The sequence below is a fragment of the Rhizobium sp. Root1220 genome, from assembly GCF_001426265.1.
GTDB lineage: Bacteria > Pseudomonadota > Alphaproteobacteria > Rhizobiales > Rhizobiaceae > Rhizobium.
In genome coordinates, this window is record NZ_LMDG01000001.1 from 229,015 (window position 1) to 452,816 (window position 223,802).

Annotated in this window: 226 protein-coding genes, 2 tRNA genes and 1 riboswitch (2 of these 229 only partly in view); of the genes, 139 read left to right on the forward strand and 89 right to left on the reverse strand. The window is 61.1% G+C overall.

The features are described from left to right. Both ASC90_RS01115 and murJ read left to right on the forward strand, forming a co-directional pair. A protein-coding gene (locus ASC90_RS01115; protein ID WP_056534427.1) for a [protein-PII] uridylyltransferase crosses the window boundary here: on the forward strand, positions 1-2,086 show its 3' portion. It extends 824 nt beyond the left edge of the window; 2,086 of the gene's 2,910 nt are visible here — the last part of the coding sequence; its start codon lies beyond the left edge, outside the window; the stop codon is at positions 2,084-2,086. Continuing rightward, positions 2,083-3,663, forward strand: coding sequence for a murein biosynthesis integral membrane protein MurJ (gene murJ / locus ASC90_RS01120; RefSeq protein ID WP_056534429.1), 1,581 nt, complete (start codon positions 2,083-2,085; stop codon positions 3,661-3,663). Before ASC90_RS01115 ends, murJ begins: the two co-directional genes overlap by 4 nt. On the opposite strand, the gene ASC90_RS01125 is transcribed toward murJ, so the two are convergent. Next, entirely contained in the window at positions 3,660-4,085 is a 426-nt protein-coding gene (locus ASC90_RS01125; RefSeq protein WP_056534430.1) for a D-Ala-D-Ala carboxypeptidase family metallohydrolase, read from the reverse strand. The genes murJ and ASC90_RS01125 overlap by 4 nt on opposite strands. A 295-nt stretch (positions 4,086-4,380) precedes the next feature. On the opposite strand from ASC90_RS01125, the gene ASC90_RS01130 reads away from it, so the two are divergent. The 17 genes from ASC90_RS01130 (at position 4,381) to ASC90_RS01210 (ending at position 18,815) form a co-directional block, all read left to right on the forward strand. Then, a complete protein-coding gene (locus tag ASC90_RS01130; protein ID WP_056534432.1) occupies positions 4,381-4,785 on the forward strand; it encodes a VOC family protein in 405 nt (134 codons plus the stop codon). 87 nt (positions 4,786-4,872) lie between these two features. After that, positions 4,873-5,937: a tryptophan--tRNA ligase gene (trpS, locus tag ASC90_RS01135; RefSeq protein WP_056534434.1), complete on the forward strand. Its 1,065-nt coding sequence runs from the start codon at positions 4,873-4,875 to the stop codon at positions 5,935-5,937. Positions 5,938-6,019: 82 nt separating this feature from the next. After that, on the forward strand, positions 6,020-6,445 hold the full coding sequence (locus ASC90_RS01140; RefSeq protein WP_056534436.1) for a cupin domain-containing protein: 426 nt from the start codon (positions 6,020-6,022) through the stop codon (positions 6,443-6,445). An 81-nt stretch (positions 6,446-6,526) separates the two neighbouring features. After that, on the forward strand, positions 6,527-7,018 hold the full coding sequence (locus ASC90_RS01145) for a universal stress protein (protein ID WP_056534437.1): 492 nt from the start codon (positions 6,527-6,529) through the stop codon (positions 7,016-7,018). A gap of 110 nt (positions 7,019-7,128) precedes the next feature. Beyond that, complete coding sequence (locus ASC90_RS01150) at positions 7,129-7,695, forward strand: NifU family protein (protein ID WP_056534439.1); 567 nt, start codon at positions 7,129-7,131, stop codon at positions 7,693-7,695. A 94-nt stretch (positions 7,696-7,789) separates the two neighbouring features. Next, the gene (tsaB, locus tag ASC90_RS01155) at positions 7,790-8,449 is read left to right on the forward strand and encodes a tRNA (adenosine(37)-N6)-threonylcarbamoyltransferase complex dimerization subunit type 1 TsaB (protein WP_056534441.1); all 660 of its coding nucleotides are present in this window, start codon (positions 7,790-7,792) and stop codon (positions 8,447-8,449) included. Then, positions 8,446-8,946 (forward strand): N-acetyltransferase, encoded by a 501-nt coding sequence (locus ASC90_RS01160; protein WP_200950827.1) that lies wholly within the window; start codon positions 8,446-8,448, stop codon positions 8,944-8,946. Before tsaB ends, ASC90_RS01160 begins: the two co-directional genes overlap by 4 nt. A 34-nt stretch (positions 8,947-8,980) precedes the next feature. Beyond that, entirely contained in the window at positions 8,981-9,409 is a 429-nt protein-coding gene (locus ASC90_RS01165) for a Fur family transcriptional regulator (RefSeq protein ID WP_056534445.1), read from the forward strand. Positions 9,410-9,439: 30 nt separating this feature from the next. After that, complete coding sequence (locus ASC90_RS01170; RefSeq protein ID WP_056534447.1) at positions 9,440-10,237, forward strand: lysophospholipid acyltransferase family protein; 798 nt, start codon at positions 9,440-9,442, stop codon at positions 10,235-10,237. 49 nt (positions 10,238-10,286) lie between these two features. Continuing rightward, positions 10,287-11,696, forward strand: coding sequence for a tRNA (N6-isopentenyl adenosine(37)-C2)-methylthiotransferase MiaB (gene miaB, locus ASC90_RS01175; protein ID WP_056534449.1), 1,410 nt, complete (start codon positions 10,287-10,289; stop codon positions 11,694-11,696). A gap of 18 nt (positions 11,697-11,714) precedes the next feature. Then, entirely contained in the window at positions 11,715-12,767 is a 1,053-nt protein-coding gene (locus ASC90_RS01180) for a PhoH family protein (RefSeq protein WP_056534451.1), read from the forward strand. After that, complete coding sequence (gene ybeY, locus ASC90_RS01185; protein WP_056534453.1) at positions 12,767-13,282, forward strand: rRNA maturation RNase YbeY; 516 nt, start codon at positions 12,767-12,769, stop codon at positions 13,280-13,282. The genes ASC90_RS01180 and ybeY overlap by 1 nt, the downstream gene beginning before the upstream one ends. Next, complete coding sequence (locus ASC90_RS01190; RefSeq protein WP_056534454.1) at positions 13,279-14,427, forward strand: hemolysin family protein; 1,149 nt, start codon at positions 13,279-13,281, stop codon at positions 14,425-14,427. Before ybeY ends, ASC90_RS01190 begins: the two co-directional genes overlap by 4 nt. Before the next feature lie 78 nt (positions 14,428-14,505). Next, positions 14,506-16,107: an apolipoprotein N-acyltransferase gene (gene lnt / locus ASC90_RS01195; RefSeq protein WP_056534456.1), complete on the forward strand. Its 1,602-nt coding sequence runs from the start codon at positions 14,506-14,508 to the stop codon at positions 16,105-16,107. 152 nt (positions 16,108-16,259) lie between these two features. Then, positions 16,260-16,679 (forward strand): helix-turn-helix domain-containing protein, encoded by a 420-nt coding sequence (locus ASC90_RS01200; RefSeq protein ID WP_056534458.1) that lies wholly within the window; start codon positions 16,260-16,262, stop codon positions 16,677-16,679. A 184-nt stretch (positions 16,680-16,863) separates the two neighbouring features. After that, positions 16,864-18,117 carry a methionine adenosyltransferase gene (gene metK, locus ASC90_RS01205; protein ID WP_056534460.1) on the forward strand — a complete coding sequence of 418 codons (1,254 nt, stop codon included), beginning with the start codon at positions 16,864-16,866 and terminating at the stop codon, positions 18,115-18,117. Further along, positions 18,114-18,815, forward strand: coding sequence for a tRNA (guanine(46)-N(7))-methyltransferase TrmB (locus tag ASC90_RS01210; protein WP_056534462.1), 702 nt, complete (start codon positions 18,114-18,116; stop codon positions 18,813-18,815). The genes metK and ASC90_RS01210 overlap by 4 nt, the downstream gene beginning before the upstream one ends. Positions 18,816-19,053: 238 nt before the next feature. Here ASC90_RS01210 and ASC90_RS01215 read toward each other — a convergent pair whose 3' ends face one another. Beyond that, positions 19,054-19,311, reverse strand: a complete 258-nt coding sequence (locus ASC90_RS01215) for a DUF1150 family protein (protein ID WP_056534464.1) — start codon at positions 19,309-19,311, stop codon at positions 19,054-19,056. Between the two features lie 49 nt (positions 19,312-19,360). Further along, positions 19,361-19,792, reverse strand: a complete 432-nt coding sequence (locus tag ASC90_RS01220) for an Hsp20 family protein (protein WP_056534466.1) — start codon at positions 19,790-19,792, stop codon at positions 19,361-19,363. A 246-nt stretch (positions 19,793-20,038) separates the two neighbouring features. Between ASC90_RS01220 and ASC90_RS01225 the strand changes: the two genes are divergently transcribed. Then, positions 20,039-20,983, forward strand: a complete 945-nt coding sequence (locus ASC90_RS01225; protein ID WP_056534468.1) for a nucleoside hydrolase — start codon at positions 20,039-20,041, stop codon at positions 20,981-20,983. A gap of 27 nt (positions 20,984-21,010) precedes the next feature. Here ASC90_RS01225 and grpE read toward each other — a convergent pair whose 3' ends face one another. Beyond that, positions 21,011-21,640, reverse strand: a complete 630-nt coding sequence (gene grpE, locus ASC90_RS01230; protein ID WP_056534470.1) for a nucleotide exchange factor GrpE — start codon at positions 21,638-21,640, stop codon at positions 21,011-21,013. A 227-nt stretch (positions 21,641-21,867) separates the two neighbouring features. Between grpE and ASC90_RS01235 the strand changes: the two genes are divergently transcribed. Beyond that, positions 21,868-22,302 carry a GFA family protein gene (locus ASC90_RS01235; RefSeq protein ID WP_056534472.1) on the forward strand — a complete coding sequence of 145 codons (435 nt, stop codon included), beginning with the start codon at positions 21,868-21,870 and terminating at the stop codon, positions 22,300-22,302. Between the two features lie 12 nt (positions 22,303-22,314). Here the strand turns inward: ASC90_RS01235 and hrcA are convergent, their stop codons facing one another. After that, on the reverse strand, positions 22,315-23,403 hold the full coding sequence (gene hrcA, locus ASC90_RS01240; RefSeq protein WP_056534475.1) for a heat-inducible transcriptional repressor HrcA: 1,089 nt from the start codon (positions 23,401-23,403) through the stop codon (positions 22,315-22,317). A 182-nt stretch (positions 23,404-23,585) separates the two neighbouring features. On the opposite strand from hrcA, the gene rph reads away from it, so the two are divergent. The 4 genes from rph to hemW are packed head-to-tail and all read left to right on the forward strand — an operon-like array spanning position 23,586 to position 26,583. Continuing rightward, positions 23,586-24,302 (forward strand): ribonuclease PH, encoded by a 717-nt coding sequence (gene rph / locus ASC90_RS01245; protein ID WP_056534477.1) that lies wholly within the window; start codon positions 23,586-23,588, stop codon positions 24,300-24,302. Beyond that, positions 24,302-24,718, forward strand: a complete 417-nt coding sequence (locus ASC90_RS01250; RefSeq protein WP_056534479.1) for a VOC family protein — start codon at positions 24,302-24,304, stop codon at positions 24,716-24,718. The genes rph and ASC90_RS01250 overlap by 1 nt, the downstream gene beginning before the upstream one ends. A gap of 8 nt (positions 24,719-24,726) precedes the next feature. Beyond that, on the forward strand, positions 24,727-25,371 hold the full coding sequence (gene rdgB, locus ASC90_RS01255) for an RdgB/HAM1 family non-canonical purine NTP pyrophosphatase (RefSeq protein WP_056534482.1): 645 nt from the start codon (positions 24,727-24,729) through the stop codon (positions 25,369-25,371). Between the two features lie 9 nt (positions 25,372-25,380). Next, positions 25,381-26,583: a radical SAM family heme chaperone HemW gene (hemW, locus tag ASC90_RS01260; RefSeq protein WP_056534484.1), complete on the forward strand. Its 1,203-nt coding sequence runs from the start codon at positions 25,381-25,383 to the stop codon at positions 26,581-26,583. A 13-nt stretch (positions 26,584-26,596) separates the two neighbouring features. Here hemW and ASC90_RS01265 read toward each other — a convergent pair whose 3' ends face one another. After that, on the reverse strand, positions 26,597-27,514 hold the full coding sequence (locus ASC90_RS01265; RefSeq protein WP_056534486.1) for a DMT family transporter: 918 nt from the start codon (positions 27,512-27,514) through the stop codon (positions 26,597-26,599). Between the two features lie 216 nt (positions 27,515-27,730). On the opposite strand from ASC90_RS01265, the gene gcvA reads away from it, so the two are divergent. The 4 genes from gcvA (at position 27,731) to ASC90_RS01285 (ending at position 32,861) form a co-directional block, all read left to right on the forward strand. Then, a complete protein-coding gene (gcvA, locus tag ASC90_RS01270) occupies positions 27,731-28,615 on the forward strand; it encodes a transcriptional regulator GcvA (RefSeq protein ID WP_056534488.1) in 885 nt (294 codons plus the stop codon). A 163-nt stretch (positions 28,616-28,778) separates the two neighbouring features. Continuing rightward, positions 28,779-30,974, forward strand: coding sequence for a TonB-dependent siderophore receptor (locus ASC90_RS01275; protein WP_244480271.1), 2,196 nt, complete (start codon positions 28,779-28,781; stop codon positions 30,972-30,974). A gap of 4 nt (positions 30,975-30,978) precedes the next feature. Beyond that, positions 30,979-31,734, forward strand: coding sequence for a siderophore-iron reductase FhuF (gene fhuF, locus ASC90_RS01280; protein ID WP_056534492.1), 756 nt, complete (start codon positions 30,979-30,981; stop codon positions 31,732-31,734). Further along, entirely contained in the window at positions 31,731-32,861 is a 1,131-nt protein-coding gene (locus ASC90_RS01285; protein ID WP_056534494.1) for an ABC transporter substrate-binding protein, read from the forward strand. Before fhuF ends, ASC90_RS01285 begins: the two co-directional genes overlap by 4 nt. Here the strand turns inward: ASC90_RS01285 and ASC90_RS01290 are convergent. The 5 genes from ASC90_RS01290 to mutM form a co-directional block, all read right to left on the reverse strand. Then, positions 32,858-33,940 (reverse strand): saccharopine dehydrogenase C-terminal domain-containing protein, encoded by a 1,083-nt coding sequence (locus tag ASC90_RS01290; RefSeq protein WP_056534496.1) that lies wholly within the window; start codon positions 33,938-33,940, stop codon positions 32,858-32,860. The two genes, ASC90_RS01285 and ASC90_RS01290, sit on opposite strands and share 4 nt — an antisense overlap. Before the next feature lie 127 nt (positions 33,941-34,067). After that, on the reverse strand, positions 34,068-35,618 hold the full coding sequence (gene dnaA, locus ASC90_RS01295; RefSeq protein WP_056534498.1) for a chromosomal replication initiator protein DnaA: 1,551 nt from the start codon (positions 35,616-35,618) through the stop codon (positions 34,068-34,070). A gap of 839 nt (positions 35,619-36,457) precedes the next feature. Next, a complete protein-coding gene (gene rpsT / locus ASC90_RS01300; protein WP_056534500.1) occupies positions 36,458-36,736 on the reverse strand; it encodes a 30S ribosomal protein S20 in 279 nt (92 codons plus the stop codon). Between the two features lie 189 nt (positions 36,737-36,925). Beyond that, positions 36,926-37,699, reverse strand: a complete 774-nt coding sequence (locus tag ASC90_RS01305; RefSeq protein ID WP_056534502.1) for an enoyl-CoA hydratase — start codon at positions 37,697-37,699, stop codon at positions 36,926-36,928. A gap of 23 nt (positions 37,700-37,722) precedes the next feature. After that, positions 37,723-38,613, reverse strand: a complete 891-nt coding sequence (gene mutM, locus ASC90_RS01310) for a bifunctional DNA-formamidopyrimidine glycosylase/DNA-(apurinic or apyrimidinic site) lyase (protein WP_056534504.1) — start codon at positions 38,611-38,613, stop codon at positions 37,723-37,725. Positions 38,614-38,764: 151 nt separating this feature from the next. On the opposite strand from mutM, the gene ubiE reads away from it, so the two are divergent. From ubiE to ASC90_RS01350, 8 genes are all read left to right on the forward strand, one after another. Then, positions 38,765-39,541: a bifunctional demethylmenaquinone methyltransferase/2-methoxy-6-polyprenyl-1,4-benzoquinol methylase UbiE gene (gene ubiE / locus ASC90_RS01315; protein ID WP_056534506.1), complete on the forward strand. Its 777-nt coding sequence runs from the start codon at positions 38,765-38,767 to the stop codon at positions 39,539-39,541. Between the two features lie 61 nt (positions 39,542-39,602). After that, complete coding sequence (ubiB, locus tag ASC90_RS01320) at positions 39,603-41,177, forward strand: 2-polyprenylphenol 6-hydroxylase (RefSeq protein WP_056534508.1); 1,575 nt, start codon at positions 39,603-39,605, stop codon at positions 41,175-41,177. A gap of 95 nt (positions 41,178-41,272) precedes the next feature. Then, positions 41,273-42,856 carry an aromatic amino acid lyase gene (locus ASC90_RS01325; protein WP_056534510.1) on the forward strand — a complete coding sequence of 528 codons (1,584 nt, stop codon included), beginning with the start codon at positions 41,273-41,275 and terminating at the stop codon, positions 42,854-42,856. Between the two features lie 29 nt (positions 42,857-42,885). Beyond that, on the forward strand, positions 42,886-44,268 hold the full coding sequence (locus tag ASC90_RS01330) for an amidohydrolase family protein (RefSeq protein ID WP_056534512.1): 1,383 nt from the start codon (positions 42,886-42,888) through the stop codon (positions 44,266-44,268). Continuing rightward, the gene (locus tag ASC90_RS01335; RefSeq protein ID WP_056534514.1) at positions 44,265-45,512 is read left to right on the forward strand and encodes a Zn-dependent hydrolase; all 1,248 of its coding nucleotides are present in this window, start codon (positions 44,265-44,267) and stop codon (positions 45,510-45,512) included. Before ASC90_RS01330 ends, ASC90_RS01335 begins: the two co-directional genes overlap by 4 nt. A 64-nt stretch (positions 45,513-45,576) precedes the next feature. Beyond that, positions 45,577-46,674, forward strand: coding sequence for a DUF917 domain-containing protein (locus tag ASC90_RS01340; protein ID WP_056534517.1), 1,098 nt, complete (start codon positions 45,577-45,579; stop codon positions 46,672-46,674). A gap of 61 nt (positions 46,675-46,735) precedes the next feature. Beyond that, positions 46,736-48,397 (forward strand): urocanate hydratase, encoded by a 1,662-nt coding sequence (locus ASC90_RS01345; protein WP_056534519.1) that lies wholly within the window; start codon positions 46,736-46,738, stop codon positions 48,395-48,397. A gap of 126 nt (positions 48,398-48,523) precedes the next feature. Beyond that, positions 48,524-49,399: a DMT family transporter gene (locus ASC90_RS01350; RefSeq protein WP_056534521.1), complete on the forward strand. Its 876-nt coding sequence runs from the start codon at positions 48,524-48,526 to the stop codon at positions 49,397-49,399. Positions 49,400-49,429: 30 nt separating this feature from the next. Here the strand turns inward: ASC90_RS01350 and ASC90_RS01355 are convergent, their stop codons facing one another. Next, positions 49,430-50,335 carry a LysR family transcriptional regulator gene (locus ASC90_RS01355; RefSeq protein ID WP_056534523.1) on the reverse strand — a complete coding sequence of 302 codons (906 nt, stop codon included), beginning with the start codon at positions 50,333-50,335 and terminating at the stop codon, positions 49,430-49,432. Between the two features lie 125 nt (positions 50,336-50,460). Here ASC90_RS01355 and ASC90_RS01360 point away from each other — a divergent pair, with 125 nt between their 5' ends. The 3 genes from ASC90_RS01360 to coaBC all read left to right on the forward strand — a co-directional run bounded on the left by ASC90_RS01360 (position 50,461) and on the right by coaBC (position 53,561). Then, positions 50,461-51,225, forward strand: coding sequence for an SDR family oxidoreductase (locus ASC90_RS01360; RefSeq protein ID WP_056534525.1), 765 nt, complete (start codon positions 50,461-50,463; stop codon positions 51,223-51,225). Between the two features lie 122 nt (positions 51,226-51,347). Continuing rightward, positions 51,348-52,097 carry an SDR family oxidoreductase gene (locus ASC90_RS01365; protein WP_056534527.1) on the forward strand — a complete coding sequence of 250 codons (750 nt, stop codon included), beginning with the start codon at positions 51,348-51,350 and terminating at the stop codon, positions 52,095-52,097. Between the two features lie 252 nt (positions 52,098-52,349). Beyond that, the gene (gene coaBC, locus ASC90_RS01370) at positions 52,350-53,561 is read left to right on the forward strand and encodes a bifunctional phosphopantothenoylcysteine decarboxylase/phosphopantothenate--cysteine ligase CoaBC (protein ID WP_056534529.1); all 1,212 of its coding nucleotides are present in this window, start codon (positions 52,350-52,352) and stop codon (positions 53,559-53,561) included. Here coaBC and ASC90_RS01375 read toward each other — a convergent pair. Continuing rightward, positions 53,548-54,357, reverse strand: coding sequence for a class II glutamine amidotransferase (locus ASC90_RS01375; RefSeq protein WP_056534531.1), 810 nt, complete (start codon positions 54,355-54,357; stop codon positions 53,548-53,550). The genes coaBC and ASC90_RS01375 overlap by 14 nt on opposite strands. 679 nt (positions 54,358-55,036) lie before the next feature. On the opposite strand from ASC90_RS01375, the gene ASC90_RS01380 reads away from it, so the two are divergent. From ASC90_RS01380 to ASC90_RS01410, 7 genes are all read left to right on the forward strand, one after another. Beyond that, positions 55,037-55,714, forward strand: coding sequence for a FadR/GntR family transcriptional regulator (locus tag ASC90_RS01380; RefSeq protein WP_056534534.1), 678 nt, complete (start codon positions 55,037-55,039; stop codon positions 55,712-55,714). Beyond that, on the forward strand, positions 55,711-57,003 hold the full coding sequence (locus tag ASC90_RS01385) for an MFS transporter (protein WP_056534536.1): 1,293 nt from the start codon (positions 55,711-55,713) through the stop codon (positions 57,001-57,003). The genes ASC90_RS01380 and ASC90_RS01385 overlap by 4 nt, the downstream gene beginning before the upstream one ends. An 89-nt stretch (positions 57,004-57,092) precedes the next feature. Continuing rightward, positions 57,093-58,622 carry a carboxypeptidase gene (locus ASC90_RS01390; protein WP_056534538.1) on the forward strand — a complete coding sequence of 510 codons (1,530 nt, stop codon included), beginning with the start codon at positions 57,093-57,095 and terminating at the stop codon, positions 58,620-58,622. 237 nt (positions 58,623-58,859) lie between these two features. After that, complete coding sequence (gene otsB / locus ASC90_RS01395; RefSeq protein ID WP_056534540.1) at positions 58,860-59,657, forward strand: trehalose-phosphatase; 798 nt, start codon at positions 58,860-58,862, stop codon at positions 59,655-59,657. A 43-nt stretch (positions 59,658-59,700) separates the two neighbouring features. Next, positions 59,701-61,077, forward strand: coding sequence for an alpha,alpha-trehalose-phosphate synthase (UDP-forming) (gene otsA, locus ASC90_RS01400; RefSeq protein WP_056534542.1), 1,377 nt, complete (start codon positions 59,701-59,703; stop codon positions 61,075-61,077). A 125-nt stretch (positions 61,078-61,202) separates the two neighbouring features. Beyond that, positions 61,203-62,717, forward strand: coding sequence for a choline-sulfatase (gene betC / locus ASC90_RS01405; RefSeq protein ID WP_056534544.1), 1,515 nt, complete (start codon positions 61,203-61,205; stop codon positions 62,715-62,717). A gap of 57 nt (positions 62,718-62,774) precedes the next feature. Continuing rightward, a complete protein-coding gene (locus tag ASC90_RS01410; protein WP_056534547.1) occupies positions 62,775-62,984 on the forward strand; it encodes a molybdopterin-binding protein in 210 nt (69 codons plus the stop codon). 1 nt (position 62,985) lies between these two features. Here the strand turns inward: ASC90_RS01410 and tsaA are convergent, their stop codons facing one another. Beyond that, entirely contained in the window at positions 62,986-63,510 is a 525-nt protein-coding gene (tsaA, locus tag ASC90_RS01415) for a tRNA (N6-threonylcarbamoyladenosine(37)-N6)-methyltransferase TrmO (RefSeq protein WP_056534550.1), read from the reverse strand. Positions 63,511-63,564: 54 nt separating this feature from the next. After that, positions 63,565-65,148, reverse strand: a complete 1,584-nt coding sequence (locus tag ASC90_RS01420) for a peptide chain release factor 3 (RefSeq protein WP_056534552.1) — start codon at positions 65,146-65,148, stop codon at positions 63,565-63,567. Positions 65,149-65,238: 90 nt separating this feature from the next. Between ASC90_RS01420 and dut the strand changes: the two genes are divergently transcribed. Both dut and ASC90_RS01430 read left to right on the forward strand, forming a co-directional pair. Then, positions 65,239-65,709, forward strand: a complete 471-nt coding sequence (gene dut / locus ASC90_RS01425; protein WP_056534553.1) for a dUTP diphosphatase — start codon at positions 65,239-65,241, stop codon at positions 65,707-65,709. Beyond that, positions 65,706-66,605 (forward strand): GNAT family N-acetyltransferase, encoded by a 900-nt coding sequence (locus tag ASC90_RS01430; protein ID WP_056534556.1) that lies wholly within the window; start codon positions 65,706-65,708, stop codon positions 66,603-66,605. Before dut ends, ASC90_RS01430 begins: the two co-directional genes overlap by 4 nt. A 2-nt stretch (positions 66,606-66,607) precedes the next feature. Here the strand turns inward: ASC90_RS01430 and ASC90_RS01435 are convergent, their stop codons facing one another. Continuing rightward, a complete protein-coding gene (locus ASC90_RS01435; protein WP_056534558.1) occupies positions 66,608-67,081 on the reverse strand; it encodes an Lrp/AsnC family transcriptional regulator in 474 nt (157 codons plus the stop codon). A gap of 104 nt (positions 67,082-67,185) precedes the next feature. Here ASC90_RS01435 and ASC90_RS01440 point away from each other — a divergent pair, with 104 nt between their 5' ends. After that, complete coding sequence (locus ASC90_RS01440) at positions 67,186-68,082, forward strand: DMT family transporter (protein WP_056534560.1); 897 nt, start codon at positions 67,186-67,188, stop codon at positions 68,080-68,082. Between the two features lie 29 nt (positions 68,083-68,111). Here the strand turns inward: ASC90_RS01440 and ASC90_RS01445 are convergent, their stop codons facing one another. Continuing rightward, positions 68,112-68,630: a DNA starvation/stationary phase protection protein gene (locus ASC90_RS01445; protein ID WP_056534562.1), complete on the reverse strand. Its 519-nt coding sequence runs from the start codon at positions 68,628-68,630 to the stop codon at positions 68,112-68,114. 239 nt (positions 68,631-68,869) lie between these two features. Here ASC90_RS01445 and ASC90_RS01450 point away from each other — a divergent pair, with 239 nt between their 5' ends. Further along, positions 68,870-69,487: a LysE family translocator gene (locus ASC90_RS01450; RefSeq protein WP_056534565.1), complete on the forward strand. Its 618-nt coding sequence runs from the start codon at positions 68,870-68,872 to the stop codon at positions 69,485-69,487. 131 nt (positions 69,488-69,618) lie between these two features. Beyond that, the gene (gene cysK / locus ASC90_RS01455; RefSeq protein ID WP_056534567.1) at positions 69,619-70,581 is read left to right on the forward strand and encodes a cysteine synthase A; all 963 of its coding nucleotides are present in this window, start codon (positions 69,619-69,621) and stop codon (positions 70,579-70,581) included. 46 nt (positions 70,582-70,627) lie between these two features. Here cysK and ASC90_RS01460 read toward each other — a convergent pair whose 3' ends face one another. From ASC90_RS01460 to rsmI, 9 genes are all read right to left on the reverse strand, one after another. Continuing rightward, positions 70,628-72,154, reverse strand: coding sequence for a YifB family Mg chelatase-like AAA ATPase (locus ASC90_RS01460; protein WP_056534569.1), 1,527 nt, complete (start codon positions 72,152-72,154; stop codon positions 70,628-70,630). 180 nt (positions 72,155-72,334) lie between these two features. Further along, the gene (gshB, locus tag ASC90_RS01465; RefSeq protein ID WP_056534572.1) at positions 72,335-73,282 is read right to left on the reverse strand and encodes a glutathione synthase; all 948 of its coding nucleotides are present in this window, start codon (positions 73,280-73,282) and stop codon (positions 72,335-72,337) included. 95 nt (positions 73,283-73,377) lie between these two features. Further along, the gene (locus ASC90_RS01470; protein ID WP_056534574.1) at positions 73,378-73,881 is read right to left on the reverse strand and encodes a cupin domain-containing protein; all 504 of its coding nucleotides are present in this window, start codon (positions 73,879-73,881) and stop codon (positions 73,378-73,380) included. 109 nt (positions 73,882-73,990) lie between these two features. Continuing rightward, positions 73,991-75,094 (reverse strand): sn-glycerol-3-phosphate import ATP-binding protein UgpC, encoded by a 1,104-nt coding sequence (locus ASC90_RS01475; RefSeq protein WP_056534576.1) that lies wholly within the window; start codon positions 75,092-75,094, stop codon positions 73,991-73,993. A gap of 2 nt (positions 75,095-75,096) precedes the next feature. Continuing rightward, entirely contained in the window at positions 75,097-75,945 is an 849-nt protein-coding gene (ugpE, locus tag ASC90_RS01480; protein ID WP_056534578.1) for a sn-glycerol-3-phosphate ABC transporter permease UgpE, read from the reverse strand. A gap of 10 nt (positions 75,946-75,955) precedes the next feature. Continuing rightward, positions 75,956-76,840 (reverse strand): sn-glycerol-3-phosphate ABC transporter permease UgpA, encoded by an 885-nt coding sequence (gene ugpA, locus ASC90_RS01485; protein ID WP_056534580.1) that lies wholly within the window; start codon positions 76,838-76,840, stop codon positions 75,956-75,958. A gap of 62 nt (positions 76,841-76,902) precedes the next feature. After that, the gene (gene ugpB, locus ASC90_RS01490; RefSeq protein ID WP_056534582.1) at positions 76,903-78,222 is read right to left on the reverse strand and encodes a sn-glycerol-3-phosphate ABC transporter substrate-binding protein UgpB; all 1,320 of its coding nucleotides are present in this window, start codon (positions 78,220-78,222) and stop codon (positions 76,903-76,905) included. A 127-nt stretch (positions 78,223-78,349) separates the two neighbouring features. Next, positions 78,350-78,718 carry a YraN family protein gene (locus ASC90_RS01495; RefSeq protein ID WP_056534584.1) on the reverse strand — a complete coding sequence of 123 codons (369 nt, stop codon included), beginning with the start codon at positions 78,716-78,718 and terminating at the stop codon, positions 78,350-78,352. After that, positions 78,708-79,568, reverse strand: coding sequence for a 16S rRNA (cytidine(1402)-2'-O)-methyltransferase (gene rsmI / locus ASC90_RS01500; protein ID WP_056535207.1), 861 nt, complete (start codon positions 79,566-79,568; stop codon positions 78,708-78,710). Before rsmI ends, ASC90_RS01495 begins: the two co-directional genes overlap by 11 nt. A 309-nt stretch (positions 79,569-79,877) precedes the next feature. Here rsmI and dnaN point away from each other — a divergent pair, with 309 nt between their 5' ends. The 7 genes from dnaN (at position 79,878) to ASC90_RS29185 (ending at position 84,819) form a co-directional block, all read left to right on the forward strand. Then, positions 79,878-80,996: a DNA polymerase III subunit beta gene (dnaN, locus tag ASC90_RS01505; RefSeq protein WP_056534586.1), complete on the forward strand. Its 1,119-nt coding sequence runs from the start codon at positions 79,878-79,880 to the stop codon at positions 80,994-80,996. Between the two features lie 108 nt (positions 80,997-81,104). After that, positions 81,105-81,698 carry a phospholipid N-methyltransferase PmtA gene (pmtA, locus tag ASC90_RS01510; protein ID WP_056534588.1) on the forward strand — a complete coding sequence of 198 codons (594 nt, stop codon included), beginning with the start codon at positions 81,105-81,107 and terminating at the stop codon, positions 81,696-81,698. Position 81,699: 1 nt separating this feature from the next. Then, the gene (locus ASC90_RS01515; protein ID WP_056534590.1) at positions 81,700-82,287 is read left to right on the forward strand and encodes a histidine phosphatase family protein; all 588 of its coding nucleotides are present in this window, start codon (positions 81,700-81,702) and stop codon (positions 82,285-82,287) included. 1 nt (position 82,288) lies between these two features. Then, complete coding sequence (gene pyrF, locus ASC90_RS01520; RefSeq protein WP_056534592.1) at positions 82,289-82,984, forward strand: orotidine-5'-phosphate decarboxylase; 696 nt, start codon at positions 82,289-82,291, stop codon at positions 82,982-82,984. A gap of 21 nt (positions 82,985-83,005) precedes the next feature. Further along, positions 83,006-83,293 carry a DUF1330 domain-containing protein gene (locus tag ASC90_RS01525; RefSeq protein WP_056534594.1) on the forward strand — a complete coding sequence of 96 codons (288 nt, stop codon included), beginning with the start codon at positions 83,006-83,008 and terminating at the stop codon, positions 83,291-83,293. A 110-nt stretch (positions 83,294-83,403) separates the two neighbouring features. Next, a complete protein-coding gene (locus tag ASC90_RS01530; protein ID WP_056534595.1) occupies positions 83,404-84,384 on the forward strand; it encodes a complex I NDUFA9 subunit family protein in 981 nt (326 codons plus the stop codon). Between the two features lie 282 nt (positions 84,385-84,666). Further along, positions 84,667-84,819 carry a hypothetical protein gene (locus ASC90_RS29185; protein WP_016552420.1) on the forward strand — a complete coding sequence of 51 codons (153 nt, stop codon included), beginning with the start codon at positions 84,667-84,669 and terminating at the stop codon, positions 84,817-84,819. Between the two features lie 69 nt (positions 84,820-84,888). Here the strand turns inward: ASC90_RS29185 and ASC90_RS01535 are convergent, their stop codons facing one another. Then, positions 84,889-85,686, reverse strand: coding sequence for an undecaprenyl-diphosphate phosphatase (locus tag ASC90_RS01535; RefSeq protein WP_056534617.1), 798 nt, complete (start codon positions 85,684-85,686; stop codon positions 84,889-84,891). Positions 85,687-85,966: 280 nt separating this feature from the next. On the opposite strand from ASC90_RS01535, the gene ASC90_RS01540 reads away from it, so the two are divergent. The 10 genes from ASC90_RS01540 to ASC90_RS01585 all read left to right on the forward strand — a co-directional run bounded on the left by ASC90_RS01540 (position 85,967) and on the right by ASC90_RS01585 (position 96,623). Next, the gene (locus tag ASC90_RS01540) at positions 85,967-86,659 is read left to right on the forward strand and encodes a glutathione S-transferase family protein (RefSeq protein ID WP_056534619.1); all 693 of its coding nucleotides are present in this window, start codon (positions 85,967-85,969) and stop codon (positions 86,657-86,659) included. 10 nt (positions 86,660-86,669) lie between these two features. Continuing rightward, the gene (gene queG / locus ASC90_RS01545; RefSeq protein ID WP_056534621.1) at positions 86,670-87,830 is read left to right on the forward strand and encodes a tRNA epoxyqueuosine(34) reductase QueG; all 1,161 of its coding nucleotides are present in this window, start codon (positions 86,670-86,672) and stop codon (positions 87,828-87,830) included. After that, positions 87,830-88,702, forward strand: coding sequence for an SDR family oxidoreductase (locus ASC90_RS01550; protein WP_056534623.1), 873 nt, complete (start codon positions 87,830-87,832; stop codon positions 88,700-88,702). Before queG ends, ASC90_RS01550 begins: the two co-directional genes overlap by 1 nt. A 404-nt stretch (positions 88,703-89,106) precedes the next feature. Continuing rightward, positions 89,107-89,469 (forward strand): septal ring lytic transglycosylase RlpA family protein, encoded by a 363-nt coding sequence (locus ASC90_RS01555; protein WP_056534625.1) that lies wholly within the window; start codon positions 89,107-89,109, stop codon positions 89,467-89,469. A 153-nt stretch (positions 89,470-89,622) separates the two neighbouring features. Beyond that, positions 89,623-90,912: an RsmB/NOP family class I SAM-dependent RNA methyltransferase gene (locus ASC90_RS01560; protein ID WP_056534628.1), complete on the forward strand. Its 1,290-nt coding sequence runs from the start codon at positions 89,623-89,625 to the stop codon at positions 90,910-90,912. A 147-nt stretch (positions 90,913-91,059) separates the two neighbouring features. Next, a complete protein-coding gene (locus ASC90_RS01565; RefSeq protein WP_056534630.1) occupies positions 91,060-92,340 on the forward strand; it encodes an imelysin family protein in 1,281 nt (426 codons plus the stop codon). 46 nt (positions 92,341-92,386) lie between these two features. Next, complete coding sequence (locus ASC90_RS01570) at positions 92,387-93,925, forward strand: di-heme oxidoredictase family protein (RefSeq protein ID WP_056534632.1); 1,539 nt, start codon at positions 92,387-92,389, stop codon at positions 93,923-93,925. Then, positions 93,925-95,019 carry an imelysin family protein gene (locus tag ASC90_RS01575; RefSeq protein ID WP_056534634.1) on the forward strand — a complete coding sequence of 365 codons (1,095 nt, stop codon included), beginning with the start codon at positions 93,925-93,927 and terminating at the stop codon, positions 95,017-95,019. The genes ASC90_RS01570 and ASC90_RS01575 overlap by 1 nt, the downstream gene beginning before the upstream one ends. 4 nt (positions 95,020-95,023) lie before the next feature. After that, positions 95,024-96,112, forward strand: coding sequence for a DUF1513 domain-containing protein (locus ASC90_RS01580; RefSeq protein WP_056534636.1), 1,089 nt, complete (start codon positions 95,024-95,026; stop codon positions 96,110-96,112). A 58-nt stretch (positions 96,113-96,170) separates the two neighbouring features. After that, the gene (locus ASC90_RS01585; RefSeq protein ID WP_056534638.1) at positions 96,171-96,623 is read left to right on the forward strand and encodes a TspO/MBR family protein; all 453 of its coding nucleotides are present in this window, start codon (positions 96,171-96,173) and stop codon (positions 96,621-96,623) included. A 17-nt stretch (positions 96,624-96,640) separates the two neighbouring features. Here ASC90_RS01585 and ASC90_RS01590 read toward each other — a convergent pair whose 3' ends face one another. Together ASC90_RS01590 and ASC90_RS01595 are read right to left on the reverse strand one after the other, a co-directional pair. Continuing rightward, a complete protein-coding gene (locus tag ASC90_RS01590; RefSeq protein WP_056534640.1) occupies positions 96,641-97,216 on the reverse strand; it encodes a dienelactone hydrolase family protein in 576 nt (191 codons plus the stop codon). Positions 97,217-97,257: 41 nt separating this feature from the next. Beyond that, entirely contained in the window at positions 97,258-98,289 is a 1,032-nt protein-coding gene (locus ASC90_RS01595) for a GH25 family lysozyme (protein ID WP_056534642.1), read from the reverse strand. Positions 98,290-98,504: 215 nt separating this feature from the next. Here ASC90_RS01595 and ASC90_RS01600 point away from each other — a divergent pair, with 215 nt between their 5' ends. The 4 genes from ASC90_RS01600 (at position 98,505) to ASC90_RS01615 (ending at position 101,923) form a co-directional block, all read left to right on the forward strand. Further along, positions 98,505-98,954 (forward strand): PaaI family thioesterase, encoded by a 450-nt coding sequence (locus ASC90_RS01600; protein WP_056534645.1) that lies wholly within the window; start codon positions 98,505-98,507, stop codon positions 98,952-98,954. Then, a complete protein-coding gene (locus tag ASC90_RS01605) occupies positions 98,951-99,589 on the forward strand; it encodes a 5'-methylthioadenosine/S-adenosylhomocysteine nucleosidase (RefSeq protein WP_056534647.1) in 639 nt (212 codons plus the stop codon). Before ASC90_RS01600 ends, ASC90_RS01605 begins: the two co-directional genes overlap by 4 nt. A gap of 93 nt (positions 99,590-99,682) precedes the next feature. Then, positions 99,683-101,245, forward strand: coding sequence for a glutamine-hydrolyzing GMP synthase (gene guaA / locus ASC90_RS01610; protein ID WP_056534649.1), 1,563 nt, complete (start codon positions 99,683-99,685; stop codon positions 101,243-101,245). Between the two features lie 93 nt (positions 101,246-101,338). After that, positions 101,339-101,923 carry a dihydrofolate reductase family protein gene (locus ASC90_RS01615; protein ID WP_056535210.1) on the forward strand — a complete coding sequence of 195 codons (585 nt, stop codon included), beginning with the start codon at positions 101,339-101,341 and terminating at the stop codon, positions 101,921-101,923. 39 nt (positions 101,924-101,962) lie between these two features. On the opposite strand, the gene ASC90_RS01620 is transcribed toward ASC90_RS01615, so the two are convergent. Continuing rightward, positions 101,963-102,622, reverse strand: coding sequence for a TetR/AcrR family transcriptional regulator (locus ASC90_RS01620; RefSeq protein ID WP_056534651.1), 660 nt, complete (start codon positions 102,620-102,622; stop codon positions 101,963-101,965). Between the two features lie 81 nt (positions 102,623-102,703). On the opposite strand from ASC90_RS01620, the gene ASC90_RS01625 reads away from it, so the two are divergent. Beyond that, positions 102,704-103,444 carry a glucose 1-dehydrogenase gene (locus tag ASC90_RS01625; RefSeq protein ID WP_056534653.1) on the forward strand — a complete coding sequence of 247 codons (741 nt, stop codon included), beginning with the start codon at positions 102,704-102,706 and terminating at the stop codon, positions 103,442-103,444. Positions 103,445-103,606: 162 nt separating this feature from the next. Here ASC90_RS01625 and ASC90_RS01630 read toward each other — a convergent pair whose 3' ends face one another. Both ASC90_RS01630 and ASC90_RS01635 read right to left on the reverse strand, forming a co-directional pair. After that, on the reverse strand, positions 103,607-104,170 hold the full coding sequence (locus tag ASC90_RS01630) for a methylated-DNA--[protein]-cysteine S-methyltransferase (RefSeq protein ID WP_056535212.1): 564 nt from the start codon (positions 104,168-104,170) through the stop codon (positions 103,607-103,609). 82 nt (positions 104,171-104,252) lie between these two features. Continuing rightward, entirely contained in the window at positions 104,253-105,482 is a 1,230-nt protein-coding gene (locus ASC90_RS01635; RefSeq protein WP_056534654.1) for a glycosyltransferase, read from the reverse strand. Between the two features lie 132 nt (positions 105,483-105,614). Between ASC90_RS01635 and ASC90_RS01640 the strand changes: the two genes are divergently transcribed. The 5 genes from ASC90_RS01640 to ASC90_RS01660 all read left to right on the forward strand — a co-directional run bounded on the left by ASC90_RS01640 (position 105,615) and on the right by ASC90_RS01660 (position 109,267). Beyond that, a complete protein-coding gene (locus ASC90_RS01640; RefSeq protein WP_244480272.1) occupies positions 105,615-105,842 on the forward strand; it encodes a hypothetical protein in 228 nt (75 codons plus the stop codon). A gap of 160 nt (positions 105,843-106,002) precedes the next feature. Beyond that, on the forward strand, positions 106,003-107,061 hold the full coding sequence (locus ASC90_RS01645; RefSeq protein WP_056534658.1) for a succinylglutamate desuccinylase/aspartoacylase family protein: 1,059 nt from the start codon (positions 106,003-106,005) through the stop codon (positions 107,059-107,061). Positions 107,062-107,063: 2 nt separating this feature from the next. Then, positions 107,064-107,414, forward strand: a complete 351-nt coding sequence (locus ASC90_RS01650) for an ArsC family reductase (protein WP_056534661.1) — start codon at positions 107,064-107,066, stop codon at positions 107,412-107,414. Positions 107,415-107,417: 3 nt separating this feature from the next. Further along, entirely contained in the window at positions 107,418-107,891 is a 474-nt protein-coding gene (gene ybaK, locus ASC90_RS01655; RefSeq protein WP_056534663.1) for a Cys-tRNA(Pro) deacylase, read from the forward strand. 122 nt (positions 107,892-108,013) lie between these two features. Continuing rightward, positions 108,014-109,267: an aminopeptidase gene (locus ASC90_RS01660; RefSeq protein WP_056534665.1), complete on the forward strand. Its 1,254-nt coding sequence runs from the start codon at positions 108,014-108,016 to the stop codon at positions 109,265-109,267. Positions 109,268-109,286: 19 nt separating this feature from the next. Here ASC90_RS01660 and xseA read toward each other — a convergent pair whose 3' ends face one another. Next, positions 109,287-110,873: an exodeoxyribonuclease VII large subunit gene (gene xseA, locus ASC90_RS01665; RefSeq protein WP_056534667.1), complete on the reverse strand. Its 1,587-nt coding sequence runs from the start codon at positions 110,871-110,873 to the stop codon at positions 109,287-109,289. 221 nt (positions 110,874-111,094) lie between these two features. On the opposite strand from xseA, the gene ASC90_RS01670 reads away from it, so the two are divergent. Then, positions 111,095-111,358: a hypothetical protein gene (locus tag ASC90_RS01670; protein ID WP_056534669.1), complete on the forward strand. Its 264-nt coding sequence runs from the start codon at positions 111,095-111,097 to the stop codon at positions 111,356-111,358. A 126-nt stretch (positions 111,359-111,484) separates the two neighbouring features. After that, entirely contained in the window at positions 111,485-111,721 is a 237-nt protein-coding gene (locus ASC90_RS01675; RefSeq protein WP_056534671.1) for a hypothetical protein, read from the forward strand. A gap of 3 nt (positions 111,722-111,724) precedes the next feature. Here ASC90_RS01675 and ASC90_RS01680 read toward each other — a convergent pair whose 3' ends face one another. Continuing rightward, positions 111,725-113,566 (reverse strand): hypothetical protein, encoded by a 1,842-nt coding sequence (locus tag ASC90_RS01680; RefSeq protein WP_056534674.1) that lies wholly within the window; start codon positions 113,564-113,566, stop codon positions 111,725-111,727. Positions 113,567-113,723: 157 nt separating this feature from the next. Between ASC90_RS01680 and ASC90_RS01685 the strand changes: the two genes are divergently transcribed. Both ASC90_RS01685 and ASC90_RS01690 read left to right on the forward strand, forming a co-directional pair. After that, entirely contained in the window at positions 113,724-114,734 is a 1,011-nt protein-coding gene (locus ASC90_RS01685) for a glycosyltransferase (protein ID WP_056534676.1), read from the forward strand. Then, the gene (locus tag ASC90_RS01690; RefSeq protein ID WP_056534677.1) at positions 114,731-115,108 is read left to right on the forward strand and encodes a GtrA family protein; all 378 of its coding nucleotides are present in this window, start codon (positions 114,731-114,733) and stop codon (positions 115,106-115,108) included. The genes ASC90_RS01685 and ASC90_RS01690 overlap by 4 nt, the downstream gene beginning before the upstream one ends. Before the next feature lie 2 nt (positions 115,109-115,110). Here ASC90_RS01690 and ASC90_RS01695 read toward each other — a convergent pair whose 3' ends face one another. After that, entirely contained in the window at positions 115,111-116,097 is a 987-nt protein-coding gene (locus ASC90_RS01695; RefSeq protein WP_056534678.1) for a Gfo/Idh/MocA family oxidoreductase, read from the reverse strand. Between the two features lie 180 nt (positions 116,098-116,277). Between ASC90_RS01695 and ASC90_RS01700 the strand changes: the two genes are divergently transcribed. Both ASC90_RS01700 and ASC90_RS01705 read left to right on the forward strand, forming a co-directional pair. Beyond that, positions 116,278-117,225, forward strand: coding sequence for an aldo/keto reductase (locus ASC90_RS01700; protein ID WP_056534681.1), 948 nt, complete (start codon positions 116,278-116,280; stop codon positions 117,223-117,225). Positions 117,226-117,238: 13 nt separating this feature from the next. Then, positions 117,239-117,682, forward strand: coding sequence for a GNAT family N-acetyltransferase (locus tag ASC90_RS01705; protein ID WP_056534683.1), 444 nt, complete (start codon positions 117,239-117,241; stop codon positions 117,680-117,682). On the opposite strand, the gene ASC90_RS01710 is transcribed toward ASC90_RS01705, so the two are convergent. Continuing rightward, positions 117,672-118,289 carry a hypothetical protein gene (locus ASC90_RS01710; RefSeq protein WP_056534686.1) on the reverse strand — a complete coding sequence of 206 codons (618 nt, stop codon included), beginning with the start codon at positions 118,287-118,289 and terminating at the stop codon, positions 117,672-117,674. The two genes, ASC90_RS01705 and ASC90_RS01710, sit on opposite strands and share 11 nt — an antisense overlap. A gap of 139 nt (positions 118,290-118,428) precedes the next feature. On the opposite strand from ASC90_RS01710, the gene ASC90_RS01715 reads away from it, so the two are divergent. Next, positions 118,429-118,788 carry a nuclear transport factor 2 family protein gene (locus tag ASC90_RS01715; RefSeq protein WP_056534688.1) on the forward strand — a complete coding sequence of 120 codons (360 nt, stop codon included), beginning with the start codon at positions 118,429-118,431 and terminating at the stop codon, positions 118,786-118,788. A 47-nt stretch (positions 118,789-118,835) separates the two neighbouring features. Here the strand turns inward: ASC90_RS01715 and pheT are convergent, their stop codons facing one another. The 6 genes from pheT to infC form a co-directional block, all read right to left on the reverse strand. Further along, a complete protein-coding gene (pheT, locus tag ASC90_RS01720) occupies positions 118,836-121,259 on the reverse strand; it encodes a phenylalanine--tRNA ligase subunit beta (RefSeq protein ID WP_056534692.1) in 2,424 nt (807 codons plus the stop codon). A 15-nt stretch (positions 121,260-121,274) separates the two neighbouring features. Continuing rightward, the gene (pheS, locus tag ASC90_RS01725) at positions 121,275-122,357 is read right to left on the reverse strand and encodes a phenylalanine--tRNA ligase subunit alpha (protein ID WP_056534694.1); all 1,083 of its coding nucleotides are present in this window, start codon (positions 122,355-122,357) and stop codon (positions 121,275-121,277) included. 20 nt (positions 122,358-122,377) lie between these two features. Further along, complete coding sequence (locus ASC90_RS01730; protein ID WP_244480273.1) at positions 122,378-123,211, reverse strand: serine/threonine protein phosphatase; 834 nt, start codon at positions 123,209-123,211, stop codon at positions 122,378-122,380. Between the two features lie 104 nt (positions 123,212-123,315). Next, on the reverse strand, positions 123,316-123,720 hold the full coding sequence (gene rplT, locus ASC90_RS01735; RefSeq protein WP_056534696.1) for a 50S ribosomal protein L20: 405 nt from the start codon (positions 123,718-123,720) through the stop codon (positions 123,316-123,318). A gap of 39 nt (positions 123,721-123,759) precedes the next feature. After that, positions 123,760-123,963: a 50S ribosomal protein L35 gene (gene rpmI, locus ASC90_RS01740; protein ID WP_007813308.1), complete on the reverse strand. Its 204-nt coding sequence runs from the start codon at positions 123,961-123,963 to the stop codon at positions 123,760-123,762. Positions 123,964-124,276: 313 nt separating this feature from the next. Further along, complete coding sequence (infC, locus tag ASC90_RS01745) at positions 124,277-124,813, reverse strand: translation initiation factor IF-3 (RefSeq protein WP_082519778.1); 537 nt, start codon at positions 124,811-124,813, stop codon at positions 124,277-124,279. A gap of 178 nt (positions 124,814-124,991) precedes the next feature. Between infC and ASC90_RS01750 the strand changes: the two genes are divergently transcribed. Continuing rightward, positions 124,992-125,792, forward strand: a complete 801-nt coding sequence (locus tag ASC90_RS01750; RefSeq protein ID WP_056534700.1) for an alpha/beta hydrolase — start codon at positions 124,992-124,994, stop codon at positions 125,790-125,792. Positions 125,793-125,940: 148 nt separating this feature from the next. Continuing rightward, positions 125,941-126,540, forward strand: coding sequence for a transglutaminase-like cysteine peptidase (locus ASC90_RS01755; RefSeq protein ID WP_056535215.1), 600 nt, complete (start codon positions 125,941-125,943; stop codon positions 126,538-126,540). A 57-nt stretch (positions 126,541-126,597) separates the two neighbouring features. On the opposite strand, the gene mbfA is transcribed toward ASC90_RS01755, so the two are convergent. After that, positions 126,598-127,581, reverse strand: a complete 984-nt coding sequence (mbfA, locus tag ASC90_RS01760; protein ID WP_056534702.1) for an iron exporter MbfA — start codon at positions 127,579-127,581, stop codon at positions 126,598-126,600. A gap of 313 nt (positions 127,582-127,894) precedes the next feature. On the opposite strand from mbfA, the gene ASC90_RS01765 reads away from it, so the two are divergent. Continuing rightward, on the forward strand, positions 127,895-128,263 hold the full coding sequence (locus ASC90_RS01765) for a helix-turn-helix transcriptional regulator (RefSeq protein WP_056534704.1): 369 nt from the start codon (positions 127,895-127,897) through the stop codon (positions 128,261-128,263). An 8-nt stretch (positions 128,264-128,271) separates the two neighbouring features. Here the strand turns inward: ASC90_RS01765 and ASC90_RS01770 are convergent, their stop codons facing one another. The 5 genes from ASC90_RS01770 to ASC90_RS01790 all read right to left on the reverse strand — a co-directional run bounded on the left by ASC90_RS01770 (position 128,272) and on the right by ASC90_RS01790 (position 136,427). Next, complete coding sequence (locus ASC90_RS01770) at positions 128,272-128,478, reverse strand: hypothetical protein (protein ID WP_056535217.1); 207 nt, start codon at positions 128,476-128,478, stop codon at positions 128,272-128,274. A gap of 149 nt (positions 128,479-128,627) precedes the next feature. Beyond that, complete coding sequence (locus ASC90_RS01775) at positions 128,628-130,520, reverse strand: adenylate/guanylate cyclase domain-containing protein (protein ID WP_056535219.1); 1,893 nt, start codon at positions 130,518-130,520, stop codon at positions 128,628-128,630. A 192-nt stretch (positions 130,521-130,712) separates the two neighbouring features. After that, positions 130,713-131,834 (reverse strand): molecular chaperone DnaJ, encoded by a 1,122-nt coding sequence (dnaJ, locus tag ASC90_RS01780; protein WP_056534707.1) that lies wholly within the window; start codon positions 131,832-131,834, stop codon positions 130,713-130,715. 85 nt (positions 131,835-131,919) lie between these two features. Beyond that, a complete protein-coding gene (dnaK, locus tag ASC90_RS01785) occupies positions 131,920-133,839 on the reverse strand; it encodes a molecular chaperone DnaK (RefSeq protein ID WP_056534709.1) in 1,920 nt (639 codons plus the stop codon). Positions 133,840-134,075: 236 nt separating this feature from the next. Next, on the reverse strand, positions 134,076-136,427 hold the full coding sequence (locus ASC90_RS01790) for a transglycosylase domain-containing protein (protein ID WP_056534711.1): 2,352 nt from the start codon (positions 136,425-136,427) through the stop codon (positions 134,076-134,078). 234 nt (positions 136,428-136,661) lie between these two features. Between ASC90_RS01790 and ASC90_RS01795 the strand changes: the two genes are divergently transcribed. Together ASC90_RS01795 and ASC90_RS01800 are read left to right on the forward strand one after the other, a co-directional pair. Continuing rightward, positions 136,662-136,991 carry a hypothetical protein gene (locus tag ASC90_RS01795; protein ID WP_244480274.1) on the forward strand — a complete coding sequence of 110 codons (330 nt, stop codon included), beginning with the start codon at positions 136,662-136,664 and terminating at the stop codon, positions 136,989-136,991. Positions 136,992-137,158: 167 nt separating this feature from the next. Next, complete coding sequence (locus ASC90_RS01800; protein WP_056534714.1) at positions 137,159-137,341, forward strand: hypothetical protein; 183 nt, start codon at positions 137,159-137,161, stop codon at positions 137,339-137,341. 182 nt (positions 137,342-137,523) lie between these two features. On the opposite strand, the gene ASC90_RS01805 is transcribed toward ASC90_RS01800, so the two are convergent. From ASC90_RS01805 to ASC90_RS01820, 3 genes are all read right to left on the reverse strand, one after another. Beyond that, positions 137,524-138,300 (reverse strand): SH3 domain-containing protein, encoded by a 777-nt coding sequence (locus tag ASC90_RS01805; protein WP_156392823.1) that lies wholly within the window; start codon positions 138,298-138,300, stop codon positions 137,524-137,526. A gap of 489 nt (positions 138,301-138,789) precedes the next feature. After that, positions 138,790-140,178 (reverse strand): M20/M25/M40 family metallo-hydrolase, encoded by a 1,389-nt coding sequence (locus ASC90_RS01815; protein WP_056534720.1) that lies wholly within the window; start codon positions 140,176-140,178, stop codon positions 138,790-138,792. A gap of 85 nt (positions 140,179-140,263) precedes the next feature. After that, entirely contained in the window at positions 140,264-140,680 is a 417-nt protein-coding gene (locus ASC90_RS01820; RefSeq protein WP_056534722.1) for a MarR family transcriptional regulator, read from the reverse strand. 414 nt (positions 140,681-141,094) lie between these two features. On the opposite strand from ASC90_RS01820, the gene polA reads away from it, so the two are divergent. The 3 genes from polA (at position 141,095) to ASC90_RS01835 (ending at position 147,305) form a co-directional block, all read left to right on the forward strand. Next, positions 141,095-144,091: a DNA polymerase I gene (gene polA, locus ASC90_RS01825; RefSeq protein ID WP_056534725.1), complete on the forward strand. Its 2,997-nt coding sequence runs from the start codon at positions 141,095-141,097 to the stop codon at positions 144,089-144,091. 172 nt (positions 144,092-144,263) lie between these two features. Beyond that, the gene (locus ASC90_RS01830; RefSeq protein ID WP_056534727.1) at positions 144,264-146,654 is read left to right on the forward strand and encodes a DNA translocase FtsK; all 2,391 of its coding nucleotides are present in this window, start codon (positions 144,264-144,266) and stop codon (positions 146,652-146,654) included. A gap of 273 nt (positions 146,655-146,927) precedes the next feature. Then, positions 146,928-147,305, forward strand: a complete 378-nt coding sequence (locus ASC90_RS01835; RefSeq protein ID WP_056534729.1) for a VOC family protein — start codon at positions 146,928-146,930, stop codon at positions 147,303-147,305. Between the two features lie 667 nt (positions 147,306-147,972). On the opposite strand, the gene ASC90_RS01845 is transcribed toward ASC90_RS01835, so the two are convergent. From ASC90_RS01845 to phnG, 12 genes are all read right to left on the reverse strand, one after another. Then, a complete protein-coding gene (locus ASC90_RS01845) occupies positions 147,973-148,494 on the reverse strand; it encodes a GrpB family protein (RefSeq protein ID WP_056534734.1) in 522 nt (173 codons plus the stop codon). A 14-nt stretch (positions 148,495-148,508) separates the two neighbouring features. Next, complete coding sequence (phnN, locus tag ASC90_RS01850) at positions 148,509-149,108, reverse strand: phosphonate metabolism protein/1,5-bisphosphokinase (PRPP-forming) PhnN (protein ID WP_056534736.1); 600 nt, start codon at positions 149,106-149,108, stop codon at positions 148,509-148,511. Beyond that, a complete protein-coding gene (locus tag ASC90_RS01855; RefSeq protein WP_056534738.1) occupies positions 149,105-150,244 on the reverse strand; it encodes an alpha-D-ribose 1-methylphosphonate 5-triphosphate diphosphatase in 1,140 nt (379 codons plus the stop codon). The genes phnN and ASC90_RS01855 overlap by 4 nt, the downstream gene beginning before the upstream one ends. Positions 150,245-150,258: 14 nt before the next feature. Continuing rightward, positions 150,259-150,954: a DUF1045 domain-containing protein gene (locus ASC90_RS01860; RefSeq protein WP_056534740.1), complete on the reverse strand. Its 696-nt coding sequence runs from the start codon at positions 150,952-150,954 to the stop codon at positions 150,259-150,261. Between the two features lie 231 nt (positions 150,955-151,185). Then, positions 151,186-151,587, reverse strand: coding sequence for a hypothetical protein (locus tag ASC90_RS01865; protein ID WP_056534742.1), 402 nt, complete (start codon positions 151,585-151,587; stop codon positions 151,186-151,188). A 314-nt stretch (positions 151,588-151,901) separates the two neighbouring features. Then, positions 151,902-152,519 (reverse strand): DapH/DapD/GlmU-related protein, encoded by a 618-nt coding sequence (locus tag ASC90_RS01870; RefSeq protein ID WP_056534744.1) that lies wholly within the window; start codon positions 152,517-152,519, stop codon positions 151,902-151,904. Beyond that, positions 152,516-153,226: a phosphonate C-P lyase system protein PhnL gene (gene phnL, locus ASC90_RS01875; protein ID WP_056534746.1), complete on the reverse strand. Its 711-nt coding sequence runs from the start codon at positions 153,224-153,226 to the stop codon at positions 152,516-152,518. The genes ASC90_RS01870 and phnL overlap by 4 nt, the downstream gene beginning before the upstream one ends. Before the next feature lie 69 nt (positions 153,227-153,295). Further along, the gene (gene phnK / locus ASC90_RS01880; protein WP_056534749.1) at positions 153,296-154,072 is read right to left on the reverse strand and encodes a phosphonate C-P lyase system protein PhnK; all 777 of its coding nucleotides are present in this window, start codon (positions 154,070-154,072) and stop codon (positions 153,296-153,298) included. After that, positions 154,069-154,950 (reverse strand): alpha-D-ribose 1-methylphosphonate 5-phosphate C-P-lyase PhnJ, encoded by an 882-nt coding sequence (locus ASC90_RS01885; protein WP_056534751.1) that lies wholly within the window; start codon positions 154,948-154,950, stop codon positions 154,069-154,071. Before ASC90_RS01885 ends, phnK begins: the two co-directional genes overlap by 4 nt. After that, complete coding sequence (locus ASC90_RS01890) at positions 154,947-156,056, reverse strand: carbon-phosphorus lyase complex subunit PhnI (protein WP_056534754.1); 1,110 nt, start codon at positions 156,054-156,056, stop codon at positions 154,947-154,949. The genes ASC90_RS01885 and ASC90_RS01890 overlap by 4 nt, the downstream gene beginning before the upstream one ends. Positions 156,057-156,059: 3 nt before the next feature. Beyond that, complete coding sequence (gene phnH, locus ASC90_RS01895) at positions 156,060-156,698, reverse strand: phosphonate C-P lyase system protein PhnH (protein ID WP_056534756.1); 639 nt, start codon at positions 156,696-156,698, stop codon at positions 156,060-156,062. Then, positions 156,698-157,174 carry a phosphonate C-P lyase system protein PhnG gene (gene phnG / locus ASC90_RS01900; RefSeq protein ID WP_056534758.1) on the reverse strand — a complete coding sequence of 159 codons (477 nt, stop codon included), beginning with the start codon at positions 157,172-157,174 and terminating at the stop codon, positions 156,698-156,700. The genes phnH and phnG overlap by 1 nt, the downstream gene beginning before the upstream one ends. 97 nt (positions 157,175-157,271) lie before the next feature. Here phnG and phnF point away from each other — a divergent pair, with 97 nt between their 5' ends. After that, positions 157,272-158,003 carry a phosphonate metabolism transcriptional regulator PhnF gene (gene phnF / locus ASC90_RS01905; protein ID WP_056534760.1) on the forward strand — a complete coding sequence of 244 codons (732 nt, stop codon included), beginning with the start codon at positions 157,272-157,274 and terminating at the stop codon, positions 158,001-158,003. Positions 158,004-158,057: 54 nt separating this feature from the next. Here phnF and ASC90_RS01910 read toward each other — a convergent pair whose 3' ends face one another. Continuing rightward, positions 158,058-158,924: an oxidoreductase gene (locus ASC90_RS01910; RefSeq protein WP_056534762.1), complete on the reverse strand. Its 867-nt coding sequence runs from the start codon at positions 158,922-158,924 to the stop codon at positions 158,058-158,060. Between the two features lie 85 nt (positions 158,925-159,009). On the opposite strand from ASC90_RS01910, the gene ASC90_RS01915 reads away from it, so the two are divergent. After that, positions 159,010-159,423 (forward strand): helix-turn-helix domain-containing protein, encoded by a 414-nt coding sequence (locus tag ASC90_RS01915; RefSeq protein WP_056534764.1) that lies wholly within the window; start codon positions 159,010-159,012, stop codon positions 159,421-159,423. Between the two features lie 42 nt (positions 159,424-159,465). Here the strand turns inward: ASC90_RS01915 and ASC90_RS01920 are convergent, their stop codons facing one another. The 6 genes from ASC90_RS01920 to mepA form a co-directional block, all read right to left on the reverse strand. After that, the gene (locus ASC90_RS01920) at positions 159,466-160,101 is read right to left on the reverse strand and encodes a 2,3-bisphosphoglycerate-dependent phosphoglycerate mutase (RefSeq protein WP_056534766.1); all 636 of its coding nucleotides are present in this window, start codon (positions 160,099-160,101) and stop codon (positions 159,466-159,468) included. Positions 160,102-160,122: 21 nt separating this feature from the next. Beyond that, complete coding sequence (gene dapB / locus ASC90_RS01925; RefSeq protein WP_056534768.1) at positions 160,123-160,947, reverse strand: 4-hydroxy-tetrahydrodipicolinate reductase; 825 nt, start codon at positions 160,945-160,947, stop codon at positions 160,123-160,125. Between the two features lie 23 nt (positions 160,948-160,970). Then, positions 160,971-162,758 carry an ABC transporter ATP-binding protein gene (locus ASC90_RS01930; protein WP_056534770.1) on the reverse strand — a complete coding sequence of 596 codons (1,788 nt, stop codon included), beginning with the start codon at positions 162,756-162,758 and terminating at the stop codon, positions 160,971-160,973. 95 nt (positions 162,759-162,853) lie between these two features. Then, positions 162,854-163,879, reverse strand: a complete 1,026-nt coding sequence (locus tag ASC90_RS01935) for a glucokinase (protein ID WP_056534772.1) — start codon at positions 163,877-163,879, stop codon at positions 162,854-162,856. A gap of 32 nt (positions 163,880-163,911) precedes the next feature. After that, positions 163,912-164,295: a methylglyoxal synthase gene (locus ASC90_RS01940; protein WP_056534774.1), complete on the reverse strand. Its 384-nt coding sequence runs from the start codon at positions 164,293-164,295 to the stop codon at positions 163,912-163,914. Positions 164,296-164,372: 77 nt separating this feature from the next. Next, positions 164,373-165,446 carry a penicillin-insensitive murein endopeptidase gene (gene mepA, locus ASC90_RS01945; RefSeq protein ID WP_056534776.1) on the reverse strand — a complete coding sequence of 358 codons (1,074 nt, stop codon included), beginning with the start codon at positions 165,444-165,446 and terminating at the stop codon, positions 164,373-164,375. Positions 165,447-165,700: 254 nt separating this feature from the next. Here mepA and ASC90_RS01950 point away from each other — a divergent pair, with 254 nt between their 5' ends. From ASC90_RS01950 to ASC90_RS01990, 9 genes are all read left to right on the forward strand, one after another. After that, a complete protein-coding gene (locus ASC90_RS01950; RefSeq protein WP_056534778.1) occupies positions 165,701-167,539 on the forward strand; it encodes an extracellular solute-binding protein in 1,839 nt (612 codons plus the stop codon). A 157-nt stretch (positions 167,540-167,696) separates the two neighbouring features. Beyond that, a complete protein-coding gene (locus tag ASC90_RS01955) occupies positions 167,697-168,791 on the forward strand; it encodes a microcin C ABC transporter permease YejB (protein ID WP_056534780.1) in 1,095 nt (364 codons plus the stop codon). Beyond that, positions 168,791-169,939: an ABC transporter permease gene (locus tag ASC90_RS01960; RefSeq protein ID WP_056534782.1), complete on the forward strand. Its 1,149-nt coding sequence runs from the start codon at positions 168,791-168,793 to the stop codon at positions 169,937-169,939. Before ASC90_RS01955 ends, ASC90_RS01960 begins: the two co-directional genes overlap by 1 nt. Beyond that, positions 169,936-171,573 carry an ABC transporter ATP-binding protein gene (locus tag ASC90_RS01965; RefSeq protein WP_056534784.1) on the forward strand — a complete coding sequence of 546 codons (1,638 nt, stop codon included), beginning with the start codon at positions 169,936-169,938 and terminating at the stop codon, positions 171,571-171,573. The genes ASC90_RS01960 and ASC90_RS01965 overlap by 4 nt, the downstream gene beginning before the upstream one ends. An 8-nt stretch (positions 171,574-171,581) precedes the next feature. After that, positions 171,582-172,535, forward strand: a complete 954-nt coding sequence (locus ASC90_RS01970) for a glyoxylate/hydroxypyruvate reductase A (protein WP_056534786.1) — start codon at positions 171,582-171,584, stop codon at positions 172,533-172,535. A 94-nt stretch (positions 172,536-172,629) separates the two neighbouring features. Beyond that, the gene (locus tag ASC90_RS01975; RefSeq protein ID WP_056535221.1) at positions 172,630-172,917 is read left to right on the forward strand and encodes a hypothetical protein; all 288 of its coding nucleotides are present in this window, start codon (positions 172,630-172,632) and stop codon (positions 172,915-172,917) included. Between the two features lie 151 nt (positions 172,918-173,068). Next, a complete protein-coding gene (gene pncB, locus ASC90_RS01980; protein WP_056534787.1) occupies positions 173,069-174,373 on the forward strand; it encodes a nicotinate phosphoribosyltransferase in 1,305 nt (434 codons plus the stop codon). A gap of 289 nt (positions 174,374-174,662) precedes the next feature. Continuing rightward, positions 174,663-175,058: an Ohr family peroxiredoxin gene (locus ASC90_RS01985; RefSeq protein WP_056534790.1), complete on the forward strand. Its 396-nt coding sequence runs from the start codon at positions 174,663-174,665 to the stop codon at positions 175,056-175,058. A 124-nt stretch (positions 175,059-175,182) separates the two neighbouring features. Further along, a complete protein-coding gene (locus ASC90_RS01990; protein WP_056534792.1) occupies positions 175,183-176,184 on the forward strand; it encodes a DUF3095 family protein in 1,002 nt (333 codons plus the stop codon). Between the two features lie 167 nt (positions 176,185-176,351). On the opposite strand, the gene ASC90_RS01995 is transcribed toward ASC90_RS01990, so the two are convergent. The 5 genes from ASC90_RS01995 to nrdH all read right to left on the reverse strand — a co-directional run bounded on the left by ASC90_RS01995 (position 176,352) and on the right by nrdH (position 180,768). Next, positions 176,352-176,852 carry a MarR family transcriptional regulator gene (locus tag ASC90_RS01995; RefSeq protein ID WP_056534794.1) on the reverse strand — a complete coding sequence of 167 codons (501 nt, stop codon included), beginning with the start codon at positions 176,850-176,852 and terminating at the stop codon, positions 176,352-176,354. A gap of 153 nt (positions 176,853-177,005) precedes the next feature. After that, the gene (gene nrdF / locus ASC90_RS02000; RefSeq protein ID WP_056534796.1) at positions 177,006-177,980 is read right to left on the reverse strand and encodes a class 1b ribonucleoside-diphosphate reductase subunit beta; all 975 of its coding nucleotides are present in this window, start codon (positions 177,978-177,980) and stop codon (positions 177,006-177,008) included. 18 nt (positions 177,981-177,998) lie between these two features. After that, a complete protein-coding gene (gene nrdE / locus ASC90_RS02005; protein WP_056534799.1) occupies positions 177,999-180,152 on the reverse strand; it encodes a class 1b ribonucleoside-diphosphate reductase subunit alpha in 2,154 nt (717 codons plus the stop codon). Continuing rightward, positions 180,140-180,535, reverse strand: coding sequence for a class Ib ribonucleoside-diphosphate reductase assembly flavoprotein NrdI (gene nrdI, locus ASC90_RS02010; protein ID WP_056534801.1), 396 nt, complete (start codon positions 180,533-180,535; stop codon positions 180,140-180,142). The genes nrdE and nrdI overlap by 13 nt, the downstream gene beginning before the upstream one ends. A gap of 11 nt (positions 180,536-180,546) precedes the next feature. After that, entirely contained in the window at positions 180,547-180,768 is a 222-nt protein-coding gene (gene nrdH / locus ASC90_RS02015; protein ID WP_056534804.1) for a glutaredoxin-like protein NrdH, read from the reverse strand. Between the two features lie 246 nt (positions 180,769-181,014). Continuing rightward, a riboswitch (cobalamin riboswitch) is annotated at positions 181,015-181,242 on the reverse strand. 238 nt (positions 181,243-181,480) lie between these two features. On the opposite strand from nrdH, the gene ASC90_RS02020 reads away from it, so the two are divergent. Further along, positions 181,481-181,786, forward strand: a complete 306-nt coding sequence (locus ASC90_RS02020) for a hypothetical protein (protein WP_056534806.1) — start codon at positions 181,481-181,483, stop codon at positions 181,784-181,786. A 6-nt stretch (positions 181,787-181,792) separates the two neighbouring features. Here the strand turns inward: ASC90_RS02020 and ASC90_RS02025 are convergent. Next, a tRNA-Ser gene (locus ASC90_RS02025) sits at positions 181,793-181,882 on the reverse strand. A gap of 227 nt (positions 181,883-182,109) precedes the next feature. Between ASC90_RS02025 and ASC90_RS02030 the strand changes: the two genes are divergently transcribed. The 9 genes from ASC90_RS02030 to deoA all read left to right on the forward strand — a co-directional run bounded on the left by ASC90_RS02030 (position 182,110) and on the right by deoA (position 190,629). Next, positions 182,110-182,427 carry a hypothetical protein gene (locus tag ASC90_RS02030; protein WP_056534808.1) on the forward strand — a complete coding sequence of 106 codons (318 nt, stop codon included), beginning with the start codon at positions 182,110-182,112 and terminating at the stop codon, positions 182,425-182,427. A 257-nt stretch (positions 182,428-182,684) separates the two neighbouring features. Next, positions 182,685-183,677, forward strand: coding sequence for a BMP family ABC transporter substrate-binding protein (locus ASC90_RS02035; RefSeq protein ID WP_056534810.1), 993 nt, complete (start codon positions 182,685-182,687; stop codon positions 183,675-183,677). A 68-nt stretch (positions 183,678-183,745) separates the two neighbouring features. Further along, positions 183,746-185,257 carry an ABC transporter ATP-binding protein gene (locus ASC90_RS02040; RefSeq protein WP_200950829.1) on the forward strand — a complete coding sequence of 504 codons (1,512 nt, stop codon included), beginning with the start codon at positions 183,746-183,748 and terminating at the stop codon, positions 185,255-185,257. A 7-nt stretch (positions 185,258-185,264) separates the two neighbouring features. After that, positions 185,265-186,368 (forward strand): ABC transporter permease, encoded by a 1,104-nt coding sequence (locus ASC90_RS02045; protein ID WP_056534814.1) that lies wholly within the window; start codon positions 185,265-185,267, stop codon positions 186,366-186,368. A 10-nt stretch (positions 186,369-186,378) separates the two neighbouring features. Beyond that, the gene (locus ASC90_RS02050) at positions 186,379-187,350 is read left to right on the forward strand and encodes an ABC transporter permease (RefSeq protein WP_056534816.1); all 972 of its coding nucleotides are present in this window, start codon (positions 186,379-186,381) and stop codon (positions 187,348-187,350) included. 4 nt (positions 187,351-187,354) lie between these two features. Continuing rightward, a complete protein-coding gene (locus tag ASC90_RS02055; RefSeq protein WP_056534818.1) occupies positions 187,355-187,744 on the forward strand; it encodes a cytidine deaminase in 390 nt (129 codons plus the stop codon). Continuing rightward, on the forward strand, positions 187,741-188,547 hold the full coding sequence (locus ASC90_RS02060) for a purine-nucleoside phosphorylase (RefSeq protein WP_056534820.1): 807 nt from the start codon (positions 187,741-187,743) through the stop codon (positions 188,545-188,547). Before ASC90_RS02055 ends, ASC90_RS02060 begins: the two co-directional genes overlap by 4 nt. Beyond that, entirely contained in the window at positions 188,544-189,320 is a 777-nt protein-coding gene (deoC, locus tag ASC90_RS02065) for a deoxyribose-phosphate aldolase (protein WP_056534823.1), read from the forward strand. Before ASC90_RS02060 ends, deoC begins: the two co-directional genes overlap by 4 nt. A 1-nt stretch (position 189,321) precedes the next feature. Beyond that, positions 189,322-190,629 (forward strand): thymidine phosphorylase, encoded by a 1,308-nt coding sequence (deoA, locus tag ASC90_RS02070; protein WP_056534825.1) that lies wholly within the window; start codon positions 189,322-189,324, stop codon positions 190,627-190,629. 3 nt (positions 190,630-190,632) lie between these two features. Here deoA and ASC90_RS02075 read toward each other — a convergent pair whose 3' ends face one another. The 5 genes from ASC90_RS02075 to ASC90_RS02095 form a co-directional block, all read right to left on the reverse strand. After that, on the reverse strand, positions 190,633-191,163 hold the full coding sequence (locus ASC90_RS02075) for a TIGR02281 family clan AA aspartic protease (RefSeq protein WP_056534827.1): 531 nt from the start codon (positions 191,161-191,163) through the stop codon (positions 190,633-190,635). Between the two features lie 156 nt (positions 191,164-191,319). Continuing rightward, the gene (gene upp, locus ASC90_RS02080; RefSeq protein ID WP_056534829.1) at positions 191,320-191,949 is read right to left on the reverse strand and encodes a uracil phosphoribosyltransferase; all 630 of its coding nucleotides are present in this window, start codon (positions 191,947-191,949) and stop codon (positions 191,320-191,322) included. Between the two features lie 109 nt (positions 191,950-192,058). Then, a complete protein-coding gene (locus ASC90_RS02085; protein ID WP_056534832.1) occupies positions 192,059-193,027 on the reverse strand; it encodes an adenosine deaminase in 969 nt (322 codons plus the stop codon). Then, complete coding sequence (locus ASC90_RS02090; protein ID WP_056534835.1) at positions 193,024-194,244, reverse strand: phosphopentomutase; 1,221 nt, start codon at positions 194,242-194,244, stop codon at positions 193,024-193,026. The genes ASC90_RS02085 and ASC90_RS02090 overlap by 4 nt, the downstream gene beginning before the upstream one ends. Before the next feature lie 209 nt (positions 194,245-194,453). Further along, positions 194,454-194,864 (reverse strand): pilus assembly protein N-terminal domain-containing protein, encoded by a 411-nt coding sequence (locus ASC90_RS02095; RefSeq protein WP_056534837.1) that lies wholly within the window; start codon positions 194,862-194,864, stop codon positions 194,454-194,456. Between the two features lie 356 nt (positions 194,865-195,220). On the opposite strand from ASC90_RS02095, the gene ASC90_RS02100 reads away from it, so the two are divergent. The 10 genes from ASC90_RS02100 to ASC90_RS02145 all read left to right on the forward strand — a co-directional run bounded on the left by ASC90_RS02100 (position 195,221) and on the right by ASC90_RS02145 (position 205,644). After that, the gene (locus ASC90_RS02100) at positions 195,221-195,418 is read left to right on the forward strand and encodes a Flp family type IVb pilin (protein WP_056534840.1); all 198 of its coding nucleotides are present in this window, start codon (positions 195,221-195,223) and stop codon (positions 195,416-195,418) included. Between the two features lie 84 nt (positions 195,419-195,502). Next, on the forward strand, positions 195,503-196,015 hold the full coding sequence (locus ASC90_RS02105; protein ID WP_056534842.1) for a prepilin peptidase: 513 nt from the start codon (positions 195,503-195,505) through the stop codon (positions 196,013-196,015). 111 nt (positions 196,016-196,126) lie between these two features. Then, on the forward strand, positions 196,127-196,939 hold the full coding sequence (gene cpaB / locus ASC90_RS02110; RefSeq protein ID WP_056534844.1) for a Flp pilus assembly protein CpaB: 813 nt from the start codon (positions 196,127-196,129) through the stop codon (positions 196,937-196,939). 11 nt (positions 196,940-196,950) lie between these two features. Beyond that, a complete protein-coding gene (locus ASC90_RS02115; protein WP_056534846.1) occupies positions 196,951-198,444 on the forward strand; it encodes a type II and III secretion system protein family protein in 1,494 nt (497 codons plus the stop codon). Then, on the forward strand, positions 198,441-199,193 hold the full coding sequence (locus ASC90_RS02120; RefSeq protein ID WP_056534848.1) for a CpaD family pilus assembly lipoprotein: 753 nt from the start codon (positions 198,441-198,443) through the stop codon (positions 199,191-199,193). The genes ASC90_RS02115 and ASC90_RS02120 overlap by 4 nt, the downstream gene beginning before the upstream one ends. A gap of 18 nt (positions 199,194-199,211) precedes the next feature. After that, positions 199,212-200,489, forward strand: a complete 1,278-nt coding sequence (locus ASC90_RS02125; protein ID WP_056534850.1) for a CtpF protein — start codon at positions 199,212-199,214, stop codon at positions 200,487-200,489. 29 nt (positions 200,490-200,518) lie between these two features. Beyond that, a complete protein-coding gene (locus ASC90_RS02130) occupies positions 200,519-201,991 on the forward strand; it encodes a CpaF family protein (protein ID WP_056534852.1) in 1,473 nt (490 codons plus the stop codon). 1 nt (position 201,992) lies between these two features. Next, entirely contained in the window at positions 201,993-203,000 is a 1,008-nt protein-coding gene (locus tag ASC90_RS02135; RefSeq protein WP_056534854.1) for a type II secretion system F family protein, read from the forward strand. A gap of 12 nt (positions 203,001-203,012) precedes the next feature. After that, positions 203,013-204,002 (forward strand): type II secretion system F family protein, encoded by a 990-nt coding sequence (locus ASC90_RS02140; protein WP_056534856.1) that lies wholly within the window; start codon positions 203,013-203,015, stop codon positions 204,000-204,002. A gap of 298 nt (positions 204,003-204,300) precedes the next feature. After that, positions 204,301-205,644, forward strand: coding sequence for a tyrosine-type recombinase/integrase (locus ASC90_RS02145; RefSeq protein WP_056535223.1), 1,344 nt, complete (start codon positions 204,301-204,303; stop codon positions 205,642-205,644). A 396-nt stretch (positions 205,645-206,040) separates the two neighbouring features. Here ASC90_RS02145 and ASC90_RS28605 read toward each other — a convergent pair whose 3' ends face one another. Beyond that, entirely contained in the window at positions 206,041-206,202 is a 162-nt protein-coding gene (locus ASC90_RS28605) for a hypothetical protein (protein ID WP_156392813.1), read from the reverse strand. 327 nt (positions 206,203-206,529) lie between these two features. Between ASC90_RS28605 and ASC90_RS28610 the strand changes: the two genes are divergently transcribed. The 11 genes from ASC90_RS28610 (at position 206,530) to ASC90_RS02205 (ending at position 214,782) form a co-directional block, all read left to right on the forward strand. Continuing rightward, positions 206,530-206,736: a hypothetical protein gene (locus ASC90_RS28610; RefSeq protein ID WP_156392814.1), complete on the forward strand. Its 207-nt coding sequence runs from the start codon at positions 206,530-206,532 to the stop codon at positions 206,734-206,736. A gap of 604 nt (positions 206,737-207,340) precedes the next feature. After that, positions 207,341-207,778 carry a Rha family transcriptional regulator gene (locus ASC90_RS02160; RefSeq protein ID WP_056534862.1) on the forward strand — a complete coding sequence of 146 codons (438 nt, stop codon included), beginning with the start codon at positions 207,341-207,343 and terminating at the stop codon, positions 207,776-207,778. 886 nt (positions 207,779-208,664) lie between these two features. Then, positions 208,665-209,057 (forward strand): hypothetical protein, encoded by a 393-nt coding sequence (locus tag ASC90_RS02165; protein WP_056534864.1) that lies wholly within the window; start codon positions 208,665-208,667, stop codon positions 209,055-209,057. Continuing rightward, positions 209,050-209,598, forward strand: coding sequence for a hypothetical protein (locus tag ASC90_RS02170; protein ID WP_156392815.1), 549 nt, complete (start codon positions 209,050-209,052; stop codon positions 209,596-209,598). The genes ASC90_RS02165 and ASC90_RS02170 overlap by 8 nt, the downstream gene beginning before the upstream one ends. A 64-nt stretch (positions 209,599-209,662) precedes the next feature. Beyond that, positions 209,663-209,917, forward strand: a complete 255-nt coding sequence (locus ASC90_RS02175) for a hypothetical protein (RefSeq protein ID WP_056534868.1) — start codon at positions 209,663-209,665, stop codon at positions 209,915-209,917. Positions 209,918-209,977: 60 nt separating this feature from the next. Further along, positions 209,978-210,436 carry a hypothetical protein gene (locus ASC90_RS02180; protein WP_056534870.1) on the forward strand — a complete coding sequence of 153 codons (459 nt, stop codon included), beginning with the start codon at positions 209,978-209,980 and terminating at the stop codon, positions 210,434-210,436. Between the two features lie 507 nt (positions 210,437-210,943). After that, positions 210,944-212,491, forward strand: coding sequence for a hypothetical protein (locus ASC90_RS02190; RefSeq protein WP_056534874.1), 1,548 nt, complete (start codon positions 210,944-210,946; stop codon positions 212,489-212,491). A gap of 147 nt (positions 212,492-212,638) precedes the next feature. Beyond that, on the forward strand, positions 212,639-212,884 hold the full coding sequence (locus tag ASC90_RS30200; protein ID WP_056534876.1) for a DUF982 domain-containing protein: 246 nt from the start codon (positions 212,639-212,641) through the stop codon (positions 212,882-212,884). A 603-nt stretch (positions 212,885-213,487) separates the two neighbouring features. Next, complete coding sequence (locus ASC90_RS28615) at positions 213,488-213,634, forward strand: hypothetical protein (protein WP_156392816.1); 147 nt, start codon at positions 213,488-213,490, stop codon at positions 213,632-213,634. Between the two features lie 37 nt (positions 213,635-213,671). Further along, positions 213,672-214,031 (forward strand): MarR family winged helix-turn-helix transcriptional regulator, encoded by a 360-nt coding sequence (locus ASC90_RS02200; protein WP_056534878.1) that lies wholly within the window; start codon positions 213,672-213,674, stop codon positions 214,029-214,031. Positions 214,032-214,155: 124 nt separating this feature from the next. After that, on the forward strand, positions 214,156-214,782 hold the full coding sequence (locus ASC90_RS02205) for a recombinase family protein (protein WP_056534880.1): 627 nt from the start codon (positions 214,156-214,158) through the stop codon (positions 214,780-214,782). Between the two features lie 29 nt (positions 214,783-214,811). Here the strand turns inward: ASC90_RS02205 and ASC90_RS02210 are convergent, their stop codons facing one another. From ASC90_RS02210 to ASC90_RS02225, 4 genes are all read right to left on the reverse strand, one after another. Beyond that, positions 214,812-215,216, reverse strand: coding sequence for a hypothetical protein (locus tag ASC90_RS02210; RefSeq protein WP_056534882.1), 405 nt, complete (start codon positions 215,214-215,216; stop codon positions 214,812-214,814). A gap of 455 nt (positions 215,217-215,671) precedes the next feature. Then, on the reverse strand, positions 215,672-216,553 hold the full coding sequence (locus ASC90_RS02215; RefSeq protein ID WP_056534885.1) for a hypothetical protein: 882 nt from the start codon (positions 216,551-216,553) through the stop codon (positions 215,672-215,674). A gap of 213 nt (positions 216,554-216,766) precedes the next feature. Beyond that, a tRNA-Ala gene (locus tag ASC90_RS02220) sits at positions 216,767-216,842 on the reverse strand. 154 nt (positions 216,843-216,996) lie between these two features. After that, the gene (locus ASC90_RS02225) at positions 216,997-217,389 is read right to left on the reverse strand and encodes a TIGR02300 family protein (protein WP_056534887.1); all 393 of its coding nucleotides are present in this window, start codon (positions 217,387-217,389) and stop codon (positions 216,997-216,999) included. Between the two features lie 259 nt (positions 217,390-217,648). Between ASC90_RS02225 and ASC90_RS02230 the strand changes: the two genes are divergently transcribed. The 3 genes from ASC90_RS02230 to rpsA all read left to right on the forward strand — a co-directional run bounded on the left by ASC90_RS02230 (position 217,649) and on the right by rpsA (position 220,818). Beyond that, on the forward strand, positions 217,649-218,290 hold the full coding sequence (locus tag ASC90_RS02230; protein WP_056534889.1) for an FMN-binding negative transcriptional regulator: 642 nt from the start codon (positions 217,649-217,651) through the stop codon (positions 218,288-218,290). 2 nt (positions 218,291-218,292) lie between these two features. After that, entirely contained in the window at positions 218,293-218,946 is a 654-nt protein-coding gene (cmk, locus tag ASC90_RS02235; protein WP_156392818.1) for a (d)CMP kinase, read from the forward strand. A gap of 168 nt (positions 218,947-219,114) precedes the next feature. Then, positions 219,115-220,818 carry a 30S ribosomal protein S1 gene (rpsA, locus tag ASC90_RS02240; RefSeq protein WP_056534893.1) on the forward strand — a complete coding sequence of 568 codons (1,704 nt, stop codon included), beginning with the start codon at positions 219,115-219,117 and terminating at the stop codon, positions 220,816-220,818. A gap of 77 nt (positions 220,819-220,895) precedes the next feature. Here the strand turns inward: rpsA and ASC90_RS02245 are convergent, their stop codons facing one another. The 3 genes from ASC90_RS02245 to ASC90_RS02255 all read right to left on the reverse strand — a co-directional run. After that, positions 220,896-222,446, reverse strand: coding sequence for a hypothetical protein (locus ASC90_RS02245; RefSeq protein ID WP_056534895.1), 1,551 nt, complete (start codon positions 222,444-222,446; stop codon positions 220,896-220,898). A 214-nt stretch (positions 222,447-222,660) separates the two neighbouring features. Next, a complete protein-coding gene (locus ASC90_RS02250) occupies positions 222,661-223,287 on the reverse strand; it encodes a ribonuclease D (protein ID WP_056534897.1) in 627 nt (208 codons plus the stop codon). 71 nt (positions 223,288-223,358) lie between these two features. Then, positions 223,359-223,802, reverse strand: the 3' portion of a protein-coding gene (locus ASC90_RS02255) for a MerR family transcriptional regulator (RefSeq protein WP_056534899.1). It continues 363 nt past the right edge of the window; only the last 444 of its 807 coding nucleotides appear in the window; the start codon falls outside the window, past its right edge; it ends in the stop codon at positions 223,359-223,361.

The following is a 223,802-nucleotide window of genomic DNA, read 5'->3' on the forward strand; positions in this document are numbered from 1 at the left end:
CCATGTCCGCGACACAGCAGAGCTCGTCGCGCTCGGTGTCCTGTCGAAGCACGAGTACCGGGTTTTCGAAAAGGCGGACGATTTCCTCTGGGCGGTGCGCTGCCACATGCATTTCCTCACCGGAAAGGCGGAAGAGCGGTTGTCCTTCGATATCCAGCGCGAGATCGCCGAGGCGCTCGGCTATCACTCGCGGCCCGGCCTCTCGGCGGTCGAGCGCTTCATGAAACACTATTTCCTGGTGGCGAAGGATGTCGGTGATCTTACCCGCATCCTCTGCGCGGCGCTCGAAGATGAACAGGCGAAATCAACGCCCGGGTTGACGGGCGTCATCAGCCGCTTCGCGCATCGCAGCCGCAAGATAGCCGGCAGCACCGAATTCGTCGAAGATCGAGGCCGCATCGCCCTGGCAAGCCCGGACGTGTTCAAGCGCGACGCCGTCAACATTATCCGCCTGTTCCATGTAGCCGATATCAACGGACTTGAGTTCCACCCGGATGCGCTGAAGCGCGTCACACGCTCGTTGAACCTGATCGACAACGCTGTCCGCGAAGGGGAAGAGGCAAACCGCCTGTTCATGTCGATCCTGACTTCAAAGCGCGACCCGGCCCTGATCCTGCGCCGCATGAACGAGGCCGGCGTACTTGGTCGGTTTATTCCCGAATTCGGCAAGATCGTCGCGATGATGCAGTTCAATATGTATCACCACTACACGGTGGACGAGCATCTGCTGCGGACAGTCGGCGTACTCTCCGAGATCGACAAGGGCAAGGCCGACGACCTGCATCCGCTCGCCAACAAGCTGATGCCGGGGATCGAGGACCGCGAAGCCCTCTACGTCGCCGTTCTGCTGCACGACGTCGCCAAGGGGCGCCAGGAGGACCACTCGGTGGCCGGTGCGCGCGTTGCCCGCAAGCTCTGCGCCCGCTTCGGCCTGTCGCAGAAGCAGACGGAGACAGTCGTCTGGCTGATCGAGGAACATCTGACGATGTCCATGGTCGCGCAGACCCGAGACCTGACCGATCGCAAGACGATCATCGACTTTGCCGATCGCGTCCAGTCGCTGGAACGGCTGAAGATGCTGTTGATCCTGACGATCTGCGATATCCGGGCCGTCGGTCCGGGCGTCTGGAACGGATGGAAGGGGCAGCTGCTACGCACCCTTTACTACGAGACCGAGCTCTTGCTTGCCGGCGGCTTCTCCGAGGTCTCCCGCAAGGAGCGCGCCAGTTTCGCGGCGGAAGCACTATTCAACGCGCTGTCCGAGTGGAACCAGAAGGACCGGAAAACCTACAGCAAGCTGCACTACCAGCCCTATCTGCTGTCCGTGTCGCTGGAAGATCAGGTGCGCCACGCCGATTTCATTCGCCAAGCAGACAAATCGGGCCAGGCGCTGGCGACGATGGTGCGCACCGACAATTTCCATGCGATCACCGAAATCACCGTGCTGTCGCCCGACCACCCGCGACTGCTCGCCGTCATTGCCGGCGCCTGCGCTGCTGCCGGCGCTAACATCGTCGATGCGCAGATTTTCACGACGTCCGACGGACGCGCGCTGGATACCATCCATGTCAGCCGCGAGTTCAAGGACGATGCCGACGAGCTGCGTCGTGCCGGCACCATCGGGCGAATGATCGAGGACGTGCTTTCCGGCCGCAAGCGTCTGCCGGAGGTGATCGCGACCCGCACCAAGAACCGCAAGAAGAGCAAGGCGTTCGTCATTCCGCCATCGGTCAATATTTCCAACAGCCTTTCGAACAAGTTCACCGTCATCGAAATCGAATGCCTCGACCGCACCGGTCTGCTGTCGGAAGTCACCGCCGTGCTGTCGGATCTGTCGCTCGACATTCAATCGGCGCGGATCACCACCTTCGGCGAAAAGGTGATCGACACGTTCTACGTCACAGACCTGGTCGGCCAGAAGATTTCGGGTGACAGCAAGCGCGCCAACATCACCGCCCGCATGAAAGCCGTCATGGCCGAGGAGCAGGACGAGCTTCGCGAGCGCATGCCCTCCGGCATCATTGCGCCGGCAGCGACCGAGCGCACACCCGGACCGACGGAAAAGAAAGCCGATACCCCCGCATGAGCCTCGTCAGGAAATTCGCCACCGTCGGCGGCGCCACTCTCGGCAGCCGAATCTTCGGCTTCGCCCGCGAAACGCTGATGGCGGCGGCTCTTGGCACCGGGCCGATGGCCGACGTCTTCTACGCCGCGTTCCGTTTTCCGAACCTTTTCCGCAGGCTGTTTGCCGAAGGCGCCTTCAACGCTGCCTTCGTGCCGCTATTTTCCAAAGAGATCGAGGCAAACGGCATTGAAGGTGCCAAACGCTTCTCGGAAGAGGTCTTCGGCGTTCTCTTCTCGGTACTGCTTCTCATCACTATCGTGATGGAACTGAGCATGCCTCTGCTCGTGCGATTTGTCATCGCGCCCGGCTTTACCGACGATCCGGAAAAATTCTCGATCACGGTCCGCATGGCAGCGGTGATGTTTCCGTACCTGATGTGCATGTCGCTGACGGCAATGATGAGCGGGATGCTCAACTCGCTGCACCATTTCTTCGCGGCGGCAATCGCTCCCGTCTTCCTCAACGTGGTGATGATCGCCGCGCTGTTCTATTCGCTCTATACCGGCGCCGAACCGCTGGCGACGGCCTGGTATCTCTCATGGGGTGTGCTGGTAGCCGGTATCCTGCAACTCGTCGTCGTCTATTTCGGTGTCCTCCATGCCGGCATGAGCATCGGGCTTCGTTTTCCGCGCATCACGCCCAACGTCAAGCGGCTGCTGATCCTCGCGATCCCGGCCGCAGTCACCGGCGGAATAACACAGATCAACCAGATGATCGGCCAGGCAATCGCCTCCAGCCGTGAGGGGGCGATCGCAGCGCTCCAGTATGCCGACCGCATCTACCAGCTGCCGCTCGGCGTCGTCGGTGTCGCCGTCGGCGTGGTTCTGCTGCCGGAACTTTCGCGCGCGCTGAAGGGCGGCAATCTTCGCGAAGCTGGCAACCTGCAGAACCGTTCAATCGAATTCGTCCTGTTCCTGACAATCCCCGCCGCCTTTGCACTGTGGATACTGTCCGACGAAATCATTCGCGTGCTCTATGAACGAGGGGCTTTCCATCAGGAAAACACCGCGATCGTCGGCTCGATCCTCGCAGTTTACGGCATCGGCTTGCCCGCCTTCGTGTTGATCAAGGCGCTGCAGCCAGGCTTCTACGCCCGCGAAGACACGAAAACACCGATGCGCTTTTCGGCGATTGCCGTTGCCATCAACTGTGCCACCGCGCTGACGCTCTTTCCCCATCTCGGTGCGCCCGGGATCGCGGTCGCCGAAGCGGCTGCTGGCTGGATCAGCACCGCGCTGCTGTTCGGAACGCTGCTGCGTCGCGGCCACCTTGCCTGGGAATGGGCGCTAGCGCGACGGACGGCATTGCTCGTCGTCTCGGCGGCGGTCATGGGCGCAGCGATCATGTATCTCCGGCACCGCTGGGAGCCATGGCTCGCCTCTGATGCGCACTTGACGACCAAGGTCGGCACGCTCGGCCTGCTGATCGGCATCGCCATGGTCGTCTACTTCGCGACCGCGTTCCTCATTGGCGGTGCAAACCTCGGCATGATCCGGCGCAACCTCAACCGCAAGCCGGCGACGAAGACTGAGGGCTAACAATGAACCCATCGTCGCTTGGGTCCGATATCGACATGGACGATTCCATTGCAGTATCGACCGATGCCGCCGATGCCGGGTGCCGTCTCGGCGATCGCGATGATCGTGCGATCCGACACGCCGGCTACGCGGATATCGGCAGCCGCACAATGACGATGTTGCGAATGCGATCGTCCGCGCGAGCGCAGCCCCGAGGTGACGAGCGGTCGTCGGCCGGTCCTTGCCGCGATGTAGGCGAGAATGCCTCTCAGGCGCGGCGGGAAACAGTTCGCCTGTACGCTGACCGTCTGCAGGGTGTAGGCGAGCGTTTCACTCTGTTTAAGTGGTCGTATCGCCAGTCGTCTGGCATTCTGGGCACCGGCGCCGTCGAAACATGACAGGCTGAAGAGGCCGGCGAGTGCGATGGAAAATGCGGCATGCATGGTTCCCTCCCCTCGAAGAAACGCCGGGTATGCCGGCGGCTTTCTGGCGGGTGGAAAATCTCTCCCCAAAAATGGCCTTTTTGTGAAATTATCTACCTAACCGTACGGTATGCAGCGTTATTCCTAGCCGAATTGATGATATCGTCGTACCTCACAAGAGGTACAATATTTCACGCACCGAAATCCTTCTGAGCCATCGACCTCTTCAGCTCAACCCGCGGCAGCGCTATCGCCCCATGCACCGGTCTTGACCAGATCGCCGACCATCGAAAAAAGAACGCAACCGGAGCCTCCAATGACCCAGAGCCTCTTCCTCGTCACCCTGCTTGTCGATGACTATGACCGCGCCAAGGATTTCTATTGCGGCGCGCTTGGTTTCGACTGCCTGCAGGACGAACTCCAGCCGGAGGGTAAGCGCTGGGTCGTGGTCAAGCCGGGCGGTGGCGACGGCGCAGCATTTGTTCTCGGCAAAGCGGACGGCGTGCGGCAGAAGGCTGCAATCGGCAACCAGACGGGCGGTCGCGTCAGCTTCTTCCTGAAGACAACCGACTTTGCAGGCGACCACGCGAGAATGATCGCCAATGGCGTGCGGTTCATGGAAGACCCACGGCATGAGGTCTATGGCACAGTCGCGGTATTTTCGGACCCTTACGGCAACACCTTCGATCTGATCCAGCACACCGCGGCACCAACCTCTTGATTGCAAGCCGCCGCGCGTGCATAAGCCGCGGCGTTGCAACATGGGCCACTGGCCCTGGGGCCCTCCACAAGCCTAATCGAGGACATTATGAGTGAATTCAAGAAACTGGTGTTCTCCGGCGTTCAGCCGACGGGAAATCTCCATCTCGGTAACTATCTCGGCGCAATCCGCAAGTTCGTGGCTCTGCAGGAAGGCAACGACTGCATCTACTGCGTTGTCGATATGCATGCGCTGACCGCGCAACTCGTCCACGACGACATGCCGAACCAGACCCGCTCGATCGCCGCCGCGTTCATCGCCGCCGGCATCGATCCGGAGAAGCATATCGTCTTCAACCAGTCAGCCGTGCCGCAGCACGCTGAACTCGCCTGGATCTTCAATTGCGTCGCACGCATCGGTTGGATGAACCGCATGACGCAGTTCAAGGACAAGGCCGGCAAGGACCGCGAGCAGGCGTCGCTCGGGCTCTACGCCTATCCGAGCCTGATGGCTGCCGACATCCTCGTCTACCGGGGAACGCATGTGCCCGTCGGCGACGACCAGAAGCAGCACCTTGAACTCGCCCGCGACATCGCGATGAAGTTCAACCTCGACTACGGCGAGCATATCCGCAAGGCCGGCCAGGGCATCGACATCACCGTCGGAAACGAGCCGGTGCATGCCTACTTCCCGATGGTCGAACCGCTAATCGATGGCCCGGCTCCGCGCGTCATGTCGCTTCGCGACGGTACCAAGAAGATGTCGAAGTCGGACCCATCCGATCTGTCGCGCATCAACTTGATGGACGACGAGGAGGCGATCTCGAAAAAGATCCGCAAGGCAAAGACCGACCCCGACGGCTTGCCGAGTGAAGTCGATGGCCTGAAGGGACGGCCGGAAGCCGACAATCTCGTCGGCATTTATGCCGCACTCGCCGACAAGACGAAGGCCGACGTGCTTGCCGAGTTCGGCGGTCAGCAGTTCTCCGTCTTCAAGCCGGCACTGATCGAACTCGCCGTCACGGTGCTCTCGCCGATTACGGCCGAGATGCGTCGCCTTATGGCCGATACGAGCCATATTGACGCCATCCTGCGCAAGGGAGGCGAACGGGCACGGGCGCGGGCCGAAGTCACGATGAAGGAAGTCCGCGACATCGTCGGCTTCCTCTACTGAGCCTGTTTCGGGCGGCTCCGGTCGCCTGGACTTGTCGAATGGGGGGCGGCGGCGTACTCTCATCGGACCCACGGAGGCTTCGATGCGTGATCGCAACCTCATTGAGATCGGCAACATGGAAATCCGGTTCCTGATCGACGAGGACCAGAGTTCCGGCCGAATTGTGATGTTCGAATTCGTGGTGCCGCCGCAGGCCCGGGTACCTGCCGCACATTTTCATACTGACGTCGACGAGGTAATCTACGGCCTCTCCGGCGTCATCACCACAACGCTCGACGGACAGCAGCACGAGGTGCGACCCAACGAAACGGTCTTCATTCCGCGCGGCCTCGTCCACACCCACGCAAACCTCCACGACGAAACGGCGCGTTGCCTGATCACCATGACCCCAGGGTTGATCGGCAGGCGTTTCTTCGAGGAGATCGCTTCGGCGATGAACGTATCCGGCAAGCCTGACATCGAGCATGTCAAGGAAATCATGCTGCTCTACGGCCTCGTCCCGGCCTGACCGGCTGCTTGTCTCAACGATCTTCCGAAGGTCGGAAACGGGACTTGCAAATTTCCGGGATCGGGTGTCAGAGTCCGCACCATGGTATCAAAACGACTCTCCCGGCTTGAAGGTCATCGCCGCAAATTCATGGCGGTCATCGACGATACGCCCGAATGCCAACGTGCCGTACATTATGCAGGGCGGCGGGCGAAGAATTCCAATGGGGGCCTGGTCCTGGTCTACGTGATCCCGGATGGCGACTTCCAGCAATGGTTGGGGGTCGAGGAGATCATGCGGGCTGAAGCCCGTGAAGAGGCCGAGGCTGTGGTGGCCAAGTCGGCCCAGGCGGTTCGCGAAACCGCCGGCATCGATCCGGAAATCGTGATCCGCGAGGGAAGTGCCGCCGAGCAGATCAACGCCGTCATAGAGGAGGACCGGGATATCGCCATCCTCGTTCTGGCAGCAAGCTCCGCCAAGGAGGGCCCCGGGCCACTGGTTTCGTCGGTTGCCGGGCGCGGTGCGGCTTTCCCCATCCCCGTCACCGTCCTTCCCGACACACTGACCGACGAAGAGCTTGATGCTCTGGCATGATGTGTTTTCTTGAGTATCAGTCTCTTGAATAGCATCGCCAATCGGCTTATTTTCTTTTTTGAAGAATTCTAAAGACGGCCGGGGCGACTGCCCGCCGCACGGAGAGCGAAATGTTCATTCAGACCGAAGCCACGCCGAATCCCGCCACGCAGAAGTTCCTGCCGGGCCGGGTCGTCATGGAAAACGGCACGGCGGAATTCCGCAATGCCGAAGAAGCCCAGGCGTCGCCGCTGGCTGCCCGCATTTTCGAGATTCCTGGTGTGACTGGTGTCTATTTCGGCTATGATTTCATCAGCGTCTCCAAGGAAGATCAGGAGTGGCAGCACCTCAAGCCCGCCATCCTCGGCTCGATCATGGAGCACTTCATGTCGGGCAAGCCCGTCATGGGCGATGCATCGATCCTTTCCGAGGACCTCGATGCGGGCGGCGAGTTCTTCGATGCTGGCGATGAATCGATCGTCCTCACGATCAAGGAACTGCTGGAGACGCGTGTGCGTCCGGCGGTTGCCCAGGACGGCGGCGACATTACCTTCCGCGGCTTCAAGGACGGCAAGGTCTACCTCAACATGAAGGGTTCGTGCGCGGGCTGCCCGTCCTCGACGGCAACTCTGAAGCACGGCGTACAGAATTTGCTGCGCCATTTCGTTCCGGAAGTGCAGGAAGTCGAAGCCGTGTGACGGCCTGCCCCTGAAATCGCTATGACGCAGCGTTTGCAAGCGCGGCGTGGCGATGTATGGACATTCAGGAACGTTTTATTCGGAAATTGATGCCATGATCATACTGGCGCTCGACACCGCGGGTGTGGATTGCGCTGCCGCTGTCTATGACAGCGACAGGGATACGGTGCTGGGGGAGGCATCGGACATGATCGGCAAGGGGCATGCTGAACATCTGATGGGGATTGTCGACCGCGCTCTTGATATGGCGGGCGTCAATCTTGCCACCGTAGACCGAATTGCCGTCACCGTTGGACCCGGCTCGTTTACAGGAATCCGCGTCGGTGTGGCCGCAGCCCGCGGTTTTGCGCTGTCGCTGAGCATCCCTGCCGTCGGGGTGACCACGCTGGCTGTCATGGCCGAGGCTGTACGGCAACGAACCCCCGGCCGGCCGGTGCTTGCCGCCATGGATGCCAAGCGCAACGAAATTTATCTCCAGGCCTTTGATCCCGACGGCCGCGCGTTCAATGAGGCCCGCGCCGTAACTGTTGAGGATGCATTGGCGATTGCCGCGGATTTCGACGGCGAGATCACCGGCTCCGCAACGCCGCTCCTCAAGCCTGACGCGAGCGGCGACCATGCCAATCGTTTCCCGATTTCGATCGTGGCGCGCCTCGGCGCTGACGCTGATCCTTCTTCCGGAAAGCCGAAGCCTCTCTATTTGCGGGGACCCGACGCCAAGCCGCAGGCCGGCTTTGCGATTGAGCGAGTATGACCATGCTGGAATCCTATCTGACGCTGAAGCCGGAATTCGAAATCGTCTCCATGGATGCCGATGATTGCCGCGCCGTTGCAACCCTGCACGGTGAGCGCTTCGCCCGCCCCTGGGGTGACGGCGAATTCTATAGCCTGCTCAGCCAGGGCAATGTCTTCGGGTTCGTCGCTCGACAGACCAATGCCTTTCTCAAGAAGCCGCTACCGGGCTTCGTGCTCGCCCGCGAAGTCGCCGGAGAGGCCGAGATTTTGACCATCGCAACGCAGGCGAAGGTCGCCCGTTCAGGTCTTGGCTGGCGGCTAATGCAGGCTGCCATGCGCGAGGCGAAGCTGCGCGGCGGCGAAAGCATCTTCCTGGAGGTCGATGGCGGCAACGCCGCAGCGCTTGGCCTCTATCGCAAGCTCGGCTTCGAGAAGGTAGGCGAGCGCCGAGGATACTACAAGGACGCGAACGGCGCCGTTTCCACGGCGCTTGTCATGAAGCGCGTTCTTCGCTAGTTCCGTTGCAAAATGTTGATACGGAAGGCGGCTCATGACGGACGTGGCCAAAACCCTTGAGGAACTCTGCACCGAGCGCGGGATGCGTATGACCGAACAGCGCCGGGTCATCGCACGCATTCTCGAAGAGTCCGAAGATCACCCCGACGTGGAGGAACTCTATCGTCGCTCGGTGAAAGTCGACGCGAAGATCTCGATCTCGACCGTCTATCGCACCGTGAAGCTGTTCGAGGATGCGGGAATCATCGCCCGCCACGATTTCCGTGACGGCCGTTCGCGCTATGAGACGGTTCCGGAAGAGCATCACGACCACCTCATCGATCTGAAGACCGGCGCCGTCATCGAATTCCGCTCGGCGGAGATCGAGGCGCTGCAGGAAAGGATCGCCCGCGAGCACGGTTTCAAGCTGGTCGATCACCGGCTCGAGCTTTACGGCATTCCGCTCAAGAAGGACGAGCGTTGAGGCAATGAACGCAGTCCCGGAGTCTTCGATTTGATCGCCTGGCTGCGCGTCGCCTTCGCCGGCATCGTCATCCTCGTCGCCAGCATCCTGCTCATCCCCTGGCAGCTGCTTGCGCTGCGCTTTGACTGGAAGCTCCGGCGCCGGTTGCCGCGCGTCTGGCATCGCATCATCTGCTTCTGTCTCGGCATCCGCATCCGCGTCCACGGCCAGATGGAAAAGCACCGGCCCCTGATGCTCTGTGCAAACCATTCGTCTTGGATGGACATCATGGTGCTGTCGGCGGTCGCCGACGTCGCATTCATCGCCAAGGTCGAAGTGCGCGACTGGCCGATCTTCGGGACGCTTGCCAAGCTGCAGAAAAGTGTCTTCGTCGTGCGTGAGGAAAAGCGGAAGACCGGCCATCAGGCAAGCGAAATTGCCGCGCGCATGGCCGATGGCGAGATCGTCGTGCTTTTTCCAGAGGGCACGACATCGGACGGCAATCGCCTTCTCGATGTCAAATCGTCCCTGTTCGGCGCTGCGGCGATGGCCGTTCCTGCCTCGCCAACCGGCATCGTCATCGTGCAGCCGGTGGCTGTTGCCTACACCGGTGTCCACGGCCTGCCGATGGGACGCTACCACCGTCCGCTGGCATCGTGGCCCGGCGACGTCGAGATGCTGCCGCACCTCAAAGACGTGCTTCGATGCGGCGCGTTCGAGGTCGATGTTTGCTTCGGCGAGGCTGTTTCCTATGGGCCTGATACCAACCGCAAGGATGTCAGCACGACCATCGCCCAGCGTATCCGCGCCATGTTGGCCGCTGCACTGCGAGGACGTGAAATCGCCTGAAGCAAGATTTCCGTTTTCTCGCGCATCAAAAACCACTAAATAGCGCGCCATGACCCACGACAGCGCCCTCCTCCCGGCCCCGGAAACCAATCTCCGCGATGGCAGCAACAGCCGCAAGGTTTTCATCAAGACCTATGGCTGCCAGATGAACGTCTACGATTCCACGCGCATGAGCGACGCTCTTGCCCGCGATGGCTACGAGCCCACGGAAGACATGGAACAGGCCGACCTCGTCCTGCTCAACACCTGTCATATCCGGGAAAAGGCGGCCGAGAAGGTTTACTCGGCGCTTGGCCGACTCCGCGATATGAAGAAGAAGCGCACAAGCGAAGGTCGCGAATTCATGATCGGCGTTGCCGGATGCGTGGCCCAGGCCGAGGGTGAAGAAATCCTTCGCCGCGCACCCGCCGTCGATGTCGTCATCGGCCCACAGACCTATCACCGCCTGCCGGAGGCATTGCGACGCGCCAAGGAAGGCCAGCGCATCGTCGATACGGAATATGCGCTGGAAGACAAGTTCGAGCACCTGCCGATCGCCGACAAGGCAAAGATCCGGGCGCGCGGCGTAACCGCCTTCCTGACCGTCCAGGAAGGCTGCGACAAGTTCTGCACCTTCTGCGTCGTGCCGTATACGCGCGGATCCGAAGTGTCCCGTTCTGTCGATCAGATCGTCGACGAAGCACACAAGTTGGTCGAGGGCGGCGTGCGCGAGATCACGCTGCTCGGCCAGAACGTTAATGCCTGGCATGGTCGTGGCCCGGATGGTCAGGAATGGACGCTCGGCGACCTGCTTTATCGGCTGGCCGAGATCCCGGGCCTTGCCCGACTTCGCTACACCACCAGCCACCCGCGCGATATGGACGATCGGCTGATCGATGCGCACAGAGACCTGCGGGCGCTGATGCCCTATCTGCACCTACCGGTGCAGTCGGGTTCCGACCGCATTCTGAAAGCCATGAACCGGCGCCACACCGCAGCCGAATATCTGGCCCTGATCAAGCGTATCCGCGCTGCGCGACCCGACATCGCGCTGTCGGGCGACTTCATCGTCGGCTTCCCGGGGGAGACAGACCAGGATTTTGAGGATACACTGCGTCTGGTGGAGGAGGTGCGCTATGCGCAGGCTTTCTCCTTCAAATACTCGACTCGGCCGGGCACGCCCGGTGCGGACTTGAAGGACCAGGTGCCGGAAGAGATCAAGGCAGAACGGCTCGAACGCCTGCAGGGGCTTCTTCTGAAGCAGCAGCAGGAATTTGCCGAATCCTGTGTCGGAAAAACCATTGAACTGTTGCTGGAAAAGCCCGGTCGCATGGATGCACAACTTATCGGGCGTTCTCCCTGGCTTCAGTCCGTGAATGTTGATGCAAAAGCATTGCAAATCGGTGACATTATTACTGTGCGAATCACCGGAACCGGAACCAACAGCCTGTTTGCCGAGATAGCAACGGCTGAGGTCTAACCCAAGGAGCTCGACCGCTTGAACGGACAAGAATTGGTTTCTTCTTCACCGCGCCACCCACGCATCGCGAGCGACGCCAATCACTTTATTCTGACGTTCGAGAACAATCGGTTCGCCAGCGAGCTGTTCGGTCAATTCGATCAGAACCTCAAGCTTCTCGAAGAGCGTCTGAACATCGACGCCCGAGCGCGCGGCAATTCCGTCGTGATCTCCGGTGACATCGTCACCACCAATCAGGCACGACGCACGCTCGACTATCTCTATGAGAAGCTCCAGAAGGGCGGCAGCGTGGAACGATCCGACGTGGAAGGCGCAATCCGCATGGCGGTTGCGGCTGATGACCAGCTAAGCCTGCCGACGATGGAGAAGAAGGCGAAGTTGACCATGGCGCAGGTTTCCACGCGCAAGAAGACCATCGTTGCCCGCACGCCGACGCAGGACGCCTACCTCAGGGCATTGGAGCGCGCCGAACTGGTGTTTGGCTGCGGCCCGGCCGGTACCGGCAAGACCTATCTGGCCGTTGCCCATGCCGCCCAGCTTCTGGAACGCGGCGTCGTAGAGAAGATCATCCTTTCCCGTCCCGCCGTCGAAGCCGGCGAGCGGCTGGGCTTTCTGCCCGGCGACATGAAGGAAAAGGTCGATCCCTACCTCCGCCCGCTCTACGACGCGCTCTACGACATGATGCCGGCCGACAAGGTCGATCGGGCCATCACCGCCGGCGTGATCGAAATCGCGCCGCTCGCCTTCATGCGGGGTCGGACGCTGGCAAATGCTGCCGTCATTCTCGACGAGGCGCAAAATACCACGTCGATGCAGATGAAGATGTTTCTGACGCGTCTCGGCGAGAATTCGCGGATGATCGTGACCGGTGACCCGAGCCAGATCGATTTGCCGCGTGGCATCAAGTCAGGTCTGGTGGAGGCGTTGCAGCTGTTGAATGGCGTCGAGGGCATCTCGATCGTCCGCTTCAAGGATACGGATGTCGTGCGCCATCCGCTCGTCGGCCGGATCGTCAGGGCGTACGATTCGACCTATGCCACGGAAACAGAAGAGGTTGGCCGGCAGGGCTGATGGCGGAACTCGATATCCAGATCAGCATCGAGGAGGGCAATTGGCCCTCCGAAGATGTGTTGCATGCATTGGCAGACCGCGTGCTCGAGGCAGCTGCGACATACCTGCGCGAGACCGAGAAGCAGCCGTTCCCGAAAATGGTGCCCGAGGTTTCGTTGGTTTTCACCGACGATGCATCCATCCAGGACATCAATGCCGAGTGGCGCGGCAAGGACAAGCCAACCAATGTGCTTTCGTTCCCGGCCTTTCCCGTTCTGCCCGGCAAGGTACCTGGGCCGATGCTCGGCGACATCATCATCGCCCGGGAGACTGTCGAGCGCGAATCCACCGAGCTCGAAAAGAGCTTCGACGACCATCTGACGCATCTAATGGTGCACGGCTTCTTGCATCTGTTCGGCTACGATCATAATAATGATGCTAAAGCCGAAATTATGGAGGGGCTGGAGACTCGCATTCTGGCAGTACTCGGCCTATCTGACCCATACGAGGGTCAAGACCTTAAAATGGAACCATGAGCGACTTTACGACGAGACCGGCCACCGAGGCCAAGGACGCCGCCGAGCAATCCTCCTCTGATGAGGGTGGAAGTAGTAGCAGGCAGTCCGGACGATCCCAATCCTTTTGGTCACGCGCAGCACGCATGCTGCGGCCCCAGCAAGGTTCGCGCCTTCGCGAGGACCTGACCGACGCGCTATTGACCGACACCGCCGATGGCGATGTCTTTTCCCCCGATGAGAAAGCGATGTTGCACAACATCCTGCGTTTCAGGGAAGTGCGCGTTGCCGATGTCATGGTGCCACGTGCCGATATCGAGGCTGTCGATCAGACCATCACCATTGGCGAACTGATGATCCTGTTCGAGGAATCCGGTCGCTCTCGCATGCCGGTGTATGCCGAGACGCTGGACGACCCGCGGGGGATGGTCCACATCCGCGACCTGCTGTCCTATGTCGCGAAACAGGCGCGCAACAAGCGCAATGGCACGGCGAAGGCAGCCAAGGCAGCCGGGCCGATCGTTGAAGTAGCGCCGGAGCATGTGCAGAAGGCGCCGCGCTCAGCCAAGGCGAATTTCGATCTCGCCCGTGTTGACCTGCAAAAGTCCGTTGCCGAGGCCGGGATCATTCGCAAGATCCTGTTCGTACCACCCTCGATGTTGGCCTCCGACCTCTTGCGCCGGATGCAGGTCAACCGCACGCAGATGGCCTTGGTCATCGACGAATACGGCGGCACGGACGGGCTTGCCTCGCACGAGGACATCGTCGAAATGGTGGTCGGCGACATCGACGACGAGCATGATGACGAAGAGGTGATGTTCAAGCGCATCTCCGAGGACATGTTCATTGCCGACGCGCGCGTCGAGCTCGAAGATATCGCGGAAGCGATCGGACCGGATTTCGATATCACCGAGCAGGTCGACGAAGTCGACACGTTGGGCGGCCTGATTTTCTCTGAACTCGGTCGCATTCCTGTGCGCGGTGAGGTCGTGCAGGCACTTCGCGGTTTCGAGTTTCATATCCTTGAGGCCGACCCCCGCCGGATCAAACGCGTGCGCATCACCCGCAAGAGACAGGCGATCCGCCGCCGCGCCAAGACGGATGGCGACGGCGCGCCCGGTCTCGATCACGGTGACGACAGGCAAGAGACACCCACGACAAACTGATCACCGCAACCACGACAAACGGCAGCTTTTTTGAAAGACTGCCGTTTGGGTTTGATTCGCGGCTTGATGGGAGTGCGCATGGAGCGGCTTGCGGACAGGGTTATCCTGACCTGGGGTTTCAAGAGAGTGCTGCTGGCGATCCTGGCCGGGGCCGTCGGCGTCTTGGCTCTCCCCCCCGTCAGCTTCTTCGCCGCGATGTTCGTCTCCTTCACGCTTTTGGTCTGGCTCATCGATGGCGCGGCCGCCGCGCCCGGCAGCAGTTTCCTCGGTCGCCTCTGGCCCGCGTTCGCCACCGGGTGGCTGTTCGGCTTCGGTTATTTTGTCGCCGGCCTCTGGTGGCTCGGCCATGCTCTTCTGATCGATTCCGATGAGTTCGCCTGGGCGCTGCCGCTTGCGGTCTTCGGTCTGCCGGCGGTACTCGCGGTGTTTTACGGCATCGCCGCGGCTCTTGCGCGAATCCTCTGGTCAGACGGAATGGGTCGCAGCGCGGCGCTCGCGGCCAGCTTCGGATTGATGGAGTGGCTCCGGAGCGTCCTTTTCACCGGGTTTCCGTGGAATACCATCGGATATGGCATGACACCGGTACCCGTGATGATGCAATCAGCGCATATCGTCGGCATCATGGGGATTACCGCGCTGTCGGTTTTCGTCTTTGCGTCGCCAGCGCTCCTCGGTACGCGACAGGGAGCAAGGCTCGGCGTCTCATTGGCCGCGCTGTTGTTTGTTGCTCACGTCGGTTACGGCGCCTACGTTCTCTATGGTCCCCAACCCGTATCCACACCCGTCGAAAAAGGCCCGGTCGTCCGTCTCGTGCAGCCGATGATCGATCAGGCGGCAAAGATGGATTCAGATGGCGACCGCGCCGCGATCTTCGAAAAGCAATTGAAGCTTTCGGCCGAGTCGCCGAAAGACGGCGGCAGGAAACCCGACATCATTGTGTGGCCGGAAACCGCCATCCCCTTCATTCTTACCGACAGCCAGGATGCGCTGACCCGGATAGCAGACACGCTCGACGACAACCAGATCCTGATCGCCGGAGCGGTTCGCGTTGAAGATATGGGACCCGGCAACCCGCCGCGCTACTACAATTCCATATATGTGATCGACGGGCGCGGCCAGATCATTGGCGCCGCCGACAAGGTTCATCTGGTGCCTTTCGGCGAATATGTGCCGTTCGAGAATATCCTGGACGAATTCGGCATACAGAACGTCGTCGAAATGCCCGGCGGCTTCTCTCCCGCGGCGACGAGACAACTGCTCACACTGCCGAACGGACTGAAACTCTACCCGCTCGTCTGCTACGAGATCATTTTCCCGGACGAGATGACCGGCGACATCGGTGCCGCCAACGCCATCATCAACCTTACCAACGATGCCTGGTTCGGTACGACACCTGGTCCATACCAGCATTTTCAACAGGCGCGCCTACGCGCTGTCGAAACCGGCCTGCCGCTGATTCGTGACGGCAATAGTGGTATTTCAGCCCTCGTGAATGCTCGCGGCGAGGTCGTCGCCGGCTTGAGCCTCAACGAAATCGGTTTTGTTGACACAACCCTCGATGGATTTGGGAAGGTACCGAGTTCGGGCTTTCCCCGTCAGAGGTACTTCTGGTTGATCCTATTACTATTGATTGCAATTGCGTTGGTTTCGCGCGTCGGTTTTGTTTTCAAGCGGAATTGACCCAAAACCCCTAAAATTGCATAGTGGTTACGATCGGCGTTCTTAACGTATGTTTCAAAGTGAATTCCAAGACTTTGCAACGTGTCGTTTTGGGGAATGGGTTTGGGCATGCCGGTTTGAGCAAGGTTGAAAATTTTTGTTAGGGCAGGACCATGATTGAAAATAAAAAGAAGCCAAACCCGATTGACATTCATGTTGGCAGCCGAATCCGACTTCGCCGGACCATGTTGGGAATGAGCCAGGAAAAACTGGGAGAAAGCCTCGGAATCACCTTCCAGCAGATCCAGAAGTACGAGAAGGGCACGAACCGCGTCGGTGCCAGCCGGTTGCAGAACATCTCCAGTATCCTCAACGTTCCGGTTTCCTTCTTCTTTGAAGACGCTCCCGGCGAGCACTCGACCGGTCTGACCGGAATGGCTGAAGCTTCGAGTTCCAACTATGTGGTCGATTTCCTTTCCTCGTCGGAAGGACTCCAGCTCAACCGCGCATTCGTGAAAATCACCGACCCGAAGGTTCGACGCAAAGTCGTCGAGCTGGTCAAGGCGCTCGCGGCCGAAGCTGACAGCGAATAAGCATCCGTTAGAAATACGATTTACTGGAAAGCGGTCTAAAAGACCGCTTTTTGGCGTTTTTGGGGCATATTTTGCCATCTCGGCGCAGACATAAAGATATATTTATGTCCTTCTGCGCTTGTTTTTCACGCCCGAACTGAGTACCAACTACGCAGCTTTTTTGTTCTTTGAGGGGAATCCCGAAATGCGCGCCAATTATCTCTTCACCAGCGAGTCAGTTGCCGAAGGTCACCCGGACAAGGTGTGTGACCGGATCTCCGACGAGATCGTGGATCTGGTGTACCGCGAAGCGGCCAAGACCGGCGTCAACCCCTGGGGCGTGCGCATCGCTTGCGAAACGCTGGCCACGACGAACCGCGTGATTATCGCCGGCGAAGTTCGGCTACCGCCGAGCCTGATGAAGAAGGACAAGAACGGCACGGACGTCATCAACCCGTCGAAGTTCAAGGCCGCCGCCCGCCGCGCCATCAAGGACATCGGCTACGAGCAGGACGGGTTCCACTGGAAGACGGCAAAGATCGACGTGCTGCTGCACTCGCAGTCCGCAGACATCGCGCAGGGCGTGGACAATGCCGCGGACCAACAGGGCGACGAAGGCGCGGGCGACCAGGGCATCATGTTCGGTTATGCCTGCAAGGAAACGCCGGACCTCATGCCGGCACCGATCTACTACTCCCACAAGATCCTGCAGCTGCTTGCCTCCGCCCGTAAAAAAGGTGACGGCGAGGTCGCCAAGCTCGGCCCCGACGCCAAGAGCCAGGTGACGGTGCGCTACGTGGACGGCAAGCCGGCCGAAGTCACGTCGATCGTCCTCTCGACCCAGCACCTCGACGAAAGCTGGGACTCCAGCAAGGTGCGCGCCGTCGTCGAGCCTTACATCCGCGAGGCGTTGGGTGACCTGCCAATCGCCAAGGATTGCAACTGGTACATCAATCCGACCGGCAAGTTCGTCATCGGCGGCCCCGACGGTGACGCAGGTCTGACCGGTCGCAAGATCATCGTCGACACCTACGGCGGTGCAGCTCCTCACGGCGGCGGCGCATTCTCCGGCAAGGACACCACCAAGGTTGACCGCTCGGCTGCCTATGCCGCCCGCTACCTCGCAAAGAACGTCGTCGCCGCCGGCCTTGCCGACCGCTGCACGATCCAGCTGTCCTACGCCATCGGCGTCGCACAGCCGCTGTCGATCTATGTCGACTTGCATGGCACCGGCAAGGGCGTGACGGAAGACCAGGTCGAGGCCGCCATCCGCAAGAACATGGATCTGTCGCCCACCGGCATCCGCCGTCACCTCGACCTCAACAAGCCGATCTACGCCAAGACCTCCGCCTACGGTCACTTCGGCCGCAAGGCTGGCCGCGACGGCTCGTTCTCCTGGGAACGCACGGACCTCGTCAAGGCGCTCAAGGACGCCGTCAAGGTCAAGGAAGCAGCATGACCGACATGGAACGCCGCGGACGCGCGACCGAAGCCTTCTTCGGTCGCCGCAAGGGAAAGGCTCTGCGCGAACATCAGGCAGAGCGACTGAACACCCTGCTCCCGGCGTTCCTCATCGATCTTTCAGCGGCTCCACCCGAGCCGCTGAAGTCCCTCTTTCCTGGGCCGACAGACAGTCTGCGCCTGGAAATCGGCTTCGGAGGCGGCGAGCATCTGATCCATCGCGCCGTGGAAATGCCGTCCACCGGATTTATCGGTGTCGAACCTTTCATCAATTCCATGCAGAAGCTGCTGACGAGCGTCGACAATGCGGCCGCTCGCAATGTCCGCGTCTACAACGACGATGCGACGCAACTGCTTGATTGGTTGCCGGACGCCTCAATCGACCAGATCGACCTGCTTTACCCGGATCCGTGGCCGAAGCGGAAGCACTGGAAACGCCGATTCGTGTCGAGGACCAACCTCGACCGCTTCCACCGCGTGCTGAAGCCGGGCGGGCTGTTCTGCTTCGCGTCCGATATCGATACTTACGTCAACTGGACGCTGCTCAAGTGCCGCGACCATGGCGGCTTCGACTGGATCGCCGAGAATGCCGCTGACTGGCTGACGCCCTACGAGGGATGGCCGAGCACCCGCTACGAGGCCAAGGCACGGCGCGAAGGCAGATCGTCCGCCTATCTGACGTTCAAACGCGTATAGCGCAGTTCAATGCCTGCTAGTTGGTCGATCCGCACCAAGGTGACGGTCTCATCAATAATTGAACTGTACCTGTGGTTAAGGAAATAGCGTTCGGGCAGAAGGGCAGCAAAGCTAAGCGCTCAACAGCTTGCATCGTCGCGTCATCTGACATCAGGATAGCACTGACGGGACACGCCGCGCATGGGAGGAACAACGGCGCTGCAGATGAAAACCGCTGACACGCCTATGTGCCAGCTCACTAGTGCAGACTGACCGTCTTCAACTCGTCTTCGGCAGCCTTGAAAAAGGTGCTGGAGCGATTGTCCGTCAGCAGGATCGGCGTGCCATCGGCGCCGAACAGCGCCCAAAGGTCGACGTCGGGATCGATATCCGGTGCCTCGGGAAAGCACCGCGATACTTCTTCGGACCGCATTTTGCGGATGTAGGCAACCTCGCCGTTGCCGATGCCAGCAAGTTCGGTTTTGGTCAAGTGTGAATTGGCTTCTTTCATCAACATTCCTGTACCTCCAAGAGAAGGGACCAACGGTTCAAGTCGCGCCGTTGTCCTACTGTGAGACCGAAATGTTAATTTTCTTCACCATACGGTCAGGTTCCGGCCGAATGAGGTCCACGGACAGCAGCCCGGTCCTGAGGCTGGCGCCCATCACCTGCATGCCGTCAGCGAGAACAAAGGTACGCTGAAACTGTCGGGCGGCAATGCCGCGATAAAGATACTCGCGCTCGGCCTGATCAACCTGACGACCGCGAATCACCAACTGGTTTTCCTCGATAGAGACGTCGAGTTCTTCTTCGCTGAAGCCGGCAACAGCGAGCGTGATACGCAAGCGCTCCGGCGCGCCGGAGGCGCGATCGGCGGCAATTCGCTCGATATTGTAGGGCGGATATCCGTCGCTCGCCTTGGAAATACGCTCAAGCGTTTTCTCCATGGCATCAAAGCCCAGTAGGAGCGGGCTGGTGAAAGGCGTGATGCGGCTCATCGTTGTCAAAGTCCTTGATCCAAGCGACCCTTTCCGGACCTGAAATCGCAGCATCCGGTAGCATCAATATGGGAACGGCCGCAGCCTTGCGCAAGACGGCGCTTCCCTGGGCGGGCCTCCACTCCTTGACAAAGCGCGCGCTGCCTCGCATCAAATCGTACCCGCGCCGGCTGCGCTGATTTGCGACGGGAGTATGAACAAACGGTGCATGCCACAGATGCGCACCATGAGGATGGAACGATCGGAATGGCAGACCCGCGAAAGATCATTATCGACACCGACCCCGGTCAGGACGATGCCGCCGCCATCATGCTTGCCTTCGGCAGCCCGGAGGAGCTTGAGGTGCTCGGCATCACCACGGTGGCCGGCAACGTGCCGCTCTCCTATACGAGCCGCAACGCCAGGATCGTCTGCGAATTGTGCGGCAGAACCGACACCAGGGTGTTCGCGGGCGCAGACAAGCCGATCGCGCGCAAGCTCGTGACCGCCGAGCACGTACACGGCAAGACCGGCCTCGACGGCCCGATTCTCAATGAGCCGACCATGCCGCTGCAGGCCCAGCATTCCGTCGATTTCATCATCGAGACGCTGCGCGACCAGCCTGCCGGCGCGGTGACGCTTTGCACGCTGGGACCGCTGACGAATATCGGCATGGCGTTTCAGAAAGCCCCGGATATTATTCCGCGCATTCGCGAGCTGGTGATGATGGGCGGCGGTTTCTTCGAGGGCGGCAACATCACGCCGGCAGCCGAATTCAATATCTACGTCGACCCCGAAGCTGCCGACATCGTTTTTCGCTCGGGCGTGCCGATCGTGATGATGCCGCTCGACGTGACCCACAAGCTGCTGACCCGCAAGGACCGGGTTAAGCGCATGGCTGATCTTGGCACCGCGCCGGCTCAGGCGATGGTGGAGATGTTGGAATTCTTCGAGCGCTTCGATATCGAGAAGTACGGTTCGGACGGCGGCCCGCTGCATGATCCGACGGTCGTCGCCTATCTGCTCAGGCCGCAATTGTTCGACGGCCGAGACTGCAATGTCGAGATCGAGGTGAAATCCGAACTGACGGTCGGCATGACGGTCGTCGACTGGTGGCACGTGACGGACCGCAAACGCAACGCCAAGGTCATGCGCGATGTCGATGCGGACGGCTTCTTCGATCTCCTGATCGAGCGCTTCGCCCGCATCTGACGACTGTCTTGAAAGACGCCTGAGAAATCAGGCGTCCTTCTGGTCGAAAACGGAATTGGTTTCCTCGACGATCTTCGGTCCGCCCTTTGCAACGCCGACCATGGCCGGGCGCAACACACGCTCGCCGATCGAGAAGCCTGCCTGCACGACCTGAACGACCGTGTTGTTTGGCACGTCGGGGTTCGGAACTTCGAACATCGCCTGATGGAAGTTCGGATCGAACTTCTGGCCAACCGGCTCGAGCTTACGCACGCCATGACGCTCCAGCGTCGACAGCATGGAACGCTCGGTCATTTCCACGCCCTCGATCAGGGTTGCAAGGCCCGCATCCGCGGATGCCCGCACCTCGGCAGGAATAGCATCTATGGCGCGGCGCAGATTGTCCGAAACGGCCAGCATGTCGCGGGCAAAGCCTGCGACGGCATAGGACTTCGCATCCTTGACTTCGCGCTCGGTGCGGCGACGCAGATTGTCCATGTCGGCGGCCAGGCGCAGGTAGCGATCGCGCAGCTCGCCGTTTTCCGCCTTGAGCAGCTCAAGCGGATTGGGCTGCAAGACGGCTTCATCGGCGGCTTCGTTCTCGACGTTTGCGGCGGCGTCAGCTGCGGCTTCGTGCGCGGCGGCGTCAGGTCCGTTCTTCGTCGTTTCGTCAGTCATGACGTTCTCCGGTGATTGGTGTCTTTTTGGATGTGCCCGATATCGAGCTTTGGGCGCCAAAAATCAAGTCTGCGTGACGAAGAACGTATGAATGGCGGGCGATGACGTTCCACGAACCGAGCCAGAGACGACGGCTGGGGTGTGAATCCACCATGTCAAAAGTCTCTATTTTAGCTATATATCATCCTCGTGCCGCTCTTTCCTCGAACGGATCAGGGATTACCACGATGACCGATCAAAAAAACTATGTCGGCCGGTGCTTTTGCGGCGCCGTCGAGATCACCGTGTCGGGCGAACCGGTGGCGATGGGCTACTGTCATTGCACATCTTGTCGGCAATGGTCAGCGGGGCCGGTAAACGCCTTCACGCTGTGGCCTCCGCATTCCTTGCGCGTAACCAAGGGTGGCGAACACATCGACGGCTATCAGAGGACCGATACGAGCGTACGCAAGTTCTGTGAGCTTTGCGGTGGGCACCTCTACACGGAACATCCACTGTGGGGCGTGACCGACGTCTACGCTGCCGTCATTCCCGAATTCGAGTACGTGCCGGCACTGCATGTAAACTATCAGGAGACCGTTCTGCGCATGAAGGACGGGCTACCGAAATACAAGGACATGCCTGCCGAGATGGGTGGTTCCGGCGAACTGCTTACCGAATAATGCCTGACCCGTTCATTTCGCGGGACGTGACAGCCGCGCCATCAGTTGCGCCGTATAGTCAACCATCGGAACGATGCGCGAGTAGTTCAACCGTGTCGGCCCGATGACACCGACGGCGCCAACGATGCGGTCGTCCTCGTCGCGGTAGGGGGCCACGATCAGCGAGGAGCCGGAGAGCGAAAAGAGCTTGTTTTCGGAGCCGATGAAGATCCGCACGCCGGGGCCGCTTTCGGCAAGGTTCAAAAGCTCGATCAGGCTGTCCTTCTTCTCGAGGTCGTCGAAAAGCATGCGCAAGCGATCGAGATCGTCCGCGCCGCCAAGACCCGCGAGCAGATTGGCGCGGCCGCGGATGATAAGCTGCGCCGGCTTGCCTTCGTCGGCGCTGCCCGACCAGACGGCGATGCCGCGTTCGACAAGATCCTGGGACAGCGCATCGAGTTCATGGCGAACATCATCCTTGAGCCGTCCAAGCTGGCTGCGCAATTCGGGCAACGTCTGCCCGGTCATATGGGCGTTGAGAAAATTCGCCGCCTCGCTCAGCTGCGACGAGGTCACGCCGGCCGGCAGCTCGATGATACGGTTCTCGACCTGGTCATGATCGCCGACAAGAACGGCGAGGGCCTTCGTCGGCTCGAGACGGATGAACTCGACGTGCTTCAGTACCGGATCGCTCTTCGAGGTGATGACAAGCCCCGCGCCACGGGAAATTCCCGAGAGCATCCGGCTTGCCTCGTTCATCATCGTTTCCATGGGGTGGTCGCGGTTTTCCGCCCGCACCTGGCGGTCGATATTGGCGCGATCCTCCGCCGAGAGATCTCCGACCTGCATGAAGGCATCGACGAAGAAGCGCAGCCCGATCTGGGTTGGCAGGCGGCCGGCGCTGACATGCGGTGAATAAACGAGCCCGAGCTCCTCCAGATCGCTCATAACGTTGCGCACGGAGGCCGGCGACAACGACATGGGAAGAATGCGCGAGAGATTGCGGGACCCAAGCGGCTCGCCCGTCTCGAGATACCCTTCCACGATGCGGCGAAAGATTTCCTTCGAGCGTTCGTCCAGCGCAGCAACGGCATCCGAAATCGACGTCGGCCTGAATTCCATTAAGACTTGCGCACCTGTTCTGATGATGATCCCGCAAAATATAGCCAATCTCCCCGCCGTGGCAAAAGGGAAATTGCAAATGAACGCAGCCAATCGTAGAAGCGGTCAACAACACAAGAACACGCATGGTCAGTTCCGGGAATTGCTTATCATTTTCGGCACCATGCGCTCAGGAGAATAGAATGCGGCCTTCAGGCAGAAAAACCGACCAGATGCGCAAGGTGACCTTCGAGCGCAACTTTTCCAAGCACGCCGAAGGCTCCTGCCTGGTGAAGTTCGGCGACACGCACGTGCTCTGCACCGCCAGCCTTGAAGAAAAGACACCGCCGTGGCTGCGCAATTCCGGAAAGGGCTGGGTCACTGCCGAATACGGCATGCTGCCGCGCGCCACCGGCGACCGCATGAAGCGCGAAGCCGCAACCGGCAAGCAGGGCGGACGCACCCAGGAAATCCAACGTCTGATCGGCCGCTCGCTGCGCGCCGTGGTCGATCTCAAGGAACTCGGCGAGCGCCAGATCACCCTCGACTGTGACGTCATCCAGGCAGATGGGGGCACCCGCACCGCGTCGATCACGGGCGCATGGATCGCGCTCTACGACTGCCTCAAGTGGATGGAAAGCCGCAACATGATCAAGGTTGAGCGGGTCCTGAAGGACCACGTCGCCGCGATCTCCTGTGGAATCTTCGCCAGCCAGCCGGTGATCGATCTCGATTACCTCGAGGACAGCTCGGCTGAAACCGATGCGAACTTCGTGATGACCGGTTCGGGCGGCATCGTCGAAATCCAGGGCACGGCCGAAGGCACGCCGTTCAGCGACGAGGAATTCGCCTCGCTGATGGCACTTGCCAAGACCGGCATCGCCGAGCTGGTCGACATGCAGAAGCAGGCCATTGGCTGATGAACGACATGCTGGAAGGCATGCTGGAAACGGCGCTTTATGCCGATGATCTCGACAAGGCCGAGGCTTTCTATGAAGGCGTTCTCGGACTTCAGAAAATCACGCGGGCGGCCAACCGGCATGTCTTCTATCGCTGCGGGGCCGGGGTTCTGCTGATCTTCAACCCGGAAGAAACAACCAAGCCAGCCAGCGGACACGCGCTGCAGGTGCCGCCGCATGGCACGGTGGGTTCCGGCCATGCCTGCTTCCGGGTGTCGGCAGAAAACCTCGATACCATCGGCAGGCAACTCAAGGCTGCGGGCGTCGACATCGAATCCGAAGTGACGTGGCCGCAGGGTGGCCGATCAATCTACTTTCGGGATCCCGCCGGTAACAGCCTGGAATGCGCCGAAGCCAGAATCTGGGGCATCGAATAGGACATCCAATGCGCAAGCTAGAGACCAAGACCATCGTCGTCGCCAGCCACAATGCCGGCAAGATCCGCGAAATCCAGGACCTGATCGGCCCGCTCGGCTTTACCGCCAAGTCGGCTGCCGAGCTGAACTTCGCCGAGCCTGACGAAACCGGAACGACGTTCGAAGAGAATGCCAGGATCAAGGCACTCGCTTCCGCCGAAGCGTCCGGTCTCCCTTCCCTCTCCGACGATTCCGGGCTGGTGATCGACGCGCTCGGCGGTGATCCCGGGGTCTACACCGCCAACTGGGCGGAAACCGCCGATGGCACGCGCGATTTCGCGATGGCCATGCGGAAGGTCGAGACGGCTCTGGAAAAAGCCGGCGCCAGCAAGCCGGAGCAGCGCACGGCGCGATTCGTCAGCGTTCTCTGCCTCGCATGGCCGGACGGTCATACCGAACTCTTTCGCGGCGAAGTTGAGGGAACAGTCGCTTGGCCGCCGCGCGGCAGCCAGGGCTTTGGCTACGATCCGGTCTTCCAACCCGAAGGCTATGAGACTACCTTTGGAGAAATGAGCGCCGAGGAAAAGCATGGCTGGAAACCAGGCGACGCCCAGGCTCTCTCGCACCGTGCCCGTGCCTTCAAGATCTTCGTCGAAACCTGCCTGGAAGCGTAAGACCCCATCGTGGACACCTTGGAACAGCCAAACCTGACGCGCAATGCCGCTCTTCTGCCTGATACCGGTGAGCCCGGCTTCGGGGTCTACGTGCATTGGCCGTTCTGCGCCGCCAAGTGCCCCTATTGCGATTTCAACAGCCACGTCCGCCACCAGCCCGTGGATCAGGAGCGCTTTACGGCTGCCTTCCTGAAGGAGATGGCGTCGATGCGGCAGTTGAGCGGCCCGAAGACAGTCACCAGCGTGTTTCTCGGCGGCGGCACGCCGTCGCTGATGAACCCGTCCACCGTCTCCGCCATCCTCGACGGCATTGCCAGGGAATGGCATATGCCCGATGGCATCGAGATCACCATGGAGGCCAACCCCTCCAGCGTCGAGGCCGAACGCTTCCGCGGCTATCGCGCCGCCGGCGTCAACCGCGTATCGCTCGGCGTACAGGCGCTCAACGACCGTGACCTGAAATTTCTCGGACGACTGCACGACGTGGCCGATGCAATGAAGGCGATCAAGTTGGCGCGCGACATCTTCCCGCGCATGTCTTTCGATCTGATCTATGCTCGCCCGAAGCAGACAGTCGAGGAATGGGAGCGCGAGCTCCGGCAGGCCATCTCGTACGCTGTCGACCACCTGTCGCTCTACCAACTGACCATCGAGGAAGGCACGCCCTTCTTCGGCTTGCACAAGGCCGGCAAGCTGATCGTGCCCGACGACGACCAATCGGCGTTGCTGTACGAGGCGACGCAGGAGATCACCGCCAGCGAAGGCATGCCGGCGTACGAGGTATCGAACCACGCACGGCCGGGTGCCGAGAGCCGCCACAACCTGACCTACTGGCGCTACGGCGACTATGCCGGAATCGGCCCGGGCGCGCATGGACGTCTGACCCGTGGGTCGGCGAAGCTTGCGACGGCCACCGAACGAAAGCCCGAAGCCTGGCTCGACCTCGTGGAACGTGATGGACACGGCGTTCTCGAGCAGGAACAGCTCGGCTATGACGAACAGGCCGACGAATTGCTGCTTATGGGGCTTCGCCTCACCGAGGGTGTCGATCTTGCCCGTTGGCAGCAGCTTTCCGGCCGGGATCCCGACCCGAAGCGCGAGGAATTCCTGCTGGAGCACGGCTTCATCGAGCGGATCGGCAACTCCCGGCTTCGCTGCACGCCATCAGGCATGCTGATTCTCGATTCCGTCGTCGCCGATCTCGCCTGCTAGAAACCACTCCTGGTCATGCCGTTCGCTTTCTTCCCAGCGACACCAGGCGCCCGTCGATAGCCGCGAGGCCAATCGCGATCATCGCCATGCCGATGAGATGCTTGGCCTGCAGTTGCTCGCCAAGGAAAGCCACACCGAGAAGAATGGCGCTGACGGGGATCAGGAACGTGACAAGCATCAGGTTGGTCGCACCGGCCGTTGCCAGGATGCGGAAGAACAGCACGTAAGCAACCGCTGTGGATAGTAACGCGAGGCCGAGCAAGGCCATCCAGGTCTCGGCTGATGGCGACGCCAGGGTCCAGGGCTGATCGACGATAAGGGCGATCGGCAACATTAGGAAGGCGGAGGCCGTCACTTGGCCCGCAGCCGGAATGAGCGGAGCCATGCCCATTTGGCGGAAGCGCCGACCGAATATGCCGGCGAAGGCGTAGGACAGCGCCGCGCCTAGCACGGCGAGCTGGGCCAGCACATTCGACCCGAGATCCCGGAGCACGTCGAAACCGATCATGTAGGCGACGCCGGCAAAGCCGACGAGGACGCCTACCAGCCGGTTGCCAGTCATTTTCTCGTCGGCCGTCAGCAGATGCGCCACGATGACGCCGAAAAGCGGCGTCGTCGCGTTGAGGATCGACGCAAGGCCGCTGGCGATGTGCGTCTGCCCCCAGACGATCAGGCAAAAAGGGATCATGTTGTTGAGCACGCCCATGCCGAAGAAGGCCACCCATGACTTGGCATCGCGCGGCATGGCGTGGCCGGTGACACGCACGATGAGGTTGAGTGCGATAGCTGCGATCACCACGCGGCCGGAAACGATGGTAAAAGGTGGCAGGCTCTTCACCAGAATACCGTTGAAGAGAAAGGAACCGCCCCAAAGCAGGGAAAGGACAAGCAGCATCCCCCACTCCGCAAAGCCCATCTGTTTCTGTTGCATGTTCGTCCCTCCCTATTGAGCGTGCCACCGGTCTATGCCGCGGCGGGCCCCCACGCCACCCGATTTTTGCGTTACCTCAACGACGGCTATCGAAATAATTTCGCTGAACACCGGCGTCATATTTGGATTTACGACAGTCTCTATGCTGATATTATTGCGATAACTCCATCTCGACAAACGAGTCTTTTTCGGCATACGCTTTAGTTGGGCTAAATCATGAGCGATTACATCCCTTCCTTTTCCGCGCTGCGCGCATTCGAAGCCGCTGCCCGCCACCTCAGCATGACGCTGGCGGCACGGGAGCTCAATGTGACGCCGGGGGCAGTCAGCCTGCAGATCCGCGATCTGGAAGCGGTGCTCGGCGTGCAGTTATTCGAACGCAGGACGCGGGCGCTCGCATTGACCGTCGAGGGAGCCGACTACTTTGCTACCTTGCGGGCGGCCTTCCGCCTCATGCGGGAGGCAACGGCAGCGATCACGGCGCGGGTGCGTAAGGATGTTTTGGACGTCACCTGCACGGCTGGCTTTGCAACCTACTGGCTTGTGCCACGGCTCGGCCGTTTCGAGGCGATCCACCCCGAGATCGATGTGCGCATCAGCGCATCTCACCGGGTGATGGACTTTCAGCGTGACGGGATCGACCTCGCGATCCGTCACGGGCTCGGCGGCTATGACGGTCTCGTCAGCGAGCGGCTGGTAGATGACGAGCTTGTGCCTGTCTGTACGCCGAAACTTGCTGCGGAGCTCGGCGACAAGCCCACGCCTGATAGGCTTGCCAAGGTCCAGCTGATCCACGATGTCTACCGACATGATTGGCAGCTATGGCTTGAGGCGGCAGGCGCCGGAAAGGTGGATGCCTCTCGCGGACCGATCTTCATGCATGGCAATGGCGCCTATGAGGCGATGAAGGCTGGACTTGGTATCGCGCTGATGCGGCGATCATTCGTGAAATCGGAGCTGCGGGACGGTACGATCGTCGCACCGTTTCCGCTCGGCGTCGCCAGTCGCCTTGCCTTTCATCTCGTCTATCCCGGTATCGCGCTTGAACGACCGGCGACGGCGGCCTTCCGCCGCTGGCTGCTTTCAGAGGCACGGAGCTGATCTTGCTGTGACCGATATGCCATGCTTTCTAAAAGTGGAGTAATTTTGTCATAAAAATGGGTTTTCCTCGGGCTATTTCTTGACTATTACACTCAGCATAGTTTGTTGAAATGAGCATGCCGAGGCCTTCAAGTCCATGAATTTTAAACACTTTGTCACCAGAATGCTACGAACATCCGCATTGGCAAGTGCGACCACAGCCTATCTTGTCTTGCCTGCCAAGGCGCAAGACGCGGCCACCGGTACGCTGCAGGATGACGGCGCAACGGTGCTCCAGGATATCGTGGTCAATCGCGGCAGTGGTGGCGTAATCCAGGCCGACGGTTATGTCGGCAAGAGCAGCGCGACCGGCGCGAAAACCGATACTCCCTTCATCGAGATACCCCAATCCATCTCCTCGGTGACCGAGCAGCAACTGAAGGATCGCAATCCACAAACATTGTTGGAAACGCTCGCATATACGCCAGGCACACGCGTCGGGGCCTATGGTTTCGACCCGCGCTTCGATGCGTTCTTCGTGCGCGGCTTCGACGTCACCTACAACGGAGTGTTCCGTGACAATCTGCGTCAACCAGGCGCCGGCTCCTCGCTGTTCAAGAACGAACCCTACGGCCTCGAAGGTGTCTCGATCCTCCGCGGCCCGTCGTCAGCCCTCTACGGCGCCACCGGTGCCGGTGGTCTCTATAACCTCATTACCAAGCGCCCGACGGAAGAGGCCTATCACGAGGTTCAGGCTGTGTACGGAACTGATCAGCGTTACCAGGGCCAATTCGACCTTTCCGGTCCGGTCAACGCCGAGGATCCATTCTATTATCGCATGACCGGCCTTTTCCGCGACGCCAATACGGACCAGATGGGTGTACCGGACGACCGCGCCTATATCGCGCCGGCCTTCATGTGGAAGCCGGACGAAGACACCAAACTCACCATCCTTGGCGAGTACTCCCGGACCAAGACCGGCGGCACCGCAGCCTATTACAACGACTACTTCGCCACCGGGCTTCCCCTGATCACCGATTTCTTCTCGGGCGACCCTTCGTTTAACGACTCGGTTCAGAATCAGGGACGCATCGGCTGGGAATTCGAGCACACATTCGACAACGGGCTGACGTTCCGCCAGAATTTCCGGCTGTCGCAGACGCATATCGATGCGCAGTATGTCTACGGCTACCAGCCTGTCATTGCATCGGGCGACGGCACGGATGCCAGTCCCTATGTCTACGACTTCACCAGAATCGACCGCATGGCGGGTGTGTTTGATGAACGCCTGACTGCGGCGGTGATGGACAACCAGCTGGAAGCAAAATTCGATACCGGCGAATTCGAGCACACGCTGCTCGTAGGGATAGATGCACAAAAGTTGCGCTATCACGCGCAGGGTGGCGAGGCAGCCACCACGCCTCTCAATCTATTGAACCCGAACTATGGCGGCCCGATCACAACACCTGCCTTCACCTCCAGGGATGCGCAGGACCAATGGCAACTTGGCCCATATATTCAAGACCAGATCCGCTACGACGCGTGGACGCTTACGGTGGGCGGGCGGTATGACTGGGTGTGGACAGACAGCGACACCACCAATCTGACAACCGGGGCAACGAACAATTTCTCGCAGGACGACCGGGCTTTCTCCGGGCGTATCGGCCTCACCTACGAGACTGAATTCGGCCTTGCGCCCTATGCCAGCTACTCGACGGCATTCGCCCCCAACGTCGGCATTAGCGACGTTACCGGCGAGCCCTTCAAGTCTACCGAGAGCACGCAGCAGGAAATCGGTATCAAATACCTCGTCCCGAACACCAATCTGCTTTTGACAGCCGCTGCCTTCAACATCGACCAGGACAACGGCCTGTTCTGGGAAGTGATTGGTTCGAACAATACCCAGGTCCAGCGCGGCAAGCTGCGCTCACGCGGGATCGAACTTGAAGCAACCGCAAGCCTCGACAACGGGCTGTCGTTCACCGCTGCCTACAGCTACACCAACCTCAAGATCCTGGAAGGCAGCGCGGGAACAGTCGGCAACTACGTTTCAAGTACGCCATTCAACCTCGCTTCGCTTTGGACGGATTATAAATTCCAGGAGAACAGCGGCGCCTACGGCCTGGGGATGGGGTTCGGGGCCCGCTATATCGGCAAGAGCTATGGCAGCGACTACAACACCTTCGAGAACGACGCCAAGGTGCTCTTCGACGCCGCCGTGAGCTTCGACTTCGGGGCGCTCGACAAGACGTATGATGGCCTCAGCCTGCAGGTGAATGCCACCAACCTCTTCGACCGCAGGGACGTGACCTGCAGCTCGAACTACTGCTACCGCGACCAGGGCCGCGCGGTCATTGGTAGCTTGCGCTACACGTGGTAAGCCGATGCCGAGCGCTCCGCACCAGCACGGGAACGAAGACGATGGGCCATCCGGCCTGTCGCCTGCCTTCTCCGGCGACCATGCCTGGTGCCGGGACAAGATGATGCTCGCGGAAGCGCTTGCGGACGGCGTGCCGCTGCCGGCGTTCTTTGCCGGTGACGGCTTTGAACGTGCCATCGACCTGTATTCCGAGGCTTCGAGCGGAACAGACCGACGCGCCGTCGTCTCCATGTGGTCTCTCTACTATTTTTCCGGCCTTACGATTCCCTACCTGCTGGCACGTCGTCTTGCCCGACAGTGCCTGCCTGTCGCCTTCGCCGACATGACGATCGCCCTGGCGGACAACGGGCTACCAAGGGCCTTCGGCGTGCGGAACGGCGGCAAGACCGCCACCGAAGGGAGCGACAGCTTCGACGCTGTCAGTCCGCTGCTCGAAGCCCATCTCTGCGAAGCAGTAGCGCAGCTCAAGACTTGCGGTATCTCGGCGAAGCTATGCTGGAACAATGCTGCCGTCTACATAGACTACGCGCTGCGCCTGACGGATCATAGCCGCCCGGCTTCGGACGTCGATCTGCCGCTTTTCGTGCGCGGCTGCCTGCCCGACGGCGGCGTCAATCCGTTTTGCGGTTGCGTGCAATACCTGGAAGAAGACGGGGAGCGCGTGGCAAGGCGAAAGGTCTGTTGCCTGCGCTACATGCTTCCCGGCATCCCGAGTTGCGGCAAGCTTTGCGCCTTGCCCAGTCAGCGGAACGCACAATGAACTTATCCAACTTAACCCGGCGCGGCTTCCTCGCTTCAGCCTCTTTGACGATTGCCGGCGCTCCCTATCTGGCCAAGGCGCAATCGCGCTGGCCGCTCACGGTGACCGACGCGATCGGGCGGTCGGTGACCATCGCGAAGAAGCCCACCGCCATCATCCTCGGAACCGGTTTTAACCTTGTCGCCCTGTCGTTGATCCACCCGGACCCCGTGAGCCTGCTTGCCGGGTGGGCAAGCGACATGAAAACCGACAACCCGTTCATCTACGACGCTTTCCGAAAGAAATTCCCGGCCCTGGAGACCGTGCCGCTGGTCGGGAACGGCGAAGCCGACGGCATGTCTTTTGAGGCGGCGCTGTCACTGCGGGCGGATCTGGCGATCATGGGAATGTGGCAGGCCGACAGCGAACCCGGCATTCGAGCGATCGGCTATCTCGAATCTGTCGGCGTTCCCGTCATCGTCGTCGATTTCAATCGCGATCCCTTGAAAACGACACCGCGCGACATGCGGCTTCTCGGGCGCGTCCTCGAACGCGACCAACAAGCTGAGGAGTTCGCGCGGTTCTTCGAAACGCGGCTGGATCGCATCAAGGCGAAAGCATCGGTTGCTTCCGAACCGCGTCCGCTGGTGCTGATGGATGCCTTTCCGAGCGAAACACGCGGAAGCTGGGCGATCGGGCGAACCGGGTTGGGTGAACTGATCACGCTGGCTGGCGGACGCAACGTCGCGGAGAACAATCTCCCGCCACAGGGAGGTCCGGTGACGGCGGAATATCTGATCGCAGCCGATCCGGATGTCTATATTGCGACCGGATCGCCCGGGGGCGTCTATACGTCATTCTCGATTGGTCCGGGCGTCGATCCCGCGGAAGCGCGGCGATCACTTGGCACCGCCGTCAGGGCGGCCAATCTCGCGCCGCTCAAGGCTATACGCGAAGGCAACGTGCACGGATTGTGGAATTTCTTCAATGCCGTGCCGCTGAACATTCTCGCCGCCGAAGCAGTCGCGACCTGGGTGAGACCGGAGTTCTCTGGCGATGTCGATCCGGCAGGCAGCCTTGCCGAGATCAACGAGCGCTTCGCGGCCGTTCCCTTCGAAGGGGCCTACTGGACCAGCCTGAGGAGCTAGACGCGTTTCGACGTGCCGGTCTTGAAAAGGCTGCCCGTCGGCGTCTTCAGGAACATGTCCAGCGGTATATGCTCCTGGTGCAGGAAACCGGTGGATGGCAGCAAGCCGTCGCGGACCATCTCGATGACGGCAACGACCGAGGCCGACGTCGTCCAGGCGATCGCTGTACGACGAGCACCCGCAATCTCGATCGGATAATAGGCCCGGACGAACTCCTTGCGGCGCAGGCTGCCCTTCTCCGTTCCCTCCGCGGCAACGTGAACATAGACCACGTCGTCCTCGACCGGGGGCTTGGCGTCCGTCAGAATTTCGCCGGCCAGCTTGCGTTTGTCGCGCATCAGTAACTCGTGGAAGAAGAAGTTCATCAGATCCATGTGGCCTGGGTAGCGCATCGTCTTGTAGTCGAGGTTCTCGACCTTGCCGAGCAGGGTGTCGCACATCGTGCCGAGGCCGCCCGATGTCGTAAATGCCTCGAGCTTGACGCCCTCCACGTAGATCGTTTCAAGCCATTCCATCGGCGAGACCAGCTTGCGCACGCCACCCTCGATGACTTCGCAGTCGTTCAGGTACTCATTGACGACGCCTTCCGGCGACCAGTTGAAGGCATAGCCGAGCAGACCCGTCGGATTCTGCGGCAGGGCACCGACGCGCATGCGTATCGAACGGCAGCGGTCGAAGCCGTCAGCAAGGCTGGAGCCGACGATGCCGACGAAGCCGGGGGCCAGGCCGCACTGAGGCGCCATCAGGCCGCGCGCCGTCTTCGACAGCTCGATGATGAAATTGGTGGTCGGGACGTCTTCCGTCAGATCGAAATAGTGGATACCGGCAGTATGGGCGGCGCGGGCAAGGGCGATGTTGAGATGATACGGCAGGCAGGACAATACCGCCTCGACGCTCGAAAGCAGTTCGCCGATCACCCGCGGATCCGAGATGTCGCCGCCGCGGCACCTGAACGGCAACTCGCCTGCCGGTGGATGCGCATCGACGCCGATGACCTCGAAGCCGCCTTCATGCAAAAGCGTCGCGGCCAGCCGGCCGACCTTGCCTAGGCCGACAACGGCTATTTTCGTAAAGCTCATAGTTCCTCCTGGGCGCCGCGTTTCCTCTCGCGGCGTATGCGTGTGCGCGCTGTATAAGATAAAAAGCGCATAAATGAAAACGGCCGGAATTGCTTCCGGCCGCTGAATTCTGGTGAAAAACCGTCGTCTATTCGTTGATCAGACGCTTCAGCAGCTCGATTTCATGTGAAAGCTTGGTATCGCCCGAAATCAGCTCCTCGATCTTGCGCACGGCATGCAACACCGTGGTGTGGTCGCGTCCACCGAAGCGGCGACCGATTTCCGGGAAGGAACGCGGCGTCAGCGTCTTGGCCAGATACATGGCGATCTGGCGCGGCTTGACGATGACGCGGGTGCGCCGGTTCGAAACCAGCTCCTGGCGCGAGACATTGTAGTGGCGCGCGACGATGCGCTGGATATCCTCGATGCGCACCCGGCGGGGCTCGCCTGAGCCGACCAGATGGGCGAGAAGCTCATCCACGCGTTCGATCGACAGATTTGGCTCGAAGGAGCGACGGAAGAGCAACTGGTTGAAAGCGCCTTCCAGTTCACGGCCGCTTGCCGTGATGCTGCGCGCGACATGGTTCAGAAGCTCGGGAGAAATCTCCAGCGACGGATCTTCGATGCGCGCTCCAGCAAGGCGACGCTTCAGAATTTCGAGACGCATTTCATAGTCAGGCGCGTCGAGTTCTATCGCCACGCCGCCCTGCAGTCGCGAACGGACGCGGGGATCAAGCGATTCAAGCTCCCAGGGTGCACGATCGGCAGCGACGACGACCTGCTTGGCACTGTCGAGCAGCATGTTGAGCAGATGGCAGAACTCGTGCTGTATCATCTTCCCCTGCAGGAACTGCATGTCGTCGATGATCAGAAGGTCGATGTTGCGCAGCGAGTCCTTGAGCGTCAGGGCATCATTGTCGCGGATTGCCGTGGCGAAGCGCCACATGAAATATTCCGCCGTCAGATAGACGACGCGAAGTGCCCGCGGGTTCTGAACCGCGGCATTGGCGACCGCCTGCAGCAGATGCGACTTGCCGAGACCAACGCTCGAATGAATGAAAAGCGGATTGAAGCGGACGGCGCCTTGCCCGGCTTCTGCGATTGTCTTTGCCGCCGCAAGAGCAACCCGGTTCGAGCTGCCTTCGACGAAGGTGTCGAACGTGAAGCGGGAATCCAGCGGCGAGCCAAACAGCGGCTGGCCGGATGTTGTAGGCCGCGCCGCAGCTGCGGCCGATACCGCCTGCTGCGTAAGCTGACCGGCTTGCTGGGCCGTCGGGCGACGCATGTTGGATACCGTCGACGCGGGCGTCTGAAGAACCGTCTCCTCAGTCGGCTTGGCAACGCTGCGCGTCGCCGTGCGAACCATAATTTCGACCTTCAGAATTTCGGAATCTTCCGCCTGAAACAGGCCGGTGATCAGATCGAGATAACGGTTGTTGATCCAAGATTTCAGGAACGTCGTCGGCACTGTCAGCCGGACCACGCTCTTGGATACCGAGTGAAGCTTCAGCCGCGCGAACCAGCTCGCGTAGACATCCGGTCCGACCTGCGCCCTGAGGCGCGCGCTGACGCGATCAAAAAGCACGGCACTTTTCATATCTCCCTTTTCCCCCGCCGCCTCGGCGCAAACTGAGCCAAACTCTTGCGGTTTATCGCCCCCACTGCCCAAAACATCCGCCGCCATAGAATTCATCTGCATTACGCCGCCTTCCAAATTCACCGGCCGACTTTCGTTGTCGCCCGGATTATTTCCCCGCTATGACCGAAAAATGGCACCCTCATGAGCCACTCGCCTGCCGGTTCACTCAAATACCGTCCTACACAAAACCGCTTCCCGAAAAGCCCGAACCCGTATCATGCGGGTTCGTGTGTCTCCCGGACTGGTCGACGTCCCTCGTCTTACGCCAGCCAGCATGTCTTCGTCACGACTTCGCCTATCCTTCGGTTTCACGTCAAACGTGCACCCGAAAACGCACAAAGCATCCGCGCCCCGCGACAGCCACGCCGCGGCTAAGAACACTCAGATGCGTGAAAAACCGGAGGCTTAAAACCTCCGGAACAAGAGACACAGAACGATCGGCCTGTCGACGCGACAGTTTCAGATCAAGTCTTCACAGGTAATGTCCGGACCCCTTGTTGACCGGCATTTAGGCAGGATCGAATGCGGGAATCAACGATGAATTTTACGCAAAATTAAGTGCGCACCGTTGACTCCCTCGACAGTTTTCGGGCGCCCCATTCACGTCCAAAAAGAATCGCTTTTGAATCAACGAGATTCCGCTCGCCAACAATTTTGACACGCATAAAAAGAAAAAAAGAAAAAAGCTTCTTGACTCCGTCTAGACCGCAGATTGTGGGGCCTGAGTCGAGCTCACCTGAAGTATCCTGTCGCAAGCCATTGATTTAATTATATATTTCGTGTCACACGCTCGACATGAATTCGTCGTGGAATTAACCATACGTCAGCTGGTCGGCGGAATCGAAAAAGCCCGACAAAGTTGCCGGGCTAATCATAACGATAGGTTTGTTAACGAAAGATTACGCGGTCGCTGCGACCGAGAGAGCCTTCACACGCGCAGCGAGGCGCGAAACCTTGCGGGACGCAGTGTTGGCGTGAAGAACACCCTTGCTTGCTGCACGGGCCAGCTCAGGCTGCGCGGCAAGGAAAGCTTCCTTTGCCTTGGCTGCATCGCCGGATGCGAGCGCCTCTTCGACCTGGCGAACGTAAGTGCGAACGCGCGAGCGACGAGCCTTGTTGACGTCGGTACGGCGGGCGATCTTGCGGGTCGCTTTTTTCGCCGAAGTTGTATTGGCCATGGAATGCCTCTCTCAAGAATTCGAACAAACTCCGCTATTACCGCGGGCCTTGCGGCCAATATCTACACAGCAATGCGGGAGCATTATCGGAAAACCGGATTGGCTTCCCGAACCTTGGGCGGGCATATAACCCTAAAGCCAACCGGCGTCAACGCGCATTTTCAAGGAAACGCCGCCTTTCTCCAAGGCTCAGCGGTTCTTGAAGTGGGGTTTGCGCTTTTCAACAAAAGCCGTCATCCCCTCTTTCTGATCCTCGGTGGAAAAGAGGCTATGGAAAAGCCTGCGCTCGAAACGCAGACCTTCCTCAAGTGTCGTTTCGAGCGCCCGATTGACGGCCTCCTTGGCCATCAGCACCGATGGACGCGATAGCGAGGCAATTTTGGCGGCTGCCTCCAATGCCTCATCCAACAGCCGGCCCGGTGCCACCACACGCGAAACGAGTCCCGCACGCTCGGCTTCCGCCGCATCCATCATGCGGCCGGTCAGGATCAGGTCCATCGCCTTCGATTTGCCGATGGCGCGCGTGAGGCGCTGAGATCCGCCCATGCCGGGAATGACTCCGAGGGTAATCTCCGGCTGGCCGAACTTGGCGGTCTCGGATGCGATGATGAAATCGCACATCATGGCAAGCTCGCAGCCGCCGCCGAGCGCAAAGCCGCTGACGGCAGCGATAACGGGCTTGCGGACCTTGGCGACGTCGTCCCAGCCGCTCATCAGGTCGTGACTATAGACATCGACGTAGTCGAGCAGCTGCATCTCCTTGATGTCTGCGCCAGCGGCAAAGGCGCGCTCGGAGCCGGTCAACACGATCGCCCCAATGGCATCGTCTGCCTGGAAACCGGCGTGCGCCAGCAGAAGCTCCTTGAGGACGGTCGAGTTGAGTGCATTCAGCGCCTGCGGGCGGTTCAGCGTGATCAGGCCCACAGCACCGCGGTTTTCGACGATCAGTGTTTCATAAGCCATGGTCTTCCTCCCGGTCGAGTTCACTATTTCTGGCAGACGGGGCAATAAAAGGTAGAGCGCCCGGCCTGAACGATCCGGGCAACCGTACCGCCGCAGCCGGGTGTGCGGCAAGGCTGACCTTCGCGGTCATAAACCGAGAAGGAATGCTGGAAATAACCGAGCGACCCGTCCGCCTTGATATGATCGCGCAGCGACGAACCGCCGGCCTTGATGGCATCGGCGATCACATCCCTGATCGAGGCGACCAGCAATTCCATCTGCGCCGTGGGCCTGCCGGTTTTCGTCACAAGGGATGCGGCGGCGCGCGTCGGCTTCAGATGGGCTCGCCACAGGGCCTCGCACACATAGATGTTGCCGAGACCGGCAATATTCTTCTGGTCGAGCAGCGCGCCCTTCAACGGCTGTGACTTGCCTACGAAGCGCTTGGCGAGATAGGCGGCGCTGAGCTCGTTGCCCGTGGGCTCCGGACCGAGGCCTAGGAGAAAAGGGTTTACGTCGAGCGCAATCCGTTCGGCCATGTCCATGAAGCCGAAGCGGCGCGGGTCATTGTAGATGACCTGGCTCGGGCCCGCCGGGCCATCCAGATGGAAGATCGCGTGATCGTGCTTTTCGTCCTTGGATCTCGGATGATGAAAGTCGCCCGGCACATCGGAAGCCGGTCCGGCTTCTATGCGGAAGGATCCCGACATGCCGAGGTGGGAGATAATGGTGCTTCCGTCATCGAGATCGATCAGCAGATACTTGGCGCGGCGGCCGAGAGAGAGGATGGTCCGTCCCGAGGCCCTCGCCGCGAAATCGTCCGGAAACGGGAAGCGCAAATCATTGCGTCGCAGCTCCAGCCGGACGATGCGTGCGCCCTCCATCGTCGGCGCAAGCCCGCGTCTGACGGTTTCGACTTCTGGCAATTCCGGCATCTTAACCCATCTATATCTAACATGTTTCAACCGTCCGCGATGTGCGCTATAGCGCCAAGGTGCCGCGGACCGGAGCGTGGCCCACAGATAGCGCCAACGGCCCGCTTTCGCTATGGTCGCCGCGTTGATTTAAGAGATATGGAGCAGTTCGATGTCAGACAGCCGTACCTCCGCCGAAGGCGGCATGGAAACATCCTACGGCTTCCGCGAAGTTGCGGGCGGTGAAAAGCAGGGGCTCGTCAACGACGTCTTCCACAAGGTCGCCAAGCGCTACGACATCATGAACGACGTGATGTCGGTCGGCATGCACCGCGTCTGGAAGGATGCGATGATATCGGCGCTGAACCCGCGCAAGGAGCCCGGCTACAAGGTGCTGGACGTTGCCGGCGGCACCGGCGACATCGCTTTCCGCATCGTCGAGGCATCCGGCGGTCAGGCGCATGCCACCGTGCTGGACATCAACGGCTCGATGCTCGGCGTCGGCGCGGAGCGCGCGGCCAAGAAGAAGCTTTCCGACAACCTGACCTTCATAGAGGCTAACGCGGAAGAACTGCCATTCGAGGCGAACAGCTTCGACGCCTACACGATCGCCTTCGGGATCCGCAACGTGCCGCGCATCGACGTGGCGCTCGGCGAAGCCTATCGCGTGCTGAAACGCGGCGGTCGGCTGCTGGTGCTGGAATTTTCCGAAGTCGACATGCCGCTGCTCGACCGCGTCTACGAGACCTGGTCGTTCAATGCCATTCCGAAGTTCGGGAAGGCGATTACCGGTGACGCGGAGCCCTATCAGTATCTCGTCGAATCCATCCGCAAATTCCCCAACCAGGAGAACTTTGCAGCCATGATCCGCGGTGCCGGCTTCTCGCGCGTCAGCTTCACCAATTACACCGGCGGCATCGCTGCCCTGCATTCCGGCTGGAAGCTCTAGGAATGGCAGCAAGCACCATGACACTGCATGCGGCCCGCATTAGCAGAGAATTCCGGACCTCATGAGCACTTTGGGAGCATATTTCCGACTCTGGCGCGTCGGCTGGATTCTGGTGCGCGAAGGCGTCATTTCGGCGCTGCCGTCCGATGACCTGCCGCCTTCCGTCGGCGCCGCCAAGTCGTTTGCCGGCCTCTTCGCGCGCAATCGCGCCAAGTCCCAGAAACGCAGCGACAGGTTGGCCAAGGCGGTCGAAAGGCTCGGGCCGTCCTATGTGAAGATCGGCCAGTTCCTCGCCACCCGGCCCGACGTTGTCGGGGTAGAGTTCGCAGACGATCTTTCGCAGCTCCAGGACAGCATGGCCTTCTTCCCGCAGGCAGCGGCAAAGGCGAGCATAGAAGGCTCGCTCGGTCGTTCGATCGACGAGCTTTATGCAAGCTTCGGCGATCCGATCGCTGCCGCCTCGATCGCGCAGGTACATCCCGCCGAGGTTGACACGCCTACGGGGCGCAAGAAGGTCGCCGTCAAGGTGGTACGCCCGGGCGTGCGCCAGCGCTTCACGCATGATATCGAGGCGATGTATCTCGTCGCCCATATGCAGGAGCGCTTCATGCCTTCCAGCCGGCGCCTCAGGCCGATTGAGGTGACGAAGACGCTGGAGCAGACGACCAAGGTCGAAATGGACCTTCGGCTGGAGGCCGCAGCCCTTTCGGAGATCGCCGAGAACACGGAAAAGGATCCGGGTTTCCGCGTGCCGACGGTGGACTGGGAGCGCACCGGTCGCGACGTCATCACCATGGAATGGATCGACGGCGTCAAGATGTCCGACGTTGATGGCTTGCGGGCTGCCGGCCACGATCTCAATGCGCTCGCCGACACGCTGATACAGTCCTTCCTGCGCCACACACTGCGCGACGGCTTCTTCCATGCCGACATGCATCCCGGCAATCTCTTCGTCGACGCAACGGGCATGATCGTAGCCGTCGACATGGGCATCGTCGGACGACTCGGCAAGAAGGAGCGCCGTTTCCTCGCCGAAATCCTCTACGGCTTCATCACCCGCGATTATATCCGCGTGGCGGAAGTGCATTTCGAAGCGGGCTACGTGCCCAGCCACCACAATATCGAGAGCTTTGCACAGGCGATTCGTGCCATCGGCGAGCCTATTCACGGCCAGCCGGCCGAAACCATCTCGATGGGCAAGCTCCTGACATTGCTCTTCGAAGTGACCGAACTCTTCGACATGGCAACGCGCCCGGAACTGGTGATGCTGCAGAAGACGATGGTCGTCGTCGAGGGCGTCTCACGCATCCTGAACCCGCGTTTCAACATGTGGAAAGCGTCAGAACCCGTCGTTGGCGACTGGATCCGCAACAATTTGGGCCCGAAGCGGATCGTCACCGACATCAAGGATGGCCTCAAGGCAGCGGTAAAGCTCGCCGAGGCCGCGCCGGAAATTGCGGCGAAGACAGAGAAGTTCCATCAGCAGCTTCTGCACATGAGCGAGAACGGCCTGCGCTTCGATGCCGAGACGGCCGAAGCGATCGGCCGGTCCGAAGCGCGCCATAACCGCTCCGGCCGCGTCGCCCTCTGGATTATTGCGCTGACCCTTCTCTATATTGCCTGGGTGGTGACCTGACCCGCACGCATGCAAATACATGCTGTGTTCGATATTTGGGATATCCCGTCGCCTGACGCCGTCGCATAGTCTCGCTTTTCAAGGAGATACGGCAGATGAAGCATGAACGCCCCGGCATCGAACTTTCCGGCCAGCCCCTGAGCTTTGCCGAGATGGCGAGAATCGGCGCCGGCAAGGTGGCGCTTTCGGCTTCGGCGACCGGCATGGCCCGCGTCGAGATCGCCCGCGCGGTCGTCGAGGATGCCATCGCGGCCGGTACGCCTGTTTATGGCGCCACCACCGGCGTCGGCGCCATGAAAGACGTCGAATGGTCGCCGGAGGATCTGGAAGCCTTCAGCCTTGGCCTCGTGCGCGCTCACCACTTCGGCACGGGCACACCGTTTTCCTGCGCAGTCGTTCGCAACGCCATGGCGATTCGGGTGAATACGGCGCTGACCGGCCAGGTCGGTTGCACGTCGGAACTGGTCGAAGCCTATATCCGCATGCTCGATGCCGACGTCATTCCGGTGGTGCGGCGGACGGGCTCGATCGGCTGTGCCGACATTGGCCTGATGGGACAGATCGGCGCGGTGCTGACCGGCGTCGGTGAAGCGGTTTATCGCGGCAAGCGCATGCAAGCGGCCGACGCCTTTGCGGCTGCCGGCCTCAAGCCGGTGATGATGGCGCCGCGTGACAGCCTGGCATCGCTCAGCGTCAATGCCGTCTCCTTTGCCGCCGCAGCCGATGCAACCCGCAATGCGGCCGCGTCGATACGCATATTGCTGGCAACTGGCATGATGGCATCCGGTTCGCTTGGTGCATCGCGTGATCCATGGCGGGCCGTGCGGCACGTCGGCACGTCGCGCGAAGCCTTGATCGGCGCCTGGCTCTGCAATGCCTCCGACCAATGGGAATGGCCCGTCACCACCCATGTCCAGGATCCGCTCAGCCTGCGCATGGTGGCGCAGGTGTTTGGCGCCGTCATCGAGAACCTGCTGACGACAGGACACAAAATCCTTGCAGCCACCGGCCGCTCGGATGACAATCCCGTGGTGGTCGAGGGTCGTGTCATGACATCCGGTGGCTCGCTGCCGCTCGACGTAACGATCCTGCTGGAATCGGCAGCGCTTTGCATGGCCCATGCGGCCCGAAACGCCTTCAATCGCTGCGTACTGCTCGGCAACGGCCAACGGCGTGATCTCCCAGTCAACCTCGTGCCGCCGGGTCGGATCGCCACTGGCTTCGGCCCCATCATCAAGCTGGCCGGTGAAATCTTTTCGCGGGTGCTGTCGATGTCGAACCCGGTCTCGGCGCAGTCGCTCGTCGTCGCCGCCGGCCTGGAGGACGAGGCAGCCTTCCTGCCACTGGTGATCGAGCGCTTCGAGCGCCAGACCCGGGCGTTGCGGCGTCTTGCAGCGCTTGAGGCGTTGCTTGCATCACAGGCTGCCGACATCCTCAACGATACTCCGAAGGGTGTGTCGGGCATGATCTACGACGTCGTCCGCAAACATGCCGATTTCTACACTGTCGACCGCCCGCTCTCGGCAGAAGTCGAGGCGATAGAGGAAGAACTTGGCTCGGACGAATTCATCTCGAAGCTGATCGAGCAGGTCCCAATCGCCTCCTTTGACGATTTCTTTGCGCTCGGCTCGCTTGAGCGCATCGAACAGAGGCTGACGCGGGAATCGGTCGTCATCTGAGACTTTGAGCTTACACGGAGAATTGCGGCATGGCTGATTTCGATCTCGTTCTGCAAGGCACGGTCGTGTTGCCGGAGCGCATTGTCGAGGAGGGCTACGTCGCCGTTCGCGACGGCAGGATTGCGGAAGTCGGCATCGGCGTTCCGCCCGCCGCCAGGGAGCGGCATCTGCTTGGCAAGGCGCTGATCCTGCCCGGCGCAATCGATGCGCAAGTGCATTCACTGTCGCAGAAGGACCAGGAAGACTTCCTCTGGTCGACCCGTTCGGCAGCCGCCGGCGGCGTGACGACGATCGTCGACATGCCCTATGACGAGGGAAATCTCGTCTGCTCGGCGGAAGCGGTGAGGCGGAAGGTCGAGCATGCTAGCCCGCAGGCGCGTGTCGACTTCGCGCTCTACGGCACGGTCGACCCCGAGGATGGACCGGCGCGCATCCGCGAGATGGTCGACGCCGGCGTCGCAGCCTTCAAGTTCTCGACCTTCGGCACAGACCCCAAGCGCTTCCCGCGCATTCCCCCTGCCCTGCTCGACGCCTGCTTCGCAGCGATCGCCCCGACGGGCCTGACGGCCGGTGTCCATAACGAGGATGACGAGGCGGTGCGCACCTATATCGAGCAGGTGAAGGCAAGCGGCGTCAGCGACTATCGCGCCCACGGCCTATCCCGCCCGCCGATCACCGAGCTGCTGGCCATGCACACGATCTTCGAGACCGGTGCCCATACCGGCTGCCCGTCGCATGTGGTGCATTGCTCGCTAGGGCGCGGCTACGACATCGCCCGCGCCTATCGCCGGGACGGCTTCGAGGCGACGGTGGAATGCTGCATCCACTACCTGACGCTCGATGAGGAAAACGACGTGAAGCATCTGGGCGGCAAGGCGAAGATCAACCCGCCGATCCGGCCCCGCGCCGAGGTCGAGACGCTGTGGCGCAAGGTGGCGGAAGGCAATGTCTGGCTGGTTTCGACTGACCATGTGAGCTGGTCGGAGAACCGCAAAACCAATCCGGACATGCTGGCGAACGCCTCCGGCGTGCCTGGGCTCGAGGTGATGGTGCCGCTCTTCGTCAAGGGTGCCGCCGAGCGCGGCATTCCGCTGACATGGGCGGCGAAGCTGATGGCCGAGAACCCGGCGAAACACTTCCGCCTCGACAATGTGAAGGGCGCGCTGACGCCGGGCAAGGACGCCGACATCGTCGTGCTGGAGCCGCGCGAGACCATCTACGACGCCGCCGCGAGCGGCAACAATGTCGTCGGCTGGAGCCCCTACAACGGCATCCGCCTTCCCTGGACGGTGTCCGCGACCTATCTGCGCGGCGAGCAGATCGCCGAGGGCTCGACGGTGACGGCCGAGCCGGGGACAGGCCGTTTCGTCCGCCCGCTGCCGCGGCAGGTGATCGCCGGAGAGACCGCATGAGCCGCAACCTGCCCGTCAATGCCGACCGCATCGCCGAAGATATCGATGCGTTGGCCCGCATCACTGAGCCGGATCATCCGTGGACGCGGCGGGCCTTTTCGCCGCTGTTTCTCGAAGGCCGCGCCTATATTGAAGCGCGGATGAAAGCGGCGGGGCTGGAAACTCGGATCGACGCGGCCGGCAACCTGATCGGTAAGCGCGCCGGGGCGAAACCCGGTTCGGGCACGATCATGGTCGGGTCACATTCGGATACGGTGCCGGACGGCGGGCGCTTCGATGGGATCGCCGGCGTGATCTCGGCTTTGGAGGTTGCGCGCGCTCTGCAGGATCAGGATATCCAACTCGATCATGATCTGGAGATCGTCGAGTTCCTCGCAGAAGAGGTCAGCATCTTCGGCGTTTCCTGCATCGGCAGCCGTGGCATGACCGGGCAATTTCCTGAAGCCTGGCTTTCGCGCGTGACGGACGGACGGGATCTCGCGACGGCGATTGCCGAGGTCGGCGGCCGGCCCGGGGTCCTGCTGCAGCAGAACAGGCCTGACATCAAAGGCTTCCTCGAATTGCACATCGAGCAGGGACCGGTGCTCGAAAACGAGAGGAAAGACATCGGCATCGTCACGGCGATTGCCGGGATCACGCGGATCGAGATCACCGTCGAGGGCCGCGCCGATCACGCCGGCACGACGCCGATGGACAGCCGCTCGGATGCGCTGATCGCAGCATCACAGCTCGTGCTCGACATCCGCAATGCGGCGGTTGAACGGGCGAAACGGCCGGGGCATTTCGCGGCGACGGTCGGCGAATTCCGGATCGAGCCGAACGCCGCCAATGTCGTACCGTCGAAGGCGGTGCTGCTGATCGACGGGCGCGCCGAGATCCGCAACGATATGGAAGCCTTCTGCGAATGGCTGGACTCGCATGTCATAAAGTTAGCGATTACTTACGGCGTCTCGATCAAGAGCCCGGTGCGTGTCTCCGACAACTTCCCGACGCCGGGCGATGCCGAGCTGCTTTCAACGCTGGAGCGGGCCTGCGACACGGTCGGTGCGAAGCATCGGCGCATGGCCTCCGGCGCCGGTCACGACACCGCCTGGATCGCCAAGGTGGCGCCGGCGGCGATGATCTTCGTGCCCTGCAAGGAGGGCCGCAGCCATTCCGCCGACGAGTGGGCGGAGAATGACGATATCGCACTCGGCGCTGCTGTGCTGTTCGAGGCAGTGCGCGAGATGGACAGGCAGATCTGAATGCACGACCCGATCGGGGCCACATAACGGCCGGTCGGGACAGGAACGATCCAGGAGAGAACGAATGGGACGCATACTCGTTGAAAAGGACGTCGAGGCGGCGGTCAAGGGCGGTTCCGTCTATGCCGCGGGCGGCGGCGGATGGGCCGATCACGGTCGCATGCTCGGCTATGCAGCAGTCAATGTCGGCAAGCCGGAGCTGGTCTCGATCGACGAGCTGAAGGACGACGGCTGGATCGCGACGGCGGCGGCGATCGGTGCTCCCGCCTCCACGACACCCTGGGAAATGCAGGGCATCGACTATGTGAAAGCTGTGCAACTGCTGCAGGAGGCACTCGGCGAAAAACTCTCCGGGCTGATTATCGGCCAGAACGGCAAATCCTCGACGCTGAATGGCTGGCTGCCGTCGGCGATCCTCGGCACGAAGGTGGTGGACGCCGTCGGCGATATCCGGGCGCATCCGACCGGCGACATGGGCTCGATCGGCATGGCCGGCTCGCCGGAGCCGATGATCCAGACCGCCGTCGGCGGCAATCGGGCGGAAAACCGATACATCGAGCTCGTGGTGAAGGGCGCAACGGCGAAGGTTTCGCCGGTGTTGCGCGCTGCCGCCGACCAGTCGGGCGGATTCATCGCCAGCTGCCGCAATCCGCTGCGCGCCTCCTACGTGCGCAGCCATGCGGCGCTCGGCGGCATCTCGATGGCGCTTGCGCTCGGCGAGGCGATCATCGCCGCGGAACGGATCGGCGGATCGACGGTCATCGACGCGATCTGCCGCACGACCGGTGGCCATATCCTTGCCGAAGGCATCATTACCAGGAAGGACGTCGTCTACACCAAGGACGCCTTCGACATCGGCACGATCGTCGTCGGTGCCGGTGACAAGGCGGTGACCATGCATGTGATGAACGAGTACATGGCGGTCGACGACGCCGACGGCAAGCGCGTCGCGACATTCCCCTCGGTCATCACGACGCTGTCGCCGGAGGGCGAGCCGCTCAGCGTCGGGCAGCTCAAGGGCGGCATGCACGTCTTCATCCTGCATGTGCCGATGGGCATCATTCCGCTGTCGGCCAGCGTGCTCGACCCGACAGTCTATCCCTCGGTGGAGAAGGCGATGGGGATCGAGATCGCGAAGTATGCATTGGCAGGAAAACGCTGAGGGTGCTGCCCCATCTTCTAGCGGGAGATGGGGACACAGGAAACCAGATAGGAACCACACCATGCCCAAGCCCAATCCACGTCATCCGAAATTTCCGATCCCCGGCGGGCCGGAGCTGCGTGCCAAGGGTTGGCGACAGGAGGCATTGCTGCGGCTCCTCGAGAACGTTCTCTCCGTCGGCGAAGACCCGGATAATCTGATCGTCTACGCTGCACTCGGCAAGGCGGCGCGCAACTGGGCGGCGCACAGAGGTATCGTCAAGGCGCTGACCGAGATGGACGAGGACCAGACGCTGCTCATCCAGTCCGGCAAGCCGATCGGGCTTGTCAAGACGCATGCGAAGGCGCCGCTGGTGATCATGGCGAACTGCAACATCGTCGGGCAATGGGCGAAGGCCGAGGTGTTCTACGAGCTGCAGCGCAAGGGGCTGATCTGCTGGGGCGGGCTGACGGCCGGCGCCTGGCAGTATATCGGCAGCCAGGGCGTCATCCAGGGCACCTACGAGATCTTCATGCGCATTGCCGAGCGGCGCTTCGGCGGCGATCTGCACGGCCGCTTCGTGCTGACCGCCGGGCTCGGCGGCATGGGCGGAGCGCAGCCGCTGGCGGGCCGCATGGCGGGTGCCGCCATCCTCTGCGTCGACATCGACGAGGAACGGGCGAAGAAACGCCAGCAGATCGGCTACCTGCAGGAAATCGCGCCCGACCTCGACACGGCTCTGGCGATGATCGACGCGGCGGTGAAGGATAAAAGGGCGCTGTCGGTCGGCCTCGTTGGCAATGCGGCGGAGGTTTACCCGGAGATCGCGCGGCGCGGCATCGTGCCCGACATCGTCACCGACCAGACCTCGGCGCATGACCTCGTCTACGGCTACGTGCCGAAGGGCATGAGCATCGCCCAGGTCAGGGAGTTGCGCGACGACGGCCAGGGACAACTGATGGCCGCAAGCCGCGCCTCGATCGTCCAGCATGTCACCGCCATGCTGGAATTCCAGAAGACGGGCGCGGAAGTCTTCGACAACGGCAACCTGATCCGCACGCAGGCGAAAGAAGGCGGCGTGGCCAATGCCTTCGACATTCCGATCTTTACGGAAGCCTATCTGCGACCGCTTTTTGCCCGGGCGATCGGCCCGTTCCGCTGGATGGCGCTCTCCGGCGAGGAAAGCGACATCGCCCGCATCGACGACTTGCTGCTCGAGATGTTTCCCGACAACAAGATCATCACCAATTGGATTCGGCTAGCGCGCGAGCATGTTCCCTTCGAAGGCCTGCCGGCGCGGATTGCCTGGCTCGGGCATGGCGAGCGCACCGCGCTTGCCCGTCGCGTCAACGAACTGGTGGCAGGCGGCGAACTGAAGGGACCGATCGCCTTTTCGCGCGACCACCTCGACGCCGGCGCCATGGCGCATCCGAACATCATGACCGAGCGCATGAAGGACGGGTCCGACGCCATTGCCGACTGGCCGCTTATCGACGCGATGATGCTCTGCTCGTCGATGGCCGACCTCGTCGTCGTCCATTCCGGCGGCGGCGGCTATGCCGGCTACATGACGAGCTGCGGCGTCACCGTGGTCGCCGACGGCACGGAGGCCGCCGACGAGCGGCTCGACCACGCGCTGACCAACGACACGGCGCTCGGCGTCATGCGCTATGCGGATGCGGGTTACGAGGAGGCGCTGGACGAGGTGGGCATGAAGCACATTCCGTATATCCGGCTCGGCTAACGACCGCAGCCGGCGAGCGCCCGATTGCGCTGTGATGTGGCGCAACGGGCCGGTTGCGCCATGCCGATGTTTGCTACACATCGGCTGCCGGTATCGAATATACCACCTTGCTGAACGGATTTCACCATGCAGCCCCGCACCTACGGTATGCTTCTCGTTGGCATCGCTACGATCATGTGGAGTACGGCGGGGTTGTTCGTCCGCGCTCTCGATCTGGATCTCTGGACCGTGCTCGGCTGGCGCTCGCTGTTTGGCGGGCTGGCGCTGACGATGATCATTTTGGCCAAGCAGCGTATCAGCGCGGTTCCCGGCAAGGTGCCGCTCTATTTCTATCCACTCTTCGGGCTGATGGCGGCCACTTCGATGTATGGCTATGTCGGCGCGCTGAAGCTGACGACCGTGGCGAACGTGCTGGCGATCTACGCCACCGTTCCGTTCGTCGCGGCCATCATCGCCTATCTCTGGCTGAAGGAGGCGATCAGCAGGCGTGTGCTGATCGCCAGCCTCATTGCCTTCGTCGGCGTGGTGATCGTCGCGGGCTTCGGGGCCAGACCCCAGGACATTGCCGGCAATTCACTTGCCTTTCTGATGACCCTGACCTTCAGCATCCTGCTGGTCGCGGCACGGCGCTACCCAGCGCTACGGCTGGCGCCGGTCAATGCGCTCGGTTCGGGCTTTTGCCTATTGCTCTGCCTGCCCCTGATGTCTCACAGCCTGCCGAGCTGGCAGGAAATCCTGGTGCTCGCCGTGTTTGGCTCCACCACATCCGGGATCGCCTATCTCCTCTTCATGACCGGCGGCCGCTATATTCCGTCCAGTGAAGCAGGGTTGATCGGATTGCTGGACGTCGTGCTCGGCCCGCTCTGGGTCTGGCTCGCCTTCTCCGAGATCCCCTCCATCGCGACGATCATCGGCGGCGCAATTATCCTGATCGCTGTCATCTGGTACCTCTGGAGCGGCATGCGCGGAGCCCAGCCTCGGCGCACACTTAAGAACGTGTAGCCGTTAGCGAGAATGACGGGCCTAAGCTGATCAGCCGGCCGGATCCCAATAGGGCGGATCGCCGAAGGTCTTGCGCAGATGCTCGGCAACCGCCCGCAGCTTGGCGGAGGGATTGCGACCCTCGGGATGGGCCATATAGATGAACTCGGCTTCCGGTCGGTAGCCGACATCGACCTCGCGAAGTTGCCCCTCGCGGATCGCCGGGCCGGCGATGAAGGCTGGAAGAAGCGCGATGCCGAGCCCGGCGATCGCGGCATCACGGATCATGTCGCCGTTGTTCATCCCCACCGCCTGGCTGGCGCGGACCACGATCGCACCATCCGGCGTCTGGAAACGCCAGTCGGCAACACCGCGATTGGTGTAGAATACACCCTTGTGACCATCAAGATCGGCAAGCGTTTTGGGGGTTCCGTGGCGGTCAAGATAATCGGGGGACGCGACCAGAATGCGTCGGCTGCGGCTAAGCTTCCACACCACCAGCCGTGAATCGACGATCGGACCGTTCCGCACGACGGCGTCATAGCCTTCCGACGAAACATCGACGCGGCGGTCGTCGATGTCGAGCACCAGCTCGATTTCCGGATGCTCCGCCAGGAACGGATAGAGTGCGGGCCCAAGATGCATGCGCCCGAAGGTGACGGGCGCCGCAATGCGCAGCGGACCGGAGAGTGTGCCGCGCCGCTCGGTCATTTCGGCAGATGCTTCCTCGATCTCCTGGATGATCCGGCTGGCGCGCTGCAGGAAGGCAGTGCCGTCCTCGGTCAATGTCAGCTTTCGCGTCGTGCGGTGCAGCAGCACGCCGCCGAGCGATCGTTCAAGCTCGGCCAGCCGTTCGCTGACCACTGACTTGGACAGGCGCATCCGTCGCGCCGCCTCGCTGACGGAGCCGGATTCGACAACGGTCACAAAGGCCGTTAGTCCCTCAATCCTGATCATCGTTCGGCATTTCCGAATTCGAGTTCCGTTATCTGGAGACTAATCCGAACAAAAAGAAAATGCCATCTTCCAGTTATCGAACGGGGCGGCATTCGCCACCCCAACCCAACCACGGAGATCGAACAATGAACCGCTTGAATGGAAAAGTCGCCATCGTCACCGGCGCAAGCTCCGGCATCGGTCGCGCCACGGCCAAGCTTTTTGCCGCCGAAGGCGCAAAGGTCGTGGTCGGCGCCCGCCGCCAGGCCGAACTCGATAGCCTTGTCGACGAGATCAAGGCTGCCGGCGGAAACGCCCTTGCCGTTGCGGGCGACGTCCGCTCGGAAGATTATCACAAGGCGCTGGTCGCCACCGCCGTCGAACGCTACGGCAAGCTCGACATCGCCTTTAACAATGCCGGCATTCTCGGCGAGGCTGGTCCCAGCACCGGCGTTTCCGAAGCAGGCTTTGCCGAGGCGCTGACGATCAACCTGACGGCCTCGTTCCTGGCCGCCAAACATCAGATCGGCCAGATGGAGAAGACTGGCGGCGGCTCGGTGATCTTCACCTCGACCTTCGTCGGCTACAGCTTCGCTTTCCCTGGCGTTGCCGCCTATGCCGCCAGCAAGTCCGGCCTGATCGGCCTGACGCAGGCGCTCGCCGCCGAATTCGGCGCGAAGAAGGTGCGCGTCAATGCCGTGCTGCCGGGTGCTGTCGATACCGACATGTATCGCGAGATGAACGATACGCCGGACAAGCAGGGTTTCATCACCAACCTGCATGCGCTGAAGCGTGTTGCCGCGCCGGATGAACTGGCCCGCTCGGTGCTTTATCTGGCTTCCGATGATTCAAGCTTCGTTACGGGCACGGCATCACTGGTTGATGGCGGCGCCTCGATCACCCGCACCTGACCGTGCTCCCGATTACCTTCCTTTTAAGAAGGTGATCGAGACCGCGCCACAAGGCATCTTATCCCACAGCCTGTTACACAACCTCATCGGGCAAGACGCCCGCAAAGCAAGGACCAACGTCAATGTCACGCCTCAACAACAAGACAGCCCTTATCACCGGCGGCACCAGCGGTATCGGGCTTGAAACCGCCCGCCAATTCATCGCAGAAGGTGCTCGCGTCGCGGTCACCGGCAGCAGCGCCAAGAGCGTCGAAGCCGCCCGTGCCGAACTCGGCGACAAGGTGCTTGTCATCCAGGCAGACGCCGGCAATGCCGCCGGTCAGCAGATCGTCGCTAGCGCCATCAAGGATGCTTTCGGGCATCTCGACATTCTCTTCGTCAATGCCGGCATTGCCGAGTTTGGACCCCTGGAACAGTGGAGCGAGGCTGCTTTCGACAAGTCGATCGCGACCAACGTGAAAGGTCCATTCTTCCTCATTCAGGCGCTGCTGCCGGTGTTTTCGAAACAGGCGGCGATCGTGCTCAATACGTCGATCAACGCCCACATCGGAATGCCGAACTCCAGCGTCTATGCGCTAACGAAGGGTGCGCTGCTGACGCTTGCGAAGACGCTCTCCGGGGAGCTCATCGGTCGCGGCATCCGGGTCAATGCCGTCAGCCCCGGCCCGATCGCCACACCGCTCTATGGCAAGCTCGGCATGTCGGAAGCTGATTCCAAGGCCATGGCTTCACAGATACAATCGCAGATTCCGGTCGGCCGGTTCGGCGACGCCGGCGAAGTTGCCAAGACCGTGATCTTTCTCGCCTCTGACGAGGCTGCCTACATCGTCGGCAGCGAACTCATCATTGATGGCGGGATGAGCAACCTCTAAGACATAGGCCCGGATGATGGAACAAGAAGGCCGCGGTTCTCTCACCGCGGCCTTCCTCTTCGTGTCATACCGCCTCGGCGCGCCGGCGGGAGACGCCATCCCCGGCCCTGCCTCGGGCGTCAGATCGGTGCCCGCCGGCGGCCCGCCGAGCAATCTCCGCCGGGCGGCGGATAGCTCCAGCCTCTGCCGATTGCTTATTATCCGCCAAAGGCTTAGGGTCGTCGGCGATTACTTGTGCGATGGACGAAAGCCATGGTTCTCAGCGGAAAGCGCATTCTGCTCATCATCTCCGGCGGCATTGCGGCCTACAAGAGCCTCGACCTGATCCGGCGGCTTCGGGAACGCGGCGCAGCCGTGCGTCCGTTGATGACGCAGGGCGCGCAGGAGTTCGTCACGCCGCTTGCCGTCGGCTCGCTTGCTGCCGACCACGTTTTCACCGATCTGTTTTCCCGGCAGGACGAGCAGGATGTGGGCCACATCAGGCTGGCGCGCGACTGCGACCTCGTGCTGATCGCGCCGGCGACGGCGGACCTGCTCGCCAAGATGGCGAACGGCCTGGCGGACGACCTCGCCTCGACGGTTATGCTGGCCACCGACAGACCGGTGCTCGTGGCGCCGGCGATGAACCCGCACATGTGGGCGCACCCGGCGACCAAACGCAACGTCGAGACCCTGAGGGGAGATCGCGTCCGCTTTATCGGCCCGATGGCCGGCGAGATGGCCGAGAGCCACGAGGCGGGCGTCGGCCGCATGGCCGAGCCGCTCGAAATCGTCGCGGCCGCGGAATCTCTTCTCGTCGAAGGACCCAAACCCCTTGCGGGACGCAAGGCGATCGTCACCTCGGGGCCAACGCACGAGCCCATCGACCCGGTGCGCTACATCGCCAACCGCTCGTCCGGGCGCCAGGGCCATGCGATCGCCTCCGCGCTCGCGGTGCTCGGGGCCGACGTCACGCTTGTCTCGGGGCCGGTGAACATGCCGGATCCATTCGGGGTCAGAACCGTTCATGTCGAACGCGCCGACGAGATGCGGGATGCCGTGCTTTCGGCGCTGCCCGCCGATGTTGCCGTGATGGTCGCCGCGGTCGCGGACTGGCGAGTGGCTTCCGCCGCCGACCAGAAGATCAAGAAGCATCCCGGCGAATCCATCCCGACGCTGGCGCTGACGGAGAATCCCGACATTCTGAAAACACTCGGCCATCACACGATGCGGCCCAGGCTTGTCGTCGGCTTTGCCGCCGAGACTCAGGATCTGGAAAACAACGCCAAGGCCAAGCTGGAACGCAAGGGCGCTGATATCATCGTCGCCAATGACGTATCGCCGGCCACCGGCATCATGGGCGGTACGCGCAACCGTGTGAAAATCGTCAGCCGGAGCGGTGTCGAGCAATGGCCTGACCTTGCGAAAGAGGACGTCGCTGCGAGGCTTGCCGCTCTGATCGCCGAGCGTCTCAGGCAGGGATGACCGCAGGCGTCGGCTTCGCATTGACAGGCTCGGGCCGGAACGGAGCGATATCGAACCCGTTTTCTCCAAGTATCACCGCACTGCCGTCCGGAATCCCCGCCCAGGCATCGACATCATCGTTCAGCGGTTCGGACACCAGGCAGTAGCCCTTGCCGACCGGCGAGGCATAAAGTGTCGGCGCCTTGTGGTCGGTCGCATAGCGGATCGCGTAGAGCGAGCTGCCGTCGGAGAAGGCGGCCGTATAGCGCACCAGCACGGAACCGAGAATTTTCCTGGCAAGCCCTTCGACAAACCGGATCATCTCGGCCATTGCTGCCATCGGCGCCTGTCGCAGGCCGAACTGCAGGGAAAGCAGGAACATCAACTCGGAATCGGTCGTGCCGCCACGAGCATTGAAAAGCTCGTCGTCGAGCATGGCCTCCATCGGTCGGCGCAGACGCTCGAAGCCTGCGATCTGGCCGTTGTGCATGAAGGACCAGTTACTGAAGGTGAAGGGGTGGCAGTTGTCGCGGCGGGTGCCGCCGCCTGTGGCCGCGCGCACATGGGCGAGAAAGAGCGGCGAGCGGATCTGCCGCGCCAGGCTTTTCAGATTGCAGTCCGACCAGGCCGGGAGAGTATCCCGATAGCGTCCGGGCTCGGGATGGTCGCCATACCAGGCGATGCCGAAGCCGTCGCCGTTGGTGGCGGTCTTGGCGCGGGTGGCGCAATGGGATTGCTCGATCAACGAGTGCGCGGGCGAGGATACCAGCTCTTCGAGATAAAGAGGAGTTCCGCGATAGGCTGCCCAGCGACACATGCTCATTCACTCCGCAACCCGCCTGCCCGAAGCGGGAGAATGCTGAAACGCAACGACGATTGTCGAATCCGATGGTTAATAACAACTCAACAGACACAGGACTTGCAAGCGGAAGATGACAAAATTCGGACGTTTCAAGCGATGAGATGCTGCAAGGCCGCATCTTCCTTCCTGAACGGTGCGTGCCACGACGGCGGACTTCGCGCTTCGACCGTGGCCCCATGGTTCGAGCAAGGACGATCCACAGGCTTCGCCTGCCCTTGCAAGGGCGCGCGCTCACATGAAGAAATCGTTGTAAACGCTGGAGTATCTTCCGCTGAAACCGGCGCGCGGCGGAACTCTAAACAGATCAGGCCGCTGCATGGGAAGGATTTCTTCTTGCATCCCGGGCGAATCGGCCTACCTTTTACTCATCGACAACAGAACGAAAGGAAGGTGATCCAATGTCTAATGAGATTTCGGACCTCGTAACGGGCATGGAAGTGGTGACGAAAGCGAGGCAGCCCTCGCTCTGAACCCGCCTTCCTTGGACCGCGTAAGCGGTCCGGCCAAGTTTCAGGCCAAAGCTCATGGAAGGGTCGCCCCGGGCGGCCCTTTTCCGTTTCTACATAGCCGATTGACGAAGAATGCATCTTGGATTACTCATAAAGTCATCTGATGACTTTATGAGTAATCCAAGATGCGACCTCTGACAAAAACAAATCTCGCAGACACCGCGATCGAAGCCATACGCGGCGAGATCCTGTCGAAGCGATGGGCAGTTGGCGAGAAGCTGCCGAACGAGGCGACCCTATCAGCCACGCTGTCCGTCAGCCGCGGAACAATCCGCGAGGCGGTACGCGTGCTGGCCTCGCAGGGTCTTTTGGAGACCCGTCAGGGCTCAGGCACCTTCATCCTGTCGACCATCGACGCAGCCTTGCCGCTTTCCATGGCGCGGCGCGCGAGCCTGCGCGATCTGTTCGAGGCGCGCTGTGCGCTTGACGTCGAGGCGGCACGCCTCGCCGCAAGCCGGCAGTCAGCCGGCACGGTGAGCGGGTTGCGGGCGCTGCTTGCAAGGCGTGGTAATTTCGCGGGCGGCGACCCGGCTGGGTTCGTGGAACGCGATCTTGCCTTTCACAAAGCCGTCATCGCAGCCTCCGGCAACCGTGCGATGATCGAGATCTACGACTTCTTCACGGCGTCGATTGCCGAAACGATTGTCGCCACGCTTGGAAACGACATACCCGAGCCCGACATGCAGGCACATGCCGACATCATCGACGCGATTGCGACCGGCGACCCGCAGGAGGCTGACGCAGCGGTCCGCCGCTTCATGGCCCCTGTCATCACCGCGCTCGACCGGATGCTTCACTCATGACCGCCCCCCTGCAGGATTCACTACACATCCACGACCTTGCGGACGAACAGCTGATCGACGCCGAAGCCGACAGCGTACCGCAGCCGCAACCGCCCTCCAACAGCAGCCCGATGGCGCGCCTGTTGCTCGGCGCGAGCCTTGTCCTCATTGCCTTCAACCTGCGGCCGGTGTTTTCCAGTGCGTCGGCATTGCTTCCGGAAATCCGCAGCGAGCTTGGCCTGTCAACACTCGGCTCCAGCCTGCTCACTACATTGCCAGTCGTCTGCCTCGGCGCCTTTTCGCCGCTGGCCCCGCGCCTCGCGCAGCGGATCGGCGCCGAGCGCACCCTCCTCGGGGTGCTTTTCCTGCTGGCAATCGGCACCGCCATGCGCGGCCTGTCATCCGTCCCCCTGCTGTTCCTCGGAACCGCGCTGGCGGGCGCCTGCATCGCCGTCGGCAATGTCCTGCTGCCCGGCCTTGTCAAACGCGATTTTGCCGATCGTGCCGCCTTGATGACCGGCTTCTATACGATGGCGCTTTGCGCCGGCGCAGCCAGCGCCGCGGGTCTGACGCTTCCCGTGGAGCGGATGCTTGGCGGCTCCATGGCTGGCGCCCTTGCGATCTGGGCATTGCCCGCGCTGGTCGTCGGATTGATCTGGCTGCCGCAGGTGCTGTCGACCAGGGTGCAAGTCAAGCGCAGCGGCTTTTCGGTCGAGGGTCTCTGGCGGGACCGGCTCGCATGGCAGGTGACACTGTTCATGGGGCTGCAATCGGCACTCGCCTATTGCGTCTTCGGCTGGCTCGTTCCGATCCTGCGCGAGCGCGGACTTGACGGCGTCACGGCCGGAGCGATCGTTTCCGTATCGGTGATGGTCCAGGCGGCTGCCTGTCTGGTTGCACCCCATATAGCTGTCAGGGGCAAGGACCAGCGCGCGATCAATGCGTCGCTGTGCGGGGTGGCGGTCGTTGCGCTTCTCGGACTTCTGTTTGCGCCTTTGTCGACCGTCTGGGTCTGGGCTGTCCTGCAGGGCATCGGTCAGGGTGGCCTGATTGCCGTTGCCATGACCACGATCGTTCTGCGATCGCGCGATGCCCATGTGGCCGCACATCTCTCCGGCATGGCGCAATGCGTCGGATACCTGCTTGCCGCGACCGGACCGCTTGTTGTCGGGCTCATCCGCGGCTGGACCGGCAGCTTTGCCTGGTGCGCCGTCCTGTTCGTTGCCCTCGGCGTCGGCGCCGCGGTCAACGGCTGGAGCGCCGGCCGGGCCATGCACGTCAACGCCCGTACGGTTGAACGGGTGGGTTAGAACGGCTGCTCACCATCTGTTGATTTCCCGGTCTGTCCGGCAATGCTACGCTGCCCCACGCCAAGCCGCACTTGACGGAGGAAAGAGCCTTGCGTTTTCGATCGGTCATTCTGCTAGCCGCCGCCCTGCTTGTCCCCCTTGGCCCGGCAGTCGCGCAGGAGAAGACCGGTCGCGCGGCGGCGGTTCAAACAGCACCGCGCGATGGCGTGCTGAAGCTCCTGCCGGACGACTCCGTCACCGAGCACAGACTAACCGCCGGCGGCCGGACGATCGACTATATTGCAACGGCCGGCACGCTCAATCTCTTCGGCCCCGATGGCTCGCAGACAGGCGCTATTTTTTACACCGCCTACGTCGCAAAGGACCAACCGCCCGACCGACCGCTCACCTTTGCCTTCAACGGTGGGCCCGGCGCCGCCTCGGCCTTTCTGCACCTTGGCCTGGTGGGCCCGAAAATTCTCGATTTCGGCCCGAACGGCGATGACGGAGCGAATGCCAAGCTAATCGACAATCCGCAGAGCTGGCTCGATTTTACCGACCTCGTCCTTATCGACCCGATCGGGACCGGCTGGAGTCGGACCGCCAAGACCGACGACGCTTCGAAATACTACAATGTCAGCGCGGATGCCGAGAGTGTCGCCAAGGCCATCGCGCTTTACGTGGCGCACAACAATCGGTCCGCCTCGCCAAAATTCCTGCTGGGCGAAAGTTATGGCGGCTTCCGCGCCGCCAAGGTCGCCGGCGCGCTTAAGGACAGCCAGGGCATCATTATATCCGGCGCCATCATGCTTTCGCCGCTACTCGAGGGGGAACTGATGTTCAATGCCGACCGGTTTGCGCTGGGAGCGGCCCTCGAGTTACCTTCGCTCGCCGCAGCCGACATGGACCGGCGCGGCGCGTTTGACGCGGCCCGGCAGCGGGATGCCGAGACGTTCGCGCTCGGCGGTTACCTGACGACGCTCGCCGGCGCGCCGCCCACCGGTGACGCGGCGAAGTCGTTCTATGGCAAGGTATCGGAGATGACAGGCATTCCACGGGAGGTCGTTGAAAAGAACCGTGGTTTCCTTGGCAGCGCCTTCGCCAAGCAATCCGGCGTACGCGCCGGCCAGGTGGTCAGCCCCTATGATGCGGCGTTCGCAACGCCCGACCCTTACCCGGAGTCCGATTACGACCGGGGTGACGATGCCATACTCGACGGGTTTACCCGCGCCTATGGCGGCGCCTTCGCGGACTACGCCCGCCATGAGCTCGGGTTCAGGACGGAGATGACCTACTCGCTCCTCGACAGCGATATCAATCGCAAGTGGGAATGGGGCGGAGGGCGCGGCGGCGGCTCGCGCATGCAGGCAAGTGTCACCGACGACATCCGGCAGTTGCTCGGCTCAAATCCGGCATTCCATCTGCTGATTGCCCATGGCTACAGCGATCTCGTCACACCTTATGGCGTCAGCCGCTACGTCGTCGATCATCTTCCGACGTCGCTGGCGGGCGATCGCGTTGGCCTCAAGGTCTATCGCGGTGGACACATGTTCTACACTCGCGCGGACGAGCGTGCCGCCTTCACCGCCGACGCCAAGGCCTTCTACAGCACCCATCCCGCCGTGATGCCAGCCGATTGAGGATGAAGGAATGCATGGCACGGGCCGTTGCCACTGCACGGACTGTCAGCAACTTACTGGTCAGCGTTCCGGCGAATGGAGGAATTTCCACAATCGATCAACGCCAGGGACTCGTGCCGACGAAGCAGATATGCTGCCAATCTGCCCTGCCATGGACAACGGATCTCGATGGAGTGCATGCTATCGAAAGTGACGCTTAGGGTTGCCTATCCAGTTTGCCGCCATAGATAAGCTACCATGTCCTACCCAGAGCAGCCATTTCCCGCCACGGAACCACGGTCGGTTTCGGGGCAAGCGTCGTTGCTGAAAACGCTATCGTCCTCGCCTGAAAACTATGCGCTTTTTCTCGATATTGACGGGACACTGCTCGATCTGGCCGAGGTGCCGGATGGCATTGTCGTACCAGCAACCTTACCGCAGGCGCTCGATGCCGCATCTCGAAAACTCGGCGGCGCCCTTGCCCTGGTGACAGGGAGAGCGCTCGGGTATGCCGATCAATTGTTTGCGCCATTCCGGTTTCCGATCGCTGGGCTGCACGGGGCGGAACTGCGCTGGCCGGATGGACGAACTGCACGGGCCGAAACCACCACCGCCTTCGAAAAGCTGAAAATCGAGCTTCGCGAAGCGACGGCCGGTTTTGAAGGAGTGCTGATCGAGGACAAAGGCGCAGCCGTCGCCGCGCACTATCGCCTTGCGCCGGAGAGACGATCCGATCTCGAGCCGTTGATGGAGGCCTTCCAGTCCCGTGTCGGGTCGGGCTGGACATTACAGCGCGGCAAGATGGTGCTGGAATTGCGACCTTCGAATGCGGACAAGGGACATTCCGTCGACACGTTTCTCGCGCACGCCCCCTTCGCCGGCAGGCTTCCGATCGCAATCGGTGACGACCTGACCGACGAAGCCATGTTCCGCGTCGCCAACCGGCGCGGCGGACATTCGATCCGCGTCGGGCCAACGGCATCCACAACAGAGGCCGCCATGACGCTACCAGCCGCTGCGGCTGTCCGGGAACTGATTGCGCAGTTCGCCGTTTGATCTGCGGCACGTCTGCGCTGTCTTCCCAACGAAAGGAAATATCTTGGGTCGCCTTGTCATTGTATCCAATCGCGTTCCGGTTCCCGAAAAGGGGGGTATCGCGCCCGCAGGGGGGCTGGCCGTCGCCCTCAAGGCCGCGCTCGAAGAGCGAGGCGGCATCTGGATGGGCTGGTCAGGCAAGTCGAGCGGTGACACGGACCCGGGGCCGCTCTCGTTGCAGGAGCAAGGTAATATCACCTACGCCTTGACGGATCTCACCGGTAAGGACGTCGAGGAATACTATTTCGGCTTCGCCAATCGCGTGCTTTGGCCGCTCTGTCACTACCGGCTCGACCTCGCCGAGTACGGCCGCAAAGAAATGGCCGGCTATTTCCGCGTCAATCGCTTCTTCGCACACCGGCTGGCGCCGCTGCTGCGGCCGGACGACATCATCTGGGTCCACGACTACCACCTTATCCCGCTCGCCGCCGAACTGCGGCAGATGGGCATCAAGAATCGCATCGGTTTCTTCCTGCATATTCCGTGGCCGCCGGCGGACATCCTGTTCACCATGCCGGTTCATGAAGAGATCATGCGCGGGCTGGCCGCCTACGACCTCGTCGGTTTCCAGACGGATTACGATCTCGAGAATTTCGCCGGCTGCCTGCGCCGCGAGGAAATGGGCGATGCACTCGGCGACGGGCGGTTCATTGCCAATGACAAAGTCTTCAAGGGTGGCGCATATGGGATCAGCATAGAAACGGCTGCCTTTGCCGAGTTTGCCAGGAAGGCGGTTAGCCACAGCACGGTGAACAAGGCGCGGCTTAGCATCGAAGATCGCGACCTGATCATCGGTGTCGACCGGCTTGACTATTCCAAGGGCCTCACGCAGCGCATCGACGCTTTCGAGCGCTTCGTCGTCAACAATCCCGGGCATCAGCGCAAGGTGACCTATTTGCAGATCACGCCGAAATCGCGCTCGGAAGTGCCTGAGTACGAGCAGATGCAGCGGACCGTCGCCGAGCAAGCGGGACGCGTTAACGGGGCGCTGGGAACGGTGGACTGGGTGCCCATCCGCTACATGAACCGCTCGGTGAGCCGACCCGTTCTGGCGGGACTTTACCGACTCGCCAAGGTCGGGCTGGTGACGCCCCTCCGTGACGGTATGAACCTGGTGGCAAAGGAATATGTCGCAGCCCAGAATCCGGATGATCCCGGTGTATTGATTCTGTCTCGTTTCGCCGGAGCGGCGCGCGAACTGAAAGGCGCGCTGCTCGTCAATCCCTACGACGTGGAAGGCACGGCCAACAGTCTGGGGCGAGCACTGAACATGCCGCTCGACGAGCGTCGCGAGCGCTGGCGGCGGATGATGGATTACCTGCTCGAGCATGATGTCTCGCGCTGGTGCGACGACTTCATGGCCGATCTGAAGGCCGCGTGAACGCTGTCCGTCGCAAATAATCCCCGTTAACAGCGCAACCGTTCTCGTGCTGAGCGGCAGCTTGTCCTAAAAGAGACGAAGCCGGGTACGCGACCCGGCCTTGATTCTTTGGCAAGGACCCAAGCATGGCGCGCCCGAATATCCTCATCGTGATGGTCGACCAGTTCAACGGAACGCTGTTTCCCGATGGTCCGGCCGAGTTTCTTCACGCGCCGCACCTGAAAGCCCTGGCCAAGCGCTCTGTGCGCTTCGCCAACTGCTACACCGCAAGCCCGCTCTGCGCCCCGGCACGGGCATCCTTCATGTCCGGCCAGCTGCCGAACCGGACGCGGGTCTATGACAATGCCGCCGAATTCGCCTCCGACATTCCTACCTATGCGCACCACCTGCGTGCCGCCGGCTATCACACCGCACTGTCGGGCAAGATGCATTTCGTTGGCCCGGACCAGCTTCACGGCTTCGAGGAACGGCTGACCACGGACATCTATCCCGCCGACTTCGGCTGGACGCCCGACTACACCAAGCCCGGCGAGCGCATCGACTGGTGGTATCACAACCTCGGTTCGGTTACCGGCGCCGGGGTGGCCGAAATCACCAACCAGATGGAGTATGACGACGAGGTTGCCTACAATGCGAGCCGCAAGCTCTACGACCTCTCGCGGCGCCAAGACCATCGGCCATGGTGCCTGACGGTGAGCTTTACGCATCCGCACGATCCTTACGTGGCACGCCGCAAGTTCTGGGATCTCTACGAGGATTGCCCGGCGCTCGATCCCGAAGTCGACATGATTCCGTTCGCTGAACAGGACCCGCATTCGCAGCGGTTGCTCACGGCATGCGACTACGAGGCCACCGAGATCACGCCGGATCAGATCCGCCGGGCGCGCCGCGGATACTTTGCCAATATCTCCTATATCGACGAAAAGGTCGGTGAGCTTATCGACGTGCTCGAGCGCACCAAAATGGCTGACGACACAATCATCCTGTTTGTCTCCGATCATGGCGACATGCTGGGCGAGCGCGGCCTGTGGTTCAAGATGTGCTTTTTCGAGGGTTCCGCGCGTGTGCCGCTGATGATTGCCGTTCCCGGCTGGGAGCCCACACTTGTCGATCAGCCGGTGTCGACCCTCGATGTGACACCGACCCTGGCCGCACTTGCCGGCATCGACATCACGAAGCTCGCGCCGTGGACGGATGGCGAGGATCTCACGCAGCTGGCGAACGGAACCGGCGGGCGCGGCGCGGTGCCGATGGAGTATGCAGCCGAGGGCTCGGTAGCACCGCTCGTCGCGCTGCGCGACGGCAGGTTCAAGCTGACGCTGTGCGACATGGATCCGCCGATGCTGTTCGATCTGGAAGCGGACCCGAAGGAACGCCGCAATCTCGCCGACGATCCGGCGCACGCGGCAACACTCGCGTCGTTGAGAGCCCAGGCCGAGAGCCGCTGGAACCTTGCGAGCTTCGACGCCGCCGTGCGCGAGAGCCAGGCGCGGCGCTGGGTGGTCTACGCGGCGTTGCGCAACGGTGCCTACTATCCCTGGGATTACCAGCCGCTGCAAAAGGCATCCGAACGCTACATGCGCAACCACATGGACCTCAATGTGCTTGAGGAAAACCAGCGCTACCCACGCGGCGAGTGAGATTGCAGTGGAGCCGATGAACGGCTAGGGTCTGCGATCGCAACCGGGAGGCATTTGATGAAGATCAGCGCACGCAATCGGCTGAAGGGCAAGGTCGTCGACGTCAAGAAGGGTGCGACCACGGCGCATGTCCGCATCGACATCGGCGGCGGTTCGATCGTCACAGCATCGATCACCAACGAGGCCGTCGACGAGCTTGGCCTGACGGCCGGCTCCGATGCCTACGCCGTCGTCAAAGCATCGGACGTGATGGTCGCCGTCGACTGATTCACGCCTTCTGGCAGTAATGCACCGTGCCGTCGTCGCCGGTCTGGAAATCTCCGGGCTGCGGCGGCGCAATCGGTTTGAAGAGCGTGCGGTCCGGTTTCAGATCGAGCAACGGCGTGCCGTCCAGGCAATCCATGCCGCGCACTAGAAGGACAGCCCCCTCCACTCCTTCGAGCTTGACGATCGAGGTCCCGATCGGATTGGGCCGGACCGGTGAGCGCAGTGAAAAGGTGCCGTGCACCTTGCCTGAGTTGGCCGGGCTCTGCAGCACGAGATCGCGGCGCGAGCGATCGAGCCAATAGAGAACTTCCAGCCGCTCGAAGGCTTCGACACCCTGCAGCGCCGGCACCCAGGGCTCGAATATCTCGATCCGGCAGATCGGGCCGTCATGCCGGCCCTGGCGCGGCGTTTCCATGCGCGACGTCCAGGGCGTCCCGATGCGACCGATGAACACGAGACCGGCATCCGTCGGAGCCGGTGCATCGACGACGACTTCATTTTCACGGACTTCATTCTCGCGAACCATGCTGCGCTCCTGTTAACGCGGTCAGTATGGCATAGCGCTATATCTTGCGAAACATTACGCCGCCTTGGCGACGTGATATTCCTTGATCGCAACCATCTTGATCGCCGGGAACCGCTCGGATTCGTAGCGCAGCGAGAAACTGTCCTGCGCCAGAAACACCGGATCGCCGTCGAGATCGCGGGCGATATCGCCGCGCTTGACGGTCAGAAACTTTTCGAGTTCGGCGGGCTGCTCTGACGAAATCCAGCGGCAGACCGAGAAGCGCGACATTTCGAAGGAGACCGGCAGACCGTATTCCGCCTGCAAGCGTTCCTTCAGGACGTCGAGCTGGAGAGCGCCGACGACACCAACGATAGCCGGCGAACCATCTTCGGGAGAAAACAGCTGCACCACTCCCTCCTCGGCCATCTGCTGCAGCGCCTCCTTGAGCTTCTTCGCCTTCATCGCATCTTCAAGACGCACGCGGCGGAGAATTTCCGGCGAGAAGTTCGGCACGCCCTGGAAGACCAGCGCTTCGCCTTCGGTCAGCGTATCGCCAATGCGCAGCGTGCCGTGGTTGGGAATGCCGACCACATCGCCGGCGTAGGCGGTGTCGGCCAGCTGGCGCTGCGAGGCGAAAAAGAACTGCGGAGCCGTCAGGCCAAGCTGTTTTCCGGTGCGGGCCAGACGCGCCTTCATGCCACGCTCGAGCTTGCCGGAGCAGATACGGGCGAAAGCAATACGGTCGCGGTGATTGGGGTCCATGTTGGCCTGGATCTTGAAGACGAAGGCCGTCATCTTGTCGTCGGTCGCGTGCACCGTTCTCGTATCGGCGACCTGGTCGCGCGGCGGCGGCGCGAAGTCGCCAAGTGCGTCGATGAGATCTCGCACGCCGAAATTGCGCAGCGCCGAGCCGAAAAAGACAGGCGTCAGGTGGCCTTCGAGGAACGCTTCCCGATCGAACGGACGGCAGGCCTCGATCGCCAGTTCCGTTTCCTCTACGAAGGCGGCGCGCTCATTCTCCGGCAGGCGGTCGGCAACGCTCTGCGGGCCATTGACCTTGGTGGGTTGCACCTCGGTATCGGAACCGCGCACCGTGTTGTCGGCCAGATGATAGGAGCCGCAGAAGGTCTTGGAGCGTCCGATCGGCCAGGTGATCGGCGCGGTATCGAGCGCCAGCTTTTCCTCGACCTCATCCAGGATCTCGAAGGGGTCGCGGCTTTCGCGGTCCATCTTGTTGATGAAGGTGATGATCGGAATGTCGCGCATGCGGCAGACTTCGAATAGCTTCAGCGTCCGCGGTTCGATGCCTTTCGCGGCGTCGATGACCATGACGGCGGCGTCCACGGCCGTCAGCGTACGATAGGTGTCGTCGGCGAAGTCTTCGTGGCCGGGGGTGTCGAGAATATTGAAGACATTGCCGTCATACTCGAAGGTCATCACCGAGGTGACGACCGATATCCCGCGCTCGCGCTCGATCTTCATCCAGTCCGAGCGGGTCTGTATCCGATCCTTCTTCGCCTTGACTTCGCCGGCAAGCTGGATGGCGCCGCCGAACAGCAGCAGCTTTTCGGTGAGCGTGGTCTTGCCCGCGTCCGGGTGCGCGATAATAGCGAATGTGCGGCGGCGGGAAACCGCCTCGGCGAGACTTTCGGCCATGGTGTGAATCCTGTGGAATTGCCGCGTATCTAGCGATTAAAGGCCGCCATTGCAATTGACCTTGGGCCTGCGGGCGCAAAGTAATGACCGATGACCATTCACACCGATACCCGTCCCACACTCAATCTCATCCGCCTTGCCAACGGCGAGGGCCTCGAGTTGCCCGCTTACGAAAGCAACGGCGCCGCCGGCATGGACCTGCGCGCTGCCGTCGACGACGGCGCGCCGCTGGTTCTCTTGCCAGGCAAGCGCGCACTGGTGCCGACCGGCCTGATCTTCGAGATTCCCGAAGGATTCGAGGGCCAGATCCGCCCGCGTTCCGGCCTCGCCTTCAAGCACGGCATCACCTGCCTCAACACGCCGGGTACGATCGACAGCGATTATCGCGGCGAGGTGAAGGTGTTGCTGATCAATCTCGGCGACGAGCCTTTCGAGATTATCCGTGGCATGCGCATCGCCCAGATGGTGATCGCACCGGCGATCCAGGCACGGATCACGGAGAGCAAGGAAGCAGGCACAACGGTGCGCGGCGCCGGCGGCTTTGGCTCGACCGGAGTATGAGCCTGGCGTCTGCCACCTACCCCGGACTGACCTTTCGTCAGGATTATTTCGCGGACCATGCGGCGTGGACCGCGCTGGTTTCGCTCCTTCAGGACACGTTCGGCATCGATCTCGACCCGCTGCGGCGGCTCGGCGGCGCCGATCCCACCAGCATGCCGTTCGGCTGGTTTACCGATGACGGTCTACTTGCCGCCAATCTTTCAGCCTTTGCGATGCCAATCGTTGTCAATGGCCGGGCGGTGAATGCCGCGGCGTTTCAATCCGGTGCCGTTCGTCCACCCTGGCGTGGGCTTGGACTCTACCGGGATCTGACGCGCAAGGCACTGGACTGGTGCGCCAGACGGGGCTTCGAAGCGGTCGTTCTCTATACCGACAAGCCGGCGCTCTACGAGCCCTATGACTTTCGCCCGATGCCGATGCATTCTTATTCGGGTAAGGCGCCGGCACTGGCCCTGGGAGCGTCGCCCGCCCGTCACCTCGACGTTTGGCGGCCGGATGATCTCATGCTGCTGCACACTGCCCTGAAGTCGCGCGTTCCGGTTTCGAACGTGCTTGCGGTACATGAGAGTGCGGCAATGTTCCTGATCAACACGCAGTTCGACCCTGGTGTGCGACTGAGCTGGCTCGAGCGGGAAAAGGCTGTTGTTGCCTGGAAAGCGACGCCCGAGCGCTTCGCCCTGATCGATGTCGTTGCCGCCGAGGTTCCCTCGCTTTCAGCGATCATGGGGGCGCTTGGCGTCGAGACCGCGTCTGTCGACGTGCTGTTTTGTCCGGACAAGCTCGGCTGGACCGGGGAAGCCGCATCGCTTGAGGGCGCAACGCGTTTCCTGATCCGCTCAGCTACGACAACGGTGCTCGATGCCCCGGCGATGCTGTCGCCGATGGCCGATTTCTGATCCTACCTCGCCTGCGCAAGTGGAGGCAGCCGACGCTTGACGGGTGAGGCCTTGACCATCGAGGTGCTCGTTTCTGCTTTTTCCGCCACCTTGTCGAGGATGGTATCGAGCTGCGCCATGGAGCGAACGACCAAGCGCGCGATAAAGCAGTCATCCCCCGTCACCTTGTCGCATTCGACGAATTCCGGCGTTTCCTGGATGATCCGCTCGACGACATGCAATTGGCCCGGAAGCGGCTTGACGCGCACGATGGCCTGCAGTGGAAAGCCGAGGGCGGCAGGGTCGATATCAATGGTGAAAGCCGCGATGACGCCGCGGTCCTCCAATCTGCGCAACCGTTCCGCAGCACTCGGTGACGAAAGCCGCGCGGCTTGGGCCAGTTCCTTCAACGATATGCGTGCATTCTTCGCGAGCGCATCCAGAATGCTCTGATCAGCATCATCGAGCGCCGCTTCAAAATTAGCATACACCGCCATAACGCCTCACGATATTAGGAAAAACAAGGAACAAACCTCCTTCACCCTATATAAATGACAGGCTCTCCGCAATATTCTTCAGGCAGACACAACGGAGCGCCGCCATGCAGAACGATATTCGCACCGGCACGGTACAGATGACGGCAGCGATGCTGATTTCAGGGACGATCGGGTGGTTCGTCGTCATGTCCGGCCAACCCGTCAGCGGCGTGGTCTTCTGGCGCTGCCTGTTCGGGGCGATCAGCCTGCTCGTCGTCTGCGCTGCCATGGGGTTTCTAAGGCCGGGCGTGATCAGCCTGCGATCGTTCTTCGTTGCAGTATTCGGCGGTATCGCGATCGTATTCAACTGGCTGCTGCTTTTCGCATCCTATAGCCACGCATCGATTTCAATCGCGACCACGGTCTACAACACCCAGCCATTCATGCTTCTGGGTCTCGGAGCCCTTTTCCTCGGCGAAAGGATCACCATCACCAAGCTGTTCTGGCTGATGCTGGCCTTCGCGGGCATGGTTGCGATCGTTGAGGCGAAGCCGACGAATGATATAGCAGACGCAGGCTACGGCCTTGGCATCCTTCTAGCGCTCGCGGCCGCCTTTTTCTATGCGCTTGCCGCACTCGCTGCAAAGCGGCTGCGGGGCACGCCACCGCATCTGATTGCGCTGATACAGGTGTCGACCGGGGTGATCATGCTGCTTCCGGCGACGAACTTCTCCGACCTGCCCACTGATGCCCCATCGTGGTCTATCCTCGTCACCATGGGCGTCATTCATACCGGCTTGATGTATGTGTTGCTCTACGGCGCGATCCAGAAGCTGCCGATCCATTTGACCGGCGCACTGTCGTTCATTTATCCAATCGCTGCGATCGTCGTCGACAGGATGGCTTTCGGTCACACGCTCCAGCCGCTGCAGATCTTCGGGGCCGCAGTCATTCTTGCCGCCGCGGCGGGCATGAATCTCGGCTGGACGCCCGCAGGATTGCTGCGGACGCGTGCCGGCTGACATTATTGCGTAGGGTTGCGAAGCGGGACCTACTTCGGCTGCCGTGTCATCTCGAACAGGAACCAGGTGCGGCGCTCAGCTTCGTCGATCCAGTTTTCGAGAAGGCTGGTGGTAGCTGCGTCATTGTGTTCCGAGCAGACCTCGTGCGTTTCGCGCAGGAGGGAGACAAGCTGCTTGTTGTCGTCGCGCAGCTCGGCCAGCATGTCTTCCGGTGTCACGTAGTCGGCATCGTTGTCGTTCAGACGCTGCAGGCGTCCGATATGACCGACTGACCGCAGCGTCGTGCCTCCGATTTTGCGGGCGCGCTCGGCGATAGCGTCGGTCGCCTCGAAAATCTGCTCGGATTGTTCGTCGAGCAGAAGGTGATAGTCACGGAAATGCGGCCCTGACATATGCCAATGAAAATTCTTGGTCTTCATGTAGAGCGCGAAGAAATCGGCAAGCAGAGCCGCCAGCGCACCCGAAATATCCTGTATCGCATTGCTTTTCAGGTCGGTGGGGGTTGCTAGCGGCGCAAGCTTGCGCTTTTCGACTGTAGATCGGCTCATAGGGGTTCTCCTTCGGTGGGAATAAAACGCTTCAGTATTTCGATGCCGGACAGGATCTTCGACCACCCATGCAGTGTCGACCACCGGCCTCGTATCCCGGCACCACCGACCGGGAACTAGAAGCACGTCCGGCGACGTCAATAGCGGCAACGCCAATCCGTTGCCAAAGGCAACGTCGTACTGGACCTGCTTGAAATTGGCAGACCGCAGGTCTAGAACAGCCACAGAGGCTCAGGCAGATGTCACTCACCGCTCTTTTCGCTTATGCGGCGGCACTCTTCATTGCAGCCGCCATCCCAGGCCCCGGCATCACCGCGATCGTGGCGCGTGCGCTCGGCTCAAGCTTCCGCGAGACGTTTTTCATGGGCCTCGGGCTGGTGCTCGGCGACATGACCTACCTGACGGCCGTTATCCTCGGGCTTGCTTTCGTCGCTCAGACATTCACAGAGGTCTTCATCGTCATCAAGATCGCCGGCGCGCTTTATCTCGGCTACATCGCCTACAAGCTATGGACGGCAGGCCTGCTTGCGCAGGATATCGTGGCACGCAAATCCAGCAATGTTGGCTTGAGTTTCCTCTCCGGCTTGCTGGTGACGCTCGGCAACCCCAAGACCATGCTTTTCTACATCGCGCTTGTGCCAACGCTGATTGACATCAACAGCATCGGGCCTCGCGAGTACGGCATTCTTCTCGCCACTACCTTCGTCGTTCTGATCGTCGTGCTGGTGCCTTATATGCTGCTGGCTTCGCGCGCCCGCACACTGCTGAAGCGGCCGCGCGCGCTGCAGACACTGAACCGCTTTGCGGCCGGCATTCTCGCCGGAACGGCAGCGTTCATCGCCACCCGCGCGGCGTGAAATAATCGTTCGGCAAGATGCCGTTTTCAAACGATTTTTTCTCTCATGGCGGCGGCGGGTGGAGCAAGCCACTCTGGCCTCGTCAGGTGTTTGACCCTATTCTTTGCCGAAATCTTGCAAGGGAGAGCGCAATGTCGAAGAAACCGGGCCGCGGCCGTATCTATTCCTCGATCACCGAAACCATTGGCGACACGCCGATCGTCCGGCTCGACAAACTGGCCAAGGCGAAAGGCGTCAAGGCAAACCTTCTCGCCAAGCTCGAGTTCTTCAATCCCATCGCCTCCGTCAAGGACCGTATCGGCGTCGCCATGATCGAGTCGCTGGAGGCGCAGGGCAGGATCTCCCCCGGCAAGACAACGCTGATCGAGCCAACATCCGGAAATACCGGCATCGCGCTGGCGTTCGCAGCCGCCGCCAAGGGCTACAAGCTGATCCTGACGATGCCCGAGACGATGTCGATCGAGCGCCGCAAGATGCTGGCGCTGCTGGGCGCCGAACTGGTGCTGACCGAAGGCCCGAAAGGGATGAAGGGCGCGATCGCCAAGGCCGAGGAACTTGCGGCGACGCTTCCGGATGCGGTCATTCCGCAGCAGTTCGAGAATCCGGCCAACCCGGAGATCCACCGCAAGACGACGGCCGAGGAGATCTGGAACGATACGGAGGGTAGCGTCGACATCCTGGTGTCCGGCATCGGCACCGGCGGCACGATCACCGGTGCCGGCCAAGTGCTGAAATCCAAGAAGCCCGGCATCAAGGTCGTTGCCGTCGAGCCGGCGGAATCGCCGGTACTGTCCGGAGGCGCGCCGGGGCCACACAAGATCCAGGGCATCGGCGCGGGCTTTGCCCCGGCGATTCTCGACACGCATATCTACGACGAGGTCGTGACCGTGAGCAGCGGCGAGGCGCTGGAACTCGCCCGCGAGGTCGCCAGGCTCGAAGGCGTGCCGGTCGGAATTTCGTCCGGTGCCGCGCTGGCAGCGGCGATCAAGGTGGGCAGCCGCGATGAGAATGCCGGCAAGAACATCGTCGTCATCATTCCCTCGTTTGCCGAGCGCTATCTCTCGACCGCGCTGTTCGACGGGCTCGGCAGCTAAGGTCCGCCTCTGCCGTGCACGGGGCGCTTCGGCGCCCCCATTTCGGTCACGCGACAGCGGTCAGTCGTTCACCAGCGATACGGTAGGAAATCGCCTCCGCGAGATGAATGCGGCCCACCATTTCGGCTCCGTCGAGATCGGCGAGCGTTCGCGCAACCTTCAGTACGCGGTGGTATCCGCGCGCCGAAAACTTCATCTTTTCGGCAGCATCACGCAGCAACTGCAGACCGCTTGCATCAGGTGCCGCACAGATTTCGATCATCGACGTCGAGCAACGGGCATTGGTGCCGCTCCCACCCGCAGCTGAATACCGGTCGTGCTGCACCTGTCGCGCCCGGGCGACGCGGCGGGCAATATCCGAACTCCTTTCTGCCGGTGCCGGCCGGAGGAGGTCCATCGCCGAAACGGCCGGGACGTCAATGCGAATGTCAATGCGATCCATCAACGGGCCGGAAATTCGCGCCTGGTAATCGGACGCACAGCGGGGGCCGCGCGCGCAGCTGTGACCGGGTTCGCCAGCCATGCCGCAACGGCAGGGATTCATCGCGGCGACAAGCTGGACATTGGCCGGGTACGACACCCGGTGATTTGCCCGGGCGATGATGCATTCGGCGGTTTCGAGAGGCTGACGCAATGCATCGAGCGACTGCGGCGAGAATTCCGGAAACTCGTCGAGAAACAGCACGCCGTGATGGGCGAGCGAGGCCTCACCCGGACGTGCCCGCGCACCGCCGCCGACCAGTGCCGCCATCGTTGCCGAGTGGTGTGGCGTTCTGAAGGGGCGGCGATCGGAAAGCTTGCCACCGGAGAGCTGGCCAGCGATCGAGTGGATCATCGAGACCTCCAGAAGCTCGGCGGCGGACAGAGGCGGCAAAATGGACGGCAGACGGGCCGCCAGCATTGATTTCCCGGATCCTGGCGGACCGACCATCAGCAGATTGTGCCCACCGGCTGCCGCCACTTCGAGCGCGCGCTTGGCGCTTTCCTGGCCCTTGATATCCGCAAGATCAGGCAGGTTCGTCGCGCCTGCACGGATCGCCGGCTCGGGACGCGACAGCACCTGCGTGCCGCGAAAATGATTTGCCAGCGCGATCAGGCTGCGTGGCGCAAGGATATCGAGACCCGCCCCAGCCCAGGCTGCTTCCGGACCACTGTCGGCGGGGCAAATCAGCCCCTTCCCCAAGGCGTTGGCGCCGATCGCAGCCGGCAGCGCGCCTGCGACAGGAGCGATCGTGCCATCGAGATTGAGTTCGCCGATCACGACATAGTCAGCAAGCGCGTCTGCCGGGATCGCGCCGAGGGCCGCCATGAGCCCGAGGGCGATTGGGAGGTCGAAATGCGACCCTTCCTTGGGAAGGTCTGCTGGTGCCAGGTTGACGGTCACCCTTTTGGCGGGCAGTGCCAGTCCCGATGCGTGGAGCGCCGCATGAACGCGTTCGCGACTTTCCGCCACTGCCTTGTCCGGCAGGCCGACGATCTGCGTGCCCACCTTGCCCGGCGCGACCATCACCTGAACCTCGACCGGCGCGCCCTCGATCCCCTGAAATGCAACCGTGCTGATGCGTGCGACCATGCGTCAATCCCCTATGCCGCAACCCTTTACGCCTCATTCGGCGACCGATCATCGTCACCGATTGCAATCTTGCATGGAAATTAGTATAAAACAAGAACATTAACGGAACGAATGCGCGCACTCGCTGCACTCAGGTTGCAGCGAGTTGTAGCGACGGAACAACGCTTGTCGTCGGGTGGTCTACGCGCGTTTTCGCTCGATCGCGTCCCACAACAGGCTGGCAATGTCGGCCCCACCGAACTTGCGAACCTCGCGAAGACCGGTCGGCGAAGTGACGTTGATTTCCGTCATGTAGTCGCCGATGACATCGATGCCGACAAGCAGGAAGCCGCGCTCGCGCAGCGCCGGGCCGATGCGTCTGCAGATTTCCTTTTCGCGCACGGTCAGGTCGGTTGCCTCGGCGCGACCGCCGACATGCATGTTGGAGCGGCTGTCATGCTCGGCCGGCACACGGTTGATCGCGCCGACGGGCTCGCCATCGACGAGCAGGATGCGCTTGTCGCCCTTGCGGACATCCGGCAGGTATTGCTGCGCAATGAAGGGCTCCCGGAAGAGCTGGCCGAACATTTCGAGCAGCGAGGACAGATTGCGGTCATCCTTGGTCGAATGGAAGACGCCGGCGCCACCGTTGCCATAGAGAGGCTTCAGGATGATATCGCCCATCTCGTCGCGGAAGCGACGAATCTCGGCGGGATCCTTTGTGATCAGCGTCTGCGGCATGAGGTCGGCGAACTCGGTGACGAAGATCTTCTCGGGCGAGTTGCGCACCCAGGCCGGATCGTTGACGACCAGCGTCTTCGGATGAATGCGCTCCAGCAGGTGCGTCGAGGTGATGTAGGCCATGTCGAAGGGCGGGTCCTGGCGAAGCAGGATGACGTCCATCGTCGACAGGTCGACGCGTTCGGGAGCGCCGAGATCGAAATGGTCGCCCCTGACGTCGCGCAGCACCATCGGTTCGACAGCGGCATAGAGCTTGCCGTCACGGAAACTCAGCCGGTCGGGAGTGTAGTGGAAAAGACTGTAGCCACGCGACTGCGCCTCCAGGCTCATGGCGAAGGTGGAATCGCCGGCGATGTTGATGCCTGCGACATGGTCCATCTGGACCGCTACATTCTTGATCTTGGCCATTTCCGTCCCTCGCTTGGTGCCGGAAACATGTAGGTCGCCCCGCCCTTAAACGCAACGACCGATCATCGCCGTGCGGCCGTCACGGCGATGAAATCTCAGGCTGAGATGCCCGTCTGGCCGCCATTGCGCAACAGGTTGCGAAGACGGTAGGCAATCGCCATCGGCTTGGGGAACGGCTTGCGCAGGAACGCCACCTTACGGACGTAATCGTCGACCCGCCAGCGCGCCCACGTTCCACCCGCGAAGAACGCGACATCACCGGCGCGCAACATCCGTTCGGTGCCGTCCTCCGCGGTGATGTGGACTTCGCCCTCGAGGATCATCACGGTTTCGTCCCAGCCAAAGAACCAGCGGAATTCCCCGGCGGTGCAATCCCATATGGCGGTGAGTGCCGCATCGTCGTGGCCGCGGGAATGCTCGGCGGTGCGGGCCTGTGGCTCGCCGCTGACAATCCAGTCGGCATTGATCGGCGTCGATTTCATCGGCAGGTGGTCGCTTGAATGGGCGACGAAGGACTTGCGACGCGGCGGCATCACCGCATAGGGCACGTTTCGCGCTGCCATGGCGACAGCGCTTGCCAGCATCAGTTTCCAGGCCATGGAACACCCCCGTTCGTTACCCCGACAATCCCGGGATAACAGAGAGGCGTAACGGACACGTTCAAGCGATCGCTAAAACTCTAGCAATCGCCCGGTTGGTCCAGTCCGGTCAGCGCACGGTCTCGCCTGCGCGAGCCGGAACACCGATACCCGGCAGCGTTCTCCCGATGCGCTTTCCCGTGTCATGATGGAAGAAATGCAGTTTGTCCGGCGCAATCACGAAGCGCAGCTCGGAAGACAGGGGCGTTTCAGGCGGCACCACGCCGGTCAGCGGCTGATCGCCCAGCATGCCGTGAACGAGGCGCTGAGAGCCGAGTTCCTCGACATAATCGACAGTCAGCGGCAGTGCATATTCCTTCGGGTCCGCCAATCTCAGGTCCTCGGCACGAATGCCGACCGTGACCGGGCCGGAGGTCGGCGCAGTACGGCCGAGATCGATCAGGCTTGGACCCAAGGCCAGCTTGTCGCCATGCAGTTCGCCCTTGAGCAGATTCATGGCCGGCGAGCCGATGAAGCTCGCAACGAAGGTGGAGGCAGGCGTGTGGTAGACCTCGAGCGGCGCTCCGATCTGCTCGATCTTGCCGCCGTTGAGCACGACGAGACGGTCGGCCAGCGTCATGGCTTCCAACTGGTCATGGGTGACGTAGATCGAGGTGGTGCCGAGGCGGCGCTGCAAGCGCTTGATCTCGCCACGCATGGAAACCCGCAGCTTAGCGTCGAGGTTGGAGAGCGGCTCGTCGAACAGGAAGACGGCCGGCTTGCGAACAATGGCGCGCCCCATCGCCACGCGCTGGCGCTGGCCGCCGGAAAGCGCCTTGGGTTTGCGTTCAAGATAGGGCTCCAGCTGCAGCATGCGGGCGGCCTCGGCGACCCGCGCCTCGATGTCGGCCTTCGGCGTCTTGCGATTGCGCAGGCCGTAAGCGAGATTGTCGTAGACCGACATATGCGGGTAGAGCGCGTAATTCTGGAACACCATGGCGATGTCGCGGTCGGCGGGTTCGATCTGGTTGACGACGCGACTGCCGATCTTCACCTCTCCTTCGGAGATGGTCTCTAGCCCGGCGATCATCCGCAGCAGCGTGGACTTGCCGCACCCCGACGGGCCGACCAGCACGATGAACTCCCCGTCGGCGATGTTGATCTTCACGTCGGACACGGCCTTCACCCCACCCGGATAGATCTTGCCGACGCCTTCGACATCGATAGAGGCCATTGTCATTTCTCCGTTTCGACCAGGCCTTTTACGAATAGGCGCTGCATGAAAATGATGATGAGAACCGGTGGTAGGCCGGCGAGAATGACGCCCGCCATCACCAAATTCCACTGCGTGTTGCCGTCGAGAACCGCGGCGAGACGCTTGATGCCCATGACGACCGTGTAATATTGCGGATCGGTGGTGATGAGCATCGGCCAGAGATACTGGTTCCAGCCATAGATGAAGAGAATGATAAACAGCGCCGCGATGTTGGTGCGCGACAGCGGCAACAGGATATCGCGGAAAAACTTCATCGCGCCGGCGCCATCGACACGGGCTGCCTCCATCAGCTCTTCCGGGATGGTCAGGAAGAACTGGCGGAACAGGAATGTCGCGGTCGCCGAGGCGATCAGCGGAATGACCAGGCCGGGGTAGGAATTCAGCATGCCGAGATCGGCGACGACCTTGTAGGTCGGCAGGATACGCACCTCGACCGGCAGCATCAGCGTCAGGAAGATGATCCAGAAGGCCGTCATGCGCAGGGGAAAGCGGAAATAGACGATAGCGAAGGCCGAGATGATCGAGATTGCGATCTTGCCGACGGCGATCATGACCGCCATCAAAAGGCTGTTCAGCATCATCAGCGCGAAGGGCGGCGCACCGGCTACGGAATTGCCAGAGCTCAGCAACTGTTTGAAATTGCTCAACAGCTGGTCGCCGGGAACAAGTGGGACGAGGCCGGTCATGAAATCGGTCGGTCCGCGCGTGGAGGCGATGAACGCAAGATAGACCGGGAACACCACCATTGCGACCCCGAGAATGAGGACCAGATGGGTAAGAATGTTGAGCAACGGGCGGTTTTCGACCATCGAAGGCACCTCAATACTGGACTTTTTTCTCGATCCAGCGGAACTGGACGACGGTCAGGGCGATGACGATCAGCATCAGGATGACCGACTGCGCGGCGGATGGCCCAAGGTTGAGGCCGACAAAACCGTCTGCGTAAACCTTGTAGACAAGCGTGTTCGTCGATTGCGACGGGCCGCCGGCCGTTGTGGCGTCGATGATCGGGAAGGTGTCGAACAAGGCATAGGTGACGTTGATCACCGCCAGGAAAAAGGTGGTTGGCGACAGCAGCGGGAAGATCACGGTCCAGAAGCGCTTGACCGGCCCGGCACCATCGATCGCGGCCGCTTCCGTCAGCGAATGCGGAATGGACTGCAAGCCGGCTACGAAGAAAAGGAAATTGTAGGAAATCTGCTTCCAGCCAGACGCAATCACGATCAGCACCATGGCATTTCCGCCGTTCAGCCGATGGTTCCACTCATAGCCGAAGTGGCGCAGGACATATGGCAGTACGCCAATGGTCGGATTGAACATGAACCACCAGAGGAGACCAGCAGCGACGGGCGCAACGGCATAGGGCCAGACGAGCAGCGTCGTATAAAGCCGGCCGGTGCGCAGCACCCGGTTGACGCATACGGCAAACAGCAGCGCCACGCCCATCGAAAGCACCGTGACGCTGATCGCAAAGACCGCGGTGACGACAAGCGCATTCAGATAATCGGCGCTATGGAAGAGCTTCGTATAGTTGGAAAACCAGACGAAGGTCGACTTCATGCCGAAGGGATCTTCGCGCAAAAACGATTGCCGGAAAGCTTGTGCCGCCGGCCAGATGAAAAAGATCAAGGTGACCGCCAACTGCGGAGCCAGCAGAAAATAGGGCAGGATGCGATTGGAAAAGATGGTGCGCTTGGTCTGCATGGCTGGCCCTGAAAGGAAGCGCCCTCCCCGGAATGGGGAGGGCGTTGGGGTGAGACCCTATTTTAGTTGGCAGCTTCGAATTCGCGCAGGATGCCGTTGCCCTGCTTGGCGGCTTCGTCGAGAGCCTGTTGGCCGGTCTGCTTGCCGGCGAGCACGGTCTCGAACTGCTGGTCGATGACGTCACGAATCTGCGTCAGGTTGCCGAAGCGAACACCCTTGGAGTTTTCGCTGGGCGTGCCACGCAGGATCTGCTTGAGGCCGACATCCGAGCCCGGGTTCTTCTCGTAGTAGTCCTGCGACTTGCCGAGGTCGTAAGCAGCGTTGGTGATCGGCAGGTAGCCCGAGAACTGGTGCCAGTCAGCCTGAACTTCCGGCTGGCTGAGGTAGGTGAAGAACTTGGCGACACCCTTGTAGACTTCCGGCTTCTGGCCGTTTAGCGTCCAGAGCGTTGCACCGCCGATGATCGAGTTCTTCGGATCCTTGGTGACGTCGTCGTAGTAAGGCAGCGTCGAGAAGCCGACCTTGAAGTCCTTGGCGTTGCCGATGACGCCGGCGCGCGAGCCGGAGGAGCCCATGTAGATGGCGCATTGCTGCGAATAGAACTTCGGAGCAGCGTCCGGACCGCCGCCCGGGCCGCCGTACTGGAAGTAACCGGCATCCTGCCACTTCTTCAGGTCGTCCCAGAGACGCGCCTGGTTCGGGCCGTTGAAGACCAGTTCGGAAGACGTGCCGCCGAAGCCGTTCTGCAGTGTGCCATACGGTAGGTCGTGGATGGCCGAGAAGTTTTCGAGGCCAAGCCAGGTTGCAGCGTAGGTGATGGTGAAGCCGCACTTGGCAGCTCCGGAATCGACGATCTTCTTGGAGAAGTCGGCGAGCTCGGCATAGGTCTTCGGAGCGACTTCAGGATCGAGGCCGGCCTTCTTGAAGACGTCCTTGTTGTAATAGAGGATCGGCGTCGAGGAGTTGAACGGGAAGGACAGGATGTTGCCTTCCGGATCGGAATAGTAGCCGACGACTGGAGCGATGAACTTCGACGGATCCCAGGCTTCTCCCTCGTCAGCCATCAGCTTGTAGGTCGGGTAGACGGCGCCCTTGGCGGCCATCATCGTGCCGGTGCCGACTTCGAAGACCTGAACGATTGCCGGCTGCTGGCCAGCGCGGAATGCGGCGATCGCGGCGGTAAGGGTTTCCGGATAGGTGCCCTTGAAAACCGGCGTGACGTGATATTCGGTCTGGCTGTCGTTGAACTTCTGAACGATCTGCTCGAGCTTCTTGCCAAGCTCGCCACCCATGGCATGCCACCAGGTGACTTCCGTCGCGGCAAACGACGAGGATGCAGACAATGCGACCGCGGCAGCGGCCAACGAAATCTTTTTGAACATGAATAAACCCTCTCCACCATTAGTTGGGGTGAGGTGTGCAATAGAGGCGTAGTGTGACGGCGCCGTAATGCTTTTGTGACAGTAGCATTACAAATTCCGGGCCTTTTGCACGGCTATGCAAAGGCGCTTAAAAAGCATCGATGAAATGTTTCGGCAACCGGCGCGGGACGACCGCAACGATATCGTAGCGTTGCGACAGGCGCGCATTGTCCCGCTGCCGCGAGAGCCAGATATCGCTTGCGTCCCTGATACGCCGCTGGGCGGTGGCAGAGACCGCATCGATCGCGCCGCCCTCGCTGGAGCGCGCCTTTACCTCCACGAAAACGGCAAGATCGCCCTTGCGGGCGATGATGTCGATCTCGCCCAGCCTGGTACGATAGCGAAGCGCGACGATGCGGTAGCCTTTCAGCATCAGGAAGGCGGCTGCGACATATTCCGAGATGTGGCCCCGGCGCAGCGCCCTCCTCCTGCTGACGATCCTGTCGCTATCGTCCATCGCCTGCCTTCATGTCGAGCAGGCGCTGATAGAGCTCCTTGCGCGGCAGGCCGGTCAACCGCGCTGCTTCCGCTGCCGCCTTTGCGGTCGGCAGCGTCTGCGCGAGGTCCGTCAGGATGGCGTCGATATCGGCCTCCTCGACCGCCCTTGCCGGCGGCGGGCCGATGACCAGCACAATTTCGCCCTTGACGTTGTCGACCTCGGCATAGCGAGCCGACAGGGCAGCAAGCGTGCCGCGGCGGAACTCCTCGTAGGTCTTTGTCAATTCGCGACAGACCGACGCGAGGCGGTCGCCGCCCAGCACGTCGGCGGCAGCGACAAGGGTTGCCGCAATGCGGTGCGGCGATTCAAAGAATATCAGCGTGGCCGGTGCCGCGGCAAACTCCGCGAGGCGGTCACGACGTGCCTTGTCCTTGGATGGCAGGAAGCCGGCGAAGAGGAAGGCGTCGTTGGGCAACCCAGAACCGACAAGGGCTGCAAGCGGCGCGGATGCGCCGGGGATCGGGACGACGCGGTAGCCGGCCTCGATGGCGCTCTGCGCCAGCCGGTAGCCTGGATCGGACACCAGCGGCGTACCCGCATCGGAGACGAGGGCGACGGATTTGCCAGCCGCAAGCGCCTGCAGCAGTCGCGGCCCTGCTTCATCGGCATTGTGCTCGTGGTAGGCATACGGTCGGTTCTGGATCCCGTACCGATCGAGCAGGACGCGGGTTACGCGCGTATCTTCACAGGCAAGGACGTCGGCGCCGGCTAGCGTTTCCAGTGCGCGCAAGGTGATGTCGCCAAGGTTTCCGATGGGCGTCGCGACCAGATAGAGTGACGGTTCGAGCGGGCGGGCGGGAACGGCCATGTTGTGCAGGCGAAAGCTGCGTTGCCTGCCGCTCTCGGGTGTCGCTTCATCGTTGGTCAAGAGTTTGCCCTTTCTGGCTTCGGGCCTTTATGGGCGAGGGTTCGCGCTTCGGCAAGAGGCGGCGATTTCTGTGAGCATCTGCAGCGAAAACGGAATTTGGAGAGGCCGACGCATTCGCGCCTCTTGCAATCGCCCGCAAAATTCTGCCATTTTGCCCATCCACTCCTCCGGTCCCGAGTTTGGGCAAAGGCATTCCTGGGAGCGCATGTTGCGCACCCGGGCAGTAACGGTCGAAAGCGGTAGCATCCCATGCGTATTACTATTGAGCGGTCCAACCTTTTGAAGTCACTGAACCACGTTCACCGCGTGGTCGAGCGCCGTAACACGATACCGATCCTGTCGAACATCCTGCTGCGTGCCGACGGCCAGAACCTGGACATGAAGGCGACCGACCTCGATCTCGAAGTGACGGAAGCGACGCCCGCCAATGTCGAGCAGCCGGGCGCAACGACCGTTCCCGCCCACCTTCTTTACGACATCGTCCGCAAACTGGCTGACGGTTCCGAAGTCCTGCTGGCGACCAGCACCGATGGCGGGTCGATGACGGTACAGTCCGGTCGCTCGAAATTCTCGCTGCAGTGCCTGCCGGATACCGACTTCCCGGATCTGACGGCCGGAACCTTCAGCCATACGTTCAAGCTGAAGGCAACCGACCTGAAGATGCTGATCGATCGCACCCAGTTCGCGATCTCGACCGAAGAGACACGCTACTACCTGAACGGAATCTTCTTCCACACGATCGAAAGCGAAGGCGACTTGAAGCTGCGCGCCGTTGCCACCGACGGCCACCGCCTTGCCCGCGCCGACGTCAAGGCGCCGTCGGGTTCGGAAGGCATGCCGGGCATCATTATTCCGCGCAAGACCGTCGGCGAACTGCAGAAGCTGGTCGACAGCCCCGACGCAATGGTCACGGTGGAGGTCTCGGACGCCAAGATCCGCCTCAGCATCGGCTCGATCGTCATGACCTCGAAGCTGATCGACGGCACCTTCCCTGATTACCAGCGCGTCATCCCGACCGGGAACGACAAGGAAATGCGGGTCGACTGCACGACATTCGCGCAAGCCGTCGATCGTGTTTCGACGATCTCCTCGGAACGTGGCCGCGCCGTGAAGCTGGCCCTGTCCGACGGGCAGTTGCTTCTCACGGTGAACAATCCGGATTCGGGCAGCGCTACGGAAGAAGTCGCGGTCGGCTACGACACCGATGCGATGGAAATCGGCTTCAACGCCAAGTACCTGCTCGACATCACGGCTCAACTCTCCGGTGACGAGGCGATTTTCCTGCTTGCCGATGCTGGTTCGCCGACGCTCATTCGCGACACGGCTGGCGACGACGCGCTCTACGTACTGATGCCGATGCGCGTCTAACGCGTCGCATTTGCCACCCAAACTTTGCCAATTGCGACGTTTGGTCTTGTTTTAGCGGCGCGCGCCTGCAAATAGGTATGCAGCGTTTGCTGCACAAAGGAGGACGCGATGGCTTTGCGCCTGAAGGAACGGCTCGGCAAGAAGTTCGACGAAGAGATCCGTTTCTTCAAAGGAATGATGCAGGGACCGAAAACGGTTGGGTCCATCGTGCCCACCTCCTCGATCACGGCGCGGAAGATGGCAAGCGTGGTCAACACGCATTCCGGGCTGCCGATCCTCGAGCTCGGACCCGGTACCGGCGCGATCACCAAGGCGATTCTCGGCCGCGGCGTGAAGCCAGAAAACCTGGTTGCCATCGAATACTCGACCGATTTCTACGAGCACCTCGTTCGGCTTTATCCGAGCGTGAATTTCATCAACGGCGACGCATTCAATCTCGACAAGACGCTTGGCGACCTCCGGGATCTGACCTTCGATTCTGTCGTCTCTGGCATTCCACTATTGAACTTCCCGATGCCGGCGCGCATCTCGCTTCTCGAAAGCCTGCTGGATCGCCTGCCTCGCGGCCGGCCCGTCGTGCAGATTTCCTATGGAGCGGTATCGCCGATCATCGCCCGGCCGGATCGCTACCACATCCAGCATTTCGACTTCATCGTCCGCAACATTCCGCCGGCGCAGCTCTGGATCTATCGGCGCGGCTGACGTGTTCGGCCTCTACATCACCCATCCGCAAGTGAAGATCGACCCTGACGTCCCCGTGCCGAAGTGGGGATTGTCTGATCTCGGTGCTGCGCGCGCCCGCGAAGCCGCCGAGAGGGCGTGGGCGAGACAATTGCGGCGCATCATTTCCAGCGACGAGACCAAGGCAATCGAGACGGCTAGGATGCTTGCGAGCGCGCCGGGCATTGCAGTCGAGATCACCGCAGGCATGCACGAAAACGACCGGTCCGCGACCGGCTTCCTGCCGCCGCCCGAGTTCGAGAAGGCAGCCGACTGGTTCTTTGCCAACCCCGAAAACAGCTTCAGGGGTTGGGAACGGGCGGGCGCCGCGCAGCGCCGCATCGTTTCTGCCGTCGAAAGCGTCCTCGCCGGGCACGACGCAAGCCAGCCCATCGCCTTCATCGGACACGGCGGCGTCGGTACGCTGCTGAAGTGCCACCTCGAGGGCCGCCCGATCGGGCGCGACCGCGACCAACCGGCGGGCGGCGGCAATCTCTACTGTTTCAGCCTTGCAGATCGGCGTTTATCATGCGAGTGGACGGCTATCGAAGCATGGCAGGGATGGATGTGACATGGACGCACGAGAGCGGCTGATCGTCGGACTGGATGTTCCAACGCTTGGCGAGGCCGAGAAGATGGTCGCGACGCTCGGTGACGATGTCGTTCTCTACAAGATCGGCTATCAACTCGCCTTTGCCGGCGGCCTCGAATTTGCCCGCGATCTTGCCAGGGACGGCAAGAAGATCTTCCTCGACATGAAACTGCTCGACATCGACAACACGGTTGCCTCCGGCGTGGAGAACATCGTCAAGATGGGCATGTCCATGCTCACCCTGCACGCCTATCCGAAGGCAATGAAGGCAGCGGTGGAGGCCGCGAGGGGATCGGGTCTCTGTCTCCTGGGCGTCACCGTCCTTACCTCGATGGACGAGCAGGACCTGATCGCCGCAGGATATGAATACGACCCGCACACGCTCGTGCTCCGGCGCGCGGAACAGGCGCATCTCGCCGGCATGGGCGGCATCGTTTGCTCTGCCGAGGAGGCGTCGGCAGTGCGCAAGATCATTGGACCCGACATGGCGCTCGTCACCCCGGGCATCCGCCCGGTCGGCAGCGACAAGGGCGACCAGAAGCGTGTCATGACGCCGGCTGCCGCGTTGAAAGCGGGATCGAGCCACCTCGTCGTGGGCCGACCGATCGTCAAGGCGGCCGACCCCAGGCAAGCGGCCACGGCGATCCTCGCCGAAATGTCTGCCGCACTTCAATAATACCACTCAGGGAGAAGTCAGATGGCCAAGGCATACTGGATCGCACGCGTCGATGTTCGTGACGCCGAGCGTTACAAGGACTACGTCGCGGCGGGAAAACCAGCCTTCGAGAAATACGGCGCGAACTTCCTGGCTCGTGGTGGCGCGACTACCGTGCTTGAAGGCAAGGCGCGGGCGCGCAATGTGGTTATCGAGTTCCCTTCGATGCAGCACGCCGTCGATTGCTACAATTCGCCGGAATACCAGATTGCCGCGAAGATCCGCCACGAAATCGCCGATGCCGAAATGCTGGTCGTCGAGGGCATCTAGAGGCATCTCCGGCGCGGCGATCTGCGGCGCGACGGACCTTTTCGTCGCACCCCGATTGGGCTAAGACCATCAGCAACGACCATTCAAACCAGCCTTTCGAGGAGCCTGCCATGACCCTTGCCAACCTGCCGCCACTCGTCACCGTGTTCGGAGGGTCCGGCTTCATCGGCAGGCACGTCGTGCGCGAACTTGCCAAGCGCGGTTACCGCATCCGCGTTGCGGTACGCCGGCCGGATCTTGCCGGGTTCCTGCAGCCGCTCGGCAATGTCGGCCAGATTTCCTTGTCGCAGGCCAATCTTCGTTATCGCAATTCCATTGATCGCGCCGTCGAGGGCTCTGACTACGTCGTCAACTGCGTCGGCATCCTTGCTGAATCGGGTCGCAACTCGTTCGAGGCCGTCCAGGAGTTCGGAGCGCGCGCCGTGGCCGAGGCTGCTCGCGGCGTCGGCGCCCAGCTGGTCCATATTTCTGCCATCGGGGCCAACACCCACTCTGATTCAGGCTATGCCCGCACCAAGGGCCGCGCGGAGGCAGCGATCCATGCGGTCAAGCCGGATGCCATTATCTACCGCCCGTCGATCGTCTTCGGTCCGGAAGACGGTTTCTTCAACAAATTCGCCGACATGGCGCGAATGTCACCGGTTCTGCCGCTGATCGGTGGCGGCAAGACCAGGTTCCAGCCGGTCTATGTTGTCGATGTTGCCGAAGCGGTTGCACGGGCTATCGAGGGCAAGGTTGCAGGCGGCAAGATCTACGAACTTGGCGGGCCTGAAGTGCTGACCTTTCGCGAATGTCTCGAGGCCATGCTGAAGGCGACGAGCCGCAACAACCGTCTCGTCTCGATCCCCTTCAGCCTTGCCTCGATGATCGGCAGCATCGCATCGCTTGTTCCTTTGGTGGCGCCGCCGATCACGCCCGATCAGGTGCGGCTACTGAAGAAGGACAATGTCGTGTCCAGGGAGGCCGATGCTGAAGGCCGGACGCTGAAGGGCATCGGCATCACGCCGACGCTAGTAAACTCCGTACTCGACTCCTACCTGGTACAGTACCGTCCGCATGGCCAGTACACAGGCTCCGGCAAGGCCGCATAAAACCTGTTCTTTTCACCGCATGCAAACGCCGCTCGCAATCCTCGCGAGCGGCGTTTCCGTTGGATAAGTTTTCCAGATTCGCGCAAGTTCCACGTGTTTTTTGCCAATCACGGTCAAAATGCCGTTGCATAAAAGACGCATATGAAATTTCGGGGAATTAACGCCAAATTTAGCAGGAACATTTATTGCTATTCGTCATTCCTCTGACTACACACCCCGCGCGTCCACCATGGACTCAGCGCCTTTGCTACGCGCTTAACGACTTTTGAAAGGCTTTCTTCGATGGGTAGGTCAATCGCGCTTCTGTTTGCGTGTGCGGCGCTGGTTATTCTGGCAGGCTCCTTCATTGCACCCGGCTCGGTTGCAGCGGTGAAGGGCGAATGCTCGCCGGCCTATGGGATCGACCCGTGCGAGACCGGCTCCATCAGCCGATAAAAAAACCGGCGCCGCAGCGCCGGATTTTCCCCACCGATGACGATAGGCTAATGCAAGGCACACAACGCCTCAGGCGATGATGCCGGTCGCCGCCATGCCAAGCAGAGCCGCACCGAGGATGATGCGGTAGATCGCAAACACCGTAAATCGGTTGGTCTGGATATAGGACAGCAGCCATTTGACGGCGATAAACGCGACGATCGTCGATACGACGAAAGCGATACCGAGGCCGGTCCAGTCCTCGTTTGCAGCTCCGCCGTCCTTGAACGTCTTCAGCAATTCGTAGGCGCTTGCCGCATACATGGTTGGAATGCCGACGAGAAAGGCAAATTCGGTCGCTGCGGCGCGGTTGCCCGTGCCTGCGAGCATGGCGACGAAAATCGTTGCGCCGGAGCGTGATGTTCCCGGGAACACGCCGGCAACGACCTGGGCGATACCAACAAGGATCGCAACAAGCCAGGTAATCTCCGTGTGGGGCGGGCGGCGAGCGGCGGCCCATTCGGCAAAGATCATCCATATGCCGCCAATGATCAGCGCCCAGGCGATCGGCGTCGCGGTCTCGGGCAGCTGGAAGCCTAGTTTCTTGACGATCAGCCCGAGGACGGCGGTGATGAGAAACGCAACAATCAGCTTGAGGGCATAGGAGCGGTTCTGCGGATCCCGCCAGCCGAGCACCAGATCCAGCAGACGACGCCAGTAAATGATCGTGACGGCAAGGATGGCACCCGCCTGAATAACGATGTTGAACATGTCCGACCGGTGGCCGAGCCATTGCTCGGCAATGATGAGATGGCCGGTGCTCGATATCGGCAGAAACTCGGTAATTCCTTCTACGATGCCTAGAATTATAGAGCTTATATAGTCCATAAATTGTCTCCGGTTTTAAAGTTCGCGCGGATTTGAGGTGCGCTTATGCCGCGGGGAAAACGGCATCCATCGTCATTCGACAAAGGCGTGGCCAGAACCAGGTATCGGCTGTTGGTGATTTTTCAGCGACGTCGATTTCCTTTGTCAGGCGTGGAGCGACCCGACTCGCTTGTATTGGAAGGGCCAAACTCCTATAGCTTCAACGAATAAGTCATGACTAGGGCGCTATACTCAATGCGTCCCCGCGATGTGCGACCCACCCATCAAAATCCGAGTATCGATGCCCACGCTCTATCACCACCCCATGTCATCCGCATCACGCTTCGTCCGGTTGATCCTGACGGAGTATGGTTATCAGGCAGACCTGATCGAAGAACAGACCTGGGAGAAGCGCCGGGACTTCCTGGCGCTCAATCCGGCGGGAACGCTGCCGGTCTACGTCGACGACAGCATGCGCGCGCTCTGCGGCGCGACCGTCATTTCGGAGTATCTCGACGAGACGCATGGCGTTTTGAAGCGCGACCGGCGGCTGCTGGCCGAGGATCCGTTCCAGCGCGCGGAAATCCGCCGGCTTGCGGAATGGTTCCTCGTCAAGATGGAAACCGACGTGACCCGGCCGCTGGCACGCGAGCGCGTCTATAAGCTGCAGATGACCGCAGATCAGGGCGGTGGGGCACCCGATTCGAAGATCCTTCGCACGGCGCGCGCCAACATCCGCCAGCACATGAAGTATCTCACCTGGCTTGCCGGCTCGCGCCAGTGGCTGGCGGGCGACCGCATGAGCTATGCGGATCTTGCGGCGGCCTCGTCGATCTCTATCCTCGACTACCTCGGCGAGATAGACTGGTCGGAATCGACTGTCGTCAAGGAGTGGTATCAGCGGCTGAAGTCGCGGCCCTCCTTCCGGCCGCTGCTCACCGAGCGCGTGCGCGGCCTGACGCCGGTGTCCTACTACGCCGATCTGGATTTCTGACGAGGGCCCCATGCCCGCACCGACCACAGAGGCCAAGGAACAGAAGCGCCGCGACACACTGACCGCATTCGTGCGGGCGGAAGCACAGGCACTCGGTTTCGATCTCTGTCGAATCACGCAGCCCGACTCCATTCCGGAGGCCAAAAAACGCCTCGACGAATTCATCGACGCGGGACGACATGGCACGATGGAATGGATGGCCGAGACGCGCGAGCGACGCGGCGATCCGCGGACGCTCTGGAGTGATGTCAAATCCATCGTAGTTTTCGCGCTGAACTACGGTCCAGGCGAAGACCCGCGGGGCATCCTCGCGAAACCGGACAAGGCGGCGATTTCGGTCTACGCCCGCAACCGCGACTACCACGACGTCATCAAGGGCCGGCTTAAGGAGATCGCAACGCGGTTTGCCGCACGCGCCGGCGCCGACGTCAAGGTGTTCGTGGATACCGCCCCCGTGATGGAAAAGCCGCTGGCGGCGGCGGCGGGCATCGGCTGGCAGGGCAAGCACACCAATCTCGTCAGCCGCGTCCACGGCTCCTGGCTTTTCCTCGGCTCGATGTTCACCACGGCCGATCTCAACATCGACGGGCCTGATATCGACCACTGCGGCTCGTGTCGCGCCTGCCTCGATGCCTGTCCGACGAACGCCTTTCCGGCGCCGTACCAGATCGACGCGCGGCGATGCATCTCCTACCTGACGATCGAGCACAAAGGCCCGATCGATCCCGACCTACGGCCTCTGATCGGTAACCGTATCTACGGCTGCGACGATTGTCTCGCGGCCTGTCCGTGGAACAAGTTCGCCAGCGAGGCATCGGAAATGAAGCTGCAGGCCCGCGAGGATCTGAAGGAACCGGCCATCGAGGATCTGCTGGCCCTCGATGACCCGACGTTCCGGACCTTCTTCAGCGGCACGCCGGTCAAGCGCATCGGGCGCGACCGCTTCGTCCGCAACGCGCTGATCGCGGCGGGCAACTCCGGCGACCGTCGCCTCATCGCCCGGTGTCGGGAACTTTCGGCGGACCCCTCCCCCGTGGTGCGTGGGATGGCCGTATGGGCGCTCGCGCGTCTCATGGAGGCTGGTGAGTTCTCGGGCTTTGCGGCACAAAGGCCAGCGAGTGAGTCGGACAGTGATGTCCTGAACGAATGGCGACTGGCGGGAGCGACGTGATGCATCTTGTGATTTTCGGCTGCGGCTATTCGGGCACGGCGATTGCCAAGGCGTTCGCCGCCGAAGGCTTCCGGGTCTCGGGCACGACGCGCTCGCCTGAAAAGGCGGCGATCCTGCGCGAACAGGGGATCGATGCGTTTGTTTTCGACGGCGAGATCATCGATGAGGCGTTGATCGCTGCCATGAAATCGGCGACCCATCTGGTGCAGTCCATCGCCCCCCGCGAAACCGGCGATCCGCTGATACGTCTGGCCGCCGACAATATCCGCGATCTGATGCCGCGCCTTGGCTGGATCGGCTACCTCTCCACCGTCGGCGTCTATGGCGACCACAAGGGAAAATGGGTGACGGAAGACACGCCCTGCATTCCCGTGTCAGGGAGATCGAGGGAAAGGCTGGAGGCGGAAGACGGGTGGATGGCGATCGGGCAACGTCTCGGCGTTCCGGCAGCGGTTCTGCGCCTTTCCGGCATCTACGGTCCGGGACGCAACGCCTTCGTCAATCTGCAGCGCGGCACCGCACGGCGCCTTATCAAGAAAGACCAGGTCTTCAACCGCATCCGCGTCGAGGACATCGGTGCCGCCACGCGGTTTCTCGCCGATCGCGACCTCGGCGGCATCTACAATGTGACCGACGACCTGCCCGGCCCGCCACAGGACGTCATCGTCGAAGCGGCTCGGCTCATGGGCGTCCAGCCTCCGCCGGAACAGCCATTCGAAACGGCGGAGCTGACGCCGATGGCAAGATCGTTCTATGGCGAGAACAAGCGGGTCTCCAACGCGAAGCTGAAGGCGGACGGTTTCGACTTCTCGTTTCCGACCTATCCCGCGTCACTCGCGCAATTGTTGCAGAATAATCGTTGGCAAGGATAGACGCCTGTCGTCTGAAGTTAGGAAAATCACAAACGAGAATGGTAAGAAATTCCCATTTCCGGTATGGAACGCGCCGAATTTCGCGTCTTCACATGGTTAACGGCCTCTAAATCTGCTCAAATGAGGCGTAGATTATGACGATCGCGCAAAATTATTTTCGGTAATTTTGTGATCTCGGGTTGCGGCGAGTTGCTCACGCAAAAATGTTCTAATTTTACTTGATTCTATTACTCTTTTTCCGCCGTCTCCGTTTCGACGCGATCCCGGTGCTTCAACGATCGATAATAAATGTTACGGCGTGTAATACTCCGTGATCTCCAGTGGCACTTTTTCGCCACTTTTCGGCGGGTTTAAGCCCTCAGCGCCCGCAAAGGCGCAGATCAACAGTTGAGGGACAATCCGTTTTGAAGAAAATCTGCCGTTCTATTATCGCCGTTGCGACTCTTGCAGCCTGTTCTACTATCCTTCCCATGGAAGGTTTTGCTGCAAATGGTTGTGGTGGTGCTTCATGGTACGCACTTCGCTCCAAAACCGCTTCCGGGGAACGCATGAATCCCGCCATCAATACTGCAGCACATCGTTCACTGGCATTTGGCACGAAGCTGAAAGTTACCAACCGCAACAACGGCCGTAGTGTCGTCGTTCGCGTCAACGATCGTGGCCCGTTCATTCGCGGCCGCGTGCTGGACCTCTCCCGCGCTGCCGCCCAGAACATCGGCATGGTCAGCAGCGGCACGGCAAAGGTCTGCTACGAAGTCATAGGCTAAGCGTTCGCCCATACTAGAATGGGTCGCTTGCTCTTGCCGCCAATCGCGTTTACGACGCGGTTTAGACTTGTGTACTATCCGCTGCGTCTGTCGCGCTTCCTGCGGATTGTTCACAAGCCCGGTATTTTGATCCAGGCGATAGGAGCTGTGTGAATGCGGTTGGGCGGACGGCTCGAAGGGGCGATTTCGGTTCTCACGGATATCGACGCCCGCAGACGGCCCGTCGCCGACGCGCTGAAGGACTGGGGCCTTGCGCACCGTTTCGCCGGCTCCGGAGATCGCGCTGCGATCGGAAACATCGTCTACGACGCGCTCCGCATGCGCCTGTCTCATGCCTGGCTGATGGACGACGACAGTCCTTCCGCAGTCGCCTACGCTGTCATGTTTCGCCAATGGGGCTTCACGCCCGAGGCGCTTGCTGCCGAATTGACCGACGACAAGTTCGCGCCGCCGCCTCTCGCTGACACCGCACTCTCCGCTTTTCAAAGCCGTCAACTTCACGATGCTCCATCTCATATTCAGGGCGACATCCCCGAGTGGGTTCAGCCGTCCTTCGAACAGGCCTTCGCCGACACCTGGCTTGCCGAAGCGCAGGCGCTGGCGGGACGGCCAACGCTCGATCTTCGCGCCAACATCCTGAAGGCAACCCGCGACAAGGCCCTGAAGGCGCTTGAGCGAGCCGGCGCGCACGAGGCGAAGATCGCGCGCTACGGCATCCGGATTCCCGCCGGCGAAGGCGCGTCTCGTCTTCCAAACGTCACAGCCGAGCTTTCGTTCCAGAAAGGCTGGTTCGAGGTTCAGGACGAAGGGTCGCAGATCGTCGCCGACCTGGTGCTGCCGAAGGATGGCGAGCAGGTTCTCGACTACTGCGCAGGCGGCGGCGGCAAGACACTTGCGATGTCGGCCGCGATGCACAACAAGGGCCAGGTCCACGCCTACGATGCCGACCGAAAGCGCCTCGCACCGATCATCGAGCGTCTGAAGCGCGCAGGCACACGAAACGTCCAGGTTCACGACGATGCGAAGGCGTTGAAGAGCCTTGAAGCGCGTTGCGACAAGGTGCTGGTCGATGCGCCCTGCACGGGGACCGGCACGTGGCGGCGACGCCCCGACACGAAATGGCGCCTGACGGCGAAGAATCTCGACGAGCGGACGGCCCAGCAGCAGGACGCCTTGACGCAGGCAAGCGCCTTCGTGCGCCCGGGCGGTGATCTGGTTTACGTCACCTGCTCCGTGCTACCGCAGGAAAACGAAGCGCAGGTTAGCCGCTTCACCGCCGAGAACCCGGACTTCCGGATCGTCGGCTCCCTGCCGGATTGGGACGGTCTTTTTGGCAAGGATAGCCCGCGTCCGCGCTCATCCGATGGCATGACGGTCACCCTGACGCCGGCTGCAACCGACACCGACGGCTTCTTCTTCTGCCGGATGCAGCGCAAAGGCTGAGAGAGCCACTTCCGTTCGGTTCCGACGTGCGGGCACGCAACTCAAGTCCTTAAAATCATTCCAAACTAGAGTGTTTGACACCAGTTTGCTTTTGCGCGAAGAAACTTCGTCGGACTTCAGACAGAAGGCCCGACACAGGAGAGGATCATGAAACTCAACAAGAATTTTTGCGCAGCGCTGGCGCTGGCGGTGGCCCCAACCGCTTTGTCCGCCATTCCCGCCTACGCGGCAACGGATGCAGCGGCTGTCGTCAAGCATTATGCGGACGTCGCCCACGCCAAGTACGAAGACTCGCTGACGACGGCGAAGACGCTTGACGCCGCGATCGACGCCCTCTTGAAGGACCCGACGGACGCCACTCTGAAGGCCGCCCGGGCCGCCTGGATCAAGGCCCGCGTTCCATACCAGCAGACCGAAGTCTACCGCTTCGGCAACCCGATCGTCGACGACTGGGAAGGCAAGGTCAACGCCTGGCCACTCGACGAAGGCCTGATCGACTACGTCGACACATCCTACGGCACCGAGAGCGACGAAAATTCGCTCTACGTCGCCAACGTCATTGCCAACAAGACCATCAAGATCGACGGCAAGGATGTCGACGCCTCGAAGCTGACGCCGGAATTCCTTTCCGGCACGCTTGCCGAAGCCGGCGGCGTCGAAGCCAACGTCGCGACGGGTTACCACGCGATCGAATTCCTGCTCTGGGGCCAGGACCTGAACGGCACCGGTCCGGGCGCAGGCAACCGTCCCGCCACGGATTACGACCTCAAGAATTGCACGCACGGCAATTGCGACCGCCGCGGCGAATATCTGAAGTCGGCCTCCACGCTGCTCGTTTCCGACCTTCAGGAAATGACCAATGATTGGGCGCCGGACGGCGCCGCCACCAAGCACGTCGAAGCGGATCCGAAGGCTGGCCTCGTGGCCATCCTGACCGGCATGGGTTCTCTCTCCTACGGCGAACTCGCCGGCGAGCGCATGAAGCTCGGCCTGATCCTGCACGATCCGGAAGAAGAGCATGATTGCTTCTCCGACAACACCTACAACTCGCACCTCAATGACGCGATCGGCATCGCTGCCGCTTACACGGGCGACTACACCCGCGTTGACGGCACGAAGATGAAGGGTCCGTCGCTGCACGATCTCGTCGCCGCCAAGGACAAGAAGGTGGACGCGGAAATGCAGGGCAAGCTCGACGCGACGCTCAAGGCAATGAACGTCATGGCCAAGCGCGGGCAGAACGTCGAGAAGTACGACCAGATGATCGGCGAAGGCAACAAGAAGGGCAACGCCGTCGTCCAGGCCGCCATCGACGGCCTCGTCGACCAGACCAAGTCGGTACAGCGCGTCATTGCCGCACTCGATCTCGGCACCGTCAAGCTTGAAGGTTCCGACAGCTTGGATAATCCTACAGCGGTCTTCCAATAAGTGAAAAGGCGGGCCGCTTCGACGTCGGAGCGGCTCGAACCCTGAAATGCCTCTTGTATCGGCTCGTCGTCTCCTCAGCAGCGCAATTGCCTGCGCCGCGATTGCCGGCTTTTCTGCCGCTCTGGCGTCCGGTTTCGACCTTCCGGCAACACGGACCGATCTCTCCGATGCCGACGCCAAGCGCGTTGCGGCCGTCACCAGGCCGACCACGGATTTTTCCAAGGCCGAACAATATGAGGCAATGCAGGCCGGCGCGGCAACGTCGATAGACCCCGTCACCGCCAAATCCTTCTCGCATATCTCTGCCAGCATCCCGTTCGAGGAAGAGCAGGACTTCAAGCTCGGCAACGCGCTGTTCAAGAAGCTCTGGGTTTCGGCACCCTCCTCGACGCAGGCGTCCGACGGACTGGGACCGCTCTTCAACGCCCGATCCTGCATGAGTTGCCACGTCAATGACGGTCGCGGAAAGCCGCCGGAAGGCGGCGCCAGCGCGACCTCGATGTTCCTGCGTCTGTCGCGTGCGGCGGCGACGCCGGATGAACAGCGCGCCATCGCCCACGCCGATATCGTCAACTTCCCCGACCCGGTCTACGGTCACCAGTTGCAGGACCTGGCGGTCCCGGGCCTTGCCTCCGAGGGCAAGATGACGATCAGCTACGCGGAAGAACCGGTGGTACTCAGTGGTGGCGAGACGGTCTCCCTTCGCCGGCCAAGCTATGCCGTCAACAATCCTGCCTATGGACCGCTTGATGCCGCGACGACGATTTCGCCGCGCGTCGCACCCGCGATGATCGGCCTTGGTCTCATCGAGGCCATTCCGGAAGCCGACATTCTCGCTCATGCCGACCCGGACGACACGGATGGCGACGGCATCTCAGGCAAGGCCGCAATCGTGCGCGACCATCGCAGCGGCAAGATTGCGCTCGGCCGCTTCGGCTGGAAAGCGCAGAACGCCACGGTGCGCGACCAGAGCGCCGATGCCTTTTCCAATGACATCGGTATCTCGACCCCCGACCGGCCCGACGCACACGGCGATTGCACGGCGGCTGAAAAGACATGCCTTGAGATGCCGACTGGCGTGCAGAAACGCCTCGGCAACGAGGAAGCTCCCGGACCTATCCTCGACCTTGTAACCTTCTATTCCGCAAACCTCGCCGTTCCCGCCAGACGCAAGGCGAGCTTTCCCGAGACACTGAAGGGCAAGCAGGTGTTCTACGAAAGCGGCTGCATTTCCTGCCATGTGCCGAAGTTCGTCACCCGCCGTGACAGCCTCGACAAGGCACAATCCTTCCAGTTGATCTGGCCCTATTCCGACTTCCTGCTGCATGACATGGGCGATGGACTTGCCGACGGCCAGCAGGTTGGACTGGCGGGCGGACGTGAATGGCGCACGCCGCCCCTATGGGGTATAGGTCTCACACAGACTGTCAGCGGGCATAGCTTTTTCCTTCATGACGGCCGTGCCAGAAATCTCACGGAGGCTATTCTCTGGCATGGCGGCGAAGCGCAAAAGGCGCGTGACGCTTTTGCATCCCTGCCCAAGGATGATAGGCAGGCACTGATTACATTCCTGGAGTCCCTTTGATGCGCCTTTGGCACCCTCTCGTTCTTTCCCTTGCCCTTGCTTCCTCCGCAGTTGCTCAAGACGCCGCACCGCAGGCGGGGCTTAACGAAGATGCCGTACCGGCCGTCATGCAGCGCGCCGTCGACGAGGTCATCCGCCCCGGCTACCGCAATGCCCAGCAATCGGCTGCCCGGCTGACGACCGCGATGAAGGATCTTTGCGACAACGGTACGCCGCAGACACTCGACAAGGCGAAATCTGCTTTCGACGACATGATCCGCTATTGGTCCATCATCGAAACCGTGCAGACCGGACCGGTCATCCAGGACAATCTCTTCGAACACATCCTCTTCTATCCCGACCGCAAGGGCGTCGGCCTACGCCAGGTTCAGGCGCTTATCGCCAAGGCCGATCCGACGGACACGACCGTCGATGCGATCGCCGGCAAGAGCGTGGCGCTACAGGGGCTGACCGCGCTTGAATACGTGCTCTACGGCGGCGGGTCGGATGATCTCACCAAGCAGAAGAACGGTTTCCGCTGCCTCTATGGCGCGGCTGTGGCGGGCAACATCCAGCGCGAAGCCGGCGAAGTCGTCGCCGCCTGGGAGAAGCCGGATGGCGTACAGGGGAGCTGGAAGCACCCCGGCCCGCAAAGCGAAGACTTCATGGACAACAAGGAGGCCATCACCGCCCTGCTCGGCATCCTTGTCCACGGCGCGGAGACGGTACGTGATCAGCGTCTCGAACAATTCTACAAGGGCAAGGACACACCCCCGCGCCCACGCATGGCAATCTACTGGCGGTCCGGGAACACCTGGAAGTCGATGACGGCCAATCTCGAGGGCTTGCGCACTCTCTGGCAGAAGGCCGGCATGGCCGAGCTTCTGCCAGCCGACAAAAAGCCGATAGCCGAAGCAATCGATGCCAGCTTCAAATCGCTGCTGGAAACCGTGCCGAAACTCAATCCCGATATAGAGATCGCCACCAGGGAACCCGAAAGCGCGAAGCTCGATGCGCTGCTCGCCAGCACCCGCGAACTGATCACCATGATCAGCGATGACTATGGCGCCGCCATTGGCCTTTCAGCCGGCTTCTCCTTCTCGGACGGCGATTGACCCCATGTGGAACAGCTCGGCTATCGACCGGCGCGGTTTCGTCAAGGCTGCCGGACTGACCTTTGTGGCCGCCCTGCAGCCGCGCGCCCTGATGGCGCTGGGGCGCGCCGACGCGGTCTACGCCTCGGGTTTGCGCACCGCAGACGGCTCCTATGCCATCGCAACGGTAACCGAGCGCGGTGAGATCGTCGATCAGCTCGCGCTCCCGGCGCGGGCGCATGGCATGGCGTTCAGCGCCAAGACGGGCAAGACTGTCGCCTTTGCCCGCCGCCCGGGCACCTATGCGATGATCTTCGATTCTCGCGGCAAGGCCGAACCTGTGGTGATAGCTGCGGCCGAAGGGCGTCACTTCTACGGCCACGGCGCGTTTTCGACCGATGGTCGCATCCTCTATGCAAGCGAGAACGATTTCGATGGCAATCGGGGAATGATCGGCCTTTACGATGCCACGGATCGCTTTGTCCGCATCGGCGAATTCGAGACCCATGGCGTCGGCCCGCATGACATGACGGTCTCTGACGATGGTCGCATGCTGATCGTTGCCAATGGCGGCATCGAGACACACCCGGATTTCGGCCGCACCAAGCTCAATCTCGCCCGCATGCAGCCATCGCTGGCGCTGATCGATGCGGCGACCGGCGCGCTGATCGAGAAACATGTGCTGCCCCAGCAATGGGCGCAGGTATCGACCCGCCATGTCGACATTGATAGCGCCGGTCGCATCTGGTTTGCGTGCCAGTATGAAGGCCACCGCAACGACCTGCCGCCGCTGGTCGGCTCCTTTGCCAAGGGCGAAGATCTGCGCTTCGTCAATCTGCCCGAAGAAACGACCCGCCGCCTCGCCAACTATGTCGGCGCTATCGCCGTAAACCGCATTGACGGCCTTGTCGGCGTCACCTCCCCAAAGGGGGGGGCCGCGGTGACGATCGACGCGCGGAGCGGCCGGGTATTGCGCGAGGAGATTGTTCCAGAAGCGGCCGGCATCGCGCCATCAGGGGATGGCTTCGCGGTGTCTTCATATGAAGGCGACTTCCTCTCTTCCCGTAGCGATGTTGCATGGGATCAACACATCGTCCGGATAAGTGCGAAATGAACCCGGCAACCGGTCGCTACCTGCTGGCTACCCGGCGCGACCGCCCTATGTCCGGCGCATGAGCAAAGCCCTGACCTATATCATTTTCGTCGCCATCGTGCTCGGCGGCGGTGTGGCCATCGGCGTCAACAACCTTCCAGGCGAGTGGTATCAGTCGCTCGCCAAACCGCCTTTCAATCCGCCCAACTGGGTGTTCGGGCCGGCATGGTCTATTCTCTACGTCCTGATCGGCATTGCGGGAGCGCGCACGTGGATGCGCGGCCATCTCTCGATCGGCATGCTGATCTGGGCCTGGCAGGTGGTGTTCAATTTTCTCTGGTCACCGTTCTTCTTCGGGTTGGAAATGCCAGTTGCGGCGCTCGCCGTCATCGTCGTGCTGCTGGTACTGATCCTTGCCTTCATCAGGAACCGCTGGAACGCCGACCGCGTGGCCGCCTGGCTGTTCGTCCCCTATGCCGCCTGGGTCGGCTTCGCGACCATCCTCAACGCCTCGATCGTCTATTTGAACTGAAGGGCCGCGCCGAACAGCTATCGCTCCGCGAGAAAGTCGAGCAATCGGCGTTCGAGAACGGCAGCGGCAGCCGGATCGTAGGCTGCGAGCGAGCGGTCGGAAAAGAGGTGCGAGTTCCCAGGGTAGAGAAAGAGGCTTACGTCAGACGATTCGCCAACCAGCGCCCGGGCCGCTTCGATATCGCCATCGCCGACGAAAAACGGGTCGGCATCCATCGCATGGATCTGGGCGGGAAGTCCCTGCGGCCAGGCCGAACCGAATTCGGAACGCGGCAGGCAGGCGTGCAGAAAGATCGCGCCGCGCGCTCCCGAACGTGTCTGAGCGAGATACTGCGCCGGGAGCACACCGAGGGAAATACCGAGGTAGACGAGATCGGTCGCAAGCAGATCGACGGCGCGAACCCCACGTTGGACCAACTCGCTGAAGCCGATTTCCTGGGCATGCTGCATGCCCTGCTCCAGGGTGTCGAACGTCCGACCGGCAAAAAGATCGGGCGTATGGACTACGTGTCCGTCGGCCCCGAGGACAGCGGCAAGGCCGGCGACCCCTTTCGTCAATCCCTGCGCGTGGTGAAAGAGCACGACTTCAGCCACGGCTGCCTCCCGAGTGGTTCACGCAGGCGAAATCGTAACACTCAGCCGGACCGGGCCGATACCCAGCTGTGCCATTGAGTCTCGCTTCCATGGAATACATTGAGATCGATCCGGCCATCCACCCCGTGCGAGAGGCCCGAGCCGGAATACTGCCAGAAGATCCATTTTCGTCCCGGATAGATCTTGGCCGGATGTACCGCCACGGAACGCAGCCAGAACGGATAGTCTAGGAATTCGCCCCTCAGATTGTCGCGATAGAAATCCGGCGCCGTATAGATGATCGGGCGCTGACCATAATGCCGCTCGAGCTTGTCCATGAAGACCTTCATCTTTTCCAGGACGTGCTGGCGCGAGGGCTGTCTCTTGCAGCTCGACTCGCCGTTCCACTCGACGTCGATGACGGGGGGAAGCGCGCCAGCCTCGCGCGGAACGTTGCGGATGAACCAGTCCGCCTGCTCGCCTGCCGTGCGGCACCAGTAGAAGAAGTGGTAGGCACCCCGCTTCAGTCCGGCTTGCTTGGCGTTCCGCCAGTTCTTCCTGAACATCGGATCAAGATGATCGCCGCCATCGGTTGCCTTTATGTAGACGAAGTTGGCGCCCTGCCCCTGCAACGTCGCCCAGTCGATATCACCCTGCCAGCGCGACACGTCGACGCCGTGCACCGCGAGCTTTCTCGGCGAGGCGGAGCCGAAGTTGATCGGCTTGGCATCGCGGAAGCGGTGGCTGTAGACCCTGGTGCGAGCGTCGGGCCTCGCATCGATCTCCGGCCGGGCAGGCACCACGAGCGCGACCTGCCTGTCCGATGGCACCGGTACGGCGACGGTTCTGGTTTGAGGCAGGAATGCCTGGGGCTCGGGTACCGGGCCAGTCCAGCTCAATTCTTCCTGGGGCGGGGCTGCCTGCGGGACGGCGTTGCCGACATCCGCGACGGGCACAGGCGCACTCGGCGTGACCGAACTGGTCATTTCCCGCGACGGTGCCACGGTCAGAACGGCTTCCGGGCCGGGACTCGATGTGCAGCCCGAAAAAGTCAGGCAGGCAAGGAGGATTGCTGGCACGGCCGATAGACGCATGGAAACTCGCACACAAAACAACTGTCGATGGCACTGTCCCGGTCATCGGGGCCCGCCAACGCGAATGGCTAACTAAGATTTACCAAAAAAGACTGAATCCAATCTTTACGAACCGACAATGCGTTGCCCGTCGGTCGGACAATTGATTTCGCACCTGCGCTTGTCGAATGCAGCGCACCATGCCAATTTCACCGCCGCAGGAAGGGCAAATCACAATGACCGAAAACGACCGCGGCGATTTCCGCGAACGAATTCGCCGGAACTTTGCGCGCCAGGCGGCGCTGCATACGATCGGCGCCGAACTGACCCGCGTCGAGCATGCGATGGTGGAAATCGAGCTGACCTTCGACGTCAAGCTAACCCAGCAGCATGGCATTCTCCACGCGGGCGTGATTTCGGCGGCGCTTGATTCCGCCTGCGGATTTGCCGCCTATAGCGTGATCGATCCCGACGCCTCGATCCTTACAATCGAGTTCAAGGTCAACCTTATGTCGCCAGGGCGCGGAGACCGCTTCCTGTTCCGCGGCGAGATCACCAAGCCAGGGTCGAATATCATCGTTGCGGATGGGCGCGGCTACGCGATCGGCGACGGGCCGGCGAAGTTGATCGCCTCGATGACGAGCACCATGATGATTGTCCGCGGCAGGGAAGGAATTACCGGATGACGTTCGAGTTGAAATCGGTCGCGGGAAAATCGATCCTGTTCGTGATGGCCGCCGAGGCCGAATACGGTCCCTTCCTGCGTTCGCGCTTCGAGCCGCTGATGACGGGCGTCGGCCCCGTCGAGGCCGCGGTCGTGCTGACACGGGCGCTGACGCAACTCGACCACGCGGGCGACCTGCCGCACCTCGTGGTATCGCTGGGCTCGGCAGGCTCCCCGAAGCTCGAGCAGACCGAGGTCTATCAGGTGACCTCTGTCTCCTATCGCGACATGGACGCCTCGGCGCTCGGCTTCGAGAAGGGGCGCACGCCGTTTCTCGACCTGCCCGCGACGATCGACCTGCCGCTTCGCATTCCGGGGATCGCCGAGGCCAGCCTCTCGACTGGCGGCAATGTCGTTTCCGGCGCGGCCTACACGGGCATAGAGGCCGACATGGTTGACATGGAGACCTTCGCCATCTTGCGCGCCTGCCAGGCTTACCAGCTGCCGCTGATCGGGCTTCGCGGCATTTCCGATGGCGTCGAGGAACTGCAGCATATTTCCGGCTGGACCGAATACCTGCATGTCGTCGACCGCAAGCTTTCCTATGCCGTCGACAGCCTGTACACCGCGCTGGAGGATGGCGTATTCTGGTTCTAGGCCCTGCAAAACCGGGACAATCAATGCAATAAAATCCTCATGCAGCGGATTTCCCGCATTGCAAGACCGGGTGCTTTTCATTAAAGGCTCGCCATGACCCAGACAGCACATCCCGACAGTGTCCTCATCGTCGATTTCGGCAGCCAGGTAACCCAGCTGATCGCGCGCCGCGTGCGCGAAGCCGGTGTCTACTGCGAGATCGTTCCCTTTCAGTCCGCCGAAGAAGGCTTCAAGCGCCTCCAGCCGAAAGCCGTGATCCTCTCCGGCAGCCCGGCCTCGACGGTCGATGATGGCTCGCCGCGGGCGCCGCAGATCATCTTCGACAGTGGCCTGCCGGTATTCGGGATCTGCTACGGCCAACAGACGATGTGCATGCAGCTCGGTGGCAAGGTCGAGAGCGGCCATCACCGCGAATTCGGCCGCGCCTTCCTTGAGGTCGACGAAGAAAGCAAGCTGTTCGAGGGCCTCTGGTCCAAGGGCTCGCGCCATCAGGTGTGGATGAGCCACGGCGACCGTGTCACGGCACTGCCCGAAGGTTTCGAGGTCGTCGCGACCTCGCCCAACGCGCCCTACGCCTTCATCGCCGACGAGAAGCGCAAATATTACGGCGTGCAGTTCCATCCGGAAGTCGTGCATACGCCTGATGGCGCCAAGCTGATCGGCAACTTCATTCATAATATCGCCGGCATCAAGGGCGACTGGTCGATGTCGGCCTACCGCCAGAAGGCGGTCGAAGACATCCGCAGCCAAGTCGGCGACAAGCGCGTCATCTGCGCACTCTCCGGCGGCGTCGACAGCTCCGTCGCGGCGCTGCTGATCCACGAGGCGGTCGGCGACCAGCTCACCTGCGTGCTTGTCGACCACGGCCTGATGCGCAAGGACGAGGCGGCCAACGTCGTCGAAATGTTCCGCGAACACTACAACCTGCACCTGATCCACGTCGATGCCGCCGACAAGTTCATCGGCGAACTCGAGGGCGTCAGCGATCCCGAGACCAAGCGCAAGATCATCGGCCGGCTGTTCATCGAAACCTTCGAGGAAGAGGCCAAGAAGCTTGGCGGCGCCGACTTCCTTGGCCAGGGCACGCTCTATCCCGACGTCATCGAAAGCGTTTCCTTCACCGGCGGCCCGTCGGTGACGATCAAGTCGCACCACAATGTCGGTGGCCTGCCCGAGCGCATGAACATGCAGCTTGTCGAGCCGTTGCGCGAACTCTTCAAGGACGAAGTGCGCGCGCTCGGTAAGGAGCTCGGCCTCCCCGACAGCTTCATCGGCCGCCACCCCTTCCCCGGTCCGGGCCTTGCAATCCGCTGCCCGGGCGGCATAACCCGCGAAAAGCTGGAGATTCTCCGCGAAGCCGACGCCATCTATCTCGACGAAATCCGCAAGGCCGGCCTCTACGACGCCATCTGGCAGGCTTTCGCCGTGCTGCTGCCGGTCCAGACCGTCGGCGTCATGGGCGACGGCCGTACCTACGAATTCGTCTGCGCGCTGCGCGCCGTCACTTCCGTCGACGGCATGACGGCGGATTTCTACCACTACGACATGGAATTCCTCGGCCGCGCCGCCACCCGCATCATCAACGAAGTCCGCGGCATCAACCGCGTTGTCTACGATGTGACGAGCAAGCCTCCTGGGACGATCGAGTGGGAATAGGCGAATAAGGGTACGCGGCTAGAAAAGTCATCGGCTGGTGTCGGGCGTCGTCGATCTGGCGCGTCCTTGGACGAGAGCCGTGAGGATGATGCCGTGAGAGACCTGATCCTGAAAATGTCCATGTCGCTCGACGGCTTCGTGAGCGACATGGATGGCAGCAACAAATGGATGTTCGGAAGCGATCAGGAGGCGAAGGCCTGGTCCGTGGAGACGATATGGAACGCAAGCCTGCACATTATGGGCAGCCGCAGCTTCCGTGACATGGCCGCCTACTGGCCGACCTCCACCGACATGTTCGCGCCGCCGATGAACCAGATTCCCAAGGCCGTCTTCTCACGACAGGGGCCAGCGATCCTCAGCCCGGCGCACACCGCAGAGCTGCAACCGGGCGCCGAGAGTTGGACGGAAGCCTATGTAGCAAGCGGTGACCTAGCGGAGGAAATCGCGACGTTGAAGGCCCAGGACGGCAAACCGATCATCGCTCACGGCGGCGTGAAATTCGCCCGCAGTCTCGTCGCCCAAGGACTGGTCGACCAGTTCATCCTGGCGGTGCACCCCGTAGCGCTGGGCAAGGGACTTCCGCTGTTTTCCGAGCTCGCCGCGCCAAAGCGTCTCAAGCTGGTGAGTTCCAGGGCCTTTCCGGGCGGCGCGATGGCACAGATCTACCGGCCGGCGTGAACCCGTCGCCGACCGCAGGACCGTACGGCGTGACGAGCGTCAGGCGCGATAGCCGGTTCGGGCGTCCCATCCCAGCATCGCGACCTCCGCTACGGCCTCCAGTTCAGCGCGGCTTGCCCCGTCGCGGGCGAGGAGCGACATGCCGCTCTGGACGGTCTGAATGAAGCGCGCGAGCGACGGGACATCAACAGAATCGGGAAACTCGCCCTCCGCGACGCCGCTGCGGAGCCGCGCCTCGACACGGTCGAACGCCACGGCACGCCCCAATCGCACGAGTTCGCCAAGCTCCGTATGTCCCTCGCTGCCGACAGAGGACAGCGTTACCATGCAGCCGCGGGGCATGTCGTTGTGACAGCCGGTCATCGTTGCAGCCGCGTCCAGAAGGAGAGACTCAACGGATTCGCGGGCAGTGCCGGCAGAAAAGAACCTGGCCCAGACCAGCGCCTGATAGTGGTCGCCGTAGTAGTGTAGCGCTTCGACATACAGCGCCTCCTTCGAGCCGAATGCGGCGTAGAGGCTGGGCGACCCTATCCCAATCGCCTCCGTAAGGTCCGAGATGGACGTTGCTTCGTAGCCTTTGTGCCAGAACAGTCGGGTCGCCTGCGCCAGGGCGGCCTCGCGGTCGAACGCGCGGGGCCGCCCGCGAAGGGCGGGCGTTGTGCTTTTCTGGGTCTGTGGCGTCTTCGGTGATTTCTGCATCGATCGATATTTAATTCGATTGACTCCCCTCGGCAACCCGCCTAGTCATTTATATATCGATCACTACAGAAAGGAACAACCATGAATGAACTGCTCGGCAAGCGCGCTCTGGTCACCGGCGGCTCCCGCGGTATCGGCGCCGGCATCGCGTTGGCGCTCGCGGACAAGGGAGCGGATGTGGCGATCTCCTATGAGCGCTCGGCAGACCGAGCCGGTGACGTAGTCCGGTCTATCGAAGCCAAGGGGCGGCGGGCGGTCGCCATTGCGGCCGACAGTGCCGATCCGGCGGCCATGAAGCGATTGGTCGACCAGACGATCGAGAAGCTCGGCGGCCTCGACATCCTCGTCAACAACGCCGGCATCGCCCGCATGGGCATGGTCGTTGACATGAGCCTCGCCGACATCGACGCACTTCTGAACGTCAACGTGCGTGCCGCAGTTCTCGCCGCGCAAGCAGCCATCCCGCATCTTGGCGAAGGGGGGCGCATCCTTATCGTTGGCTCGTCTGTCGCAGAACGGACGCTCAGTCCCGGCGTGGCGGTGTATTCGATGACAAAATCCGCGCTCGTCGCCTTTACCCGGGGTCTCGCACGCGAACTTGGACCCCGAGACATCACCGTTAACCTGGTTCAGCCGGGATTTACCGATACCGACATGAACCCTGCCGATGGCGTGCATGGCGACATGCTGCGCGGCATGACCCCGCTTGGTCGCTTCGGCACGCCGGGCGACGTGGCAGCCGCTGCGGCGTTCCTTGCGAGCCCGGCTGCCAGGCAAATCACCGGCGCCACCATAACCGTGGATGGTGGGCTGAATACGTAAAGAACTCGGCGGTTCCGCGCTCCCTGGAACGATGCGAAAGGGTGCTCACCCGCCACATTGTGCGCAACAACCTCGATCCACACTTTCGACGCCAGCATTCAAGCAACAGTCGACTGGCGTGGACCCCCGGTAGCATCCCGTGATGCGGCCGGGGGGCCGCCGTCAAAAATCCATCGATTGTTGCGCCTGCTTCGGCGGCGCCAGGCTGACGCCTTCGAGTTCGAGCATTCTCGTCTTGGATGACGCGCCGCCGGGCGCGGAAAAGCCGCCGATCTTGCCGCCTGCGGCCAACACCCGGTGACACGGAATAATCAGAGCAACCGGGTTTTTCGCCATCGCCTGGCCGACATCGCGCGCCATCTCGGGCCCGGCGCCGAGTTGCTTGGCGAGTGCACCGTAGGTCGTTGTGTGACCCCAACCGATCTGACGCGCGGCGGCGTAGATCCTCCGGAAGAAGGCGTCCTGTCCGTCGAGGTCGAGCTTGACGTCCGAGAAGTCGGTCGGCTTTCCCTCGAAGTAGCGCTGCACGGCGGAGACGGCGTCAGCCACCTCTGGCGTCGGTTCGGCGGGCTCGGAGCCCGGCACGCGGCGCAGCAGAAGACGCTCGGTCCCCTCGGCACTGCCGGTCGGCAATTGGAAGCGGGTGATGCCGACATCGCTCCAGGCTATCCCGCAGAAACCACCCGCGGTTTTGAAGATACAGTATTTGCTGGCTGCCTGTTCCATGATCATAGCCTCCTAACCGGCATGCCATGAAAATCGTGCAGCAACGGCTGGAATTCAACCCGTTTCTTGTGCCGTGGCCGGTTTAACCGTGCGCCTGCATCGAGGAGATTTCCTCCCCCGCGGTCTCGGCGCTTTCCGGCTTCAGCCTGGCAAAAACCGCATTGAAGCCGGCCGCAATCTTTTGCGGTTCGTAACGTCTCGCCGCTTCAAGCGCGGCATGCGACAACGCCGGGATTTTCTCCGGTGCGGCAGCCATATCCGCAATCAGTGCGGCAAGGGCGACCTCATCGCCGGGATCGAACAGGTATCCGTCGGTTCCGGGTTCGATCGATTCCGGTATTCCGCCCGAACGTGCGCCGATGACCGGCACGCCCTGCGCAAACGCCTCGATGACGACGCGGCCGAACGGCTCGCGGAACAGGGACGGTACCACCAGAACGTCGATGTGTGGAAAGAATTCCTCCGGCTTCGTCCAACCGAGAAACCGGGTGTTCTCCTTGGGAAACTTCTGCGGCAGCGATTTGGAATAGTCGCTCTTGGCGTGCCCCGCGATGACGAAGCCGACATTGGAATTGTTGACCAGCCGATGTGCGGCAAGCGCCAGCGTATCGAGACCTTTTACTGGATCGTGGACGCCGATGAAGCCGAAGCGCATCTGCCCTGATGGCGGCGATCGAGGTTCCCGACGCGCACTAGCCGGAACAGCACCCGGCACCTTGTGGCTGCTCGCATTCGGAAAATAGCCATGCTCGAGATGACGACTGATGATGAAATCTGTCTCGCCGATCACCGCATCGACGTAGCGCGAGAGGAGCTTCTTGCCGTAGGATGACGTCTGGCACGACGAACAGGCGCGAACGCAATTGTCGTTGCCACGCCGCATGCTGGCCTTCCAGCAGATCAAAAACGCGCTGCGCAGGATGTGGCAGACCGGAACGCTACAGCTTCGGGCAGCGGCCCATGTCGCGACGTTGATGTTCTCGATGCTGTCGGTAAGCACGATGTCCGGCTTGAAGCGGCGGATTTCGCGACGCATGATGACGAACGCCCGCGGATTGAAATTCTCCAGCGCATGCCAGAGAAACTTCTTCCAGGCCGGCCGCGGCAAGCGGTAGTTCCAGTCGATATTGAGGCTCGGCAGACGGCGGACGGGAACCCCGTCGTAGATTTCACGCTTGTCTTCGCCGGAGACGTTGATCACTTCGAGGTCGTGCCCGTCCGCCAGCAGCAGCTTGGCCACCATCATCGCCGAAATCGGGCCGCCACCATCGATGAAAGGCGGAAAGGCCGCGCACGCCATCAGAATACGCATGATAGGCCCCAGCACGCCGACCGTGGCACGATTGCATGTTCCTCTTTTGTTCTTGATTTCCGCTCATCACTTGCTACCATCCGCTCAGTCGCACGCGAACAAGAGGCGGTGCCGATACTCCGGTAAATGGTCATGCACGAACAGAACACGCAATCGTCCTTCGACTTCGCTTTGCCCAAGATGACACCGCAATCGTCAAGATTTGGCAAAGAGAACCTGTTTTTTGCGATCCTGCCGGACCGGCAGGCGCTGGGCGAATGTCTGGATCTACAGAAAGTGCTGCAGCGGGCGCACTTTCCCGTCAGTTCACCACGCCCGCGCGACTTCCTGCACTCCCAGGATTGTGATCGAACCCGGTGATAGTGCCAGCGCGAGAATTCGTCCTCATTCACAATCGCCCGGGCGAACGCGAATACGACTATGTCGCTCGATGGCCTTTGCAAGCGCGGGGATAACGACTTGCCTATGCCGGCGGAAGTCGCTTAAAGCTCCTGCTACGACATGAAAACGGGGCAGGAACGTGAACATTTCCGAGATCATCATTCCGGGCGATACGGCCGGCATCGAGTGGCGGCTTCCGGTTTTTCGCTTCAAGGGCAATGATCCGGCAGCGCCGGCGGTTTACATCCAGGCCGCCCTCCACGCCAACGAACTGCCCGGTACCGCGCTTGCACACTTTCTCTGCGAGAGGCTTCGGCAGGCAGAGAGCGAGGGGAAGATCAGGGGCGACATCACGCTTGTGCCGCAGGCCAATCCGATCGGCACCGCACAGTGGCATTTCGGCGATCTACAGGGCCGGTTCGAGCTGGGCTCACGGATCAACTTCAATCGCGAGTTCCCGTTGATATCCATCAGAGATCGCGACAGCCTGATCGAAGATCTGGACCGGGCGACGGCCGTCAACAAACTCAAGCGGCAACTGCTGCACATGGCCCTTGCTGCCGACCTTGTGATCGACCTGCATTGCGATGACGAGGCCCTGCAGTATGCTTACATCGACGATGCATTCTGGCCAGAGGCACAGGATCTTGCAGCCGCACTCGACATGGAGGCGGTGCTGCTGTCGGATGGCGAAAGCTCGGCCTTCGAGGAGGCGGTCGGCTTTGCCTGGAAGCATGAGGACCCCGGCGTGAAGAAATCGCGGCTGCCGGGCAAGCTTTCGGTGACCGTGGAGCTTCGCGGCGAACGCGACGTCTATCCGGAGATGGCGAAAAAGGATGCTGACGGACTGTGGCGGTTCCTGGCCAACAGAGGTGTCGTCGTTGCGCCGGTGGCGCTCTCGCCATTTTCCGGCCCCGCCGTCCCGCTCGACAACATCGAGATGATCCGCGCACCCGCCGCCGGCACCGTACTCTTTCACCGAAACATCGGCGAGACAGTTGCCGAGGGCGACGTGCTGGCAACACTGATCACACGGCCCGGCAGGGCGGACGGCATCATCGACGTGCGCGCTCCGCAGGCCGGCCTGATCGTGACGCGGGTTTCTGACCGGTTCGTGCGCCGTCGCGGCGACCTGATGAAGATCGCCTGCGAGAACCCGAGCCAGGCAACCCGAAAGGCCGGAACGCTGGAGGATTGAGAATGCCCATCACCATATACGGCATCAAGAACTGCGACACGATGAAGAAGGCGCGAGCCTGGCTGGAAGAACACGATGTCGCCTACGACTTTCACGACTACAAGGCGGTCGGAATCGATCGCCGGCAGCTGGAGGCATGGACGAAGGAGGCCGGTTGGGAAACGGTGCTCAATCGCTCCGGAACAACGTTCCGCAAGCTTCCCGATGCAGATCGGGAAAACCTCGATGCGGCCAAGGCAATCGCCCTTATGCTGAACCAGCCGTCGATGATCAAGCGACCAGTGATCGAGGCGGACGGCAAGCTGTTGATCGGCTTCAAGCCGGAGATATACGCGGACTTCTTCAGGGCCTGACCGATGTCCAAGACCACACGCGCCACCCAGGTTCTAGCCAAGGCCGGCATCGCCTTCAGTGTCCATACCTACGACTACGATCCGAACGCCGAGCGCGTGGGATTGCAGGCTGCCGAGGCGCTGGGCGAGGAACCGCACCGCGTCCTGAAGACGCTGATGGCCGAGGTGGACGGCAAGGCGGTGTGCGTCGTGATCCCTTCGGACCGCGAGGTCAGCATGAAGAAGCTGGCGAGCGCCTTTGGCGGCAAATCCGCAAACATGATGAAGCCGGCAGATGCGGAACGGCTGACCGGCTACCATGTCGGCGGCATCAGCCCGTTCGGCCAGAAGAAGCTCGTGCCGTCAGCAATCGAAGAGGCAGCCCTTGCCGAGACGCAGGTCTATATCAACGGTGGCCAGCGCGGATTGCAGGTACGGCTTGATCCGAAGGATGCCATGAGCGCGCTCAAGGCCAAAGCCGCGCCGCTGATTGCCTGAATTGGAACGAACCGCGCCGGCAGTGCCGCGAGCGAATATGCATCGCATCGCCGAGCTTCATTTTCGCCGCAAAGGCGGCTAAGGCTAGCGCCCTGTGCGTTCGTTTCGGAAGGTGATCGACCATGAACTTCATGTCCCAAAGCCAGGACTCCGTAGATCCCGTCAAACTCGAGAAGCTTGCGGAGGTGGCCATCAAGGTCGGCCTGCAACTGCAGAGCGGCCAGGATCTCGTCGTCACCGCACCGGTCGTGGCATTGCCGCTTGTCCGGCTGATCACGAAGCATGCCTATGCGGCGGGCGCAGGCATCGTCACCGCCTTCTATTCGGACGAGGCATCGACGCTTGCCCGCTACCAGTATGGACGCGACGAGAGTTTCGATCGGGCTTCGGACTGGCTCTATGAAGGCATGGCAAAGGCCTACGCCAACGGCGCGGCGCGCCTGGCCGTCGCCGGCGACAATCCAATGCTGCTGTCGGAACAGGACCCCGCAAAGGTTGGCCGTGCCAACCGCGCGAACTCCGCCGCCTACAAGCCGGCGCTGGAGAAAATCTCCAACTTCGACATCAACTGGAACATTGTTTCCTACCCGAATCCCGCCTGGGCGAAACTGGTGTTCCCGAACGACCCCGAGCCGATTGCGGTCGCCAAGCTCGCGAAGGCGATCTTCGCGGCATCGCGGGTCGATGTGGACGATCCGGTTGCGGCGTGGGCAGACCACAACGCCAATCTGCGCTCGCGTTCCGCGTGGCTGAACGGCGAGCGGTTTGCGTCGCTGCACTTCACTGGGCCAGGGACCGATCTGACGGTCGGCCTTGCTGACGGCCACGAATGGCAGGGCGGCGCTTCGACCGCCAAGAACGGCGTTACCTGCAACCCGAACATACCGACGGAAGAGGTCTTCACGACGCCGCATGCATGGCGCGTCGAAGGTCATGTGTCGAGCACCAAGCCGCTCTCGCATCAGGGAACCCTGATCGACAACATCCAGGTTCGCTTCGAAGCCGGCCGGATCGTCGAGGCGAAGGCGTCGCGCGGCGAGAAAGTGCTGAACAAGGTGCTGGATACGGACGACGGCGCACGCCGGCTTGGCGAGGTGGCGCTGGTTCCGCATTCCTCTCCGATCTCGGCCAGCGGCATCCTGTTCTACAACACCCTCTTCGACGAGAACGCCTCCTGCCACATCGCGCTCGGCCAGTGCTATTCGAAATGCTTCCTCGATGGCGCGAACCTGAGCCAGGAACAGATCCAGGCACAGGGCGGCAATTCCAGCCTGATCCATATCGACTGGATGATCGGCTCCGGCAAGATCGACATCGATGGCATCACGCCGGATGGCGCACGCGTTCCGGTGATGCGTCAGGGCGAGTGGGCCTGACGCATCATGGTCCACTAAGCTAGAACAGGCTGCCCTGCTTCGGAGGGCTGCCCGGCTCGGAGGGCTTCGATGCCCGCTTCCTGCCGGCCGGCGGTCCGCCGCCGTCCGTTGTCACGGCACCGACCTCGCCGTCGGCGAACTGGATCGAGATGCCCATGCCGGATGATAGCATCGCCGCCTGCGACACCGGCCGGTGCTCATCGTCCCGGATGACGGCGTAGCCACGCTTCAATACGTTCATGTAGGACAGCGACTGCAGCACGCGGTCCTGGGCCACCAGTTCGCCGCGGGCGCGTGCCAGCTTGTGTCTGACGGCGGTATCGGCGTGGCGCGAGAGATTGCCAAGATGATCGCGCATGCGGGCGGTCTGTGACTTCAGGCGGGCTGGCAGCGAGCCGAAGACGGCATCGGCGCGACCAACCCGTGACTTCGACCGATCGATCAGCCGCTCGATGGTCCGCTCCGCCCGGCCAATGCGCTCGGCCAGCATTTGGCGGCGTTCGCCAATGCGGTTTGAGAGGACATCGGGGCGCAAATGCGCCGCCGTTCGCTCGAAACTGCGGCGCTTGTTGATGGTGTTGAGCTCCAGCCCGCGGCCGAGACCTGCAGCCGCCTCATCGAACCGGCGCCGCGGCAAAGCGAGGAGCTGATCCAGCGACGGAAGGGCGCGCATCAAGGCCCGCACGGACTGGCGGTGGTGATCCATGCGCCGGTTCATGCAACCCTGCAGCCGTGCTGTCAGGCCCGCCGTCTGCGCCTCAAGCTCCGCCTTGACCGGGACCGCCATCTCGGCCGCGCCGGTCGGCGTCGGAGCGCGCACATCGGCGGCATAGTCGATCAGCGTCCAATCGGTTTCGTGGCCGACGGCGGAAATCAACGGGATCTGGCTGTCGGCAGCAGCGCGCACAACCGCCTCGTCGTTGAAACTCCAGAGATCCTCCAGGCTGCCGCCGCCGCGTGCAACAATTAGCACATCGGGACGCGGCATCTGGCCGTCCGGGGCGAAGCTGTTGAAGCCGCGAATGGCACTGGCAACCTCCTCGCCAGAGCCCTCACCCTGCACCTTCACCGGCCAGACGATCACATGGACAGGGAAGCGATCGGAGATACGATGAAGAATATCCCGGATGACCGCACCCGTCGGCGAGGTGACCACACCGATGACCTTGGGCATAAAGGGCAGCCGCCGCTTGCGGGCCGCGTCAAACAGGCCCTCGGCACCAAGCCTGCGCTTGCGTTCCTCGATCAAGGCCATCAACGCGCCAGCCCCTGCCGGCTCCAGCGTCTCGATGACGATCTGATACTTCGACGAGCCGGGGAATGTCGTCACCTTGCCGGTGGCAATCACTTCCATCCCCTCTTCGGGGCGGAACTTCAGCTTGGAAAACGTGCCTTTCCAGATGACGGCGTCGATGCGTGCGCGGTCGTCCTTCAGGGCGAAATAGGCGTGACCCGACGAATGCGGGCCGCGGTAGCCGGAAATCTCGCCCCGAACACGAACCTGATCGAAAGCCGTCTCGACCGTGCGTTTGATCGAACCGGAAAGCTCAGAAACCGAATACTCGGTGAGATTGCTCGGCGAATCATTCTCGAAGACGTTGCTCATGCCCTTGTTCTATCCGAAGACCGGCAAAAGATCAGCCCTCGGTACGGGGACGATTTTTCTCGGATCGCGAAAGCCTCGCCAAGTCTTTCGGCGTTTTCTCCAAATCTTATCCTTGGCTTACCGAGCAGCCGCAAACGTGGGCCTCCGATTTGCCTGCACATCGTTTTCCCCGGCAATCTCCACACCAGCATGATTGCGCAACCGACAAAAGGAGAGTCCCCATGTCTGACCGCTTCGCCTCCCACGCCCCTTCGCTGACCGGCCCTGCCAGTGCCGGGTTCGTCATCGTCCCCGATGACGGCCTGGGTATTTCCGAAATCACAAGAGCGCTCTATATCGGAATCGGAGGAGATTTGACGGTTGAGATGGCGTCAGGCCAGATCCTGACCTTCGCCTCCGTGCAAGACGGCTCGCTTCTGCCTTTGAGAGTTTCGCGTGTGCTCACCTCGGGAACAACCGCGGAAAACATCATCGGCCTTATTTAGAGCCAAATGTTCCAATGAGTTGGCAGGCGTGCCGATCTGGCGCACTGTGGAAACCGAGGATAGCAAGCGCAATTAATTGTTCGGCAAGGTCGGTCCGCCTATAGTGAGGTAATCAGGAGAGTCTGGATGATCGCTCTAACGGCCACAATGATTGGATTTGCCACGGCACCGATGCGTTCCGTTTTTGCGATGGTGTTGGTCGGCTTCCTGATGTGCGTGGCCTATGGCTGCGCGGCGTTCGTTTCGACGACATCGATCCTCGACCTGGCGACTGCAATCGTATGCTACGACGGTGGCCTGCTTCTCTGCCTGATTGGACTGCATGCCATTGAACGCGTCAGAAGCCCTACCCGTCTCGCCTAAACGTCAAGGACCGCCCCGCACGTAGCGGAAGAACTGGACCGGCGATCCCTCCTGCCTGGGCAATGGCTGCAGATAGGCAGGGACAATCCCCTTTTTCAATTGCGCATAGAGACCGTCCGGCTTGATCTTTGCGATCTCCAGGGTCTGCGGAAACTCCGCGCAGAAGGCCAGCACCGTGACGCCCGCACCCCGCAGGAATGCCTCGGCATCGGTTGGCGTCGCCAAGCCGATATGCATCTCTGTGAGCATGCCACCCTGATTGCGGTGGTAGGGAGCGGCGAGGATGCGGTGTTTGGTAAAGCGCAGGATCGAAACACCCAGATCGGACGGGGCGGCCACAAGGCCGGGCGGCAGATCCTGCAGCGGGTTAACCGTCTCGGGTGAGACACAGGTGAGCTTATCCTTGGCCGATGCCGTCTCTTCCGCCAGGGCGTTGATCCGGGTGTCGAGAAGACTGCCGACCAACCCCCAAACGGCAGCAACGCTCAGGAGAACGCTCAGGATGTAGCTGAGCGCCGCGGCGCCGCTTTCACGTTCCGCATTGGAGATCCGGCGCATGTCGATGATCAGCAATGTCAGCGGAAAAACGGCCAGCATGTTGGAAAATGAGGAACCGCGCACCTGGATTGCCGCTATCGTCCAGCTGATGGTGAGCAGACACAGCAGGATGAGGTGGATGCGAACGCGGTCGCGGTAGGCGATGCGGAAGACGCAGACCGCGATGGCAAACACACCCGTCGCATAGAAGAAACCGAGTGTATAGGGGTCCTGACGACCGGCTGCGAAGATCGACTGCGCCTCCTGGACGTTGTTCAGCCACAGCTGCACCAGCATCGGGTCGAGATCGGCCAACGGGTTCCGCAGGCAATGCGGGGCGATGATCACGGCCGCAGCGAACACCGCTGCGCCAACGCCAGCCAGGACGCCGAACCGGATGGGGCGGCTGGCGCGGCTGGCAAAGGCGGCAGCGAAGAGCAGCAGACCGCCGCCAATCGCCGCCAGGCTGTAGTAACCGAGCGAGAGATTGTCGCAGGTGACGGAAAAATAGAGACGCGGCGGCACGGTGCCGAAGAAGAAAAGGCTGATTGACAGCGCCAACGACAGACCGAAGGCCTTGGCGGCGGGCGCGAAGGCCGGACCATCCCAGGCCCACGACATGGAAACGATCAAGCAGACCCCGGCTACGAAAGGCGTGGTCTCGGCACCTATCGCAATGGCAAGTGCAGCGCAAAGGCCGGCTATCGCATAGCTCCGCGGTCGATGGTTCTCGTCCAGCAGCATGGCGACCATGATCGCGGCAACGGCGAACTGGACGTTGTGATGATCGATGGAGCCGGGTAGAAAACGGTTGCTCGTCACCAGCAGGAAAGCCGTCAGACCGAGCGCGATGTGCATGGCGAGCACGCCGCCGATCCTCCGGCCGGCAAGGCCCGTGCCCCAGAGACTGAGGACGATGAGGGAAAGCGGCCAGACAAGCAGCGCAGCGGCCTCGGCCCGCTCCTGCGGTAGGAAAAGCCCGAACAGCTTGATCAGGGTGGCGATCGGCAGATCGATCAGTCGGGACCAGTGCATCAGCGTGCCGCTGCCGAGCCCCATGCGGTATTGCATGAGATCGAACCATCCCTGTCCATGGAGAAAATCGCGAACCTCGACAAGTCGCATGCCATCGTCGTTGTCGGCGCCGACATAGTCTTTCGCATCCGGCAGCCTGAGCGCGATGATCGCCACTATCAGCAGCGCACTGTAGACAAGGACGGACGGCCAGAGCCTGGACATCGCCGCGCGCATCTTCCCGATCGAGAAGGTCGACGTTGAATTGCCGGTTGCCGAGGCAGCATGCGTCATGAAGCGGATATCACCCTTGAGAGCGGCAAGATCTTACGGCTGCCGTGTCAAGAAACGGTAAAGTTCAGCCGATCGGCGAATGCTTCCTGCTCATAGCTAGTTGTTAACGGCGCGCGGCTAGACTCGCGCGAAACTCTTCCTTGTCACGGGTGTGATCATGACCGGATCTCGTAACGACAATCTGAACGTTGCGGTACTTCTGCCCTGCTACAACGAGGCGGCGACAATCGGCGCTGTCGTTCGCGGCTTCAGGACAACGCTGCCGAAGGCAAGGATTCACGTCTACGACAACAACTCAACGGATGGGACTGCGCTGCAGGCGATGCTCGCCGGCGCCAACGTCGTGCGGGAGCGCCGCCAGGGCAAAGGGCATGTCGTGCGCCGGATGTTCGCCGACATCGACGCGGACATCTACATCATGGCCGACGGCGACGGCACCTATGCGCCGGAAGACGCCGACGAGCTCATTCGCACACTCCTGACCGAACGGGCCGACATGGTGGTGGGGACGCGGCGCGGCGTGCATGCCGATGCCGGCCGACAGGGTCATGCCGTCGGCAACAGGCTTTTCAACGTGCTCTACCGAACGATCTTCGGTGCGGACTTTACCGATATTTTTTCGGGCTACCGCGCTTTCTCGCGCCGCTTCGTCAAGAGCTTTCCGGCGGTGTCCGGCGGCTTCGAGATCGAAACGGAAATGTCCGTCCATGCCTCACGCCTGAAGCTTCCGGTCAGCGAACTGGAGCTCGACTATGGCCGGCGGCCCGAGGGCTCGCACTCCAAGCTTTCAACCTTCAGGGACGGCGCAAAGATTCTCTGGATGTTTGCCATGCTAATGAAGGAAACAAGGCCCTTCGCCTTCTTCGGCGTCATCAGCACGCTGTTCATGCTGGCCAGCCTCGGATTCATGGTGCCGGTTCTCACGGAGTATTTCGAAACCGGTCTCGTCAGCAGGATGCCGACCTGGGTTCTGTCCGTGGCGCTGATGATGGTCTCGTTCATGATGTTTACCGCCGGCGTGATCCTCGATTCCGTATCGCGGGCCCGCGCGGAGCAGCTTCGCATCCACTACATGATCCTGCGCGCGCCGCACCTTCACGAGGGTGTGCCGCTGATCGTGAACGATATCGACATTCCCAGGGCGCCACCGAAGGCCGGCGTCGCGTGAGGAAGCTTCTTCGCTTCGGCATCGCAGGCGGTCTCGGATTTGTCGTCGACGCGGGCGTCCTCACCCTCCTGCTTCACACGACACCGCTCGGTCCGTTCCTGGCGCGGGTGATCGCCATCGCCTTGGCCATGGCGACGACCTGGATCGTCAATCGAACCTTCACTTTTGGGCGATCCGGTCGCTCGATGGCGGCCGAAGGACTCCGCTACGGCTCCGTCGGGGTAACAGTCGCACTCGTCAATTACGGACTTTACTCGGCGCTTCTGTTGACGTTACCTGCGTTGCAGCCGTTGGCGGCGATGATACTTGCCACCGCCGCCTCGACGGTCCTGAGCTTCATCGGTTACTCGCGCTTCGTCTTCCGCAGCCAGTAAGGTCAGACTGTTTCCCAGCCATCCTTCTCGCTGGCGCGATAGATGGCATCGATGAACTTCTGGCTTAGCTTCGAGCTTTCGAGCGTGACGATTTCCTCATTCTCGCCGTTCGCCGCGCGGGCAAAGGCTTCGGCTTCGCGCTTGTACTGGCGGCTGTCCGGGAAGCGGAAGATGGTCGATTCGTTGTGGCCGCGGTTGGCGAGCTCGATTTCCTCGGCACCCCAGCGGTCGGCATTGAAAGGCGATTTCACCTCGATATATCCGTCGGTGCCGTGGAAGACCATGACCTGACGGTTCGCCATCTGGGTGGCGACGTAGAAGCTCAGCTCGAAGTCACCGAAGTCGGCCTTGACGCTGGAATAGATGTCGGTGCCGAATTCCGGATCGCGGCGGGTGACCGCCTGGACGCGCAGCGGCTCCTTGCCTGTCGAAAAACGGGTGCCGATGGTCGGGTAGACGCCGATGTCGGGAAGCGCACCGCCGCCGAGCTCGGGAATATTACGCATGTTGCCGGGGTCGCGGTTGAAGTAGGTGAACGCCCCCTGGACGTGCTGCAGCGTACCGATGGCGCCGTCCGATATCAGCGAGCGGACCTTCCGCCACACCGGCGTATAGGTCACCATGTAGGCTTCCGTCACCAGCACCTTGTTGCGGTCGCGGGCGGCGATCAGGCTGTCGATGTCATCCGCCTTCAGGGCGATCGGCTTCTCGCAAAGCACGTGCTTGCCCGCATCGGCTGCCTTGATCGTCCATTCGACGTGCTGCGAGGTCGGCAGCGGGATATAGACGGCATCGATCTTGTCGGAGGCAAGCATCTCCTCGTAGGAACCGAAGGCGTGCGGCACCGAGAAGCGGTCCGCCATCTCCCGCGCCTTGGCCAGGTCGCGGCTGGCGATAGCCGTGACGACACAGTTCTCCGCATCCTGGATCGCCGGCACGACGAGTTCACGGCCGATCTTCGCAGTCGAGATGATACCGAAACGCAGCATGATGATTGCCTCTCCTGGTTTGATTTTTGCGCAACCTTAGTGAGCCACCGACCGTGAGGCAATGGCGCGATCACAATTCGCGGAGTTGGTTTCCATTCGGCCGACGGCGCGCTAGGTTATCGTTCGGCGGCGTCCTGCCGTGTCGGATATTCAATCAATTCAGCATATTTGGAGAGCGCCATGAACATGCGCCGTCTTGGAAAAACAGGTCTTTCGATTGCCCCGATCGTCTTCGGCGGCAACGTCTTCGGCTGGACTGCCGATGAGAAGACCTCCTTCGACATTCTCGATGCCTTCTTCGATGCGGGCTTCAACGGTATCGATACTGCCGATGTGTATTCGGCCTGGGTGCCGGGCAACAAGGGCGGCGATTCCGAGGAGATCATCGGCAAGTGGCTGAAGCGGGGAAAGGTTTCTCGCGACAAAGCCGTGATCATAACCAAGGTCGGCTCCGACATGGGCCAGGGCAAGTCGCTGAAGGAGACTTATATCCTGAAGGCGGTAGAGGATTCGCTGCGCCGCCTGCAGACCGACCATATCGATCTCTATCTGTCGCACTGGCCCGACGAGCACACGCCCTATGAGGAAACGCTCGGTGCCTTCGCCAAGCTGAAGCAACAAGGCAAGATCCGCGCGATCGGCTGCTCCAACCTCGACGCGACGCAGTTGCAGGCATCCTTCGATGCCGCTGACAAGGCCGGCGTGCCGCGCTACGACGTCATCCAGCCCGAGTACAATCTCTATGAGCGCTCCAGCTTCGAGGGTCCGCTGGCTGAACTGTGCATCAAGGAAGATGTCGGCGTCATCACCTATTTCAGCCTCGCGGCCGGCTTCCTTTCCGGCAAGTATCGCACCAAAGCCGATACCGAAGGCCGGGCGCGAGAGGGCCGGGTCGCCCAGTATCTCGATGACAAGGGATTTCGCATCCTGGCAGCACTCGACACTGTGTCGGCCGAAACAGGGGCGACGCCGGCCGAGATTTCCCTTGCATGGCTCCTCAGAAAGAAGGGCGTGACGGCGCCGATTGCCAGTGCTACCAGCCTTTCCCAGCTTCAAAGCCTGACGAAATCGGCAGCGCTTGCGCTTTCCGACGAAGCGATCGACTTGCTCGACAAGGCCGGCGCCTGAGAGGAGAGACTCGATGACCGTGACGATCCGCGACGCGGCGCCGGAGGACGAGGCCCGCTGGCGCACGCTTTGGGCCGGTTACCTTGCCTTCTACCAAGTCACGGTCGACACCGATATCACCGATTCCACCTGGCGCCGGGTCTTCGATCCGGCGTCGGCAATCAGCATGCGCGTTGCCGATGTCGATGGCAGGGTGGTGGGCTTTGCGCTTTACCTCACCCATGAAGGCACGTGGATCCGGGGCAAGGACTGCTATCTGGAAGACCTCTTCGTCGACCCCCAAGCCCGTGGCAAAGGCGCCGGCCGGGCACTGATGGACGACCTCGTTTCGCTTTGCGGGAAGAACGGCTGGTCTCGGCTTTACTGGCACACAAGCGAGCAGAACAGGGCAGCGCGGGCGCTGTACGACAGCTATGTGGAAAGCGACGGCCATATCCGCTACCGCATCAACTTCTGAGCGCCGGCAACCCTTCGTAGAGCACCGAGTGATCGCCCTCCCAGTTCGCCATGCCTGGTTTGGTGAGGATCCCGCGCGGTCGCACGTAACTCTGGATGACGCGGCGCGGGCGCTCGTGCCATTGGATGTTGAAGGCCCACAGCTTGGGGAAGAAGCAGAGCGCTGAGTAGGGCAGATGATCGTGTATCCACCAGGCGAGCTTCCGCCAGTCCGCCTCCTCCGCGTATCGGTCGACCATCCACGGGACGACGACGCAGGCCGTGGCGCCCATGCAGCCATCGAAATCGCGCCGGTCCCAAATGTGATCGGCTGCCGTTGCCGCGTTTGACGAGCAATTCAGCTTGTTCTGGTTTCCGAACTGATTGACCTCGGCCGAGCGATAGCCGGAGCGGATGTGCAGCCGGCCGAAGGACGATTGCAGCGGCTCGAGCAACTCCTCGCAGAGCCGCCTGCCGGCCGCGATCGCCAGGTCGGGATCGTCGGGGATATTCGGGATTCGGTAGAAGTCGGCGATCTCGGAATGCAGGAAATCCCGGAGGAAAAAGTTCGCCGACAGCCTGACGCGGCCCAGATCCTCGAGCCCCTTCATCGATCCCGGTTTCTTCATGATGCGCTTCCTTGCGATGCGAGCGGCAGTTTGCCTTTTTTCATGCCTCGCGCCACCCGAAATGATCGGAACCGGCAGATGCCTTGCCGCCGACCTCCCCCGCCCTATGCTATCAGGAGACATCCGGGTGAGGTGAGCCATGTCGGACCAACAGGCAGTCGAAGCAGTCGTGCACCTCTATATCGAAGGCATGACTTTCGCGAACGAAGCAGCATTGCGGAAAGCCTTCCATCCGCAATGCGCGGTCATCGGGCACTACGAGAATGCCGTGGAGTGGCTGACGCGCGACGAGTTCATTGCTGCAATCGTTTCCGAGGGCGCTGCCGCGCCCGGCACCCAGCCGCACCTCGATATCCAGATGCTCGACATCATCGGTGATGCCGCCACGGTCAAGGTCAGCGACAGCTTCGCCGGCATGCGCTTTACAGACTACCTGTCGATGCTGAAGATCCAGGGGCGCTGGACCATCGTCAACAAGCTCTTCTATCTGCACATATAGAAAAAGCCGGCGAGATGTCGCCGGCCCTGATCGTCAATCCACCCGCCTCAGGCTCGCAGAACCCCACCGGTGAATTTCGTCACGCTGGCGATGATCTTCTGCGTCAGCGCTTCGAAATCCTCGTCGGTCAGCGTGCGCTCGACCGGCTGGATCTGCACTTCGATGGCAACCGACTTCTTGCCTTCGCCGACCGATGCACCTTCGAAGACGTCAAAGACGTTGACGCCGGTGACCAGCTTGCGGTCGGCGCCGGAGGCGGCCTTGATGATGGCGCCGGCTTCGACCGCCTTGTCGACGACGAAGGCGAAGTCGCGCTTGACGGTCTGGAACTGCGAGAGTTCCAGCGCCGGCTTGGTTCGGGTGGCCTTCTTCTTTGGCTCGGGCATGGCGTCGACATAGACTTCGAAGCCGCAGAGAGCGCCAGAGACATCGAGCGCTTCCAGCGTCGAGGGATGGAACTCGCCGAAATAGCCGAGCACGACCTTCGGCCCCATCTTGACGGTGCCCGAACGGCCGGGGTGATACCACTCGGGACCGCCCTGCTCGACCTGGATGTTGCCCATCGGCAGGCCGCAGGCTTCGATCACCGCCAGTGCATCGGCCTTGGCATCGAAGACGTCGACCGCCTTGCCGCCGCCCTTGGCAGCGTTGGACCACATGCGGCCGGAACCGTTCATCGAGGCGGTGCCGCGACGGATGCCGCCGGCAACGCGGCGCTGGCCTTCCGGCTTGTCGTTCTCATAGGTGCCGGAGACTTCGAAGATCGCGACGTCGCCAAAACCCTTGTCGGCATTGCGCTGGGCAGCCGTCAACAGGCCCGGCAGCAGCGACGGGCGCATATCGGACATGTCAGCGGCGATCGGATTGGCGAGCTTCAGCGATGGCGCGCCGCCGCCGAAGAGCTTGGCCTGATCTTCGGAGATGAACGACCAGTTGACCGCTTCCAGCATGCCGCGCGAGGCAAGCGCCCGCTTGGCGGTGCGGGTGCGGATTTGCAGCGTCGTCAGGATCCTGCCGTTGATGGCGACATGGCTTTCCAGCGGCGCCGGCTTGATGTTGTCGACGCCGTGGATGCGCATCACCTCTTCGACGAGATCGGCCTTGCCGTCGACATCGGGACGCCAGGAGGGTACGGCGACCGAGACGCGATCGCCGGAGCCAGTGACCTTGAAGCCGAGGCGCGTCAGGATGGCGATGCTCTCTTCGGTCGAGACGTCCAGACCGGTGAGGCGCTTGACCTCCGAGAAGGGGAAATCGACGATCTTCGGCTCATAGCCCTTGTAGCCAACGATCTCAGCTTGCGCGGCGGTGCCGCCGCAGAATTCGAGCACCAGTTCGGTGGTGCGCTCGAGGCCGGGGACCATGTATTCCGGATCGACGCCGCGCTCGAAGCGATAACGGGCATCGGTGATGATAACGAGGCCGCGACCCGACTTGGCAATGTTCATCGGATCCCAGAGAGCCGATTCAATCAGCACGTCGACGGTGTTTTCATCGCAGCCGGAATGCTCGCCGCCCATGATGCCACCGATCGACTCGATGCCATTGTCATCAGCGATGACCACGTTGTTCGGGTTCAGCTTGTATTCGCGCTGGTCGAGCGCCAGCACCGTCTCGCCATCCTTGGCGCGGCGGACAGTAAGGTTGCCCTTGACCTTGGCGGCGTCGAAGACGTGCATCGGCCGGCCCTGGTCGAAGGTCATGTAGTTGGTGATGTCGACGAGCGCGTTGATCGGGCGCAGGCCGATCGCCAGCAGGCGTTGCTGCAGCCATTTCGGGCTCGGGCCGTTCTTGACACCGCGCACGAGGCGCAGCGCAAAGCCGGGGCAGAGTTTTGCGTCGTCGAGGTCGAGCGTCAGTTTGACCGGCGTCTCGCCTTCGACAGCGAAGGAGGGTTCCGGCCGCGTCTTCAGCGTGCCGAGGCCGGAGGCGGCCAGATCGCGGGCGATGCCCTGGATCGACGTGCAATCCGGACGGTTCGGCGTCAGGTTGATTTCGATGACCGGATCGTCGAGATGGGCGTAGGCGGCGTAGCTCTGGCCAACAGGCGCATCCTCCGGCAGATCGATGATGCCATCGTGGCTGTCGGAGATCTGCAGCTCCTTTTCCGAGCACATCATGCCGTGGCTCTCGACGCCGCGGATGTTGCCGACGGCAAGCGTCACGTCGATACCGGGAACATAGACGCCGGGGGCAGCGAAGGCGCCGATCAGGCCGGCACGCGCATTGGGCGCACCGCAGACGACCTGGACCGGGGCTCCCTTGCCTGTGTCGACAGAGAGAACCTTGAGGCGATCGGCCTGCGGATGCTTTTCGGCGCTGAGGACCTTGGCGATGACGAAGGGCTTGAACGCCGCCTTGTCGTCGACGTCCTCGACCTCGAGCCCGATCTCGGTCAGCCGCACGCAGATTTCATCGAGGGTCGCATCCGTTTCCAGATGATCCTTCAGCCAGGAGAGTGTGAATTTCATGATCTCTTTCCTCCCTTACGCGCTCAAACCGCCGAACAGCGTCGGCATGTCGAGCGGGCGGAAGCCGTAGTGGGTCATCCAGCGGACGTCGGCGTTGAAGAAGTCGCGCAGGTCAGGCATGCCGTATTTCAGCATGGCAATGCGGTCGAGGCCCATGCCCCAGGCAAAGCCCTGATACTCGTCGGGATCGAGACCGCCGGCGCGCAGCACGTTCGGGTGCACCATGCCGCAGCCGAGGATTTCCATCCAGTCGGTGCCTTCGCCGAATTTGACGATCGGGCCGGAGCGGTCGCACTGGATGTCGACCTCGAAGGATGGCTCGGTAAAGGGGAAGAAGGACGGGCGGAAGCGCATCGTCACGCTGTCGACCTCGAAGAAGGTCTTGCAGAACTCTTCCAGCACCCAGCGGATGTTGGCGACATTGGCCTTCTTGTCGACGACGAGGCCCTCGACCTGGTGGAACATCGGCGAGTGGGTCGCGTCCGAGTCCTGGCGATAGGTCTTGCCGGGGATGATGATGCGGATCGGAGGCTTCTGCGCTTCCATGGTGCGCACCTGCACCGGCGAGGTATGGGTGCGCAGCACCTTGCGCTCGCCATTCTCGTCCGGATTGAAGAAGAAGGTGTCGTGCATTTCGCGCGCCGGGTGACCCTCGGGGAAGTTCAGCGCCGTGAAGTTGTAGTAGTCGGTCTCGACATCGGGGCCTTCGGCAATCGAGAAGCCCATGTCGCCGAAGATCGCGGTGATCTCGTCGACGATCTGGCTGATCGGATGGATACGGCCGCGCTCGGCCGGCGACGAGCGGACCGGCAGCGAGACGTCGACGGTCTCGGCCTTCAGACGTGCGTCGATCGCCGCCTTCTTGAGATCGGCTTTCCTGGCGTTGATCGCATCCGAGACCACGGTCTTCAGGGCGTTGATCGCCGCGCCGCGGGTCTGCCGCTCTTCCGGCGACATGGAGCCCAGCGTCTTCAGCAGTTCGGACACCGAGCCCTTCTTGCCAAGCGCGCCGACGCGCACCGCTTCGATCGCGGGCTCATCCGCCGCGGCCGCGACCTCAGACAGGAGTTGCACTTCCAGAGTTTCTAATTCGGTCATCTTTTCCTGCCTCACGGGCGTCAGTCTTGTCGATAATTCAAAGAAACATGCATCAGATAGCTGGTCGCCACGATGAAACGTCGCAGATCACTACCCATGTGGACGCGGCCAATCAACCGGGCAAGCCATAAAAAGCCACCGAGAACGCCGGTGAGCTTGCGCAGTTCGGCGACCGCTTCCGGCGGCGCCACGTCGGCCCAGGCCCTATAGGCCCGGTCGTGGGTTTCCTTGCCGAGACGGGCGCTGGTGGCAACCTGCATGAACAGCAGCCAGATGTCGCGTGCCTGCGCCACCGCGAGCGGCATGACGGCCTCCGGCTCCTCTTCGAAATCCATGAAACCGATCTGCCCGTCTTTCAGGAACATGTCCCGGGTATAGGGGCGACCGTGAGCCAGACCCTTGGCATGAAGCCGGCCGACCGCCGTCGTGCAGCGGACAAGCATGCCGTCATAGGACACAGCGTCATCTTCCGGCAGCGCGTCCAGCCACTCGCGCACCGTGCCGCCTACATCCGTCAGCACAACGGCGCTGCCCGAGGAGTAAACAACCCGGGGGGCCGGAACGTCCTTGGCGGCAAACTGCTGGATGCGGCGAACCTCCCGGCGCGCCATCCCCTCGTTCTCAACCGCCGGCGAAGGCCGGATGAACGGCGCATTAAAGAGCGCGGCCGCTGCCCTCTTCAGACCGATCAGGCGGGCACGCTCGGTGCCGTAGCGCTTGATCCAGACAACGCCGCCCGAAAGCGCGACACGCTCGACCCGCCCCGAGCCCGAGACGAGAGCCGCGAGCAGGATCGGCACGTCCCGCTGGTTCAAGCCCCCATCGGCTGTCACGTTTTCGATGTCGTTCGTCACGTCTTGCGACGTCCTTATCCGTGTTATTTGAAACGAAGGAACCCGCGCAGGCCTGGCCAGCGCGGGTTCCAAATCATCGAAACGAATGTTCGAATAGCGCCGGCTTAGTTGACGGCGGCTTCAAACTCGTTCTTCGTACCGGCGTCCTTCAGGTACTCGAGAGCCTTCTTGGAGGCTGCGACGAGCGCACCGAATGCTTCCGGCTCATGGATCGCCATGTCGGAGAGAACCTTGCGGTCAACTTCAATGCCGGCCTTGTTCAGACCGTCGATGAAGCGGCCGTAGGTCAGGCCGAATTCGCGGACGGCAGCGTTGATGCGCTGGATCCAGAGGGCGCGGAAATTGCGCTTGTTGATCTTGCGGTCGCGATAAGCGTACTGCTTGGAACGATCGACAGCGGCCTTTGCGGCGCGGATGGTATTCTTACGACGGCCGTAGAAGCCCTTGGCGGCCTTCAGAACCTTCTTGTGCTTGGCGTGAGACGTTACGCCTCTTTTTACACGTGCCATTTCATGATCTCCTTAATCTAAAACGTTCGCGGAATAGTCTCAGAGACCGTTCGGCAGATAATTCTTCACGACCTTGCGGCCATCCGGTTCAGCCAGAACCATCGTGCCACGTGCATCGCGAATGAACTTGTTGGAACGCTTGATCATGCCATGGCGCTTGCCAGCAGCGGCAGCCTTGACCTTGCCGGTCGCGGTGATCTTGAACCGCTTCTTGGCAGAGGACTTCGTCTTCATCTTGGGCATTTTGCTACTCCGTTTCTGTTCTCCCGGCGCGCTTCATCAAAGAAGCCCTTCTCGCGATGCCCGGTGTTCCGGCCGTCGCAACAAGGTGCGGGAGCGTTTGTTGTTGATCCGCGGCTCCGGTGATGAACCGTTCCGCAAGCATTCGAAACCGCCACGGCATGCCCTGCCGGTCAGTTCGGACGCGCGCTTATAACCGCAGCGTCATAAAAGTGCAACGGGGCGGCCAAGGAATCTTCTGCGTCCCGAGTTATCGATCCGGAAATACAAAAGCCGCCCTCGCGGACGGCTTTGATACGAATGGTGGCGACGCGCCTTACTTCGGGGCGAGCACCATCATCATCTGGCGGCCTTCGAGCTTCGGTTCCGCTTCGACCTTGGCAAACTCAAGCGTGTCCGCCTTGACCTGCTGCAGAAGCTTCATGCCGAGCTCCTGGTGGGCCATTTCGCGACCACGGAATTTCAGTGTGACCTTGACCTTGTCGCCTTCGTCGAAGAAGCGGCCCATTGCCTTCATCTTCACCTCATAGTCATGGGTGTCGATGTTCGGGCGCATCTTGATTTCTTTGACTTCGACGATCTTCTGCTTCTTGCGCGCCTCGGCGGCCTTCTTCTGGTTCGCGTATTTCAGCTTGCCCAGATCGAGGATCTTGCACACAGGCGGTTCGGCATTAGGGGAAATCTCCACCAGGTCGAGGCCGGCTTCTTCAGCCATTTTCAACGCCTGTTCGGTCGCCACAACGCCTAAATTCTGTCCTTCAGCATCGATCAGCTGAATCTTGGGAATGCGAATGTCCCGGTTCGAGCGCGGCCCGTCCTTCACGGGTGCGTCGGTTTTAAAAGGTCTGCGAATGGTCGTATTCTCCTCGCGTTGTTTCGGATCGCTGCAGCCTGGTGCCCCCAATCAGGAAAGCACAAACGTGGTCTCGCCATCGCTGCAACGGAGTCAGTAACATCCTTTAGCGGAAAAATCACCTGCTGTCAGCCTGTCAAGAATCTGTTTTATAGGCCAAAATAACCGGAGTTCCGCCATGTCCGACGCAAGTCCCGCCGATCATCATCAATTCCTGGCCGTCGGCGAGGGTGAGGCTGCGCGCAAGATCGCCTACATCGTGCGACCGAAATCCGGGAGCGGCGCCGGACCGACGCTGATCTGGCTTTCGGGCTATCGATCCGACATGAGCGGCAGCAAGGCGGTCGAGCTCGACCGGTTCGCCGGAGAAAACGGCCTCGCCTGCATCCGCCTCGATTATTCCGGCCATGGCCTTTCCGGTGGCAGCTTCGCGGACGGGACGATCTCGCGCTGGCTCGAGGAGGCGACGGCGGTCATAGACCATGTCGCGCCGGAGCGGATTCTGGTGGTCGGGTCGTCGATGGGCGGCTGGATTGCACTGCGGCTCGCACAGGAGCTTGCCGGGAGACCGGGCGCACCAAAACTCGACGGGATGGTTCTGATCGCGCCGGCTCCAGACTTCACTTCGGACCTGATAGAGCCGCACCTGACGAAGAAGGAACGCTCGTCGCTGGCCGAACGCGGCTATTTCGAGGAGCGGTCCGCGTACAGTTCGGAACCGAACATCTACACCCGCGCCCTGCTCGAGGATGGTCGGGAAAACAGAGTGTTGAAAGGCATCATCGAAACGGGCTGCCCTGTCCATATCCTGCAGGGGATGAAGGATCCCGATGTTCCGCATCAGCATGCCATGAAGCTGGTCGAGCATCTTCCCGCCGACGATGTGGTGCTGACGCTGGTGCGCGACGGCGATCACCGGCTCTCGCGCCCAGAGGATATCGAGCGGATGCTTGGCGCCGTGCGAGGGCTGATCCGCTAGCTCGGCTTGGCGGGGCTGTGCCAAATGCTAACGGATTTTAACCATAACGACGGGTTGCCGCACCCTCGTTGGAAGTAACGATTGACTCTGCGAGCCTCTCTCCGTTAACTTTTTGTTAACAATGCAGGGCGATGCAAGGAAGAGCGGCGTGCGGATCAAGGGTTTCCTGGTGGCCATGATGGCCATGTTTGCTATGTCGACAGCCGCCACCCCGGCTCCCACCAACAACCTATCGATGGTTACGGGTGCGGCGACCTCCCAACCGATCGGTCACTATGATTTCTGCCAGACTCATCGCGAGGAATGTGGCGCCAATCGCAACGCGTCGGCGGTTGAAATGTCCGTGGCGAAATGGGCGCTCGTCCGCTCCGTCAACGCGACGGTCAACAACACCATCACGCCGATGACCGACAAGGAAATCTACGGCAAGGACGAGGTCTGGGCCTATCCGACCACCGCCGGCGACTGCGAGGATTTTGCGCTGCTGAAGCGCCGCATCCTGATCCAGCGCGGCATCTCGCCGGCCGATCTGCTGCTGACAGTCGTGCGCAAGCCGGATGGCGAAGGCCATGCCGTGTTGACGCTGCGCACCTCGAAGGGCGACTTCATCCTCGACAACCTGGCTTCCAACGTCAAACCATGGTTCGACACCAGCTATTCCTTCATCAAGCGCCAGTCGAGCTACAACGCCGGACGCTGGGTCACCATCGAGAATGGCCGCGACGTTCTGGTCGGCGCCTTGCGCTAAGCCGCATAGCCCGGATCGCAAAGGCCGGCTGAACGCCGGCCTTTTTTGGCTATCGCGTCAGCCGTGGCCGATCAGGATGCCGGCGGCTAGCACGAGCCCGCCTCCGACCACGACCTGGAATGCCGCGCGAAGGAACGGCGTTTCCATGTATCTGTTCTGGATGAAGGCAATCGCCCAGAGTTCGAAGATCGCGATGATGACGGCCAGCGTGGTTGCCGTCCAGAAATCCGGGATCAGGTACGGCAAGGTGTGACCGAGACCGCCGAGCGCGGTCATGATGCCGCAGGAAAAGCCGCGCTTGATCGGCGAACCGCGGCCGGAAATCTTGCCGTCGTCATGCGCCGCTTCGGTGAATCCCATCGAGATGCCCGCGCCGACGGAGGCCGACAGCCCGACGAGGAACGTTTGCCAGGTGTCCTGGGTGGCGAAGGCCGCCGCGAAGATTGGCGCCAGCGTCGAAACCGAACCATCCATCAATCCGGCCAGGCCCGGCTGCACATAGGTAAGCACAAACTGTCGCTTGACTGCCTTGTCCTCGTCGGCCTTCACCTCCTGCGGCATGTGCTTCTCGCCGAGCATGCGGGTGATGTCTTCATGACCCTGCTCCGCGAGTGCGAGGTCGCCGAGCAGTTCCCGTGTCTGTGCGTCGGTGACGCGCCCGGCGGCTTCGATATAGAAGCGATACGCCTGCCTCTCCATTGCTTCGGCTTCTCCCCGGATTCTGTCCAGGGACAGGTTCCGTCGCAGCCAATCTGGTTTTCGTTCGTAGAAGCCTTCGACATGCTCGCGACGAATGAGCGTGATACGCTCTCCGAAGCGCTGGCGATAGAGTGCGATCAGCGACTTGCGATGGGTATCCTCGACCTCGGCCATTTCCTCGAAGACCTTCGCCGAGCCCGGGTAGTCGGCGCGCAACATATCGGCGTAGGCAAGGTAGATGCGGGCGTCGTCCTCTTCGGATGCGATTGCCAGGGCAAGAACCTCCTGTTCGGACAGGGAGGTAAAGGAACGTTTCGACGATCTGAAAATACCTGTCAGCATAATGGCCTCTTTTAGAATTATTCTAAAATAGAAGCCCCGAGCGCCCTGGTCAAGTTCGCGCGCGCATCAAATCGCAAGAGTCCGCGAATCAGCGCGGAAGTAAAATGATGTCTGTCCCGCAAGTGCTTGCCGCGTCTAACTGGTATTAAAAAATACATCGCACGCAACGGTCTATGCGATCACGCAAGACGCATGATTATCACCCCAAAAACGGAGCAAAAGCTGGTTGAAGTTTACAACTAATGGGTTGCGATATTAGGAAAGGCAGGCATAGTACTAGCCGTAATTCGCTTGCTCATAAGGGAACAATAACGTGCCAGATCCAGTGGATATTATTGTCGGTAGAAACGTTCGGACACTCAGGGCCAAACGACGAATATCCCAACTGGAACTGGGAGACGCACTGGGACTGACATTTCAACAGATCCAGAAGTACGAGAAAGGTACCAACCGCGTATCTGCAAGCAAGCTTCACCAGATCGCGGTCTTTCTGGGCGTCGATATTTCGGCGCTGTTCGAAGGCGCCGACACAAGGCAGGGATCATCAAGGCCCGGCCTCAGCCCCGAGGCCTATGAGCTTGCCGTTCACTATGACAAGCTTCGCTCGCCGGCCGGCAAGGAAGCGGTCAAAACCATCCTCACCCTTATGATTGGCGAAACTTACGCGGAAGCCGTAGGCTAGTTGACGTCTCAGTGAAGCTCGCGGGCGTGTAGCGCGCCGAGCAGGTCGTCCTGAGTCTGGTGACCCGCTTCGAACAGATCGATCGCGATGCTTGCCACCGAAAGTCCCTGCTGACTGCGCAGCTTTATGTTGCGCTCGGCGCACCAGGCGTAAAGGGCCCCTGCAAGTACGTCGACATCATCACCCTGGAAAGACAATGCGGCTGTTACCGTCATGGAAATTGCCCTCGGTTTCTGGTTGATCCCCGCGAGCATAGTGGGTGCATTGTGTTCCGTTGCAAAGCGGGATCGCTTGCCGGCGTTAACGCGAAACGACAGCTGCCGCCCGGATGTTTCATTCCGGGACAACCGGTTGCTCGGGGCCGCTATTCCGACGCCACGCGGAAATCGAGTGAGGCCGAACACGCCTCGATGGCGTCCATCAGCTTTTCAAAGCGTGGATGATTTCGGACCGAATCCAGATCCGAATCATGCTTGAACCAGAGGATCTGATAGCAGGACGACTGCGGTAGCAGCGCCTCCAGCATGTCGAGCGCCGCGTCGCATTCGTTGAGCAGAGCATACACGCAGGCGACATTGTACTGGCCGACAATGTCGTCCGGATCGATGTGCTTCGCGCGCTCGACCCACTCCTTCGCGCGCGCGGCATCACCCAGATGCGCCAGTGCAAGTGCGCCGCGATGCGCAGGTCCGGAGTTCTCCGGATGTAACTCCAGGGCACGCTCGGCGCGCTCGACACACACCCGCGCCCAATTTTCCACCTCGTCCGAAAGCCCGAGCGACCGGCAGGCGCTCATCAGGTGAATTGGCGAGAGATAGTCATCTGGGCGTATTTCCGCTGCCCTGGTGAAGAAGACAAGAGCGCTTTCGAATTTCCCCTGCATGAAGAGGAAGCGGGCGTAGTGGAAGTTCGCCTCATAGAGATCCGGCTCGAGCGTCAGGGCCCTTTCGAATTCGGCCAGGGCCTCGGCGTCTCGCCCGTCCTGGTGCAGCGCAAGCCCTCGCGAGGCATGCGCCTCGGCCAGGTTCGGATCAAGCGCCAACGCCCTGGCGCTGAGGCCCAAAATCCCTGACAGCGTATATTCTCCCGCATGCCAATCACGCAGGGCCGATTCGCAATCGGCCATGCCGGCATAGGCCCGGGCATAGTCGGGATCGAGCGCCACGGCGGTCTCGAACATCCGGCGTGCAAGCAGCAGGTACGGTCTGGTCCAGGTGTGGGATAGCTGACGGCCGCGCAGATAATAGGTGTAGGCTTCGACGTTTTGCGTCGGCTCGGTCTCGATCGCCCGCTTTTCTTCCGGCAACAACTTGATCTTGAGCTGGTCGACGATCGCGTGGGTGATCTCGTCCTGAATGGCGAAGATATCGGTCAGGTCGCGGTCGAACCGATCAGCCCACAGGTGGCCGCCGTTCTTCGCATCGATCAACTGCCCGGTGATGCGGACCCGCTGCCCGACCTTGCGCACGCTGCCCTCCAGCACGAAGTCGACACCGAGCTCGGCGGCCACCTGCTTCACCTGCACCGACTTGCCCTTGTAGGTGAAGGCGGTGTTGCGGGCGACCACGTAGAGCCTGGATATCTTCGAAAGATCGGTGATGATGTCCTCGGTGATCCCGTCGGAGAAGTACTCCTGTTCGGGATCGCCGCTCATGTTGGTGAAAGGCAGAACGGCGACAAGCTGCTTGTGCTCGGAGCGGGCTGCACTCAAGGCCGCCTTGTTGACCTTCAGGGGCAAGGCGCGCCGGGGTGAAATCGCATAGACCCTGACCGGTTCCTTGATGTTCTTCAGCCGATGCTCGCCCTTGTCCTCGAAAGACAGGTCGAGGCGGGTGCCGACGTGGTCCCGGACGGACGCGGAAACCACGATACCGCCGGGCTCGGCAATTGCCTCCAGCCGCGCCGCGACGTTCACGCCGTCGCCGAAGATGTCGCCGTCCTCGACGATTACATCCCCGAGATGGATGCCGATGCGGAATTCGATGCGCTTGTCCTCCAGCAAGGACTGGTTTCGCTCGGCCGCCGCCCGCTGCACCTCATCGGCGCATGCAACGGCGTTCACGATGCTGGAGAACTCCACCAGCATGCCGTCGCCGGTCAGCTTGACGATGCGGCCACGATGCTGCGCAATCCTTGGTTCGAGAATCTCCGTACGGCAAAGCTTCGTCGCGGCCAGGGTTCCGGACTCGTCCGAGCCCATCAACCGGCTGTAGCCGACGATATCTGCTGCGAGAATGGCTGCTAGGCGGCGTTCCAAGTGTCCCCCGGCGATCGACAATAACCGATGCGGCTAATTTAACCCTTTATCATCGTCATGTCTCATCCATCGTTAGATGGATTTGATCATAAAGCGAGGATGAATATGAACACTCCACACCGTTTCTGACACAAACGAAAAGGCCCGGAGGAAAACCACCGGGCCTTTTCGCGCAATACTGTCAGTTGCCATTCAATTCTCGAAGAATTCCTTCATGCGGGCGAAAAAGCCCGTCGATTCCGGATTGTTTTCCTTCGACGAGAGTTGGTCGAACTCCTGGAGGAGTTCACGCTGGCGCTTGGTAAGCTTCTGCGGCGTTTCGATCTGGATCTGAATGTAGAGGTCACCTGTCTGCGACGAGCGCAGAACCGGCATGCCCTTGCCCTTCAGCCGGAATTGCTTGCCGGCCTGGGTACCTTCCGGCACCGTCACCCGCGACTTGGTGCTGTCGAGCGTCGCCACGTCGAACGTGCCGCCGAGCGCTGCCGTCGTCATCGAGATCGGGATGGCGCAATACAGGTCCGCTCCGTCCCTCTGATAGAACTCGTGCGGCTTTACCGAGAGGAAGATATAGAGATCGCCAGCCGGACCGCCACGCGTGCCGGCCTCGCCCTCGCCCTGCAGGCGGATGCGGGTGCCGTCCTCGATGCCCGACGGGATATTGACCGACAGCGAACGCTCTTCCGTCACGCGCCCCTGACCGTGGCACTTGGCGCATGGGTCGGGAATGATCGTGCCGCGGCCGTGACAGGTCGGGCAGGTCCGCTCGATCGAGAAGAAGCCTTGCGCCGCGCGAACGCGACCTGAGCCCTGGCAGGTACCGCAGGTCTTCGGCTGGGTGCCTGGCTTGGCGCCCGAGCCGGAACAGACATCGCAGGTGATCGATGTCGGCACGCGGATCTGCGCGGTCTTGCCGGAAAAGGATTCCTCCAGCGAAATTTCCATGTTGTAGCGAAGATCGGCGCCGCGTTCGCGTCCGCCCGACGAGCGCTGCCGCTGGCGGCCACCGCCCATCATCTCGCCGAAGATGTCCTCGAAAATGTCGGAGAAGCCACCGCCGCCGCCACCGCCACCACCCATGCCGCCATGCTCGAAGGCAGCGTGGCCGTAACGGTCGTAGGCAGCCCGCTTCTGCGGGTCCTTCAGCGTCTCGTAGGCTTCGTTGATTTCCTTGAACTTGTGCTCGGCGTTCGCGTCGTCCGGATTCTTGTCCGGATGGTATTTCATTGCCAGCTTGCGGAAAGCGCTTTTCAGCTCTTTTTCGTCCGCCGTCTTGGCGACACCCAGCGTTTCGTAAAAATCGGCTTTTGCCATTAAGGATTAGACCCCGGAAATGGATTTCCGGCTGCCATGGTGTGCAGCCGGAATGTCAGTTTCAAGCTTGACCGTCCCGTCCCGCTTACGCGGACTTCTTGCGATCGTCGTCCTTGACTTCTTCGTAGTCGGCATCGACGACATTGTCGTCGCCGCCGGCTTCAGCGGAGGCATCGGCCGAACCGGCTTCCGCCTGCTGGGCTTCATAGATTGCCTGACCGAGCTTCATGGACACTTCCATCAGGGTCTGGGTCTTCGTCTTGATGTCTTCAGCGTCCGGCTCGGAAGCCTCGGTTGCAGACTTCAGCGCTGCGATCGCATCCGAAATCGCGGTGCGGTCGGCTTCGGTGACCTTGTCGCCGTAATCCTTCAGCGACTTCTCGCTGGAGTGAACGAGGCTTTCCGCCTGGTTCTTGGCTTCGACACCTTCGCGACGCTTCTTGTCGGATTCGGCATTAGCCTCGGCGTCCTTGACCATCTTCTCGATGTCCGCGTCGGAGAGACCACCAGAGGCCTGGATACGGATCTGCTGTTCCTTGCCGGTGCCCTTGTCCTTGGCCGAAACCTGGACGATGCCGTTGGCGTCGATATCGAAGGTGACTTCGATCTGCGGCATGCCACGCGGTGCCGGCGGCAGGCCGACGAGGTCGAACTGGCCGAGCAGCTTGTTGTCGGCAGCCATTTCGCGTTCGCCCTGCGAAACGCGGATGGTGACGGCCTGCTGGTTGTCGTCGGCGGTCGAGAAGGTCTGCGACTTCTTCGTCGGGATCGTGGTGTTACGCTCGATCAGACGGGTGAAGACGCCGCCCAGCGTTTCGATGCCGAGAGACAGCGGCGTGACGTCGAGAAGCAGAACGTCCTTGACGTCGCCCTGGAGAACGCCGGCCTGGATAGCCGCGCCGAGTGCGACGACTTCATCCGGGTTGACGCCCTTGTGCGGCTCCTTGCCGAACAGCTGCTTGACGACTTCCTGAACCTTCGGCATGCGGCTCATGCCACCGACGAGAACGACTTCGTCGATCTCGGCTGGCGTTACGCCGGCATCCTTGAGGGCTGCCTTGCATGGTGCGATGGTGCGCTGGACGAGATCGTCTACCAGGCTTTCGAGCTTGGCGCGGGTCAGCTTCAGCGTCAGGTGCTTCGGACCGGTTGCATCGGCCGTGATGAACGGCAGGTTGATTTCGGTCTGCTGTGCGGAGGACAGTTCGATCTTCGCCTTTTCAGCAGCTTCCTTGAGGCGCTGCAGAGCGAGCTTGTCGCCCTTGAGGTCGATGCCGTTGTCCTTCTTGAACTCGCCGACGAGGTATTCGACCAGACGCATGTCGAAGTCTTCACCGCCGAGGAAGGTGTCGCCGTTGGTGGACTTCACTTCGAAGACGCCGTCGCCGATTTCGAGGATCGAGATATCGAAGGTACCGCCGCCCAAGTCGTAAACGGCGATGGTCTTCCCGTCTTTCTTGTCGAGACCATAGGCAAGCGCCGCCGCCGTCGGCTCGTTGATGATCCGGAGAACTTCGAGGCCAGCGATCTTGCCGGCATCCTTGGTTGCCTGGCGCTGTGCGTCGTTAAAGTATGCGGGAACAGTGATGACGGCCTTTTCGACCTTCTCACCGAGGTAGGATTCTGCGGTTTCCTTCATCTTCTGAAGGATCATCGCGGAAATCTGTGCAGGAGAATAGCCGGTGCCGCGAGCCTTGACCCAAGCGTCGCCGTTATCACCCTTGGTGATCTCGAAAGGAACGAGGGCCTTGTCCTTTTCAACCGTCGGATCGTCGTAGCGGCGGCCGATGAGGCGCTTCACTGCGAACAGCGTGTCCGTGGGGTTGGTGACTGCCTGGCGCTTGGCCGGCTGACCGACGAGGCGTTCGCCATCTTCGGAAAATGCGACGATCGAAGGCGTCGTGCGCGCACCTTCGGCGTTCTCAATGACCTTTGCGTCCTTGCCGTCCATGACAGCGACGCAGGAATTTGTCGTTCCGAGGTCGATACCAATTACTTTTGCCATGTCATTCTCTCCTTGAAGCAAGCTGTCGGAACCCCGAGAAGGCATTTCCCTGACAGCCCCTTACGGGATTGGTCTTTAAGATTAACGCAATCGTGATTGCGGTGATGCGGCGTATATAAGGAGCGGTTTTCGCGACTGCAAGGCGGGAAATAGCCTGAAAACCGGCAAAACGAGGCTACAACCATTAAATTTTTCAAGCGCCTTAGTGCGGCGTTTTTTGTTGCCGCGATGTTTGGCTAGTGCCCCATAATCAAGTCGAGCAATGTTGTCCGTTTCGGCCTTGCCGAGGAAGACGGTTGAGGCTCGCCGATATCGCCCGGCGGAAGCGCGTCGCCATAGCCGTAGCGACCGTCCTCAGCGACATCGGCCGGAGGAACGGGACCGCCGTTGACCGGTGCAAGGCGCTGGCGTCCGGGCTGGCCGGGCGCCTGTGGATATCGATCCTGCGCATCCCTCGAGTTGCCGCCGAATACGCCGGAAATGATGCTGCCGATCGTGGTCTGCTCCTCAACCGGCGACGCCATGCCGGGCTCGGTCGACGCCATCGGCTGGTCGCCGAAAGCCGGATTGCCGGGGTCGGCGATGAACTGGCCATTGCCGAACAGCGGCGCCGGAGAAAGACCCTTGTGGGCGGCAGTCATGAACTCCTGCCATGCCTTGGCCGGGAGGCCGCCACCCGTCACCTTCTTCATCGGCTTGCCGTCGTCGTTGCCGAACCAGACACCGGTTGTCAGGTTGCTGGTGAAGCCGACGAACAATGCGTCGCGCGAGTTCTGGGTGGTTCCGGTCTTGCCGGCGGCCTGCCAGCCCGCAAGCTTGGCGCTCCTGCCGGTACCCTTGTCGATGACGCCCATCATCATCGTGTTCATGTTGGCGGCTATCGTTTCGGACAGCACCCGGGGCGGATTGTCGTAGGTGTTTTCGTAGAGCACCTTGCTGCCATCTGCCGTCGTCACGCGCCGAATCACATGCGGCGTCGCCTTGTAGCCGCCGTTCATGAAGGCGGCATAGGCGCCGGTCAGTTCCATCAGTGACACTTCCGAGGTGCCGAGTGCGATCGAGGCGTTGGGCTGCAGCTCCGATTCGATGCCGAGGCGGTGCGCGAGCTTGATGACCTGATCCGGCCCGTCATACATCACCAGCTGGGCGGCGACGGTGTTCAGCGACTTCGAAAGTGCCGTCGCTAGCGTGACCTCGCCATTGTATTTCTTCTCGTAATTCTCCGGCGTCCAGTCGCCGATTCGGATCGGCGCATCGTTGAAAACCGAGAACGGCGTCAGGCCCTTCTCCAGGCCCGCGGCATAGACGAACGGCTTGAAGGACGACCCCGGCTGGCGCTTGGCCGTGACCGCACGGTTGAACTGGCTGTCGGCATAGTCCCGCCCGCCGACGAGAGCGCGAATGGCGCCGGTCCCGTCCAGGGAGACGAGGGCCGCCTGCGATGCGTCGAGCTTCGCACCGTCCTTGCCAAGGACATCGTTCAGCGCCTGTTCGGCGCGTTTTTCCAGCGTCTTGTCGATCGTGGTATCAACGACGATGTCTTCCTTGACGTCGCCGATCAGGGCGGGAAGCTGGTCCATCACCATATCGGCCACATAGTGCCCGGCACCCGACCAGTAACGCTTCGCCTTGGCCGGCGTCTGCGACATCGCCGTCTTCACCTCGTCGTCGGAAATATAGCCCTGCTCGCGCATGGTCTGCAGCACCACCTGAGCACGGGCATTGGCGGCCTGCGGATCACGGGCCGGCGAAAGGCGCGAGGGTGCCTTGACCAGACCCGCAAGCAGCGCTGCCTCGCCGAGATTCACGTCGCGCGCGGATTTGTTGAAATAGCGCCGCGAGGCGGCCTCGACGCCATAGGCATTGGAGCCGAAGAAGACGCGGTTCAGGTACATCGCAAGGATCTGCTCCTTGGTGTATTTCTGCTCCAGCCACAGCGCCAGCAGGACTTCCTGCACCTTGCGCTCCAGCGTGCGGTCCGGCGAAAGGAAGAGATTCTTGGCAAGCTGCTGGGTGAGCGTCGAACCGCCCTGGACCATGTGGCCGGTCGTCACGTTGGTGACGAAGGCACGGGCGAGACCCAAGGGATCGACGCCGAAATGCGAGTAGAAGCGCCGGTCTTCGATCGCGACGATCGCTTCGGGGATGTAAGGCGACATGTCTTCCAGCGCGAGCGCTTCGCCGCCGGTCGTGCCGCGATTGGCGACAACGCTGCCGTCGACGGCGGTGATCTTGACGTTCGGCGGACGGTCCGGAATGGCCCAGGTGCTGGCGCTCGGCATGCGCGAGCCATAGTAAATGACGAGACCGGCAACACCGATGCCCACCCAGATGCCGAGCACGATGCACCAATAGACGATCCTGCGCAGAAAGCCGAAGAGGCCACCGCCTTCGCGGTCGCGGCTCCCCCCGCGCTTGCGTTTCTGAGCTGTCCGTGACCGGGACGATTTCGGCGCCGAGCGTTTTGCCGGCCTGCCGCCGGCTACGCGGTCATCAGCGTCGAGAGAAAAATCATCATCGTCGTCGCGGCTGTCACGGCCGCTAAAGGACGGTTCAATTCTGTCGCGTGATCTGCCTCTGGCTGCCATCTAGGATTGGTCGCACCCCATATTTGCGTCGCGCACCCGCTGTCGCGGAAACCGTCATTTCCCGGACGGTTCTCCACCCGGTTGAACTGTAAATGAGGCGATTTAAGGGGTGGTTAAGAACCGGTTACAGGCGATTTCAGCCGCCCTGATAATGCCCAGATTGGTTCAGCTACCGTTCACCCGCGAGGCTCTCTAATCCGCATGCAAGGGACTTGCAGAACAGAGGTGCAGAGAATGCGCAATACAATGATTGCAACGGCGATCGCCATTTTTGGATTTGGCATTTCGGTCGCCGAAGCGATGCCGATCGCTCCGATCGGAACGCCCGTGGAGAAGAATACGGTGCTGGTCGACTATGCTTGCGGCCGTGGCTTCCACATTTCACCATGGGTAATTGCCGACCCAACTGGCGCGGCCCGCCGCCACGGCGGTACGGATGGGGTGACCGTGGGCCGCCGCGCCACGGCTGGCGCTACGAGCGCTCCTACGGATGGGATAACCATCCGCCGCGGTGGGACCGGCGTGGAGGGAATGACAACTGGCGTTGATTCGTCAGGGATCTGAAAATGCAATCAAGCCCGGCGCAAAAGCGGCCCGGGCTTGATTTTTAGGCGGCTCCGAGCCCTGCCGTTTTAGCATGGCTGCCATTCGTTGCCAGCGTCACAAATCTGACATATAGCGAGCCGACTTGCGCCTAAGATTAGCGCATCACGCGCACTACGTAGGCATTCATGAGCAAAGATCTTAAGCAAATCGACGAATTCAGGCTGCGCGAAGTCTGGAGCGTGCAAGAGTTCGCGCTCCAGTACCGGCTGACCAAGATGGAAGAGAGCCGGCTGAAGATGCTGCACGGCCCGTTCGCCGAGATGCGTGATCTGCTTGTCGGCCGGGAACGCACCGTTTCTCTCTGGTAGGCCGGGAACCATTTGCGGTCTGTTCGATTTACCTCGTAGCGGAACGCAGTTTCAGGTTCCGCTAGGGATCGGCCGTCTCCCCTCAAACGTGCCGGTCGTAAATAGGCCCGGCGTCTCTTTCAGAGCGCCGGGCTTTTCCATGTTCGAAGAAAAGGGCGGCCTTGGCGACCGCCCTTCGAATGTCACCGGTTGTTGCCGCAGGCTGCATCACCCGGCGCGCACGGTGGCCTGCGCCGATCGCCACCACGACGATCCTGATTCGCATCATTGCTGCGCTGCGGCGGCCGCTGAACATCGGGACGATTGCGGTCGCGATTGAAATCCGGTCGCCGATTGTCGTCCGGACGGCCCTGCATGTCGGGACGGCGACCGGGCTCGCGGCCAGGATCGGGGCGTTGACCCGGTTGGGCGCCGAGATCAGGACGTCGGTCCGGCCCGCGGCCACCTTCCGGCCCACGATCGGGACCACGGTCGAACCCGGGCCGCCCGCCTGTATCGGGCTGCGGGCGTGCGGGGCCGCGATCAAATTCCGGCCCCCGATAAGGCCGGCCGACAGCCGGGCGGTCGTAGGCTGGATTGCGGCGCCAGCGATCCCGCTCGCGATAGAAATCGCGATTGCGATAGTAGCGATCCCAGTAGTTGCCTACACTGAAGACCACGGTCGGGATGCCGAGCGGGCGATAGTAGTCCGGCCCGACATAGACCCGGCGCTGCTGGTAAAGCGCCTGCACGTAGCGGCCGGCGACCCAGCCACGGCCGCCGTAGAACTCGACATCGCACCACGGCACATCGGCGAGGCATCCGTGAATCTCGACCGACTCTCCCGCCGGGATGACAGTAACCGCCGGGTACTGCGTGCTCGGCCCGGCGCGCATGTTGACATTGGCGGTGGCAAAGCCCTCGGCGGCCTGCGCCATGGCCGGCGCGAGCAGAAGTGCCGCGGCCGCGGCGATTGTCATCAGTGTGGTTTTCACGCTTGAACTCCCTGGATGAGGCGTCGGATCGGGCGCACGAGTTTGTCGGGCACGCTCCGGTCAGACATTGCCGAGCGTTCGCCGCGCCTTACGGCGCGACGACCATTCGCCTTGTCTTTCAATAGCTTATACCTGCCCCTGGATGAATGCAGCTTGAACGGTCGAGCCCGGTAAAGGTCAGTTTCCCGCAAACGCCTCTTGAAAGGCGACGCAAGCGTTCCGATATAGGGTTCAACAGATTGCAGCCGATGGAAGTTCAAGCGCGCTACGGCGTCCGCCATTTTCCTCAGCTGGTCGCGATGACGGTGTTAACAGTTCGTTAACCTTTTGCGATCAGTCTAGCTGCAATATTCGCTTCCTCCTTGACCACGGATGTACTGGCATTGACGTGAAGCGAATGGCGAAAGGCCGGTTTGCTCCGGCCTTTTTGTTTTGGTGGCGCTCCCGTGGATAACGGGTGCGCCTTTTTCACGTCTACTTGGCCAATGCTTCGAGGATCCGGATCCAGGAGCGAATGCCCTTGTGATAGGAAGCGAGTTCGTACTTCTCGTTCGGCGAATGAATACGATCGTCGCTAAGACCGAAGCCGACGAGCAGTGATTCCATTCCGAGCATCCTCTGGAAGTCACCAACGATCGGAATCGAGCCGCCCATGCCGATCACCACCGCAGGCTTTGGCCATTCGTCCGACAACGCAGTCTTCGCCTTGGTCAGCACAGGCGAATCATAGGACAGCTGGATAGCCGGCGAGCCGCCATGCGGATGGAATTCGACGGAGCAATCCGCCGGGACCTTCGAGCGCACGTAGTTGCGGAAGGTTTCGCGAATGAGGTTGGGGTCCTGGGTGCCGACAAGGCGGAAGGACACCTTGGCCGACGCCTTGGCGGCGATGACCGTCTTGAAGCCCTCGCCGGTGTATCCGCCCCAGATGCCGTTAACCTCGGCGGTCGGACGCGCCCATGTCAGCTCGAGCACCGAACGACCCTTTTCGCCCGACGGGATGGACAGGCCGACTTCGCCCAGGAAGCTCTCGGCCGTTTTGCCCAGCGTTTCCCATGAAGCCTTGATGTTCGCGGGTGTTTCCTCGACGCCGTCATAGAAGCCTTCGAGGGTGATCCGGCCGGTTTCGTCGTGCAGTCCCGCAAGCGCCGCCGTCAGGATGTGGATCGGGTTGGCCGCAGCGCCGCCGAACAGGCCGGAATGCAGGTCACGATCGGCCGCCGTCACCACAATCTCTTCACCGACCAGGCCGCGCAGGGCGGCCGCGATCGCCGGCGTTTCACGGTCCCACATGCTGGTGTCGCATACCAAGGCGTAGTCGGCCTTGAGCTCTTCGGCGTTCGCCTGCAGGAACGGCTTCAGCGACGGCGATCCGGACTCCTCCTCGCCCTCGAACAGGATGGTGATCCGGCAGGGCAGCGCGCCATTGACTTCCTTGTAGGCGCGGCAGGCCTCGACGAAGGTCATCAGCTGACCCTTGTCGTCGGCGGTTCCGCGGCCGGTTAGAATCTTGCGACCGTTCCCGACATCCTTGACGGACGGATCGAAGGGGTCATTTTCCCAGAGTTCGATCGGGTCGACCGGCTGAACGTCATAGTGGCCGTAGAACAGGACATGCGGCGCGTCGGAGCGGGCGCCCGCATGATGGGCGACCACCATCGGATGACCGGGCGTGTCGCGCAGCGACGCTTCGAAACCCAGGGTGTTCAGGTAGGACACCAGCCATTCGCCCGCCTTGCGGCAGTCAGCCTTGAAGGCCGGGTCAGTCGAAATCGACCTGATCCGGAGAAGTTCGAACAGCTTGTCGAGGCTGGATGGCAAGTTCTGGTCGGCGCGCGCGAGCACCGGGGCAACATCAGTCATTTCCGACTCCTTTTGAATTCGGCGGGACGATAGACCAAAGCCCCGCGGCTTTCGAGACGGAAAATCATGTGGGATCAAAGCGGACTCAAAGCTTCTTGGCGTTGTCCAGAAGACGCCGGATATATTCGAGCGTCAGCTCGCGCTCGAAACTCTTGAAGCCCTGGAAGAGTGCCATGTCGGCCTCGCGCGCCGCCTCGACGGCGTCGTCTTGCATGCCTTTTGCCCTGGCGCTGAGGAAGATCAGCTGGGCCCGCTTGTCGGAGGGGTGCGGTCGGCGGTCGATCAGCCCGTCGCGTTCCATCCGCGCCAGCGTGTTCGCCATCGTCGCCTGCTCGATATCGACCCGGGCCAGCAACTGCTTCTGCGTCAGCCCGTCCTCGGCCCACAGCTCCAGCAGGACCGGAAACTGGCCGGGCGAGAAACCTAGCCTTGCGGCCCGCTGCTGCAGCGAGCGAGCGAATCCCTTGGCCAGTTGGCTGGCAAGATAGGCTCCAGAGTCCATTCCGCTTGTTCCCATCGTCGCAGTTAGGCGAAAAATTCAAACCGGCACAATGCAACAAATCGCATACGATGCATCACGATTGCTTCATCACGGCCGTTCCGGAGAGATAGAGCAGAAAAACAAAGCCGCCATAGCCGGGGGAAGGGCTATGGCGGCTCAAAATGGGGACAAAGGCCCGGAGAGGGGATAAGGCCTTTGTCCAAGTCCGAAGCGGCGGGGGACGAGCCGGCTGTCAGACCCTCGACGCGATCAAGGATCATCGTCGGTAGTAATCATTTGTGATCTGGAATGTGGCTTTTCAAGGGAAAGGTAAGGATTGACTATTACATTTTAGTAACAGTTTGGTGAGCCGCAATCTTTTCCCGCAAGAACTTTATATGGACCTTGTAAGGGTGCCGCGCTATCCATGCTGCCATGAAAAAAGACGATCATCTTTTCCTTGTCGACGGCTCCGGATTCATCTTTCGAGCCTTTCACGCACTCCCTCCGCTGACCCGCAAATCCGATGGTTTGCCGGTCGGTGCCGTGTCCGGTTTCTGCAACATGTTGTGGAAGCTTCTGGCGGACGCTCGCGACACCTCGGTGGGCGTGACGCCGACGCATTTCGCCGTCATCTTCGACTATTCGTCAAAGACCTTTCGCAAGGATCTCTATGACGCCTACAAGGCGAACCGCTCAGCGCCGCCGGAAGAGCTCATCCCGCAGTTCGGATTGATCCGCCACGCGACGCGGGCCTTCAACCTTCCCTGCATAGAGACCGAGGGTTTCGAGGCGGACGACATCATCGCCACTTATGCGCGACAGGCCGAAGCACTCGGCGCCGATGTCACTATCGTCTCCTCCGACAAGGACCTGATGCAGCTGGTGACCGGCAACGTCCACATGTACGACAGCATGAAGGACAAGCAGATCGGCGTTGCCGATGTCATCGAGAAGTGGGGCGTAGGGCCTGAAAAGATGATCGATCTGCAGGCAATGACCGGCGATTCGGTCGACAACGTGCCGGGCATTCCGGGTATCGGTCCAAAGACCGCGGCGCAACTGCTCGCCGAATACGGCGACCTCGATACGCTGCTTGCGCGCGCTACCGAGATCAAGCAGGAAAAACGGCGCCAGACAATCATAGAGAACGCCGACAAGGCGCGCCTTTCGCGCGAACTCGTCAGGCTGCGTACCGACGTGCCGCTGGAGCTTGCCGTCGAGGATCTGGTTCTCGAAGCGCAGAACGGCCCGAAGCTCATCGGCTTCCTGAAGGCGATGCAGTTCACCAGCCTGACGCGTCGCGTTGCCGACGCATGCGACTGCGACGCCAGCGCCATCGACGCCGTCGACGTGCCGGTCGAATGGGGCGCCAGCGCGCACGGTCCCGATCTCGATGTCGTCCAGCCGGAACCGGTTGCCGGCGGCATTCCCGATATTGCCGGTGCAGCGGTTGCCGTGCCGGTCAGGCCGAATGGCCGCACCGGCGAAGGAAGCTTTTTGCCGAGCGACCTTGCCAGGACACGCGCCGACGCTTTCGCGACCCTGCCCTTCGATCACTCGCGCTACGTCACCATCCGCGATGTCGCGACGCTCGACAAATGGATCGCCGACGCCCGCGACGCGGGGCTGGTCGGCTTCGATACGGAAACCACTTCGCTCGATGCCATGCAGGCCGAGCTGGTGGGGTTCTCGCTGGCGATTGCCGAGAACGACAAGAGCCCGACCGGCACAAACATTCGGGCCGCTTACATCCCGATCGGCCACAAGACCGGCGTGGGCGACCTATTGGGCGGCGGACTGGCCGACAACCAGATCGCGATGCGCGACGCCCTGCCCCGGTTCAAGGCGCTGCTGGAGGATGAATCCGTCCTCAAGGTCGCGCAGAACCTGAAATACGACTACCTGCTGATGAAGCGCCATGGCGTCGAAACGAAGAATTTCGACGATACGATGCTGATCTCCTATGTGCTCGACGCCGGCACCGGCGCGCATGGAATGGATCCGCTTTCGGAGAAATTCCTGAACCACGAGCCGATCGCCTACAAGGATGTCGCGGGCAGCGGTAAGTCCAACATTACCTTCGATCTCGTCGATATCGATCGCGCCACGCATTATGCCGCCGAAGACGCGGACATCACGCTGCGGCTCTGGATGGTGCTGAAGCCGCGGCTTGCGGCCGAGAAACTGACGACCGTCTACGAGCGGCTGGAGCGTCCACTGCTTCCGGTACTGGCGCATATGGAAGAACGAGGCATCACGGTCGACCGGCAGATCCTGTCGCGCCTCTCCGGCGAACTGGCGCAGGGTGCTGCCGCCCTCGAGGATGAGATCTTCAAGCTGGCCGGCGAGCGCTTCACCATCGGTTCACCGAAGCAGCTGGGCGATATCCTGTTCGGCAAGATGGGGCTGGCTGGCGGCAGCAAGACCAAGACCGGCCAGTGGTCGACCTCGGCCAGCGTGCTCGAAGATCTGGCCGCGGCAGGTTTCGAGTTGCCGCGCAAGATCGTCGACTGGCGACAGCTGACGAAACTGAGGTCCACCTATACCGACGCGCTGCCCGGCTACATTCATCCGCAGACGAAGCGGGTGCATACCTCCTACTCGCTGGCCTCGACGACGACGGGGCGTCTTTCCTCGTCGGAACCGAACCTGCAGAACATTCCTGTCCGCACGGCTGAAGGCCGCAAGATCCGTACCGCCTTCATCTCGACCCCGGGCCACAAGCTGATCTCGGCCGACTACAGCCAGATCGAACTGCGCGTGCTCGCGCATGTCGCCGACATCCCGCAATTGACTCAGGCCTTTGCCGACAGCGTCGACATCCATGCGATGACGGCATCGGAGATGTTCGGCGTACCGGTCGAGGGTATGCCGTCGGATGTGCGCCGCCGTGCCAAGGCTATCAACTTCGGCATCATCTACGGCATTTCCGCCTTCGGCCTTGCCAACCAGCTTTCGATCGAGCGGTCGGAAGCGGGAGACTATATCAAGCGGTATTTCGAACGTTTTCCCGGGATCCGCGACTACATGGACAGCCGCAAGCAAATGGCGCGCGACAAGGGCTATGTCGAGACGATCTTCGGGCGGCGAATCAACTACCCGGAGATTCGCTCCTCCAACCCTTCGGTGCGGGCCTTCAACGAGCGCGCGGCGATCAACGCGCCCATTCAGGGTTCGGCCGCTGACATCATCCGCCGGGCGATGATCAGGATCGAGCCGGCGTTAGCAGAAGCCGGCCTCGGCGATCGCGTCCGTATGCTGTTGCAGGTGCACGACGAATTGATATTCGAGGTCGAGGATGCCGACGTCGAGAAGGCCATGCCGATCATCGTGTCGGTGATGGAAAATGCCACCATGCCGGCGCTCGAAATGCGCGTGCCGCTGAAGGTCGACGCGCGTTCGGCCGCCAACTGGGACGAAGCGCACTGAGCGCTTCGTCGGAAATTCACTAAAATTTTCCCTGTTGCCCAAGTCACTGAAAGAACTGCGATTTGCCCTCATCGACCAGGGCGCTGCGGCGCTCTTGGAAGGAACTTATTAACCTTCATTTCCTAAGCCGGAAGCGGGTAGTAGTTGCTAATCATGAGTGAGTAGCTGTCGTATGCGCTTTCCTAGAACCAATCTGACGGATGCCGGGGAAATTTCCACCGGAGTCGATGAAGAACAGCTGCAGGACCATGCCGGCGAGAAGCCGACACCGCCGATCTGGCAGAGCAACTTTTCGCTGGCGCCGAACGTGCGTTTCACACGCACGCCGGAAAGCCTGATCAACCCGCGCAAGGCACCGAGCGAGCCGGTTCCGCAGCCGGCTGTCGAAGTGCGGGCGCCAAGGGCAGACGAGGCAATCCGTGTGCCCTTGCAGGCACCCGTTGTCGTCAACGTGCCGTTCGATATCTATCAGCACGAGGCGACGGATGTTGCCGTAGAGCCGAATCCCGCTTCGATCGTCGCGCCGACCGCGACGGTCGAGACCTGTTTCCGCGCGTCATCCGATCTGGCGTCGATCTCGGATTTCGCGTTCTGGGAAGTGATGTCCTTCGAGGAAACCGAGAAAGCCACACCGATCCAGCTGCCGCAAGCCGTGCTGCCGAGGGTCGAGGCGAGTGCCGAGTCGATCATCAGCCGGTTCCGCGTCATGGAGTGGCGCCCCGGCAAGCAGCCCGTCATAGCCACCCCCTATGCCAGTGCTACCCCGATTGTCGCAGCGCCCGTCGCCGTTGTCCCAGCCATTGCACCAGCGCCTGCCGCCGCCGCGGTGACCGTTCGCAAGCCGAGCCGTCCGCCACTGGTGACGGCGCCTTCGCCTCAGGCCGCTGCCGTCGAGCCGCAGCCGCTGCCACAGCCGATAGCGCAGCCGGTCCCACAACCGATCGCGCCGATGCCGGCGCGGGCGCAGCCGGTGATCACACCGCTGGCCCCAGCTGCGCGGATGGCGGCGCACAAATTCGTGCCGTCCAAGGTCGATGCATCGGGCTACGAATTCCCGTCGAACTCGCTGCTGCAGGAGCCGCCGGAACGGGTCGGCGAGATCATGTCGCAGGAAGCGCTGGAGCAGAATGCCGGGCTTCTGGAAAGCGTGCTCGAGGATTTCGGCATCAAGGGCGAGATCATCCACGTCCGTCCCGGCCCCGTCGTAACGCTCTACGAATTCGAACCGGCGCCGGGTGTCAAATCCTCACGGGTCATCGGCCTTGCCGACGACATCGCCCGCTCGATGTCGGCGCTGTCGGCACGCGTCGCGGTCGTTCCCGGCCGCAATGTCATCGGCATCGAACTGCCGAATGTGCTGCGCGAGACCGTCTATTTCCGCGAGATGATCGAGAGCGCCGATTTCGAAAAGAGCAGCTTCAAGCTGGCGCTCGGGCTCGGCAAGACGATCGGCGGCGAACCCGTTATCGCCGAGCTCGCCAAGATGCCGCATCTGCTGGTTGCCGGCACCACCGGCTCGGGCAAGTCGGTCGCCATCAACACGATGATCCTGTCGCTGCTCTACCGCATGTCTCCCCAGCAGTGCCGGCTGATCATGGTCGATCCGAAGATGCTGGAACTCTCCGTCTATGACGGCATTCCGCACCTGCTCACACCCGTCGTTACCGACCCGAAGAAGGCGGTGATGGCGCTGAAGTGGGCGGTTCGCGAGATGGAAGACCGCTATCGCAAGATGTCGCGCCTCGGCGTGCGCAATATCGACGGCTACAACGGCCGAGTTGCGCAAGCCAAGGAGAAAGGCGAGACCATCCACATCATGGTGCAGACCGGCTTCGACCGTAGCACTGGTGCACCTGTTGAGGAGCAACAGGAACTCGACCTGACGCCGATGCCTTATATCGTCGTCATCGTCGACGAGATGGCCGACCTGATGATGGTGGCCGGCAAGGAGATCGAAGGGGCGATCCAGCGTCTGGCGCAGATGGCGCGCGCTGCAGGCATCCATCTGATCATGGCGACACAGCGTCCGTCGGTCGACGTCATCACCGGCACGATCAAGGCCAACTTCCCGACCCGCATCTCCTTCCAGGTGACCTCGAAGATCGACAGCCGCACCATCCTCGGCGAACAGGGCGCCGAACAGCTGCTCGGCCAGGGCGACATGCTGCACATGCAGGGCGGCGGGCGTATCTCGCGCGTCCACGGACCCTTCGTATCCGATGCCGAAGTCGAAAAGGTCGTCGCACATCTGAAGACGCAGGGGCGGCCGGAGTATCTCGACACCGTTACCGCCGAGGAAGAGGACGACGCCGAGGAAGAAGACAGCGCGGTCTTCGACAAGGGCGACATGGCGGCCGAGGACGGCAACGACCTCTACGACAAGGCGGTCAAGGTGGTGCTGCGCGACAAGAAGTGCTCGACCTCCTACATCCAGCGCCGCCTCGGCATTGGCTACAACCGCGCCGCCTCATTGGTCGAGCGGATGGAGAAGGAAGGGCTGGTGGGCCCGGCGAACCATGTCGGCAAGCGCGAGATCGTCAGCGGGCGTGGCGACGGGGAGTGATATAGGCGTGGTGGCGGTGGCCACCCCGGCAATGCCTTAATCAAGACAGCCAGTACAGCGCGATCCCCTTGCTCAAGGTGCCGCGACAACCGCAGCGTCCGACCATCTGCCGCAAGTGCCATGCCCGACACGGGTCGCCGCTGTTGCCGCAGCCGGTGTCCATCGCTATAGATCGTCCACAAGGCACCGTCCTTCTTGTCGAAACATTGGAGCGCGCGCATGTTTCTCCGCACCGCCGGAGTCGTTCGTGACGTCTCGCAAGGAGAGTGAGCGATGACAGAGATCGCTGATCATGGTGTCCGATTCGGACGCATTGCCGCGATGGTTCCGGTCAAGGATATCGGCCGGGCGATGGACTTCTACGCCGGAGTGATGGGCTTCACCAAGGTGTTCGAAAACGGCAGCCCCGTCGGCTTCGTGATCCTCAAGCGCGACGCCGCCGAACTACACCTGACCCTGCAGCCGAACCACAAGAACCCCAGCTTCAACGTCGCCCACCTGATGGTCGAGGACGTCGACGCGCTGCATGCGCTATGCCAGGCGCATGGGGTGCGGATCATAAAGAGCCTGCAGAACAAGGACTATGGCCTACGCGCCTTCGTGTTCGAGGATCCCGACGGCAACCGCATCGATGTCGGACAGGTGATCTGATCCAGGTGGGGCCGGGCGCATTGCACGTCCGGGTTTCTGCTGCCGGCATGATCGCTTCACTTCGCTTTCTCGAACCGCAGCTTCCCCGCCAGCCTTGACGTGCCGCCGGAATCGGAGGGGCTGATGCCCTTTACAACAAAGACGCCCAGATCGGGCAGCGCGGGTGCGCCCAGCCACTTCTCCCCGGCAGGGAGAAGTGCCGGAGCGATAGCGAGGCGATGAGGGGGCTGCCGGCGCAGACGGTGCAGCGGTCGCAAGAGCCCGAGCATCCACCACACAGCACAAAACCCCGCGCCGGAGAGAACTCCGCGACGGTATCGGTCATGCTGGGAATGGGCAGGCGTCGATGGCATTGGATGGGTGGTGTCAGGCTTTGACGCCTGCCCGATCGCATCAAGGTTTCCGGGGCTTCCGGGCCGACAGGAGCGTCTCTCGGCCCTTCCCTTCCGGATGGATTCTCGACCCTGACGGCCTGCGATCCACCTCTCGCAACCATCATCGGACGCCGGGCGACTTGCCCGATGTGTCAGATCCGGTTCGCGACCCCCGGCTCCCTGTCCAATGACGCCACCAGTATCGCGTGGCGCATCCGAGCGGGGATGGATGGGGACGATGGTTTCAAGCAAAGTGTTGAAATCGCTTCGACGTCTTTTCTCGCGCAAGAAAATTATCCCCGCGAGGAGGCCACCTCGGCGGTCGCCCGCGCGATTGTTTCGCTGACGAAATCACTCTTGCCGCCGGTGTATACGTCCCAATCTCCTTGGGCTTCTGCGGCAAGGTGCAATTTCAGCGCCTGGTATTCGGCGGCACGCTGCGGGTGCGCGCGGAGATAGTCGCGGAACAACAGGCGGTCTCGATGGGCGACGTTGCCTTCGGTGCAGAGATAGAGGCGCAGGCCGTAGCCTTTGTGGTCTCGGGTGAAGGTCCAGCGGCCTTCGCCATGGACATCACCGTGCGAAATATAGCCGGCTGCCGGCAGGCATGGGGTGAGTTCGGCCAGCGCGCTTTGGGAGATCAGCACGGCGTCAAGATCGATCTTGGGTTTGGCGGCCAATCCGGGGACAGATGTGCTGCCGATATGCTCGACTGCGAGGATGCGGTCGGCAGCGAGCGCAAGGAGTTCGGCCCTGACGGCTTCGAAGAGGTGCGGCCATTGTGGGTCGTAGTCGACTACCCTGATCGGCCGCATCCGGTGTCTCCGTGTCAGCCGACCTCGGCGAGGCAGTCGGTCAGCACCTCGACCATGCGGCGCTCGCCCTCTTCCAATGAACCGCTGTTGTCGAGATCCACGACATCGTAGTTGCCGCGCACGGTGAGCGGGCCACGGGCAAGGCGCGCCATGATGTCTTCGTGCGTTTCGCGGCCGCGAGCCTCCAGTCGGGTCGCCAACACGTCGGCGCGGGCAGTGACGTTGATCACCTTGAGACGCGGAAAGACCGCCTGGAAGCGATGCAGGGCCGAGCGGGAGCCGTTGGCGACGACGAGGTTGCCCGCCGCCAGCGACACCGAGATTTCGGCCGGGATACCATACTTCAAACCATGCGCTTCCCACCAGACCGAGAAGCTGCCGGCCTGCTCCATCGACACGAAGCCCTGATCGGAGACCGCGAGATGGTCTTCGCCACCTGCATCGTGTTCGCGGGTGATGACCCGACGGACGAAATGCACGTCATGGCGACCGCGGAAATGTCGGGCGGCCAGCGCCATCAGCGTGTCCTTGCCGGCGCCGCTCGGGCCGACGACGACGACCATCATGCCGCGTTCGGTGCCGGGAACGGCGTGAGGTTCGTGCGAGGGGATCATGCGACCCGGCGCCCTTCGCGCCAGACCGAGCGGGTTACGGGAACGCCCTCGTCGCGGAAGACGCGAACAAGATCAGCGCGCAGGCCGGTGGCGATGCGGCCGCGATCATTGAGGCTGACAGTGCGGGCCGGCGTCGAGGTGACCATGGCGATTGCCTTCGGCAGCGAAATGCTCTCGACCTCGTCGGCGATCAGGAACGGTGCGTAGAGCAGGCTGAGCGGCACGTAATCCGAGGAGAGCACATCGAGGACGCCGCGCTCGGCGAGATCGCGGGCGGCAATATTGCCCGAATGCGACTTACCGCGGACGATGTTCGGCGCACCCATCAGCACGCTCATGCCGTTCTCGTGCGAGGCCTTGGCGGCATCGAAGCTGGTGGGGAATTCGGCGAGACGTACGCCGTTTTCGATCGCTTCGTCGACATGATCGAGTGTTGCGTCATCGTGGCTGGCAACGGTGATGCCGCGCTCGGCGCAAACCTTGGAAATGGCGACACGATGCGGCGTGGAATTGCGCTCGGATTCGGAAACGCGGCGGTCGATGAACTTGGCGAACTCTGCATCGGTCAGGCCGCGCTTCTTCTGGTAATAGAAGATGTACTGGTCCATCGTCTGGAACTGGCGCTGGCCCGGTGCGTGGTCCATCAGCGAGACAAGGCGGACATAGGGATCGTTCTCGAAATCGGCGAAATGCTGCAGCACGTTGTCGGCGGAGACTTCGCAGCGAAGGTGGAGCAAATGCTCGGCGCGCAGGCGGCCTTCCTGTTCGGCCTTCTGGATGGCATCGGCCATCTCGCGCATTTCGCCATGCTCGAAGCCACCATCCTCGTCGGCACCCATGCGCAGGCAGTCGAACACGGTGGTAATGCCCGAGGTGACGATCTGAGCGTCATGGGCCTGGATCGCCGCGGTCTTGTGCCAGCGCAGACCGGGGCGCGGCGAATAGTGGCCTTCGAGATGGTCGGTATGCAACTCGACGAGACCCGGGATCAGATAATCGCCTTCGAAATCGTCGCCCACATGCGAGTTGCCCGTCGAGATATCGGCGATCTTGCCATCGCGGACGAGGACCGATCCTTCGACGATTTCATCCTCGAGGACGATGCGGGCGTTGGAGAAGACGGATTCTTTGGTCATCGGATTTGGGTCTTTCAGTTTTTGGCCCCGGCAAGCGGAAACCAGGAATGGGCTTTGAACGGCGCGCCACGCGCCTCTTCGACAAAAACGGCGAGCCCGGAGATCGCGAGCGGCCGGCCGGTAAAGGCGGCGAAACGCTGCGACAGAACGGCCCTCATCACGCCGGCGCGCTCTTCCGGCACCTGGCCGGTGAGCGTCATGTGGAAACCGAAGTCATCCATCACATAGGGATAGCCCCAGCGCAACAGGTTCGCTCTCTGGCTCTCGCTCAGTTTCTCTGGCGAGCGGCGCGCAATATCGGCTTCCGACAAGGCTGCGCGGAACGGTTCGAACGACTTTACCACCGTCGCACCAAACAGCTGAAGCGGCGGATAGAGCGCAGCGGGCACCAGGGCAAAGAACCTGCCCAACTGCCCCAGAACCAGGTCGGGGATCGCGAAGGCGGGAGTGACCGCGGCGAAATCCTCGGCAGCGTGAATAAGGTCCTTCTCGGTCACCGACGCGGCGAGATGGAAAGGTGCCTTGATCGTGGCATGAAAGGCGTAGCGGCGTGGTTCCGCGGTCAGCTCAAACTGTTCCGCGGCTGGCAGCCCAGGATGCTCGGGAGCCGGATAAGTTTCGCCCGTGAAGGCATCGCGGCCAAGCCAGAGCGAAGCCGTGCCGTTCAAGGGATCATCCTTCGGCGGCGTGAAATAGAGTGCGTATCGCAAGGCCAGTATCCTGGAAATCGTTCGGAATGCAGGTCGCAGTCTTCAGTGATTTGACCGCTTGCCGCAAGCTGCTTTCCGGCTAGAATATTTCCATGACAGAATGATGATGGCGCCGCGTTTTTATGTGTGTTTTTGCCGATGAGCCACGAGGGCCGCATATGACATCGAACGGCTGGAGGAGCATGGCGCAATCGGGCTGCCGGTTGCGCAGCGCCTGCAATGCGGCAGAGGTTATTCGGCGGCGACGAGAAACACGGTATTCCGCGATGAAGAAGCGAGCGCCTGAACCTTGGCTTCGGTCTTTGCGACCAATTGATAGAACTCGTCCTGTGCATCCACGTCGAGCTGGATGACGGCGTTGACGTCATCTGGCGTATCGCAGACGCAGGCGACGGCCGAGATCGGACAGACACCGCCGGGATAGCGTTTGCCTGTACCGGTGTAGGCACGACGGCCCCACCGTTCGGAGAAGACGGTCTCTTCCCGGTCGATATGCAGTATGGAGCCCACGCAGGCAGTCACGATGCCGGCCTTGCCATAGGCAAACCAGTGGTAATTCAGCTTCCGTAGGATGTATTTGCCAGTGATATCTTCACCAGCCAATTCGGCGGGGTCTTCAATCATTCTGATCATGACGACTTCCTTGATATCGGAACAATATCTGTCATGTCGTCTTTCGCGGCAAGTCAAAAACCGTAGCTTTTGGAGACACTTAGTCACAAAGTGTTTCCAATTTTTACAGAAATTCCCGGTTCGTTGACCGTGACCGCCCGATATTTTCATCAAAGCGCGGTCCGCCTTCTCGTCGTCGGGACGCGAAGCCGCGAACCAACTTGACGGGATTCCTGATCGGCAACCGTCTCTTCAGACCTGATACAGTGAGGCCAGGCGACAACCTTTGGAAAGGTGCGGGCGGCGACACGATCGTTGCCGCCGCGACCGTTTCATCATCCCTCGTATCGAGCCAGAAAATCCTCGGCGCCGAGATTGCGGAAATCGGCTAACGCGACGCGCAGGCGATCGTGCTCCCAGTCCCACCAGGCGAGACGATCCATGCGCTCGCCGATCTCTTTCGGAAAGCGTTCACGGATGGGCTTGGCGGGAACCCCACCGACGATGGTATAGGGTGCCACGTCCTTGGAGACGACGGCGCCGGCCCCGATGACGGCACCATTGCCCACCTTGACACCGGGCAGGATGGTGGCGCCGTGGCCGATCCAGACGTCATGGCCGATGATGACGCGATTGGAGCGCCGCCACTCGAAGAAATCAGTCTCCATGTCGGCATCCGGCCAATAGTCGGCGGCGCGATAGGTGAAGTGATGCAGCGTCGCGCGCCATGTCGGGTGGTTGGTGGCATTTATGCGCACCGAAGCGGCGATATTGACGAACTTGCCGATCGTCGCGCACCAGATGGCGCCGTCCTGCATGACGTAGGAATAGTCGCCGAACTGCACTTCCTCGATACGGCACCGTTCGGAGACCTCGGTGAAGCGGCCGAAGGTGGCATTTCTCACGGATGCCGTTTCATGAAAGTAGGGCTCGAGGCCAATCTTGCGGCTCATGCTGCTATTGCCTTTCGCGGCGAGAAGGCCTGCACGTCGAGAACGCGGTCGGCGACCGCCTCGCGCACCTCCTCATCGTGGAAAATGCCGAGCAGGCCGACGCCGGCCTTCTTCTTTTCGGCGATCATCTCGACGACGACCGCGCGGTTTTTCGCATCCAGCGATGCAGTCGGCTCATCGAGCAGCAGGATGGTGTGCTCGGTTATGAAACCGCGGGCGATGTTGACGCGCTGCTGTTCGCCGCCGGAGAAGGTTGCGGGTGGCAGCTGCCAGAGTGCCTCCGGCAGATTGAGCTTGGCCAGCAGCTCGGCGGCCTTTTCACGCGCCGCTTCCGCCTTGGTGCCGCGGGCGACAAGCGGCTCGGCGACGACATCGATCGCGGCGACGCGCGGGACGGTGCGCAAGAACTGGCTGACATAACCGAGCGTATGGCGGCGAACGTCGATGACGGTGCGCGGATCGGTGGTGGCGAGATCGACGATGCGGTCCTGATGCTTGACGAGGATCTGGCCGGCATCGACGGCGTAGTTGCCATAGATCATCTTCAGGAGCGAGCTCTTGCCGATGCCCGAAGGACCGCCGAGGACGACGCATTCCCCCGATGCGACCGAGAAGGACACGTCGGAAACGACGGGCAGCTTGATGCCGTCGCGCAGGTGCATGGTGAAGCTCTTGGCTACTTCCGAAACAACGAGAGGCGTTGCCATGATTTCTTTTCCTTAATTTCGCTGGCCCGCCCGGCGTCCGGTAGCCGGATTCCGAACGGTTTATCGCGATCAGACCTGAAGGATGGAGGAAACGAGAAGCTGCGTGTAAGGCTCCCGCGGATCGTCGAGAACGCGGTCGGTCAGCCCATGCTCGATGACATGACCATCCTTCATCACCATCATGCGGTGCGACAGTAGGCGGGCGACGGCAAGGTCGTGGGTGACGACGATAGCCGCCAGGCCGAGATCGTTGACGAGACCGCGCACGAGGTCGAGCAGGCGAGCCTGCACCGAGACGTCGAGACCACCGGTCGGCTCATCCATGAAAACGAGGCGCGGGCCAGTCACCAGATTGCGGGCAATCTGCAGGCGCTGGCGCATACCGCCGGAGAAAGCGCGCGGCTGGTCGTCGATGCGGCTTTCGTCGATCTCGACGCGCTGCAGCCAGTCGACTGCGGTCGAGCGGATATTGCCGTAGTGACGGTCACCGATGGCCATCAGGCGCTCGCCGACGTTGGCGCCGGCCGAAACCGTCATGCGCAGACCGTCAGCCGGATTCTGATGCACGAAACCCCAGTCGGTTCGCATCAGGAAGCGGCGCTCGGCTTCGCTCATGCGGTAGAGATCGCGGTAGGCGCCGTCGCGCATGTGGTATTCGACGCTGCCTGTGGTCGGCATCAGGCGGGTCGAGATGCAATTGAGGAGCGTCGTCTTGCCGGAGCCGGATTCGCCGACGATCGCCAGCACTTCGCCGGGCCAGAGCTCGAAGGAGACATTCTTGCAGCCGATGCGGTTGCCGTAGAATTTCGAGACGTCGTTGACTTTGAGAAGCGGTGTGTCGGTCATTCGGCTGCCTCCTTGTTGGGCGCCAGCATCTCGCCGACGTGGCCGTGTTCGCGGCGGTCTTCGCAGTGGTCGGTGTCGGAGCAGACGAACATGCGGCCGCCCTTGTCATCGAGGATCACCTCGTCGAGATAGACCTCCTCGGCGCCGCAGAGCGCGCAGGGTTTGCCGAAGCGCTGGATCTCGAAGGGGTAGTCCTCGAAATCGAGGCTGACGACGTCGGTGTAGGGCGGCACGGCGTAGATGCGCTTTTCGCGACCGGCGCCGAACAGCTGTAACGCATCCGACATGTGCATCTTCGGATTATCGAACTTCGGCGTCGGCGACGGATCCATGACGTAGCGGCCGGCGACCTTGACCGGGTAGGCATAGGTCTTGGAGATGCGGCCGTTGTGGGCGATGTCCTCATAAAGCTTCACATGCATGAGGCCGTACTCCTCAAGCGCATGCATCTTGCGGGTCTCGGTCTCGCGCGGCTCTAGGAAGCGCAGGGGCTCGGGGATCGGCACCTGGTAGACGAGCACCTGGTTCGGTCCGAGCTTTTCCTCGGGGATGCGGTGGCGCGTCTGGATGATCGTCGCATCCTTGGTGTGGGTGGTGACCGCGACATTGGCGACCTTCTGGAAGAAGGCGCGGATCGAGACGGCATTGGTGGTGTCGTCGGCGCCCTGATCGATGACCTTCAGCACGTCGTCCGGGCCGATGATCGAAGCGGTCACCTGCACGCCGCCGGTGCCCCAGCCATAAGGCATCGGCATTTCGCGCGAGGCGAAGGGAACCTGATAGCCGGGGATGGCGATCGCCTTCAGGATAGCGCGGCGGATCATCCGCTTGGTTTGTTCGTCGAGATAGGCGAAGTTGTACGTGGCCAGATCGGTCATTCGGCTGCCTCCTTGATGCTGTCGTCGCTGCCGCTGCGGGCTGCTTCGAACTCGTTGCGGATGCGCCGGACGAGATCCAGTTCGGCCTGGAAATCGACGTAGTGCGGCAGCTTCAGATGCTCGACGAAACCGGTCGACTGGACGTTGTCGGCATGAGAGATGACGAATTCCTCGTCCTGCGCCGGGGCGGTGATGTCCTCGCCGAGCTCTTCGGCGCGCAGGGCACGGTCGACCAGCGACATCGACATCGCCTTGCGCTCGCTCTGGCCAAACACCAGGCCATAGCCCCGGGTAAACTGCGGCGGCGCCTTGGAGGAACCCTTGAACTGATTGACCATCTGGCATTCGGTCACCTGGATGGTGCCGAGCGAGACGGCAAAGCCGAGTTCCGGCACATCGAACTCGACCTCGACCTCGCCGATGCGGATTTCGCCGGTAAAGGGATGGTTGCGGCCGTAGCCGCGCTGGGTCGAATAACCGAGCGCCAGCAGGAAACCTTCGTCGCCGCGGGCAAGTGCCTGCAGGCGCAGATCGCGGCTCATAGGGAATTCCATCGGCTCGCGGGTGAGGTCGCCGACCTCGTGGTCCTCGGGCATTTCACCATCGCCCTCGATCAAGCCTTCCTCAGCGAGGATTTCGGAGACGCGGATGACGCGGCCGGTTTCGGCATCGCGCCGGCTGGGCTCGTCGACGGCTTCGTCCGATAGGAGCGACGGATCGAGCAGGCGGTGGGTGTAGTCGAAGGTCGGGCCGAGCAGCTGGCCGCCGGGCAGATCCTTGTAGGTCGCCGAAACGCGGCGCTCGATTTTCATCTTCGCCGTGTCGATCGGCTGCGAATAGCCGAAGCGCGGTAGCGTCGTGCGGTAGGCGCGCAGCAGGAAGATCGCCTCGATCATGTCGCCGCGCGACTGGCGTACGGCGAGCGCCGCCAGCGTGCGATCATAAAGCGAGGCCTCGGCCATGACGCGATCGACGGCGAGCGCCAGCTGGGCAACGATCTGCTCGATGCCGATGGCCGGCAGCGAGCGGTCGCCGCGACGGCGGTCGGCCAGCAGGCGATGGGCATTCGAAATGGCGGCTTCGCCACCTTTTACAGCAACATACATGGTTCACATCTCCGTTGCGGTGATCTTGGTGGTGCGCGGCAGGCACAGGAAACGGCTGCCTGATGTCAGGACGATATCGATGCCGCGCGGGAAGAGGGCGCGGTTTTCGCTCCACAGGTGCAGGAAACTTTCCGGCAGACCAGTTGGCGCGATGTCGTTGACGGTCTTGATGCCGGGGCCCATCAACGCCAGACGGCGGCCGCCTTCGAGATCAGCAAGACCGATGACCAGCGTCGTCGAGCGATCCGGATATTCTTGGGTGCCGGCGGCAAACAGGCCGAAGGAGGAGAGCGGAACGCCGCTTTCGACAAAGGCAAAACGGGCTTCTGCCTTTTCGGGCGTTACGGAAGCGCCTGTGTGGAAGCCGAGCCATTGCGGGACGGCCGATTTTGCCAGACCGGACGACAGCCAGACCGGCGTGTCGTGGTCGCACAGCGTCAGCGCGATGGCCCCGGCGGCAACACCGAGGGGGGCGGGCGGCGCGGCATCGGGCTCGACGGTCTGGATGATCCCGGGGCGGGCCATGGCGTCCATCATCAGCTTGAAAACGCTCTGGGCGTGGAACACCGGCTGGGCAAAGCCGCCGGAGAGTGCGTCAGTTTTTTGGGTGTCGGCCTTGAGAGCTTGGGGCTTGAGGCTCATCAGTCGTCTCCGCGAACCATGGTGAAGAAATCGACCCGCGTTGCCGCGGTCTCGTCGGCTTTGCGGCCATCAGAATCGGCGATGCGGGCGGCGATCGGCGACAGCAATGCCTGCTCGACCAACACCTGCGATGCCGCCTCCTGCCAGAGTGCATCGAAGATCGCGGACAGGCGGGCCTTTTCGCGATCGGTGCCGAGCGCCTGGGCGTGGCCGACCGTGCCGGAGGCAAGACGAACCGTGGCGCGCGTCACCGTCACTTCACCGAGATTGAAGGGCGCTCCGGCGCCGCCCATGCGACCGCGAACCATGACAAGGCCGGTTTCCGGGCCGCGCACCGGCTGGACGACGGGCTTGTCATCAAGCGCATGCCATGCCGCATCCAGCTCCTGCCGCTCGGCGCGGGCCAGGAGGTCGGCGGTGCGCTTTCGCGCCGCTTCCGCCTGCCTTGCCGCCTCATTCATTTCCGCTAAGGTCATCACATATCCTTTAAATGTCTATTGATATAGACAACTATACAAGATATGTTTAGGCTTAAATCGGCGACGTGACAAGCGTATGACATCAAGGGGCAAAATGGCTGGGCAGGTGCAAAGACAAACGGGTATCGCGCTGTGGAGGCAGATCGCCGATCGCATTCGGCAGGCGATCAGCGCCGGCGCTTACGACGGGACTGGAATGGTGCCGCCGGAGATGGTTCTCGCGCAGCAGTTCGGCGTTAACAGGCATACGGTGCGCAGCGCGCTTGCCGCCCTCTCCCAAGAGGGGATCGTGCGCGCCGTGCAGGGGCGCGGCACGCTAATCGAGCGCAAGGAACGGCTGAACTTCCCGATCACCCGACGGACGCGGTTCACCGCGGGTATCGGCGAGCAGGCGCGCGCGATGCGCGGCCTGCTGCTCGGACATGGCGAGGAGAAGGCGGATGAAGAGGTGGCGCGCTGGCTGAAGCTGCCGCCGGGCGCACCGGTGATCCGCATGGAGACGGTGCGCAAGGCAGACGACCGGCCGGTTTCCTGCGCCACGACCTGGTTTCCGGCGGACCGCTTCGCCGGTATGCCTGAGGCTTACGAGAAGGCGGAATCAATCACCCGGGCCTTTGCCGAGCTGGGGCTGGCCGACTATGTGCGGGCGACGACCGAGATCACGGCAGCGCATGCCGAGGCCGGCGATCTCGCCGCGCTCGAACTGACGCCGGGTGCGATCGTGCTCATCACCAAGGCGATGAACACGGACCTCGAGGGCGTGCCCGTGCAATATGCGATCAGCCGGTTTGCCGCAGATCGGGTTCAGTTCACCATCGAGAACTGAACCGAAACCGGACCGATCCCCGCCGATCTCCGGCTCGGCTTGGGGACATCGGGGCTACTTGGCCTCCCAAGGAAAACTTCCCGCACCTGCGCCGGGCTCGAAGTCGGTGGAGACACTGAGGTCGCGCCATTGCCGGTGGGCTTCTGCTCGCGCGGCATCGTTCTGCTCCACGCCGCGGACCGCGTCGCTGCCGAGCAGCAGGCGTAGCGGCGGCGCGGCGAGGCTGGCGGCGTAGATAACCGCAGCGGCAGCCTTTAAGGGATCGCCCGGCTGTTTGCCGTTGTAGTCTCGCTGGTAGCGGGCCATCTTGCCGACCGTATCGTCGTATTCCGGACGTCCCTCCCGAAGACTGGTGGAGGCGCCAGCGAAATCGGTCCTGAAGCCGCCGGGCTCGATGATCGTCACCTTGATGCCGAGCGGGCCGACTTCCCGGGAGAGAACTTCCGAGAAGCCTTCGACGCCCCACTTCGCCGCTGCATAAGGCGCGCGGCCGGCCGGGCCGATGCGGCCGCCGACGGAGGAAAACTGGATGATGTGGCCGAAGCCCTGCTCGCGCATCAGCGGCAGCGCCGCCTTGGTGACGATGATCGTTCCGAACAGGTTGGTTTCGATCTGGGCGCGGAAATCGGCAATGCTGGTATCTTCGATCGAGCCGACATCGCCATAGCCGGCATTATTGGCAAGGACGTCGAGGCGACCAAACCTGTCCACCGCCGTTTTCACGGCTGAGGCCGCGGACTGCTCGTCGGTTACGTCGAGAGCGACGGTGACGACGTTTTCGCCGTAACGCTGCCTGAGATCGTCCAGTTGCGATGGATCACGTGCCGTCGCGACGAGCTTGTGCCCACCGGCCAGCACTGCTTCAGCCAGCGCCCTGCCGAGGCCGCGGGAAGTGCCTGTTATCAACCAAACCTGTGACATGGAAATCTCCTTGATCTGTCAGAAACCATATAGGGCAGTTGGTTTCGTCTTGAAAGAAGGTACCCTATGGAGCTATACATACCTTATGGTAACTGTTGTTGATAATGGAACGTTCGATTTTTGCGAAACGCTCACGGACGCACAAGATGCGCTCGCCCGCGAGATGCTGGAGCGCGCCAGCGCGAAGTGGCCGCTAAGGGTGATGCACATACTGGCGGAGGCGAAGGGGCCGTTGCGCTTTTCGCGCGTTCTCGAACGGGTGGAAGGGATCAGCCAGAAGGTGCTGACGCAGACCCTGCGGACGCTGGAGAGCGACGGTCTGGTGACGCGCACGCTCTACCCGCAGGTGCCGCCACGCGTGGAATACGAATTGACGCCGCTTGGCGGCGAGCTTCTGGTGGAGGTCGTGACGCTTTGGCAGTGGATTGCCAATCGCCTGCCGGCTTTCGAAGCCGCCCGTGCGAAGGCGTCTCGGGCGAAGGGCGCGTCAGGGAGCTAGAAGAATGCGCCGCGCCTCCTCGTGAAGCGCGGCGCTTCGATATCAATGCGCGGCGGACATGTCGCCGAGCACTTCCTTGGAAGCGACGGTCGAGTCGGCGTTGAGCTTGTAGACCATGGGAACGCCGGTCGCGAGGTTGAGCGCCAGGATCTGTTCCTTGGTCAGGCGGTCGAGCACCATCACCAGCGAGCGCAGCGAGTTGCCGTGTGCGGCGACGAGCACCTTTTCGCCACGCAGGACGCGGGGCAGGATTTCGGTGAGGTAGTACGGCCAGACGCGGGCGCCGGTGTCGCGCAGGCTTTCTCCGCCCGGAGGCGGGACGTCGTAGGAGCGGCGCCAGATGTGGACCTGCTCCTCGCCCCACTTGGCGCGGGCGTCATCCTTGTTGAGGCCGGAGAGATCGCCATAGTCGCGTTCGTTGAGCGCCTGATCCTTGATCGTCTCGAGGCCCGGCTGGCCGACATTGTCGAGGATGATCGTCAGCGTGTCCTGCGCGCGCTTCAGATCGGAGGTGAAGGCGATGTCGAACTTGATGCCGTAATCGGCAAGCGCCTTGCCGCCGGTGTTGGCCTCCTGAACGCCGAGCTCGGTAAGCTCCGGGTCCTTCCAGCCGGTGAATAGGTTCTTCAGATTCCAGTCGCTCTGGCCGTGGCGAACGAGGACGAGGGTACCGCTCATGAAAATTGCCTCCGAAAGAGATTACTTTGAAGAAAGCCCGAGCACGTCGAGCATGGAATAGAGACCCGGGTTCCTGTCGCGGGCCCAAAGGGCGGCCTTGATCGCGCCGCGCCCGAAGATCGAGCGATCAGTCGCACTGTGCGACATCGTCACCGTTTCGCCCTCGCCGGCGAAGATCACCGAATGCTCGCCGACGACCGAGCCGCCGCGCAGGGTGGCAAAACCGATGGTGCCCTGCTCGCGTGGGCCGGTGTGGCCGTCGCGGACGCGTACCGAATTCAAAGCGAGATCGACGCCCCTGCCCCTCGCGGCCGCGTCGCCAAGCAACAGCGCCGTGCCCGAGGGCGCATCGACCTTGCGCTTGTGGTGCATCTCAAGCACTTCGATATCCCAATCAGCAGGCTCGAGCGCACGAGCCGCCTGTTCGACAAGGACACTGAGCAGGTTGACGCCGAGCCCCATATTGCCTGATTTCACGACGCGGGCGTGACGGGCAGCGGCCGCAATCTTCGTGTCGTCCTCAACGGAACAGCCAGTCGTGCCGATCACATGAACGATGCGCGCCTGCGCGGCCAGGGCCGCAAACTCCACGGTGCCGGCAGGCGAGGTGAAATCGAGAACGCCTTCCGCATGGAGAAAGGCCGCCAGCGGATCGTCGCCGATAATGACGCCATTGGCGCCGAGACCGGAAATTTCGCCGGAGTCCTTGCCTATGAACGGCGAGCCCGGGCGTTCGACCGCGGCATGCAGCGTTACGCCGTCCATGGCGTGGATGAGACGGATCAGCGCCTGCCCCATGCGACCCGCTGCACCCACCACCACCAGCTTCATCGCAGCATCGCTCATGTCAGGCGTCCATCATTTCCGTATCAGTAAATGTCGGAGGCCGCCGGCCTCTGGAGATTGTTCAGGCGAGCGTAGAGCCCGTCGATGCGCTTCGCAAGCGTATCGTGGTTGCCCTCCTCGACCACCCTTCCCTGCTGCATCACGACGATCTTGTCGGCGCGCACCACGGTCGACAGGCGATGGGCGATCACCACAACCGTGCGCCCCGTCATGGCTTCGTCGAGCGCCTTCTGGACGGCGGCTTCCGATTCCGTGTCGAGCGCGGAGGTCGCCTCGTCGAGAAGGAGGATCGGCGCATTGCGCACGAGCGCACGGGCGATCGATAGCCGCTGGCGCTGGCCACCGGACAGCGTCACGCCGTTTTCGCCGACAGGCGTGTCGTAGCCCTGCGGCTGGGCGACAATGAAATCGTGGGCATAAGCAAGGCGGGCGGCGTGCTCGACATCGGCATCCGTCGCATCGGGGCGCCCGTAGCGAATGTTGTCGCGGATCGAGCCTTCGAAGAGATAAGGTTGCTGCGAGACATAGGCCAATTGCTCGCGCAGCGACTGCTTGGTCACATGGGCGATATCCTGGCCGTCGATCAGGATTTCGCCCGCCTTCGGGTCGTAGAAGCGCGGAATGAGCGTGATGATCGTCGACTTGCCGGCACCGGACGGGCCGACGAGCGCCGTCGTCTTGCCGCCGTCGGCCACGAAGCTCACACTGTTGAGAACCTCGTCGTCGCCATAGGCGAAAGAGACATTGCGAAACTCGATCCGGGCATCCGTAACGACCAACGGCTTCGCGTCCGTCGCATCGCGCTGATGCGGCTGCATGTCGAGCAGTTCGTAGATCATGCGCGCATTCACCACCGCGCGCTCCATCTGCACCTGCAGTCGCGCAAGACGGCGGGCGGGATCGTAGGCCAGCAGCAACGCCGTCACGAAGGAGAAAAATCCACCTGGCGGGATGTTCTGGTAGATCGAGCGATAGGCCGCATAGGCAAGGACGCTGGCGACGACAAAGCCCGCGAAGGTTTCCGTCAGCGGCGCGGTGCGCTCGGAGAGGCGGGCGATGCGGTTTGCGCGCTGCTCCGCCGTACGGACCAGCTTGCTGACCTTTGCTTCGAGCTCGCCTTCCATCGTGAAAGCCTTGACGATGGCGATGCCCTGCATCGTTTCCTGCATTGCGCCGGCGACGTGGCTGTTGACGTTTACCGCGTCTCTGGTCGCGGTGCGGAGGCGTTTGGACACGTAGCGCAGCGCATAGAGCAACGGCGGCGCCGTGATGAACACGGCAATGCTGAGCAGCGGATCCTGAAGGATCATCACGCCCAGCAAAGCAACGAAGGTCAAGAGATCGCGGACCGTCGAGGTGATCGTCAGGTTCATCACATCGCGAATACCGCTGATGTTCTGTCCAACCTGGGCGACGATGTGTGCTGACCGCGACTGATTGAAGAAGCCCAACGACAACTTCATCAGATGAGAATAGGCGCGCTGTTGGTAGCGGGCGACGATGTTGTTGCCGATCTTCGACAGGATGACCGCCTGGCCATAACTGGCGAAGCCGCGCAGAACGAAGGCAATGAAGATCGAAAGACAGATGACGCCGACGAGATCGGCGCGGCGATTTGCGAACGCCTCGTTGATGATCGACTTCATGATCCAGGCCGTATAGGCCGTCGACAATGCAATGATGACGAGACAGGCGATGGCTGCCGCATATCCCCAGGCATGCTCGCGGCCGTTTTCCGCGATGATGCGTTTCAAGATGCCGGTGACGCCGTCGCTATTGACCGGTTTCGACTGAATTTTGGGTGATCGCAACAATCGGTTTCCTGTGTCGCGGCGCGCCTGCCTTCATGGCGGGACGCCCTCGCGCGGCTCTATAAAGACTTGGCGACCTTTTGGCTAGAGTGGCTCTAGATGCGCCACCGGCGCCCATCTGTCGATACGCCGAAGCTCTCCGGCTTGCGGGCGAAGGACGACAGTCCGGCCAAAGCCGCCAGTGGATGGGTCACGACGTAGGTCGGAATGGTTGCGAGCAAGGCGGAATGTGGGGCCTTGTCCTCAAATCCGGCACGAAACGCCGGCCAACGCAGTGCCGGAAGGATCTTCTGGGATATGCCGCCGGAAAGAAACACGCCGCCTCGCGCCATGAAGATCATTGCCATGTCGCCAGCGACACGCCCGAGATAGGTCGAGAAAAGCGCGATCGTTTCAACAGCAACCTTATCGGTTCCCGCCAGCGCATGCGAGGTAACGTCCGCAGGATCGACATACACCGGTGCGATGCCATCAGCGGTGCAGATCGCACGGTAGAGATTGACGATGCCGCGGCCGCAAAGAATCTGTTCCGCGGAGATACGTCCCTCGATGGTCTCGAGGTGCGGGAAAATTTCGAGGTCGCGCTCGGTGCGCGGGCCGAGGTCGACGTGGCCGCCCTCGCCGGGAACAGGTATCCAAGCGCCGCGCGCATGAACCAGACCGCCGACGCCCAGACCCGTGCCCGGCCCGAGAACGACCCGCGACGCGATCATGTCGTCGGATGCCGTCCCGAGGCGCTCGCGGTATTCGTCGGCGAGATCGGCAATTGCCAGCGCCTGCGCTTCGAAGTCGTTGACGACAAGCACGTCTTCGAAACCGAGCTGTTCAATCATCGTTTTCGGCTTAACGACCCAGTCGCAATTGGTCAGCGGAATCTCGTCGTCGCTGATCGGACCGGCAACTGCAAGGATCGCCGAGCGCGGCTTCAGGGCGCTCTTGCCAAGAATGCTTGCCCGGATCGCTTCGTCGATGGTGTCGAAATCGGCCGTGCGGACGTTGGGGAAATGAACCTGCTCCGACGTCGCATCCGGAATGATCGAGAAACGGGCGTTGGTTCCGCCAATATCGCCGATCAGGATTGGAAAGGGCAAGGCGGTTTCACTGGTATCGAGCTGGGGCATGACAGGTTCCGTGCGTGCGTTTCAGGCGCTGGTCAGGCGTGTAGATCGGCGATGAGCTTGTCGGCGGTCGCTTCGTTCAACGCCATTGGAATATCATAGACGATCGCAAGCCGCATCAGCGCCTTGACGTCCACATCATGCGGCATCGGCGTAAGCGGATCGACGAAGAAAATCAGGGCATCGACCTCACCGGTTGCGATCAGGGCGCCGATCTGCTGATCGCCGCCGAGCGGGCCGCTCTTCAGACGTGTGACATCAAGATCCGGTACGGCGTCGAGGACACGGCCGCCGGTCGTCCCCGTGGCGACGATTTTCCAGTTCGCGGCCAGCGTGTCCCGGTTGCGGCGGGCAAACTCCGCCATGTCATCCTTCTTCTGGTCATGCGCAATCAATGCAAGGCATTTGCCGCCGGCCATAAAAAGATACCCTCCGTCCGAAATTCAATCGATTTGAGCGCTTCTATACGAAGCGCCTTCCATTTGAAAGACTGCCCTCACTCACCGGACGGCTTGTCATCCGGAACAGGGCCGATCGCAGGCAGCGCATCGCCCGGCGCGGCTGCCGGTTCGGCTGCGGGCGCAACGGTCAAGGCTTCCGCTGCCGACGGGCCTCCGTAGGTAGCAGCGCGCACCGAAGATACCGAAGGCGCCGCGAGAACCGCCGCGCAGGCATTTGGAAGATCCGACACCATGACCTCGCGCGGCTTGACCGGCGGCGTGCCCGGTTTCGGCGGCTTCGGCGGCGCCCAGGGCGCCTTGGTAAACCACCAGGCCAGAGACTTGTCGCAGCCATCGCCGGCTGCAACGGGGGCCTGGGACTTGCACGCGGCGGCACCCGGCGGGCATTTCATGCGGATGTGGAAGTGTGAATCGTGACCGTATTCCGGACGCAGCTTGCCGAGATTGGTGCGATCGCCGGTCCAGGTGTCGCACATCTTCTTCTTGATCGCGGGGTTGACGAATATGCGCTCCACCTGCGGATAACTCGCGGCGCGCATCAACAGCCGGGCATGCGATTGACTCCAGACATCGGGATTGATCGTCAGGAAGGCACCCTTCTGCAGCATCGTCGTGAACGGCAACGCCTCGCGCTCCTGGGCGCTCATGTGGTTTGACGGCATGGGCGTCAGCCAGACGTCCGCATCAAGGCCGATCTGGTGCGAGGCATGGCCGTTGAACATAGGGCCGCCGCGCGGCTGGGCGATATCGCCGACCAGCAAGCCAGGCCAGCCGTCATACTGTGCGGCATCGGCCGAAAGCCGTTCGAGCAGAGCTATCATCGCTGGATTGCCCCAGCGTCGATTGCGCGACAGGCGCATCGCCTGCCAGGTCTCGCCGTCGGTGGGCAGCGCAACGGCTCCGGTCATGCAGCCTTTAGCATAGAAGCCGAATGGCTGTGCGCCACCCTGAGTCGGGAGGGCCACCGAACCGAAGAGCGCTTTCGCGCTGCCGGGGCTCGGCTGTTTTTGCTGCGCATCCACGTCGCCGGCGACGAGACTTGCGCCCAGCGCGCCGGCGAATGCCATTTTGGCGATTGTCTGAAGTGCCTGCGCAATACGGAATGCCATGCCGTTTCCTGAACGTCTGTCGGCCGTGGCCGAGTGATTTGCAGTCGAATCTACCGTGAAAAGCAAATTTGGTGAATCGATGTTTTTGGGCGACGTTGCCATCGTATGTGTGAGAGCTGGCGCCGGACGAGCCGTCGGCCTGACCGGCCGCCCCGGTCACGATTGCGCGAGACGGATAAAAACCCGCGGCTCATCTGTTTTTCGCCCGCTTTTCGCATATTCTCGGCAGAAGCGAAAACAACAGGGGCTGGCGAATGGCGCGTGCGTGGTCGAGACTTGGCTTGGTATTTTCCGTTCTGGGGGCGCTGGCGCTGCCGTTGCAGGCGACCGCGCAGGAGCCGAACTTCCAGATCGGCACGTCCGTCATCAGTGAACTCAAGTACAAGCCCGGTTTTACGCATTTCGACTACGTGAACCCGGATGCGCCGAAGGGCGGCAATCTCAGGCTATCGGCATCCGGCACCTACGACACATTCAATCCGCTGCTTTCCAAGGGCCAAGCCGCTGTCGGCCTGACGCTGCCGTTCGAGACGCTGATGAAATCGGCAGACGACGAGCTGCTCGCCTCCTACGGGCTGCTGGCGGAGGGGCTTTCCTATCCCGACGACGTGTCGAGCGCGACCTTCCGGCTGCGCGCCGAGGCGAAGTGGGCGGATGGCAAGCCTGTTACGCCCGAGGACGTGATCTTTAGCTTCGACAAGGTGAAGGAGCTCAATCCGCTTGCTTCCAACTACTACAAGCATGTGGTGAAGGCCGAGAAGTCAGGCGAGCGCGACGTGACCTTCATCTTCGACGAGAAGAACAACAAGGAGCTGCCCAACATCCTGGGGCAGCTCGTGGTCGTGCCGAAGCACTGGTGGGAGGGCACCGGACCCGACGGCAAACCGCGCGATATCGCCAAGACGACGCTGGAACCGGTGATGGGCTCCGGGCCCTACAAGATCGCGGCTTTCTCGGCAGGCGCCACGATCCGCTACGAGCTGCGCGACGACTATTGGGGCGAGGACCTGAACGTGAACGTCGGGCAGAACAATTTCGGCTCGATCACCTACACCTATTACGCCGACCGCGACGTGGAGTTCGAGGCCTTCAGGGCCGGTAACAGCGACTTCTGGCAGGAGACGCTCGCGGCGCGCTGGGCAACCGGCTACGACTTCCCCGCCGTCAAGGAAGGGCGTGTGAAGAAGGAGGACGTCCCTAACGCACTGCGAGCCACCGGCATCATGCAAGCAATGGTGCTGAACACCCGCCGCGACGCGTTCAAGGACGAGAAGGTGCGCGAGGCGCTGAACTACGCCTTCGACTTCGAGGAGCTGAACCGCACCGTCGCCTTCAACAGCTACAAGCGCATCGACAGCTATTTCTGGAATACCGAACTCGCCTCCTCCGGCCTGCCTCAGGGGCGCGAACTGGAGATCCTGAACGGCCTCAAGGACAAGCTTTCTCCTTCGGTCTTCACCACCGCCTATTCCAACCCAGTCGGCGGCGACCCGCAGAAGAGCCGCGACAACCTGCGCACGGCGATCAAGCTCCTCAAGGAAGCGGGCTGGGACATCAAGGGCAACCGCATGGTCAACGCCCAGACCGGCAAGCCGATGAGCTTCGAGATCCTGCTCTCCAGCCCCGTCTTCGAGCGCTGGGCGGTGCCCTACACCAACAATCTCAAGAAGATCGGCATCGATGCGCGGGTGCGCACCGTGGACGCCTCGCAATATACCAACCGCGTGCGCAGCTTCGACTACGACGTGATATGGAACGTGTGGGCCGAAACGATGAACCCCGGCAACGAGCAGGCAGACTACTGGGGATCGGGCTCCGTCAACCAGCAGGGCTCGCGCAATTATTCCGGCATTTCCGACCCTGCGGTCGACGCGCTGATCCGCATGGTGATCTTCGCGCCCAACCGGGACGAGCAGGTGGCGTCGATCAAGGCGCTCGACCGCGTGCTGATGGCGGGCCACTATGTCGTGCCGCTCTTCTACCGCGATACGCAGTCGATCACCTACTGGAACACGATCACCCGGCCGGCCGAATACCCGACCTACGCGACCGGTTTCCCTGATGTCTGGTGGTCGTCTGCCGCCAAGAAATGAGCGGACTTGCATTGGCCTGACGGCTGGGCTCCAAATGGGCCTACCGAATCACTTCGGACCATGATCAGCGCCGGGAGGGACCGGCAGAGGAAGGCTAGGGATTGAGCGGCGATAGACTGGACAGCCTACGACAGAACTCCCCGGAGGCCGCTCGCTGATGGGAGCCTATATTCTTCGCCGCCTGCTTCTGATGATACCGACGATCATCGGCATCATGGCCATCTCGTTCACTGTCATCCAGTTCGCGCCGGGCGGTCCTGTCGAGCAGGTGATCGCGCAGCTGACCGGCGATGCACAGGGAGCGGATGCCCGGCTTTCCGGCGGTGGCGGCGACCTAATGGGTGGCGGCGGCCTCGACGAAGGCGGTTCGAAATATCGCGGCGCGCAGGGCCTCGATCCGGAACTCATCGCCAAGCTCGAGAAGCAGTTCGGCTTCGACAAGCCGCCGCTGACGCGGTTCGGCGAGATGATGTGGAACTATATCCGCTTCGATTTCGGCGAGAGCTTCTTTCGCAATACGTCCGTGCTCGACCTGATCAAGGACAAGCTGCCGGTATCTGCGTCGCTCGGCATCTGGATCATGATCTTCTCCTACGGGATCTCCATCCCTCTCGGCATCCGCAAGGCGGTCAAGGACGGTTCGACCTTCGACGTCTGGACCTCCGGCGTCATCATCATCGGCTATGCTGTGCCGAGCTTCCTGTTCGGCATCCTGCTGATCGTGCTGTTTGCCGGGGGGTCGTTCTACGACTGGTTTCCGCTGCGCGGTCTGGTGTCGGACAATTTCGATCAGCTTGCCTGGTGGCAAAAGCCACTCGACTACTTCTGGCATCTGACGTTGCCGCTGATCTCGCTGTCGCTTGCGGCGTTCGCGACGACGACGCTTCTGACGAAGAACTCCTTCATCGAGGAGATCAAGAAGCAGTATGTCGTGACCGCTCGCGCCAAGGGACTGAACGAGCGCCAGGTGCTCTATGGCCACGTCTTCCGCAATGCCATGCTGATCATCATCGCCGGCTTTCCCGGTGCCTTCATCTCGGCCTTCTTCACCGGCTCGCTGTTGATCGAAAACATCTTTTCGCTCGACGGGCTGGGACGCCTCGGCTATCTCTCTGTGGTCAACCGCGACTATCCGATCGTGTTTGCGACGCTCTACATCTTCTCGCTGCTCGGCCTGTTCGTCAGCCTGATTTCGGATCTCATCTACACCTGGATCGATCCGCGCATCGACTTCGAGCGGAGGGACGTCTGATGGACACCGCCGCCAATCCGACGACCGCAACCCCGGTCAAGCCGCCGCGCAAGGGCCTGCGGTCGCCGACCAATGTCCGCCGCTGGAAGAACTTCAAGGCGAACCGGCGCGGCTACTGGTCGCTCTGGCTGTTTCTGGTGCTGTTCGTTCTCTGCCTGTTTGCCGAGTTCCTCGCCAACGACCGGCCGATCGTCGCCTCCTACAAGGGCGAGATCCTGTTTCCCGTGCTGATCGACTACCCGGAAGAGAAGTTCGGCGGGTTCCTCGCCGAGACGGACTACCGCTCCGATGTCATTGCAGACGAGATCAACGCCAACGGCTGGATGATCTGGCCGCCGATCCGCTATTCCTACCGCTCGGTGAATTCCAATATCCCGCACTCGGCACCGACGCCGCCTTTCTGGATGATGAGCAAGGAAGAGCGCTGCTCCGGCTATCCGCAGGGCGTCAACGATCCCAACTGCACGCTGAGCAACCTCAACTGGCTCGGCACCGACGACCAAGCGCGCGACGTGCTAGCCCGCGTCATCTACGGCTTCCGCATCTCGGTGCTGTTCGGACTGGTGCTGACGATCTGCTCGGCGGTCGTCGGCGTCACCACCGGCGCCATCCAGGGCTATTTCGGTGGCTGGACCGATCTTTTGATGCAGCGGTTTATCGAGATCTGGTCGTCGATGCCGGTGCTGTACATTCTCCTGATCATCGCCGCCATCCTGCCGCCCGGATTCTTCGTCCTGCTGGGAATCATGCTGCTGTTTTCCTGGGTCGGCTTCGTCGGCATCGTGCGCGCCGAGTTCCTGCGCGCCCGCAATTTCGAGTATGTGCGCGCCGCCCGCGCGCTCGGGGTCAACAACCGCACGATCATGTGGCGCCACCTGCTGCCGAACGCGATGGTGGCGACGCTGACCTTCCTGCCGTTCATCCTCTCCGGCTCGATCACCACGCTGACGTCACTCGACTTCCTCGGATTCGGCATGCCGCCGGGGTCGCCTTCACTCGGGGAGATGATCGCCCAGGGCAAGTCCAACCTGCAGGCGCCGTGGCTCGGCCTGACAGCCTTCTTCACCATGTCGATCATGCTGTCGCTGCTGATCTTCATCGGCGAGGCCGTTCGCGACGCATTCGATCCAAGGAAGACGTTTCAATGAGCGAGGCTCCTGAGATCCTGCTGTCCGTTCGCGATCTTTCGGTCGCCTTTCACCAGGGCGGAGAGACATCGGTGGCCGTCGATCATATCTCCTTCGACATCAGGAAGGGGGAGGTCGTTGCTCTGGTCGGCGAGTCCGGATCGGGCAAATCCGTTTCCGCGAACTCCATCCTGCGCCTGCTGCCCTACCCCTCTGCCAGCCACCCCTCCGGTGAAATCATCTTCAAGGGAAAAGACCTGCTGAAAGCATCGGACAAGGCGTTGCGCGAAGTGCGCGGCAACGACATCACGATGATCTTTCAGGAGCCGATGACGTCGCTCAACCCGCTGCATTCGATCGAAAAGCAGATTGCCGAAATCCTCGAGTTGCATCAGGGCGTGACCGGCCATGCGGCGCGCAAGCGCGTTCTGGAACTGCTGAACCAGGTGGGCATCCGCGAACCGGAAAAGCGTCTGAAGGCTTACCCGCACGAGCTTTCCGGTGGCCAGCGCCAGCGCGTGATGATTGCCATGGCGCTTGCCAACCGGCCAGAACTGCTGATCGCCGATGAACCGACGACGGCGCTAGACGTTACGGTGCAGGCGCAGATTCTGGAGCTGCTGCGACAGCTGAAAGGACAACATGGCATGTCCATGCTGTTCATCACCCACGATCTCGGCATCGTGCGCAAATTCGCCGATCGGGTTTGCGTGATGACCAAGGGCAAGATCGTGGAGACGGGGACCGTCGAGGAGGTCTTCAGCAATCCGAAGCATGAATACACGCGCCACCTGCTTGCATCCGAGCCGCGCGGCGAGCCGCCGCTTGCCGATACCTCCAAGCCGATCGTCATGCAGGGAGACGACATCCGTGTCTGGTTCCCGATCAAGGCGGGTTTGATGCGCAGAGTGGTCGACCACGTAAAGGCGGTCGATGGCATCGACCTGTCGCTCAGGGCCGGGCAGACCCTCGGCGTGGTCGGCGAATCCGGTTCGGGCAAGACGACGCTCGGGCTGGCGCTGACGCGACTGATCTCTTCGCAGGGCCGGATCAGCTTTGTCGGCCGGGACATAGCCGACTATTCGTTTACCGAGATGCGCCCCCTGCGTAACCAGTTGCAAGTGGTGTTCCAGGATCCCTACGGGTCACTCAGCCCGCGCATGTCGGTCGGCGACATCATTGCCGAGGGCCTCAAGGTGCACGAGCGGTCGTTCTCCTACGAAGAGCGTGACCAGCGCGTCTGCTGGGCGCTGGAAGAGGTCGGCCTCGATCCGCTGACCCGCTGGCGATACCCGCACGAATTCTCCGGTGGCCAACGCCAGCGCATCGCAATTGCCCGTGCCATGGTGCTGAAACCGCGCTTTGTCATGCTTGATGAGCCGACATCCGCCCTTGATATGAGCGTGCAGGCCCAGGTCGTCGATCTGTTGCGCGACCTCCAGAAGAAGCATGACCTCGCCTACCTGTTCATCAGTCACGACCTCAAGGTGGTGAAGGCTCTCGCCAACGACGTCATCGTTATGCGCTTTGGCAAGGTGGTGGAACAGGGGCCTTCCGCCGAAATCTTCGGCGCGCCGAAGGATGACTATACCAAGGCGCTGATGGCTGCGGCCTTCAACATCGAGGCGGTGCCGACCCCCGTCGTTCAACAGTAAAGAAGACCATGCCAGCTCCCGTTCTCATCGACCTCAAGTTCAATCCCGAGGGCGTCGCCCGCATTCTGAAGACCGCCTTTGCAGATCGCGGCAGCATCAATCTCGCCGATCCAGCCACCAAGGGCCGCGACCTCAGCGGGATAGACTATGCCCTGCTCTGGAAACCCGATGCCGACCTCTTCGAGCGCGCGCCGGACCTGAAGGTGATCTTCTCGGGCGGCGCCGGGGTCGATAGCTTCATGAACCTGCCGGGGCTTCCCGATGTGCCTATCGTGCGATTCGTCGATCGCAGCCTGACGACGCGGATGAGCGAGTGGGTCGTGATGCAATGCCTGATGCACCTGCGCGAACAACACAAGCACGACCTGCACCAGCGGGAACGGACGTGGGGCAAGCTGATTCCTCCGGAAGCGGCGGAGATCACGGTCGGCGTCATGGGTCTTGGTGTTCTTGGGCAGGATGCCTTGCGGAAATTGAAGGTCATGGGATTCAACGTCATCGGCTGGTCGAGAACCCGCAAGAACCTGGACGGTGTCGAAACGTTCGATTCGGCGGAACTGGACACCTTTCTCGCGAAAACGGATTTTCTCGTCGGCCTGCTGCCGCTGACGCCGGAAACAACCGGCTTCTACAATGCCCGGCTCTTCGCCAAACTTCGTCAGGGCGGTGCGCTCGGCAAGCCGGTCTTCATCAACGCCGGACGCGGCAGGAGCCAGGTCCAGCCCGACATCGTTTCAGCGATCGAAAGCGGCATGCTCGGCGGCGCCTCGCTCGACGTGTTCGAGGTGGAGCCTCTTCCGGCCGAGGATCCCTTGTGGTCGCTTGAGAACGTCTTCATTACCCCGCACGATGCAGCCGTCTCGGAGGAGAGCGCCCTCTTCCGCCATGTCGACACGCAGATTTCCCGGTTTGAACGCGGCGAAGCGCTGCAGTTCGTCGTCGACCGCCAGGCGGGCTACTAACGCCGGCAGGAACCATGGAGCCATGAATTCGTTTGCTTCGGATGGTTCTGAGCGCGGGCCTGCATCGGGCCGCGACATTCAGAAGGAGACGAGCATGGCTCAGAATATGGAACCACTCCGGGAACCGATCGATCGCGAGCAGCCTGCCGAGGAACAGATTTCCCCTGTGAAGGCAAGGCAGGGCGGCACCGGAAAGAGAATCCTGACGCTGCTGATCGTTGCGCTCGTTCTTGCCTTCCTGGTGTGGATTCCGGTCGAAATCTGGGGTCAGCGCCAAGCCGACGAAGTAGCACCTCAGCAGCCTGGCCAGCAGCTTCAGTCTGAGCAGCCGGCTTCTCAGAACGGCAAGCGAGCGACGACCACTCCTCCTCCGGTCCAATAAACCGCAGGACAGAGGCCCAGCCGCTCATGGTGGCGGGGTTTTTATTTGGACTGGACATTATCGGCTGTTTTTTCGATAAGAAAGCGCACGAGCCGGTCACAGCGTGCCGGCTTCGACCGTGCCCTGACCGGATTGGGATGGGGTGGAGTTGATGGCCAAGACCGATATCGCACGACGCGTGTACAATCACGCCTGGAAGCTCGATCCCATTGTCCGAAGCCTGATCGACACCGACTTCTACAAGCTTTTGATGCTGCAGATGATCTGGAAACTCTACCCGGATGTCGACGCCAGCTTCACCCTCATCAACCGGACCAAGCGGGTGCGCCTCGCCGATGAAATCGACGAAGGCGAACTGCGCGATCAGCTTGACCACGCGCGCTCCCTGCGGCTTTCGAAGAAGGAAACCATCTGGCTGGCCGGTAACAGCTTTTATGGTCGTGCGCAGATCTTCGAACCCGAGTTCCTCGCCTGGTTCTCTCACTTCCAGCTGCCCGAGTACGAACTTTCCAAGCGCGACGGGCAATATGTGCTCGATTTTCACGGCTCGTGGAAAGAAACCACGATGTGGGAGATTCCGGCGCTCGCCATCATCAACGAACTCAGGTCTCGTTCGGCAATGAGGGCGCTCGGCCCTTTCACCCTGGACGTGCTCTATGCGCGCGCCAAGGCCAGGATGTGGTCGAAGGTAGAGCGTCTGCGTGAATTGCCGGGGCTTCGCATCTCCGATTTCGGCACACGACGGCGGCACAGCTTCCTGTGGCAGCGCTGGTGCGTCGAGGCGCTGAAGGAAGGCATCGGCCCGGCCTTTACCGGCACCAGCAATGTCCTGCTCGCCATGGATTCGGACCTGGAAGCGGTCGGCACCAACGCCCATGAACTGCCGATGGTGGCTGCCGCGCTGGCGCGAACCGATGCGGAACTGCGGAACGCTCCCTACAAGGTGCTGCGCGACTGGAACAAGCTTTATGGCGGCAACCTCTTGATCGTGCTGCCCGACGCATTCGGCACGACCGCGTTCCTGCGGGATGCACCGGAATGGGTGGCGGACTGGACCGGGTTCCGCCCCGATAGCGCTCCGCCGATCGAGGGTGGCGAGAAGATCATCGAGTGGTGGAAGAAGATGGGACGCGATCCGCGCCAGAAGCTGCTGATCTTTTCGGACGGCCTGGATGTCGATGCGATCATCGATACCTACAAGCATTTCGAGGGCCAGGTGCGCATGAGCTTCGGCTGGGGCACCAATCTGACCAATGATTTCGCCGGCTGTGCACCGACGGAGATTTCGGGCCTCAACCCGATTTCCATCGTCTGCAAGGTCAGTGATGCCAACGGCCGGCCGGCCGTCAAGCTTTCCGACAATCCCCAGAAGGCGACAGGCGAGCCCGACGAAGTCCAGCGCTATCTGCAGTTCTTCGGCACCGAAGACCGCGTCGACCAAGCTGTGATCGTCTGACGCGGGTCACGCGGGCAGACCGCGCGTTGCCGTTGACGCAGCAGCGATGAAAGATCGCTGCCTTAGTCCAGCAGTATTCCGCACCGGTCCGGCTGGAGCGGGCCACGCGTTGGCCTCCTGTTGCGTGTTTCCGGCCAGCAGCATCATTCATGACGGAACCGGGAATGGGTCGCTGCGCGAATAACTCGTATCCGATTAAATCGGAATCATGTTGACAGGTCCGCTCGACTGAAGTATTTAACTCGCATCCGATATAAACGGATCCGATTTAACAAGAAAGGACTTCACCATGACCGAGAAACTTCTCTTCACCGGCAAGACACACAACACTGGCGGCCGGGACGGCGGTACCCGCAGCAGCGATGGCCTGCTGGACATCAGGCTGAAGCAGCCCCATCCCGCCGCCGAGAATCTCTTCGGAGCCGCGTGGTCGGCATGTTATATTGGAGCCATCGAACTCGCCGCTTCCCAGAGACACGTCAAGCTTCCGGCAGGTCCAGAGGTCGATGCCGAAATCGATCTGAATGTCGATGATGGCTCCTATTTCCTGCGCGCCCGCCTCAACGTCAGCCTCAAGGGAATCGACCCCGAGGTTGCGCGCGAACTGCTCGATGCAGCACACGGCATCTGCCCCTACTCCAAGGCAATCCACGGAAACATCGACGTCGAAACAAACCTGATCTGAATTCGAACCGCCGAACCTGCCAAGGCAGGTTCGGCGCGGTCGGACAAACGCAATGCGAACCGGCCCGCAACGGTAAGCCATGAAGCCGAGCCGCCAAATTGTCCGCCGATCTGGAGAATATCCAATGACCGACACTCAGCCACTGCCGTATGCGTACAGCGATTTTTCGCTGGTGCTTGATCCCGCGATCTATGAGCCCCTGCCCGATGACTGGCTGATCGGGATCACGGATGTGGTCCATTCCACCGCAGCGATCGACGCGGGGCGCTATGAAGACGTCAACTACGCAGGCGCATCCGTCATCGCCGCCCTTGGCAATGCCTGGGGGACATTCGATTTCGCGTTTGTGTTCCGTGGCGACGGTGCAGCCTTCGCTTTGCCGCCACACGGTTTGACGACGGCAACATCGGCACTACGGCAGGTCTCGGCGTTCGCACGAACCAACCTGGATCTGACGCTTCGAGCCGGGTTGCTGCCGGTCAGTGAAATACGCACCAGCGGCCGCGATGTACGGCTTGCGCGATACGCGGCCTCGGAAAATGCGACCTATGCGATGTTCGCCGGTGGCGGGCTCAAATGGGCGGAGCAGCAGATCAAGAGCGGTCGGTACCTCGTAGAGCCGCTCAAGAATGCGCCGATGCCTGACCTGACGGGACTGACCTGTGATTGGAAACCCTTTCCCAGTCAGCACGGTGCGATCCTGTCGCTGCTGGTCGAACCCCGAGAGCATGGCAGCCCGGAAGCCTTCGCTGTTCTAGCCAGGCGGGTGCTTGCGGTTTTCGACACCACACCACGCCGATCACACCCTATCCCGAAAGACGTACCCACTCCCAAGGATAGCGAGAGGCATATCGATCCGCAAAGCTGGGCAGAGGTCACGTCCAACTCGGACTTCCGCAAGTATGATGACGGTTTGCGCCTCACGTTGGACTGCACAAGCGAACAGATCGAAACAGTGGAAGCGATGCTCCTTGAGGCCAAAGCTCGCGGTGAAATCAGCTTCGGACTGCATCGCCAGTCTCACGCACTGATGACCTGCCTGGTGCCGTCGGGAAAGCCGGATTCGCATCTGCATTTCCTGGATGGAAATGGTGGCGGATATGCCAAAGCTGCTGAGATGATGTAGGCTTCCAACTCCATCAGGGTGTCACGCGGGCGGGATGTACCGTGCTCTGGCGCACAGCGGCGGACGACGTCGCCCGATCTGAGGGCATCACCCATCAACGAAGCATTGGCCCAACCCTGAAACGCCGTCGCCGTCTTCCACGGACGGCGACGCTGGTGCGATCGCGATTACTTCTCGGATTCACCTTGCGTGGCACGCAGGAGGTTGTCGCGCAGCCTCACCACTGATTTCTGCACGACAGGAAAATCGTCTCCAAGCCCCGTGGCCGCGAGCAGCGATGCCGCGGGATCCGTGGCAAGAAGACTGCGGCCGGCGGGCGTCAGGCTCACGCGGACCTGCCGTTCGTCGGCAGGGTCGCGTTGACGGCGGACGTAACCGATGGACTCGAGCTTCTTGAGGATCGGCGTCAGTGTGTTGGATTCCAGGAACATCATTTCGCCAAGCGACCCAACCGTGTGATCGTTCTTCTCGGAGAGGGCCACCATGGCGATGTATTGGGTGTAGGTCAGACCCAGGGCATCGAGGATCGGCTTATAGGCGCGACCAAAGGCCAGATTCGCCGAGTAGATTGCGAAGCACAGGAAATTTGAAAGCTTCCGGCCGTCGCCGGATTGCAACGAGTCGGGATCGGTTATATCTGATCCCGCGGCCGATTGGGATTTGGGCATATACATATCCTAACCAATACCTTGAGTGCTTCAACCTATATAAATCGTATCCGATTAAATCGCAATAGCTATAATGGGGCGCCGCACAGCAATCGTAGCGAGCGCCCGCTGGGACCAAGGGAAAGTAGGAGCGGGACCCCTTTCTGCCGAAGTTCAGAAGTTCCAGTCCTCATCTTCCGTCGCCACCGCCTTGCCGATGACGTAGGATGAACCAGAGCCCGAGAAAAAGTCGTGGTTCTCGTCGGCATTCGGCGAGAGAGCCGACAGGATCGCCGGGTTGACCTTACACGCCTCCGGCGGGAACAGCGCCTCATAGCCGAGATTCATTAGCGCCTTGTTGGCGTTGTAGTGCAGGAACTTCTTGACGTCCTCGCTCAAACCGACGCTGTCGTAGAGTGCCTCGGTGTATTTTGCTTCGTTGTCATAGAGTTCAAGCAGCAGGTCGAACGCGAAGTCCTTGATCTCGTCGCGGCGCTTTTCGTCAAGCCGCTCCAGACCGCGCTGAAACTTGTACCCTACGTAATAGCCGTGCACCGCCTCATCGCGGATAATGAGCCGGATCATGTCAGCGGTATTGGTCAGCTTGGCACGGCTCGACCAGTACATCGGCAGATAAAAGCCGGAGTAGAACAGGAAGCTCTCGAGAAAGACGCTTGCGACCTTCTTCTTCAATGGATCGTTGGAGGCATACTGCTCCATGATCAGCGCCGACTTCTTCTGCAGGAACTCGTTTTCTTCCGACCAGCGATAGGCATCGTCGACGTCCGGCGTCGAGCACAGCGTCGAGAAGATTGACGAGTAGGAGCGAGCGTGGACTGCCTCCATGAAGGAAATGTTGGACAGAACCGCCTCTTCATGCGGTGTCACGGCATCGGCCATTAGCCTGACCGAGCCGACGCCGTTCTGGATGGTGTCGAGGAGTGTCAGGCCGGTGAACACACGGATGGTGAGCCGCTGCTCTTCCGGTTTCAACGCCGCCCAGGACGGAATGTCGTTCGACAACGGCACCTTTTCCGGCAGCCAGAAGTTTCCCGTCAGACGATTCCAGACTTCGAGGTCCTTGTCGTCGTCGATGCGGTTCCAGTTGATGGCGCGCACGCGATTTGCCGGCTTGATTTGAATGTTCATCGAACTATCCTCGTGAGATCAAAGCGCGCAGGAAACGCAGCCCTGCACCTCGGTGCCGGAGAGCGCCATCTGGCGTAGGCGAATGTAGTAGATCGTCTTGATCCCCTTCTTCCAGGCGTAGATCTGCGCCCGGTTGATGTCGCGGGTGGTCGCGGTGTCGCGGAAGAACAGCGTCAGTGACAGCCCTTGATCGACATGCTGGGTCGCCGCTGCATAGGTGTCGATGATCTTCTCCGGCCCGATCTCGTAGGCGTCCTGGTAGTAATCGAGATTGTCGTTGGTCATGAAGGCGGCCGGATAGTAGACGCGGCCGATCTTGCCTTCCTTGCGAATTTCGATCTTCGAAACGATCGGATGGATCGAGGAGGTCGAATGATTGATGTAGGAAATCGAACCCGTCGGCGGCACGGCCTGGAGGTTCTGGTTATAGAGGCCCCTGGCCATCACTGACTGCTTCAGCGCCAGCCAGTCTTCCTGCGTTGGAATATCGATACCGGCGGTCTCGAAAAGCTCCTTGACCCGCGTTGTTGCCGGCACCCAGGCCTGACCGGTGTACTTGTCGAAATATTCGCCGGATGCGTATTTCGAGTTCTCGAAGCCCTTGAAGCTCTTGTCACGTTCAATCGCCAGCCGGTTTGATGCCCGAAGGGCATGATAGGTGACGGTGTAGAAATAGATGTTGGTAAAATCGACGCCGTCGTCCGAGCCGTAGAAGATGCGCTCCCGGGCGAGGTAGCCATGCAGGTTCATCTGCCCGAGGCCGATCGCATGGCTGTCGCCATTTCCCTTCTCGATCGAGGGCACCGAGGAGATGTGGCTCATGTCGGAGACCGCCGTCAGCGCACGGATCGAGGTCTCGATCGTCTTGCCGAAATCGGACGAATCCATCGCAGCGGCAATGTTCAGCGAACCGAGATTGCAGGAAATGTCCTTGCCGACATGCTTGTAGGAGAGATCGTCGTTGAACTCGCTCGGCTCGTTGACCTGCAGGATTTCCGAGCAGAGGTTGCTCATGGTGATCCGTCCGGCGACCGGGTTGGCGCGGTTTACCGTGTCCTCGAACATCAGGTAGGGATAACCACTCTCGAACTGGATTTCGGCGATTACCTGGAAGAAATCGCGCGCCTTGATTTTCTTCTTGCTGATCCGGCTGTCCGCCACCATCTCGCGGTACTTTTCGGTCACCGAGATTTCGCTGAAGGGCACGCCGTAGACCCGCTCCACGTCGTATGGCGAGAAAAGATACATGTCCTCGTTGTTCCGGGCGAGCTCGAAGGTCACGTCGGGAATGACCACGCCGAGCGACAGTGTCTTGATCCGGACCTTCTCGTCAGCGTTTTCTCGCTTGGTGTCGAGGAAGCGCATGATGTCGGGATGGTGGGCGTTGAGGTAAACAGCCCCTGCTCCCTGGCGTGCGCCGAGCTGGTTGGCGTAGGAGAATGAATCCTCCAGAAGCTTCATGACCGGGATGACCCCGGAAGACTGGTTCTCGATCTGCTTGATCGGCGCACCCGCTTCGCGCAGGTTCGTCAGGGAGAGCGCCACTCCGCCGCCGCGCTTCGACAACTGAAGAGCAGAGTTGATGCCGCGTGCGATCGATTCCATGTTGTCCTCAATGCGCAGGAGGAAGCAGGAGACGAGTTCGCCGCGTTGCCTCTTTCCAGCGTTGAGGAAGGTCGGCGTCGCCGGCTGGAAACGGCCCGATATGATTTCGTCGACGATCTCGGTCGCCAGCGCTTCATTGCCCTGCGCGAGCGACAACGCCACCATGCAGATGCGGTCCTCGTAGCGCTCGAGATAACGCTTCCCGTCGAAGGTCTTCAGCGTGTAGCTGGTGTAATACTTGAAGGCGCCGAGGAAGGTCGGGAAGCGGAACTTTTTCCCGTAGGCGTGGTCGAAGAGATCGCGGACGAAATTAAAGGAATACTGATCGAGCACTTCCCGCTCGTAGTAGCCTTCTGTCACGAGGTAATCGATCTTCTCGCGCAGATTATGGAAGAAGACGGTGTTCTGGTTGACGTGCTGCAGGAAATACTGCCGGGACGCCAGCCTGTCCTTGTCGAGCTGGATATGGCCATGCTCGTCGTAAAGATTCAGCATGGCGTTGAGCGCGTGGTAGTCGAGCGCGGCTTCCGAGGTCTTCGCTACCCGGTCGAGCGTTAGCGTGTCCAAAATCGTTCCAATCCGTGTGTGACGTTGTCGACGTCCTCGTCGGTGCCGAGAAGCTCGAACCTGTAGAGGTAAGGCACCTTGCACTTGGCGGAGATGATGTCGCCGGCGATCCCGAAGGTCGCTCCGAAGTTGCTGTTGCCCGCAGCGATGACGCCGCGGAGGTTTGCGCGGTTCTCCGCCTCGTTGAGGAAGCGGATCACTTGTCTGGGCACCGCACCCTTGCCGCCTTCGCCACAATAGGTGGGGACGACGAGGACAAACGGCGTCTCGACTGCAAGGGCGGCATTGCCGGCGATCGGGATTCGCCGGGCCGAAAGACCCAGCCTGGTCACGAAGCGATGGGTGTTTTCCGACCGGCTGGAAAAATAGACGATCTCGCCCATCGTTTCGACCTTCAAGCGAGCGCGCTGATCATGTCCGGGCGAAAGCCGGCCCAGTGCTGCTCGCCGGCGATCACGACCGGAACCTGCCTGTATCCAAGGCCCTGGACCAGTTCATAGGCGGCACTGTCGGTGGAGACGTCGACGATTTCGTACGGGATTCCCTGACGGTCCAGCGCGCGGGTGGTAGCCGTGCACTGGACGCAGGCGGGCTTGCTATAGACGATGATGCTCATGATCTTCCTCGTATGAGTTCAAAAGGACACGCAGGATCGATCGGGCATCCTGCGATGCCCGTGCGATAAATCTGAAATGAAAGGCACGCCTACAAACCGGGCGACGAGGCTCGGTTACTCGCGCTTGCGCGGAATCGCTGAACTGAACATGACTTCACCCCGAAGTTTACAATTGCGAAGGCTCGGGGCAGCGGCATGTGCGGATGTCATTCCACACATAAACGCGACCTTCCGGACACCCCGCCCGTGGACGTTTTCGTTTGAGGCAGGTCTCCTGGCTCGCAGGTCACAACATCCATCCTCGCCTTCCCGGAAGCTTTTGCTCCAGTGGCTTTGTCGAACAGATGCTCGCCGCTTACAGTTGCGGGGGCAGCTCCGGAATTGCGGCGTTCCTCATGAACCTTCGCGCACCGTATTCCCGTCTTAGCTCTCGATTCCGGAGGAATCAGGAGAACCTCGAACACAAGATATAGTATCGATCGTTAAATCTGGGTCAACAACTAGAATGATGTTTGCGATGAATTTACGGCAGCCACGCGATCCCCCATGACGGCTTTGGTGCGCGCAGCGACCAACACGTCCACGGGCGCCTGCGTGGCCGACTTTATACACTTGAATTCGGCAGCCGGCGCGCTCTGCGATCGAGCGGCTATTGACCGTTTTCGATCACGAGGAGACACTTGCGGTCTGCAGCAAGGCAGGAGGAAAAACCATGGTCGAGCCAGACGGCTGGCGCCATATGGCAAGCGCGCCGAGAGACGGCAGTCGGATCCTCGTCACGATCCGCCCGTCCGAGCAGGGGCCGGCAGAAGTTGACCTCGCGTATTGGTCGCATGGCGATCAGTTCGGTACAGAAGGCTGGCGTGCTTCCGATTCCTCACCCGGTCGCCTCGTCCAATATGCCGAGCCGGAATTGAAGTGCTGGATGCCGTTGCCCTCTGCCAGCCTCAACAGCAGCTCCATGCCCTCCCCCTGGGAAGGCGACGACGCCCAGCAGCTCGACGGGTCAGGGATTTAGGAATAATGGCGGACAGGGTGGGATTCGAACCCACGGTACGCTTTCACGCACACACGCGTTCCAGGCGTGCGCCTTAAACCACTCGGCCACCTGTCCTTTGGGCGGTCTGCATCGCTTGAGACACAAATCGTCGGAACGGCGCGATATATACCGATGAATTTTCGGCGATCAACCTAAATCTAACAGTTTTTTGACTTCTTCCGGTAAAAGTGCCGCCATGCCCTCCATTGCAGTTCCCTCGGGCCATAGCTATGTTTATGGCAGGGTGGAGAATGGGTGCGGCTGACCGGTGCAATCCGGCGTGTTCAGTGGCCGGAGGGTTGATGCGTTTCCTATTGCGTTTGGCGAGTCTTGTTGCGCTGGCTGTTGCAGTCATTGCCGGAACGATCGATTCAATTCAGTCCGTTGCAGCATCTTCTGTCGTCATAACGCCCATGGGCGATGCCTGGCAGGCGCTGAGTCCCGCATCGTTCGAGGCTTTGCAGTCGTCCATCGCCTATTATATTCACCCGCGCTTCTACACGCTCGCCTTCCAGTGGCTCATGCTTCAGCCGGCATTCGGCGTGTTCCTGGTGCTCTCGCTGCTGCTGTGGATGGTCGGCTACAAGAAGCCGGCGGTGGCCGGTCGCTTTGCAGTATGACGGTGCATTCTCGGCCCTATCTGACCGGATAAATCGCAATCTGACTGCGTTTTTGCATAAAAATCAGCCCACATGAGCTGATTTTTGGCAATCCAAGTCATTTTTTACCAGTCGAAAAATTTTTCGTGAATTTTCTTTTGAGCCATGCAAGGATGCGCCCAGCCAGGCCTCCGGGGGGAGGTCGGTGGTTCCGCAGACATGCCTGAAAACAGGCTTGCGGGAGGACCCCTAATTAATAGAAACAACAGGGCTGCACTATGAAAAAATCCCTTCTGACTCTCCTTGCCGTGGCTGCCATGTCCACGACGGCGCTCGCCGCCGACGTCAAGCCGGCACTCGTTTACGGCACCGGCGGGAAGTTCGACAAATCATTCAACGAAGCAGCCTTCAACGGCGCCGAAAAGTTCAAGACGGAAACCGGGATCGCGTATCGCGACTTCGAACCGACCGGCGACACCCAGGGCGAACAGGCCATCCGCAATTTCGCGAGCCGCGGCTTCAACCCCGTGGTTGCCGTATCCTTCGCCTGGACATCGGCCATCGAGAAGGTCGCAGCCGAATTCCCGGACACCAAGTTCATCATCGTTGACGCCGTTGTCGACAAGCCCAACGTCCGTTCGGTCGTCTACAAGGAAGAAGAAGGCTCGTTCCTCGTCGGCCTGCTGGCGGGCATGGCATCGAAATCTGGCAAGGTCGGCTTCGTCGGCGGCATGGATATTCCGCTCATCCGCAAGTTCGGATGCGGCTACGAGCAGGGCGCACGCGCGGCCAACGCCAAGATCGAAGTTTTCCAGAACATGACCGGCACGACGGGTGCTGCATGGAATGACCCGGTTCGCGGCGGCGAGCTCACCAAGAACCAGATCGACCAGGGTGCCGACGTCGTGTACGCAGCAGCCGGTGCGACGGGTCTCGGCGTTCTGCAGACGGCAGCCGACAACAAGAAGTTCTCGATCGGCGTCGATTCGAACCAGAACTACCTGCATCCGGGCTCCGTGCTGACCTCGATGGTCAAGCGCGTCGACCTCGCGGTCTACAACGCCTTCACCGACGTCAAGGGTGACAAGTTCACCCCGGGCGTACAGTCTCTCGGCGTCAAAGAAGACGGCGTCGCTGCCGCCATCGACGACAACAACAAGGCCCTGATCACGCCGGAAATGCAGGCGGCTGTCGACAAGGCCAAGGCTGACATCATCGCAGGAACCGTCAAGGTTCACGATTACACCTCGGACAACGCTTGCCCGAAGTGATCCGCGCCTGAGATGGGCGTATGGCGGAGGCTTTCCGTCATACGCCCTTTTCGTATTTGGAGCCTGCTGTGACAGACACGCCCGCTATCGAACTCGTGGGCATCGACAAGAAATTCGGTGCCGTTCACGCCAACAAGGACATCAACCTTAGTGTCGCCAAGGGCACGATCCACGGCATCATCGGGGAGAACGGTGCCGGGAAATCGACGTTGATGTCGATCATCTACGGCTTTTATCACGCCGACAGCGGCGAGATCCGCGTCAATGGCAATGCCGTGACGATCAAGGACAGCCAGGCTGCCATTGCGGCCGGCATCGGCATGGTGCACCAGCATTTCATGCTGGTCGACAATTTCACGGTGCTTGAGAACATCATGCTCGGCGCCGAGGGCGGCGCATTGCTGGCAAAGGGTGTTTCGTCCGCCCGCGCCGAGCTGCGCCGGCTGGAAAAGGACTACGGGCTGGAGGTCAACCCGGACGCGGTCATCGAGCAACTCCCGGTCGGTCTGCAGCAGCGCGTCGAAATCCTCAAGGCAATGTATCGCGGCGCCGAGATCCTCATTCTCGACGAGCCGACGGGCGTGCTCACCCCTGCGGAAGCCGACCATCTGTTCAAGATTCTTGGCGTGCTGCGCGACCAGGGCAAGACCGTCATCCTCATCACCCACAAGCTGCGCGAGATCATGGCGATCACCGATACGGTCTCCGTCATGCGCCGCGGCGAAATGGTTGCCACGCGCAAGACATCGGAAACGACAGTCGAGGAACTTGCCGAACTGATGGTCGGACGCCGGGTTCTGCTGCGTGTCCAGAAGGGCGAGGCCAATCCCGGCAGGGTCGTGCTGTCGGTTCGCAATCTCACTGTCAAGGACAACCGCGGCGTCGTGATGGTCGACAATGTGTCCTTCGACGTTCGTGCAGGTGAAATTGTCGGGGTCGCCGGGGTTGCCGGCAACGGCCAGTCCGAGCTTCTGGAAGCGATCGCGGGTATCCGCAAGCCGCATTCGGGCGAGATCCTGCTCGACGGCCAACCGATTGCCAAGGCAGACCCGGCGCGGCTTCGCGAACTGGGCCTTGCCCACATTCCCGAAGACCGCCACCACATGGGGCTGGTGCTGAAGTTCGAGGAATACGAGAACTCGGTTCTCGGCTATCACCGCGATCCGGCCTACAGCAAAGGTCCGCTGCTCGATCTCGATGCGATCCGCAAGGACGCGATGGAAAAGATCGAGAAGTATGATATTCGCCCGCCGAACCCGCGGCTGAAGACCGCCAATTTCTCCGGCGGCAACCAGCAGAAGATCGTTGTCGCGCGCGAAATCGAGCGTGACCCGATGGCACTCATCATCGGCCAGCCGACGCGCGGCGTCGATATCGGCGCCATTGAATTCATTCACCGCCGGATCATCGAGATGCGCGATACGGGCAAGGCGATCCTGCTCGTCTCGGTCGAACTCGACGAGATCCGCGCCCTTTCAGACCGTATCCTTGTCATGTTTGCCGGCCATGTGGTCGGCGAGAAGACGCCCGATGCCGGTGAACAGACCCTCGGCCTGATGATGGCCGGCATTGCCGCGTGAGGCCTTAATGAGCACTGCTTCCGTCCCGCTACCAAACTGGATCAATTACGGCCTCATCCCGATCCTGAATCTGGTCGTCGCCTTCCTGATCTCCGGCTTCGTCGTCTGGCTGATCGGCGAGAGCCCGCTTGCCGCGTTGCGGCTGCTCGCCGAAGGCGCGCTTGGCAGCGGTGAAGGCATCGGCTTCACGCTCTACTATGCGACGAGCTTCATCTTCACCGGGCTTTCGGTCGCTGTCGCCATCCATGCAGGGCTGTTCAATATCGGCTCAGAAGGGCAGGCCTACCTCGGCGGCCTCGGCTGCGCGCTCGCGGCGCTCGCGCTCGACCGCTACGTCCCCTGGTACGTGACCATGCCGGTCGCGGTTGTCGGGGCGGGTCTCTTCGGTGCGGCCTGGGCGCTTATTCCTGCTTTTCTGCAAGCCAAGCGCGGCAGCCATATCGTCATCACCACCATCATGTTCAACTATATCGGTGCGGCGCTGATGGTTTACCTGCTGGTCCACGTCCTGATCGTGCCCGGCAAGATGGCACCGGAAACACGCACCTTCCTCGAAGGTGGACAGCTGCCGAAGCTCGGTTGGCTGATGAACATGTTCGGTGCAAAGCTGGGTGCTGCGCCTTTCAACGTGTCTTTCATCATCGCGCTCGTCGCCGCCTATTTCGTCTGGCTGCTCATCTGGCGTACCAAGCTCGGTTTCGAAATGCGGACCCTCGGCGTTAGCCCGACCGCAGCCTCCTACGCCGGCATTCCGTACGCGCGTACCGTCATGATCGCCATGCTGCTCTCCGGAGCATTGGCCGGCATGATGGCGCTCAATCCGGTCATGGGCTCCTCGGCACGTCTTCAGGTCGAATTCGTCGGCGGCGCCGGCTTCGTCGGTATCGCGGTCTCGCTTATGGGGCGAAACCATCCGGTCGGAATCATCTTGTCGGCGATCCTCTTCGGCGTCCTCTATCAGGGCGGCGACTGGATATCCTTCGAGATGCCGAACATCACCCGCGAAATGATCCTGGTGATCCAGGGCCTTGTCATCCTGTTTGCCGGTGCCTTGGAATACATGTTCCGCCCTGCAATGGTTCGCGTCTACCAACAGTTCAAGCGCGCGTAGGGAGCGGACGATGGATTATTACGACATCTTCATCAACGTTCTGAGCTCCACCATCCGCCTTTCGATCCCGCTGATCTTCACGGCGCTTGCGGGTCTGTTTTCCGAGCGCGCCGGCGTGTTCGACATCGGGCTCGAGGGCAAGATGCTGGGCGCGGCGTTCGCCGCGGCATGTGTCGCCTACCTCACCGGTTCGGCATGGCTCGGCCTTGGCGCAGGCATTCTTTGCTCGATCGCGCTCAGCATCGTGCATGGCTTTGCCTCGATCACCAATCGCGGCAACCAGATCATCTCGGGCGTGGCGATAAACTTCTTCGTTGCCGGTATTACCATCGTCCTGGGACAGGCCTGGTTCGGACAGGGTGGGCGTACGCCACAGCTGGCAATTGACGCCCGCTTCTCGCCGATCGTGCTACCTGGCGCCGAGGCGATCCGCGAGGTGCCAATCATCGGGCCGCTTTATGCCAACGTGATCTCCGGCAACAATATCCTCACCTATCTCGCGTTTCTGGCGGTGCCTCTGTCCTGGTGGATCCTCTACCGCACACGTTTCGGCCTGCGCCTTCGCGCCGTTGGCGAAAATCCCGGCGCGGTCGACACCGCGGGGATCTCCGTAAGCTGGTTGCGCTATCGCGCCGTCATATGCGCCGGTATCTTTTGCGGCTTTTCAGGCACCTATCTGGCAATCGCGCAGTCTGCTGCCTTCATCAAGGACATGTCGGCGGGCAAGGGCTATATCGCGCTCGCCGCGCTGGTCTTTGCGAAGTGGAAGCCAGTGCCGGTCATGTTCGCCTGCCTGCTGTTCGGTTTCCTCGATGCACTGGCGAATTTCATGCAGGGCAAGCAGGTGCCACTGATCGGCGAAGTGCCGGTGCAGATTTTCCAGGCCCTGCCCTATATCCTGACCTGCGTTCTGCTCGCCGGCTTCATCGGCGTTGCAATTCCGCCGAAGGCCGGCGGCGTCCCCTATACGAAGGAGCGTTGAGAACATGTCCCACGATCTTTTCGAGGCCGCTCGCGGCGCGATGGCCTTTGCCCATGCCCCCTACTCGAAGTTCCCGGTCGGCGCGGCCATCCGCGCCGAAGACGGCAGGGTCTATACGGGTGCCAACATAGAGAACCTGTCGTTTCCGCAAGGGTGGTGCGCCGAACCGACGGCCATCAGCGCGATGATCATGGGTGGCGCCAAGAAGATTGTCGAGATGGCCGTTATTGCCGAGAAGTTGCCGCTCTGCCCGCCCTGCGGCGGTTGCCGTCAGAAGATCTCGGAGTTTGCGTCCAAGGACACGAAGATTTACCTTTGCGACGAAGCCGGCGTGAAGAAGACGATGATGATGGACGAGCTCCTGCCGTTCAGCTTCGAGACTGAACTCGGATGAAAGCCGCTCTTGAACTGCTTGCCGGCAGGATCGGCGGAATCGCGCCGCGTCACGGCATCGTCCTCGGTTCCGGTCTGGGGTCGCTTGTCAGCCAGCTGACGGATACAATCCGTATTCCCTACCATGACTTGCCGGGCTTCCCGGTCAGTGCGGTATCCGGCCATGCCGGCGAGGTGGTTGCGGGTCTCCTGGCCGGTGTCCCCGTGGTCATGCTTTCCGGGCGGGTGCATTTCTACGAGAAGGGCGACGCCGCGGCGATGCGCCTGCCGATCGAAGTCCTGAAGGGGCTTGGCGTGGAAAAGCTGATCCTCACCAACTCGGCGGGATCGTTGCGCGAAGACATGCCGCCTGGTTCGGTGATGCGGATTTCAGATCATATCAATTATTCCGGGATGAACCCGCTGATTGGCGAGGAAAGCGATCGCCGCTTTGTCGGTCTGACGAATGCCTATGACACCGAACTGGCCTCGGAGATGGAGAGGGCGGCCGACAAGGTGAATATCCCGCTGTCGAGCGGGGTTTACATGTGGTTCTCCGGCCCGAGCTTCGAAACGCCCGCCGAAATTCGTATGGCCCGCATCCTCGGCGCCGACGCTGTCGGCATGTCGACCGTTCCCGAGGTCATCATTGCACGAATGCTAGGTCTGAGGGTTGCGGCGGCGTCTGTCATTACCAACTATGGAGCTGGAATGACCGGCGGCGAATTGAGCCACGAAGAAACCAAGGACATGGCGCCGATCGGAGGCGCACGCCTCGCCGCCGTCCTGAAAGAAATGATTGCAGGAGAAGGAAGCGCACCATGACCAGCCATTCCAACAAGGAGACAGCTGCCGTAGCGCTCTCCCTCCTCGACCTCACCAACCTGAAGGACGATTGCACGGAGGCCCACATCGACGCGCTATGCGCTCGTTCGCAGTCACCGTACGGCAATACCGCAGCCATCTGCATCTGGCCGCGCTTCGTCGCCCGTGCGCGAAGCGTTCTGGGTGTCGGACACTCCGTGCGGATCGCTACGGTCGTCAATTTCCCATCGGGCGACATGGAGATCGCCGATGCGGCCGCAGAAACGCGCGAAGCAATTGCCGATGGCGCCGACGAGATCGACCTGGTCATCCCCTATCGCAAGTTCCTCGCTGGAAACGAGAAGGCCGTCACAGATATGGTCGCGGCGGTTCGTGCTGAATGCAAGGAGCCGGTGCTCTTGAAGGTTATCCTCGAAACCGGCGAGATCAGGGATGCCGCACTGATCCAGCGCGCGTCAGAACTTGCAATCGAGGCGGGTGCCGATTTCATCAAGACCTCGACAGGCAAGGTCGCCGTCAACGCCACACTGGAAGCCGCCGACATCATGCTGCGCGCCATTCGGCACAGCGGCCGCAAGGTTGGCTTCAAGCCCGCCGGCGGGGTTGCATCGGTCGCAGACGCATCGCTCTATCTGAGCCTTGCCGAAACGATCATGGCGCCCGACTGGCCGATGCCGTCGACTTTCCGTTTTGGCGCATCCGGCCTGCTGGATGACATAATTGCCGTTCTCAGCGGAACTCAGCCGGCTCCCGCTACGGCATCGAGCTACTAGAGTGCTCCCGCAGGAGATCATCCGCCAGAAGCGGAACGGTGCCGCGCTCTCCGCAGACGAGATCCAGTCGTTCGTCGCAGCACTCGCCGCGGGTGAACTATCCGAGGGGCAGATTGGCGCATTCGCCATGGCCGTATGGTTCAAGGGCATGTCGCGCGACGAGGTCGTGGCACTGACGCTGGCGATGGCGCGTTCCGGCGACATCCTGAGCTGGAGCGGTATCGACCGCCCCATCGCCGACAAACACTCGACGGGTGGCGTTGGCGACAATGTCTCGCTGATGCTGGCTCCCATTGCTGCTGCTTGCGGCCTCGCGGTACCGATGATCTCGGGGCGCGGTCTTGGGCACACCGGTGGCACGCTCGACAAGCTCGAGGCAATTCCAGGGTATGAGATCACGCCAGACGCCGGGCTTTTCCGCAAGGTCGTCAGGGATGTCGGCTGTGCGATCATCGGGCAGACGGGTGTGCTTGCGCCTGCTGACGGCAAGCTTTATGCGGTCCGGGATGTAACGGCGACGGTGGATTCGATCCCGCTGATCACGGCTTCTATACTCTCAAAGAAACTTGCCGCCGGCCTGCAGACGCTCGTTCTGGACGTCAAGGTTGGCAATGGGGCCTTCATGTCGTCGCGCGCCGATGCGGAGGTGCTGGCGCATGCGCTTGTCGACGTCGCAAACGGTGCGGGCGTCAAGACCTCGGCACTGATCACCGACATGAATCAACCGCTCGCCGATGCGGCGGGAAACGCTGTCGAGATCCGCAACTGTCTGGATTTCCTGTCCGGCAGAAAGAAAGACACGCGGCTCGAGACCGTTGTGCTGGCCTTCGCCGCAGAAATGCTCGTGACGTCCGGTATTGTGTCGTCGGCCCAGGCCGGCGAAACAATGGCCGCGAACGCACTCTCGTCCGGAGAGGCGGCCGACACCTTCGGTCGCATGGTTCATCTGCTCGGCGGGCCGTCCGATTTCGTGGAGGCCCCCGACAAGTATCTCACCAAAGCTCCGGTAACAAAGCCCGTTCCGGCACCTCGATCCGGCTGGCTTTCTGCCTGCGATGCGCGAGAGATCGGCATGGTTGTCGTCGATCTCGGTGGGGGGCGAAGGCATCCGGCGGACAAAATCGACCATCGCGTCGGATTCTCCCATCTTCTGCCGCTGGGCACACATGTCGACAAGGGTGAGGCCATCGGCACGGTGCATGCATCAACAGAAACTGCGGCCGACGCCGCGATTGCCGCATTGACGACCAACTACCGGATCGACGACAGCGAACCATCCCTGCTTGACGTGATCTCCGAACGCATCTGATGGCTATTGCTTGAGGCTAAGCGACCCGTCCGCCACCGTGTAGGAGGCAAGTTTCTTCAAGAAGCTCATACCGACCAGGGTCGACGAAAGCGCGCCGTCCTTGAGGACGAAAGCCTCGACTTCGCGCACGCGAATGCCACCAATTTCAACCCGGTCGAGCATCACATGAGCAGCCTTGGTCTGTCCATTGGCCGTGTTCACGGCATAGCGGTATTCAAGCTGGTTTGCCGTATAGCCAAGACGCCTTGCGAGGCTCTCGCTCATGGCAACATAGGTTGCACCGGTATCTATGAGACCCGGCACGGTCTTGCCGTTGATCCTGAAATCGCCGGTGTAATGCCCCTGGCTATCCGCCTGCAGACTTATCGTGCTGTGGTTCGATGCCAGTGCAGCCTTGGTCTGGTCATCTGCGGGGGAAACAAAATTTGCCGAGAAGCCGTTTTCCGGCTGGGGGCGGCTGCTACCGACCAGGGAAGGAATCTGGGTGGCAAACACCGCGGCGATGCTTGCAAATATGACTGTACGCACGAGCATGTACAGAAATCCTTCCTGTATAAACCGCGCATCATGCGAGGCCATGTTCTTTGAAAATACGTTAGAATCGCTGACAAGATGCTAATGGCGGAAAACAAACGGCCCGGAGCTTGCCTCCGGGCCGTCGAACTTACCGATTGGTAAACAAGTCCTGAACTATTTCGTGCCGTACATCCGGTCTCCGGCGTCGCCGAGCCCCGGAACGATATAGCCCTTGTCGTTGAGGTGACTGTCGATCGATGCGGTGAAGACGGGAACGTCCGGGTGCGCCTCGCGGAAATTCCTGATGCCCTCGGGGGCAGCCAGCAGGCACAGGAAGCGGATGTTGTGCGCGCCGCGCTCCTTCAGCTTTTCGATCGCCGCGATGGACGAATTGCCGGTCGCCAGCATCGGATCGACAACAATGATCAGGCGCTCTGAAATGTCTTCGGGAGCCTTGAAGTAATATTCGACGGGCTGCAGCGTCTCGTGGTCACGGTAGACGCCGATATGCGAAACGCGCGCGGACGGCACGAGATCGAGCATGCCCTCCAGCAGGCCGTTCCCGGCACGAAGGATGGAGGCGAAGACCAGCTTCTTGCCTTCGAGGATCGGCGACTGGATCGTTTCGAGCGGCGTCTCGATGGTCTCCATCGTGAGCTCGAGATCACGCGTCACCTCATAGCAAAGCAGCGTGGAAATTTCGCGCAGCAGCCGGCGAAAACTCCCGGTCGATGTCTCCTTGCGCCGCATAATGGTAAGTTTGTGCTGCACAAGCGGGTGATCGATGACCGTTACGCCGTCCATGGCCGAGCCCTTCCTTCAATTGGTGTTGTGGGTTGTTTCTTCCATGGAAACTGCCTGTACCGCAAGAGTGGAGGCCGATTTGGTCTTCTCATCCCCAATCCGGAATGCCCTAGAGACGGCCCAGAAGCTCTCGCCGGGTTGCCTCGTCGACGAATGCCGCCTCAAGGCCTGTTCGGGTCATCTCATCGATCTCGGTGTCACCGAAACCGAAAGCATTCGCCGCAAGCTCATATTCCCGCTTCAACGACGTATGGAAGAATGGCGGATCATCCGAACTGATCGTGACCTTCACGCCAGCTTGCTTGAGCTTGCGCAGCGGGTGAGATTCGAAATCCGGAAACACCTTGAGCGCGATATTGGAGCCTGGACACACCTCAAGAACGGTACCCATATCCGCAAGCCTTTTGACGAGATCAGCGTCCTCGATCGCCCGCACGCCGTGACCGATCCGGGACGGGCGGACCACGTCGAGCGTATCGGAAACGCTGAACGCGCCACAGACCTCACCGGCGTGGATCGTCAGGCCAAGTCCCGCGTCGCGGGCGATATCGAACGCCAGGGCGTAATCGATGACGCGCCCCATGCGCTCATCACCGGCAAGATTGAAGCCGGTGATGAGCGGATTGTTCGCCTTCGCGGCATAGTCCGCAGCGCCTATGACGCTTTCCGGTCCGAAGTGGCGCTCGCCAGTTACGATCAACCGCGCCTCGATGCCGCTACTCGCCTTTGCCCGGCGAATGCCTTCGCCGACACCCGCAATGTAGGCATCGGCGCCAAGGCCGATGCGCTTGCCATGGTCCGGCGAAACGATGAGCTCGCTGTAGATGGTGCCTATGCCGGCGAGTTCAGCAAGATAGGTTTCCGTCAGCAGCGCGTAGTCTTCCTCGGTCTGGTAGACCTCGGAGACCTTGTCATAGCATTCCAGAAAGCTGGGAAAGTCGTGCCAGACGTAGACGCCGTTCCGAAGGTAGTCGCTGATATCGATGTTGTATTTGCGAGCTTGCGAAAGAGTGAGCGCCGGTGGGGCCGCGCCTTCCAGGTGGCAGTGCAGTTCGACTTTCTTCAAATGCGACGTCATAGAAAGCTTCTCCCGTGGCGCCCGGCGGGTATCCGCAGATGCCGCGCAATCGTCTCGCCGATGTCGGCATAGGTGGCGCGAATGCCCAGATCGCGGGAACCCAATCCTGGCCCATAGGCAATGATCGGCACGCGTTCGCGCGTATGGTCGGTGCCGCGCCATGTCGGATCGCAGCCGTGATCGGCCGTCAAAATCACCAGATCGCCGGGTTTTAGTTTGCCGCCCACTTCCGGCAGTCGGGCATCGAAGGCCTCCAGGGCGGCGGCGTAGCCGGGAACATCCCTTCGATGGCCGTAGAGCATGTCGAAATCGACAAAATTGGTGAAAACCAGCTCGCCGTCCTCGGCGGTGTCCATGGCCGCGAGCGTGGCGTCCATCAGAGCCTGGTTGCCGTTGGCCTTGATCACCCGCGAGACGCCCTTATGCGCAAAGATGTCGCCGATCTTGCCGACAGCATGAACCTTGCGCCCCTCCTTCACCAGACGGTCGAGGAGCGTGGGCTCCGGCGGCGGCACCGAGAAGTCGCGCCGGTTTCCGGTCCGCTGAAATGTCGACGGGGTTTCGCCAACGAACGGACGGGCAATCACGCGGCCGATATTGTGATGATCAAGCAACGCCCGCGCGATGGTGCAGAAGGTCATCAGCCTGTCGAGCCCGAAGTGGCTTTCGTGCGCAGCCACCTGGAAAACCGAATCCGAGGAGGTGTAGCAGATCGGCTTGCCGGTGCGGATGTGCTCTTCGCCATAGCGAGCAATGATGTCCGTGCCGGAGGCATGGCAGTTGCCGAGGATTCCCGGAACGTCCGCAGCCCTGCTCAGCGCCTCGACAAGCTCTGGTGAAAACGCGTCACCCTCGGTCGGGAAATACCCCCAGTCGAAAGTTACGGGGGTGCCGGCAATCTCCCAATGACCCGATGGGGTGTCCTTGCCGTGCGAAACCTCGCTGGCGGAACCGTACATCGCGTAAACCTTCTCCGGGACCGGCATTCCCGCGGGGCAGCGCCCGGAGGCACGCTTGGCGAGGTGAACGAGGCCAAGCGCCGACAGGTTGGGGAGCAGCAATGGACCGGACCGCAATCCCTCACGGTCACCCGTGCCGGCCGCGCAGAATTCTGCGATGTGGCCGAGCGTGTCGGCGCCTTCGTCGCCGTATGAGATGGCATCCGGCGCACCGCCGACGCCAAAGGAATCCAGAACGAAAAGGAAGGCACGCGGCATGTTTCACCTAGCACAGAAACTGGCGACCCGTGCATGTCAGGCCGTCGAATGCCAAAGCCTTATAACGGCAGAGCGTCGATGGCAAATTCCGCACACAGCGCCGCGCGGGCGGACCAGCAGATACCTCAGGTGATGGTGTCACCCTGCGCGGTCGATAGAAATGGTTGCAGCTGGTACCGCCTCACGCAGAGCGAACCGAGATCGCGGCATCAATTGGCAGCAGCCGTATTCTCGGGCGTCTGCTGGGTGTGCTGCTCGCAATTTGGCGTGCAGGAAAGGACGGAGCGCACTGTCTGGCGGAAGACGCGGACGGTATTGCCCTCATCGATCGACACCAGGATGCTTTCATCCAGGATGGCGTTGCCATCGGCGTCGAGCAATACAAGATTCGTCGTACCGAAACTGCGTCCCGTAAGCACAATCGTCTTGGAATCGGCAACCGTCGCGTCTGCTACCTTGGCGTTGCCGACAATGACCTTACTGACCGGCCGGTCGAGCTTCAGGACGCGGGCTTGGTCCATGTATACCCGCAGCATGTCCTGCTGCGCAAAAGCCAATCCGGAAAAGCCGATTGTGGCAACAATGCTGGCGAGGAAAATCCTTTTGCCGCGCGACGACATTTTGGCTCTCTTTCAGGGTTCAAAGCGAATACTGGCGGACAGCATGGAAAAAATTGGTGAACGAAGCTTTAACTTCCGCTTTCTGATTTGGCGCGGCAGGTGCGATTTTGCAACATCAATGGTATATCGTCAAATATCGTTTCCCCGATCTACTCGATCTCACGCAGGCCGATATCTAGGATTTTATTCAATTTCACAGCGCGTTACTTACGATAAGCAAGTGTCGTCTAATATTTACGAAGCGGTAACCCAACTCTTTAATTTGATGGAAAGAGCCCCTCGGTAAATTGTGGCAATCCGATCAACGGCAAACAGTTGGCGGACGTGCTGAACATCAACTGGAGTTAGGAGTTACCATGACCAAGCTTGTAAGCCGTTTTCTCAAGGACGAATCCGGCGCGACCGCAATTGAATACGGCCTGATCGCAGCGCTCATTTCCGTAGCGCTTATCACCGGCGCCACCACCCTCGGCAGCACGCTGAATGCCGTCTTCTCGGGCGTTTCCACCAAGATGACGGATGCCTGCACGACCGGTGGCGTCGGTACTTGCTGATCAAAACGTCTCTCTAAATCACGAAGCCGTCCTGACCACTCAGGGCGGCTTTCATTTTTTTGTCGTGGATAGGAGCGTGCCGACATGATCGCCAGTGCAATCATTACCGTCTTTCCAATGTGTCTGGCGTTCGCGGCCGTGATGGATGCGACTACCATGACCATCCCGAACCGTATTTCTGTGGCCTTGCTCGCGTCTTTCCTGCTGCTCGCTCCGCTGACGGGCATGGACTGGCAGACATTCGGAATGCATTTGCTGGCCGGCCTTCTGGTTCTTTCAGCGTGTTTTGCGCTGTTTTCCTTCAATGTCATGGGCGGGGGCGATGCAAAGCTTCTCACCGCTGCCGCAGTGTGGTTCGGTTTCGGCCTGCCCGTTGTCGAATTTGTCGCCTATGTCGGCATCACGGGCGGCCTTCTGACGGTGATGATCCTCGCGCTTCGCAGCCAGAGCGGATTGATCGCCGCGATGGGCCTCCAGGTTCCGAACTCGCTGCTCGTCGAGAAGAAAATACCGTATGGTATTGCTATCGCCGCTGGTGGCTTTCTGGCTTTCCCGTCGTCGCCTCTCTTCGTTGCTGCGCTGGCAGGCTTCAAGTAAAACAGACTTAAACCTTCGTTAACCTAAAAACGAAGGCTTTCATTAACTATAATTATACCAATTGCGGGCCATTCTCCGGGGCGAATATCTCGAATCCCCGAGGAACAATCGATGAGACCCGCCCGCCTTTTGATACTTGGAGTGGCTGTCATAGCGGCTGGTCTTGCCGGCGTGCTGGCCATGACCCTTGCCGGCCGCGGCTCCGTCGTCACGCAAGTAAAGTCGGTCGTTCAGAAGGAGCCCACGCTCAACGTGCTGGTTTCCAACGCGAACCTGCCGGTCGGCGCGCGGTTGGACGACAAGGCGCTCCGCTGGATGCCATGGCCGCAGGGCGGCGTAACTCAAGGCTTCATCACCGAAACGGACAAGCCCGACGCGCTCAAGGACATGCTGGGAGCCGTCGTTCGCCTTCCCATCTTTGAAGGCGAGCCGATCCGAGCCGAGAAGGTCGCCGATTCCAGCAGCCGCATCCTGTCGTCGCTGCTTCCATCCGGGAAGCGGGCCGTCGCCACCGAAATCTCGGTCGCCACCGGCGCCGGCGGCTTCATCCTGCCGAATGACCGCGTCGACGTGATCATGGTCCGCAAGGCCGATGAAACCAAGAAATACCTGACCGAGACGGTGCTCAGCAATGTCCGCGTGCTCGCAATCGATCAGCAGATCCAGGAAAAGGATGACGGCTCCAAGGCCGTTGTGGGCACGACCGCGACACTGGAGTTAACGCCCGACCAGACCAAGGCATTGGCCGTTGCGCAGCAAATGGCCGACCGGCTTTCGCTGGCACTGCGTTCCGTGGCCGATGCGCAGGAGCAGGACACGAGCGCTCCGGACTACCTTCTCAGCGGCGACAATGGCAGCGCGATCGTTCAGGTCATCAAGTCCGGCGCAATCGTCACCGACAGCAACGCACCAAAGGCCGAGTAAAGGAAATGGGAATGGGCATTTTGAAGCGCCGCACGGGGCCCTTGATGGCAGGCTGCTTGTCCTTTGCGATCGGCATTACCGGGATGGCGCCCGGCTTTCTGGCGCTTGGCACCCCGGCCGCGCATGCGTCCTCCGATGGTATGGTCAGCATCACCCAGACCGGCCCGGGCGCCCACCGCAGCCTCAAGCTGGGGCTGAAAAAGGCAATCGTCGTCGATCTTCCGGTCGATGCACACGATATCCTTGTTTCCGACCCATCCATGGCCGATGCCGTCACCCGAACGTCGCGCCGCATCTATCTTTTCGGCAAGTCGGTGGGTCAGACGAACATCTTCATTTTCGGGGCCGACGGCCAGCAGATCGTTAGCCTCGACATCGGCATCGAGCGCGATGTCTCGGGTCTCCAAAGCAACCTGCGGCGCTTCATCCCCGATTCCAACATCAGCGTCGAGATCGTCTCCGACAACATCGTGCTGACCGGCAGCGTCCGGACGCCGCAAGACGCCGCACAGGCTGCAGATCTTGCTCAGGTGTTCCTTACCGGCGGCGAAGCGACCACCCGCACGGAGACGGCAAGCTCCAGCGGCGGCGACGTCGCACTTTTTGCCGAAAACCGCCAGCAGTCCCAGGTCGTCAACCTGCTGCAAATTCAGGGCGAAGATCAGGTCACGCTCAAGGTCACGATCGCCGAGGTTCGCCGCGAGGTTCTGAAGCAGCTCGGCTTCGACAACCTGGTCTCGAACGCCGGGGGCATGACCGTTGCGCAATTGGGCGCCCCAAGCGCAAGCAGTGCGGCAGCGACCATCGGCGGCGGCTTGGCTGCGCTGTTCAAGAGTTCGATCGGCAAGTACGACATTTCCACTTATCTGAGCGCGCTGGAGCAGGCGAAGGTCGTCAAGACCCTGGCGGAGCCTACCCTGACGGCGATCTCGGGCCAGGCTGCCACGTTCAATTCCGGCGGACAGGTGCTCTACTCCACCACGGACAATGACGGCAACGTCACGATTGTCCCGTATAACTACGGGATCAATCTTGCCTTCAAGCCCGTGGTTCTTTCGTCCGGTCGCATAAGCCTGCAGATCAAGACCAACGTATCGGAACCTGCACCGTCGGTCTCCGGCTCGCAGCCCACCTACCAGCGCCGCTCTGCCGAGACGTCGGTTGAACTTCCCTCGGGCGGCTCGATCGCCCTGGCCGGACTGATCCGGGACGATGTCGCGCAAACGTCGAACGGCACCCCGGGTGTCAACAAGATTCCGCTGCTCGGAACATTGTTCCGGCAGAGGACGGTGCAGCGCGACGAGACGGAACTGGTGATCATCGCAACGCCCTATCTGGTTCGCCCCGTCGCCCGCAATCAGTTGAACCGCCCCGACGACAACTTCAGCCCGGAAAATGACGGTCCGGCATTCCTGCTCAATCGCGTCAACAAGGTCTACGGCGGTCGCGAAGTCCCCATCGCGGACACGCAATTCCACGGCTCCATAGGGTTCATCTACAAATGAGCGCAGCCGGATCAACAATGACACAACACAGAGATCAGCCGATGGCCCACAAGCAGACAACTGCTCAATACGTCCGCACTTCGAGGTCGCTGCTGGCCGTGTTGGCCGTCTCAGCCGCCGTGCTTTCGGGCTGCGCGTCGCGTGACGACCTTACGACAGGGGGCATTCCGGACGACTATCGCCAGCGGCACCCGATCGTGGTCACAGAAGCCGAGCAGTCGGTAGATGTTCCGGTCGCCTCGACAGACCGGCGCCTCAACACCGCCCAGCGTGACATGATCCGCGGCTTCGCGCAAAATTATGCGTCCCGTGCGACCGGACCTGTCTACCTTCTTACGCCCGAGGGATCGCCGAATTCCGCGGCGGCGCGCAAATTGCGCAGTCAGGTGCGCGCCGAACTCTCGGCTCGTGGCATTGCCAGCGCAAAGATTGTCAACAGCTCGTACGCCGCAGGGACCGCAGGCGACGCGGCGCCTATCCGGCTAACCTTCGTAGGGACCACGGCGATGACCTCGCAGTGCGGCCAATGGCCGAAGGACATGATCAACAATTTCAACAACCAGAACTACTACAACTTCGGCTGCGCGACGCAGAACAATCTCGCCGCACAGATCGCAAATCCGGAAGATCTGATCGCGCCGCGCGGAATGACGCCGATAGATGCGGCCCGACGCAATGCGGCGATCAAGGAATACCGCGAGACGACGACGACGATCGACGACGTCAGCAGCAGTTCCAGTGGATTCTGATCGGATGAGGACCGAACGATGAGCACCGTCGAATACGAGTTCAGGAACACCGCCGAGCTTCGCAATGCCGAAGAGGCCGTGCGCATGGCCGAGTTGGAAGGCATGCGCCCCCTGCCGCGAATCTCGGTGCATGTGTTCTGCGAAAGCGAAGAACTGCAGCGGGTCATGGAACGCTGCAGCAACGATCGGCGCATGTCGAAGGTCAGCCTGCGGATCACCAGTGGCGGCATAGCAGCGGCGGCAAACATGTTCGCGAGCGCGCCTACTCCCAACCTGATCATTCTCGAGACCAAGGCGAGTGCCGCCAATCTCCTCACGGAGTTGGCGCCCCTCGCCGCCGTTTGCGATCCCTCGACAAAGGTTGTCGTCGTCGGGCTGTACAACGACATCGCGCTTTATCGCGAGCTCATCCGCAACGGCATTTCCGAATACATGGTGCAGCCCGTCGCCATGCCCGACATCATGGCGGCCATGGCCACCATCTTCGTGGACCCCGACGCCGAGCCGCTCGGTCGCAGTGTTGCCTTTATCGGCGCCAAGGGCGGCGTGGGCGCCTCGACAATCGCGCACAATTGCGCTTTTGGCATATCCAACCTGTTTTCGACTGAAACGATTCTTGCCGATCTGGATCTCCCCTACGGAACGGCCAACATCGACTTCGACCAGGACCCGACGCAGGGCATCGCGGAAGCGGTCTATGCACCCGAGCGCCTGGACGAAGTGTTTCTCGACCGGCTGCTGACCAAATGCTCCGAGCATCTGTCGCTACTTGCTGCCCCCTCGATTCTCGACCGAGCGTACGATTTCGATGGTCAGGCGTTTCAGCCCGTCCTCGACGTGTTGCAGCGAAACGCACCGGTCACGGTCCTCGACGTCCCGCACGCCTGGTCGGAGTGGACGCGCTCCGTCCTTGGAAGCGTCGACGAGGTCGTCATTTGCGCCTCACCCGATCTTGCCAATCTACGCAACGCCAAGAATCTGATGGATGCGCTTCGCAAGATGCGGCCCAACGACAAGTCACCGCACCTGATCCTCAATCAGGTCGGCATGCCCAAGCGGCCGGAAATCAGCCCAACTGACTTCTGCGAGCCGCTGGAAATCGAGCCGATTGCCATCATTCCCTTCGATATCAATCTTTTCGGCACCGCATCCAATAGCGGCCGCATGATTTCGGAGATGGATCCGAAATCACCGACGGCCGAGACCTTCTCGCAGATTTCGCACATCGTCACCGGCCGGATCGCCGTCAAGAAAGCAAGGAAGAGCGGGTTGCTCGGCCTGCTGAAGCGCAAATGACGTCCGTCAAGAGTGGATTGGAATAAGGCATGTTCGGAAAACGCGGAAACGAAGGCTCTGGCAAGACGAGCGGCACCATTGCGCCGCCTCCGCCTGCCTCGCAGCCTTCCACATCGGCACCGGCGGTGCTTGTCGAGCCGCAGCGCACCCCGGCACGCACGCAGGTCGCCCCGCCGCCGATGCAGACGCCGCAACGCAAGCGCCCGGCCCGAACAGACGAGTACTACGAAACAAAGGCGCAGGTATTTTCGGCGCTGATCGATACGATCGATCTTTCCCAACTCGCCAAACTCGACGGCGAAAGCGCGCGCGAAGAAATTCGTGACATCGTCAACGACATCATCACGATCAAGAATTTCGCGATGTCGATCTCCGAGCAGGAGGAACTGCTCGAAGACATCTGTAACGACGTCCTGGGCTACGGCCCGCTGGAACCGCTGCTTGCCCGTGACGACATTGCCGATATCATGGTCAACGGCGCTGGCCAGACCTTCATCGAAGTCGGCGGCAAAACCATCGAATCCGAAATTCGCTTCCGCGACAATTCGCAACTGCTATCGATCTGCCAGCGTATCGTCAGCCAGGTCGGCCGTCGTGTCGATGAATCCAGCCCGATCTGCGACGCACGCCTGCCGGACGGCTCGCGCGTCAACGTCATCGCACCGCCGCTCTCGATCGACGGCCCGGCGCTCACCATCCGTAAGTTCAAGAAGGACAAGCTGACGCTCGATCAGCTCGTGCGCTTCGGCGCGATCACGCCCGAGGGCGCGACGCTGCTGCAAATCATCGGGCGTGTCCGCTGCAACGTAGTCATCTCCGGCGGTACAGGCTCCGGAAAGACAACGCTGCTCAACTGCCTGACCAACTATATCGACAGGGACGAGCGCGTCATCACTTGTGAGGACACCGCTGAGCTGCAACTGCAGCAGCCGCATGTCGTCCGCCTTGAAACGCGGCCGCCGAACATCGAAGGCGAAGGCGAGATCACCATGCGCGATCTCGTCAAGAACTGCCTGCGTATGCGTCCCGAACGCATCATCGTCGGCGAAGTACGCGGACCCGAGGTTTTCGACCTTTTGCAAGCGATGAATACCGGCCACGATGGCTCGATGGGCACGATCCACTCGAACTCGCCGCGCGAATGCCTCAGCCGTATCGAATCGATGATCGCGATGGGCGGCTTCACGCTGCCGGCCAAAACCGTGCGCGAGATCATCGCCGGCTCGGTCGACGTGATCGTCCAGGCGGCGCGCCTTCGCGACGGCTCGCGACGCATCACCCAGATCACCGAGGTCGTCGGCATGGAAGGCGATGTGATCATCACCCAGGATCTGATGCGCTACGAAATCGAGGGGGAAGATGCCGCCGGACGCCTGATCGGCCGCCACAAGTCCACGGGTATCGGCAAACCGCATTTCTGGGATCGCGCCCGCTACTTCAACGAGGACAAGCGCCTCGCGGCTGCGCTGGACGAAATGGAAGCAAAGTCCAAGGAACTCTGAGATGTTCGGGATCGATCCGATAGTGCTGGCGATCATCGCACTCACCGCCGTAGCGGCGGGTGCCGTCTGCTATGGCCTGCTTTTTTCCAGGATCGAGACCGAGAAGAAGTCGGCAAGCCGCGTCAGCCGGGTTGTGTCGGCGGAGGCGGACAAGACAACGATCAAGGCCGCTCGCGACCGTGTCCAGGAAATGTCGAAGCGCCGCAAGTCGGTACAGGACAACCTGAAGGATCTCGAGAAGCGCCACCAGGAAAACACCAAAAGAAAGCTTTCGCTGAAATCGCGACTGACGCAGGCCGGGCTCGCGATTACACCAGCCCGGTTCTACATGTTCAGCGCCATCTTCGGCTTCGTTCTGATGTTCGTTGCGTTTCTCGCCGGGGCGCCGCTGATGGTCGTCCTCGGCGCACCGATCGTCGCCGGCCTCGGGCTGCCGCGCTGGGTGCTCGGCTTCCTGATCAAGCGCCGCCAGAACAAGTTCCTTACGGAGTTCCCGAACGCGCTCGACGTCATCGTACGCTCGATCAAATCCGGCCTGCCCCTGAACGATGCGATCCGGCTGATCGCCAACGAAGGCAAGGAGCCGGTGAAGAGCGAGTTCCGAAGAGTGGTCGAGTCACAGCAGGTCGGCCTCAGCGTGCCGGATGCTTGCGCGCGCATGACGAACCACATGCCGCTGCAGGAAGTGAGCTTCTTTGCGATCGTCATCGCCATCCAATCCCAGGCCGGCGGCAACCTCTCGGAGGCGATAGGCAACCTCTCCAAGGTCCTGCGTGACCGCAAGCGAATGAAGGCGAAGGTCCAGGCATTGTCGATGGAAGCGAAGGCATCGGCTGTGATCATCGGCGCCCTGCCCTTCATCGTTGCCACGCTCGTCTACCTGACCTCGCCGGAATACATGATGATCCTTTTCACCGATCCGCGCGGTCACCTCATCATGGGAATCTCGGCGGTCTGGATGTCGATCGGCATCTTCGTCATGCGCAACATGGTCAATTTCGACATTTAACGGAGGTGCGCGATGTCATCCGATCTTGCATCCAGCCTGACAGATCCCGCCATGCTGATCGCCGTGCTGGTCGCGATTGCCGTGTTCGCCAGCCTGTACACGATCGCTGTTCCGCTATTTGAGCGCGGCGACCTCAGCAAGCGCATGAAAGCCGTGTCGACCGAACGCGAGCAGATCAGAGCCCGCGAACGCGCCCGGATGAACGCCGACGCCGGAGCGAGCAAGGCCTCGTTGCGCAACCAGAACAACCGCTCGGTCCGGCAAATCGTCGAGAAATTCAACTTGCGCGAAGCGCTGGTCGACGAGAACACCATGAACAAGCTGCGCGCGGCCGGCTACCGGTCCGAAAACTCGCTCAACATGTTCCTCGTCGCCCGCTTCCTGCTGCCCTTCGTGTTCTTCGGGCTTGGCGTTTTCTGGGTTTTCGGACTCGATCATTTGGCCGACAGACCGACATCGCTTCGGTTTCTGGCGACACTCGGCATTGCCTATCTCGGCTTCTATGCGCCGAACATCTTCATTTCCAACCGCATGGCGAAGCGACAGCATTCGATCAAGCGGGCATGGCCGGACGCGCTCGACCTGATGCTGATCTGCGTGGAGTCCGGCATTTCGATCGAAGCGGCCATGCGCCGCGTGTCGGAGGAACTCGGCGAGGCGTCACCGGCGCTTGCCGAAGAGATGGTTCTGACGACGGCGGAACTGTCCTTCCTGCCGGACCGGCGGGTTGCGCTCGACAACCTCGGCGTGCGCACCCAGATCCCGCTGGTACAATCGGTGACGCAGGCCCTGATCCAGGCCGACCGCTATGGGACCCCGATTTCGCAGGCGTTGCGTGTTCTTGCCCAGGAGGGCCGCGACGAGCGCATGAACGAAGCGGAGAAGAAGGCTGCCGCCTTGCCGCCGAAGCTCACCGTCCCGATGATCCTGTTCTTCCTGCCGGTTCTCATCGCGGTCATTCTCGGCCCGGCCGGCATCCAGGTGGCGGATAAATTCAACTGACGGGGAGCTGGCCATCGCGCCGGAGTCGCCAGCGAACTGGCCGATGGTAAGAAGCTTCACGGTGCGCTTTTACAGCTCAGCAATCAGCCCCGCCGATGCGTTGCCAATGCAGCCCAATCCACGACGACGCTTAAGGCCTGCGTGCAAACGCAACTCACCGCAAGGCTTGTCGACGCATATATTCCGGGGAAGGTTTGGTGGAGCTAAGCGGGATCGAAGATTTCAGCGACTATCCTATTGAAACATCTGTAATATAAGGATAATTACCCGTCTTCATTGGTCAGAATGGTTGGTCAGAATGGCGGGAAAAAGCAATAAAGGGTCCAAGCGCCTCCTCGATCTCAGAGGGCAAACGTGGTGGTTTCGAATGGCCATCCCTGAGGCATGTCGGAGCTACTTCAATGGCACGACGATGTACCTCCAAAGCTTGGAGACGGGGGACATCAAGGCTGCCATGACGAGGCGGGACAAGCTTGAGCCGGATGTCAGGGCGCTCTTTGCTCGGGTGAAGTCGGGAGAGGTCATCAACAGTGGTGAGGCGTTGGCGGAACTGCGAGGGGAGCTTTCAAGAGCGGCTATTGCTGAGGCACTTTCCGAGGGCGGGGAAGGGTTAGAGGACGCGGTGTGGGCTGCAGAGGCTGAGGCCGAGAGCCTGCGAGGCAAAGCCAGAGAGCGCTTCGCGAGGGCCATTGCAGGTGACCACCCCGTGGATCACTACCTTGACGCCTACCTCTCAGCCATCAAGCTTGCCGCGAAGACGACCAACGAGCGCCGGGGCCTCATCAACCGTTTTGCTCGCTGGTGCATGGGTGAGAAGTATCGGCTTCCTGACATCACCCGTAAGGCTGCTGGTCGCTATGTCACCGAGGTTATCGAGCCAATGGACCGAAGCACGGCGAAGAAGCACATGACCGCTCTTCGCGGCTACTGGGAATATCTGATTAAGCGCGGCCACGTATCGGGGGCTGTCGAGGATAACCCTTGGCTTGGCCAGGAGGTGGCAAACGGGCGTCGACGGGTCGAGCGAGGGGACAAGGAGGATGAACGGCCCTTCACTGAGGCCGAGCTGCAGAAGCTGCTCTATGCGCCGTACCCGAAGGGTATGAAGGATGCATTTAAGCAGCAGATAGCCGATGCTCTCCGCATTTCATGCCTGTCGGGGATGAGGCTCGCAGAAGTCATCACCTTGTGGGTTGAGGAGGTCCACGACGATATCTTCGACATCCAGCAGGGCAAGACCCGATCAGCGGCCCGCAAGGTTCCCATTCATCCTGATCTTAAGGAGATCATCGAGCGCAGGGTGAAGGACAAGCAGCCGAAGGACTGGCTATTCCACGAACTGGCCAGTGAACGAGACCCCGGCGACACATTCGGCAAGCGTTTCACTAACTACCGCGAGAAGCTCGGTGTCGAAGACAAGCGGCCCGGGAAGCGGAGGAGCCTCGTCAACTTCCACTCTGCGCGGCGGTGGTTCGTCTCTCAGGCCAGACATGCAGACCAGCCTCTTGAAACCGTGAAGGACGTGGTCGGTCATGTGTCTGATAAGAAGAAGGACATCACGTTCGGTGTCTACACGCAGGGAGCGTCCGTTAAGCAGATGAAGGATTGCGTGGGGGCCGTGGCGCTGCCGAAGCGTGGTTAGCCACTTCTTCGACAAGGTCATTAAGGCGGCAGTAAGCCTCTTCGAGGTTGCATCTTGCCGCAGAAATGGACCTCGCAGATACTCTCCACGGCTGCTGGAGGGACGCAATGCAATACGTGATGGCTGCGGTGGTTGGCGCGGGGATCGGGTTCTTCGCTTTCTGTCTGTTCGCGCCGCTGCTTCAATGGGTGCGGCTGCCCGCGCTGAGGCTGTCTGGTATGTCAGAGAGCGAACGGCGATTCCGTGCGGTCTTCGCGATCATGGGCGAAGCTCAGCGACAGTCACTCATTGACTATCACGTGCAGAAGTTGGGCTGTAGCCGAGAGCATGCTATGCGATACGCAGTCGAAGACCGAGAGCGTGACAGCAATCGGTGGTAACTGTAACATCCGCAGGCTACCCGTTGCCGATGATCTTGCCCGCTTCTTGCGTGTGGCTGGCGCTCTCAGGCTCCTTCACCGCGCCCTTCTCATCCGCTGACTTCTGTTCAGCGAGGCGCTTGCGCTCGGCTTCTTGGTCCTGTGCTTTGTGTGGATCACGCTCTTCAGGGCTCGGCATGGTGATGTCCTCCTCTTCCGAGAATGTGGATTGTCTCAACACCCGCTGAGGCTGTCGATTCAGTTTGTTTGAACCTCAGCGGCCCGCTGAAGCGGGTATGTCACAATAATTTTCTGACTGATCCATTCGCCGGTGGGTAGTTTGTCGCCGCTCCGAATGCCCTTGCCATCCCGAGGCTTTGGACGCCACTGCGGGACGAACCTACCCACCAGTGGATAAGTTATTGAAATTGAATGAATATATCGATCTTGACGAGAATCTTGAGCCGGAGTCTAAGGGTGTTGTTCTGGCCGGGACGAACATCAACTTGGGGTAATGTTAAACATCATGACAATACGATTTTTTAAGCAGACGCGGTGGTTCGAGGTCTATTGTGAGACAACAAGCGAGCGCAACTTCCCTCGCTTCTATGACCGCCTCAGTCAGGGGGATGGCAACCACGAGTTCTGGTTCCTGTTCGGTCGGCTCTATCTTGCGCTCTATGTCCCTCAGCCGAAGTCTGCGACCGCTACGGTTGAATCTGTAATCTCCTGATCATCGGATGCAGCGCTGCCCCGTGGAGCCGTCTGCGGGGCTGCCTATCGTTCTCCTTCATGGCTATTGAACATGACAACCACTCCACCTTCATTTCATCGCGGGTGAACCACACATCCTCGACATCGACGTTGCAGCGGCCCTCGGGATGCGCCGTCCTATCGACATCCGCACGCGCCATATAGTGGCATGGCGAGCGTACCTCCTCGATTGTGGCTACCTCCACAGGGATGGCGATGCCTACTATCTGAACGAACAACAGGCACGGGCCGTCTGCCGTTTCTCGACCAGCAAGAGGGCGGCGATGGTGGGCCGCAGTGTTGCCGAGGCTTTCCGAAATTTCCACGCTGAGACACTTCATATGGATGTCGCTGAAGCCCTTCGTCAAAGCCTGATATCATTTGTCGGTCAAAGTTGTGAGGGGCGCGAGGGCACGGTGATTGATGCCTTGCGGTCGAAGTTGAGGCAGACCGTGAGGACACGGAGGTTCACTCGGAGGCGGAAGAGATCACCGGCATGAAGTTCTGCCCCGTAGATCGCTCCACGGGGCTCACTTTGCAGTGTCCAACGCGCACCCGCAGAGGGCGCATAGAAGGGCACTCCAATGAACAACGAAATCCTCCCCCTCGTCGAAACCAAGATGGGCCGCGCAATCACCAACAGCAGGGCCGTGGCTGACTACTTCAAGAAACGCCACGCGGACGTGCTGAGGGCCATCGACGGCCTTGATTGCAGTACCGAGTTTAACGAACGCAATTTTACGTCGGTCAAATATCTCGATGGAAAGGGTGAGGAACGGCGCTCCTTCGATATGACGAGAGACGGTTGGGTGTTCCTCGCGATGGGCTTCACCGGCCCCCGGGCAGCGGCGTTTAAGGAGGCCTACATTGCCCGCTTCAACGCAATGGAGGAGGAGCCTCGTCGGCAGCATCGAACCGCATTTTTTGTCAATGAGGAGCAGGGTCTCCGTCTTGCCGCTGACGAAGCGGAGAAGCGGGCCGGAGAGCCGCAAAGAAAAAGGCCACGGTGTGCATTACCGTGACCCTTTATCTAACCCTCTAAGCGAAGCGCGGGAGGCTTTCGGGCCCACCGCTTCAGCATCCTAACCGTGGAGCGGTATACCTTTCAAGGTGCTGGCATGCAGGGACATCCAAGGAAGCTTCAGCGCATGGCTGAAAGCACCGGCACACACCGCCCTCGGAGAGACTCCATAGCGAGCTTCCGGCCCCTCCCAGTACAGCGCAGCCTAAAACCTTGGAGCGCACCAGTGACCTCCTACGAATCAAACAGAGGTGGTCAATTACCACCCACTTAAGGATAACAGAGGCGCGGATGGTTGAGTTGTCCTACATCAGCACAACCCTTAATTACCCCCCACTTTAGAATGACAGACCGCACCAGGCGGAAAGACGACCTGCATATCTATCGACCGAGGTATAGCAACAATGCATGACTATCGATCACGTATGAATAAAATGCATAACAATGCGATCAAGCATGAAGAAATTGCATGACTGTTGATCATGTTCCCAGAGAGAAAGACCACTGAGAGTGGAAAGACCAAGAGTATATAAAGGGGAGGAGAGGATGGATTGATGAAAAAGAGTTCCCCTCCAGATGATCTTTATGATGGATGGAGGTGATTAGAACCGTCATCCACCAAGACCCAATCCCCCAAGGAAACCCATAAGGTAACCTATAAGGGACGCCTTCAGCTCACGCCTAACATCCCCCTGCACAGTCTCATCATAGACGCTCGACCTCCGAGAGTGCGCTGGCGTGTCTCCTCAGATTTGAGGGGTCGTCTTTCGTTCTCGTGGGTGTGGTGCCCCCGGTCCTCTTGTCGCTTGTCCTGCTGACGAGAGGACCGGTCTATTCAGCCACCCCCGATGAACACCGCTCATCACCACAAACCCATGAGAACCTACATGCACAACGAACAGTACGCGAATAGCGGCCACGGCACACCATTGCCGTTGAACGACATCCATACCTTGTCCTATCAATCCACCCCGATACGCTTTGCCCTGATCGACGGTCAGCCTTGGTTTGTCGCTGCCGATGTCTGCAAAGCGGTCGGTGTCTACAACCCGCGATACGGAGCCGCGAAATACGCAAGGGCGATTGCCGACAGCGAGAAGATGCTGGGCAGGCTGCCTAACGTTCTCCGTGGAGCGCCTGCGGTCTTGGTCATCTCAGAGAGAGGTCTCGATAAGCTGCTTTGGCTGGCGCTGCATAGCGTCAATGAGGCTTGGCCTGTCCTGTCTTCAATCAATGCTCAGGCGTCGTCTCTCATCACGAAGGAGGCAGCAGATGTGTGATCCACTTTCAATGGCCCTTACTTCATTCGCGGTTGGGGCCGCGAAAGAGGTCGCTGGCTATCAGGCTGAGAAGTCGGCTGCCAACGATCAGAACCAATTGTACCGCGAGAACGCAGCCAGGGCGAACCAGAACGCCCGCGACCAACAGTTCCAGACCCAGCAGAGAATGCTGCAGGAGCAGGAGAAGGGCGCGGCTGAGAAGATCGATACGATGCGCGAGGCACGCGAGGCCAAGGCGACCGCTACGGTGGGTGCTGGTGAGGCTGGTGTCTCAGGCCTGTCGGTCGATGCCTTGCTTGCCGAGTTCGACGGTCGAGCTGCGGCTGCTAATGATCGCGTCGATCAGAACACCGACTGGACCATGAACCAGCTCAACAACGAAATGAAGGGCATCAGGTCCAACGCTGAAGACCGCATCAACTCGGTCCAACGTTCAGCAACCCCGTCCTTCTTCAATACCGGCCTCAAGATCGCAGGGGTCGGTCTCGATTCCTACAACGACTTCAAGGTTGCTGAGCGTGACCGCGCCCGAGGCCGTTAGCAGATTCCCCTGAACACCATCCCCGGGTTCTTCCCAACCACCACCGTCACCCATGAGAAAAACGATGAACTATCCGCACATTAAGACCCTGACCATCCGCTTCGTAGAGATTGACGGAACAGCCTATATCCCCGCTCGGGACTTCGGGCAGTCTCTTGGTCTCACTGCTGACGAGGACGGCGATTATCGCTCTGCCCTTACCGAAGCAGGCATCCCGTATACCGATCTCGCCATCTTCGACCAAGACGAGCCGTTAGGGCCTCATGCCCTTCTGACCGAGGCTGACTTCAATCAAGCTCGGTCGGTGAACCGTGGCTAAAGCCGTGGCGGCAGAATCATCCCGCCTCCCTAACAATATCCATTAAACGGAACTGTAGAAATGTCCGCATTCGGCGATGCATTCAAGGCTGCCAGGGTAGCCGGTAAGACCACTTTCAAATTCAACGGCAAGAGCTATCACACCAAGACCAAGGAAGAGATGGAGCGGACCAAGAAGGCCGTTCCTGTCCCGGCCCCACGACCTGACACGGCAGCCGCCAAGCCAGCCTTAGCAGCCCAGCCTAAGGCCACCGCCACGGCCACGGCCACGGGAGGAAGCGCAGCAGGCTCTACCAGCGCCCCAATGTTCCGACAGGCAGTAGATGCCACGACCAGCTCTCGCTCGGCTTCCTCACTCACCATCCCCGCAAGGAGCGAGCAGCCCACGACCAAGGAAGCATCCACCCCTGCCAAGCGCCCCGCGACTGGTGGCAAGTCTGCCGCCATGGTGAACCGCAAGGTGGAGCCTTGGCAATTGACCAGCAAGCCAAGACGCACGCGGGCTTGGACAAACAAGTGACCCTCCGAGGTCTCGCTGACGGCCTGCCTCGGCGCGAACGTCGAAATTAGACAACGGCGGCCCCTAAGGAAAACCCGGAATTATGTAGCAAATGCCACCACCGTCGCGGACTTGCTCTTTGTCGGAGTCATTTCGATCTGGTTCTGATCGAAGCTCCACAAAACGGATCGCCGCATTGCATAATTCCGGAAAATCCTCCGCATCAACCATAGGTACACCTCGCTATTCCGGGCCTCGAGGGACGCGTGGACGTCCGGCAAACTATAGGGCGATTATTTCCGGCCCACCGGAAGGTTTTCCGTCCTTGCCCGGATTGCAGAAATACTATACAACATATGCGCGAGTATTTTTCAGAAGCTTGATGCGATCTCGCCAACCCGCGTGTTGGCCATGCGGCCCCGAAACAAGGCACTCCTAAAGACGCCACTACAGCGAACAATTGTCGTCGTGACCAGACGATTCTAAAGCACCTACCGCATGGTGATCGCCTCCCGGAGGAGAATAGCGATGAAGCGTAGAACGTTTATTACCGGCAGTGCTACATCGGTGGCTGCACTATCTGCACCGCCAGTCCTTGCGCATTACACCCCACCTCTCAATGATCCACCAGCTCCCGGCGACTTGGCGGCGACTGCTGCTCGCTTGCGCGCGCAATTCATGAAAGATTTTGAGCCAGCCTATATCGAGAACGTGATCATCCCACATTTTTTGGTGAGCGTTTTTGAGGGGGAGCGCTCGTTTCTTCCCATGATTGATCTCGCACTCACCAAGGAGAATGCTCTGCCCAATGACCTGTGGGGTCTTCTTAGCCCAACGTGGCGACCGGCCCCCGAAGATGGAGTGACGGTATTCCTTCAGGGGCTGGAGAAGCGGGGCCCTGACAATCGCCGCAAGCGCATCTATATGTCGGCCGTTACACCCGATCTATACCGGGAAAAATACGGCGATAAGGTCACCGCTTTTTTTGACACGCTGTTGACCGATGCCAACGCCGGACAGCCACTGATGCGAAAATATCTAAACTCATTTTGGGACCTTTATTGGGACCTGCATCTAGGCGTGTCGCATGACGAGATACCGGAGCGTGTTCGCCAAATTGGCGAGAGTTTCAACACTGTCTTAGCCTATCGTGATCCCACGCAACGCATCGTGTACGAAAACTACATGACCGTCCGATCCCACCTCGACTTTCTGAAGTCATGGATCGATGACAATCTCGACGGTATCGCGTCCGGAAAGACGGAAGACCCTGACAAGGCGTTTGCTTGGTATTGGATCAAGAACGGCGAGGACAGTCCCTATTTTAATCACAAGGATGTGGTCTTCGAATGCTTCCACAACTTCGTAGCATTCAGTCAATGGGGCAATACCATCTACAATATCATGTTGAGGCTTGCCGACGGGGTTGGAGACGAATCGATCAAGGCTTCCTTCAAGCAAACCATGGAGGGCGACCCTGACAACGCCAGCGGTGCACCCTTCACCCCTCTTGAAGCGTTCGTCATGGAGCTGTTTCGTGTGATTTCGCCGAATGGCGGCAGTATTTCGGCACTCGGAGAAACTGTATCACCGCAGTTCGATCGTCACGGCTACATCATCAGCCCGCATACCTCAACGAGTATGGACCCGCTGCATTGGGCAAACCCGGATAAATTCGATCCGTCGCGATATGCAAATGCTCCGACAAGTTCGGATATTGACGAGGCCAAGGCGAAGCAGATCGGCTTCACCAAGTGTCCATTCGACCTGACGTCGTTCGACGTTAAGGACGGTCGCAAGGCATCACTCCACAACAGCGGTTTCGGAACGGTTTTTGGGGTTGCGGATGGCAAAGAGCTGCCCGTCTGCGACTATGCAGGTTTTGCACCATTCGGTTTTGGGTATCGCCGCTGCCCAGGCGAGCAGTTGACTATTCAAGCTTTCGAAGACTTTTTGAGGAAGGTTTGGAAAGACAAGATTGGGTTCGTAAAACTTAATATCGCTAACCCAGAGCCGCTGCCGATCGGGCCAACAACGGTTATCGGGGACGACATTGGTTTCAGACGAACGGCGTGATACCGGCCCCGCAAAGTGCCGGGTTGTCCTCAATGTTCGGATAAACCGCTCTTGACGGAGTCCGGAGCGGTATTTGGCAGCCAGATGTGGCTAACGATTGAGTGCCGTGGGCCACATCGACGTTTGGCTTGGGTAAGGAAGGGCGAAATGTTACCGCTTTTTATCAAACCGATAGACGTCGAGATCGATGGCGTAGGTCTCCATGCTGAGACAGTTCAGGACCTAACCGCAATGCTTGTGAACAATAGGTGGCCAGTTGGCTCAGGGAAGAAATTCCAAATCGCACTCATGAGATCGATGAAGGCAGTCGAGTTGTCCGTAGGTGCCCAGACCGCCCGGAATGCTTTCTTGAATGCTGCCCGTGAGGCTGGCGTTCGTATCCTGCGAGGTTGAAGTGCACGTGTCAAAGAAGCACTGCTGCGAAACCGCTGACCAAAACGAACGGCGGGGCCAGCTAGCGCGTTATTGAGCGGAATTATATAGCAAGTTGTGGCAACTGCTCCATAACGCCGGGAAAACCCTTGGGGCCGCTCTCGCTTCTGACGTATGAACCAAGGACGGGCGTTATAGGTTGGTGGGCTTCTTCATCCCAACATTGTCGCAGCGCCTCTCCTTGGTCGATACGCCATCGCCGGAAACGGTATTCCCTCCCCAAGCCTGCCTTCCGTCCCGACAGTCAAACCTTACGGCTCCTTGTTGTCGCGTCATCGGCTATCCAGAGGCAGCCTTGTGGGAGGGTCAAAATGTTGGGTGCAAAATTCTGAGACCCCAAATCATATATAAAGCACCGCCCAGTTCCCCCGCTGCCCCTCCGTCACACGCGTTCATAGGCTTGAGCCACCACGGTAGCAGTGAGAGACCGCCCCGCTCTCGCTCCCTATGGCTTGCCTGACGCTGACGTTGAGGGGCGGCAGTCCAGTTGAATCAGTATCGGCCTTGCAACCGAGTCTGACGCTGGATACGATTCCTCGCATAGGGAATAGGGATGCTTCGAGCATGAAGAGAGACGTGGTGCTGACGTGGTTGGTTTGCCTTTCTATCGCGGGCTTTCTGATCTGGGCTGGCGTGAACGACAAGACAGGTCGTGGCTATGATGATGACGAGGCCTATTACGGCTCAACCGCTTTCCGACCAAGCCGCTGAGCTAAGCCTCACTCCCCTCTCCATCAGGAAACCAGAGATGACGAACGCTGTCAGCACTGCCAATGACCGCAAGCCCGCACTGTTCCGCACGGTGCAGTTCATCGAGCAGCTCCGCGAACTCTTCCCCGACATTCCGATGCAGACGATTTCCGTCTTCCTCCTTATCGCGATGAAACCAGGCATCAGCCAACGTGACCTGCTGAAGCTATTGGACCTTAGCCAAGCCGGTATCTCTCGAAACGTAATGGCCCTTGGCGAAATGAACCGGCACGGGAAACCGGGGCTCGGTCTGATCGTTCAGCGAAAAGACCCGTTTGATAACCGTCAGGTGATGCTCAGCCTCTCTCCATCCGGTAAGGCGTTGGTGGCTCGGGTCACCGCTATCGTGGCAGCCTGAGGCTTGGTTCGATTGTGGTGTACATCGGATGAACCAGCATAAAAGTGGTTCGTTAAATGTCTCTTGACAATATAAATCGAACCATCGATAAGCGAACCACCCAAAACGAACTGAGGTGGTTTCAATGCATGTCCGCGCTTACCTTCGTGCCAGCACCAAAGACCAAGATGCAAACCGCGCCAAAGACGACCTGTTCAGGTTCGCTGAGGAGCGCGGTCTGAAGATCGCTGCGAGCTACGTGGAAAACGAAAGCGGGGCTTCCCTGAAGCGCCCTGAGCTGTTCCGCCTCCTGAACGACTGCCACCCCGGCGATGTCCTCCTCGTGGAGCAGGTAGACCGCCTTAGCCGTTTGAACGCTGAGGACTGGGAGAGGCTTAAGACAGAGATACAGAGCCGCAGGGTCAAGGTGGTTGCACTCGATCTGCCGACCTCTTGGATGATGGCCACTGCCAGCAAGGATGATATCCAGAGCCGCATGCTTGATGCCATCAACGGGATGATGCTCGATATGCTCGCAGCTATTGCCCGCAAAGACTACGAGGATCGCAGACGGCGGCAGGCCCAAGGCATCGCTAAGGCGAAAGCCGATGGGGCCTATAAGGGTCGCCCTGAGGACGAGGAGCGCAATGCAGGTATCGTCAAGATGCTTGAGAGCGGCCTGAGCTGGAACACCATCGTGGCCGCTACAGGCTGCTCACGGTCCACGCTGGCTCGACTGGCTAAACGTGTGTCGGGTCAGAGCGCGTCCTAATTCTGGGGCGTGCGTTTCTCTTACCCTGATTATGTTGTTTTCGACTTCAGGGCACCCTCGCTCAATGGCCCCTCATCGCGGATGAAGTACCGAATAATCGAGAATGTTGGACCAACATTGCTCCATGTGACCTGCCTTTGCTGGGGGGCATAGCCAGGGTAAAATGGATCGTCCCCCATCAACGTCAACCGCCTCCGGTCCTTCTCGCCGGGGATGTCTGCCACAGCCCGCTTTCCAACCATCGAGCGCATCAAGTCCTCTTCCAATGGTGTGAATCGGGCTTCCCCTCTCCATGCATCCTTGGATGGGCGTCTGGGCCTCTTTTTGATAGACCCGTCGTTCATTGGGGTCTCGATAATATTTGTCAGCTTCGTTCGCTCCAATTCAAGTAGCATGAAGCCTAAACCTTCGGGCCATTCAATTTGTGACGACATGTCCTTAACTCCACTATTCTGAGGTGGTTTGTTTTCCGTAGGGCATGCACGATCTTCTCGCTGTACGTCAGCGCTCAGTATCGTTGCGGTGTTCATCTTCTGCCTCGGGGAAGTCGTCGCGAAGCGTGTTCAAGCATCGACCAATGGAACATGAGTCGGCCTTGTGAGGGTGAAGCAAGGGGTGTCGTCGTCGTTATCGTAGGGGTCCAATTTTGTCCTCCGCGTTGACCGGCCATTCTTAACTTCCCTGCAGAGAGTACCCGCTATATATCTCGATCAAACTCGCTGTTGTCACGAGAGCAGATATGGACGCCAACCCAATGACGCTGGGCAAGATCGTTGAGCTGATCGCTGTCGCGGGCGTGGTGTGGTTGCTGCTCGATGGTGCCGCTATGTTCCTCGGAAGAGGCGCGGCGTGGGCTACCGGGATTACGCTCCTTACGGGCGTGGCGTTCTTAATCTTCCGAAGGCGGTAGCGCCAATGACCCCTGCACAGGCACAGCCTTGGTGCCGTGGACCTTCAGGATATTGCGCTCCTTAACAACCCACACGCCATCGGTGTTCTCCTCCTTAGTCTGTAGGGTTACCGACATGGTGATACCAGCGACCATGGCGACCGGCTGCTGACCTGAAAGCAGGCTACGTTGAAAGTCCTCATCCTTGACGGAGGCCCCGAACTCAATTCCCCCAGCAGAGAACCTCCACTTACGGCCCCCCGGCACAAGCACAGGGCTGATCAGAGTAACCGTCTCTGTCGTCGTGCGAGTGCGCTTTTTGGAAGCCTCATCTGTCTCGGTTGCAGCTTCACTCCGGATGTCAAATTCGGCACGAGGGACGATAACCCGAGGTTTCTTGTCAGGATTGGTGGTTACTCCGACACCCGTTATCCGCTGGTCCCGCTGGAGTTCCTCGTAAACCTTCCCAACCTCGTTCTTCGCCACCTTGCCGTTTAGGGCCCTTGCCACCTGCTCGGCTATTCGCTGCACCTCTTCATCGGAAAGCTGATGATTCTGCTCACTGTTGATAAGAGATTCAATCGCCCCCTGCGTTACGAGTGACCGGACATCATTCGCAAACCAGCCCAATACAATGAAAGCGATGGTAAGCAGGGTGCTTCTGTCGACACGGTCTTTAGCGGCTTTCAGAAGCGAGTTGAGCTTCAGGCTGCCCTCAGTCCCGCTCTTCAGCTCCAAACGAATCGACAGAGAGGGGTCGATGATAAACGCCACCTCTTTGACGACTGCGTCGAAAGCCAGCGCTGCGCGAGCAACAGTTGCGAGGTCCGGCTTCTCGCCCTCCTCCAAGTCCAAATAAAGTGTAAGTGACTGCGCCATCATGCCCCCTCAATCGAGGGCCTACCATAGTTAGAGCCTACAGTTTTCTGCAACCGGTTTTATTCTCCAACGGCTCGCAGCAATGTGATTTGCAGCCTATCGCTGGGCGCGAAGAGATATTGGCCGCACCATTGGTCAGAATGGTTGGTCAGAATGAAAATAAGTATCCGCTGTAAAGCGCTGATATATAAAGATAAAATTGACGATGCGGGGGATTGGTGGAGCTAAGCGGGATCGAACCGCTGACCTCTTGCATGCCATGCAAGCGCTCTCCCAGCTGAGCTATAGCCCCAATAAGGTGGTCCGGTTTTTGACCCGGTCCTGGGATGCTTCGCGATGCTGTTTGCCTCGCGGAGTGGCGGCTTATTACTTCCGGTTTTCGGAGATAGCAAGCCCAAAAAAATCGGCCCGACGAAATTTTCTCGTCCGGGCCGATACTTATCGGATCAGACTTCGTCTTCGTCGCCGGTCACGCCGATGATGTCGCTCATGTCGTCATCATCGTCGTCTTCGTCAGCCTCGAGGAACGTGTCGTCGTCGTCATCGCCTTCGATTTCGACGTCATCGTCGCCGATATCGGGAATGTCGTCGCCGGTGGCGCCTTCCTCGGCATCCTCAAGCGAGACCAGTTCGACTTCCGTGCTTTCGGTATCGACTTCCGTGACCTCCTCCTCGTCCTGAGCGGCCTCAGCGGCTGCGGCAGCCGAGGTTTCCTCGAAGTAAGAGAGGGGGTAGGACTTGTTCGTGTAGGGAGAAACGATCGGATCCCGGTTCAGATCGTAGAATCTCTTGCCGGTTTCCGGATCGGTACGCTTGGTTCCAAGTTCCGCTTTCGCCACTGTTAACCTCGTGTTCGTGAGAATGGCCGAACCTAAGATTCGGCAAATGCCGTTGAAACCGGCGTTCTATTCGGAATTTTATAAGCCGGTCCCCATAATCGTTGCAGCCCGCTATGTCAAAGCCAAACTTCGCATATGGCTGTTGCGCACCGGATGACGGCCGGATGACCGGCCCGTTCGTTTGTGCTAGTGAGCCGTGCATCGATCAATTGCAACGCTTTGCCGGATCCGTTCCGGCAGCCTAAATGGGCACCAGCCGATGTACCAGCCGCCGCACTTTAGGGAAGACGATCTCGATGCCCAGCAAGCACTGATCCGCGCCCACCCGCTCGGGCTGCTGGTGACTGCGGGGGCATCTGGCTTGATGGCCAATTCGGTACCCTTCCATCTGGATCCGGCCGCTTCCGCCAATGGGACGCTGCGCCTGCATCTGGCCAAGGCCAATCCGCAATGGCGCGACATTCAGTCCGGCGCCAACGTACTTGCGGTGTTCCAGGGTGCAGATGCCTATATCACACCCTCCTGGTATGAAACCAAGCAGGCGACCGGCAAGGTCGTGCCGACCTGGAACTATGCAATGGTGCAGGCAAGCGGCGCTGCCCGGGTGATCGACGATGCCGATTGGCTGCTTGCGCAGATCAATGCGCTCACGGCCCAGCACGAGGGGCTTCGGGAAAAGCCCTGGGCCGTCCAGGATGCGCCGGCGGATTTCATCCGCGCGCAGATGAAAGGCATCATCGGGATCGAAATCGAGATTGCCTCTATTGAGGGCAAGTGGAAGGTGAGTCAGAACCGGCCGGCACCCGATCGCGAGGGTGTCGCTACCGGTCTCGCGGAATTGCCGGACCAGACCGAGATGATCGACCTTGTGCGCCGCTACGGTGGCCTGACAAAGACATGAACATGCCGAGCAACCCCACCAGCTTCATAATCGCCATCGACGGCCCAGCGGCAGCCGGCAAGGGTACGCTTTCGCGCCGCGTGGCCGACGCCTATGGTTTCCATCATCTCGACACGGGCCTGACCTATCGCGCGGCCGCCAAGGCATTGCTTGACGCAGGGCTGCCGCTCGATGACCCGGCGACGGCGGAAAAGATGGCACATGACGTTGAACTGGACGGCCTCGATCGCGACGTACTTTCCAAACATGAGATCGGCGAGGCCGCTTCGAAGATTGCGGTGATGCCGGGCGTGCGTCGCGCGCTGGTGGAAGCACAGCGACGTTTCTCGGGCAAGCAGCCCGGTGTGGTCCTCGATGGACGCGACATCGGAACGGTTGTCTGTCCGGATGCGCCCGTGAAGCTCTACGTGACGGCCTCGCCGGAAGTGCGCGCAAGGCGCCGATTCGAGGAGATCAGGGGCAAGGGCACAACGGCCGATTTCGACGCGATTTTCGAGGACGTCAAGCGGCGCGACGAACGCGACATGGGCCGGACCGACAGCCCCTTGAAACCGGCTGAAGACGCGCACTTGCTTGATACGTCGGAAATGAGTATAGAGGCCGCGTTTCAAGCTGCAAAATCGATCATCGATCTAGCCTTGAGCCGACATACGTAAATTCAAGCGATATGCACGGGCTTTGCCTGGGCCGCTTCTAAAGACAAGCCTGAAATTCCGTCCAAGCGCCGGATTGCCTTCGAAGAGGAGGCGGACTGGGTTCAGGCTCATTCAACACGAACCAACCGGCGCATACGTGTCCAGGAATCCGGACACGCAGGAGATTTCATGTCAGTAGCTACTCCCTCTCGCGAAGATTTCGCGGCCCTTCTGGAAGAATCCTTTGCCAAGAACGATCTGGCCGAAGGCTATGTAACCAAGGGTATCGTAACGGCTATCGAGAAGGACTCGGCCGTTGTCGACGTCGGCCTCAAGGTCGAAGGTCGCATCCTGCTCAAGGAATTCGGCGCCAAGGCCAAGGACGGCACGCTCAAGGTCGGCGACGAAGTCGAAGTTTACGTTGAGCGTATCGAAAACGCCCTCGGCGAAGCAGTTCTTTCGCGCGAAAAGGCTCGCCGCGAAGAAAGCTGGATCAAGCTCGAAGCCAAGTTCGAAGCTGGTGAGCGCGTTGAAGGCGTTATCTTCAACCAGGTCAAGGGCGGCTTCACGGTCGACCTCGACGGTGCGATTGCCTTCCTGCCGCGTTCGCAGGTCGACATCCGCCCGATCCGCGACGTTACCCCGCTGATGCACAACCCGCAGCCCTTCGAAATCCTCAAGATGGACAAGCGTCGCGGCAACATCGTTGTATCGCGCCGTACAGTTCTGGAAGAGTCCCGTGCCGAGCAGCGTTCTGAAATCGTTCAGAACCTCGAAGAAGGCCAGGTTGTTGACGGCGTCGTCAAGAACATCACCGATTACGGTGCGTTCGTTGACCTCGGCGGCATCGACGGCCTGCTGCACGTCACCGACATGGCATGGCGCCGTGTGAACCATCCGTCGGAAATCCTGAACATCGGCCAGCAGGTCAAGGTTCAGATCATCCGCATCAACCAGGAAACCCACCGCATCTCGCTCGGCATGAAGCAGCTCGAGTCGGATCCTTGGGATGGCATCCAGGCCAAGTATCCGGAAGGCAAGAAGATTTCCGGTACCGTCACGAACATCACCGACTACGGTGCGTTCGTCGAGCTGGAGCCAGGCATCGAAGGCCTGATCCACATCTCGGAAATGTCCTGGACCAAGAAGAACGTACACCCCGGCAAGATCCTGTCCACAACGCAGGAAGTCGAAGTCGTCGTTCTCGAAGTCGATCCGTCCAAGCGTCGTATTTCGCTCGGCCTCAAGCAGACGCTGGAAAATCCGTGGGCGGCATTCGCTCGCAACCATCCGGCTGGCACTGAAGTCGAAGGCGAAGTCAAGAACAAGACCGAATTCGGCCTGTTCATTGGTCTCGACGGCGATGTTGACGGCATGGTGCACCTCTCCGACCTCGACTGGAACCGTCCAGGCGAACAGGTCATCGAAGAGTTCAACAAGGGCGACGTCGTCAAGGCTGTCGTTCTCGATGTGGACGTCGAAAAGGAACGCATCTCGCTCGGCATCAAGCAGCTCGGCAAGGATGCAGTCGGCGAAGCCGCTGCTTCTGGCGAACTGCGCAAGAATGCAGTCGTTTCCTGCGAAATCATCGCAGTCAACGATGGCGGTATCGAAGTGAAGCTCGTCGAGCACGAAGACATCACCTCGTTCATCCGCCGTGCAGACCTTGCACGCGATCGCGACGATCAGCGTCCTGAGCGCTTCTCGGTTGGCCAGGTTGTCGACGCCCGCGTCACCAACTTCTCGAAGAAGGACCGCAAGGTCATGCTTTCGATCAAGGCTCTGGAAATCGCTGAAGAGAAGGAAGCTGTTGCTCAGTTCGGATCGTCGGACAGCGGCGCCTCGCTTGGCGACATCCTCGGCGCGGCTCTGAAGAACCGCGGCGGCGAATAATCGCTGGCCTCAAGGCTTGAAGAACGCAAGAACCCGCCGGAGCGATCCGGCGGGTTCTTTTTGTCCCGTGCTGGCTGCTATTCCCAGTCGACCAGGCGTCGATAGCGTGTGTAAGCCTCATCGGCCACTGATGGCGTGGGCAGGCCCGGAGCCGGGCGTAGCGGCGGTCGTCCGCCCTCGGCGCGGCCATCGATGGGGTCCGCGGATATGTCGGTACTTGTTGCCTCGTCGTCGCCCGAGCCATCGGCTTCGTCATCCGCATGTTGCTGCTCGGATTGCGGGCCGCTGTCGTGATCTTCGCGATGCATCGCGCGCGAGCCGTCTTCCGTCTCGTCCTTGGCGAATTCGTACGGCTGCGGTGCGTAGGGTACGCCTTCGACGATTTTCATGAGCACAGGCGCATAGGTCACATCGATCGTCGGCTGAACCACATGCTGCGGGTGCGTCTCTGGTGCAGGCTTTGTGCTGGCTGTCGCCGGTGTCCCCTCCATGCTGGCTTGTGGCGCGAGCGGCGATGACGGGCGGGCGATACCCTTCTGCAGCAAGGTCTGCTCGTTCGTCGGTGTCAGGCCGTCACGGCTGTCGCCGACGATCCGCGTCTCGTCAAGAATCACGTCGATTTCCACCGCAGGATCAGCACCAGCCGCATTCAGTGGCACCTCGGCCTCCTGGTCCCGGATGATTGCGACGATCACGTCCGTTGCCTCGTGCGACATAGTGGCGGGAATGCCGGCCCAGCTTTTCGGAATGACCGGATCGTTTTTGACCGAGAGCGATCCCTCCTCCACTGAAGCTGTCGCAGAAGCAGCCTGCGCGTCGCTTTCCATCGGCTGAAGCGGTCCCTCCGTCTCCGGCGCCTCCTGCAAACCAACCTGGCCAGCGTTCGCAGCGGCCGCTTTCGCGTCGCCGGCGACCTCCCGCCCCTCGGCCGCCGGGTTGTCAAATGCGGCTGGCCGCTCGGCGCGCTCATGGTCGATATAGGCGTCGGCAAGGGCTGCGCTACCCGTCGGCGCATCGGGCTCGCCGTCGCTCCAAATGGCTGCGGCGGTGCGCGCCGCTACCGGCAGATTACTGCGATGAAGGCTGATTTCCGGGCGCGGCTCCTGGCGCGGTGGTGATGCGTCATTCTGGCCGTAGGATCGGACAACCGCACGTGCAGCAGGATCTCGATCCTTGTAGCGTGTCGTTTCGAGGTAGGCGGCAATGCGCGCTGCCTCCGGCCCCGTGGGGTTTTTCAGGGCCTCGGCGAGCAAACGTAGAGGAACGCTGTGGCCGTCTGCCGCAAGCTGGCGTTCGATAGCCTCGATCTTGGCGGCTGGCAGCTTCTGGATTGCACTCGCGAGGCGGGAAGCAAAAACGAGGTCGTTTTCGTCCTCGTCACGCGGCTGGGAGAGCGCGGCGCCAGCAGCATCGAGAGCATCCAGGAGGGCTTCGACCATGCGGGCGCGAACGGCCAACACCAGGATGTTCAACTTGGCTACAATCGGCGAATTCAGATCCGGGCTTTCGACGAGGTTGACCGGCGGGACCGCATTGACTGAGCGCACGATACCGTCGGCACTGAGCGACGTATTCTGACCTTGAGACGGAAAACTCGCATTTGACGCTGCACGAACCGGAGTCAACATGGCATGCTCCTCTTTCGCAAAGTGTGATGAAATCAGGTTTCACGAGAGCCGCGCTCATCCGGCTCGCTGCATTCTCCGACGGGGAAGGTCGCCCGCATCGCGCCATCAAATGCATAAAAATTAGCAGGGATTCTAGTAAAACGACCTTAACGAATCGCTAATGGCCGGCGCGTGGAAACGCGCGCCGGTCTCGTTTCTGGCGGATGAAACGGGCCTAGCTGTGGGCGAAAATGTCTGTTTCTTCCCAGCCGAGCAGATCCAGCTTGGCGCGGGTCGGGAGGAACTCGAAACAAGCTTTGGCATGCTCCATGCGGCCGTCTCGCACCAGACGCTCGGTCAGCTTGTCGCGCAGCGCGTGGAGATAGAGCACGTCCGAGGCCGCGTACTCCAACTGTGCCTGCGACAGCTTCGCTGCCGCCCAGTCCGATGACTGCTGCGCCTTGGAAACGTCGACGTCGAGCATTTCCTTGAGATTGTCCTTGAGGCCGTGCCGATCGGTATAGGTACGGCAAAGTCGCGAAGCGACCTTGGTACAGAACACCGGTTGCGTGGTCACGCCGAAAGCGTTGAAGAGCACGGCAATATCGAAACGCCCGTAATGATAAATCTTCTGGCGCGACGTATCGGCAAGCAGCGCGACGAGGTTCGGCGCCTCCTTCTGGCCGGCAGCGATACGGATCACGTCGGCGGACCCATCGCCCGGCGAAAGCTGGACAACGCACAAGCGGTCACGGCGTGGCACCAGACCAAGCGTTTCGGTGTCGATCGCGATCGCTCCGGTGTAACGGACAGCATCCGCCGCGGATATATCGCCTTCGTGATAACGTATGGTGGCGGCCATTGGTCCCGTCTCTCGTTCAACGTATGCTGTGGCGCTATAGCGCAAAGGCAGCCGCGGCGATACCATTTTGGTCAGAATGTCGGTGGGGTGTTGATCCAGATGAGGATCGTTTCGCCATCATGGCGGTTGCGCCAGGAGTGGTAGCGGCGACTTTCAAAATAAAGGGAATCTCCCGGTCCGAGATCGAAGAACTGGTCGGAATCGAGCACGAGTTCCAATCGGCCGGAGAGGACATGCATGAACTCCTCGCCCTCGTGGCGATAGGCGCCCTCGCTTGTAGCACCTGCTGCTAGAACGAACCGGTGGCAATCCATCATCGTGCGGCCTTCGGCGAGCAGTTGAACGGTGACGCCAGGGGTCGTCTCCGGCCATGTCCGCCATTCGCCGGAGCGAACAATGGCCGGCACGCCGTCGCTTACCTCTCCGGAAAGGCGCGAGACCGTCGTTCCGTAGTACTCCGCGAGATCGTGCAGCGTCTTGAAGCTGACGCCTTGCGATGTTCGCTCCAGTGTCGA

Bases quoted from the DNA above. Each gene is read 5' to 3' on its own strand.
- murJ (WP_056534429.1), top strand. From the start codon at position 2,083: ATGAGCCTCGTCAGGAAATTCGCCACCGTCGGCGGCGCCACTCTCGGC.
- ASC90_RS01125 (WP_056534430.1), bottom strand. From the start codon at position 4,085: ATGCATGCCGCATTTTCCATCGCACTCGCCGGCCTCTTCAGCCTGTCA.
- ASC90_RS01130 (WP_056534432.1), top strand. From the start codon at position 4,381: ATGACCCAGAGCCTCTTCCTCGTCACCCTGCTTGTCGATGACTATGAC.
- trpS (WP_056534434.1), top strand. From the start codon at position 4,873: ATGAGTGAATTCAAGAAACTGGTGTTCTCCGGCGTTCAGCCGACGGGA.
- ASC90_RS01140 (WP_056534436.1), top strand. From the start codon at position 6,020: ATGCGTGATCGCAACCTCATTGAGATCGGCAACATGGAAATCCGGTTC.
- ASC90_RS01145 (WP_056534437.1), top strand. From the start codon at position 6,527: ATGGTATCAAAACGACTCTCCCGGCTTGAAGGTCATCGCCGCAAATTC.
- ASC90_RS01150 (WP_056534439.1), top strand. From the start codon at position 7,129: ATGTTCATTCAGACCGAAGCCACGCCGAATCCCGCCACGCAGAAGTTC.
- tsaB (WP_056534441.1), top strand. From the start codon at position 7,790: ATGATCATACTGGCGCTCGACACCGCGGGTGTGGATTGCGCTGCCGCT.
- ASC90_RS01160 (WP_200950827.1), top strand. From the start codon at position 8,446: ATGACCATGCTGGAATCCTATCTGACGCTGAAGCCGGAATTCGAAATC.
- ASC90_RS01165 (WP_056534445.1), top strand. From the start codon at position 8,981: ATGACGGACGTGGCCAAAACCCTTGAGGAACTCTGCACCGAGCGCGGG.
- miaB (WP_056534449.1), top strand. From the start codon at position 10,287: ATGACCCACGACAGCGCCCTCCTCCCGGCCCCGGAAACCAATCTCCGC.
- ybeY (WP_056534453.1), top strand. From the start codon at position 12,767: ATGGCGGAACTCGATATCCAGATCAGCATCGAGGAGGGCAATTGGCCC.
- ASC90_RS01190 (WP_056534454.1), top strand. From the start codon at position 13,279: ATGAGCGACTTTACGACGAGACCGGCCACCGAGGCCAAGGACGCCGCC.
- lnt (WP_056534456.1), top strand. From the start codon at position 14,506: ATGGAGCGGCTTGCGGACAGGGTTATCCTGACCTGGGGTTTCAAGAGA.
- ASC90_RS01200 (WP_056534458.1), top strand. From the start codon at position 16,260: ATGATTGAAAATAAAAAGAAGCCAAACCCGATTGACATTCATGTTGGC.
- metK (WP_056534460.1), top strand. From the start codon at position 16,864: ATGCGCGCCAATTATCTCTTCACCAGCGAGTCAGTTGCCGAAGGTCAC.
- ASC90_RS01210 (WP_056534462.1), top strand. From the start codon at position 18,114: ATGACCGACATGGAACGCCGCGGACGCGCGACCGAAGCCTTCTTCGGT.
- ASC90_RS01215 (WP_056534464.1), bottom strand. From the start codon at position 19,311: ATGTTGATGAAAGAAGCCAATTCACACTTGACCAAAACCGAACTTGCT.
- ASC90_RS01220 (WP_056534466.1), bottom strand. From the start codon at position 19,792: ATGAGCCGCATCACGCCTTTCACCAGCCCGCTCCTACTGGGCTTTGAT.
- ASC90_RS01225 (WP_056534468.1), top strand. From the start codon at position 20,039: ATGGCAGACCCGCGAAAGATCATTATCGACACCGACCCCGGTCAGGAC.
- grpE (WP_056534470.1), bottom strand. From the start codon at position 21,640: ATGACTGACGAAACGACGAAGAACGGACCTGACGCCGCCGCGCACGAA.
- ASC90_RS01235 (WP_056534472.1), top strand. From the start codon at position 21,868: ATGACCGATCAAAAAAACTATGTCGGCCGGTGCTTTTGCGGCGCCGTC.
- hrcA (WP_056534475.1), bottom strand. From the start codon at position 23,403: ATGGAATTCAGGCCGACGTCGATTTCGGATGCCGTTGCTGCGCTGGAC.
- rph (WP_056534477.1), top strand. From the start codon at position 23,586: ATGCGGCCTTCAGGCAGAAAAACCGACCAGATGCGCAAGGTGACCTTC.
- ASC90_RS01250 (WP_056534479.1), top strand. From the start codon at position 24,302: ATGAACGACATGCTGGAAGGCATGCTGGAAACGGCGCTTTATGCCGAT.
- rdgB (WP_056534482.1), top strand. From the start codon at position 24,727: ATGCGCAAGCTAGAGACCAAGACCATCGTCGTCGCCAGCCACAATGCC.
- ASC90_RS01265 (WP_056534486.1), bottom strand. From the start codon at position 27,514: ATGCAACAGAAACAGATGGGCTTTGCGGAGTGGGGGATGCTGCTTGTC.
- gcvA (WP_056534488.1), top strand. From the start codon at position 27,731: ATGAGCGATTACATCCCTTCCTTTTCCGCGCTGCGCGCATTCGAAGCC.
- ASC90_RS01275 (WP_244480271.1), top strand. From the start codon at position 28,779: ATGCTACGAACATCCGCATTGGCAAGTGCGACCACAGCCTATCTTGTC.
- fhuF (WP_056534492.1), top strand. From the start codon at position 30,979: ATGCCGAGCGCTCCGCACCAGCACGGGAACGAAGACGATGGGCCATCC.
- ASC90_RS01285 (WP_056534494.1), top strand. From the start codon at position 31,731: ATGAACTTATCCAACTTAACCCGGCGCGGCTTCCTCGCTTCAGCCTCT.
- ASC90_RS01290 (WP_056534496.1), bottom strand. From the start codon at position 33,940: ATGAGCTTTACGAAAATAGCCGTTGTCGGCCTAGGCAAGGTCGGCCGG.
- dnaA (WP_056534498.1), bottom strand. From the start codon at position 35,618: ATGCAGATGAATTCTATGGCGGCGGATGTTTTGGGCAGTGGGGGCGAT.
- rpsT (WP_056534500.1), bottom strand. From the start codon at position 36,736: ATGGCCAATACAACTTCGGCGAAAAAAGCGACCCGCAAGATCGCCCGC.
- ASC90_RS01305 (WP_056534502.1), bottom strand. From the start codon at position 37,699: ATGGCTTATGAAACACTGATCGTCGAAAACCGCGGTGCTGTGGGCCTG.
- mutM (WP_056534504.1), bottom strand. From the start codon at position 38,613: ATGCCGGAATTGCCAGAAGTCGAAACCGTCAGACGCGGGCTTGCGCCG.
- ubiE (WP_056534506.1), top strand. From the start codon at position 38,765: ATGTCAGACAGCCGTACCTCCGCCGAAGGCGGCATGGAAACATCCTAC.
- ubiB (WP_056534508.1), top strand. From the start codon at position 39,603: ATGAGCACTTTGGGAGCATATTTCCGACTCTGGCGCGTCGGCTGGATT.
- ASC90_RS01325 (WP_056534510.1), top strand. From the start codon at position 41,273: ATGAAGCATGAACGCCCCGGCATCGAACTTTCCGGCCAGCCCCTGAGC.
- ASC90_RS01330 (WP_056534512.1), top strand. From the start codon at position 42,886: ATGGCTGATTTCGATCTCGTTCTGCAAGGCACGGTCGTGTTGCCGGAG.
- ASC90_RS01335 (WP_056534514.1), top strand. From the start codon at position 44,265: ATGAGCCGCAACCTGCCCGTCAATGCCGACCGCATCGCCGAAGATATC.
- ASC90_RS01340 (WP_056534517.1), top strand. From the start codon at position 45,577: ATGGGACGCATACTCGTTGAAAAGGACGTCGAGGCGGCGGTCAAGGGC.
- ASC90_RS01345 (WP_056534519.1), top strand. From the start codon at position 46,736: ATGCCCAAGCCCAATCCACGTCATCCGAAATTTCCGATCCCCGGCGGG.
- ASC90_RS01350 (WP_056534521.1), top strand. From the start codon at position 48,524: ATGCAGCCCCGCACCTACGGTATGCTTCTCGTTGGCATCGCTACGATC.
- ASC90_RS01355 (WP_056534523.1), bottom strand. From the start codon at position 50,335: ATGATCAGGATTGAGGGACTAACGGCCTTTGTGACCGTTGTCGAATCC.
- ASC90_RS01360 (WP_056534525.1), top strand. From the start codon at position 50,461: ATGAACCGCTTGAATGGAAAAGTCGCCATCGTCACCGGCGCAAGCTCC.
- ASC90_RS01365 (WP_056534527.1), top strand. From the start codon at position 51,348: ATGTCACGCCTCAACAACAAGACAGCCCTTATCACCGGCGGCACCAGC.
- coaBC (WP_056534529.1), top strand. From the start codon at position 52,350: ATGGTTCTCAGCGGAAAGCGCATTCTGCTCATCATCTCCGGCGGCATT.
- ASC90_RS01375 (WP_056534531.1), bottom strand. From the start codon at position 54,357: ATGTGTCGCTGGGCAGCCTATCGCGGAACTCCTCTTTATCTCGAAGAG.
- ASC90_RS01380 (WP_056534534.1), top strand. From the start codon at position 55,037: ATGCGACCTCTGACAAAAACAAATCTCGCAGACACCGCGATCGAAGCC.
- ASC90_RS01385 (WP_056534536.1), top strand. From the start codon at position 55,711: ATGACCGCCCCCCTGCAGGATTCACTACACATCCACGACCTTGCGGAC.
- otsB (WP_056534540.1), top strand. From the start codon at position 58,860: ATGTCCTACCCAGAGCAGCCATTTCCCGCCACGGAACCACGGTCGGTT.
- betC (WP_056534544.1), top strand. From the start codon at position 61,203: ATGGCGCGCCCGAATATCCTCATCGTGATGGTCGACCAGTTCAACGGA.
- ASC90_RS01410 (WP_056534547.1), top strand. From the start codon at position 62,775: ATGAAGATCAGCGCACGCAATCGGCTGAAGGGCAAGGTCGTCGACGTC.
- tsaA (WP_056534550.1), bottom strand. From the start codon at position 63,510: ATGGTTCGCGAGAATGAAGTCCGTGAAAATGAAGTCGTCGTCGATGCA.
- ASC90_RS01420 (WP_056534552.1), bottom strand. From the start codon at position 65,148: ATGGCCGAAAGTCTCGCCGAGGCGGTTTCCCGCCGCCGCACATTCGCT.
- dut (WP_056534553.1), top strand. From the start codon at position 65,239: ATGACCATTCACACCGATACCCGTCCCACACTCAATCTCATCCGCCTT.
- ASC90_RS01430 (WP_056534556.1), top strand. From the start codon at position 65,706: ATGAGCCTGGCGTCTGCCACCTACCCCGGACTGACCTTTCGTCAGGAT.
- ASC90_RS01435 (WP_056534558.1), bottom strand. From the start codon at position 67,081: ATGGCGGTGTATGCTAATTTTGAAGCGGCGCTCGATGATGCTGATCAG.
- ASC90_RS01440 (WP_056534560.1), top strand. From the start codon at position 67,186: ATGCAGAACGATATTCGCACCGGCACGGTACAGATGACGGCAGCGATG.
- ASC90_RS01445 (WP_056534562.1), bottom strand. From the start codon at position 68,630: ATGAGCCGATCTACAGTCGAAAAGCGCAAGCTTGCGCCGCTAGCAACC.
- ASC90_RS01450 (WP_056534565.1), top strand. From the start codon at position 68,870: ATGTCACTCACCGCTCTTTTCGCTTATGCGGCGGCACTCTTCATTGCA.
- cysK (WP_056534567.1), top strand. From the start codon at position 69,619: ATGTCGAAGAAACCGGGCCGCGGCCGTATCTATTCCTCGATCACCGAA.
- ASC90_RS01460 (WP_056534569.1), bottom strand. From the start codon at position 72,154: ATGGTCGCACGCATCAGCACGGTTGCATTTCAGGGGATCGAGGGCGCG.
- gshB (WP_056534572.1), bottom strand. From the start codon at position 73,282: ATGGCCAAGATCAAGAATGTAGCGGTCCAGATGGACCATGTCGCAGGC.
- ASC90_RS01470 (WP_056534574.1), bottom strand. From the start codon at position 73,881: ATGGCCTGGAAACTGATGCTGGCAAGCGCTGTCGCCATGGCAGCGCGA.
- ASC90_RS01475 (WP_056534576.1), bottom strand. From the start codon at position 75,094: ATGGCCTCTATCGATGTCGAAGGCGTCGGCAAGATCTATCCGGGTGGG.
- ugpE (WP_056534578.1), bottom strand. From the start codon at position 75,945: ATGGTCGAAAACCGCCCGTTGCTCAACATTCTTACCCATCTGGTCCTC.
- ugpA (WP_056534580.1), bottom strand. From the start codon at position 76,840: ATGCAGACCAAGCGCACCATCTTTTCCAATCGCATCCTGCCCTATTTT.
- ugpB (WP_056534582.1), bottom strand. From the start codon at position 78,222: ATGTTCAAAAAGATTTCGTTGGCCGCTGCCGCGGTCGCATTGTCTGCA.
- ASC90_RS01495 (WP_056534584.1), bottom strand. From the start codon at position 78,718: ATGGACGATAGCGACAGGATCGTCAGCAGGAGGAGGGCGCTGCGCCGG.
- rsmI (WP_056535207.1), bottom strand. From the start codon at position 79,568: ATGGCCGTTCCCGCCCGCCCGCTCGAACCGTCACTCTATCTGGTCGCG.
- dnaN (WP_056534586.1), top strand. From the start codon at position 79,878: ATGCGTATTACTATTGAGCGGTCCAACCTTTTGAAGTCACTGAACCAC.
- pmtA (WP_056534588.1), top strand. From the start codon at position 81,105: ATGGCTTTGCGCCTGAAGGAACGGCTCGGCAAGAAGTTCGACGAAGAG.
- pyrF (WP_056534592.1), top strand. From the start codon at position 82,289: ATGGACGCACGAGAGCGGCTGATCGTCGGACTGGATGTTCCAACGCTT.
- ASC90_RS01525 (WP_056534594.1), top strand. From the start codon at position 83,006: ATGGCCAAGGCATACTGGATCGCACGCGTCGATGTTCGTGACGCCGAG.
- ASC90_RS01530 (WP_056534595.1), top strand. From the start codon at position 83,404: ATGACCCTTGCCAACCTGCCGCCACTCGTCACCGTGTTCGGAGGGTCC.
- ASC90_RS29185 (WP_016552420.1), top strand. From the start codon at position 84,667: ATGGGTAGGTCAATCGCGCTTCTGTTTGCGTGTGCGGCGCTGGTTATT.
- ASC90_RS01535 (WP_056534617.1), bottom strand. From the start codon at position 85,686: ATGGACTATATAAGCTCTATAATTCTAGGCATCGTAGAAGGAATTACC.
- ASC90_RS01540 (WP_056534619.1), top strand. From the start codon at position 85,967: ATGCCCACGCTCTATCACCACCCCATGTCATCCGCATCACGCTTCGTC.
- queG (WP_056534621.1), top strand. From the start codon at position 86,670: ATGCCCGCACCGACCACAGAGGCCAAGGAACAGAAGCGCCGCGACACA.
- ASC90_RS01550 (WP_056534623.1), top strand. From the start codon at position 87,830: ATGCATCTTGTGATTTTCGGCTGCGGCTATTCGGGCACGGCGATTGCC.
- ASC90_RS01560 (WP_056534628.1), top strand. From the start codon at position 89,623: ATGCGGTTGGGCGGACGGCTCGAAGGGGCGATTTCGGTTCTCACGGAT.
- ASC90_RS01565 (WP_056534630.1), top strand. From the start codon at position 91,060: ATGAAACTCAACAAGAATTTTTGCGCAGCGCTGGCGCTGGCGGTGGCC.
- ASC90_RS01570 (WP_056534632.1), top strand. From the start codon at position 92,387: ATGCCTCTTGTATCGGCTCGTCGTCTCCTCAGCAGCGCAATTGCCTGC.
- ASC90_RS01575 (WP_056534634.1), top strand. From the start codon at position 93,925: ATGCGCCTTTGGCACCCTCTCGTTCTTTCCCTTGCCCTTGCTTCCTCC.
- ASC90_RS01580 (WP_056534636.1), top strand. From the start codon at position 95,024: ATGTGGAACAGCTCGGCTATCGACCGGCGCGGTTTCGTCAAGGCTGCC.
- ASC90_RS01585 (WP_056534638.1), top strand. From the start codon at position 96,171: ATGAGCAAAGCCCTGACCTATATCATTTTCGTCGCCATCGTGCTCGGC.
- ASC90_RS01595 (WP_056534642.1), bottom strand. From the start codon at position 98,289: ATGCGTCTATCGGCCGTGCCAGCAATCCTCCTTGCCTGCCTGACTTTT.
- ASC90_RS01600 (WP_056534645.1), top strand. From the start codon at position 98,505: ATGACCGAAAACGACCGCGGCGATTTCCGCGAACGAATTCGCCGGAAC.
- ASC90_RS01605 (WP_056534647.1), top strand. From the start codon at position 98,951: ATGACGTTCGAGTTGAAATCGGTCGCGGGAAAATCGATCCTGTTCGTG.
- guaA (WP_056534649.1), top strand. From the start codon at position 99,683: ATGACCCAGACAGCACATCCCGACAGTGTCCTCATCGTCGATTTCGGC.
- ASC90_RS01620 (WP_056534651.1), bottom strand. From the start codon at position 102,622: ATGCAGAAATCACCGAAGACGCCACAGACCCAGAAAAGCACAACGCCC.
- ASC90_RS01625 (WP_056534653.1), top strand. From the start codon at position 102,704: ATGAATGAACTGCTCGGCAAGCGCGCTCTGGTCACCGGCGGCTCCCGC.
- ASC90_RS01630 (WP_056535212.1), bottom strand. From the start codon at position 104,170: ATGGAACAGGCAGCCAGCAAATACTGTATCTTCAAAACCGCGGGTGGT.
- ASC90_RS01635 (WP_056534654.1), bottom strand. From the start codon at position 105,482: ATGCGTATTCTGATGGCGTGCGCGGCCTTTCCGCCTTTCATCGATGGT.
- ASC90_RS01640 (WP_244480272.1), top strand. From the start codon at position 105,615: ATGCACGAACAGAACACGCAATCGTCCTTCGACTTCGCTTTGCCCAAG.
- ASC90_RS01650 (WP_056534661.1), top strand. From the start codon at position 107,064: ATGCCCATCACCATATACGGCATCAAGAACTGCGACACGATGAAGAAG.
- ybaK (WP_056534663.1), top strand. From the start codon at position 107,418: ATGTCCAAGACCACACGCGCCACCCAGGTTCTAGCCAAGGCCGGCATC.
- ASC90_RS01660 (WP_056534665.1), top strand. From the start codon at position 108,014: ATGAACTTCATGTCCCAAAGCCAGGACTCCGTAGATCCCGTCAAACTC.
- xseA (WP_056534667.1), bottom strand. From the start codon at position 110,873: ATGAGCAACGTCTTCGAGAATGATTCGCCGAGCAATCTCACCGAGTAT.
- ASC90_RS01670 (WP_056534669.1), top strand. From the start codon at position 111,095: ATGTCTGACCGCTTCGCCTCCCACGCCCCTTCGCTGACCGGCCCTGCC.
- ASC90_RS01675 (WP_056534671.1), top strand. From the start codon at position 111,485: ATGATCGCTCTAACGGCCACAATGATTGGATTTGCCACGGCACCGATG.
- ASC90_RS01680 (WP_056534674.1), bottom strand. From the start codon at position 113,566: ATGACGCATGCTGCCTCGGCAACCGGCAATTCAACGTCGACCTTCTCG.
- ASC90_RS01685 (WP_056534676.1), top strand. From the start codon at position 113,724: ATGACCGGATCTCGTAACGACAATCTGAACGTTGCGGTACTTCTGCCC.
- ASC90_RS01695 (WP_056534678.1), bottom strand. From the start codon at position 116,097: ATGCTGCGTTTCGGTATCATCTCGACTGCGAAGATCGGCCGTGAACTC.
- ASC90_RS01700 (WP_056534681.1), top strand. From the start codon at position 116,278: ATGAACATGCGCCGTCTTGGAAAAACAGGTCTTTCGATTGCCCCGATC.
- ASC90_RS01705 (WP_056534683.1), top strand. From the start codon at position 117,239: ATGACCGTGACGATCCGCGACGCGGCGCCGGAGGACGAGGCCCGCTGG.
- ASC90_RS01710 (WP_056534686.1), bottom strand. From the start codon at position 118,289: ATGAAGAAACCGGGATCGATGAAGGGGCTCGAGGATCTGGGCCGCGTC.
- ASC90_RS01715 (WP_056534688.1), top strand. From the start codon at position 118,429: ATGTCGGACCAACAGGCAGTCGAAGCAGTCGTGCACCTCTATATCGAA.
- pheT (WP_056534692.1), bottom strand. From the start codon at position 121,259: ATGAAATTCACACTCTCCTGGCTGAAGGATCATCTGGAAACGGATGCG.
- pheS (WP_056534694.1), bottom strand. From the start codon at position 122,357: ATGACCGAATTAGAAACTCTGGAAGTGCAACTCCTGTCTGAGGTCGCG.
- rplT (WP_056534696.1), bottom strand. From the start codon at position 123,720: ATGGCACGTGTAAAAAGAGGCGTAACGTCTCACGCCAAGCACAAGAAG.
- rpmI (WP_007813308.1), bottom strand. From the start codon at position 123,963: ATGCCCAAGATGAAGACGAAGTCCTCTGCCAAGAAGCGGTTCAAGATC.
- ASC90_RS01750 (WP_056534700.1), top strand. From the start codon at position 124,992: ATGTCCGACGCAAGTCCCGCCGATCATCATCAATTCCTGGCCGTCGGC.
- mbfA (WP_056534702.1), bottom strand. From the start codon at position 127,581: ATGCTGACAGGTATTTTCAGATCGTCGAAACGTTCCTTTACCTCCCTG.
- ASC90_RS01770 (WP_056535217.1), bottom strand. From the start codon at position 128,478: ATGACGGTAACAGCCGCATTGTCTTTCCAGGGTGATGATGTCGACGTA.
- dnaJ (WP_056534707.1), bottom strand. From the start codon at position 131,834: ATGGCAAAAGCCGATTTTTACGAAACGCTGGGTGTCGCCAAGACGGCG.
- dnaK (WP_056534709.1), bottom strand. From the start codon at position 133,839: ATGGCAAAAGTAATTGGTATCGACCTCGGAACGACAAATTCCTGCGTC.
- ASC90_RS01790 (WP_056534711.1), bottom strand. From the start codon at position 136,427: ATGGCAGCCAGAGGCAGATCACGCGACAGAATTGAACCGTCCTTTAGC.
- ASC90_RS01795 (WP_244480274.1), top strand. From the start codon at position 136,662: ATGCGCAATACAATGATTGCAACGGCGATCGCCATTTTTGGATTTGGC.
- ASC90_RS01800 (WP_056534714.1), top strand. From the start codon at position 137,159: ATGAGCAAAGATCTTAAGCAAATCGACGAATTCAGGCTGCGCGAAGTC.
- ASC90_RS01805 (WP_156392823.1), bottom strand. From the start codon at position 138,300: ATGACAATCGCCGCGGCCGCGGCACTTCTGCTCGCGCCGGCCATGGCG.
- ASC90_RS01815 (WP_056534720.1), bottom strand. From the start codon at position 140,178: ATGACTGATGTTGCCCCGGTGCTCGCGCGCGCCGACCAGAACTTGCCA.
- ASC90_RS01820 (WP_056534722.1), bottom strand. From the start codon at position 140,680: ATGGACTCTGGAGCCTATCTTGCCAGCCAACTGGCCAAGGGATTCGCT.
- polA (WP_056534725.1), top strand. From the start codon at position 141,095: ATGAAAAAAGACGATCATCTTTTCCTTGTCGACGGCTCCGGATTCATC.
- ASC90_RS01830 (WP_056534727.1), top strand. From the start codon at position 144,264: ATGCGCTTTCCTAGAACCAATCTGACGGATGCCGGGGAAATTTCCACC.
- ASC90_RS01835 (WP_056534729.1), top strand. From the start codon at position 146,928: ATGACAGAGATCGCTGATCATGGTGTCCGATTCGGACGCATTGCCGCG.
- ASC90_RS01845 (WP_056534734.1), bottom strand. From the start codon at position 148,494: ATGCGGCCGATCAGGGTAGTCGACTACGACCCACAATGGCCGCACCTC.
- phnN (WP_056534736.1), bottom strand. From the start codon at position 149,108: ATGATCCCCTCGCACGAACCTCACGCCGTTCCCGGCACCGAACGCGGC.
- ASC90_RS01855 (WP_056534738.1), bottom strand. From the start codon at position 150,244: ATGACCAAAGAATCCGTCTTCTCCAACGCCCGCATCGTCCTCGAGGAT.
- ASC90_RS01865 (WP_056534742.1), bottom strand. From the start codon at position 151,587: ATGATCAGAATGATTGAAGACCCCGCCGAATTGGCTGGTGAAGATATC.
- ASC90_RS01870 (WP_056534744.1), bottom strand. From the start codon at position 152,519: ATGAGCCGCAAGATTGGCCTCGAGCCCTACTTTCATGAAACGGCATCC.
- phnL (WP_056534746.1), bottom strand. From the start codon at position 153,226: ATGGCAACGCCTCTCGTTGTTTCGGAAGTAGCCAAGAGCTTCACCATG.
- phnK (WP_056534749.1), bottom strand. From the start codon at position 154,072: ATGACCGACACACCGCTTCTCAAAGTCAACGACGTCTCGAAATTCTAC.
- ASC90_RS01885 (WP_056534751.1), bottom strand. From the start codon at position 154,950: ATGACCGATCTGGCCACGTACAACTTCGCCTATCTCGACGAACAAACC.
- ASC90_RS01890 (WP_056534754.1), bottom strand. From the start codon at position 156,056: ATGTATGTTGCTGTAAAAGGTGGCGAAGCCGCCATTTCGAATGCCCAT.
- phnH (WP_056534756.1), bottom strand. From the start codon at position 156,698: ATGAGCCTCAAGCCCCAAGCTCTCAAGGCCGACACCCAAAAAACTGAC.
- phnG (WP_056534758.1), bottom strand. From the start codon at position 157,174: ATGACCTTAGCGGAAATGAATGAGGCGGCAAGGCAGGCGGAAGCGGCG.
- phnF (WP_056534760.1), top strand. From the start codon at position 157,272: ATGGCTGGGCAGGTGCAAAGACAAACGGGTATCGCGCTGTGGAGGCAG.
- ASC90_RS01910 (WP_056534762.1), bottom strand. From the start codon at position 158,924: ATGTCACAGGTTTGGTTGATAACAGGCACTTCCCGCGGCCTCGGCAGG.
- ASC90_RS01915 (WP_056534764.1), top strand. From the start codon at position 159,010: ATGGTAACTGTTGTTGATAATGGAACGTTCGATTTTTGCGAAACGCTC.
- ASC90_RS01920 (WP_056534766.1), bottom strand. From the start codon at position 160,101: ATGAGCGGTACCCTCGTCCTCGTTCGCCACGGCCAGAGCGACTGGAAT.
- dapB (WP_056534768.1), bottom strand. From the start codon at position 160,947: ATGAGCGATGCTGCGATGAAGCTGGTGGTGGTGGGTGCAGCGGGTCGC.
- ASC90_RS01935 (WP_056534772.1), bottom strand. From the start codon at position 163,879: ATGCCCCAGCTCGATACCAGTGAAACCGCCTTGCCCTTTCCAATCCTG.
- ASC90_RS01940 (WP_056534774.1), bottom strand. From the start codon at position 164,295: ATGGCCGGCGGCAAATGCCTTGCATTGATTGCGCATGACCAGAAGAAG.
- mepA (WP_056534776.1), bottom strand. From the start codon at position 165,446: ATGGCATTCCGTATTGCGCAGGCACTTCAGACAATCGCCAAAATGGCA.
- ASC90_RS01950 (WP_056534778.1), top strand. From the start codon at position 165,701: ATGGCGCGTGCGTGGTCGAGACTTGGCTTGGTATTTTCCGTTCTGGGG.
- ASC90_RS01955 (WP_056534780.1), top strand. From the start codon at position 167,697: ATGGGAGCCTATATTCTTCGCCGCCTGCTTCTGATGATACCGACGATC.
- ASC90_RS01960 (WP_056534782.1), top strand. From the start codon at position 168,791: ATGGACACCGCCGCCAATCCGACGACCGCAACCCCGGTCAAGCCGCCG.
- ASC90_RS01965 (WP_056534784.1), top strand. From the start codon at position 169,936: ATGAGCGAGGCTCCTGAGATCCTGCTGTCCGTTCGCGATCTTTCGGTC.
- ASC90_RS01970 (WP_056534786.1), top strand. From the start codon at position 171,582: ATGCCAGCTCCCGTTCTCATCGACCTCAAGTTCAATCCCGAGGGCGTC.
- ASC90_RS01975 (WP_056535221.1), top strand. From the start codon at position 172,630: ATGGCTCAGAATATGGAACCACTCCGGGAACCGATCGATCGCGAGCAG.
- pncB (WP_056534787.1), top strand. From the start codon at position 173,069: ATGGCCAAGACCGATATCGCACGACGCGTGTACAATCACGCCTGGAAG.
- ASC90_RS01985 (WP_056534790.1), top strand. From the start codon at position 174,663: ATGACCGAGAAACTTCTCTTCACCGGCAAGACACACAACACTGGCGGC.
- ASC90_RS01990 (WP_056534792.1), top strand. From the start codon at position 175,183: ATGACCGACACTCAGCCACTGCCGTATGCGTACAGCGATTTTTCGCTG.
- ASC90_RS01995 (WP_056534794.1), bottom strand. From the start codon at position 176,852: ATGCCCAAATCCCAATCGGCCGCGGGATCAGATATAACCGATCCCGAC.
- nrdF (WP_056534796.1), bottom strand. From the start codon at position 177,980: ATGAACATTCAAATCAAGCCGGCAAATCGCGTGCGCGCCATCAACTGG.
- nrdI (WP_056534801.1), bottom strand. From the start codon at position 180,535: ATGGGCGAGATCGTCTATTTTTCCAGCCGGTCGGAAAACACCCATCGC.
- nrdH (WP_056534804.1), bottom strand. From the start codon at position 180,768: ATGAGCATCATCGTCTATAGCAAGCCCGCCTGCGTCCAGTGCACGGCT.
- ASC90_RS02020 (WP_056534806.1), top strand. From the start codon at position 181,481: ATGGTCGAGCCAGACGGCTGGCGCCATATGGCAAGCGCGCCGAGAGAC.
- ASC90_RS02030 (WP_056534808.1), top strand. From the start codon at position 182,110: ATGCGTTTCCTATTGCGTTTGGCGAGTCTTGTTGCGCTGGCTGTTGCA.
- ASC90_RS02035 (WP_056534810.1), top strand. From the start codon at position 182,685: ATGAAAAAATCCCTTCTGACTCTCCTTGCCGTGGCTGCCATGTCCACG.
- ASC90_RS02045 (WP_056534814.1), top strand. From the start codon at position 185,265: ATGAGCACTGCTTCCGTCCCGCTACCAAACTGGATCAATTACGGCCTC.
- ASC90_RS02050 (WP_056534816.1), top strand. From the start codon at position 186,379: ATGGATTATTACGACATCTTCATCAACGTTCTGAGCTCCACCATCCGC.
- ASC90_RS02055 (WP_056534818.1), top strand. From the start codon at position 187,355: ATGTCCCACGATCTTTTCGAGGCCGCTCGCGGCGCGATGGCCTTTGCC.
- ASC90_RS02060 (WP_056534820.1), top strand. From the start codon at position 187,741: ATGAAAGCCGCTCTTGAACTGCTTGCCGGCAGGATCGGCGGAATCGCG.
- deoC (WP_056534823.1), top strand. From the start codon at position 188,544: ATGACCAGCCATTCCAACAAGGAGACAGCTGCCGTAGCGCTCTCCCTC.
- ASC90_RS02075 (WP_056534827.1), bottom strand. From the start codon at position 191,163: ATGCTCGTGCGTACAGTCATATTTGCAAGCATCGCCGCGGTGTTTGCC.
- upp (WP_056534829.1), bottom strand. From the start codon at position 191,949: ATGGACGGCGTAACGGTCATCGATCACCCGCTTGTGCAGCACAAACTT.
- ASC90_RS02085 (WP_056534832.1), bottom strand. From the start codon at position 193,027: ATGACGTCGCATTTGAAGAAAGTCGAACTGCACTGCCACCTGGAAGGC.
- ASC90_RS02090 (WP_056534835.1), bottom strand. From the start codon at position 194,244: ATGCCGCGTGCCTTCCTTTTCGTTCTGGATTCCTTTGGCGTCGGCGGT.
- ASC90_RS02095 (WP_056534837.1), bottom strand. From the start codon at position 194,864: ATGTCGTCGCGCGGCAAAAGGATTTTCCTCGCCAGCATTGTTGCCACA.
- ASC90_RS02100 (WP_056534840.1), top strand. From the start codon at position 195,221: ATGACCAAGCTTGTAAGCCGTTTTCTCAAGGACGAATCCGGCGCGACC.
- ASC90_RS02105 (WP_056534842.1), top strand. From the start codon at position 195,503: ATGATCGCCAGTGCAATCATTACCGTCTTTCCAATGTGTCTGGCGTTC.
- cpaB (WP_056534844.1), top strand. From the start codon at position 196,127: ATGAGACCCGCCCGCCTTTTGATACTTGGAGTGGCTGTCATAGCGGCT.
- ASC90_RS02115 (WP_056534846.1), top strand. From the start codon at position 196,951: ATGGGCATTTTGAAGCGCCGCACGGGGCCCTTGATGGCAGGCTGCTTG.
- ASC90_RS02120 (WP_056534848.1), top strand. From the start codon at position 198,441: ATGAGCGCAGCCGGATCAACAATGACACAACACAGAGATCAGCCGATG.
- ASC90_RS02125 (WP_056534850.1), top strand. From the start codon at position 199,212: ATGAGCACCGTCGAATACGAGTTCAGGAACACCGCCGAGCTTCGCAAT.
- ASC90_RS02130 (WP_056534852.1), top strand. From the start codon at position 200,519: ATGTTCGGAAAACGCGGAAACGAAGGCTCTGGCAAGACGAGCGGCACC.
- ASC90_RS02135 (WP_056534854.1), top strand. From the start codon at position 201,993: ATGTTCGGGATCGATCCGATAGTGCTGGCGATCATCGCACTCACCGCC.
- ASC90_RS02140 (WP_056534856.1), top strand. From the start codon at position 203,013: ATGTCATCCGATCTTGCATCCAGCCTGACAGATCCCGCCATGCTGATC.
- ASC90_RS02145 (WP_056535223.1), top strand. From the start codon at position 204,301: ATGGCGGGAAAAAGCAATAAAGGGTCCAAGCGCCTCCTCGATCTCAGA.
- ASC90_RS28605 (WP_156392813.1), bottom strand. From the start codon at position 206,202: ATGCCGAGCCCTGAAGAGCGTGATCCACACAAAGCACAGGACCAAGAA.
- ASC90_RS28610 (WP_156392814.1), top strand. From the start codon at position 206,530: ATGACAATACGATTTTTTAAGCAGACGCGGTGGTTCGAGGTCTATTGT.
- ASC90_RS02160 (WP_056534862.1), top strand. From the start codon at position 207,341: ATGAACAACGAAATCCTCCCCCTCGTCGAAACCAAGATGGGCCGCGCA.
- ASC90_RS02165 (WP_056534864.1), top strand. From the start codon at position 208,665: ATGCACAACGAACAGTACGCGAATAGCGGCCACGGCACACCATTGCCG.
- ASC90_RS02170 (WP_156392815.1), top strand. From the start codon at position 209,050: ATGTGTGATCCACTTTCAATGGCCCTTACTTCATTCGCGGTTGGGGCC.
- ASC90_RS02175 (WP_056534868.1), top strand. From the start codon at position 209,663: ATGAACTATCCGCACATTAAGACCCTGACCATCCGCTTCGTAGAGATT.
- ASC90_RS02180 (WP_056534870.1), top strand. From the start codon at position 209,978: ATGTCCGCATTCGGCGATGCATTCAAGGCTGCCAGGGTAGCCGGTAAG.
- ASC90_RS02190 (WP_056534874.1), top strand. From the start codon at position 210,944: ATGAAGCGTAGAACGTTTATTACCGGCAGTGCTACATCGGTGGCTGCA.
- ASC90_RS30200 (WP_056534876.1), top strand. From the start codon at position 212,639: ATGTTACCGCTTTTTATCAAACCGATAGACGTCGAGATCGATGGCGTA.
- ASC90_RS28615 (WP_156392816.1), top strand. From the start codon at position 213,488: ATGAAGAGAGACGTGGTGCTGACGTGGTTGGTTTGCCTTTCTATCGCG.
- ASC90_RS02200 (WP_056534878.1), top strand. From the start codon at position 213,672: ATGACGAACGCTGTCAGCACTGCCAATGACCGCAAGCCCGCACTGTTC.
- ASC90_RS02205 (WP_056534880.1), top strand. From the start codon at position 214,156: ATGCATGTCCGCGCTTACCTTCGTGCCAGCACCAAAGACCAAGATGCA.
- ASC90_RS02210 (WP_056534882.1), bottom strand. From the start codon at position 215,216: ATGTCGTCACAAATTGAATGGCCCGAAGGTTTAGGCTTCATGCTACTT.
- ASC90_RS02215 (WP_056534885.1), bottom strand. From the start codon at position 216,553: ATGATGGCGCAGTCACTTACACTTTATTTGGACTTGGAGGAGGGCGAG.
- ASC90_RS02230 (WP_056534889.1), top strand. From the start codon at position 217,649: ATGTACCAGCCGCCGCACTTTAGGGAAGACGATCTCGATGCCCAGCAA.
- cmk (WP_156392818.1), top strand. From the start codon at position 218,293: ATGCCGAGCAACCCCACCAGCTTCATAATCGCCATCGACGGCCCAGCG.
- rpsA (WP_056534893.1), top strand. From the start codon at position 219,115: ATGTCAGTAGCTACTCCCTCTCGCGAAGATTTCGCGGCCCTTCTGGAA.
- ASC90_RS02245 (WP_056534895.1), bottom strand. From the start codon at position 222,446: ATGTTGACTCCGGTTCGTGCAGCGTCAAATGCGAGTTTTCCGTCTCAA.
- ASC90_RS02250 (WP_056534897.1), bottom strand. From the start codon at position 223,287: ATGGCCGCCACCATACGTTATCACGAAGGCGATATATCCGCGGCGGAT.